Source organism: Streptomyces sp. NPDC005374 (genome assembly GCF_042872225.1).
In the GTDB taxonomy this organism is placed as follows: domain Bacteria; phylum Actinomycetota; class Actinomycetes; order Streptomycetales; family Streptomycetaceae; genus Streptomyces.
Map to the genome: position 1 here is coordinate 280,445 of NZ_JBIAKA010000005.1, position 227,879 is coordinate 508,323.

Below are 227,879 nucleotides of genomic sequence, written 5' to 3' on the forward strand. Positions count from 1 at the left end.
CCTCGGTGTTGCCCAGCTTGGTCTTGGTCTGGCCCTCGAATTGCGGCTCGCTCAGCTTCACCGAGATGATCGCGGTCAGACCCTCGCGGATGTCGTCACCCGTGAGGTTGTCGTCCTTCTCGCGGAGCAGCTTCTTGTCGCGCGCGTACTTGTTGACGAGGTTCGTCAGCGCCGCGCGGAAGCCCTCCTCGTGCGTACCGCCCTCATGCGTGTGGATGATGTTCGCGAAGGAGTAGACGCCCTCGGAGTAGCTGCTGTTCCACTGCATCGCGACTTCGAGGGAGAGGAGCTTTTCCTTGTCCTCGGCCTCGAGGTCGATCACGGTGGGGTGCACCACATCGCCCTTGCGGGAGTTGAGGTACTTCACGAAGTCGACGATGCCGCCCTCGTAGTGGTACTCGACGGTCTTGACCTCGGCCTTGTCGTCGGCGCCCGCCTCGTCCGCCCCGGTGGTGGCCTTCGCCGACTCGCGCTCGTCAGTGAGTTTGATCCTCAAACCCTTGTTGAGGAACGCCATCTCCTGAAAGCGCCGGGAGAGCGTCTCGAAGGAGTACTCGGTCGTCTCGAAGATGTCGCCGTCGGCCCAGAAGGTGACCGACGTGCCGTGCTCGTCCGTCGCCTCGTGCTGGGCCAGCGGAGCCGTCGGGACACCCAGCTTGTAGTCCTGCGTCCAGCGGTAGCCGTCGGTCTTGACCTCGACGGCGACCCTGCTGGACAGGGCGTTCACCACGGAGACGCCGACGCCGTGCAGACCGCCGGAGACCGCGTAGCCGCCGCCGCCGAACTTGCCGCCCGCGTGCAGCACTGTCAGCACGACCTCGACGGCCGGCTTGCCCTCGGAGGGGACGATGCCCACCGGGATGCCGCGGCCGTTGTCGATGACGCGGACGCCGCCGTCGGCGAGGATCGTCACGTCGATGGTGTCCGCGTGCCCGGCCAGCGCCTCGTCGACGGAGTTGTCGACGACCTCCTGCACCAAGTGGTGCAGGCCACGCTCACCGGTCGAGCCGATGTACATACCGGGTCGCTTGCGGACCGCGTCCAGACCCTCGAGGACGGTGATGGCACTGGCGTCGTACGAGGCGGTGACCTCGCCGTTCGACGAGGTCGCCTCGGCGTCGGTGGACGGGATGTTCTCGTTGGGGTTGCCGGAATCGGCCACGAAGCGCCCTTTCTGGCACAGCACGAGCCAGGCTCGTCGGCGGGTTGCCGGAGCGGCTGCGGCATGTTGCGTTGGTAAGCCTTGATCAGCGTTGCTCAGCGTTTCCCGGGCGGTCCCCACGTTTGGGGCGGGATTGGCTTCCAGTCTACCGGTAGCGCCGACAGTGATGGGGGTTTGCCGGTACCTGAGTCCTCATGTGCCGCCCTCAACCGGCGTCTTCCGGGTCCCCATATACGGAGCGGGGCTCCAGGAGGCTCAAGGAGGCTTTCAGCGCTTCGGGCTGTCAACCCTTGGCTACTTGGGAGTCAGGTCGCGATTCGCAGCCGCGCGCGGTGCCACGACAAAGGCGTCGGCGGCGCCGCGATGGCACCGCCGACGCCCTTAATGTGATGTCTGTCACCCGTAGGTGTCGCCGGGTCCCACGCTGCCGGGGGCGCGCAGCGGACCGTAGCGACGAGGGGGGCCAGCGGGCCCGTTCACCTTGATCACCTTCACGGCACCGTGCCCGAGATCCTCGTTCAGACGGGCCACCAGCTGGGGCGCGAGCAGCCGCAGATTCGTCGCCCACGCCGTCGAGTCGCAGCGCACCACCAGCACCCGCTCGTCCTCGTCGTACGTATCCGGCACACAGTGCTTGGCCAGGTCCTCGCCCACGATCTGCGGCCAGCGCCCCATCACCCCGCCCACCGCGGCAGGCGTCTCCCAGCCGCGCTCGGTGATCAGCCGGTTGATCGCGGCGCCGAACGCCATGGGGTCGCGTCCGTCGGCGCGCGCCCCGGAGCGCAGGCCACCACCACGCCGTGCCTGCTTCTTCTCCTGCGCCGCGTCCCCACGCGCGCGTGCCTGCTCCTTGGCGGCCCGCAGCGCCACGCGCGCGAGGTCGACACCGGACGGCTCGACCGGCCCCGGGGGCCTCTTGGCCTCCTCGTCGCTCATACGCGCTCCACCGCCCCCTCGGACACCGCGTACCGCGTCCCCGTCAGCACATGCGGCACATCGTCGTCCACCGCCGCCGTCACCAGAACCTGCTCACCCGGCGCGACCAGCTCGGCCAGGCGCTCACGGCGCCGCGTGTCCAACTCGGCGAACACGTCGTCCAGGATCAGCACCGGCTCGTTCCCCTCCGCCCTGAGCAGGTCGTACGACGCCAGGCGCAACGCCAGCGCGTACGACCAGGACTCGCCGTGCGAGGCGTACCCCTTGGCGGGCAGCTGACCGAGCTTGAGATTCAGATCGTCCCGATGCGGCCCCACCAGGGTCACGCCCCGCTCGATCTCCTGCTTGCGCACCTCCGCGAGCGCGGCCATCAGCTGCTCCAGGAGATCCTCGCGCGTGTGCGCCTCACCCGGCGCGGACGGCTTGTACTCCAGCGCGACCGGACCACCGCCGGGCGCCAGCTGCTCGTACGCCTTGTCGGCCAGCGGCTGCAGCGCGGCGATCAGATCGAGCCGCTGGGCGAGCAACTCGGCGCCCACGCGCGCGAGATGCTGGTCCCACACGTCGAGCGTCGACAGATCCATCGAACGGCCACCGTGCCGCCGCGCGAGCGCGGCCGACTTCAGCAGCGTGTTGCGCTGCTTGAGCACACGCTCGTAGTCGGAGCGGACGCCTGCCATGCGCGGCGAGCGCGCGGTGATCAGCTCGTCCAGGAAGCGGCGCCGCTCGCCCGGATCGCCCTTCACCAGCGCGAGATCCTCCGGAGCGAACAGCACGGTGCGCACGATCCCGAGCACATCACGTGGCCTGACCTGCGAGGACCTGTTGATGCGGGCCCGGTTCGCCTTGCCGGGGTTCAGCTCCAGCTCGACCAACTGCTGCCGCTCACCCTGCCTGACCTGCGCCCGGACGATCGCACGGTCGGCGCCCATGCGGACCAGGGGAGCATCGGAGGCGACCCGGTGACTGGCGAGTGTGGCGAGATAGCCGATCGCCTCGACCAGGTTCGTCTTGCCCTGCCCGTTGGGACCCACGAACGCGGTGACGCCCGGGTCGAGCGGAACCTCGACCCGGGCGTACGAGCGGAAGTCGGCCAGCGACAGATGCGTGACGTGCATGGTCGGGCGCCGACCTCCCCCAGCTTGTGGACTGTGTGCACAGTCCTGTGGATTACTTCGTCTCTACCGCGTGGCCGCCGAACTGGTTGCGCAGCGCCGCGATCATCTTCATCTGCGGCGAGTCGTCCTGGCGGGACGCGTACCGCGCGAACAGCGACGCGGTGATCGCCGGCAGCGGCACCGCGTGGTCGATGGCCGCCTCCACGGTCCACCGGCCCTCACCGGAGTCCTGTGCGAAACCGCGCAGCTTCTCCAGGTGCTCGTCGTCGTCGAGAGCGTTGACCGCGAGGTCCAGCAGCCAGGAACGGATGACCGTGCCCTCCTGCCAGGAGCGGAAGACCTCCCGGACGTCGGTCACGGAGTCGACCTTCTCCAGGAGCTCCCAGCCCTCGGCATAGGCCTGCATCATCGCGTACTCGATGCCGTTGTGGACCATCTTCGCGAAGTGGCCCGCGCCGACCTTGCCCGCGTGCACCGCACCGGCGTCGCCCTTGGGCTTGAGGGCGTCGAAGACCGGCTGCACCTTGGCGACGTTCTCCGCGTCGCCGCCGTACATCAGCGCATAACCGTTCTCCAGGCCCCACACACCGCCGGAGACACCGCAGTCGACGAAGCCGATGCCCTTGGCCGCCAGTTCCCCGGCGTGCTTCTCGTCGTCCGTCCAGCGGGAGTTCCCGCCGTCGACCACGATGTCACCCGGCTCCAGGAGCTCGGCCAGCTCGTCGACGGTCGCCTGGGTCGGCGCACCGGCCGGGACCATCACCCACACGACCCGCGGGCCCTCAAGCGCGTCCGCAAGCTCCTTCAAGCTGTGGACGTCGGCGAGGTCCGGGTTGCGGTCGTATCCGATCACGGTGTGGCCTGCGCGGCGGATCCGCTCGCGCATGTTGCCGCCCATCTTGCCGAGGCCGACGAGACCGAGCTCCATCAGATGTTCCTTAGGTTGCGGTGACGTGTTGGGGCACTTTCGTACCCACGTACGAGCCTAAACCCGGACGCTCACGCACACCTGTGGGCATACGCGCTCAAACGTATGCCCTCACCTGGGGCTTTCCGGCAGCGACCGCTCAGCCGCTGAGCCGCACCGGCAGGCTGCGATCTTGTGGGGGACAACCCCCACACCCCGGCAGGCGCCCCGGCAAAGCCGGCCGACACGCTCAGCCGCTGAGCCGCACCGGCATGATCAGGTACTTGTAGGCCTCGTCCGCCTCGGCGTCCAGGGCCGGCTTGCCGCTCAGCAGCGCGGGCTTGGTGGACGTCGTGAAGGAGAGCTGCGCCACCGGGGAGTCGATCGCGCTCAGACCGTCCAGCAGGAAGGTCGGGTTGAAGGCGATCGACACGTCGTCGCCCTCAAGCTGGGCGTCGACCCGCTCCACAGCCTGTGCGTCGTCGCTGGAACCGGCCTCCAGGATGAGCACACCCTGCTCGAAGCTCAGCCGCACGGGGGTGTTGCGCTCGGCGACCAGGGCCACACGCTTGACGGCCTCCACGAAGGGGGCGGTCTCGATGACGGCGATGGAGTTGAACTCCGTGGGGAACAGCGAGCGGTACTTCGGAAGGTCGCCCTCCAGAAGACGCGTCGTCGTACGACGGCCCGCGCCCTCGAAACCGATCAGCCCCTCGCCCGCACCCGAGCCGGACAGCGCCAGGATGACGCTGTCGCCGCTCGTGAGCGCCTTGGCGGTGTCCAGGAGCGTCTTGGCGGGCACCAGGGCCACCGCGGACGTCTCGGGGTTCTCCGGCTTCCACAGGAACTCGCGGACCGCGAAGCGGTAGCGGTCGGTGGAGGCCAGGGTGACGGTGTCGCCCTCGATCTCGATGCGCACACCGGTCAGGACGGGCAGCGTGTCGTCGCGGCCGGCCGCGATGGCGACCTGGGCGGCGGCGGAGGCGAAGACCTCACCGGGCACGGTGCCGGTCGCGGTCGGCATCTGCGGCAGCGCCGGGTACTCCTCCACAGGCAGCGTGTGGAGTGTGAACCGGGAGGAGCCGCACACCACCGTCGCCCGTACACCGTCTGTGGAAATCTCCACCGGTCGGTTGGGGAGGGCGCGGCAGATGTCGGCGAGCAGCCGACCGGAGACCAGCACCGTGCCCTCTTCCTCGACCTCGGCCTCCACGGACACCCTCGCGGAGACCTCGTAGTCGAAGCTGGACAGGCTCAGCTGGCCCTGCTCGGCCTTCAGGAGCAGGCCGGCGAGGACCGGCGCCGGCGGACGGGCCGGGAGGCTGCGTGCCGCCCAGGCCACTGCCTCCGCGAGTACGTCGCGTTCCACCCGGATCTTCACTGTTGCCGCCTCCTGCTGTTGCCGGCGCTGCTCGGCCTGCCTGGCTTCGTCGTCTGTCTCGGTGTCGTCGGCCCCTGTGGCGGGAAGGACACCGGGGAACAGTCTGACGCACCCCACTGACAGTAGGTGCCTCTCGGGGTCAAGTCGTGACGAGGGGCAGCCGGGCACCGGGCAGCGAGTTGTGCACAGGACCCCCTTCTAAACGGATTCCCAGCTCTCTCTAGTTGGGAGTAGTAGTAGGGGCTGTGGATACAGTGGATAACCCTGTTTTCCCAGCTCAGAGGGGAAATTTTGTCCACCGGCCCTGTGGGCGGAGGCGGTGGACAACCAGGCGTCTCTGTGGAGAACAGAAAGTTCTGCACACTCCATGCACAGCTGGAGGCGAGTTCTCCCCAGCACCGTCCCCAGCTTTACCCCCGTTTCCCACAAGCCAACCCGGCACCTTCGTGTGACGCCTTTCACTCGACCCGGTGAGGAGGTGCGTCGCGTTGCCGAACAGTGGACAGGCCTGTGGAGAAGCCACTGATCGCTGGGGACAACCGGGCCTGGCCTGTGGGTTGTCGGTGGACAACTCGGTGCACAGCCTGTGGATCATTTCGCTGTCCACAGTCTGTGGAGATCCTTTGTCCACGAATCCACAGCCATCTGACCTGGGGTGATGGTCTTTCAGTAGAGGCCCTGTGGACGGTGATCTGGACAACTTCTCAGTCCCCAGGGTGTGTACGGGAGAAAGTGACCGAATCTGTGGAGAGAGGCCGTAACCCCACGGCTAATCGAACAGCCGGCTACGGCGGCATGACGAAGGGCGCCCTCGGGATCTCGTCCCCAGGGCGCCCTTCGGTGCCGAAACCGTGGTGAGTCTGCCGGTGTCAGCCGTTCTTGATGCGGTTCGTCAGCTCGGTCACCTGGTTGTAGATGGAGCGTCGCTCGGCCATCAGATTGCGGATCTTGCGGTCCGCGTGCATCACGGTCGTGTGGTCGCGGCCGCCGAACAGCGCGCCGATCTTCGGCAGCGAGAGGTCCGTCAGCTCGCGGCACAGGTACATGGCGATCTGGCGGGCCGTGACGAGCGCGCGGCCCCGTGAGGTGCCGCACAGGTCATCGATGGTCAGGCCGAAGTAGGCCGCCGTGGCGCTCATGATGGCTGTCGAAGTGATCTCGGGGGCCGAGTCCTCGCCGCCGGGGATCAGGTCCTTGAGCACGATCTCGGTGAGGCCCAGGTCGACCGGCTGCCGGTTGAGCGACGCGAACGCCGTCACCCGGATCAGCGCCCCCTCCAGCTCGCGGATGTTGCGCGAGATGCGGGAGGCGATGAACTCCAGCACCTCCGGCGGGGCGTTGAGCTGCTCCTGCACCGCCTTCTTGCGGAGGATCGCGATCCGCGTCTCCAGCTCGGGCGGCTGGACGTCGGTGATCAGACCCCACTCGAAACGGTTCCGCAGCCGGTCCTCCAGCGTGACCAGCTGCTTGGGCGGCCGGTCGCTGGAGAGCACGATCTGTTTGTTGGCGTTGTGGAGGGTGTTGAAGGTGTGGAAGAACTCCTCCTGCGTCGACTCCTTGTCCGCGAGGAACTGGATGTCGTCGACGAGCAGGATGTCCATCTCGCGGTAGCGCTTGCGGAAGCTGTCGCCCTTGCCGTCGCGGATGGAGTTGATGAACTCGTTGGTGAACTCCTCCGAGCTCACGTACCGCACGCGCGTGCCGGGATACAGACTGCGCGCGTAGTGCCCGATCGCGTGCAGCAGGTGCGTCTTGCCGAGCCCTGATTCCCCGTAGATGAAGAGGGGGTTGTACGCCTTGGCCGGTGCCTCGGCGACCGCGACGGCGGCCGCGTGTGCGAAGCGGTTGGAGGCGCCGATGACGAAGGTGTCGAAGAGGTACTTCGGGTTCAGCCGGGCGGTGGGCTCCCCGGGCCTCGTCGCCGGCGCGGGCTGCGCGGCCAGCGGACCGGGGGCGCCGGTGGTGGGCAGGCTGGAGCCGACGGGGCCGCCGCGGTGCACTCGCCCGGAGCCGGACGGGGGCTCGGGCAGGTCGCGGCGGTTGTCGCGCTGGTCGTAGTCGGAGCGCGGCTTGTCGTAGTCCGGCCGCTGGTCGTAGTCGGGGCGCGGGTTGTCGTAGGACTGACGCTCCATCGGCTGCGGCCGGTAGTCCTGTGACGGGGCGCCGTACGACTCCTGCGGGTACGGCTCCTGCGAGGGCGAGGCGTAAGGGTCGCGCTCGGGGAAGCCGAGCCGCTGCTGCTGCCAGCTGTACTCGTCCTGCGCGGGGCGTGGCCAGGCGCCGGGTTCGGGGCGCTGGTACTCCGAGGGGTACGCGGGGCGGGGGGTCGGGAGCTGGTCCGCGCGGGAGGCGTGGTCGCCCTGGGGTCCGGGGCGCTGTTCGCCGCGACCCGGCATGGAGTCGTCGGCGCCGCGGTGTCGGCCGTAGCCCTTGTACTGGTTGTTGTCGTACTGGTTGCCGTACGAGTCGTCGTACTGGCCGGAGGGGAGCTCGGGCTCCTCGTAGCGCGACTGGTGGCGGGGTGTGGGGGGCGTGGGCGGCGGTGGGGGTTCGCCCGCGGAGTCGTCGACGGTGATCGCGATTCGGATGGGACGGCCGCACTCGCGGCTCAGCGTCTCGCTGACGGCGGGGGCCAGTCGGCCCTCCAGTACGCCTTTCGCAAATTCGTTCGGCACTGCGAGCAGGGCGGTGTCGGCGACCAGCGCGAGCGGCTGGCAGCGCCGGATCCAGTGCTCGTCCTTCGCCTCGACACCCTGGACGCGGCCCTCACCGAGGAGTTGCTCGAGTACGCGTGGCCACACTGCGGCAAGATCGGCAGGTACGTCAGCCACAGGGCACGCTCTCTCACGGGTCCCACGAACGTGTGGTTGTGGGACGAGTCGGGATTCAAAAGGGGTGGAGCCGAAACAGAGGGGTCAGGGGAAGCGAGTCGGAGTTCAGCCACGGTAGTCAGGGCGACGGGTGCGGTTCAAGTTGTTGTCCCCAGCCTGTGGATAGTGTCTCCTGGTGACCGCTGGTTTGACCGGATGGCGTAGCCCCGCGTACCGTGACCAGGTCGAGTTGTCGATGGCTGCTGCCGCCTGCCTCCGATGGGCACAGATCGCCTCGGGTGATCGGGAAGCGGTGCACTCGGGCGTTACTGCGAGCTTCTCGTGGGCGCACGGTGACAGCCAGGACGGCACCCGCAACCAACGAGTCATTTCTGGAGCCCCCGAGTGAGCAAGCGCACCTTCCAGCCGAACAACCGTCGCCGCGCGAAGACCCACGGTTTCCGCCTGCGGATGCGTACCCGTGCCGGCCGCGCGATTCTTGCGAACCGCCGTAGCAAGGGTCGCTCGAGCCTGTCCGCCTGATTCTGATCAGGTCATGACGTCGTGCTGCCTACCGAGCATCGGCTGAGGCGGCGCGAAGACTTCGCGACCGCGGTACGACGGGGGCGCCGGGCAGGCCGCCCGTCCCTCGTCGTCCATCTTCGTAGCGGTGCCACGGACCCGCACGCGCCTGGGGAGAGCGCTCCCCCGACGCGTGCGGGTTTCGTCGTGAGCAAAGCGGTGGGGGGCGCGGTCGTGCGCAACAAGGTGAAGCGCAGGCTTCGCCATCTGATGCGCGACCGCGTCGCCCTGTTGCCCCCCGGTAGCCTGGTAGTCGTACGGGCGTTGCCCGAGGCGGGCGACGCCGATCATGAACAACTGGCCCGAGACCTGGATGCCGCCCTACAGCGGCTGCTGGGAGGGGGCGCGCGATGAAGTACCCGCTGCTGGCGTTGATCAAGCTCTACCAGTGGACCATCAGTCCGCTGCTGGGGCCGGTGTGCAAGTACTACCCGTCGTGCTCCCACTACGGCTACCAATCCATCGATCGGCACGGTGCGATCAAGGGCACGGCACTCACCGCCTGGCGCATCCTGCGGTGCAATCCGTGGTCGCTGGGGGGCGTGGACCATGTCCCGCCGCGGAAGCGTCCGCGGTGGCACGAATTGCTGCGTAACGCCTGGCGTGCACGCAGGGGCGGGCCCTCCGCCGCCGACTCGGCCGCCGAGGGACAGACTCCTTCGAGCCCGGCCGCCGAGACTCCGTCCCATGCCCAAGGAGCATGATTAGTGGACACGATTGCCAGTCTTTTCAGCTTCATCACGACACCCGTCTCCTGGGTCATCGTCCAGTTCCACACGGTGTACGGCAAGATCTTCGGCCCTGACACCGGGTGGGCCTGGGGCCTGTCGATCGTGTCCCTCGTGATCCTGATCCGTATCTGCCTGATCCCGCTCTTCGTGAAGCAGATCAAGTCGACGCGGGCCATGCAGACGCTCCAGCCCGAGATGAAGAAGATCCAGGAGCGCTACAAGAACGACAAGCAGCGTCAGTCCGAAGAGATGATGAAGCTGTACAAGGAGACGGGCACCAACCCGCTCTCCTCGTGCCTTCCCATCCTGGCGCAGTCCCCGTTCTTCTTCGCCCTGTACCACGTGCTCAACGGCATCGCGACCGGTGACACCATCGGTGTCATCAACGAGTCGCTGCTGGCCAGCGCTCGTAAGGCACACATCTTCGGTGCCCCGCTCGCCGCGAAGTTCAAGGACGGCTCCGCCACCGTCCAGGCGCTGGGTGCCACGGTCACCGATGTGCGGGTCGTCACCGCGATCATGATCGTCATGATGTCGGCGTCGCAGTTCTACACGCAGCGCCAGCTGATGACGAAGAACGTCGACACCACGGTCAAGACGCCGTTCATGCAGCAGCAGAAGATGCTGATGTACGTCTTCCCCGTCATGTTCGCCGTCTTCGGTATCAACTTCCCGGTCGGTGTCCTCGTCTACTGGCTCACGACCAACGTGTGGACCATGGGCCAGCAGATGTACGTGATCCACAACAACCCCACCCCGGGTTCCAAGGCTCAGGCCGCCTACCTGGAGCGTCTGACCAAGCACGTCACGAGCCACGGCAAGACGCGCAAGCGCAGCGAGCGCACGATCATCAAGGCGATCGTCGCCAAGGGCCGTGACCGCAACGAGTTCGAGCGCAAGTTCATCAACGGTCTGAACAAGGCGGGTCTCGCGGCCCAGGCCGACGGCAACGTGATCCAGAGCGACTCCCAGGCCGTGGCCCAGACCGAGGACGGCTCGCCGGCCAGTGCTGCTGCTCCCAAGCGGCAGCAGCCCAAGCGGCAGAGCAAGTCCCAGCGTCAGTCCGGTGGTGCGGTGGGTGCCGCTTCGAGCGGCTCGAAGGCCGACGATGACAGCCTGTCGTCGGAGCCGATCTCGTTGAACAAGTCCGACGAGCCCGAGGACGCCAAGCCTGCCGCTCCGGCCAAGAAGCAGCCCGGCGCCGGTACTCGCAGCAAGGCCCAGTCCGGACAGCGCAAAGGTCCGCAGCGGCCCAAGTCCCCGTCCAAGAAGTAAGAAGGAGTCCATCCCGTGACGGAAGGCACCACCACCTCCGCCGCTGCCGAGGGCGTAGACACCCTCACCCGCCTGGAGCAGGAGGGTGAGATCGCGGCGGACTACCTCGAAGGTCTGCTCGACATCGCCGATCTCGACGGCGACATCGACATGGACGTCGAGGCCGACCGTGCCGCTGTCTCGATCATCAGCGACTCGGGCGGCCGCGACCTCAACAAGCTGGTCGGCCGCGACGGCGAGGTGCTGGAAGCCCTCCAGGAGCTCACGCGCCTGGCCGTGCACCGGGAGACCGGAGACCGCAGCCGGCTGATGCTGGACATCGCCGGTTACCGGGCCAAGAAGCGTGCCGAGCTGTCCGAGCTGGGTGCCAAGGCTGCCGCCGAGGTCAAGAGCACCGGCGAGTCCGTCAATCTCGACCCGATGACGCCGTTCGAGCGCAAGGTCGTGCACGACGCCGTCAAGGCCGCCGGCCTGCGCAGTGAGTCCGAAGGCGAGGAGCCGCAGCGCTTCGTCGTCGTGCTTCCCGCCTGATCGGTTCCTACGTTCCTCCGGCCCCGTCTGTAGAGCAGGCGGGGCCGAACTTTGTCAGCCTGATAGTTCTGGTGGTCGGCGCCCGGTGCGCTGATGCGGTACGGAAGGACGGTTCCCCGTGACGGAGGCAGCGGAGCTTCCCCCCGCGCCCGAACAGGCGCGAGAGGTGTTCGGCGATCGCTACGCGGACGCGGTGCGCTACGCCGAACTCCTGGCGGAGGCGGGTGTGCAGCGTGGTCTTATCGGCCCGCGAGAAGTGCCCCGCCTGTGGGAGCGGCATCTGCTGAACTGCGCGGTGCTCTCAGAGGTTGTTCCCGAGGGCGTGACGGTGTGCGATGTCGGCTCCGGCGCCGGCCTGCCCGGTATCCCTCTGGCTCTTGTCCGTGAGGACCTGAAGATCACTCTGCTGGAGCCCCTGCTGAGGCGTACGACCTTTTTGACCGAGGTCGTGGAGATGCTGGGCCTGGACCATGTGACGGTCGTCCGAGGCCGGGCCGAGGAGGTCATGGGCACGCTGGCCCCCGTCCACGTGGTCACAGCGCGGGCCGTGGCCCCGCTGGACCGGCTGGCGACCTGGGGCATCCCTCTGCTGCGGCCGTACGGGGAGATGCTCGCGCTCAAGGGCGACACGGCGGAGGAGGAGCTCAAAGCCTCGGCCACCGCACTGAGCAAGCTCGGTGCGGTGGAGACCTCCATCCTGCATGTGGGTGAGGGAGTGGTTGACCCGTTGTCCACGGTGGTGCGGGTCGAGGTGGGGGAAAGTCCCGGCGGTGTGCGTTTCGCGGCCAAGCGAGCCAAGGCCGCCCGGACCGGACGCACTCGTCGGCGTCGTTGATCCGTCCTGACGACGAGACGTACTCCACACAAGCTGCCAAACCTATGCATGCCGGAGTGTCGCGGCCGAACGGCCACGGCTGCTGTGCATCGTGTTTCACGTGAAACGTCGCTCACTGCTGCACGGCATCATCAGCCGGGGCCGCGCCGCGGCCGAACCCCGCGACCGGAAGCCTCTCGGGTCACTCGGAGAGGTAACGGAGTTGTCCACAGAGGTGGATTTCTCCACAGAACAACAGGCCTCACTGGTTCATGACCCCGAAGACATGGGAGGCTCTGTTCATTGCGAGCCTGAAGTCGAGGAGAGTGAATCCGTGCGGTCCGACGCCAACATCGCGGGACCGATGACCGATCCGGTCCCCGGTCCCCGAACCGAGTCGATGGGGGACGATGTTTCACGTGAAACACCGCCCCCGATGGACGACACTCCGATCGGTCGCGCCGCCCAACTGGCGGTGGAGGCTTTGGGTCGCGCCGGCGAGGGCCTGCCACGGCCCGAGCAGACCCGGATCATGGTCGTCGCCAACCAGAAGGGCGGCGTAGGCAAGACGACGACAACCGTCAATCTTGCTGCTTCGCTGGCACTGCACGGCGGCCGTGTCCTGGTGATCGACCTCGACCCCCAGGGCAACGCGTCCACTGCGCTGGGCATAGACCACCATGCCGAAGTCCCTTCCATCTACGACGTCCTGGTCGACAGCAGGCCGCTGGCCGAGGTCGTCCAGCCGGTCCCTGATGTCGAAGGCCTCTTCTGTGCCCCCGCCACGATCGACCTCGCCGGTGCGGAGATCGAGCTCGTGTCCTTGGTGGCACGTGAGAGCCGGTTGCAGCGAGCGATCCAGGCGTACGAACAGCCCCTGGACTACATCCTCATCGACTGCCCGCCCTCGCTTGGCCTGTTGACGGTCAACGCACTGGTGGCCGGTGCTGAGGTCCTCATCCCGATCCAGTGCGAGTACTACGCACTGGAGGGACTGGGTCAGCTCCTGCGTAACGTCGACCTGGTGCGGGGCCACCTGAATCCCACCTTGCACGTATCGACCATCCTGCTCACCATGTACGACGGCCGGACGCGCCTCGCGTCCCAGGTCGCGGACGAGGTGCGCACCCACTTCGGCGACGAGGTGCTGCGGACGAGCATTCCCCGCTCGGTCCGTATCTCCGAGGCGCCGAGTTACGGACAGACGGTGCTGACCTACGATCCTGGATCGAGTGGTGCGCTGTCCTACCTTGAGGCGGCGCGAGAGATCGCGCTGAAGGGCGTTGGTGTCAGCTACGACCCGACGCAGGCGCACATCGGCGCACAGAGCAACCCGAGCATGGTGGAAGGGATCCAGTGAGCGAGCGACGGAGGGGTCTGGGTCGTGGTCTCGGCGCACTGATCCCCGCTGCCCCGACGGAGAAGACGCCGACCCCGGCGGCGATGGGGGGCGCAGGTTCCGCGTCCCCGACGTCGGTGCCGGTGCTGACGACCGACCGTGGGGTGGCTGCGGCGAAGGTGGCCATGTTGCCGCCTGTTTCACATGAAACCGAGGAGCCGTCGGTCAACGGCTATGGAGACACGCCAGCTCCTCCTGTGGGCGCATACTTCGCGGAGCTCCCCCTCGACTCCATCACGCCGAACCCACGTCAGCCGCGTGAGGTCTTTGACGAGGACGCGCTTCAGGAACTGGTGACCTCCATCCAGGAGGTCGGCCTTCTCCAGCCGGTCGTCGTGCGGGAGCTGGGTCCCACCCGCTACGAGCTCATCATGGGCGAGCGGCGCTGGCGGGCCTGCCGTGAGGCCGGCCTGGAGGCGATCCCGGCGATCGTGCGGGCCACGGATGACGAGAAGCTTCTCCTGGACGCGCTCCTGGAGAACCTGCACCGTGCTCAGCTGAACCCGCTGGAAGAAGCAGCTGCGTATGACCAGTTGCTGAAGGACTTCAACTGCACGCACGACCAGCTGGCAGACCGCATCGGCCGCTCTCGTCCGCAGGTCTCCAACACTCTGCGTCTGCTGAAGCTCTCGCCGGCCGTCCAGCGCCGCGTGGCTGCCGGGGTGCTCTCCGCCGGACATGCTCGGGCGTTGCTCTCCGTCGACGACTCGGAGGAGCAGGACCGACTGGCCCATCGGATCGTGGCCGAAGGACTCTCGGTGCGCGCTGTCGAGGAGATCGTGACCCTCATGGGATCGCGGCCTCAGACTGCGCAACGATCTAAGGGACCGCGCGCCGGTGCCCTTGTCTCCCCGGCGCTGACCGATCTCGCGACCCGTCTCTCGGACCGCTTCGAGACGCGGGTGAAGGTCGACCTGGGACAGAAGAAGGGCAAGATCACGGTCGAGTTCGCCTCCATGGAGGACCTCGAGCGCATCCTCAGCAGTCTCGCCCCGGGTGAGGGGCCGGTCCTCCAGAAGAGCCTGCTGGACGGCGACGACGAGGAGACGGAAGCCTGAACCGCCTCGCCGGGGTGATACCACTCAGGCAGAACACGAAGAGCGGGCCGTGTCCGGTGCACACCGGACACGGCCCGCTCTTTGCTTCCAGGCGGTATCGATGGATTCGCTGTGTGGATACGATGCGACTGGGTGAGGCACATCCACCCGCCAGTACCTGCAAGGGGAGGCAGGGGCCATGCGAACGATGAGCCGAAGCGGATTGGTGAGCGCGGGCCTGGGGCTGGGGGCGGTCGGCGGCTTCGTCGGCAGCCTGCTCAGGGAAAGAAGCGCTCTGACTGCCGCCCGCGATGTGGCGGGCGAAGGAAGCGAGGAACAGCCTTTATGGGGCGTCGGCTCGTACCGCTCACGCTGGACAACCTTCCGGACCTTCCCAAGCGCTGTCGCTCGTGTGTCTTCTGGGAGTTGGACCCAGTCAGTGGAGAGGCCGCAGTAAAGGCGGGAACACCCACCCTGGAGAAGGAAGCCTGGATCTCCGCCGTCCTGCTGGACTGGGGATCGTGCGGCCGGGTCGTCTACGTCGACGAGGTACCGGTCGGCTTCGTCCTCTACGCTCCTCCCGCGTACGTGCCTCGCTCGACGGCGTTCCCCACGAGCCCTGTCTCTCCTGACGCCGTCCAGCTGATGACGTCGTTCATCATGCCGGGCTACCAGGGGCAGGGACTGGGGCGGGTGATGGTCCAGACGGTCGCCAAGGATCTTCTGCGGCGCGGGTTCAAGGCGATCGAGGCTTTCGGTGACGCCCGCTGGAAAGAGCCGGCCTGTCTGCTTCCTGCCGACCATCTCCTGGCGGTGGGCTTCAAGACGGTCAGGCCGCATCCCACATACCCCAGGCTGAGGCTGGAGCTGCGTACCACGCTCTCCTGGAAGGAAGACGTGGAGATGGCGCTGGACCGGCTCCTCGGGGCGGTACAGAAGGAACCAGCGCTGCGACCGTTGTGACGGACAAGCGAAGGGGCCGGCCCTTGCGGACCGGCCCCTTCATGTTTCACGTGAAACGTCACTCAGCGATGAAGTCCTCAAGGTCGCGGACGATCGCGGCCTTCGGCTTGGCACCGACGATGGTCTTGGCGACCTCGCCACCCTGGTACACGTTGAGGGTGGGGATCGACATGACGCCGTACTTGGCGGCCGTACCCGGGTTCTCGTCGATGTTCAGCTTGACGATCTCGATCTTGTCGCCGTACTCGGCGGCGATCGCCTCGAGGGACGGCGCGATCTGACGGCACGGTCCGCACCAGGCGGCCCAGAAGTCCACCAGGACGGGCTTGTCGCTCTTCAGGACGTCCTGCTCGAAGGAATCGTCGGTCACATTCTTCAGGGTGCCGGCCACGGCGGGCTCCTTAACTGGTTGGTGCGGTGGGGCGGGATGGGGGTCAGACAGCAGTCTTCTCGGGCTCGGCCTTCTCCTCGTCCGCGAGGGCGGCAAGGAAGCGCTCGGCGTCGAGTGCGGCGGAGCAACCGGTGCCGGCCGCGGTGATCGCCTGGCGGTAGGTGTGGTCGACCACGTCGCCGGCGCCGAAGACACCGGTCAGGTTGGTGCGGGTCGAAGGCGCCTCCACCTTCAGGTAGCCCTCACCGTCCAGCTCGAGCTGGCCCTTGAACAGCTCGGTGCGCGGGTCATGGCCGATCGCGATGAACAGGCCGGTGACCGCCAGGTCCGAGAGCTCGCCGGTTTTGAGGTTGCGCAGCTTCAGGCTCGAGAGCTTCGGGTCGCCCTGGATCTCGGCGACTTCGCTGTCCCACACGAACTTGATCTTGGGGTCGGCGAAGGCGCGCTCTTGCATCGCCTTGGAGGCGCGCAGGGTGTCCCGGCGGTGGACGATCGTCACGGACTTGGCGAAGCGGGAGAGGAAGGTCGCCTCCTCCATTGCGGTGTCGCCACCGCCGATGACGGCGATGTCGTGGTCCCTGAAGAAGAAGCCGTCGCAGGTGGCACACCAGGAAACACCGCGGCCGGAGAGGGCGTCCTCGTTCGGCAGGCCGAGCTTGCGGTGCTGCGAACCGGTGGTGACGATCACGGCCTTCGCCTGGTGCACAGTCCCCGAGGTGTCGGTGACGGTCTTGATCTCACCGGTCAGGTCGACGCTGACGATGTCGTCCGGCACGAGCTCGGCACCGAAACGCTCGGCCTGGGCGCGCATGTTGTCCATGAGCTCGGGGCCCATGATGCCGTCCTGGAAGCCGGGAAAGTTCTCCACCTCGGTGGTGTTCATCAGCGCGCCGCCAGCGGTGACGGCGCCCTCGAACACCAGCGGCTTCAGCGACGCGCGCGCGGTATAGAGCGCCGCCGTGTAGCCGGCGGGCCCGGAGCCGATGATGATCACGTTACGAACGTCGCTCACGGCTTGGTTCCTCGTCTCTGGACTGCGTCGTCGGACCGGTGGAGCCCCTCTCAGAACTCTCACCCCACCCAACGGATCCTAAGGGGCGCGCATTCCCGGTGTGTCCGGGCACACGGAGAGGCCACTCGGTACGAAATACCACGCAGGACGGAGACGACGCGTGAGCGCTCAGGAGTGCGCGTAGGACTGCTTCAGCAGAATCTTCGCTGTGGCTGTCGGCGTCTTCTTCACGCAGGACGCGTCCATGATGAAGGCGTTGACCCGGGCGCTGTTGGAGGGGTCGCGAAGCACGACGAGCAGTGCATCCGTGCCCTTGTAGACGCCGTCCTTGGTCGCGAGGGTTGTGCCGCTGCTGTGGATGCCCCTTTTGATGCAGGCCGGCACCAAGGGCTGCTTCTTCACGAAGGGCTGGTTCCCGGTGGGGGGGACGGACTGCACTCCCACGCTGGTGCTGTCCTGCGGAGCACGGGATCCACCCGTGGCGCGATCCGAGCCGAGGAGATCGGTGATCTGTTTCTCCAGCGTGCTGTCGGAGAATGTGTCGGCTGCGGAGACCTGGCCTGCGTCCGACGGCTTGCCCTCGTCCAGCGATGACAACAGCACAGAACCGAACCCCAGAGCCGCGACCGCGAAGACGGCGCCCAGGACCACAGTCCTGCGCCGGCCGTTTCGTTGCCGTTCCTTACGGCCGGGGCCTGTGGTCGTGGGGCGGGCGTGGCCCGTGGGTCGGTCGGCGGGAGGCGATGTTTCACGTGAAACATGAGCGCTCTCGACCGGTGCCGGAGCATTCACGGCATCCGGAGCCGTGGCATTCAGCAGAGCTTCTGCGGCGAGAGCGGCGTCGATCCTGCCGGCGACGTCGGCGGGCATGCGCAGGGGGCCCGGCAAAGTGCCGAGCAATCCGCGGATCTCCTCCAGCGACGCATGAACGTCCGCGCAGAGTTCACACTCGTCCAGATGCCGACGTACATCCGCGGTCCTGGAGGCCGGGAGGAGCCCTTCGGTGAGGTCGGAGATCTCCGCGACATCCAGGTGCCCCGCTGTGTCTGTCGTGGAAGTCACGCTCGCCCACCTCCGCCCTTCACTACAGCTGAATCGCTTGATCCCGGATCCGGCGGGCCCTCTGGCGAAGGCCCCGCTGCGGGTGGGACGGAAGTCCCCTGAGTCCGGTTCCGTCGTGAGACCTCCTGTATGCCGTCACCGGCGTTTTCCGGCCGGAGGTGGGTCAGGAGGGGGAGGAGTCTGGCTCTGCCTCGGGCGCAGCGGCTCTTCACTGTCCCCGTCGGCACGTCGAGGATGCGGGCGGCTTCGGCGACCGGGTAGCCCTGCATGTCCACCAGGACGAGGGCCGCTCGCTGGTCGGGCGGGAGGGTGCCCAGCGCCTCCAGGAGTTGGCGGTGGAGGTCGTTGCGTTCCGCGGGTGCCGAGGCCGACTCGTGCGGCTCCAGGAGCTGTTCCAGGCGTTCGGTGTCGTCCACCGGGGACGTCTTCCGGGAGGCCGCCTTCCGGGCCCGGTCCAGGCAGGCGTTCACCGTGATCCGGTGCAGCCACGTGGTGACGGCCGACTGTCCCCGAAACGTGTGCGCGGCCCGGTAGGCCGAGACAAGGGCATCCTGAACGGCGTCAGCGGCTTCCTCGCGGTCCCCCAGCGTCCGGAGAGCCACCGCCCACAGCCGATCCCGATGCCGCCGCACGATCTCACCGAAGGCATCGTGGTCGCCCTCTACATGGCGGGCCAGGAGGTCCTGATCGCTGGTGTCGCCGTACGCGGTGTCATCTGCCATCGGACCCCCCTCCCTTTGTCTGCGGTGAGCTCTCAGCCGGTGAACTTCACGTTGGTGATGGCCTGCTTGTAGCCGGGCTTGCTGTAGTTCGCGGAATCGGCTCCGGAGTACGGCAGAGCAGTCAGCCAGACCAGCACGTAACGGCTCTTCACCGGCTTGTCGACCTTCACGTTGGCTGAGGCGCTGTTCGTCTTCGCCGTACCCAGCTTCTTCATCAAGCTCAGCGGTGTGGACGAGCCCAGTGAATCGGTGGCGTACAGCTCGACCGTGGTGTGGTTGCCGCCGTACCGGAACGACAGCGTCGCTGCCGACACTTCCTGGGCGGAACCGAGGTCGTAGACGATGCCGACGCCGGGCTTTATCACCATGTCTGGACCGTCCGTGTAGCTGCTGGTCCGCCATCCTGTGGTCGAGCTGTTGTCGTACGTCAGCTGCACATCACCTGGATGCTGTGCGTCACCCTCGGCGACGTACTCTTCGGCTCCCTCGATGCTGAGCGTCTTCGTCGGCTTCGGCGCCGTGCTGTTCTTGTCGCCGTCGTCGGTCGTCTGGGTCTGGTTCTCGTCCGACTTTCCACCCCTGTCCATCAGTGCGTCCGCGAGCTGCCAACTGCCCAGTCCCAGCGCGGCGATGAGGAGGGCGGAGACGGCCCACTTCAGGGCTCGGCCGGTGCGGCTCTGCAACGGTGGGGGTGGTACCGAGACCGGCTGGGTGGCGCCGGGGTGCGGTGCGGGGCGGCCGTATGTGCCCTGCTGATACGTCGTGCGCTGGTACTCGGGCGGCGCCGTGAACACCGGCTCCGGCGGGCGGATGCGGGGCATCTCGCCGATCGCCTTGACCAGTTCCTCGGGTGTGGTGCATGCCGACTCGTGGCGGGAGGCCGTCGCACCGTCGTTCGCGAGCGCCCGCATGGACAGCTCGGACAGCCCACGGTGGACGCCTGCCCGCACCTGGTCGGGGGCGATGAGCCCGACGTCCTTGGGTAGACCGGCGAGGCCGTAGGCGTCGTTCTCGTACGGCCAGCGCTGGGTGAGGGCTGCGTACAGGAGAGCGCCGATCGCTTCGGTGTCCGTGCGCTGAGGGGCCTCCGAACTGGCGCCTCGCAGCGCCGCGTTCACAGCGAGGCCGCGGATGCGCCACTGACCGCTCGACGTACGCAGGATTGCGTTCGGGTTCAGCCGCAGATGCGCGAGGCCCTCACGGTGGGCGGCGGCCATGGCGGACGCCACCTGACTGACCATCTGGTAGGCGTCGAACACCTCCAGCGGACCCGGGGCGAGGAGCGCGGTCAGCTCGGTCGCGTCGGGCAGCCACTCGTGGACGACGTAGACGAGGTCGTTCTCCTCGACGGCGTCCAGGACCTGGACGAAGCGCGGATCGCCGAGCAGCGCCGAGGAACGGGCCGCGGCCAGGACGGAACGTGCCCGCGCATGGTCCGCGGGCAGGATGTGTACGCCGACGGCGCGACGGAGTTTCTCGTCGACGGCACGCCAGCTGCTGAATCCGTCCAGACGGGTGACGCACTCCTCGAGACGGTAGCGTCTGGCGAGTTTGTGGCCGCTGTGCAACTCCGGCGGTGACGCCTTGCCGGGATCGTCGGTCCCGCCGCTCCCCTGTGCCTCGACGTCTTCCGTGTCCCGCTCCCGGTTCTTGGCCACGCCGTCGGCCGTGGACTGGTCCGCCTTGGCGGTCAGCGGTTCGTCACCGCTGTTGTCTGCCACGTCGACGGCAGCCGTGCTCCGTTCCGCCACCGTCGTTCCCTGCCTCCCCATTCCTTGCGCGTCGTGCGACGCAGAACCCAATTGTGCCCACAGTCCGCCGCTATGCACGACACACAGTGGCGGCCGATGGTTGTGCGCGTACCCCCGCCTCAGCGCCCCAGACGCCCCCGGACCATGCCGACCAGGGAGTTCAGCTCCTCGATACGCATCTTGCGTGCCGCGACAAAGAAGATCCCGAGCAGAACAGCTCCACCCGCGATCAGTGAGGCGAACGATCCGATGACGCCCTGACCGAGCGAGTGACCGATGCCGTAGCAGACCGCTCCACTGAGCAAAGCCGCCGGTACGGAGGCGATGCAGAGCCGGGCGTAGGTCCGCAGGACGCGGTTGCCGTCCAGGTCGCCGCCGAGGCGCTTGCTCAGCCGGCGCCAGGCCACCCCGACGCCGATCGAGTAGGCCAGACCGTAGGCAGCAGCCATGCCGACCACGGCCCAGCGGGGCGGCAGGACGGCGTAACAGACGGCGGAGGCGACTGCGTTGACGGCTGCCACGATCACGGTGTTGTAGAAGGGCGTCCGGGTGTCCTCGTAGGCGTAGAAGGCGCGCAGGACGACGTACTGCACGGAGTAAGGGATCAGACCGAGGCCGAAGGCCATCAGCATGTAGCCCATGTTCGTGGCGGCGCCGGTACTGGAGGCACCGAAGATCAGCGTGCACATCGGGATGCCGAGTGCGAGGAAACCGAAGGCGATTGGGACGATCGCGACTGCAGTGGTGCGCAGCCCCTGGGAGATGTCGTCGCGGACTGCCCCGGCGTCGTCCTCCGCGGCCGAGCGGGAGATACGTGGCAGCAGGGCGGCCATCAGCGAGACGGTGATGATGGCCTGCGGGAGGCCCCAGATGAGTTGGGCGTTGGCGTAGGCGCTGAAGCCGGTGCCGGGGATCTTGGTGTCGGCGACGGCCGCGGTGGCGAGCTGGGTGACGACGAGGGCGCCCGCCTGGTTGGCGAGGACGAACAGGATGGTCCACTTCGCGAGCATCGCGGCCTTGCCGAGGCCGTGGCCCTTCCAGTCGAAGCGCAGGCGCAGCCGGAACCCGGTCTCGCGCAGATACGGGATCATCGCGAGGGCCTGCACCACGAGTCCGAGCAGGATGCCCACGCCGAGCAGCCGCTGGCCCTCCGGCGGGATGTTCGTGACGCTCATGCCGGAATGCGCGGCGGTGCCGTACACCCACAGGAACATCGAGAGCGTCACGATGATGACGAGGTTGTTGAGGACCGGGGTCCACATCATCGCGCCGAACTTGCCGCGTGCGTTCAGGATCTGCCCCATCACCACATGGATGCCCATGAAGAAGATGGAGGGCAGGAAGTAACGGGTGAAGGTGATGGCGACATCATTGGCCGCCGGATTGGTCGCCACGGGGTTCGACAGCGCACGCACCAGGAGTGGCGCCGCGAGCATGGTGAGCGCGGTGAGCGCGGCGAGAGCCATGATGACGAGCGTCAGGAGCCGGTTGGCGAATGCCTCACCGCCGTCATCGTCCTCCTTCATGGCACGCACGAGCTGCGGCACGAAGACGGAGTTCAGACCGCCGCCGACTGTGAGGATGTAGATCATGGTCGGGAGCTGGTAGGCAACCTGGAAGGCGTCGCCCAGGAAGGCAGTGCCCAGCGCCGACACGATCAGCGCCGAGCGAATGAAGCCGGTGAGGCGCGAGACCATCGTGCCGGCCGCCATCACGGCGCTCGACTTCAGCAGGCCCGTGGCCTTCCCGCCCTTCTTCGCGGGAGTCGTGGGGGCAGTCGGTGCCGTCTGTGCCAGGGCCGATGCGGTCCCGAGGTTCATGGTCTCGTCTGCCGAGGGCGCGGGGGCCGCGGGTGCCTGGAACTGCGGGGCCGGTGAGGGACGGCCAGGAGCCGGTGCCGGGCCGGGTACCGACGGGGGATCCGTCGGGCGGCCACCGCCCTGTTGCTGGTCGCGGAAGAGGTGTGCGAAGGCGTCCGGTTCGTGGCGCTCCTCGCCGGCCTGGGTCACCAGGTCGTCGACACCCACGAACTGGGTGGTGCGGGGGTTGTCGCCGTACGGCAGGAACTGCGTCGGGCCCTCCGGCTCGGGCGCCGGGGTCTGCGCCCACACCTGCGGATCGGGGGCGTACGGGGAGGGTGGCGGCTGGGAGTACAGCGGCTGCTGCGGCTGATAGGTGCCCGGGGGCGGCGGGGGGTGCGCGGCACGGTCGTAGAGGGCCTCGGCGACCGGGTCCTGGGCGTGGAGGTCCTGTGCCCGGTAGGGGTCCTGGTCGTAGGTGTCCTGGAGATACATGTCCGCGGGAGACTGCGGCGGGACCTCGCCGGGCTCGGGCGGGGGGCCCTCGGGGCGACCCGGGTTGCCCGCGCCCTGACTGTCACCGTCGTACGGCGCGTTCATGGTTCCCACCTCATCGTCCCCGGCCCACCGGCCACGACATCCTCAACGGTCCACTCTCTCACCCGTGCCGGACGGCCCGGCGCTTTCCGCTGCGGTGTCCGCTGTCAGGTCACTCGGCTGCTCCGGGGCGTCTGCCCCGGGTCCGGTGCCGGACTCTTCCTTGAGACGATCCTCGGGGCCCTGGGGGTTCTCCGGGTCTTCCCCGGTCTCACCGGCCGCGTCGTCGGGGCCGTTCTGCTCGGCTTCACGGGCGGCCGCGCGCTTGCGCTGGGTGTACATCCGGAATCCTGCCAGCACCAGAAGCAGGACACCGCCGCCGATGACCAGCATGACCGTGGCCGTGAACTCGGTGACCTTCACGTCGAACCTGACGGCATTGCCGTAAGGCTGGCCGTCCTCCGTGTACAGCTGGGCGATCACCGAGGCCTTGCCGTTGGCTTTGGCCGTCGTGGTGAACTTCACCGTCTGGCTGTGGCCGCCGGAGACCTCGACCGGCTGCTCGTAGTAGGAGGAGCCACCGATCTCGAGCCGGTTCGGGCTCAGCGACGTCAGCCGGAGCCTCAAGTGCTCCACGCCCTGCACCAGGTTGTTCTGAACCGTCACGGGGATGGTGGCACTGCGGCCGGAAAGCTTGGTCTCCGACTTGTCGATCAGGCTGACCTGTGAGGTCAGTTCGTCGAGGTAGGCCTCGACATCGCTGCGGAACCCGCTCGCCTCGGCGGTGCGGCCCCGCCACGACGTGGACATCTCGCGGTTCACGGCTCGCCCGAAGGGGGTCACGACGCGGGACTGGTCGGAGAGGATCACCTTGAAGTTGTCGAGCTTGTCCTGCGTGTCCGCGATCTGCTGGAAGGCCGGCTTCGCCAGTTCCTGCCTGCGCAGCGAGGCAGGGTAGGCGGACGCAGAGGGCACCTTGGTGGTGGCCCCGGGATCGGGCTTGGCCGCGGCCGCCGCCGTGAGCTTCTGGGTCTCGGACCAGTTTCCGCTCTCCAGGGCGTTGATCGCCTCAGCCATCGCACTGGCTTGGCTCGCCGTCGGCATGCGCTGCGGGGCGACGACGATGCTGCGCTGCTTGTCCGTCTGGAGGCCGATGGTGAGGCTCTGTGCGAGGAACCGCTGGACGGCGAGTGTCGCGGTGGAGGCCTTCGTCAGATCGCCCTGGAAAGCCGTCGACAGCCGGGCGTCCGCGACGACAGCCGTGGTGCCGCCGCCGATGGGGCGGGCGGCGGAGGGCGTGTACGAGAGGCCGCCGGTCTCCTGGAGGCTGTCGCTGCGTGCGATCACCTTGTCGGCGCCGGCGGAGGTGGCGACCTTGACGATCGACGGGTCCACCGCGCCGTTCACGGGCCAGGCGAAGTCGGTGCTCGGTGTCACGTGGAGCACGGTCTTCACCGTGGTGGCCGCGACGTCGGTGGCCTCGTCGAGATGGCTGAGTGAGCCGGTGACGCTCGTGCCGTTGTGGGCGAGGGAAGCAAGGTCCGGGTCGGCGAAGGGCAGTGCGACGACTTCCTGGCCCTCCACCGCTTTCTGCAGCCGTGCCAGCCACTGCTTGGCGAGTGCCTGGTGGGTGCCCGCCGTCGTGGTGTCGCCGTCGCCCTGGATCCGGTAGCTGCGGGTCATCGCGTCGACGGACGCCAGGAGGTCCGGGTCGATCACCCAGGTGACGCCGAGGTTTTCGCCCAGTGACAGCATCTGGTCCAGCCGGCCACCCGCCGAGATCTCCTCGGCGAGGTCGTCATTGAGGAAGACCGGCGTCTGCTGGGCGTTCGATCCGGTTTCCGCCGTCATGTGGACGGTCGAGATCAGCGGCCACAGGAAGGTCGTCCTGGTCTTCGTGTCCGCCTCGTCGGACTGCCACGGCAGAAAGGTCCGCTGGATGCCGAGCATCTGGTCCCACGACTGTGCCGAGGACTTGCCCGAGAGGGAGACGGCGAACTGGTAGACGCCGGCGTCGCCGAGGTCCAGCTTGTCGACCGGCACGGAGATGGAGAACGGCTCGGCGACCCCGGGGGTCAGCTTCGAGAACTTCGCTACGTACTTGCCGCCGACCTCGGATCCCGTGGTGCCCTGGAGGGAGCGGCTGTCTTCGGTGATGTCGTCGATCGACGAGCGGGTGTTCAGTTCGGGGCCCACCCAGAGTCCCACGTGGGCGGCCGTGACGGCCTTCTTGCCGTTGTTGGTCACCGTCCCGGACACGGTGATCGTGTCACCGTCCGCGGGCGCGTTGGGGCTGAGTGTGTCGACGGCTACGGAGACCGAGCCGGGATCGTCGGCGGCCTGGGCGGGTGCGAGGGCGGAGAGCTGGCACAGGCCGGCCAGTAGCGGCGCCCCTGCCAGCAGCGTCCCGGTGCGCCGCAGCCAGCGGCGGGCAGGTGAGGGACTCGTCCCCTGGAAGTCTGCCGCCTCGGCCACGCGCTCGCCCGTCCCTCGTCGTCGTCAGTGGTCGTCGGAATGTGCGTCCACGCATGGTAACGATGCGCGCTGAGGGGAAGTGCCGCGGACTGCTCCACAAGATCGGTGGACGCTGCCGTGCTGTCCCGAATGTGTGCGTATAAAGGGGAGCGCGTCCGTGAGTCTCCGGGGCAGACCTTGTGCAGGTAGGGATGAGGACTCGGTGCACGTTTAATGGAGGCGCTCATGGCCGCCCGGGCCACGTACCCTCTTCTGTTGTGCCGAACGCCGACGAAAACCTTCTCCATACCCCCAGCCAGGCGCAGCCTCACACGGTGAATGAACTGTTGCGGTTCGCTCCTGTCGCCGACGACCTCGCGCGTCGTTTCCAGGCGGCAGGGTTCTCGCTTGCCCTGGTCGGCGGGCCTGTCCGGGACGCGCTGCTGGATCGGCCCGGTAACGATCTGGACTTCACAACGGACGCTCGCCCACAGGACGTACTGAAGATCCTCAAGAAGTGGGCGGACGCGGTGTGGGAGGTCGGGATCGCCTTCGGCACGGTCGGGGGGCAGAAGGACGGCTTCCAGGTGGAGGTGACCACCTACCGTTCCGAGGCGTACGACCGGACCTCGCGCAAGCCGGAGGTGGCGTACGGCGACTCCATCGAGGAGGACCTCGTCCGGCGTGACTTCACGGTGAACGCCATGGCGTTCTCGCTTGCCGAGAAGAAGTTCATCGACCCGCACGGCGGCCTGGAAGACCTTGAGGCGCGGGTACTTCGTACACCGGGCACCCCCGAGGAATCCTTCTCCGACGACCCGCTGCGGATGATGCGCGCGGCACGCTTCGCCGCCCAGCTTGACTTCGAGGTGGCCCCCGAAGTCGTGGCGGCCATGAAGAGCATGTCCGGGCGCATCGAGATCGTCTCGGCCGAGCGGGTACGGGACGAGCTCAACAAGATCATCCTGTCCGCGAACCCGCGCAAGGGGCTGACCCTGCTTGTCGACACGGGTCTTGCCGATCATGTCCTTCCGGAGCTCCCGGCTCTGCGGCTGGAGAGCGATGAACACCACCGGCACAAGGATGTCTACGAGCACACGCTGATCGTGCTGGAGCAGGCCATCGAGCTGGAGAAGGAAGGGCCCGACCTGACTCTCCGCCTGGCCGCGCTGCTCCACGACATCGGCAAGCCGCGCACCCGCCGCTTCGAGAACGACGGCCGCGTCTCGTTCCACCACCACGAAGTGGTCGGAGCGAAGATGACGAAGAAGCGGATGACGGCGCTCAAGTACTCCAACGAGCTGGTGAAGGACGTTTCCCAGCTCGTCGAACTCCATCTGCGTTTTCACGGGTACGGCACCGGGGAGTGGACGGATTCGGCGGTTCGTCGCTATGTGCGGGACGCGGGTCCGCTGCTCGACCGACTCCACAAGTTGACCCGCTCGGACTGTACGACCCGGAACAAGCGCAAGGCGGCCGCACTGTCGCGTGCGTACGACGGTCTGGAGGAACGGATTGCCCAGCTTCAGGAGCAGGAGGAGCTCGACGCGATCAGGCCCGACCTCGACGGCAACCAGATCATGGAGATCCTCGATGTGGGCCCCGGCCCTGCCATCGGCCGCGCGTACAAGCACATGCTGGAGCTTCGTCTGGAGCATGGACCGATGAAGCATGACGAGGCGGTGGCCGCACTCAAGAAGTGGTGGGTCGAGCAGAACTGAGGGCATGAAACGGGGTCATGTTTCACGTGAAACATGACCCTCGAACACATCGAGGGGCGGTGTTTCACGTGAAACATCGCCCCTCATCGTTCCCTCGCCATCCGTCGCTCCCGCGTCATCGTGGCGGCGACCGTCGCGTAGATGACGGCGACGGTGATTACCAGGGGTACCGAGCGGCCGTCCGGCGGCAGGATGAGGGCGGCCACGGCGGCGGCGCCCACGAAAGCGATGTTGAACAGCACGTCGTAGACCGCGAAGATCCGGCCCCGGAAGCCGTCGTCGACTGAGGACTGCACGATGGTGTCGGTGGCGATCTTCGCGCCCTGGGTGATCAGCCCCAGGACGAACGCCGCGACGAGCATGGAGACGGTGGCGAAGGGGAGTCCGAGGGCGGGCTCCAGTACTGCGGCGGCCGCGGCGCACACGACGATCCAGCGCTCGGGCCCAAGTCTCCCCACGGCCCAGGGGGTGAGAAGCGCGGCGACGAAGAAGCCTGCACCGGAGATTCCCAGGGCCAGCCCCAGCAGAGCAAGTCCGTCGTCCGGATCGGAGGTCAGGGCGTAGCGGCAGAGCATCAGCACCATGACGAGCAGTGCGCCGTAGCAGAACCGCATCAACGACATCGCGCCGAGCGCCCGGAGGGCCGAACGGCGTGAAGGCGCAGTCAGATGTCGCACACCGGCCACCAGATCACGGGCGGTGCCGGCCAACGCCGTCCCGAGGCGAGGGTGGATCAACTCGGTGTCGGGGCCGAGCAGTTCCGGTGGCATGCGCAGCGCGGCGAGTGCGCCGCACAGGTACAGCCCGGCTCCCAGCAGCACGACGGCCGCGTCGGAGTCGGCCACCACCAGCCTGACGACGAAGGCAAGGCCGCCGCCCGCGGTGGCGGCAAGGGTTCCGGCGGTCGGGGAGAGGGAGTTGGCGATCACCAGCCGCTCCTCGTCGACGACGCGGGGCAGCGCGGCGGACAGGCCGGACAGGACGAAGCGGTTGACCGCGGTGACGCACAGGGCGGACACGTAGAAGAGCCAGTCCGGGACGTCGCTGAGCATCAGGGCCGCCGTCGCCGATGCCAGGAGGGCGCGCACGAGGTTGCCGTAGAGGAAGACCTGGCGGCGGCGCCAGCGGTCCAGGAGAACGCCGGCGAAGGGGCCCACCAAGGAGTAAGGGAGGAGCAGGACAGCCATTGCGGAGGCGATCGCTGTGGCCGAGGTCTGCTTCTCCGGGGAGAAGACGACGTAGGCGGCGAGAGCGATCTGGTAGACGCCGTCCGCGCCCTGGGAGAGCAGGCGCACGGACAGCAGGCGCCGGAAGTCCCCGAGGCGCAGCAGGACCTGCAGATCACGCACGACGGACATGGGCACAGCCTCACATACGGCGAGGGTCCCCCGGGATACGACCCGGGGGACCCTCGACAGCCCTGGCAGGAGCGTTTGAGCGAGCCCTAGTGTGTGGCGCTGTGTCTCGCCGCGTGCACCGTGCTCGGTCTCGTTAGCTGCATCGTGCTCTGTCTCGCTAGCGCTCGACGTCTCCCCTGATGAACTTCTCGACGTTCTCGCGTGCCTCGTCGTCGAAGTACTGGACAGGCGGGGACTTCATGAAGTAGCTCGAGGCCGACAGGATCGGACCGCCGATGCCGCGGTCCTTGGCGATCTTCGCGGCGCGCACGGCGTCGATGATGACACCCGCGGAGTTCGGAGAGTCCCAGACCTCGAGCTTGTACTCCAGGCTCAGCGGGACGTCACCGAAGGCGCGGCCCTCGAGGCGGACGTAGGCCCACTTGCGGTCGTCGAGCCACTGCACGTAGTCCGACGGACCGATGTGGACGTTCTTCGCGCCGAGGTCCCGGTCGGGGATCTGGGAGGTGACGGCCTGCGTCTTGGAGATCTTCTTGGACTCCAGGCGCTCGCGCTCGAGCATGTTCTTGAAGTCCATGTTGCCGCCGACGTTCAGCTGCATCGTGCGGTCCAGGACGACACCGCGGTCCTCGAACAGCTTCGCCATGACGCGGTGCGTGATGGTGGCGCCGACCTGGGACTTGATGTCGTCGCCGACGATCGGGACGCCCGCCTCGGTGAACTTGTCCGCCCACTCCTTGGTGCCGGCGATGAAGACCGGCAGGGCGTTGACGAAGGCGACCTTGGCGTCGATGGCGCACTGGGCGTAGAACTTCGCCGCGGCCTCGGAACCGACGGGCAGGTAGCAGACGAGGACGTCGACCTGCTTCTTCTTGAGGATCTTGACGACGTCGACAGGCTCGGCCTCGGACTCCTCGATGGTCTCGCGGTAGTACTTGCCGAGACCGTCGAGGGTGTGGCCGCGGCGGACCTTCACACCGGTGTTCGGCACGTCGCAGATCTTGATGGTGTTGTTCTCGGAGGCGCCGATGGCGTCCGCCAGGTCGAGGCCGACCTTCTTGGCGTCCACGTCGAACGCGGCGACGAACTCGATGTCCTTGACGTGGTAGTCACCGAACTGGACATGCATCAGCCCGGGGACCTTCGACGCCGGATCGGCGTCCTTGTAGTACTCGACTCCCTGAACCAACGACGCGGCGCAGTTGCCCACACCGACGACGGCTACGCGAACCGAACCCATTCCGGTTGCTCCCTGTGTGTACGAGTGAGGCCCTGGCAGGGACCTCACGTGGTGGTGTCGCCGGGCGTATCCGGCCCGGGGGTGTCCCCGGGCCGGGGCAGGACGCCCGGCGCTCCCTCTGTGGTGTCGCGAGTGGGCTCTCCATGGCCGGGACCCTTGAGGTTCCGGCCGGCCCGCTCGCTCTCGATGAGCTCGTTCAGCCAGCGCACTTCGCGCTCCACGGACTCCATCCCGTGGCGCTGGAGCTCAAGCGTGTAGTCGTCGAGGCGCTCCCGGGTGCGTGTCAGCGAGGCACGCATCTTCTCCAGGCGCTCCTCGAGCCGGCTGCGGCGGCCTTCGAGGACTCGCATACGGACGTCGCGCGAGGTCTGCCCGAAGAAGGCGAAACGAGCCGCGAAGTGCTCGTCCTCGTACGCGTCGGGACCTGTCTGCGAGAGCAGCTCCTCGAAGTGCTCCTTACCGTCTGCCGTCAACCGATAGACGATCTTGGCGCGACGCCCTGCGAGTGGTGCGGCGAGGGCGTCCTCGGTGGTGTGCCCCGGTTCCTCGATCAACCAGCCGTTGACGACCAGCGTCTTGAGGCAGGGGTAGAGCGTGCCGTAGCTGAACGCACGGAACACGCCCAGGGACGTGTTGAGGCGTTTGCGCAGCTCGTAGCCGTGCATCGGGGACTCACGGAGCAGGCCGAGTACGGCGAATTCAAGGATCCCGGCACGCCGGCTCATCGTCGCCTCCTCGTCCTTGTCTCGCACCGATGTATCGACTCGATACATCGAGACGATAGAACGGCTTTCCGGAAGCGACAAGTGGGGGGACGGTGAACGGGATCACATCAATGATTCATGCGAACCAAGTTGCCTGATTTGGGGTGAACTTCGGAGCTCGGCAGGTTTTGACGGTGCGTAGTCTGTGCGGCATGCACACCACCGGGAGCCGAGTGACGCCTGGGGGGCGTCGGAGTCCTGGGTGCAGTACGGATGAATGCGGAACCGACCACATCCGTACTTCGGGGGGACCGGAAACCAGCCGCCGTTTCCAGGCGCGCAAAGGTGCGCCTGCCCGAGGAGTAGTCGTTCGATGAGCGAGCACCGTCGCAAACCGCCGCAGCCGCAGGGTGGCGGACGTGCCGCGGCCCGACGCGGCCAGTCCGGCTCGTCCTCCGGCCGCCGCGCGGCTCCGCGAGGCGCCACCGGATCTCTTGCCGACTCCTATGGGACGAGTTCCCAGGAGTCGGCTTCCTATGGTCCGGGAGGCGAGGAGCGTCTGCCCGGCAGCCGTACCGATGCCCGTCGGGCGGCCCAGAGAAGCACCGGCGGTGGTCGCCGCCGAGGGGCAGAACCGGTTCGTGGAGGCCGACGCGGAGCGCCGGCCGGTCGGGGACGCGCTTCCGAGTCCGGCAAGAAGCGGCTCATCGACTACCCGCGCGCGGGCAAGTACGGGGTGGCGCGCTGGGTGCCGTCCTGGAAGCTGGTGACGGGGCTGTTCATCGGCTTCGTCGGAAGCCTGGTCGCGGTCGCCGGCGTCGGTTACGCACTGGTGAGCGTTCCGAACGTGGCCCAGACCGCGACCGCGCAGAACAACGTCTACTACTGGTCCGACAGGACCGAGATGGTCTCCACCGGTGGTGAGACCAATCGCCAGATCATCAACCTCGCGCAGATCCCGAAGGCGATGCAGTACGCCGTCGTCTCGCAGGAGAACAAGACCTTCTACACCGACAGCGGCATCGACCCCAAGGGCATCGCCCGGGCCGTGTTCAACATGGCCAGGGGCGGGGACACGCAGGGTGGCTCCACCATCACCCAGCAGTACGTCAAGAACGCGCGCCTCAACGATCAGTCCCAGACCATCACCCGCAAGTTCAAGGAGATCTTCATCTCCATCAAGGTGGGTGCCACGGTCAAGAAGGACGCGATCATGGAGGGCTACCTGAACTCCGCGTACTACGGTCGCAACGCCTACGGCATCGAGGCGGCCGCACGCGCGTACTTCAACAAGCAGGCCAAGGACCTGAACCCGGGCGAGTGTGCCTTCCTGGCCGCCACGCTCAAGGGCGCCACGTACTACGACCCGGCGGGCGCGACGTCCATCGACTCGACGAACGCCACGCCCGAGGCCAACAGCAGGCGTGCTCTGCGGCAGATGCAGAACACCCTCGACAAGATGGTCGAGTACGGCCACCTCAGTGCGGCGGAGCGGGCCAAGTACACGACGCTTCCCAAGGTGCAGAACCCTCGGTCCAACACCCAGCTCAAGGGACAGGTCGGCTATCTGGTCGACCTCGCCAAGGCGTACCTGATCAACAACAAGATCATCAGCGCCGACAAGTTCCAGCAGGGCGGCTATTCGATCTACACGACCTTCGACAAGAAGAAGGTCAACGAGCTCGAGGCAGCCGTGGCGAAGGTCCGCAAGGAGAACATCGACCCGAAGAAGCGTCCGACCAAGGACACCTACGTCCAGTTCGGCGGGGCGTCCGTGGAGCCGGCCACCGGTGCGATCCGGGCCTGTTACGGAGGCGAGGACGCGACCAAGCACTTCGCCAACAACTGCGATTCCACCGGCGCCCAGGTGGGTTCGACGTTCAAGGCGTTCGTGCTGGCGGCGGCGATGAAGTGGGGCGTGCGCGACCCTGACCTGGGGGAGAGCCAGGCGCAGGACGAGCGCACGGTCGTCAACGCGAAGAGCCTGTTCAGCGGCGAGAACGGCCTCAAGATCAAGAACTACGACGGTTCGATCTGGGAGAACAAGGAGGGCAAGGAGTGGAACCAGACGAACGACGGCAAGCAGTCCTACGGCTCTCCTCCCAAGTACCAGATCGACCTGCGTGAGGCGATGCGGGAGTCGGTGAACTCCGCCTTCGTGCAGCTCGGCATGGATGTCGGCCTGGACAAGGTCAAGGAGGCGGCCATGGACGCCGGCCTCAAGGAGAACAGCCTGGCCGGTACCAGCTTCCCGTCCTTCTCCATCGGCATCTCCGACCCCAGCGCCATTCGTATGGCGGGCGCGTACGCCACCTTCGCGGCGAGCGGCAAGCAGAACGAGCCGTACTCGGTCGAGAGCGTGACAAGCATCGACGGCGAGATCTTCAACCACAAGGCGAAGCCGACGCAGGCCTTCGAGAAGAAGGTCGCCGACAACGTCACCGACGTCCTCAAGACCGTGGTCGACAAGGGCACCGGTACCAACGCCAAGCTGGCCGGCCGTGAGGTGGCGGGCAAGACCGGTACCACCGACGGCAACAAGTCCGCCTGGTTCGTGGGATACACCCCGCAGCTGTCCACGTCGATCACGATGTTCCGGCTGGACGACGACGAGACCAAGAAGAACCGCACGTTCCTGGAGATGTACGGAACGGGTGGCCAGGAGAAGATCCACGGCGCCTCGTTCCCGTCCGAGATCTGGCACGACTACATGGAGCAGGCGCTGAAGGGCGAGAAGTCCGTGGACTTCCCGACTCCGGAGCCCATCGGCAAGATCCTCAACGACGATCCCACCCCGACGCCCACTCCGACGCCGACGGAGACCGAGTCGGCCACCCCGACACCGACTCCGACGCCCAGCCTGACGTTCCCCACTCCGACGCCCACCGTGAGCGAGTCCTGCCGGTTCTCCTGGCAGTGCGACGACACGGGCGGCACGGACAACGGCGGCACCGACGGGGGCGTGAGTTCGACGCCGACGGCCACAGCGACGGATGAGAACGGCGGCAATACCAACGGGAACGGCAACGGCGGGTTGTTCGGAGGATCGAGCGGATAGGACGTTCCCCGCTCTGTCGCGCATGAGGCGCATTCGGGCCCTTCGGGGTGCGGATGCGCCTCATGCGCTTTCCGCTACTGCCTGAGCTGCAGTTCATGACTCGCGGATGATCGCCGACCGTCGGCCGACGGCTGCTTCCCCGTAGCCCTCGGCGTGCTCCCAGCCTCGTACGGCAGGATGTGCGGCATGCCCAGTGCTGAATCGACGCCAGCGAGCGTGCACGAGTCGGATCCAGTGCGTCCGACCAAGGACGACGAGATCTCCAGGAACGGCAGCGAGTTCATCGGTGGCCCTCTCGGGCGGCGCGCCCTGCTGGGGACGTCCTGGTGGACCCCCGTCCGGGTCATCGCACTCGTGGCCATCGGCGTGTTCGCGCTCGGCCTGGTCCAGAAGGCGCCCTGCTACAACGGCGCCTGGTTCTTCGGAGCCAGCTCCCAGTACACCCACGCGTGCTACTCGGACATCCCCCACCTCTACCAGGGACGCGGCTTCGCCGACGGGCTCGTCCCATACTTCGACAAGCTCCCCGGTGACATGCAGTACCTCGAATACCCGGTGCTGACCGGTGTGTTCATGGAGGTCGCCGCCTGGCTCACGCCCGGCAGCGGCAGCATCCAGGACCAGGAACAGTGGTACTGGATGGTCAACGCCGGGATGCTGATGGTGTGCGCGGCCATCATCGTCGTCTGCGTGAGCCGTACGCACGCCCGGCGTCCCTGGGACGGCCTGCTGGTCGCACTGGCACCCGCCTTCGCGCTGACCGCCACCATCAACTGGGACCTGCTGGCGGTCGCTCTGACGGCCTCCGCGATGCTGATGTGGGCCCGGGGCCGCTCGCTCGCCTTCGGAGTCCTCCTGGGGCTCGCCACGGCCGCCAAGCTCTATCCCGTCTTCCTGCTCGGCGCGCTGTTCGTGCTGTGCTGGCGGGCGGGCAAGTGGCGCGACTTCGGCAAGGCCCTGGGCGGCACGGTCGTCTCATGGCTCGTGGTGAACCTGCCCGTGATGTTCTTCGCCTTCGACGGCTGGTCGAAGTTCTACACGTTCAGCCAGGAGCGGGGCGTGGACTTCGGCTCCTTCTGGCTGATCATGGCCCAGAACTCCAGCGACCCGTTGAGCACCGACACCGTCAACACGCTTGCCACCTCGCTGATGCTGCTGTGCTGCGCGGGCGTCGCGGCGCTGACCCTGACCGCTCCGCGCCGGCCGCGGTTCGCCCAGCTGGCGTTCCTGATCGTCGCCGCGTTCATCCTCACCAACAAGGTCTATTCGCCGCAGTACGTACTGTGGTTGGTGCCGCTCGCCGTGCTGGCCAGGCCGAAGTGGCGGGACTTCCTCATCTGGCAGGCGTGCGAGGTGGCGTACTTCCTGGGGATCTGGATGTACCTCGCGTACACGACCAGCGGCAACGCCCACAAGGGACTGCCGACCGACGGCTACCACTGGGCCATCGGACTGCACCTGCTGGGCACGGCCTACCTGTGCGCGATGGTCCTTCGCGACATCCTCATGCCGGAGCGGGACGTGGTGCGGCGGGCGGGTGACGACGACCCCTCGGGCGGAGTGCTCGACGGTGCGGAGGACGTCTTCGTGCTCGGTGCCGCCGCCCATCGGCCCCGGCATGCCGCTCACTTCGACGGACCGCAGGTCGAGTGGGGCAACGACCGGGAGGGCGCCGACGGTTCGCTCTGAGCGAACAGCGCCCTGCGGGGCGTACACCGGTTGAGGCATGTACGCGTAAGGCCGTACACGGGAGCTCCCGTGTACGGCCTCTTCGTCGTGTCTACTGCACCCGGTGCGCAGTCCGCATGCGGCTCAGCGGTCGACGATCCGGTCGAACTGCGTGGTGGTGTGCCGCAGATGGGCCACCAGTTCCTCGCCGACCTTCGGCTCCGGGGCGTCGGAAGGGACGAAGAGGATGGAGACCTGCATGTGCGGCGGCTCGGCGAACCAGCGCTGCTTGCCGCCCCAGACGAACGGAGAAAGGTTCCGGTTGACCGTGGCGAGGCCCGCGCGGGCAACGCCCTTGGCACGCGGCATGACGCCGTGCAGGGCCTTCGGGGCCTCCAGACCCACACCGTGCGACGTTCCGCCCGCCACGACGACCAGGAAGCCGTCGGAGGCCGTCTTCTGCTGCCGGTAGCCGAAGCGGTCGCCCTTGGAGACGCGGGTGACGTCCAGGACCGCGCCGCGGTACTCGGTGGCGTCATGGTCCCCGAGCCACAGCCGGGTCCCGATGCGGGCGCGGAAACGGGTCTGAGGGAACTGCTGCTGCAGCCGCGCGAGGTCCTCGGCCTTCAGGTGGCTGACGAACATGGTGTGCAGCGGCAGGCGGGCCGCGCGCAGCCGGTCCATCCAGCCGATGACCTCCTCGACGGCGTCCGAGCCGTCGGTGCGGTCCAGCGGCAGGTGGATCGCGAACCCTTCGAGGCGGACGTTCTCTATGGCGGAGTGCAACTGCGGCAGTTCCTGCTCGCTGATGCCGTGCCGCTTCATCGAGGACATCACCTCGATGACCACGCGGGCCCCCACCAGGCCGTAGACCCCGTCGATCGACGACACCGAACGGATGACCCGGTCGGGCAGCGGTACGGGTTCCTCGCCCCGCCGGTACGGCGTCAGCACCAGCAGGTCACCGCCGAACCAGTCCTTGATCCGCGCGGCCTCGTAGGTCGTACCGACGGCGAGGACGTCCGAGCCGAGCCGGGTCGCCTCCTCCGCCAGCCGCTCGTGCCCGAAGCCGTAGCCGTTGCCCTTGCAGACCGGGACGAGTCCCGGGAACTGCTCCTGCACGTGCTTGTGGTGCGCCCGCCAGCGCGCGGTGTCGACGTAGAGCGTGAGCGCCATGGCCGGACCCGGAACCTTTCTAGTGGCTGCGGTGTATCAGAGGTATGGGAACTGTTGAAGCGAAGTACGCGACGTCAGCGGCGCGACATGTAGATGTCGAGGGCCTTGTGCAGCAGCTTGTTGAGCGGGAAGTCCCACTCGCCGAGGTACTCGGCGGCCTGGCCGCCCGTGCCCACCTTGAACTGGATCAGGCCGAACAGGTGATCGGTCTCGTCCAGCGAGTCGGAGATGCCCCGCAGGTCGTAGACGGTGGCGCCGAGCGCGTAGGCGTCACGCAGCATCCGCCACTGCATCGCGTTCGAGGGCCGGACCTCGCGGCCGATGTTGTCGGAGGCGCCGTAGGAGTACCAGACGTGTCCGCCGACGATCAGCATCGTAGCCGCCGACAGGTTCACGCCCTCGTGACGGGCGAAGTACAGCCGCATCCGGTTGGGGTCCTCGGTGTTGAGGGCCGTCCACATGCGCTGGAAGTACGACAGCGGGCGGGGCCGGAAGTGGTCGCGCACCGCGGTGATCTCGTACAGCCGCTGCCATTCCTCGAGGTCCTGGTAACCACCCTGGACGACCTCGACGCCGGCCTTCTCGGCCTTCTTGATGTTGCGGCGCCACAGCTGGTTGAAGTTCTTGTGGACCTCTTCCAGGGAGCGGTTCGCGAGCGGCACCTGGTAGACGTAGCGCGGCTGTACGTCGCCGAAGCCGGCTCCCCCGTCCTCGCCCTGCTGCCAGCCCATGCGGCGCAGTTTGTCGGCCACCTCGAAGGCGCGCGGCTCGATGAAGTCGGCCTCGATGTCACGCAGGCGCTTCACGTCCGGGTTCTGGATGCCCGCCTTGATGGAGGTGGCCTCCCAGCGCCGGATGATCACCGGCGGGCCCATCTTCACGGAGAAGGCGCCCTGATGCTTGAGGTGCGCCAGCATCGGTTCCAGCCAGTCCGTCAGATTCGGCGCGAACCAGTTGATGACCGGGCCCTCGGGCAGATAGGCGAGGTAGCGCTTGATCTTGGGCAGCTGACGGTAGAGGACGAGTCCCGCGCCGACCAGCTCGCCGGTCCTCTCGTCGAACCAGCCGAGGCTCTCGGAGCGCCACTCCGCCTTGACGTCTGCCCAGGCCGGAACCTGCATGTGGCTCGCCGAGGGCAGGCTCTGGATGTACGCCAGATGCTGCTCGCGGCTGATCGTCCTCAGGGTCAGGCTCATTCGGGGCGCTCCTCGGGCTGGTGTGTCCCCATGGGTACAGGGGCTCCGGCTCTCGCGCCGAAGCCTACTGCGCCTTACGAGCGCCCCGACTGGGCGTACGGCACCTGCGCCCCGGCTCGTGGCCCGCCGAGGCGTTCCGTGGTGCTTTGGGTGTTGTCAGGGGGACGGTGCCCGTGGCGTCAGTTGATGACCCCGCCGAAGAGGCCGCCGTGCGCCATGCCGAGGAAGAAGCCGACCGAGGCCGCGCCGAGACCGAGGATCAGTCCGAAGCGCTCACGGGTCGTCTCCGAGACCCACTGGCCGTAGGCGCCGGTGAGGATGCCCACCAGGCCGGTCCAGGAGCTGAGCAGGTGCAGGTTGTGGAACATCGCCGTGACGAAAGCCGTGACGCCCAGCACCAGGGTCACCGCGAGCAGCGTGTCCTGGAGAGGGTGGGGTTTCCCGTCCGTGGCAAAAAGGCCTCCGACGGTGTTGGGTCGCATTGCCTGTGCCATAGGGCACCTCCTGCGGAAGGCGGCGCACGGTAGCGCCGTACACACCCGATGTGTACAGAGTGACGGTCTCCGAGGCCGGATTACAACCCGAAGCCGGTGTGCGGGTAGTCTGTACCGTCTGCAAGGTGTCTGCCCATGTCACGACCGGGACTACCGCGAGGAAGCCCCGATTGTCAGTGGCGGCCGATACCGTTGCGAACGCATCACAACCCTCCTGCCACGGAACGACCGTGGCCGCTGAGTCCAAAGGAGGTGGGTTCCACATGCGTCACTACGAGGTGATGGTCATCCTCGACCCCGATCTGGAGGAGCGCGCTGTCTCCCCCCTGATCGAGAACTTCCTCTCCGTCGTCCGTGAGGGCAACGGAAAGGTCGAGAAGGTCGACACCTGGGGCCGTCGTCGTCTCTCGTACGAGATCAAGAAGAAGCCCGAGGGCATCTACTCGGTCATCGACCTGCAGGCCGAGCCTGCGGTCGTCAAGGAGCTCGACCGACAGCTGAACCTGAACGAGTCGGTCCTCCGGACCAAGGTCCTCCGCCCCGAGACCCACTGAGCTTCCGCTCAGCTGATCTCGGGATCCGAGTAGCAGCAACCAAGCAGCCAGAGCAGCAAACCCGCCGAGAGGTTCCCCATGGCAGGCGAGACCGTCATCACGGTCGTCGGCAATCTTGTCGATGACCCCGAGCTGCGCTTCACCCCTTCCGGTGCGGCGGTCGCGAAGTTCCGTGTCGCGTCCACCCCGCGCACCTTCGATCGTCAGACGAACGAGTGGAAGGACGGCGAGAGCCTGTTCCTGACCTGCTCGGTCTGGCGTCAGGCAGCGGAGAACGTCGCCGAGTCGCTCCAGCGGGGCATGCGCGTCATCGTGCAGGGCCGGCTGAAGCAGCGGTCCTACGAGGACCGTGAAGGTGTCAAGCGCACGGTCTACGAGCTGGACGTCGAGGAAGTCGGCGCCAGTCTGCGCAGTGCCACGGCCAAGGTCACCAAGACCGCCGGCGGTGCCGGCCGAGGTGGCCAGGGTGGTTACGGCGGCGGCAGCGGTGGCGGCCAGGGTGGCGGCAGCTGGGGTGGAAACTCCGGCGGCGGTCAGCAGGGCGGCGGCGCTCCTGCCGACGACCCTTGGGCCACCAGCGCTCCTGCCGGTGGCAACCAGGGCGGCGGCGGTGGCGGCGGCTGGGGTGGAAACTCCGGCGGTACCAGCGGCGGTGGCGGTGGCGGCGGCTACTCGGACGAACCCCCCTTCTAGGCCTTCGGCCAGAGGGTGGGTCGTACCCACACTTCTTGATCACACAGGAGATACACATGGCGAAGCCGCCTGTGCGCAAGCCGAAGAAGAAGGTCTGCGCATTCTGCAAGGACAAGGTCACGTACGTGGACTACAAGGACACGAACATGCTGCGGAAGTTCATTTCCGACCGCGGCAAGATCCGTGCCCGCCGCGTGACCGGCAACTGCACGCAGCACCAGCGTGACGTCGCCACGGCCGTCAAGAACAGCCGTGAGATGGCGCTGCTGCCCTACACGTCCACCGCGCGATAAGGGAAGGGTGACCGAAACATGAAGATCATCCTCACCCACGAGGTCTCCGGCCTCGGCGCTGCGGGCGACGTCGTCGACGTCAAGGACGGTTACGCTCGCAACTACCTGATCCCGCGGAATTTCGCTATCCGCTGGACCAAGGGTGGCGAGAAGGACGTCGAGCAGATCCGTCGTGCTCGCAAGATCCACGAGATCCAGACCATCGAGCAGGCCAACCAGGTCAAGGGTCAGCTGGAGGCCGTCAAGGTCCGTCTGGCTGTCCGCTCCGGCGACGCCGGTCGTCTCTTCGGTTCCGTCACCCCGGCCGACATCGCTTCGGCGATCAAGGCTTCCGGTGGCCCCGAGGTCGACAAGCGCCGCATTGAGCTCGGTTCGCCGATCAAGACCCTGGGCGCTCACGAGACGTCCGTGCGTCTGCACCCCGAGGTTGCCGCCAAGGTCAGCATCGAGGTTGTCGCGGCCTGATCGCCGCGCGCATCTTGAGCAGTTGTGAGAGGGGCCGTACCCGTGGGGTACGGCCCCTCTTGCGCGCCTGGCGCAGAGCGGTGGTGTTTCGTGTTTCACGTGAAACGTGACGGCCTGCGATGTTTCACGTGAAACGGTCAGCGGGTCGCGCCGGTGACGATCCAGTTGCCGGACCGGGTCCGTAGCCAGAGCGTCAGCATGCGGACAGTCATCATCAATGTCATAGCTGCCCACAGTGTGCTGAGTCCGCCGCCCAGCGCCGGCACGAGAAGGGCCACCGGGGCGAAGGCAGCCAGGGTGATCACCATGGCCCAGGCAAGGTATGGCCCATCCCCTGCGCCCATCAGTACGCCGTCCAGGACGAAGACGACACCGCAGATCGGCTGGGAGAGAGCCACGATCACCAGAGCGGGCAGGGCGGCGTCCTTGACTGTGGTGTCGCTGGTGAACAGGGGCAGGAGCAGTGGGCGGGACAGCACGACCAGCACGCCGAGAGCGACCCCGACCGCGATGCCCCACTCCACCATCCGACGGCATGCCTGGCGGGCACCGTCGGTGTCGTCGGCACCCAGATAACGACCGATGATGGCTTGCCCGGCGATGGCAATGGCGTCGAGGGCAAAGGCGAGCAAGCTCCACAGGGACAGGACGATCTGGTGGGCAGCGATGTCGGCATCACCCAGACGGGCCGCGACTGCCGTGGCAATCATCAGGATCGCCCTCAGGGAAAGCGTGCGGACCAGCAGAGGGACGCCGGCTCGTGCGGAGGCCCTGATCCCCGCTCTGTCGGGACGCAGAGAGGCGCCGTGTCTGCGGGCTCCGCGGACGACGACCACGAGGTAGGCGGCCGCTATACCGCACTGAGCGATGACCGTGCCCCAGGCGGATCCCGCGATACCGAGGTCGGCGCCGTAGACGAGGCCAACGTTGAGGACGGCGTTGGCGATGAAACCGGAGACGGCCACATAGAGCGGGGTCCTGGTGTCCTGCAGGCCGCGGAGCACGCCGGTGGAGGCGAGTACCACCAGCATGGCGGGTATGCCGAGGGCTGAGATCCGCAGGTAGGTGGTGGCGTAGGGAGCTGCCGTGTCGGAGGCTCCGAAGAGCTCCACGATCGCCGGTGCGGTGGGCAGGACCACGGCAACTACTGCGGCGCCGAGCAGCAGTGCCAGCCAGATGCCGTCCATACCCTGGCGGATGGCGGTCTGAAGATCGCCGGCTCCTACACGTCGGGCGACGGCGGCCGTGGTGGCGTAGGCGAGGAAGACGAAGACGCTGACAGCCGTAGTGAGCAGGGCCGAGGCGATGCCGAGACCGGCGAGTTGTGCGGTCCCCAAATGGCCGACGATCGCGCTGTCTGCCATGACGAAGAGGGGTTCGGCGACGAGCGCGCCGAAGGCGGGAACGGCGAGTGCCACGATCTCGCGGTCGTGCTGTCGCCGGAGGGCCTTGGGGGTCGCGGGCGCCTGTGTCATGTGCACCAATCTAATCGTCCACAGGTAAGAGATGCAATGTTAGTTAGACCCTTACTAGTGCTCAGGCGGGGCGTCTCACTGTGTGCAGCTCCAACTGATCTTGAGCCAGCTGAGAAAGTTTTTCTTCTGCACAGCCGGTGGATGGCGAAGCTGCAGGTCAGGGTGGTGTTGTGAGGAGTGGACAGAGCTTGTTCACAGGCCTGTCCACCGGGTCGTGCACAGGTTTTGCGGAGTTCTCCACAGCATCCGGGCCGTCGTCCACATGGCCTGTGGATAACCAGATTGGCTGAAGGTGCCCGCGGGCCTACGGTGGTCCGGCGCCCGCTACATCCGTCGGCCTGAAAACCAACGCAAAACCGACCCGCCAGAACCGGAGTTGGGCGTCTCATTTGTCAGTGCCGTGCCGTAGAAATAAGAAGCACGGCGAGGTCCGCTCGGCGGACGGGAGGAGGTGGCTCGGTGAGTATTTCCGAGCCCTTGGACGACCCGTGGGCCGACAGCGGTCCCAGTGATCGTCTGCCCTCCTCACGCCGCCGCGGCGACGGGGGCCGGGGCCGAGACGAGCAGCACGACCGCGGCAGGGACAGCAGCGAGTGGGACGGCGGAGGCACGGCCTTCGAGCGGGTGCCGCCCCAGGATCTGGATGCCGAGCAGTCCGTCCTCGGCGGCATGCTCCTGTCCAAGGACGCCATCGCCGACGTGGTCGAGGTCATCAAGGGCCACGACTTCTACAAGCCCGCCCACGAGACGATCTTCCAGGCGATCCTGGACATCTACGCCAAGGGCGAGCCGGCGGACCCCATCACGATCGCTGCCGAGCTCACCAAGCGCGGCGAGATCAACAAGGTCGGCGGCGCATCGTATCTGCACACCCTCGTCCAGACCGTGCCGACGGCGGCGAACGCCGAGTACTACGCGGAGATCGTCCACGAGCGTGCGGTCCTGCGCCGCCTGGTCGAGGCCGGTACCCGCATCACCCAGATGGGATACGCGGCCGACGACGACGTCGACGAGATCGTCAACCGGGCCCAGGCCGAGATCTACGCGGTCACCGAGCAGCGCACCAGCGAGGACTATCTGCCGCTCGGCGACATCATGGAGGGCGCCCTCGACGAGATCGAGGCGATCGGCTCGCGCAGCGGCGAGATGACCGGTGTGCCCACTGGTTTCACGGACCTCGACTCGCTCACCAACGGTCTGCACCCGGGCCAGATGATCGTCATCGCAGCCCGTCCCGCCATGGGAAAGTCCACCCTCGCACTGGACTTCGCCCGCGCTGCCTCTATCAAGAACAACCTGGCCAGCGTCATCTTCTCCCTCGAGATGGGGCGCAACGAGATCGCGATGCGTCTCCTGTCGGCCGAAGCGCGGGTGGCCCTGCACCACATGCGTTCGGGCACCATGACGGACGAGGACTGGACCCGGCTGGCGCGTCGGATGCCCGAAGTGTCCTCCGCTCCGCTGTACATCGACGACTCCCCGAACCTGTCGATGATGGAGATCCGCGCCAAGTGCCGTCGGCTGAAGCAGCGCAATGACATCAAACTCGTGATCATCGACTATCTCCAGCTGATGCAGGCCGGTGGCTCCAAGCGCCAGGAGAGCCGTCAGCAGGAGGTCTCGGACATGTCCCGTAACCTCAAGCTCCTCGCCAAGGAGCTTGAGGTCCCCGTGATCGCTCTCTCGCAGCTCAACCGTGGTCCCGAGCAGCGTACGGACAAGAAGCCGATGGTGTCCGACCTGCGTGAGTCCGGTTCCATCGAGCAGGACGCCGACATGGTGATCCTGCTGCACCGCGAGGACGCCTACGAGAAGGAGTCACCGCGCGCGGGCGAGGCGGACATCATCGTGGGCAAGCACCGTAACGGCCCCACAGCGACGATCACCGTCGCCTTCCAGGGCCACTACTCGCGTTTCGTGGACATGGCGCAGACCTGATATCTGTGGCCCGTCGTACTGAGCGCGAGCTCCGCTTCCCCCCTGCTGTCCTGGACCCCATCAAGCCTCTCGGCTCCGGGCCTAAAGAAGTCGACGTCCGTGTCCCTCACGGGATGGACTGTGGGCATGACGACATCTCAGGAAGAGCTGCTTCCCGGCACACGGCGGGCGCTGTTGCACCGGATTGCCGTGGCACAGGCCGAAGGACGGGCGCCGTCGCTGGTCGCGGCGGTTGTGAGGGGCGGACGGACCGTGTGGGAGGGGGCGCGTACCTCGGTGGACGGGCACGGCCCGGACGGGAACGTGCAGTACCGCATCGGATCGATCACCAAGACCTTCACCGCCGTTCTCGTCATGCGACTGCGTGACGAAGGGCTGCTCGATCTCCGTGATCCGTTGGAGAAGCACGTGGCCGGCACCGGGGCGGGGGAGGCCACCGTCGCCGAACTGCTCGCCCACACAAGTGGATTGGCGGCCGAGTCTCCCGGACTCTGGTGGGAGCGTACGCCCGGGGCTCTGCGGCCCGAACTCGCCGACGTGCTGGGCGGCCAACCCTTCCTGCACCCCGTCGGCCGCCGCTTCCACTACTCGAATCCCGGCTACACCATGCTGGGGGCTCTCGTCGAGAAGCTGCGGGGGGCTCCGTGGGAGGAAGTGCTCCGACGGGAAGTGCTCGCACCCCTGGGGCTCGACCGCACGAGCACCCACCCCCAAGCGCCGCATGCGGGCGGCTGGGCAGTACATCCATGGGCCGACGTGATGCTGCCCGAACCTTCCGAGGACCTCGGGCGGATGGCCGCCGCCGGTCAACTCTGGTCCACCACTGCGGACTTGGCCCGCTTCGCGGTATTCCTGATGAACGGCGACGACCGGGTCCTGAGCGCGGAGACCGTGAGGGAGATGCACACGCCCGCGGCGCCGCCCGGGATCGAGGATCTCGCCGACGGTGCTTCATACGGGCTCGGGATGCAGATCCAGTTCCGCGACGGCCGGCTGCTCGTGGGCCATTCGGGCTCGTTGCCGGGCTTCCTCGCCAACCTAACGATCAGTGTCGCGGATGACATCGCGGCGGTAGTGCTGGCCAACTGCACCTCCGGCCCGATGCTGTCCGTCGTCGGTGCGGATCTCGTACGGATCGTCGCCGAGGCCGAGCCCACGGTTCCGGAGCCTTGGCGCCCGATGAGCGAAGCCGACTCGCCCGCACTGGAGTTGGCGGGCCAGTGGTACTGGGGGACCCACGGATTCGCCCTACGGCTGACGGCGGACGGGCTCGCCTCGCTGGAGCCGCTGTCGGGTGCAGGTCGCCGCTCACGGTTCCGGTTCAACGGTGACGGTACCTGGACCGGCCTGGAGGGCTATTTTCAGGGAGAGCTCTTGAGAGCCGTACTACGTCCCGACGGGTCCGTTGACCACCTCGACCTCGGCTCTTTCGTGTTCACACGGCAGCCGTACGACGAGGGGTCTGCCGTGCCGGGTGGTGTGGATCCGCAGGGGTGGCGGGGCATCGGCTAGGTGTCCTTGCCCGGCCGGTTGATCAGCGTCCTGTTTCACGTGAAACAGGACGCCTCGCCGTACCGGTGAGCGCTAGCGCCACGGGGGAGGGTCACAGAGGCAGTTTGAAGCCCACGTGTGAGGCGGTGAAACCGAGCCGCTCATAGAAGCGGTGGGCGTCGGTGCGCGTGTTGTCGGAGGTCAGTTGCACCAACTGGCAGTTCTGACGCCGGGATTCCTCGATCGCCCACTCGATGAGGAGCGTCCCGAGCCCGGTGCCGCGCTCATCGGCGTGGATCCGCACCCCTTCGACGATCGACCTCGTGGCGCCGCGTCGCGACAGGCCTGGAATGACCGTGAGCTGAAGCGTGCCGACCACGCGGTCCTTCCGCGTGGCGACGACCAGATGCTGGTTCGGGTCGGCGGAGAGACGTTCCAGCGCGGTCCGGTAGGGAGCCAGGTCGTCCGGTGACTCACGCTGGGCGCCCAGGGGGTCGTCGGCCAGCATGGCGACGATCTCGGATACGTCGTCCGTCGTGGCGGGCCGAATTTCGAGATCTTCCATGACCGCACCTTATGCGGAGTTCTCCTGCAGGGGCGCTGTGAGTGCGTGCAGGGCTTGCAAGGTGCTTACGAGGGACGCGAGTTCGGGGTTGAGGGCGGCTTGGTCGAGGGCTTCGCGCCGTGCCTTCTCGTGGGTGAGCCGGGCTTGTTCGAGGGGGTGCGGCCGGTGTCGGTGACGTCGGTACAGATGGCGTGGCGGTCTGTGGGGTGCAGGTAGCGGGAGAGCAAGCCGCGGTCCTCCACGCGCGTGATCAGGCGGGTGGTGGCGCTCTCTCTCTGGCTGCACATGCCCGCCTTCCCTGTCGTGTCGGCGGCCCAGCCAGGACGTCGAGCAGGGAGTACTCCCGCACGCTGAGGCCTTGCCCGGTCTGGAGGGCCTTGTCGATGTGTGCCTGGATCCGTCCGTGTCCTTGCTGTACATCTCCCTGGGTTTCACTGCCGTACCGCCGCGAGCCCTCGGCGCTTTCGACCTGGGCAACGCCCTCTCCGCCTGGCTGCGTACGGCGCCTGCCGCACAGCGGGCTGCAGTGCGCCATGGCGCCGGCTCCGTACCGGCGTGTCTCAGACCGCCGCCACCGTCAGCGGAGCGAAGCGCCGACTCCAGTCACCCGGAAGCTCCGCGATCCCGTACGTCATGACCGAGTTGAAGGCGACCGACGCCAGACCGCGTTCCCTGGCCCACGCCAGCAGCTCTTCGTGCCGTACGTCGATGTCGGTGCGCAGGGGGCGGTCGGTGGCGGCGGCGAGGGACGTCAGGAGGGCCTGTGCTGTCTCGGTGTCATGGGCGATCAGCGGGCCCACGACATGTGTGTCCATGTTGGGCCAGGCAGCCGCGTATCCGAGGATGCGGCCGTTCTCTTCGGCGACGCGCAACTGGTCGGCGAAGGCGGGCAGCCGAGTGATGAGATGCGTGCGATCGGTGCCGAGCACCTCCTCGTCGAGCCGGAGGATCGCGGCGAGGTCCTCGGCGGTGGCCGCACGTGTGGCCACCCTGGGTGCCGGGCCGCCCGGCGTGAAGCGCCCGCGCAGCATCTCCGCCCGGCCGGTGATCTTGAAGCCCAGTTCCTCGTAGAGCGGGCGGCCATAGGGCGTCGCGTGCAGAGTCAGCGGGGTGGTGTCCATAAGGGAAAGGACGTGGCGCATGAGGCGACGTCCGATGCCCTGTCGGGCGTGCCGTTGGGCGACCAGCACCATCCCGATCGCTCCCAGATCGGGTTGGCTGTACGGGCCGTATTCCGTGATCACGCAGGCGGTGACGAGACCTCCATCAGGGTCGTCGATGCCGTATCCCTTTCCGGCCGCGAGGAGGAAGCCCCACTTGTGCTCCTCGCGCGGCCACCCCCGGTCCTCGGACAAGTCGGCGCAGGCGATGAGATCGCGAAGCGTCAGACGACGGATGGGGAGAGCGGAGAGAGAAGGAATCGGCACGCAGGTCAGGCTGTCCGACAGGCGCCCTCGGCGTCCACCTGTTTCCGGGGGCGCGTACGAGCTTTTGGCCATGTCGTAGCCAAGCGCACAGCACACGAGCAGATGCCGGGTGTTTCACGTGAAACATCGGAGAACGGTGACTATCCGGCGATCAACAGTGTGCAACCCCCAGGTTCCACCGCCACCGTGGATCAGTAGCCTCAGGGACATGGCGCGACTTCATCTGTTCGACCTCGACGGCACTCTGCTGCACGGGACCAGCGCACCCGTGGAGATCTCCCGCCAACTCGGGCTCGAAGCCGAGACGGCGGCGCTCGACCAGGCGATCGGAGCCGGCCTGATAGGCCCGCCCGATTACGCGCTGCAGGTGTATGCGCTGTGGGCGGCTCTGACCGAGGCGCATGTCATTGCGGCCTTCGACGGTGCTCCGTGGCTGGCCCGCATCCGTGACGTCTGGGCGGAGATCAGAGAGCAGGGCGACTACTGCGCGGTCGTCTCGCTCTCCCCGTCCTTCTTCGTGGAGCGGCTCACCGGCTGGGGAGCTCATGCCGCATACGGGTCCCGTTTTCCGGCCGTTCCCTTCACCGAACCTGTGGACCCGGCCGGAGCGCTCAGCGCCGCCGCCAAAGTCCTGATCGCCGACCGGCTGTGTGAGCAGTTCGGCGTGACACGAGCAGACTGTGTTGCCTATGGCGACTCGGCTTCTGACCGGGATCTCTTCCGTGCGGTGCCGCTCTCCGTGGCGGTTAATGCGGACCGTCATCTGTCCGGTATCTCGACCCACTCGTACACGGGCTTGGATCTGTGGGAAGCCTATGAATTGGTACGCCACGCCCGCTAATTGGACTACTCACGGTTCGCCCCGCGAGCACTCCGCGATCAATTCGTGAAGGAGGCAGGGGGACTTGTGTGCGGAGCGGTGGCCGGTAGGGTCGACTCCGGTTCTTGTCCGTATGGGAGGGGCCACCCGTGTGCGGCCGAGAGCGGGGCAATGCAGCCTAACGGGATGGATAGATCGAAGACCCGCATTTATGGTTATGCGGTCGATGCAACCACACGTAGTGGGACGCTCCAGTAAGGGTGCCGGGTCGATGTCACGCGCTCGCCCCTTGTCAGCAGAGACTGCGAATACGAGTTGAATGCGGACACGTTGGCCGTGGTGCCTGGCATGGAGAGCAAGCCGTCTGCGGGGGAAAGCAGGCACCTTCCGACCGAAGAAGTGCGCAGACAGACCGAAAGATGTCCGAGGCGAGGCACACCATGGACGCTCCGACCACGAGGTCGGCCGACAACGGTAATTCCGGGGGCGGGAGCGGCTGGTTCGGTCCGCACACGCAACCGCCGACGGAGGCCGGCACCGAACAGGGAACGGCAGAGAGAAGTACTTCGCCGGGCACCGTGACGAGTGCCGAGCCCGGCCTGTTGGCCCAGGGCACAGAGTCGTCCGAGGCCGACCCCGGACTGGACCCAGATCCACCCGGCGAGCGGATACCGGGGCCGGCCGACGAGACACAGGGCGCGAAGCGGACAGATGAGACACGGCTCCAGACGGGGACGCAGACGCCGGGCGCGGCCCCTGCTCAGCGTCCCGCCCCACTCCCGAGCACCGGCACGGCGATAGGCACCGCCTCACCGCGGTTCGCGTATCTGCCCCCGAGCGACCGGCCGCCCTCTCCGGACGCCGTCCTCATCCGCCGGACCATGGCCGAAGTCGCCCCCGTGGCCGACAAGGTCACGTCGTACTTCTATGCGCTGCTCTTCGTGCGCCATCCCCATCTGCGCCCGCTGTTCCCCGCCGCCATGGACGCCCAAAGGGACCGCCTGCTCAAAGCGTTACTGACCGCGGCCGAGCACATCGACAACGCGCCGGTCCTGGTCGACCACCTCCAGAACCTGGGCCGGGGGCACCGTAAGTACGGCACCCGCCCCGAGCACTACCCGGCGGTCGGCGAATGCCTCATCGGGGCTCTGAGCAAGTACGCCTCCGGGTCCTGGGGCGCGGAGACGGAAGCGGCCTGGGTCCGGACGTACACGAGGATCTCGCAGGTGATGATCGACGCGGCGGCCGCCGACGAACTGCGCGCCCCGCCCTGGTGGTACGCACAGGTCGTCTCGCACGAGCTGAGGACCTCTGACGTCGCCGTCGTCACCGTCAGGCCCGACCAGCCCTATCCCTTCCTCGCAGGCCAGTACACAAGCCTGGAGACGCCGTGGTGGCCGCGCGTATGGCGGCACTACTCCTTCGCCGCGGCACCCCGTTCCGACGGCCTGCTGTCATTCCATGTGAAGGCCGTCCCCGCGGGCTGGGTCTCAGGCGCCCTGGTGCACCGCGCCCGACCCGGCGACATCATCCGGCTCGGCCCGCCTACCGGGTCGATGACCGTGGACCACAGCACCGACAGCGGACTGCTGTGCGTGGGCGGAGGCACCGGCATCGCGCCGATCAAGGCGCTGATCGAAGACGTGGCCGAGTACGGTGAACGGCGGTCGGTCGAGGTGTTCTACGGAGCTCGCACCGACAACGACCTGTACGACATCGACACGATGCTCAGGCTCCAGCAGTCCCATCCCTGGCTGTCGGTCCGCGCGATCATCGACCGGCAGTCCCGCCTCCAACTCCCGGACGCCGTCCGTGAGTACGGCCCCTGGCACGAGTACGACGCCTATCTGTCGGGCCCGCCCGGGATGATCCGCAGTGGCGTGGACACGCTCAGGTCCATCGGAATTCCGGCGGAACGCATCCGCCACGACTCCGTGGAGGAACTCGTCCTGGCCCAGTGACCTGGTGAGGGTCAGCCCAGGTCCGGCGCGTGCATGGCCCGTACGCCCTCGATGTTGCCGTCCAGATAGTGCCGCAGGGACAGCGGGACGAGGTGTACGGAGGCGATTCCGATGCGAGTGAACGGCACCCGCACGATCTCGTACTCCCCGACGGGCTCGTCCACTTCGGGACCGTGCCGCAGGGACGGGTCCATCGACTCCAGGTGGCAGACGAAGAAGTGCTGCACCTTCACTCCGGTCGTGGCGGCGTCCTTGCCGATGTGCTCGACGGTGTCCACGAAACAGGGCACCACATCGGTGACCTTGGCGCCGAGCTCTTCGTACACCTCGCGGTGCAGGGCGTCGACGACGGTTGTGTCAGTGGGCTCGACTCCGCCGCCGGGAGTCAGCCAGTAGGGATCCAGGCCAGGCTTGGTGCGCTTGATCAAGATCAGGTCGTCACCATCTAGCAGAACAGCACGTGCGGTGCGCTTGACCACGGGTCGGACGGTCATGGGTGGAATGTGGCCCGGATGGTTCCACGTGAAACATCGCATGGTGTCACCGCTCGGGCTCGCCGCGTGAACTCGTCGAAATCCCTGGTCAGCACCAGTCGGCAGCGGCACGCAACAGCCACTCGTGCGCCCGCGCGATATGCGGCATGGCCAGTGTCCCGGTGCGCACCACCAGGAAGTACGTCCGCAGCGGCGGCACGGTGGGCTCGTGCAGCGCGACGACGTCACCCCTCTCCAGGGCGACCGTGCACAGATAGCGCGGCAGCACCGCGAGCCCGGCGCCCGCGACCGTGCAGGCGAGCACTGCCCGCAGGTCCGGCACGATGACCGTACCTGGAGCGGCCGGATGGGAGTCGAAGACCGAGGCCCAGTAGCGCGAGGCGAAGGGCAGCGACTCGTGCACCTCGACCACGGGGATGTTCTCCAGTGCCGGCGCTCGCTTGACCGCGGGGACGGTCTCCGGCGTGCCGTCCGTCTCCCCGGAACCGATGTGCTCGGCCCAGCGCGGGGCGGCTACAAGGACGTGCTCCTCGTCGCAGAGAGTGCTGGCCGTGAGCAGCGCACCCCGAGGGCGGGCCGTACAGATGGCCAGATCATGATGCCCGGCGGCCAGCCCCTCCAGGGTTTCCTCGGCATTCCCGAAGGAGGCCCGCAGGGCGAAACCCTGGCCGTCCTCGCCGGTCAGCTCGGTGAGCGCGGGCAGCGCCCGTTCGGCGATGAACTCGGGGGGCCCGGCGAGATGCAGGGTCCGCAAGGAGGAGTCGTCCTCGAGACCGGTCTCGGTGATCTCCACCAGGGCGTCGAGATGAGGCGCGGCCTTGTGAGCCAGTTCGTCGCCGATGGAGGTCGGGGTCACGCCACGGGCCTGTCGCAGGAACAGGGGACGCCCCAACTGCCGTTCCAGCGTACGGATCTGCGAGGTGACGGCCGGCTGCGACAGTCCCAGGAGCGCGGCGGCGCGGGTGAAGGAACCGGCCCGGTGCACCGTCACAAAGGTGCGCAGCAGAGCCAGATCCATGGTGACGCCCTCCCCTCCCCTTCTCCCGGCCGTGAGGCAGGGCCCAACTATAAATATGTCGATAGGTCTCTGTCGCTACTGTGATTGGACACTGACACAGAGTCAACTAGCCTTGTTCGCGCGGTTCTTCGCGCGCAGAACCGGGACGGTCCGAGCCACGAGGGGGGAGGCTCGGACCGTCCGTCGTACGTAGCCGGACAGCTGTGAAAGCCCGGAGAAATGGTCAGTCGGCCGACTCGTCGAGCGCACGCAGCACATCCGCCACCAGGTCCTCGGGATCCTCCGCGCCGACCGAGAAGCGGATGAAGCCCTCCGGCACGTCGTCCCCGCCCCAGCGTCGGCGTCGCTCGGCAGTGGAGCGCACCCCGCCGAAGCTCGTCGCGTCGTCCACGAGCCGCAGGGCGTCGAGGAAACGGCCGGCACGCGCGCGCGTGGGCAGCGTGAAGGAGACCACGCACCCATAGCGCCGCATCTGTTGGGACGCGATCTTGTGCGAGGGGTCGTCGGACAGCCCCGGATAACGCAGCCCGGTCACCTCGGGCCGTGCGCGCAGCACCTCGGCGAGCACCAGGGCGCTCGCGTTCTGCCGGTCGACCCGCATCTGGAGCGTGGCGATCGAGCGATGCGCCAGCCAGGCCTCCATGGGCCCCGCGATCGCCCCCACGATCTTCCGCCAGCGGCGTACGGCGTCCATGGCCTCGCCGGCGCGACCCGTGACGTACCCCAGGAGGACGTCTCCGTGCCCCGTGAGCTGCTTGGTGCCGCTGGCCACGGAGAAGTCCGCTCCGAGCTCCAGCGGGCGCTGTCCGAGCGGTGTGGCGAGTGTGTTGTCGACGGCGACGAGAGCTCCACGCGCGTGTGCCGCCTCGGCGAGCCGCCGGATGTCACACACGTCGAGCCCGGGATTGGACGGACTCTCGATCCACAGCAGCCGCGCGCCGTCGAGGACGTCGAGCTGGGCGTCGCCGCCGGTCGGCGCGGTGCGCACTTCGATGCCGTAGGCCTCCAGCTGGGTCCGTACCAGGGGCATCGCCTGGTAGCAGTCGTCGGGCAGGACCACGGCGTCGCCCGTGCGCAGCTGGGAGAACAGCACCGACGAGATGGCGGCCATCCCCGAGGCGAAGACGAGCGTCTCGACGCCGTCCTGCCCCGGTGCCTCCAACTCGCCGATCGCACGTTCGAGCAGAGTCCAGGTCGGGTTCGTGTCACGGCCGTATGTGTACGGACCGTCCACCTCCCCCGGCAGATGGAAGTGGGCCGCGAACGCCGGACCGGGCAGTGTCGGTTCGTTCTTGACCGCCTCGGGCAGTCCGGCCCGTACCGCGCGTGTGCCCTCGCCGTCGCCCGCAGCCCTGTCGCTCATGCCACCCGTCCCTCCGTCTGTTCGCGTACCGCGGTGAGCAGCCCCTCGCTCGCCGCCTCCACCATCTCAAGACACTCCTCGAAGCCGTCCCGGCCCCCGTAGTACGGGTCCGGGACATCGAGGTCGGCGCCCGCTGCGGGGTCGTACGAACGCAGCAGCCGTACCTTCCCGGCGTCCTCCGGGGTGGGTGCGAGGCTCCGCAGGGCCCTGAGGTGACCCGTGTCCAGGGCGATGACGAGGTCGAGGCGGGAGAACCAGGACGGCTGGAACTGCCGGGCCGTGTGGCCGCCGTCGTAGCCGTGTTCCTCCAGGACGGACACGGTGCGCGGGTCGGCGCCGTCGCCCTCATGCCAGCCGTCCGTGCCGGCGCTGTCGATCTCGACCAGGCCGTCCAGGCCTGCTTGCGCCGTACGGGCGCGGAAGACCGACTCGGCCATCGGGGAACGGCAGATGTTGCCCGTGCAGACGAAGCAGACGCGGTAGGTCACGGCCTGCTCAGTCCTCGTCGGGCAGGACGACGTGCAGCGCCCAGGACACGATCGAGATGATCAGTCCGCCGAGGACCGCGGTCCAGAAGCCCTCGACGTGGAAGCTCAGGTCGAGTTTGCCGGCCAGCCACGAGGTGAGCAGCAGCATCAGGGCGTTGACCACCAGGGTGATCAGGCCGAGCGTCAGGATGAACAGTGGGAAGGTCAGCGTCTGCACGATCGGCTTGACGAGGAAGTTCACCAGGCCGAACACCAGCGCGACCAGGACGAGCGTCCAGACCTTCTTGCCCGTGCTGTCACCGGTCAGGGTGATCTTGTCGAGCAGCCAGACGGCGACCGCCAGGGCGCCGGCGTTGGCGATCGTCTTGACTACGAAATTCTTCATGTGTCTGATCGTGGCAGAAGAGATCGGTTACGAGTACGGCGAGGGCGGACGAAGTCGATGAAGGCATTCCGGTTGGACGAACTGGAGGCGGAGCGTGCCGCCAATGACGGCGCCTACCTCCAGTTCCTGCGTGAGCGGAACATGTCGGTCGGCCTGTACGCACTCGATGCGGGCTCGCAGGACCCGCAGCAGCCGCACCACCAGGACGAGGTCTACTTCGTGGTGAGCGGCCGCGCGGCGATCACCGTGGGCATGGAGACCACCCAGGTGGCACGCGGCAGTGTGGTGTACGTGCCGGCCGGGGTCGCACACAAGTTCCACCACATCAGCGAGGACCTGAGGGTCATGGTGGTGTTCTCTCCCCCGGAGAGCTGACTGAGGCCTCGGGGTTCCCTAGGGGATCAGTCAGGGGAGGACAAGGGATGCCAGGCCCCCGCCGGGACACCTGTCGGCCCTAGCATCGAGTGCAGGACATTGGTGATCCGGCACTGAAGGTGCCGGACTGCAGAGAGGTGTAGGGCGATGGGAGAGATTTTCGCGGGGCTGCCGTGGTGGGTGAAGTGGATCGCGGTGCCGGTCATCGCCCTGGTCGTGTTCGGCGGACTGATAGCCACAGTCGTCGGCTTCGTCTTCTACCTGCTCTTCAAGGTGCTGCTCTTCGTGGCGCTGGTCGGCGGACTCGTCTACGTCGTACGGAAGTTCATGTCGAGCTCCTCGTCACGCAGCGACTGGTGAGCGTCCGGAGCGGCCGGGGCGAGGGGTAACAGGGACGACCTGTTCCCTCGGGCGAGGGAAGTTTTCCGGACGGGCCCCATACGTGTGGGGGCGGACCGTTAAAGTCCGGAATTCGACGCGGGGAAGACCCCGCGAGCGGCGTACACCCCCTCCCGTGTTCCCTTGCACGGGCTGCCCCCTCGCGCTCCGGGAGTGACCCTTGGCCACGGCTGACACCGCACCCGCACAGTTCGACGCCCGCTCGACGACAGCTCCCGTGCAGGCCACGGCTCCCTCACCGACGGCCTCGGTACGGGCGACAGCTCCCGTACAGCCGACGACCCCGGTTCGGCCGTCAGTTGCCGGCCAGGCACCCTGTGCCGGGCAGACACCTGTTCCTGCACGGCCGACCGCGCCCGTCCAGCGACACGCGGCGACACCCTCCGAACGGCAGGAGCAGCCCCACTCCGCGACCCTCATCGGGTCCGTCCAGCGCGCGATGCGCCTGCTCGAATCCGTCGCGGAGCACGAGCACGGAGCCCCGGCCAAACAACTCGCCCGCGAGACCGGACTGGCGCTCCCCACGGCGTACCACCTGCTGCGCACCCTCGTCCATGAGGGCTATCTACGCCGGGACAAGGGCCTCTTCTTCCTCGGCGAGGCAGCAGAGCGGCTGAGCAGCAGCGGAGCCCAGCAGAAACGTCGCAGCACGGTCGGCGAGGCGCTCGCGCACTGGCGCGACCTGATCGGTGTGCCGGTGTACTACGCGCAGTACCGGGACGGAGAGATCGAAGTGCTCTGTGTCTCCGACACCCCGGGCAACCCGGCGGTCGAGGAGTGGGCCGACTTCCGTGAGACCGCGCACGCGCACGCCATCGGGCAGTGCCTGCTGGCCCAGCTCGACGAGGAGGCCCGGCGCGACCACCTCGACCGCTATCCCGTGCAGTCCATCACTCCGTACACGGTGCGCGACAACCACCACCTGCTCCGGCGTCTCGAACGGACCGGCCGGATGGAGCCGGTGATCGAACGTCAGGAGTACGCGCTGGGAACGGTGTGCGCGGCCCTTCCGATCACATTGGGTAACGCGGCGGCGACGATGGCCATCTCTCTCCCCGCTCATCAGTCGGACCGGCTCATGGCCGCAACCCAGCAACTGCAAGGGGAAATCGGGCGTCTGATGGGTTCGCTCGCGATCTCTATCAGTATCTGAAAACTCACTCCTTGTGATCTGCCGCATACGTTCAGCAAGATGCCACCAGTGTCAGAGGGATCATTCCCGGCCAACCAAGGCAGATGACGGGGTAGGCGATGCGCGAGACCGTACAGGCAGAGGTCATGATGAGCTTTCTGGTGTCGGAAGAGCTCTCCTTCCGCATTCCGGTGGAGCTGCGCTACGAGGCTTGTGATCCCTACGCCGTCCGACTGACGTTCCATCTGCCGGGTGATGCCCCGGTGACCTGGGCCTTCGGCCGCGAGCTGCTGATCGACGGGGTGGGCCGGCCCTGCGGTGAGGGTGACGTACACGTCGCGCCCTCCGGTCCCGACCTACTGGGCGATGTGCTGATCAGGCTTCAGGTCGGCGGTGACCAGGCACTGTTCCGCTCGTCGACGGCGCCGATCATCGCCTTCCTCGACCGAACCGACAAGCTGGTGCCGCTCGGCCAGGAGGCCGCGAAGGCCGATTTCGACACCCACCTCGACGAGGCACTGGACCGGATCCTGGCGGAGGAGCAGAGCGCGGGCTGACGCCATACGGCAGTGAGGTGGCGGAACGCTTCATCATGGGCCGGGAGGGCGCAGGAACGCTTCTGCCGGGTGGATGCGGCGGCGGCCGTCGGGCAGGACACCGTCGTCAGGACGCGACGAGAGACGGATGCCAGTCGATGACGGGCTGATCGGTCAGGCTCGGGCCGGGCGAGCGGCTGGTCGGCGTCGAGGCGAGGCGAAGTGGACGCGAGGCGAAGTGGGGCGACGTGTTCTCCCGTCCTCGCACCGCGGCATCTGGGCGTGCCTTCAGGGGCGTCGACCCCTCTCAGTGCCTGCGCCGCCGTCCCTTCCCGCCCCGGGCCGGAGACGGGCGGCCACCCGCCGTGCCCGCACTCGCGCTCGTCGCCGGCGCGGGTGCGGGAGCCGCGGTCCCCGCCCTCGCCGTATCTGTGCCAGGCCGGTCGGCCGAGACCACCAGGGCCGCGAGGGCCGTGGTGACCGGTACCGAGGCGACGAGGCCGATGGATCCGACCAGCGTCCGCACGATCTCCTCCGCGACCAACTCGCTGTTGGCGACGACCCCCACGCTGGACTGGGCGATGGAGAAGAGCAGCAGCAGCGGCAGAGCTGCGCCCGCGTAGGCGAGGACGAGCGTGTTGACGACGGACGCGATGTGATCGCGACCGATGCGGATACCGGCGCGGTACAGCCCGCGCCAGCCCATCGCCGGGTTGGCCTCGTGCAGCTCCCAGACCGCCGAGGTCTGCGTGACGGTCACGTCGTCCAGGACGCCGAGCGAGCCGATGATGACACCGGCGAGCAGCAGACCGCTCATGTCGATCGACGGATACAGCCCGTGGATGAGCCCGGTGTTGTCGTCGGTGTTGCCGGTGAGCGCGGCCCAGCCGATGAACAGCGAGCCGAGGATGCCGATCAGCACCAGGGAGATCAGGGTGCCCAGTACCGCCACCGAGGTACGGGCCGACAGACCGTGGCACATGTAGAGGGCGATCAGCATGATGGCGCTCGACCCGATCACCGCCACGAGGAGCGGGTTCGAGCCCTGCAGGATCGCGGGCAGGACGAAGAAGTTCAGCACCATGAAGCTGATGGCCAGCGCGACCAGCGCCATGACACCGCGCAACCGCCCGACGACCACGACGGCGAGCGCGAAGATGCCGGCCAGCAGGCCCATCGGGAACCTGCGGTTCACGTCGGTGACCGAGTACTGCAGGTCCTTGGGCGCCGAGGGCTCGTACGCGACCACGACCTTCTGGCCCTGGTGCAACTGCCGTGACTGGTCCGGCTGCACGATCTCCGTGAAGGTGCGGCCCTTGTCGTTGCCCGTGTCGACCCGGATCGTTGCCTTCTTGCAGGTGCCGTTCGCCTGCTGCTCGGCGGAGGAGCCCTCGGCGGTGGAGGTGTCTCCGGTCGGGGCCTCCCCCGAGGCGTTGACCGACTTGCAGCTGACGCTCACGACCTTGCTGACGGTGGCCTGCTGGGTCTGCCGGTCGAAGCCGACCCCTGTGCGTTCGTGCGCGGGGGCACCGCCTGGCCAGAGCATCACAAGCCCCACGAGGACGGCCGCGCCGAAGGGGATCAGGATCGCCGCGATGACTTTCCGCAGGTGCTTGGAGACGGGGGCCGCCGGGCCGTGGCTGTGACTGTGGCCGTGCCCGCCACCGCCACCGCCACCGCTTCCGTGCCCGTGGCCGTCGCCACCTCCGCCATGGCCGTCATGACGGTTGTTGTCGCCTCCGCCTCCGCCATGGTTGCTGCCAGGAGCGACGTCACCGTCGCCAGGTCTGTGTCCCTGGCTGTAGGCGTGCCCGTCGCCGTGTTCATGCTCGTGCCAGCCGTCCGACCCGCCGGCTCCGGGAGCACTGCGGGAGCCTCCGCCAGGGCCATACCCGAGGCGGTTTCCGGGTCCGCTTCCGGAGCCCGGCCGGCGCGGTGGCTCGGGAGGCGGGTACGGGGGCTGATGCGTCGTGGTCACCGACCGATCATCGCAAGAACGAATGGGGCCCCCTGTTCACCGCGCCCGAATTGACGCTAGCGTGGTGGCACCTTTGTACACGCGGGAGCTCGGAGCACCGGGCTGAGAGGGCGCTGACCTCCGTCCCAGCGATGTTTCACGTGGAACGTCCTCACGAGTGAGTGACGTTCCCCACGAAACGTCGGCAGACGGAAACCGCTGCGTCGACCGCCGAACCTGTTACCGGGTAATGCCGGCGTAGGGAGTAGGTCTCATGACCATCAAGGACGCACGCACGCCTGCCTCCAGCCAGGACGAACAGCCCATTCGGGGTGGAAACCCCACGCAACATCCCACGGAGGCCGGGACGTCCATCGGCTGGCACAAGGCGTACATCGAGGGCTCACGCCCCGATCTGCGGGTGCCGGTCCGTCAGGTGCACCTCACCAACGGGCAGTCGGTCACGCTGTACGACACTTCGGGCCCGTACACCGATCCGCTGGCCGAGACGGACGTCCGCCGGGGCCTGGTGCCGTTGCGGGAGAACTGGATCGTGGCCCGCGGGGACACCGAGGAGTACGCGGGCCGTCCTGTGCGCCCCGAGGACGACGGCGTGAAGCACACCTCACCGCGGGGCGGACTGCGCAACCTCGACGCGGTCTTCCCGGGTCGGCCGCGCCAGCCGCGCCGGAGCCGTGCCGGGAACGCGGTCACACAGCTCGCCTACGCCCGACGCGGAGAGATCACACCGGAGATGGAGTACGTGGCCATCCGGGAGAACGTCTCTGCGGAGGTCGTCCGCGAGGAGATCGCGGCGGGCCGCGCGGTGCTGCCGGCGAACGTCAACCATCCTGAGATCGAGCCGATGATCATCGGCAAGCGGTTCCTGGTGAAGGTCAACGCCAACATCGGCAACTCCGCGGTCACGTCCTCCATCGAGGAGGAGGTCGACAAGATGACCTGGGCGACCCGCTGGGGCGCTGACACGGTCATGGACCTGTCCACCGGCCGCAACATCCACACCACGCGCGAGTGGGTACTGCGCAACTCCCCCGTTCCCATCGGGACGGTGCCGCTCTACCAGGCGCTGGAGAAGGTGGACGGCCGTGCCGAAGAGCTGACCTGGGAGATCTACAAGGACACGGTCGTCGAGCAGGCCGAGCAGGGTGTGGACTACATGACCGTCCACGCGGGCGTGCGCCTGCCGTACGTACCGTTGACGGCCAACCGCAAGACGGGGATCGTCTCGCGCGGCGGCTCGATCATGGCGGCCTGGTGCCTGGCGCACCACAAGGAGTCGTTCCTGTACGAGAACTTCGAGGAACTGTGCGAGATCCTCGCCGCCTACGACGTCACGTACTCGCTGGGCGACGGCCTCAGGCCCGGTTCGATCGCGGACGCCAACGACGAGGCGCAGTTCGCGGAGTTGCGCACGCTCGGGGAACTCAACCGGATCGCGAAGCGTTTCAACGTACAGACCATGATCGAGGGCCCGGGACACGTCCCGATGCACAAGATCAAGGAGAACATCGACCTTCAGCAGGAGATCTGCGATGAAGCTCCGTTCTATACGCTCGGCCCGCTGACCACCGACGTCGCGCCGGCCTACGACCACATCACCTCCGGCATAGGCGCCGCGATGATCGCCTGGTGGGGCACGGCGATGCTCTGCTACGTCACGCCCAAGGAGCACCTGGGCCTGCCCAACCGGGACGACGTCAAGACCGGGGTCATCACCTACAAGATCGCCGCCCACGCGGCCGACCTCGCCAAGGGACACCCGGGCGCCCAGGAGTGGGACGACGCTCTTTCCGACGCCCGCTTCGAGTTCCGCTGGGAGGACCAGTTCAACCTCGCCCTGGACCCGGACACGGCCCGCGAGTTCCACGACGAGACCCTCCCGGCCGAGCCGGCCAAGACAGCCCACTTCTGCTCCATGTGCGGGCCGAAGTTCTGCTCGATGAAGATTTCCCAGGACATCCGCCGGCTTCACGGCGACAGCCAGGAGGAGATCGAGGAGGGCATGGCCCAGAAGTCGAAGGAGTTCGCGGCTTCGGGCAACCGGGTGTATCTGCCGATCGCCGACTGACGGCGATGCCGCGGCACGGGGCGCGTCGGGGCAGCAGAGTGAGGCAGAGAACCTGAACCAACCGGACGCGCAGCCGGGTCTTCGGCTTGCGCTCCCCGTGGTGGGGGCGCAAGCCGAGGGGCTGTTCCGGCTGTGACGTCGGCTCGTGTCACTCCGGCTGGTGTTCCGGCCCCCCGAAGTCCGGGCTGCTGTAGTCCGGGCTGGTGAAGCTCGGACGGGCGCCCGAGGCTCCCTCGTCGGGGCTGGAGAAGCCGGGGCGGTCGTAGCCGAGGTTGGGCATGCGGCTGGTCGGTGCGGGCGGTGCCGTGTGGTGCAGTGCGGCGGTGCCCGGGTCGGCCAGTGCCTCTCTGAGGAAGGGGAGGATGCCGCGTTCCAGCAGTGCCTCGCGCCAGGCGTTCCTGGCCCGTGCCACCTCCCCGCTCAGCTCGCCGTACCCCGGGTCCGGTGAGGGCCGGTTGCGCAGCGCGGTGAGCAGCAGCCCGCCGGCGGCGACCAGGATCGCGGCCGCCGTCATGGCTCCGAACACCCAGCCGATGGTGATCATGGTGTGGGCCAATGCGGGCTCGGGGTTGAGCATCTGGAGGATGTAGCCCACGAGCAGGAAGATCGCCGCGGCGATGCCGGCGAGGACGGGCGTCAGGACCGCGGCGACGGCGACGGCGCCCGCACCGGTGGTCTCGGCGACCTCTCCCACGGCCGTGGCGAGCCCCATCGCACCGGTGCCGGACTCGGCCGGGCCGGGTTCGTGCACGGACGACAGGGTGGGCGGCGTTGGGCGGCGCTGTTCCTCGCGGACCTTCACGTAGTGCTGGTACTCGTTCGCCGCGGCCGCCGTGATGAGCGCGGTGGCGTTGAGCGCCATGGTGCGCAGCTGTTCGGGATTCAGCCGTTGTCCGACAGCGGCCAGTTCGGGACGGTGTGGGGCGGAGCGCAGCGCCTCGTCGAGGATCCGCTCGTACTCCTGGCGGTCCTCGCTGTGCAGGTGCTGCGGAACGCTGTTCATGTGCATCCCCCGATGCTCCGTAGGGCTTGGGGCTCGCATGCCAACGAGCCGTCGGGCAGAAACGGAGGGGAGCCTGCTACGGATAACCAAGATGGTAGAGCGGCGACGGCACAGGGTGACAGGGGGTTTCCAGAAATTGGCCTCTGGCCTGCGCTCTCGCCGGTCAGTCCGTCATAGGGGGACATCTGCCCCGTGAAGGGTTCAGATATCCAGGGGCAGTTGCTGGACCAGCAGTTTTCCGGCCATGGTCACCCCGCCGTCCATCGCGATGGCCAGTCCGTCGGCGTAGACGTGGGGTCCCTCGACCACCGGACTGGATTTGTCCTCGTCGTCTTCGGAGCCCACTTCGCCGAGCAGATAGGGAATCGGGCTGTGTCCGTGAACGATCCGGGCGCCGCCGTAGGTGTCGAGCAGGGAGCGCACATGGTCGGCGCCGCCTTCGTCGCGGAAGGAGAAGCGCTTGGTGAACTTGCGGAACAGATCCCACACCTCGTCCGCGTCGTTGCGCGTGAGGGTCTCGCGGACGGTGTCGTTGACCGCCTCGATCGAGTCGCCGTAGTCGAGATAGGCGGTGGTGTCGGAGTGGACGAGCAGATGGCCGTCGACCTCCTCGATGGCGTCCAGCCGGGCCATCCACTGCAGATGATGGTCCTGGAGCCGGTCCATGTCGGTCTTCTGCCCGCCGTTGAGCAGCCAGGCTGCCTGGAAGGTGGCGGTGCCCGCGCCGGAGTTGACGGGGGTGTCGCTGAACCGCTTCGCGCCGATCAGCAGGAGCTCGTGGTTGCCCATCAGGGCCTTGCAGTAGCCGCCGGCCGCCGCGGCCTCCGCGGACAGCCGCATCACGAGGTCGATGACGCCGATGCCGTCGGGCCCGCGGTCGGTGAAGTCGCCGAGGAACCACAGCCGGGCGGTGCCCGCGCACCAGTTTCCCGCCGCGTCGACGAGGTCCTTCTCCTGGAGTGCGCCCATCAGTTCGTCGAGGTACCCGTGGACGTCGCCGACGACGAAGAGCGGACCGGGGCCGTCCGCCGCGTCGGTTGCGGGGTCGGCGGCTGTCTGGAGCGTGTCGTCCTGGTTGATGACGGGCAGGTCCTGCTCGGTCGGGGTGTACCCCTCCGGGTACGCCTCCTCGTGGGCCGGGACGACGTCGCCGGGGTGTGCGCTGTGGCCGTATGGACCGGTCTCGTTGACGTACGCGGGTACCCGGAAGTCGCGCAGCACTGGCGTGCGCTCCATCTCGGGTCCCTGACCGGCCCCCTGAGTCATCAGACCCCTCCACCATCGCGCCGCATCTGCACCGCTTCGGACTGCCTGGTCGCAGCGGCCCGCGGTGTCGTGGGCCCATCATAGGAATGCGGATCGCGCCATGTGATGACCCAGGGGTGGTGAATCGGAGCAAGACTCCTGTTCACCGCGGCATTCGCCCCGATTGGGCCGGGCTTCGACCGTCGCCCGGCCGTTCCTGGACTACTTCTCCTCGGGCGAGCGCGGCGGGCTGACCGTCGTGCGCGGGGCTCGTCGCTGGGACGAGGTGCGCACGATCAGCTCCGTCGGTATCACCTGCTCGACCGGCTGGTCCGATTCGACCCCCTCGATCGCGTCGATGAGGAGCTGGACCACAGCCGTGCCGATGCGACGCGGCTTGAGGGAGAGCGTGGTGACGGGCGGCTCGGTGCTGGCGTACACGGTGGATTCGCTGCAGCAGACGATCAGCAGGTCCTCCGGAACGCGCAGACCGTAGCGGCGGGCGGCTGCCAGCAGGTCGGTGCCGTTCGGGTCGAACAGGCCGTACACGGCGTCGGGGCGGTCGGGGCGCGCGAGCAGCCGGTCGGCGGCGACGGCGCCCGCGCACGGATCGTGTGCCGGATAGGCCTCGTAGACCGGGTCCTGGCCCACCCGCTCGCACCAGCGCAGATAAGCGCTGGTCGACAGATGGGTGTACGTGTCCGTGGTCGTCCCGGTCAGCAGGCCGATGCGGCGGGCGCCGGCGTCGGCCAGGTGGTCGAGGATGCCGAGTACGGCGGCCTCGTGGTCGTTGTCGACCCATGCGGTGACCGGGAGTGTGCCCGCCGGGCGGCCGTCGGAGACGACCGGTAGGCCTTGCCGGACCAGTTCGCTGACGACCGGGTCCTGGTCGGACGGGTCGATGACCACGGTGCCGTCCAGGGCGACGTTCGACCACACGTCGTGGCGCGAGGTCGCGGGCAGGATGACGAGGGCGTAGCCGCGGGCGAGCGCGGCGGAGGTGGCGGCCCGGGCCATCTCGGCGAAGTACGCGAACTCGGTGAAGGTGAAAGGTTCATCCCCGTACGTCGTCACGGTCAGGCCGATGAGCCCCGACTTGCCGGTACGGAGGGTTCTGGCTGCGGCGGAGGGCCGGTATCCCAGCCGGTCGGCGACCTCCCGGACATGGCGGCGGGTGGCGTCCGGGAGTCTGCCCTTGCCGTTCAGGGCGTCGGAGACGGTCGTGATGGAGACTCCGGCGGCGGCGGCCACGTCTCTGATGCCCGCCCGGCCCGGCCGACTGCCTCGACGTGAGGTTTCCGCGCGGCTCACCTGGTGCTTCCCTGCTGCTGTCATGGCGAGCCGATAGTAGGGCTCATGCGGTGGGGTAGGGCGGACGCATATGCACGCGTTGACAGGCACGTTTCTGCAAGGTCATCTCATGTCAATCACCTGTGAAACAGAGCCAGTTAAACGATCCAATGGCACTACGTAACTTGTCGGCACGCATGGGCCTGCCAAGTCCCCGATGTTTCGAAGAGGTCTCAACTCACCTGTACGGGCGACGCGCGCTACGGCGCGAGCCACCGGCGCATAGATATATGTGACCGCGCCCCCTGATTCGTCTGACTTCGTACGGTGATGCCCGTGATGCCAGTGAGGCTGATGAGGTTGGCCCTCACCTGTACGCAGCTGCGCCCAATCCTCATAAGGTGAGCAGTATTGGAAGCGGTGTCATGAGGAGGACTGCGGTGAGCGAGACAAGCCCCAAGCTGCGCGCCGAGCTGGAGGGTATCCCCACCTACAAGCCGGGCAAGCCCGCCGCGGCCGGCGGTCCGGTGGCCTACAAGCTGTCCTCCAACGAGAACCCGTATCCGCCGTTGCCGGGCGTGCTGGAGACCGTGACCGCCGCGGTCGCCTCCTTCAACCGTTACCCGGACATGGGCTGCACGGGCCTGATGAACGAGCTGTCCGAGCGCTTCGGCGTCCCGCTCTCGCACCTGGCCACCGGCACCGGCTCGGTCGGCGTCGCCCAGCAGTTGATCCAGGCGACCTCCGGACCCGGCGACGAGGTGATCTACGCCTGGCGGTCCTTCGAGGCGTACCCGATCATCACGCAGATCAGCGGTGCCACCTCGGTGCAGGTGCCGCTGACGGCGGGCGATGTGCACGACCTGGACGCGATGGCCGACGCGATCACCGAGCGGACCCGGCTGATCTTCGTCTGCAACCCCAACAACCCGACGGGCACGGTCGTGAAGCGGCCCGAGCTGGAACGGTTCCTCGACCGGGTGCCGAGTGACGTGCTGGTGGTGCTCGACGAGGCCTACCGCGAGTTCATCAGGGACCCCGAGGTGCCGGACGGCGTGGAGCTGTACCGCACGCGGCCGAACGTGTGTGTGTTGCGCACCTTCTCCAAGGCGTACGGCCTCGCGGGCCTGCGCGTCGGCTTCGCGATCGCCCACGAGCCGGTGGCCGCGGCGCTGCGCAAGACCGCGGTGCCCTTCGGGGTCAGCCAGCTCGCGCAGGAGGCGGCGATCGCCTCGCTGCGGGCCGAGGACGCACTACTGGGCCGGGTTGGCTCGCTGGTGTGTGAGCGCAATCGCGTGGTGGAGGGGCTGCGGGCCCAGGGCTGGACGGTGCCCGAGACCCAGGCCAACTTCGTGTGGCTGCGGCTGGGGGAGCGCACGGTCGACTTCGCGGCGGCGTGCGAGCAGCACGGCGTGGTCGTACGGCCGTTCGCTGGCGAGGGTGTGCGGGTGACGATCGGGGAGACCGAGGCGAACGACATCTTCCTGAAGGTCACGGAGGGCTTCCGCAAGGAGCTTTAGCTCACACCGACCGCGCGTCTGTGCAGGTCAGGGCGGATCGGAAGGGGGGTTCCCGGCGGTAATCGGGACCCCCCTTCGTCTGTCGAATACAGGTGCGGCATACTGGGCTTGTGAATGTGAACGCTTTCACAAGCGGGACCTTTAGTAAGCATTTGTTCCACAAGCCTGTGAGGTAAGGAGCGGCGACGTGGACCTGGCTCTGGCGCCGGAGACCCTGGCGCGCTGGCAGTTCGGCATCACCACCGTCTACCACTTCCTGTTCGTCCCCCTGACGATCTCGCTGGCGGCCCTCACGGCCGGCCTTCAGACCGCCTGGGTGCGCACGGAGAACGAGCGGTACCTCAGGGCCACCAAGTTCTGGGGCAAGCTCTTCCTGATCAACATCGCGATGGGCGTGGTCACCGGCATCGTGCAGGAGTTCCAGTTCGGCATGAACTGGTCCGACTACTCGCGCTTCGTCGGTGACGTCTTCGGTGCCCCGCTCGCCTTCGAGGCCCTGATCGCTTTCTTCTTCGAGTCCACGTTCATCGGCCTGTGGATCTTCGGCTGGGACAAGCTGCCCAAGAAGATCCACCTGGCCTGCATCTGGATGGTCTCGATCGGCACCATCCTGTCGGCGTACTTCATCCTCGCGGCCAACTCGTGGATGCAGCACCCGGTCGGCTACCGGATCAACGAGGCGAAGGGCCGGGCCGAGCTCACCGACTTCTGGCTGGTGCTGACCCAGAACACCGCTCTCGCCCAGGCCTTCCACACGCTCAGCGCGTGCTTCCTGACCGGAGGCGCGTTCATGGTCGGCATCGCGGCCTTCCACCTGTTCCGCAAGAGGCACATCGCCGTGATGAAGACCTCGCTGCGGCTGGGCCTGATCACCGTGGTCATCGCCGGCATGTTCACCGCCATCAGCGGCGACACTCTCGGCAAGGTCATGTTCAAGCAGCAGCCGATGAAGATGGCCGCCGCCGAGGCGCTGTGGGACGGCCAGGACTCGGCGCCGTTCTCGATCTTCGCCTACGGCGACGTGGAGAAGGGCCACAACACCGTGGCCATCGAGATCCCGGGCCTGCTGTCCTTCCTCGCCGACGACACCTTCACCTCGTACATCCCCGGCATCAACGACGTGAACAAGGCCGAGCAGCAGAAGTACGGGCCGGGCGACTACCGTCCCAACATCCCCGTCACCTTCTGGGCGTTCCGCTGGATGATCGGCTTCGGTATGACGTCCTTCGCCATCGGGCTCGCCGGCCTCTGGCTGACCCGCAAGAAGTTCATGCTGCCGCAGCACCTGAGGGTCGCCGAGGACGAGGTGCCGAACCTGGTCCTGTTCAAGAACAAGGCGCTCAGCCCGAGGCTCGGCAGGCTGTACTGGCTGGCGGCGATCTGGACCCTCGGCTTCCCGCTGATCGCCAACTCCTGGGGCTGGATCTTCACCGAGATGGGCCGCCAGCCATGGGTCGTCTACGGCGTTCTGCAGACCCGGCACGCGGTCTCCCCCGGCGTCTCCCAGGCCGAGATCCTCATCTCGATGATCACCTTCACGACCCTCTACGCCATCCTCGCCGTCGTCGAGGTCAAGCTGCTCGTGAAGTACGTCAAGGCCGGACCGCCCGAGCTCACGGAGGCCGACCTCAACCCGCCCACGAAGATCGGCGGCGACGCCCGTGACGCCGACAAGCCGATGGCCTTCTCGTACTAGGCCTCGCTGCTAGGCCAAGGGAGCTCAAGTCATGGAACTTCACGACGTCTGGTTCGTGCTCATCGCCGTCCTGTGGACCGGCTACTTCTTCCTGGAGGGCTTCGACTTCGGGGTCGGTGTCCTCACCAAGCTGCTCGCCCGCAACCGGGTCGAGAAGCGCGTCCTGATCAACACCATCGGCCCCGTCTGGGACGGCAACGAGGTGTGGCTGCTGACGGCGGGCGGTGCGACCTTCGCGGCCTTCCCCGAGTGGTACGCCACGCTCTTCTCCGGGTTCTACCTTCCGCTGCTGGTCATCCTGGTCTGCCTGATCGTCCGTGGCGTCGCCTTCGAGTACCGGGCCAAGCGGCCCGAGGAGAACTGGCAGCGCAACTGGGAGACCGCGATCTTCTGGACCTCGCTCATCCCCGCGTTCCTGTGGGGCGTCGCCTTCGGCAACATCGCGCACGGCGTGAAGATCGACAGGAACTTCGAGTACGTCGGCACCCTGTGGGACCTGTTCAACCCCTACGCCCTTCTCGGTGGTCTGGTGACGCTGACGCTGTTCACCTTCCACGGCACGGTGTTCACGGCCCTCAAGACCGTCGGGGAGATCAGGGAGCGCGCCAGGAAGCTGGCCTCGTGGGTCGGTCTCGTCACGGCCGCTCTGGCACTGCTCTTCCTGCTGTGGACCCAGGTCGACAGTGGTGACGGCAAGAGCCTGGTCGCGATGGCGGTTGCCGTGGCCGCATTGGTCGCCGCTCTGGTGGCCAACCAGGCCGGGCGTGAGGGATGGTCGTTCGCGCTGTCCGGTCTCACCATCGTGGCCGCTGTGGCCATGCTCTTCCTGACGCTCTTCCCGAACGTCATGCCGTCGTCGCTCAACTCGGACTGGAGCCTGACGGTCACCAACGCCTCGTCGAGCCCGTACACCCTGAAGATCATGACCTGGTGCGCGGGGATCGCCACACCTGTGGTGATGCTCTACCAGGGGTGGACGTACTGGGTGTTCCGGAAGCGGATCGGCACGCAGCACATCGCCGAAGCCGCCCACTGAGCCCGATGTGGGGCATGTTTCACGTGAAACATGCCCCTTGAGAAGAGGGTGTGTTTCACGTGAAACCGATCGACCCGCGTCTGATCCGATACGCCAGAGCCACCCGACTCTTCCTGGTGGCCGTGGTCGGCCTGGGCGTTCTCGGAGCCTTGTTGGTCATCGCCCAGGCGATGCTCATCGCCGAGATCGTGGTCGGCGCGTTCCAGCACGGCATGTCGGTCGCCGAACTCCGTACTCCCCTGCTGCTGTTGGCGGCAGTGGCCGTCGGCCGTGGGCTGGTCTCCTGGCTCACTGAGCTCGCCGCCCATCGTGCGAGTGCAGCGGTGAAATCGCAGTTGCGGGGACGGCTGCTGGAGCGTGCCGCGGCCCTTGGTCCCGGGTGGCTGAGCGGGCAGCGGACCGGGTCCCTGGTCGCCCTCGCCACCAGGGGAGTCGACGCCCTCGACGACTATTTCTCCCGCTACCTCCCGCAGTTGGGGCTGGCGGCGGTTGTACCGGTGGCGGTGCTGGCGCGCATCGTGACGGAGGACTGGATCTCGGCGGCCATCATCGTCGGGACCCTGCCGCTCATCCCGGTCTTCATGGTGCTGATCGGCTGGGCCACCCAGTCCCGGATGGACCGCCAGTGGCGGATGCTGTCCCGGCTGTCCGGGCATTTCCTGGACGTCGTCGCGGGACTGCCGACCCTGAAGGTGTTCGGCCGGGCCAAGGCGCAGGCCGAGTCGATCCGGCGCATCACCGGTGAGTACCGGCAGGCGACCATGCGGACGCTGCGGATCGCCTTCATCTCCTCCTTCGCGCTGGAGCTGCTGTCGACGCTCTCCGTCGCGCTGGTCGCCGTGACGATCGGAATGCGGCTCGTCCACGGTGAGATGCATCTGTACGACGGCCTGGTCATCCTCATCCTGGCCCCCGAGGCATATCTGCCCCTTCGTCAGGTGGGTGCGCAGTACCACGCGGCGGCTGAGGGGCTGGCCGCCGCCGAGGAGATCTTCTCGGTGCTGGAGACGCCGGTCCCGCCCTCGGGGACCAGTCCAGCGCCTGCGGGCGCGCTTTCCTTCGAGCAGGTCTCGGTCCGCTACCCGGGCCGGTCGGGAGACGCCGTCTCAGGCGTGTCCTTCGACGTCGCGCCCGGCGAGACGGTCGCTCTGGTCGGGCCCAGCGGCGCGGGCAAGTCGACGCTCCTGAACGTCCTCCTGGGATTCGTAAGGCCCACCGAGGGGCGGGTGCGGATCGGGGACGCCGATCTCACCGATGTCGACCTGGAGGAGTGGCGGTCCCGCATCGCGTGGGTGCCGCAGCGGCCGCAGCTGTTCGCCGGAACGATCGCCGAGAACGTGCGGCTGGCGCGTCCCGACGCGGACGGGACCGCCGTACGGCAGGCGTTGGCGGACGCGGGGGCGCTGGAGTTCGTCGACGCACTGCCCCGGGGGGCGGACACCGTGCTCGGCGAGGACGGGGCCGGGCTGTCCGCCGGCCAGCGGCAACGGCTCGCACTGGCGCGGGCGTTCCTCGCGGACCGGCCGGTACTGCTCCTCGACGAGCCGACGGCGGCGCTCGACGGAGCGACCGAGGCGGAGGTCGTGGCGGCTGTACGTCGGCTGGCAGCCGGACGGACGGTGCTACTGGTGGTGCATCGGCCGGCGTTGCTGGGGGTGGCGGACCGGGTGGTGCGACTGGCGGAGCCGGTGACCCACGCACCGGCGGAAGTCACGGCCAGGGCATCCGCGGCACAGGTGGTGGCCGATGCCTCCGTTTCGGCCGACCCGGGAGCGATCGACGCGCCGTCGGACCGGCGCGGCCCCCTCGCCCGCGTCCGCGCCATGTCCGGCGCCCGAAGCGGCAGGCTCGCACTCGCGCTGCTCCTCGGCAGCCTCGCCCTCGGCAGTGCCGTCGGGCTGATGGCCACCTCGGGGTGGCTGATCTCGCGGGCCTCGCAGCAGCCCCCCGTGCTGTATCTGATGGTGGCCGTGACGGCGACCAGGGCCTTCGGGATCGGACGGGCCGTGTTCCGGTACGCGGAGCGACTGGTGTCGCACGACGCGGTGCTGAGGATGCTCGCCGACACCCGGGTCGCCGTCTACCGGAGGCTGGAACGGCTGGCGCCCGCCGGTCTGCGCACGGCCCGCCGGGGCGATCTGCTGTCGCGGCTGGTCTCCGATGTGGACGCGCTGCAGGACTACTGGCTGCGCTGGCTGTTGCCCGCCGGCGCCGCGGTCGTGGTGTCGGCTGCCTCCGTGGGCTTCACGGCCTGGTTGCTGCCCGAGGCCGGTGCCGCGCTCGCCGTGGGCCTGTTGGCGGCCGGTGTCGGTGTCCCGCTGGTCACCGGAGCCGTGTCCCGCCGGGCCGAGCACAGGCTGGCCCCCGCCCGTGGGGAACTGGCGGTCCGCGTGACCGATCTCCTCACCGGGACCGCCGAGCTGACCGTCGCCGGTGCCCTGCCGGCCCGCACCGCAGAGGCAAGGAGGGCCGATGGCGTCCTGAAGCAGATCGCCTCCCGAGCCGCCACCGCCACTGCCCTCGGTGACGGGCTCACCGCCCTGATCTGCGGACTGACCGTCACGGCCATCGCCCTGGTCGGTGTCCAGGCGGTCGCCGCCGGGCGCCTGGGCGGGATCGCCATGGCCGTCCTGGTGCTCACTCCGCTGGCCGCCTTCGAAGCGGTTCTCGGGCTGCCGCTCGCCGTGCAGTACCGCCAGCGGGTGCGCAGGAGCGCGGAGCGTGTGTACGAGGTGCTGGACGCGCCCGAGCCCGTACGGGAACCGGAGCAGGGGCGACAGGCACCCTCCTCGCCGTTCCCGGTCGTCCTCAAGGGCCTGGCCGCCCGTCACGAGGGGCAGGACCGGGACGCGCTTGCCGCGTTCGACCTGACCCTTCACCAGGGCCGCAGGGTGGCCGTGGTCGGCGTGTCCGGCTCCGGCAAGACGACGCTCGCGCAGGTGCTGCTGCGCTTCCTGGACGCGGACACCGGCACCTACACCCTGGGCGGCGTGGACGCCTACGGGCTGCACAGCGACGACGTACGGCGGCTGGTGGGGCTGTGCGCGCAGGACGCGCACCTCTTCGACAGTTCGGTGCGCGAGAACCTGCTCCTGGCGAAGAAGGAGGCGACCGAGGACGAGTTGCGGGACGCCCTGCGGCGGGCTCGGCTGCTCGACTGGGCCGAGGGCCTTCCCGACGGACTCGACACGCTGGTCGGCGAGCACGGGGCGTGGCTGTCCGGCGGCCAGCGGCAGCGCCTCGCGCTGGCCCGGGCACTGCTCGCCGACTTCCCGGTCCTCGTCCTGGACGAGCCCGCCGAACATCTCGACCTGCCCACCGCGGACGCGCTCACCGCCGATCTGCTGACCGCCACTCAGGGCCGTACGACACTCCTCATCACACACCGGCTGGCGGGACTCGAGTCGGTGGACGAGGTGGTCGTACTTGACGAGGGACGGGTGGTGCAGCGCGGTTCCTACACGGAGCTGGCGGCCACGGAAGGGCCGCTGCGGGAGATGGCCGCGCGGGAGGCCGAGTCGGAACTGCTGGTGGGAGCACGCTAGGGCCGGCCTGCTGGGGGTGGCTCGGGAGGACCAGTCCGGCTTTCTGGACGAAATGGAACTTACTACGCTCGGGTCATGCCCACCCCTCAGGGACTGCCGACCGAACTGGCCGCACGGCTGCCGCAGCTTCTGGAGGCGATGCGGTCCGTCGGCAGCGGTCTGGAGCTGCGCTCCATGCTGGAGAGGATCTGCGGGACGGCGGCGGAGCTGACCGGCGCGCGGTTCGCGGCCATCAGTGTCGTCGATGAGGACGGCGACGGTCCCGACGGCTTCGTCTTGCACGGGACCGACGAGGCGACGGGCCGGCGGATCGGGCGGTTGCCCGACGGGTGCAAAGAGCTGCTCGGGGCCCTCGTTCGCGACTCGGAGCCGGTGCGGCTCGCGGATCTGGCCGTGGACCCGCGCGCGTGCGGCTTCCCCGAGCACCATCCACCGATGCGCGCCTTCCTGGGCCTGCCCGTCCGGGTGCGGGGGGAGGTCTTCGGCACCCTGTATCTGGCGGAGAAGCGTGGAGGCGGGCCGTTCGACGACCACGACCTCGATCTGGCCCGGGTGCTGGCCACGGAGGCGGGTATCGCCGTCGGCAACGCCCGTCTGTACGAGGCGGCACAGCAGCATGAGCGCTGGATCGACGGCTCGGTCGCCGTGACCACCGCCCTGCTGTCCGGCGGTGACACCGACGACGCTCTGCAGGTCGTCGCCGAGCAGGCCCGCAGGTTGTCCCGGTCGACGGCCGGGATCGTACTTCTGCCTGGTGACGAGGGCGGCCTGGAGATCGTGGCCGTGGCAGCGGACAAGCCGTCGGACGCGCTCGGCATGGTGGTTCCGCCGGACAGCGAGATCGTCGCCGAACTCCTCGACGGACAAGCCGTGTTCGTGCGGAACGCGGCTGAGGACCCACGTGTGCCCAGTCGCTTCGCGCGCGACTACGGCCCGATCATGATGGTGCCTCTCCAGAGCGAGGGCCGGGTGCTGGGCAGTCTCGTCACACCACGCGCCCGCGGGGAACGACCGTTCACGGAGGCGGAGCGCACCCTCGCCGTCCAGTTCGCCTCGCAGGCCGCGCTCGCGCTGATGATGGCCGAGACACAGCGGGACCGGGAGCGGCTCGCGGTGTACGAGGACCGCGACCGGATCGCCCGCGACCTGCACGACCTCGTCGTCCAGCGGCTGTTCGCCACCGGAATGACGCTCGGGAGTGCGCAGCGCAGGTCGGCCGTGCCTGAGGTGCGGGCCGGGGTGGGCAGGGCGGTCGACGAACTCGACACCACCATCCAGGAGATCCGCACCGCGGTCTTCGCGCTGCAACAGGGCCCGGCCGAAGCCCCGGTGGGACTGCGCACCCGGGTGCTGCGGGAGATCAACCTGGCTGCGGTGCCGCTCGGGTTCACGCCCTCGCACCGCTTCACCGGGCCGGTCGACACGGCGGTCGGCGACCTGGTCGGCGCACACCTCGTCGCGGCCCTGCGCGAGGCGCTCTCGAACGCCTTCCGGCACGACGGGGCCTCTCGGATCGATGTCCTCGTCGATGCGAGTGCGACCCTGCCGGACGGCCGCCCCGGTGTCCGGCTGACCGTCGCGGACGACGGTGTCGGCATCCCCGAGGGCGGTCGGCGCAGCGGTCTGCGCAATCTCGAACGACGGGCGGAGTCCCTGGGCGGCGACAGCGGCCACGGGCCGGGGATCGGCGAGGACGGCGGAGGGGCGACGGTCATGTGGGAGGCCCCGCGTTGAAGGGCCTGCTGTGACCCGTCCGCAGCAACGCTTCCCCCACCCGTACGACTTGAACAGGACCGCGTACCGGCAGCCGGGTCAGGATCGCTGACATGCGATCACCTCGCCGTCACCCGCTGCTGGTTCCGGCGCTGTTGTGCGCGTTCGCGGTGCTGGCGGCCCGGCCCACGAATGCCGCCGACAACGGCGGGGCCCGGCCCGAGGACGGGGAACCGGGGATCAGCGCGCAGGTGGCACGGCTCTACCAGGACGCGGCCCGCGCCACCCAGCGGTACGAAGCGGGGCACCTGGAGGCGCAGACCCAGCGGGCGCAGGCACTGCGGTTCGAGGGACTCCTCGACCGGGAGCGGCGGGAGATCGCCGTCCTGCACGAGGACCTCGGCCGTATCGCCCGGGCCCAGTACCGCGACGGTGGCGGGCTGCCCCTCACCGCGCAGATCATCTTCGCGGGCGACCCCGGTGAGTTGATGCGGGGTCAGCACGTCTTCTCCCGGACGACGCTGGCCGTCAACAACGCGGTCGACAAGAGCCGTCGGGCCGAGACACGGCTCAAGGCGGACGAGACGAGGGCCGCGGCGGCCTCGCGGACGCTGGAGAAGCGGAGCACCGAACTCGCCGCGTTGAAGGCGGACATCGAGCAGAAGCTCGAGGAGGCCCGTTGGCGGTTGCAGGGGCAGGCCGACACCTCCGTCGCGGCCGGCTCGTGCCGGGGTGCCGTACGACTTGACCAGCCGCAGCAGGCCCCGACGGGCGCATGGGTCACGCCGGTGGAGGCGTACGAACTGTCCGCGGGGTTCGGCAGCGGTGGGTCGCGTTGGGCGAGCTGGCACACCGGGCAGGACTTCGCGGTGCCGATCGGGACCCCGGTGCGGGCGGTGGGCGCCGGCCGGGTGGTGAGCGTGTCCTGCGGCGGGGCCTTCGGCATCGAGATCGTGATCGAGCACACCGGCGGCTACTACACGCAGTACGCCCATCTCGCCGCCGTCACCGTCGACCAGGGGGAGAGCGTCGGCCCCGGCCGGTTGATCGGCCAGTCGGGCACGACCGGCAACTCGACCGGCCCGCACCTGCATTTCGAGGTGCGGGTCACCCCGGAGTCGGGCTCGGCGGTGGATCCGGTGCCGTGGCTGGCCGCACGAGGGGTGCCGGTCGGCTGATCCCTAGAACCGCTCCGCCAGCATCCGCTCGATCACGACGGCCACCCCGTCGTCGTTGTTGGCGACGGTCTGGCCCGAGGCCGCGGCGATCACGTCCGGGTGGGCGTTGCCCATCGCGAACGACTGTCCCGCCCAGGTCAGCATCTCGACGTCGTTGGGCATGTCCCCGAAGGCGACGACCTCTTCGTGCGAGATGCCGCGCTCGGCACAGCACAGAGCGAGCGTGCTGGCCTTGGAGACACCGGGGCCGCTGATCTCCAACAGGGCGCTGGGGCTGGAGCGGGTGACATTGGCACGATCGCCGATGGCGAGGCGGGAGAGGGTGAGGAAGGCGTCCGGGTCGATCGAGGGGTGGTAAGCGAGGATCTTCAGCACCGGCTCGTCCGCACCGGGGCCGTCCTCCGCCAGCAGCCGCTCGGCCGGGGCGAGGTTGTCCGGGATCTCCATGTGCAGCTTGGGATAGTCCGGCTCCTGATAGAAGCCGTACGTCTGCTCCACCGCGTACACCGTGCCGGGCGCGGCCTCGCGCAGCAGCCGAACGGCGTCCAGCGCGTTCTGACGGGCCAGCTCGCGTACCTTCACGAACCGGTGGGCGCCGGGGCCGCCGTGCAGGTCGACCACCGCGGCGCCGTTGCCGCAGATCGCGAGGCCGTGGCCGTGGACGTGGTCGCTGACGACGTCCATCCAACGGGCCGGGCGGCCGGTGACGAAGAAGACCTCGATACCCGCCTCCTCGGCGGCAGCGAGGGCCGCGACGGTACGCGGGGACACCGACTTGTCGTCGCGCAGCAGAGTGCCGTCGAGATCGGTGGCGATCAGGCGCGGAGGTATGTCGGCTGCCGGGGTCTCGGGCTGTCGGGTCGCTGAGGTCACGCGCTCATTCTCCCGCATATGCGCGCACGACCGTGCGGGTGGCCGCACAGGTGAGACATAGATGACGCAGGGCCGGGCCGGCCGCCCCGGGGCCGCCCTCTCAGCCCAGCTGCGCAGATGCCTCCATGGCGATCTGTTCGAAGATCTTCTCGTCGGCGGCGAAGTCCGAGTCAGGAATGGGCCAGTGGATCACGAGCTCGGTGAAGCCGAGCTCCCGGTGCCTGCCGGCGAAGTCGACGAAGGCGTCGAGGGACTCCAGCGGGCGGCCCCGGTCCGGGGTGAAGCCGGTGAGCAGGATCTTGTCCAGCCCCTTCGCGTCCCGGCCCAGCGCCGCGCAGGCGTCCGTGAGCCTGTCGACCTGGCCGCGCAGCGCCTGGACCGACTGTTCCGGCGTGCCGTTCTCGAACAGCTTCGGGTCACCGGTGGTCACCCACGCCTGCCCGTGACGTGCGGCGAGTCGCAGCCCGCGCGGCCCCGTGGCGGCCACGGCGAAGGGCAGCCGGGGCCGCTGTACGCAGCCGGGGATGTTGCGGGCCTCGTGCGCCGAGTAGAAGTCTCCCTCGTAGGACACGGAGTCCTCGGAGAGCAGGCGGTCGAGCAGCGGGACGAACTCGGCGAGCCGGTCGGCGCGCTCGCGCGGGGTCCACGTGTCCTGGCCGAGCACGGTGGCATCGAAACCGGTGCCGCCCGCGCCGATACCGAGGGTCACCCGGCCGCCGGAGATGTCGTCGAGGGTGATCAGTTCCTTGGCGAGGGTCACCGGGTGCCGGAAGTTCGGTGAGGTCACCAGGGTGCCCAGGCGCAGCCGCTCGGTGACGCCCGCGGCGCCGGTCAGGGTGGGCACGGCACCGAACCAGGGGCCGTCGCGGAAGGTGCGCCAGGACAGATGGTCGTAGGTGTATCCGGTGTGGAAGCCGAGTTGCTCCGCGCGCTGCCATGCTTCGCGGCCCCCCTCGTTCCAGCGGCGGTACGGGAGGATCACGGTGCTCAGGCGCAGACTCATGGATCCGAGCGTATGCGCCGGACGGTGTTTCACGTGAAACAGTGACTCACGGTCATGGAGTGCGGCCGTTGAGCCATGGGCTGAGCCCGACCGGGATGAACTCCTTGTGCACACGGTCGCCCGGCAGCGGCACCATCAGGAAGCGGCCGGGCGGGAAGCGGCGTGCTTTCACCCAGGCGTGGCCGTCGTAGAGGGCGTGGAGGAAGGCGGGGACGTCGGCACGGGCGACGTCGGGGCACTCGACTCCGTCGACGGTGATCAGGGCGTCGTCGTCCGGGAACAACCGCACGTCCACCTGGGGGCGGCCGCCGAGTTCGACGTAGGCCTCGTGGGGCAGGGTGCCGTCCGGGTCGGTGGTGACGCCGACGCCCGCTGCGCTGCGGCGTGAGGTCTGGTCGGCGCCGATGTCGTGGGTCACCTCGATGGTGAGCCCGTACCGGGCGGCGAGGGAGCGGAGTGCGGTGACGGCGGCCTCGGTGCTGGGGAGGTGCTCCATGCCTTGGTCCATGGCGTCGATCATCTCCCGCCGGGGCTCAGTGAGACTCGGGAAACCGCAGGTAGCGAGGTGGCACGCTCTTGGTCAGCCACACGCCGTTCGCGCTGACGTGGAAGACATGGCCGTCCCGGTGCATGGCCGCCGAGTCCACGGAGAGCACGACGGGACGGCCGCGGCGGGAGCCGACCCGGGTCGCGGTCTCTCGGTCGGGCGACAGGTGCACGTCGTGCCGGTTCATGGGGCGCAGCCCCTCGGAGCGGATCGCGTCCAGGTTGCGGGCCACGGTGCCGTGGTACAGGTACGGCGGCGGGGTCGCCGGGACGAGCCCGAGGTCGACTTCGACGCTGTGGCCCTGGCTGGCGCGGATGCGGGTGCCGTCGATGGCGAAGCGCTGCTTGTCGTTGGCGGCGACCACATGGTCCAGCTCTTCCCGCGTGATGCGGAAGCTGTGCGCGGCGGCCGCGGTGAGCAGTACGTCGATCTCGACCCAGCCGGCCTCGTCGAGTGTGAGCCCGATCCGTTCGGGTTGATGGCGCAGATGCTTCGAGAGGTACTTCGACACCTTCACGGTGCGTCTCTCGTCCATCTCGCGCGGCTTGCTCTCCTTCATCCCACCACAGTGCCGGGAGAGACGTGAATCACGCGAATGATTTTGACGCGGATGTTTGATCCACAACCAACTGTAGTTATCCACAGGCTACTTGGTGTTTCTGTGGACAACTCCCTGCCATGTCAGCCCTCTTCGTCAAGATCGACTGGGGGGCGTCGATTTGACGTGAGCGCGTCCAACCCCCTTGCCCGCACCTCCCGTTCAGCCGCCAGCACGAAGAAATCCGCCGCCCGTTCCTCCCCAACCAGCCTCTCCACAGCCCGCATCGTCTCCTCCGGCACGGACACGGAACGTGACGCCGGCGGGCTCTGCGGCGGCTCTTCCGCACCCAGGTGCTGTCGCAGGTGCCGTACCGCCAACAACCGCATCGCACGCGCGAGTTCCGCGTCGATGGTCTGCTGGGCGAGCGGCCGCAACCGTCGTACGAGTGAGGCCGCCTCTGCCGCGTCCGCGTCGGTCGGATGCTGCGGTCCCGCCAGGTAGCGGGCGAAGACATGCTCGGTGGTGAACTCCAGGAAACGGGCCGCGATGTGCTCGACCTGGCCCCTCAACTCCCGCAGATGGCCTGAGATCGCGGAGAGCGGCACCCCGGCCGCGTGCAACTCGACTGCCACGGCGAGCTCTTGGGGACTCGGCACGAGGAAGAAGTCCTCGTCGCCGGGGACCGGCTCCAGTACGCCGAGTTCCACGGCGTCGGCGACCGCCGCTTCGTCGGGGGAGCCGCCGAAGCGTTCTTCGAGCTCGGCGCGGGAGATCCGCAGGGTCTCCTCGTCGGTCCACGGGCCGTCGACCTCGGCGACCAGTCCGAGGACCCCGCCGAGGCCCCGGCCGGAGTCGTAGGCCTCCAGGAGCTCCTTGATGGAGGCCAGGGTGTATCCGCGGTCCAGAAGGCCGGCGATCCGGCGCAGCCGGGCCAGATGGGTGTCCGTGTAGATGTTGGCCCGGCCACGGCGTTCGGGACGGGGGAGCAGGCCGCGGTCCTGGTAGGCGCGGATGGTGCGGACGGTGGTGCCGCTGAGATGGGCGAGGTCCTCGATGCGGTAGGCGGCTTCGCGGCCGCCGTCACTCACACGGTCATCGCCGTTCACGCGGCGGCCCTCGCCGTCACCGGCTGCTTCAGGTGCCCGGGCGTCCGGCTCAACGCCCCTTGCCCCGTGGGGTGGTGGAACCATCGGGAGCGCGGCCACGCGCGCGTGGGCATGGGAGCGTCGAGCGGTGAACGATCGCTGAGCGGCTGCTCGAAGAGGGCGGCCGCATGAACGGCGGTGACCTGGGCCGCGGTGGGTGCGGCGGGGATCCGGCGCGGAGTGGTCTCGTCGCTCACAGCGGGGGCTCCAGCCGTGCGATCGCCCTGAGTGCCTTCGGCGCCCACCGCGCCAACGCGTGCGCGCCCCGTGCCTCGGGTGTGACCGGGACGACGGCCTGGTTGCGTACGACGGCTCTGAGGATGGCGTCGGCGACCTTCTCGGGCGGGTAGTTCCGCAGCCCGTAGAGGCGGGCCGTGCGCTTCTGGCGGCGCTTCTCCTCGTCGGCGTCGACGCCCGCGAAGCGCGCGGTGGAGGTGATGTTGGTGTTGACGAAGCCGGGACAGATCGCCGAGACACCGATTCCCTGCCCCGCCAGTTCCGCGCGCAGGCTCGCGCTGAGCATGAGGACGGCCGCCTTGGAGGTGCCGTAGGCGGACAGGGCTTTGGAGGGCTGGTAGGCGGCCGCCGAGGCGGTGTTGACGATGTGGCCGCCCTGTCCGCGCTCGGCCATCTGGCGGCCGAAGAGCCGGCAGCCGTGGATGACCCCCCACAGGTTGACGTCGAGGACCTTCTTCCAGTCCTCGGTGGTGGTGTCGAAGAAGGAGCCGCCCAGGCCGATCCCGGCGTTGTTCACCAGGACGTCCACCACGCCGTACTCGGTGGCGACCTTGGCGGCGAGTTTCTCCATGGCCTGCTCGTCGGAGACGTCCACTGTCTCCGCCCACGCGGAGGGCGCGCCGATCAGCCGGGACAGTTCGGCGGTGCGGGCCGCTGCCTCGGCGTCCCGGTCGACGGCCACCACGCGCGCGCCGGCCTCGGCGAAGGCGAATGCCGTGGCCCGCCCGATGCCGCTGCCCGCGCCGGTGACCAGGACGAGCTGTCCGCCGAAGCGGTCGGCGTGTTTCCCGGTCGCCCGCACAGCGGTCCGGCCTCCTTCGACGGACGTCACGAAGTCCGTGATCCACGCCGACAGCTGGTCCGGGCGGGAGCGGGGGATCCAGTGCTTGGCGGGGAGGGTGTGCCGGGTCAGCTGCGGCGCCCAGCGGCCGAGGTCGTCGTAGAGCCTCTCGGAGAGGAAGGCGTCGCCCAGGGGCGTGATGAGCTGCACGGGCGCGTGCGCGTACGCGTCGGTGCGCGGGTGGCGCAGCCGGGGCCGGACGTTGTCCCGGTACAGCCAGGTGCCGTGGGCGGCGTCTCTGGGCAGTGAGGGGGTCGGGTAGCCGTCGGCGGGGATCTTCTCGACGCGCTCCAGGACGCGGGGCCAGACCTTGCCGAGTGGACCGCGCCAGGCCAGTTCGGGCAGGCCGGGGGTGTGCAGCAGGTACACGTACCAGGACTTGGCGCCCTGGCCGAGGACCTGGCCGATCCGGCGCGGGGTGGGGCGCTTGAGGCGTTCCGCGATCCAGTGGCCGAAGTGGTCGAGGGACGGGCCGGACATCGAGGTGAAGGAGGCGATGCGGCCCTCGGTGCGCCGGACGGTGACGAACTCCCAGGCCTGGACCGAACCCCAGTCGTGGCCGACCAGGTGCACGGGGCGGTCGGGGCTGACCGCGTCCACGACGGCCAGGAAGTCGTCCGTCAGCTTCTCCAGGGTGAATCCGCCGCGCAGTGGCTTCGGGGCCGTCGAGCGGCCGTGGCCGCGGACGTCGTAGAGGACCACGTGGAAGCGGTCGGCGAGGCGGGCGGCCACGTGCGACCAGACCTCCTTGCTGTCCGGGTAGCCGTGTACGAGAACCACGGTGGGCCGCGCCGGGTCCCCCAGTTCGGCCACGCACAGTTCGATGCCGCCGGTGCGTACCCGGCGCTCCCGCGCGCCTTCCAGCAAGGTCACTTCTCCTCCGCCCAGCGCCGCACGTGCGGCAGGTCGTCGTCGAGCCAGAAAGCGCTCTGCTCCGGGTCCTGGGAGTCGGTGACGACCAGGATCTCCTCGAACTTGGCGCCCGTGCCGCGGAATCCGAGGTGGGGTTCGACCGCCCACAGGCCCGGCTGCGGCGGGTGGTCGGAGAAGCGGTACGGCGACCAGAGGGGCGACCAGCCCTCGCGGTGGCCGTGCAGGGCGTCGGCGGCCAGGCCCCTCAGGGACTGGGTGCCGAACCCGAAGACGTGCGGCGACCAGCGGCGCTGCTTGACCTGGCCGACCTTGTGGGCGATCACGCCGAAGGGGTACGCGCGGTGCCGGTTGGTGTAGCCCTGGCGGACCATGAGGCGGTCCACGTCCTCGTAGATCTCACGCAGTGACCGCCGCTCGCGGACCTCGCGCAGGACCAGTTCGCGGTGTGCCTTCAGGTCGGCCCTCAGCCGGTCCTGGACGGGGTTGGTCCCGAGCGCGCCGGAGTAGCCGATGTCCGCGGTGAAGCCCTGGTACACCGGGGCCATGTCCAGGATGAACGGCATCCCGGGCTCCAGGCGGCGGTCGGTGGGGAAGAACTGGAGCGGGACGCGGAAGCCGGTGAACGCCGTGCGGTCCCCGAACCAGGCGAAGGGCAGGTGGAACCAGTCCCGTACACCGCGCTCGCGCAGCCACTCGCGCTGCATCCGGGCGGCCTGCCGCTCGGTCACGCCGGGCTCCAGACGGGCCGCGACCGCCTCCGCGCACTCGTACGCGAGCCGCTGGACCTGCCTGAATCCCCGCAACCGCGTGGAGAGCCCGCTGTTCACTGCCGTCGTCATGCCACCCGTCCCCCGTCGACCGCGGTACGCGTCCGTAACCTGACACCGGTGAATGTGACAGTCGTCGGAGGCGGCGTCAACAGGGCCGGTCGGGCTGTGGACAACCCCGCAGATGTGGAAAACGTGACCGAGGAGTTCGACCTCAGGGTGACCCCTAGGTGCCCGTACCTCTGGAGTCTGATGCCGATGCAGCTCTGCGGGGTGACGACCTGAGTGGTCCGCGTCACTACCGTCTATGACGTGACTGTGATCGCGACCGAAAGCCTGAGCAAGCGGTTCCCCCGGGTGACCGCGCTTGACCGGCTCTCCTTGGACGTCGGACCCGGTGTGACCGGACTCGTCGGAGCCAACGGAGCCGGCAAGTCCACCATGATCAAGATCCTGTTGGGTCTGTCCCCCGCCACCGAGGGCCGTGCCGAAGTGCTCGGCCTCGATGTCGCGACCAAGGGTGCCGCCATCCGCGAGCGGGTCGGCTACATGCCGGAGCACGACTGCCTGCCGCCGGACGTCTCGGCGACCGAGTTCGTCGTGCACATGGCCCGCATGTCCGGCCTGCCGCCCACCGCCGCGCGCGAGCGCACCGCGGACACCCTGCGCCACGTCGGTCTGTACGAGGAGCGCTACCGCCCCATCGGCGGCTACTCGACCGGCATGAAGCAGCGCGTGAAGCTGGCGCAGGCGCTGGTCCACGACCCGCAGCTGGTCTTCCTGGACGAGCCGACCAACGGCCTCGACCCGGTCGGCCGCGACGACATGCTGGGCCTGATCCGCCGCATCCACACCGACTTCGGCATCTCGGTCCTGGTCACCTCCCACCTGCTGGGAGAGCTGGAGCGCACCTGCGACCACGTCATCGTCATCGACGGCGGCAAGCTGCTTCGCTCCAGTTCCACCACCGACTTCACCCAGATGACGACGACCCTCGCGGTCGAGGTCACCGACACCGACGAGCACCCGGACGGCACCCGCGCGGTGCGCGAGGCGCTCCACGCGCGCGGGGTGGAGATCCTCGACTCCCCGAGCGGCCTGCCGGGTGCCGGCCACGTCCTGCTGCTGACCGCACAGGGCGAGGAGACCTACGACGTCGTCCGGGACATCGTGGCCGACCTCGGCCTGGGCCTGGTGCGCATGGAGCAGCGCAGGCACCACATCTCGGAAGTCTTCACCAGCGACCACACAAGTGACGCCACGAGCGAAGAAGCGCAGCGGAAGGAGGCGGTCGGCCATGGCAATTGAGAACCCCGCAGCACCACCGTCGGGTGACCAGTCCCGCATCCACAACATCGGCTACCGCACCTACGACGGCCCCCGTCTCGGCCGCTCCTACGCGACCCGCTCGCTCTACTCGCAGTCCCTGCGCGGCGCCTACGGACTCGGCCGTTCGGTCAAGTCCAAGGTGCTGCCGATGCTGCTGTTCGTCGTGATGTGCGTGCCCGCGGCCATCATGGTGGCCGTCGCGGTCGCCACGAAGGCGAACGACCTGCCGGTCGACTACACGCGTTACGCGATCATCATGCAGGCCGTCATCAGCCTGTACGTCGCCTCTCAGGCACCCCAGTCCGTCTCGCGCGACCTGCGCTTCAAGACCGTGCCGCTGTACTTCTCGCGGCCCATCGAGACCGCGGACTACGTGCGCGCGAAGTACGCGGCGCTGGCCTCGGCCATGTTCGTCCTCACCGCCGCCCCGCTGATCGTGCTCTATGTGGGCGCGCTGCTGGCCAAGCTGGACTTCGCCGACCAGACCGAGGGATTCGGGCAGGGACTCGTCTCCGTGGCACTGCTCTCGCTGCTCTTCGCCGGCATCGGCCTGGTCATCGCCTCGGTCACCCCGCGCCGCGGCTTCGGCATCGCGGCCGTGATCGCCGTGATGACCATCTCCTACGGCGCGGTCTCCACCCTCCAGGCCATCGCCGACGCCCAGGACAGCACCGGCGCGATCCCGTGGATCGGCCTGTTCTCACCGGTCACGCTCATCGACGGACTCCAGTCCGCGTTCCTCGGCGCGCACTCGGCGTTCCCCGGCGAGGTGGGCCCGAGCAACGGTGAAGGGGTCGTCTACGTCCTCGCCGTCCTCGGCGTGATCGCCGCGTGCTACGGCCTCCTGCTGCGCCGCTACAAGAAGGTGGGACTGTGACCACGCTCCAGATCGACCATGTCTCCCGCTGGTTCGGCAACGTGGTCGCCGTCAACGACATCACCATGACCATCGGCCCCGGCGTCACCGGCCTGCTCGGCCCCAACGGCGCCGGAAAGTCCACCCTCATCAACATGATGGGCGGCTTCCTCGCCCCCTCCACCGGCACCGTCACCCTCGACGGACAGCAGGTGTGGCGCAACGAGGCGATCTACCGGCACATCGGCATCGTCCCCGAGCGCGAGGCGATGTACGACTTCCTCACCGGCCGCGAATTCGTCGTCGCCAACGCCGAGTTGCACGGCCTCGGCGCCAAGGCCGCGCAGAAGGCCCTGGCCACCGTCGAGATGGAGTACGCGCAGGACCGCAAGATCTCGACGTACTCCAAGGGCATGCGCCAGCGCGTGAAGATGGCGAGTGCGCTCGTCCACGACCCGTCGCTGCTCCTGCTCGACGAACCCTTCAACGGTATGGACCCGCGCCAGCGCATGCAGCTCATGGACCTGCTGCGCCGCATGGGCGACGAGGGCCGCACGGTCCTCTTCTCCTCCCACATCCTCGAAGAGGTCGAGCAACTCGCCTGGCACATCGAGGTCGTCGTCGCCGGCAGGCACGCGGCCAGCGGTGACTTCCGCCGGATCCGCCGTCTGATGACCGACCGGCCGCACCGCTACCTGGTGCGCTCCAGCGACGACCGGGCCCTCGCGGCCGCGCTCATCGCCGACCCGTCGACGTCCGGCATCGAAGTCGACCTGGCGGAGGGCGCGTTGCACATCCAGGCCATCGACTTCGCCCGCTTCACCGCGCTGCTGCCGAGGGTCGCGCGCGACCACGGCATCCGGCTGCTCACGGTCTCGCCGTCCGACGAGTCCCTCGAGTCCGTCTTCTCGTATCTCGTCGCGGCGTAGGAGGCCGAAAGATGTACGACCCCACAGTCGCCCGACTCACCTATCGGGCCCTGCTCGGCCGCCGCCGGGCCCTCATCCTGGGCGCCCTGCCCCTGCTGCTCATCGTGATCTCCGTGATCGTGCGCGCGCTGGTCGGCGCCGACGACCAGACCGCCTCCGACCTGCTGGGCGGGCTCGCGCTCGCCACGATGGTGCCGATCATCGGTGTCATCGCCGGTACCGGCGCGATCGGACCGGAGATCGACGACGGCTCGGTGGTCTACCTGCTGTCCAAGCCGCTCAAGCGCCCGACGATCATCTTCACCAAGCTGATCGTCGCGATCGCCGTCACGATGGTGTTCTCGGCGCTGCCCACCTTCATCGCGGGCCTCATCCTCAACGGCAACGGCCAGCAGATCGCCGTCGCCTACACGGTGGCCGCGCTGGTCTCCTCGATCGCCTACGCGGCGCTCTTCCTGCTGCTCGGCACGGTGTCCCGGCACGCGGTGGTCTTCGGGCTCGTCTACGCGCTGGTCTGGGAGGCCCTGTTCGGCTCCCTGGTCGCCGGGGCACGCACGCTGAGCGTTCAGCAGTGGTCGCTGGCGGTCGCCCACAAGGTCGCGGGCGGTGACCTGGTCACCTCGGACGTGGGACTGCCGACGGCCACGGTGCTGCTGGTCGCGGTGACCGTCCTGGCCACCTGGTACGCGGGACAGAAGCTGCGGTCGCTGACGCTGGCGGGCGAGGAGTAGGAAGCTCTGGGATTCCCCTGACGTGTCGCTTATTGACAGGGACCTCATCTCTGTCCCGGCACACTGGACAAAGGGGAATGTCCGGCTGCGAGTCGAAGGGAAACGGGCATGGCAGAGGACTGGGACGACCTCGTCCTGGACGAGGACTTCATACGGTCCGCCGAGACGGCCGAGCCGTCTGCCCGTGCCCGGATGCTGGCGGCACGCTGGCGCGACGACGAGCCCGAGCCACAGCCGTGGCGCTCCGACGAGCCGCCCGCCGGGTGGTTCTTCAGCAAGCGCCGACGGCGGTGGCGCCGACGTTAGCCTCGAACACGCGGCCGTATTTAATCGGTGGCGCCCAACTCGTCGGACAGGCAGAGTGGTTGTGTCCACACCGCCGGACGACCGTTCGGCGCCGCGTTCTGGGAGAGGAGCCGGGCGATGTCCATGCACGACAGTACGTCCAGCTCCCGTCAGGGCAGCTTGCGGAGGACTCCGGTGTAGTTACGCCACCGTCGAGCTCATCCGCAGGACCCTGCCCGGGGCGGCCGCTTCGAGCACGCGATGTCGCTCTCGCGTGAGGCCGCCCACCCGGAGGATTGGCCGAGTGGTAAGGCACTGGCTTGCTCTGTGTTCATCAGAAGCGAGTCATGGTCGGGCGTGAAAAGCCCGCGCACGTTCGATTCGTGCATCCTCCGCGAGACGTTGTCACTGGGACTTGGCCGGGCTTCCAGGCCGGAGCAGGCTGAGGAGCGCTCGGAGTCGCCCACGAGCCGTCCGGCCGGACAACGCCACAGGCGTCCAGCCGGACAAGCCCCACACCCCAGACCCGTCAGCCGGACCGCCCCGTAGGCGTCCGGCCGGACGAGCCCCGCACCCATCAGCCGGACCGTTCAAGAGCTGTCCGGCCGGACAACGCCAGGCGTCAGCCGGACAGGCCCCATACCCGTCAGTCGGACCGCCCGTAGGCGTCCGACCGGACAACCCCCCAGGCGTCAGGCGGACAACGCCAGCACCGTCAGCCGGACGAACCCACAGCCGTCAGCCCGGCAAACCCCACAGCCGTCAGCCGAGCAGCCGTTCCAGTACCACCGCGATGCCGTCCTCTTCGTGGGAGGACGTCACCTCGTCGGCCACGGCTTTGAGGTCGTCGTGCGCGTCCGCCATCGCGACGCCGTAGGACGCCCAGGCGAACATCGGGATGTCATTGGGCATGTCGCCGAAGGCGATCGTGTCCGAGGCCTTCAGCCCCAGGCGACGGGCCGCCAGCGACAGGCCGGTCGCCTTCGACAGCCCCAGCGGGAGCAGTTCGACGATGCCCTCGCCCGCCATCGCGACCGACACGAAGCCACCCGCGGCCCGCTGGGCAGCCTCGGCCAGTTCGTCGTCCGACAGCGTCGGATGCTGGATGTAGATCTTGCTCAGCGGCGCGGCCCACAGCTCCGCCACGTCGGTGAGCGGAATCGACGGCAGCGTTCCGGTCACGGCGTATCCCGCGCCGACCAGCACATCCCCGTCCAGCCCGTCCCGGCTCGCCGCCAGGTACAGCGGGCCGATCTCCGCCTCGATCTTCGCGAGGGCGACCCCGGCCAGTTTCCGGTCCAGGGTCAGCGAGGTCAGCAGGCGGTGCTCGCCGATGTCGTAGACCTGCGCGCCCTGCCCGCAGACCGCGAGCCCCTTGTAGCCGAGGTCGTCGAGGATGTGCCGTGTCCACGGGACCCCGCGGCCGGTCACCACGATGTGTGCCGCTCCGGCATCCGTGGCCGCCGCGAGAGCGGAACGCGTGCGCTGCGAGACCGACTCGTCGGAGCGCAGGAGCGTTCCGTCGAGGTCGGTCGCGATCAGCCGGTAGGGGAAGGTCACTTGGCGATCGGCTCCAGCAGCTCCCGGCCGCCCAGGTACGGGCGCAGCACCTCGGGCACCCGCACCGAGCCGTCGGCCAGCTGGTGGTTCTCCAGGATGGCCACGATGGTGCGCGGTACGGCACACAGCGTGCCGTTGAGGGTCGCGAGCGGCTGGACCTTCTTGCCTTCGCGCATCCGCACGGACAGGCGCCGGGCCTGGAAGCCGTCGCAGTTGGAGGCCGAGGTCAGCTCGCGGTACTTGCCCTGGGTCGGGATCCACGCCTCGCAGTCGAACTTGCGCGAGGCGGACGCGCCCAGGTCGCCCGAGGCCACGTCGATGACCTGGAAGGGCAGCTCGAGGCCGGTGAGCCACTGCTTCTCCCAGTCGAGGAGGCGCCGGTGCTCGTTCTCCGCGTCGTCAGGGTGGACGTACGAGAACATCTCGACCTTGTCGAACTGGTGCACGCGGAAGATGCCGCGGGTGTCCTTGCCGTAGGTACCGGCCTCGCGGCGGAAGCACGGCGAGAAGCCGGCGTAGCGCATCGGCAGCTTGTCGGCGTCGAGGATCTCGTCCATGTGGTACGCGGCGAGCGGGACCTCGGAGGTGCCGACCAGGTAGTAGTCGTCCTTCTCCAGGTGGTACACGTTCTCCGCGGCCTGGCCGAGGAAGCCGGTGCCCTCCATGGCGCGCGGGCGGACCAGCGCGGGGGTGAGCATCGGGGTGAAGCCGGCCTCGGTGGCCTGCGCGATCGCCGCGTTGACGAGCGCGAGTTCCAGCAGGGCGCCGACACCCGTCAGGTAGTAGAAGCGCGAGCCCGAGACCTTGGCGCCGCGTTCGACGTCGATGGCGCCGAGCGACTCGCCGAGCTCCAGGTGGTCCTTGGGCTCGAAGCCCTCGGCGCCGAAGTCGCGGATGGTGCCGTGCGTCTCCAGGACGACGAAGTCCTCCTCGCCGCCGACGGGCACGTCGGGGTGGACGAGGTTGCCGAGCTGCGACGTGAGGCGCTTGGTCTCCTCGTCGGCGTCGTTCTGCACGGCCTCGGCGTCCTTGACGTCCGCCTTGAGCTGCTCCGCCTTTTTCAGGAGCTCGGCGCGCTCCTCCGGAGTGGCCTTGGGGATGAGCTTGCCGAGCGACTTCTGCTCGGAACGCAGCTCGTCGAAGCGGACGCCGGACGACCTGCGCCGTTCGTCGGCAGACAGGAGGGCGTCGACGAGGCCGACGTCCTCTCCACGGGCGCGCTGGGACGCGCGCACTCGGTCGGGGTCCTCACGAAGCAGGCGAAGGTCAATCACGCGGCCAAGGCTACCGGTGCGGGGATACGGCCCACGACTCACTATTACCAACCATGTCGAATCATGGCTTACGTTCCGTTATGGGTGAATTGCGGAGTGTGTCAACGAAAAGCGCTTCCGCTCGCCGGGACGAAGCAGGGGCGAGGCGCCGGGTTGACTCGAATCCCTTGCGGCGAGCGGGACTTGGCGCATGGTTGTCCACAGAGATGCACACCCCTCGAAGAGTTATCCACAGGCTGTGCGGAAGATCTGTGGATTTCGAAATTGATCACTCCGAAACCCGGGGATCACGTCGAGGATTCCCGGCGCAAACCCCTCTTTACCCCTACTTTCGAGTGGAAAGAGGTCACCCCAAAGGATTGACTAAGGGAAAACAGTGGACGAAGGGTGACGTGCGCGCGTGTGGACGCAGAAGCATCCCGAGGGCCGATTTGTCGACAGGGTCGCCCTTTGTTGTCGACTTGTCCCCAGGTCGAGAAGCTGACCTGTGGATAACTCCTGTGGATAACTAAAATCTGCAGGTAGGACCGGTTACCGGACCGGTTACCGTGCGCGCCGTCGAGGCGCTAGAAGCGGCCGTCCTGGCATCGGGCGACCCAGTCCGAGGCGGCCATGAACTCCTCGTCCGAGGTGCCGGTGAGGGGTGCCCGCAGGTCTGCGACGTCCTTGTCCGCACGGGGGTACGACCCGAGGAAGCGCACCTCGCGGCAGATCCGCTTCAGTCCCATCAGGGCTTCCGCGACCCGACGGTCGGTGATGTGGCCCTCGGCGTCGATGCAGAAGCAGTAGTTGCCGATGCCCGCGCCCGTGGGCCGGGACTGGAGCAGCATGAGGTTGATGCCGCGGGTGGCGAACTCGCCCAGCAGGTCGCGCAGTCCGCCGGGGTGGTCGTCACGTTGCCACAGCACGACGGACGTCTTGTCGGCGCCGGTCGGCGCGGCGGGCCGGGCCGGGCGGCCGACCAGGACGAACCGGGTCTGCGCGTTCTCCGCGTCGTGGATCTCGGTCTCCAGCGCCTGGAGGCCGTACCGGGCGGCCGCGAACTCTCCGGCGAAGGCCGCGTCGTACTGGCCCTCCTGGACCAGGCGGGCGGCGTCCGCGTTGGAGGCGGCCGACTCCCAGTGGGCGTCGGGGAGGTGTTTCTTCAGCCAGTTGCGCACCTGCGGCTGGGCGGCAGGGTGGGCGGAGACCGTCTTGATGTCCGTGATCTTCGTGCCGGGCCTGACCAGCAGCGCGAAGGTGATCGACAGCAGGACCTCGCGGTAGATCATCAGGGGGGCGCCCGCGACCAGTTCGTCGAGGGTGGTGGTGATGCCGCCCTCGACGGAGTTCTCGATCGGCACGAACGCGGCCTCGGCCTCACCGGCGCGCACCGCGTCCAGCGCGGACTGCACCGACACGTAAGGGATCAGCTCCCGGGTCGCTGTCTCGGGAAGCGTCCGCAACGCGACTTCGGTGAAGGTGCCCTCAGGGCCGAGATACGCATAGCTCGCTGGCATGACCTCACCCTAATGGCCCTTGCGCGGCACGGCGCACATGTCTCACGACTGCCCCTCCGGTGAGTGAAACGGCGTGACCGCAAGCCGTCCGCGGACGTTCGCGCGACCGCTGCGTGCTGCGGTGACCGCCACTAGGACCGCCACTCAGGCGACCCCACCGCCGAGCCCCCACCGCCGAGACCTCACCGAGGCGGCCTCACTGAGGCAACCTCACCGAGAGGCAACCTCCCCCTCACCCCTCCAACAACCCCTGTCCCACGTACTCCCCCTCCGCCGCCCCGCCCGGCACCGCGAACAGGCCGCTCGACTCGTGGCGGATGTACTGGGAGAGCGCGTCACCGCGGTCGAGCTTGCGCTGGACAGGGACGAAGCCGCGCAGCGGGTCGGCCTGCCAGCAGACGAACAGCAGCCCGGCGTCCGGCACTCCGTCCGTGTCGATGCCGTCGTGGAACGAGAAGGGGCGGCGGAGGATCGCGGCGCCCCCGTTCTGGTCGGGCCGGGTGATCCGGGCGTGCGCGTTGATGGGGACCACCAGATCGCCGTTGGCGTCCGTCTTCTCCAGGTCCATCGGGGTCGTCTCGGTGCCCCCGGACAGGGCCGCCCCGTTCGCCTTCCGGCGCCCGATGACGGCCTCCTGCGACCCCAGAGTCAGCTTCTCCCAGTCGTTCAACAGCATCCGAATCCGTCGTACGACGGCGTAGGAGCCGTTCGCCATCCATGACGGGTCCTTCGAAGTGGACGCCGGGACGAAGATCCGCTCGTCGAAGTCGGACTCGCTCGGCTTCGGATTGCGCGTGCCGTCCAGCTGGCCCATGAGGTTGCGGGCCGTCATGGGATGGGCCGTGGCGCCCGGCGTGCGGTTGAAGCCGTTCATCTGCCAGCGGACCTTCGCCGCGCTGCCGGCGTCCTTCTGGACCGCGCGCAGGGCGTGGAAGGCGACCAGGGAGTCGTCGGCGCCGATCTGGACCCAGAGATCGCCATTGCTGCGGGCCTTGTCGATCTGGTCGGAGGAGAAGTCGGGCAACGGGTCGAGGGCGACCGGCCGCTGTTTCTCGAGACCGGTCCGGGAGAAGAAACTGTGTCCGAAGCCGAAGGTCAACGTCAGGGACGACGGTCCCGCGTCCCGGGCGACATCCGTGTCGGTGGACCCCGCGGCCTCCCCCGCCATCAGCCTCCGAGCCGTCTCCGACCAGCGTCGCAGCAGTGCGGCGGCCTCTTTGCGGCCCGCGCCCGCCGCCAGGTCGAAGGCGACGAGGTGGCCGCGGGCCTGGAGGCCCTCGGTGATGCCGGGCTGATGTTTCCCGTGAAACATCACCTCGTCACTGCCCACGGAGGTCAGCGGAGTCGCCCCGGCGGGTGCGGCGGCGTAACCCACGGCGCCGCCGGTCGCACCGAGGACGAGTCCGGTGGCCCCGGCGGTGCCGAGCAGGGTGCGCCGCGAAATGCCTCCGGTTCGCGCGGCGCCGGAGCCGGTGGCCTCGGAGGCACCGGGCTTGGCGGAACCGGCCGCAGAGGAACTGCCCGCAGCGGAACCCGCCGCAGCGGAACCGCCCGCAGCGGAACCGCCCGCAGCGGTGGCTGCCGCAGAGGCGTCTGCCGCAGTGGTGCCTGCCTGGGAGGTGCCGGTGCCTGCCGGGGACGTCCGTCCCTTGGCGGGGGCGCCCCGCTTCGAGGAGGCGCCCTCCTTGGGCGCGCCCCTCTCCCCGGAGTCGCCCTCTCCGGTGCCGGCGACGGGAATGGATTGTTCAGCCATGGTGCGGGTCAGCCGATCTGCGCGTTCTTGGAGACGGTCGTCTGGTCGATGTCGGAGGTGCGCACGGTCACGGCGACCTTCCAGTCGCCCGCCATGGGGATCTGCACACTGCTCGCCGCCCAGTGACCGGTGGTGATGTGGTCGGGGGTGACGGTCAGCGGCCCGATCTTCTTGGCCTCCAGGGTGAGGGCGACCTTGACCTCGGGGATGTCGAAGGCACGGCCGTTGGGCCGCTGGACGTAGACATGCATCTCGTTGCCGCCCACACGCGCGGGGTCGAGGTCGACCGTCACGACGCCCTTGCCGTCCGTGCCGCCGGTGTCGAAGGACATGTCCAGGGTCAGCGCCCCGGAGTCCGATCCGTCCGACGTGGACGAGGAAGAAGAGGAGGCCGCCGTCTTGGCCGCCTTGGCGTCCTCCTCGGTACGGCCGGGCTCGGTCTGCGTCAGCACGGTCGTGACCGCCAGCAGGACGACCGCGACACCCGCCTCGGCGAGCACCGAGCGGCGCAGCCCGAACCGCTGGGGATCGGCGTCCCGCGACCGCTTCTGCCGGGCGGTGTCCACGGCGGCCTGCTGCCGGGCGAGTTGAGCGGCCCGCTTGGAGCCTGCGGCCCCCTTGGAACCGTCACTTCGGGAACCGCCGCCCTTGCCCTTGCCGGTGGCCCCGGAGGCGTTCGCCGAAACCCGCTCCTTCTGCTGCGTCCGCTTCCCGCGCTGCACGGCCACGTCCGCGAGCTGCGCGGTCCATCGCCGTGAGATGAACGCGAGGCCGACGAGCAGTGCCACCAGCCCGATCTTGACGAGCAGCAGCTGTCCGTACCGGGTGTCGGTGAACGCCGACCAGGAGCCGAGCTGCCGCCAGGACTGGTAGACGCCGGTCACGACCACCGCGACCACGCTGCCGAAGGCGACCTGGGAGAACCGTCGTACGGCGGCCGACTCGATGGGGGCGTCCGAGCGGTACAGCGCGACGAGCAGCGCGGTGAGGCCGCCGAGCCAGGTGGCGACGGCCAGCAGGTGAAGGACGTCGACGGGCATCGCGATGCCCGCCTGGAGTCCGACCGAGGCGTGCTCGGCCATCGCCCAGCTTGCCGCGAGGCCGGCCGCGACGACCGTCCCGCCGATGGAGAGGCCGAAGGTGAGGTCCCGCTTCTCGTCCTCGTCGCGCTTGTCGTACGCCCCGAAGAGCACGGAGATGAACAGGGCCGCCGCCGCGAGCAGCAGCAGCCGGGAGACCAGGGCGGCGCCCGCCTTGGTCTGGAGCACGTTCCCGAGCAGGTCCAGGTCGAAGATGTCGCCGACCTTCCCGGAGCCCGTGTAGGAGCCGCGCAGCAGGAGCAGCAGCAGGGTGGCCGAGGTGATGGTGAGCCAGCCGCCGACGACGAGGCGCTGCATGGGCCGTACTCCGGCGCCGCGTCGCCAGCAGGCGAGTACGAAGGCGGCACCGCCGACCAGGACGATGAATCCGGCGTACGACATGTACCGCCCGAAGCCGTACAGCCAGCCGACGATGCCGCCGCCCGCGGTGTCCCCGGAGACGGAGACGGTCGTGGTCGAGGGGGCGCCGACGGAGAAGGTGAAGGCTCCGGCGACGGGATGGCTGTCGGCGGAGACGACCTGGTAGGTGACGGTGTACGTGCCGTCGGGCAGGCCGCTGTGGACCTTCACGCCGTACGTCGTGCCGTCCACCTCGAAGGGTTTGCCCTGCTGGACGGCCTTGCCCTTGGGGTCGAGCACGCGCAGCGAGTTGTCCGACAGGGCGACCTTCTCGGAGAAGGTCAGGGAGATCTGGTCGGGCGCCTTGTCGACCACCACCCCCTGCTCGGGGTCGCTGCCGGTGAGCGCGGCGTGCGCGGAGGCGGGTCCGGCCGTGGTGAGCAGCAGGCCGGCCGTGGCCAGGAGCAGCAGCAACAGGGTCCGGACGCGGGGGGCGATGGTCTGCGTCAAGATGGTCCCTCCCTCAGTGTCCGGTCTTGGGGATGTACGTCGCCGACTTGACCGGCATCTTCACGACGACGGGGTCGGACTCGGCGAAGTGCAGTTCGACGGTGACGGTGTCACCCTGCGTCGGCTTGCGCTTCAGCTTGTCGAACATCAGATGGTTGGCGCCGCTTTTGAACACGAGTTGACCGTGCGCAGGGACGGGCAGGCGGGAAACCTGTTCCATCGCGCCGCCGGTCGTCTCGTGCAGGGTGACGTCGCCGTCGCCGCTGGTGACCGAGGTCAGTTCGTCCTTCGTGCCACCGGAGTTGGAGATGGTGAGGAATCCGGCGGCCATGTCGGCGGAGACGGGCTGCGGGATGTAGGCGCCGGAGACGGAGAGGCGGGAGCCGGACGAGTCGGACGCGTCGGAGGAGTCCGAGCAGCCGGCCAGGACGAGGGCCGCGGCGAGCACCGCGACCGACGCTGTGGTCCTGCTCACGGGTTCTGCCCCTTGATGATCTTCGGCAGGTCCTTGGTGTAGTCGTCGACGGTGGCGTCCTCGCCGTAGAGGACGTACCCCTTGTCGGTCTTCGGGGAGAAGGCGACGACCTGGGTGCCGTGCACCGAGACGGTCTTGCCGGTCTTCTTGTCCTTGTGGGTGGGCTCGATGGAGATGCCGAGGGTGCGGGCGCTCGCCTGGATGGTGGCGAAGTCACCGGTCAGGCCCACGAACTGGGTGTCGATGCCCTTGAGCCACTTGCCGAGTTCGGTGGGGGTGTCGCGGGCCGGGTCGGTGGTGACGAACACGACGGTCAGCTTGTCCTGCTCGGACCTCGGCAGCTGCTTCTTCGCGACGGCGATGTTGTTCATGGTCAGCGGGCAGATGTCGGGGCAGTGGGTGTAGCCGAAGTAGATCAGGGTGGGCCTGCCCTTGGTCGCGGCCCGCAGGTCGTACTTCTCGCCCTTGGTGTCGGTCAGGACCAGGTCCGGCTTCTCGAACGGCTGGTCGAGGACGGTGGCGGCCTTCTCCGAGCCGGCTTCCTCCGAGACCACGGAGACGGGCGAGGAGCTGTCGTCACCGCTGCCGCAGGCGGAGAGGGTCAGGGTGGCGGCGGCGATCAGTGCCGCCGCGGCGAACGTCTTCTTGCGCATATCAAAATGTCCCAGTTATAAGGATTTTGGCGTGCGCCGGGGCCGGACGACCAACCCCGGCGCACGTTCGTGCAACAGGTCAGGCGTCGCTGCGCCGGCGCCCGGCGAGCACTCCGTACGCCACGCCCAGCGCGCCGACGACGATGCCGACCACGCCGAGGACGCGGGCGGTGGTGTCACTGCTGTCGGCGGGGGCGGCCTCGGTGGCCGCGGCGGCGTTCTCGGTCTTGGCGTCGGTCTCCTCGGCGGCCGTGGAGCCGTGGTGGCCGTCCCCGGTGGCCGCGGACAGGGCGAGGACGGGAGCCGGCGTCTCGGGCTCCTCCGCGCCGTCCTCCTGGACCTCGATCCAGCGCACGACCTCCTTGTTGGAGTATGTCTGGATCGCCTTGAAGACCAGTTCGTCGGCGTCCTCGGGCAGGGCGCCGATGGAGACCGGGAACTTCTCGAAGTAGCCGGGCTGGATGCCGTTGGCCGCGCTGGTGGCGGTCCAGGTCACCTTGGTGACGGCTTCGGTGATCTGCTTGCCGTGCAGTTCGAGGGGCTTGGCGAGCTTCGACTTGGTGACCTGGATCTTCCAGCCGGCCATCGGCTCGGGCATGACCGAGGCCAGGGGGTGGTCGGTCGGGAAGGTGACCTCGAGCTTGCTGGTGGAGGCGTTGTCGCGCTCGTTGGGGACCTTGAAGTCCACGACCGCGTAACCGCCCTTGGCCGCGGTGCCCTCGGGCGCCACGCTGACGTGCGCGAACGCGGGCGAGGAGAGGACGACCACGGCGGCGACGGCGACGGCGCCGGTGGCGGCGAGACGAGAAGCCTTCATGAAATGCGCTCCGCTTCGAGAGGGATTCCGGTACTGAGGAGAGGTACGCGCGCAGGGGTGCCCGATCGCTTGAGAAGAGCGGGAAACATCTGCACGCGTGCGTGCCGCACGACGGCGGCTCCTCGAGGCCCTGTGGGATCCCCCGGGTATGCCCGTCGTGTCAGGCAGCGAGAACGAACGCGTCCCCGGCCGGCGGTCCCCGCCTGATCACCGAGTGCTGGAGTGCGGTGGTGGCGCCTGGCTCGGACACCGCCGCCGACGCGGTGCGCGCGACGCGCGGTCCGGCCTCGGGCGCCCCCGGCAGTCCCGCACGCAGGGCGCGCACCAGCGCGAGCGCCCCGCGCAGGGATCGTACGAGCGCCTCTTCCGCGACGGAGTGCGCCGAGCACGTGGACAGTTCGGTGAGCCTGAGCAGCGCCAGGTCCCCGTGCCGCAGCAGCCAGCCGGCCGCGACGGCCGCGAGAACGTGCCCGAGGACCATCGACAGGGAGGGCAGGACCGACAGGGCGGAGGAGCCGGTCATGGCGTCCGCCGAGTGCTCCATGCCCGTCGTACCCGTCGCACCCCTGGCGCTTGTCGCCGCGGGATAGAGCCGCGCGTCGGTGAGCAGCTTGTGGGCCTGCGCCGGGCTGATCGCCGCGGCGGTGGTCCCGCACAGCAGCCGCGCGGCCTGCTGGACCAGCGAGGCGTCGGACACCGGCTGCGCCGTCGTCGCCGAGGAGATCGATGGCGTCGACGTCATCGACGCCGCCGTACCGTGCTGTCCCAGCCCGAAGAGCACATGCAGCACGGTCTGTCCGGCCGCGAGCAGCGTCGCGATGCCCGGCAGTGACCGCTCACGTCCGGCGAGAGGCGCCACGACCAGGAAGGTCGACAGGAATCCCGCACCGAGCGTCCACAGCGGGACGGTGGCGCAGGAGGCCATGGCGTGACCGGCCGCGGCCAGCACGACGCAGACCGCGGCGAACACCGCGGCCCGCAGAACCCGGAGATCCCCTCCGGGGCGTGCGTGGGGGGCAGTCATGGCGGGCTCATCATCGCACTGGGCTTATGGACGCCATACGGCAGGTCCACAAGATGACGTACGAGGCGTACGACCGGAAGGTCACTTCTGGTACGGGCTGTCCCACATACACCGGTGAACTCCGCCCGCGCATCCCCCATATGGGCGGCATCACGTCAAGGATGTGCTTACACCCGGGCATGGGCGGCAATACGTAACGGTATGTCGAGCCGCGTCCAGGAGGCTGGAGCATGAGCATCTGGTGGTCACTCCATCTGAGGCGCGATGCTGCGAGCGTCCCGCTCGCCCGGCGCCTGCTGCTCGGCACCATGGAGACCGCGGGCGTCGATCCGGACGTCTCCTACGACCTCTCCCTCGCCCTCAGTGAGGCCTGCGCCAACGCCGTCGAGCACGGCGGCCGGCAGGACTCCTCGACGGCGTACCGGGTCACCGCCTACCTCGACGGCGAGAAGTGCCGTATCGAAGTCACCGACTCCGGCCCGGGATTCGCCCGCCCCCAGTCCACCGCGCAGTCCCTCCGCCGCGTTTCGGACGAGGCCGAGAACGGCCGCGGCCTGTGTCTCATCCAGGAACTCGCCGACCACGTCCACATCGGCAACAAACCCGGCCGCCGCGGCGCCGTGGTGAGCTTCGACAAGATCCTGAAGTGGAAGAAGGACGCACCGCTGATGGCGGTGTGAGCCGACCTCATGACTCCAGGGGGTCCCGGTCTGCATACTGACCGGTGCCGGTCGCTCTGTCGCCGGACTCAGGGGAACGCCGGGCCGTGGGGGGACTGCCGATGGCGTGGACGGTACGCACCAGGGACGGGCGGCGGCTCTCGGTCGAGGAGCGCGGGCATCCGAAGGGCCGTCCGGTGTTCCTGCTGCACGGCACTCCCGGCAGCCGGCTCGGCCCCGCCCCACGGCCGTCGGTCCTCTACCGCATGGGGATCCGGCTGATCACGTTCGACCGGCCGGGATACGGCGGTTCGGACCGCAGCCTGGGCCGCACGGTCGGCGCCGCGGCCGAGGACGTACGCCTGATCGCCGACGCCCTCGGGATCGGCCGGTTCGGTGTGGTGGGACGTTCCGGCGGTGCCCCGCACGCGCTCGCCTGCGCGGCCCTGATGCCGGAGCGCACCGCCCGGGCCGGTTCCCTGGTCGGGCTCGCCCCTCCGGACGCCGCCGAGCTCGACTGGTTCGACGGCATGACCGCGGCCAATGTCCACGCCTACGTCAACGCGGCCGTGGGCCGCCACCGGCTCACCGCCAGCCTGGGCAGACGCTCGGTGACGATCCGCGCCGACCCGGCGGCCTCCGTCGCCGAGATGCGCAGCGAACTGCCCGAGTCGGACCGCCGGATCGTCGCGGACGCCGGTATCCAGGCCATGCTGGAGCGCAACTTCGCCGAGGGCCTGCGCAGTTCCGCCGACGGCTGGGTGGACGACGTGATGGCGTTCAGCACCGGCTGGGGCTTCGACCTGTCGGGGATCACCGCCCCGGTCCTCCTGTGGCACGGCGAGGAGGACATCTTCGCCCCGGTGGAACACACCCGCTGGCTCGGCCGCAACATCCCCGGGGCCCGCGTCGAGGTCGAACGCGACGCCGCCCACTTCGGCGCGCTGCGTGTGATGACCCGCTTCATCGGCTGGGCCTCACAACACGACGGGTGAGGCCGACGGCAGCGGCGCGGTCCAGCCCCGCCCCGCTCCGTCCCGGCCCCGTCCCGGCCCCGTCCCGCCCGCCCGGTCCGGCTCCGCCCCCCCGCGGTCACACCTGCTGCGGTTCCAGGTCCCGGTCGATCCGGCGCCACGCGGACGCCGCCTCGCTCAGGGGGTGCGTCTCGCCCAGCCGCTGGACCAGTTCGGTCTCCGCTTCGCGGTGGAGTCTGGTGGCCTCCTTGTCCCGGCCCAGCCCGCGCAGCGTGATCGCGAGGTTGGCCATGGCCGCGAGGGTGTCGGGATGGCCGGCCCCGAGGCGTTTGCGCAGGCCGGTCACGGCAAGCCGCTCCCAGTGCTCGGCCTCCTCGAGGCGGCCGAGGTCGGCCAGGGCGTTGGCCAGGCTGGTTCCCACGCTGAGGGTGGCCGGGTGGTCGTTGCCGAGGGCCGTGGCGAGGGCGGTGTGGGCCTGTTCGGCGAGTTCGGCGGCCTTGTGCCGGTCGCCGAGGGCGCGATGGTAGGTCGCCAGGTTGTTGATGCAGAACATCGTGAACGGGTGGTGGGGGCCGAAGGAGTTCCGGTACCCCTCCAGCACCGCCTCGACCTGCCGTACGGCCCGCTGGGCACCCTGCTCGGGATCGGTGGCGAGGTAGTCGGCGGCGAGGTTGAGCCCGCAGGCCAGTTCCTCGGGAATGGAGCGGCCGTACCGGTCGCGGTAGCGGGTGTGGGTCTCCCAGGTCTGCTCACTCAGCCGCAGCGCCTCCGCCTGCCGGCCGGCCTTGCGCAGGGACACCGCGAGGCTCTTGTCGACCCGCAGCACCTCCGGCACGTACGGGTTGAGCACCTGCCCGAAGAGCTCCCGCACCTGGCGCAGGATCTCCACCGACTCGTCGTACTCGCCCAGTTCCCTCAGGTCGCGGGCGTAGTGGCTGCGGGTGGTGAGCGTGTAGGGGTGCAGCGGGCCGTCCAGCGCGGTACGACGGCGCACGGTGTCCTCGTCGAGCCGCCGGGCGGCCTCGCTGTCCCCGGTGAGGCGGTGGTCGATGGCGAGGTTGTTGGCGGAGCGCAGGGTGCGGGAGTGGTCCTCGCCGAAGATCTCACGGAAGCCGTTGTAGTTCCGCTGGTCCAGCTCCAGCGCCTCGTTGAAGCGGCCGAGCGCCCGCAGGTCGGCGGCCACGTTGCCGGAGGTGATGAGCAGGGAGGGGTGGCCCTCGTCGAGGAGCCGGCGCTGCCGGGCCAGGGTGTCCTCGTCCATCTCCCGGGCGGCCTGGTACTCGCCCTGGGAGCGCAGGATGTTCGCCAGCTCGAAACGGAGGTTGAGGATCTGCTCGTCGTTGGAGTCCTGGAACTCGGTGCTCCAGAACTCGTCGAGCTGGGTGCCCAGGGTGCGCGCGAGGTGCAGTTCGCCGCGCTTCCACAGGTAGCGCATGCGGTCCACCATCAGCTGCCGTGGCTCCTCCTCCGCGCACTCGCGGATGTTGGAGGGGACCAGGTGCGGCCAGATCACCTCGAACTCGGGCCACTTGGCGGGGTCGTCCACCGCGTCCTCGGAGGGCCGTATGGCGGCGAGGATGCGGTGCACCTCGTGGACGGTGTCCTCGGCCACGTCCGGGGCCATGCTGTCGCGCACCGCGGCCTGCACCAGCCGGTGCACCTGGATGGAGTTGTCGGTGGAGTCCACCTTGGCCAGGGCGAACCGGTTCAGCGCCTGGGTGACCTTGCCGAGCATGTACCGGGCGCGCAGGTCCTTGTCGTACGGCAGCAGCGCCCTGATCATCGCGTCGCTGCCGACGAGGGCCATCGAGATCGGCTCGGCGGACAGGAAGCTGCACAGTTCGAGGAGCCGGGCCGCCGCCGGGGACTCGTGACGCAGCCGGGTGACGGAGATGTTCCAGGTCGCGCCGACGGAGGACGGGTACTCCACGGCGTTGACGGCGGCCTGGACCGACAGCACCTGGGTGCTCTGCTCGCGCAGCTGCTCGATGTACTCGCCGACGGGTGTGGCCGTCGTCGCCAGCCAGGCCGCCGCGACCTCGACCGCGAGCGGCAGGTCGCCGACCGCGTCGGCCACCAGCGCCGCGTCCTCCTCGCGCAGCCCCGGCACGCGCGCGGTGAGGTGCTCCACGCTCTCCTCCCGGGTGAAGACCTCGACCTCCACGGTCCGGACCCGGGTGGTGGTCGGCTTGGTGCGGGTGGTGACCAGGAGATGGCCGTAGACGTCGTCCGGGATCGGTCCGGTCTGGTCGCTGAAGCGGTTCAGCACCTCGTCCAGGTCCTCGACGTTGTCGAAGACCAGCAGCCAGCGCTTGTACGGGTTCCCGGCCCGCAGTGCCTGGAGGGCGGCCACGGCGGCCTCGGACACGTCGTCGCCGATGCCCGGGGCGAGCCGTCGGCCGAGGTCGGCGAGTTTGGGGGCGACCAGGTCGGGCTGTTCGGCGTCGACCCACCACACCAGGTCGTAGTCGGGCTTGAAGCGGTTGGCGTACTCGCGGGCCAGCTGGGTCTTGCCCACGCCGCCGAGCCCGTGCAGTACCTGAGGCAGGCGTTCCCCGGAGGCGCCGGTGACGAACTGTCGGCGCACCTGTTCGAGGATCGAGGAGCGGCCGGTGAAGAACGGGTAGCGGGGCTGGACGTTGGACACGCTCGTGCTGCTGTTGGGAAAGCGCGCGCCGTGCGGCCGGCCGGCCGGCTGCGAGGTGGGCCGGCCCAGGCCGGTGAGCAGTGCGGTCGCGGCCGTCTCCTCGTCCAGCCGGGCCAGATCGATGGTGCCGCCCCGGCTGGCGTAAGGGATCTGCTGCACGTCCCCGACCCGCAGGGCGACCGGCTGGTGCTTGTTCGTACCTCCCGAGTGCACGGTGGCCTCCCAGGCGGCCCGGGCCGTGCGGGAGCCGAGGAAGGCGGGAGAGACCACGGCGAGCGTCCGCTGCGAGCCGCCGGACAGGGCCTCGCCGCCGACCTCCAGGGTCGTCATCGACCGCAGGTCCTGGGAGGCCACGTCGAAGCGCGCCTCGCGCAGCACCGCCTCCAGCCAGTCCACCCACATCCGGTCCTCGGAGACGTACTGGAGCAGCAGCTTCGAGGGGGGCAGCGGGCGGCGGCGGGTGTAGGCGGAGACGTACTGGTTGCGCTTGATCTCGTTGAGGGGCGGCAGGGAGCTCACCCGGCCGGCGGTGACGACGTGGGTCAGCCGCTCGCAGGCGGTCAGCATGGAACTGGCGACCTTGGGCGGGTCGCCGAACGGGGCGAGGATCTCCTCGTACGCGTAGTACGGACGGTAGGGGATCTCCATCGACCCCCAGTAGGCGGTGAGTTGCTCGGCGTCCATGCCGCTGGGCAGACCGTCGAAGCGTTCGCGCGCCAGGGCTCGTCCCGCGTCGACCTTGTCCTTCTCGCCGTCGTCGATGCGCATGGCGACCGGCAGGATGCGGATGCCCTTCTCGCCGTAGCGCTCCTCGATGTCCTGGGCGACCGTGGCGGCGCCCTCGATGCTCTGGTCGCTGAGCGTGTAGCAGACCACCAGGGTGCTGGGCATCTGCACGGTGCAGATGTCCGCGAGGTCGCTGTGGCCGGTCCGGCTGTCGATCAGCGTGAAGTCGTAGTACTGCTCCATGTCGGAGCGCATCGCGTCGAAGAACTGGCCGCCGCCGTAGCTGCTGTAGAAGCGGTCCCAGTCCATGTTGCCGACGATCGGGTAGTCCCGGTGCCGCATGCCGGCCGACAGGAAGTCCAGGCTGCCGGGCTCCGGGAAGGGCCACTCCAGGGAGATGGCGTGGGGGCGGACACGGGCGTAGCGCCGGTGCCAGTCCGACGCGCGGTCGGGAAGGTCGCGCAGGGCCTCGCGGCGGTAGTCGTCGATCAGGTTGATCAGGCCGGGTGTCTCCCGGAGTAACGAGGGCTTCAGGAACGGGTGGAAGAACCTGTGTAGGCCCGGCGCCTCCAGGTCCCAGTCGACGGCCAGCACGCGGTACCCGTTGGCGGCCAGGATCCAGGCCACGTTGGCGAGCGCCATCGTGCGGCCGGTGCCGCCCTTGTACGAGTAGAAGGTGATCACTGAACCCTTGCGGTTCTCGGTCATGGATCCCAGCCCTCCGCTGTGTCGGCCTTGCTCTTCCCTCGTGCCGTGTGCGCCGGGGCCATGGGCGGGGGTCCGCGCGGATGCCCCGGCGTCGCGCTCAGACGTGGTATCCCAGCCTGGGCAGCCGCGGGGGATCGGTGGGTGGCCCCTTCGGCGGATAGGTCTTCGCATGGGTCTCGTAGTAGTTGACCGCCTGCCGTACGGCCTTCTGGAGTTCGACCTGGAACGCTTCGAGGGTGCGGATGGCGCCGCCCGGCGACCGGTGGCCCGAGCCCACCACCTGCCGTGCGGCCAGTACCCGGTCGGTGAGTTCCTGCAACTGCCGGTCCCGTTCCGGGGGGATCGCGTCGTCCCGGTGCTGGGGGATCATCACGCTGATCCAGGGGCGCTGCTGCTCGGCCAGCTGCGCCATGAGCTCCTTCACGCGCGGGGAGTCCAGAGCCCACCGGTCGAGCAGCAGCAGGGCGGGGGTGCTGGGCGGGCCCAGGGTGAGGAGACGGTCGGGTTCGTTCTCGAAGTCGCTGACGGTGACCCGGTAGTTCATCGCCCTGACGAGGTCGGCGGCGTGCTCCGCGAGGGAGCGGGTCGACACCGGGTGGTACGGGTTCCACTCCAGCGCGGTGTCCCCGTAGTAGTCGGGCGCCCGGCCCGGGGGCAGGTCCGAGCGGGAGCGGGCGATCACCGTGACGTCGAACTCGGGTGGGTGGGCGCCGTCCCCGAAGGCGCTGGGCAGTGACTCGTACTGCCGGTAGAGCTGCCCTTCCCCGAGGTCTATGGCCCGGCTGGCGCGCACGATCCGTTGGGCGAGCCGGTAGACGGCGAGTTCGTACTGGTCCTTGAGATAGCTGAGTTTGGTGAGCCCGTAGAACCCCTCCGCCGCGTAGTCGTCCCCGAAGTCCGCGTGCTGGAACTGCAGGTCCTTGGCCACCTGGGGGAGTTGGGCGAGTTCGACGGGCACCCATAACGCCGGGACGATGGCGCTCTCGCGTGATTCCCCGCGCAGGGTCCGGCGGTAGATCTCCCGCTGCGAGAACGCCCACCACTCGCGGCCGCACTGTTCACTGATGAAGTACCGGGGCGAGTACAGCGGCACGAACACTTGGCAGCGGGCCAGGTTCTCCGACAACTCGTCCGTCCACCGCGTTCCGAGCGCGATCCCCTGGTCCAGGAAGCCGGCGCTGGCGCCCATCGGTAACGACGTCATCTCCAGGATGTGCGCGCACAGGCCGTCGTACAGTTTCTTCACCCACGCGTTGGGGCCGGCGATCTCGGAGTCGTTGCGCGGTGTGTGCGCGTAACTGAGAAAGAAGTACGGCCGCCCACTTCTGGGATCCTCTGCGTCCCCTCGCACCAATACCCCCGATACGCCGCCGACGGAGCTTCAGTGTAGGAACGCGGCCTCATCAGCGGAACGGGGCGGTGAACTCGACTGTTTTCACGCCGTGATGACGAGACGTCAGTCGCGGAGGACGAAGGACATGACGAGGAAGACGGCGGCCAGCAGGGTGAGCGCCGCGCCTGCGCCCAGACCCACTGCCGGATAGAACTTCAGATGGCCGACCGCGTAGCCGAAAATGCCTGCCACGTTGCCGCCGAGGAGCGAACTGAGAACCGCGACCAACGCGTAGTGCTTGCGCTTGCTGCGTGGAACGGGCGGATCCTCCTGCGAGGGACGAGGTCCGGACACGGGCCCTGCGGGTTGCTGGTCCGGGCGGGATGCGGGAGAGGACACGAGAACTCCAGGGCTCGCGCTGCGTGGAGGCGTATATGACACCGAGCGGATCAGCCGTGCCGCCAGGACCGGTCCCCGGCCGGTGCCGCGCGGCCCTTGTGGTGCGCCGCCGTTCTGCGGGCGCTGACCAGCGCGTCGGGGCTGACCGGGTCCGTCAGCCGTGTCGAGACGGTCTCCCCCATGGCCCTCACGAAGCGCTCGCCCAGTGCCGTCAGGGCACCCGAGCCGGCCAGGGTGTCCACCGCCTCGGCGGTCTGTTCGCGCCAGCGGGCGAACCGGACCTCGGCGTCGAACGCCTCGGCACCGTCCGCGGTCCGCCGACGGGCGGCCCAGTAGTCGACGACGGCGATATGCGCGTACGTCCCCTGCAGCAGCCCTTCCAGCGGGCGCGGATCCGGCCGCCAGGGTGCGTAGAACAGCTGCGCGCAGGCGGGGTCGTACAGGTCCGCCAGATCGAGTACGGCGCCGAGCTTGACGTGCTGGAACTCGTGGACCAGCAGACACGCCAGGGTCTCGGGCGTGCCCGGCCGGGCGATGCCGACCGCGCCGAAGGCGTCCCGGGCCGCCGAGCTGATGTCCGCGCCCGCGGAGGCCTCCCGCAACGGGGTGACGACACTCAGGCCCGCGGCGAGTCCGGGCGCGTACGCGGGCAGTTCACGCCGGATCCACTCCCACGCGGCGGCGAGATCGTGGCGCCACTCCTCGGCGGCCGCGGAGGACAACCGCTCCCGCACGGGGTAGCCGTGCGCGTCCCGCCAGGGGTCGGTGTCCTCCAGGGCGACGGCCCAGCCCGGCAGTTCGAACCGGTGCCGCGCCAACCATGCCGGATCCGCCGCCGACTTGGGCCCCACGGCGTGCACGCGCTTCCCGGCCCGGACCGTGAAGCTTCCGTCCGCGCCGCCGATGACCTGCGCCTGCGTCGCTTCGCCCACGACCAGTGCGCCCAGGGTCGGCAGCCGCAGCACCCCGGAGCCGGTCGGTACGGTCACGGTGCCCGCCCGCCCGGCCCGCAGCAGTGCCGCCGCGGCGAGCTCCGCCACCCCGCGCATCGCGATCCGGCCGGCCTCCTCGCCGCCGTGCAGTGCGCGCTGTGCCCAGGGGCGCAGGTAGGGGTGGGCCAGTACCGCGTCCACCGACTCGGGAGCCTCGGCGTCCAGGACCGCGAGGGTTTCCCAGGCCGCCGTTCCGGTCTCGTCGTGCGCGCTCTCACGCCAGACGGCGGCGAGGAGTTCGCGGTTGACGCCGAGTTCGTGCCGGGCCAGCAGGTGCACGGCGTCGGCGCCGCCGAGACCGGAGGCGATCTCGTCGAGGCGCACGTCGTCCAGGGGCAGGTGGGGCGTCGGCATCTGCTGGGCTTCCCTGTCGCGGATCCCGGTGATGAGCTGTTTCAGGTCGGCGCAGTACACGGACGGGTTCATGAACGCGCCGTCCCCGCTTCCGGAGCGGTAGCGGTGCGCGTACAGCCCTCCGCCGCAGGAGCGGACGACCGGACAGGCGCGGCAGGTCCCGCACAGCCCGTCCAGCCCCTGCTGCCGGGCCACGATGCCGGGGTGCACGGCCATCTCGTCCAGGGAGTTGGCGCGTACGTCCATGCCGGTGCCGGGCGCTCCGTCGTACGCGGTCTTCAGCGAGTCCGCCTGTTCGAGAGCGCCGTCGGTCTCGATGACCGCCAGTTCCACCGGGGCAAGACCGAGGGACTCGGTGAGGCTGCTCGCGCCGCGCAGGGTGCGCAGAACGGAGTCGAGAACCCGTACGCCCATGGGCCTGCCCGCGGCGGTCCAGCGGTCGTGGACGGTCAGCAGCCACTCGCCGTACGAGGGGGTGCCGGGTGCGCGGGGCGGTGGGTCGTCCCAGGTGGCGTGGGGGAGCAGGAAGTCGATGCGGGGCGGGGCGAGTTCGGCCAGGGCGTCGTAGACGGTGACCGGGTCGTTGCGCAGGTCGACCGTGCAGAGCAGACCGGCGAACAGATGCCGGTAGCGGGGGCTGTTGAGCAGGGCGATCGCGCGGAGCACCCGGGCATGGCTGCTGCGGCCGTTGCGATAGCGGCGGTGCAGGTCGTTGGCCGCGCGGTCGCCGTCGAGCGAGATGCCGACCTTGATGTCGAACTCCGCGAACAGCTCGCAGAACTTCTCGTCGAGGGTGACGCCGTTGGTGTGGATGCGCAGGTCGAGGGCGCAGACCCCGGCCAGGGCGGTACGTAAGCCCTGCGCCGCCTGACGGAGCCGTTCCCGGCCGGCGAGGAGGGGCTCCCCGCCGTGCAGCACGACGTGAACGGTGTCGAGCCGGTGTGTGCGGGCGTGTTCGGCGATACGCCGGGCGGTGAGGTCCAGCACCTCGCCGGAGACCACCGTCGGCCGGCCTCGCCAGCTCTGGTCCGCGTGTTCGAAGACATAGCAGTGATCACATGCCAGATCGCAGCGGCTGTGCATCTTCAGGACGAACTGGCTCAGTGGGTGCGGCGACGGGTCCATCAGCGCACGGCGCGTTTCCTGCTCGAGGGGGCAGGGATCAGACGGCCGACTGGAACGCCGCGACCGAGACCCGCGCCGGCCCGCGGTCGGAGTCCCCCTGCGGCGACACGACCCGGGTGAGGGCACCGGACCTGAGACCGTCCGCCCGCGCGGCGAGCCGTACCAGCGGGACTCGTTCCCCGGCGGTCCACTGCTTCCCCGGCTCGTCGGCCGAGGCGATGGTGGGCGTGTTCATGGACGAACCTCGATCTTCCGTGTGCCCGCTGGTCTGCGAATGGACAAGGAACGGTCCACGCATGGCGGATATTACGGACATCCGGAGCGTCCCGCGCGCGAACACGCTCATGAGAGTGAACAACCCCGGGGCAGGGGTCGCAGAGCAGATATGAAACCACACGGCGGCCCAACTGCGTTCCCCCCTGCGTGAGTTGCGCATGTCAGCCCCCACCTTCGACTTTGCGGTCTTGAGGGGGATCTGAAGTGGTGACGATGGACCCGGGGTCGTGCTCGTAGGGAACAAGGAAATCCCAACCCGTTACGCCCTCAAGATCTATTTGCGAGGATTTTACCCTATGGAGACGTTTGAGGGGCGGCGGCGCCCGCGCGGAATTCACCCGACCGAGGCACAGCAGCGCGCCCGCCCGCGGCTGTGCCGAAATTCTCAGCCCCCGCACAGGTGCCCTTCCTATGGTCCGGCCATGACGGGAAACCACTGGAACACGCCCCCGAGCGTCCGTCCGAAAGTGCCGGTCCCCCGGCCTCGGCCTCTTCGTAAGGTACGGCCATGAGCAGCCGCGAGGACGAGGCGCTGGCGCTGGCCGCCGTGAACGCGCTCACCGGTCAACTGGCCCTGGCCCCCAAGCCGGGCCTGCCCGATCCGCGCGACCTCGGCGCCCGTGCCACGAGCAAGGACCACTGTTCGCTGCGCTGGTCGGCCAAGGCGCTCGCGCCAGGCCTCACGGCGATGGCCGCCGCCGCCCGCCGCACCGGCGAACCCACCCCCGGGCTCCGTGCGGAACTGGGCGCGATCGGCCGCTGCACCGAGCACTCGGTGGGCCTGGCGGGCGGCGGCCACCGCGGTGCCCTGTGGACCCTCGGACTGCTGGTCGCCGCGGCCGCCCTCGATCCGGGAGCGCGATCGAAGGACGTGACGGCGACCGCCAAGAAGATCGCCGCGCACACCGACAAGCGGGCCCCACGCCGTGCCTCCAGGGGCTCCTCGGTCTCCGCGAAGTACGGCGCCGCGGGCGCCCGGGGCGAGGCGCGGGCCGGATTCCCGCACGTGAGGCGGGCGTTGGACGCCCTGGCGCGAGCCCGCGAGGCGGGCGCCGACGAGGCCGGGGCCCGCCTGGACGCCCTGCTCACCGTGATGTCCAGCCTCCAGGACACCGAACTCCTCTACACCGCGGGCCCCTTGGGCCTGCGCCACGTCCAGGCGGGCGCCCGAGGCGTCCTGGAGTCGGGCGGTACGACGACGGAAGCGGGCCGCGAGGCCCTGCTCACCCTCGACGCCGACCTGCACACACGCGCGTGGAGCCCCCGCGGCAGCGCGGGCCTGCTCGCGGGCGCCCTGTTCGTGGACGCGCTCCCGGCGCCCCGGGCCAACGCTTGACCTGACACGGCCGGGTGGGCGGGATTTCGCGGTCACCGTTCGCTCGGCATCGCCCGGGCCGGGCGTCCGTTCGCGGTCCGCCTGACACGGCCGGCCGGGCGTCGGTTCCGCCGCTGCCCTGCCCGGCGCCAGAACCGACGCGGGCCCTCCGGACACCGTCCGAGGCGTGTCCGGTGCACGGGCGCGGGCCCTGCCGCCGTACGTCCCTCAGTTCGCCGGCGCGGACACGGCCCGCCCGACGGCCGGCTGCGAGGCGCGGCCGGCGGCTCGGCGGGCCGCCGGTCCCATCGCGTACGACGCCACGAGGGTCGCCCCGCCGAGGAGCAGCCACCCCGGCGTGCCCCACTCCACCAGCAGCGTCGTCAGCACCAGCGGCCCCAGGGTCCTGGCCACCGTCACCCCGGTCCCGAAGAACCCCTGGTACTCGCCGACCCGGTCGGCCGGAGCCAGGTCGAAGGAGAGCTGCCAGGACCCCGCCGACTGCCCCATCTCGGCCACCACCTGGAGCACGGCCCCGACGACCAGCGCTCCCACGGCCACCCACGGCGAGGCGCCCGCCGACAGAGCGAACACCGCGCAGGCCGCCAGCATGACCCACCCCGACCGCCGCACCGCGCGCGTGGCCGACGCCAGCCCGGTCACCCCGCGGGCCATCCGTACCTGGAAGAGCATCACGGCCCCGGTGTTGAGGACGAACAGCGCGGAGACCAGCCAGGTCGGCGCCGCGGTCCGCTCGGCGATCCACAGCGGGATCCCCAGGCTCAGCAGGGGCATCCGCAGCAGCAGGACGGTGTTCAGGAGCGTGATCACGGCGTACGGCCGGTCGCGCAGCACACTCGCACCGCGCCGCTTCTCCGAGGACCCCGCGGACGTCGCGGACACCCGAGGTGCCACCGACGGCAGCCTCAGCAACAGCGCCGCGCACACCGCGAAGCTCGCCGCGTCCACCGCGAACACCCCGAGATACGCCGCCCGCGTTCCGGCGTGCAGCGCGAGTCCGCCGAGGCCCGCGCCCACGGCCAGACCGGCGTTCAGCGTCGCCTGGAGGTGGGCCAGCAGCCCGGTCCGCTCCCCGGCGGGGACCAGCCCCGCGAGCAGTGCCTGCCGGGCAGCGGCGAGCCCGGACTGGGCGGAGGCGTAGGCGCAGGCCGCCAGGACGAACGGCACGAAGTCCCGGACCACCAGGAAGGACGCCACCGCCAGCCCCGTGGCCAGCGCCAGCAGCACCGCCGTACCGCGCGCGCCACGCCGGTCCGCGAGCCGCCCGAGCGGCACGCCCACCACCGACCCGACCGCCCAGCCGACGGTCAGCCCGAGCCCCACGCGCGCGGGGTCGAGCCCGACGACGTGCGTGAAGTACAGGGCCGACGTCACGTAGTAGGCGCCGTCCCCGACGGAGTTGCTCAGCTGGGCGAGCGCCAGAACGCGTTGCGGCCCCGCGGGCGGGACGAGTGAGTTCGTCATGCAAACGACACTAGAAGCGCGGTGGACCACTCGACAGACCCAATGGAGGTGCTCAGGACTGGCCCAATTCCAGGACCCGGGCCAGCACCTCCAGCGCCCGCGGATACGCCGCCTCCCGAGGCGTCCCGTACCCCACCACGAGCCCTTGGCGAGAGCCCGCCGTGTGCCAGTGCTCGCCGAGCGCCCCCACGGCGAGACCTTCGGACGCGGCCCGTGCCAGTACCGCCGGCTCGTCCTCGACCTCGACCAGCGCGTGCAGCCCGGCCGCGATCCCCCGCAGCCGCCACCGCGCCCCCAGCCGCTCCACGAGCAGATCCCGGCGCCGCCGGTACCGGAGCCTGCACGCGCGCACGTGACGGTCGTACGCGTGGCTGCGGATCAGCTCGGCGAGGGCGAGCTGCCCGATGGACTCCGTGCTGTGGTCGCTGTGCAGTTTGGCGTCGGCGACGGGCCCGACGAGCTGGGGCGGCAGCACCATCCACCCGAGCCGGAGGGCGGGTCCGAGCGTCTTGGACGCCGTCCCCAGGTAGGCGACCTGCCCCGGCGCCATCCCCTGGAGCGCCCCGACGGGCTGCCGGTCGTAACGGAACTCCCCGTCGTAGTCGTCCTCGACGACCAACGCCCCACGCGCGCGTGCCCAGTCGGTCAGCGCGCGCCGGCGCGAGGGGTGCAGGGTCACGCCGGTCGGGTACTGGTGGGCGGGAGTGACGACCACGGCGTCGGCGGCCTCCAAGCCGTCCGGGCAGGCCCCCAGCTCGTCGACCTGAACCGGCACCACCCGCCCGCCACCGCGCCGTACGACGTCCCGGTGGAAGGGCAGCCCGGGGTCCTCCATGGCGACCGTGCCGCCATCCAGGACCCGGGTGAGCAGAGCGAGTCCCTGTACGGACCCGGAGGTCACCAGGATCCGCTCGGGAGGCGCGACGACCCCGCGGGCCCGCCCGAGATACTCGGAGAGGGCGGTCCGCAGCTCGATACGCCCGAGCGGGTCGCCGTAGTCGTACGCGGAGACCGGCGCGGTGGCCACGGCTCGGCGTACGGCCTTGAGCCAGGCGGCGGCCGGAAAGGTCCCCACGTCCGGACTCCCGGGTCGCAGATCGAAAAGCGGCGCACGCACGCGTGCACCGCTCTCCGGCGATCGGGTCTCAGTGGAGGGCAGCGGAGCGACGACGGTCCCCGATCCCTGCCGGGCGGTCAGATACCCCTCGGCGATCAACTGGTCGTAGGCCGCCTTGACGGTCCCCCGGGAAATCCCGAGCTCCTCGGCAAGCCGCCGGGTCGCAGGCAACTGGGCACCGGGAGCGAGCCGCCCCGCCCGAACGGCGTCGCGCAGGCCTCGCTCAAGCCCGGCACGACGCCCATCGACGGAGTCGGCATCTAGATGCAGGTCCACGGCGACTCCCTAGGGGCGCGGGGCTGTATCAATGTGCGGCTCCGCCGCGTGGGCGCGACCAGCCACGAAGCACCCGCGCCCGAAACTCAACCCTTGAGACCGGCCATCCAGGCTTCGACCTCATCAGACTGCCGAGGCAACCCGGACGACAGATTCCGGTTCCCGTCAGCCGTCACAAGGATGTCGTCCTCGATCCGCACCCCGATGCCCCGGTACTCCTCCGGCACAGTGAGGTCATCGGCCTGGAAGTACAGACCGGGCTCGACGGTCAGCACCATCCCCGCCTCAAGCACCCCGTCCACGTACGACTCCACCCGCGCGGCAGCGCAGTCGTGCACGTCCATCCCGAGCATGTGCCCGGTCCCGTGCAGCGTCCACCGCCGCTGCAGCCCCAGCTCCAGCACCCGCTCCACGGGTCCCTCGACAAGACCCCACTCCACGAGACGCTCCGCCAGCACCCGCTGGGCCGCGTCATGGAAGTCCCGGTACTTGGCGCCCGGCTGCACGGCCGCGATCCCGGCCTCCTGGGCGTCGTACACGGCGTCGTAGATCTTCTTCTGCACAGCGCTGAAGCGGCCGTTGATCGGCAGCGTCCGTGTCACGTCGGCGGTGTAGTACGTGTGCGTCTCGACGCCGGCGTCGAGCAGCAGCAGCTCACCCGACCGCACGGCCCCGTCGTTGCGCACCCAGTGCAGCGTGCACGCGTGCGGTCCCGCCGCGGCGATCGTGCCGTAGCCGACGTCGTTGCCCTCGACGCGCGCGCGGAGGAAGAAGGTGCCCTCGATGTACCGCTCGGAGGTGGCCTCGGCCTTGTCGAGGACCTTCACCACGTCCTCGAACCCGCGAACGGTGGAGTCGACCGCCTTCTGCAGCTCGCCGATCTCGAACTCGTCCTTGACGAGCCGCGCCTCGGACAGGAAGACCCGCAGTTCCTCGTCCCGCTCGCCGGTGACCTTGTCGGTCAGTGCGGCCTCGATGCCGGCGTCGTAGCTCCGCACGACCCGCACCGGACCGGTGGCCTCGCGCAGGGCGTCCGCCAGCTCACGCACATCGGAGACGGGGAGGCCGTACAGCTTCTCGGACTCGGTGAGCGAGTGCCGCCGCCCGACCCACAGCTCGCCCTGCCCGGAGAGCCAGAACTCACCGTTCTCGCGGTCGGAGCGCGGCAGGAGGTAGAGCGTGGCGGTGTGACCGCCGGAGGCAACGGGTTCCAGGACGAGCACGCCGTCCTCAGTCTGGTTGCCGGTGAGGTAGGCGTACTCGACGGACGCCCGGAAGGGGTACTCCGTGTCGTTCGAACGTGTCTTCAGGTTGCCGGACGGGATCACCAGCCGCTCACCCGGGAAGCGGGCGGACAGCGCCGCACGGCGGGCCGCGGTCTCGGCGGCCTGCGCGATCGGCTGCAGGTCGTGCAGCTCCGTGTCGGCCCAGCCGGACTTCATGCTTTCGGCCAGCTCGTCGGACACGCCCGGGTACAGTCCGTTCTTCCGCTTCTTGATCGGCTCTTCGGGCTCGGCTTCCGGGCCCGCTGCGGCAGCAGCGGGTGTCTCGGCCGGATTGAGCTCTTCGGCCACGGTCATCCTCCTAGATACGGCACTGGACCCCGTCCATCGTACGGTCGTACGGAAGGGGGCCCAGGGCCGGAAGAGCTGTTACCACCCACTACTCGAAGTGAGCCGCCAGCAGCACGACGTCCTCCTCGGAGTCCGCCTCGTCCAGCCCGTCCGGCAGTACCGTCCGCAGGATGTGGTCGGCGATGGCGCCGGGGTCGTCGCGCAGCCCCTTCGGCACCCCGGCCGCCGCCGAGTGCAGGCGCGCGAAGGCGCGGTCGGTGGGGTCGCCGGTGCGGTGCAGCAGCCCGTCGGTGTACAGCAGAACCGTCTCTCCGGGTTCGGCGCTCAGCTCCACGCTCGGCGCCTCCCAGCAGGCGAGCATGCCGAGCGGCGCGGACACGGAGGTCTCCACGAACTCGGTGCGCCGCTCGCCGATGAGCAGCGGCGGGCAGTGCCCGGCACCGGCCAGCGTGATCTTGCGCAGCGCGGGCTCGCAGTAGGCGAACAGTGCGGTGGCCGAGCGGGCCGGCTCGGTCAGGCGCAGCAGCAGCTCCAGGTCGGACAGGACCGCGACCGGGTCCTCGCCCTCCATCACGGCGTACGCCCGCAGGGACGCTCTGAGGCGTCCCATCGCGGCGATGGCGCTCGCGCCGCTGCCGGTCACCGAACCCACCGCGAGACCGAGTGCCGCGTCGGGCAGCGGCAGCGCGTCGTACCAGTCGCCGCCGCCGCGCGGGCCGGTCCGATGCCGGGCGGCGAGCCTGACGCCTGCGACACGGGGGAGCCGGGACGGCAGCAGCTCCTCCGCCATCGTCGCCAGGCACGCGCGCGTGCGCTCGACTTCCAGGAGCCGGGCCAGGTGTTCGGTGGCGTACCGGGCGTACAGGCCGACGAGGTGTCGCTGGCGCTCGGCCGGTTCGGCCGGCTCGTCGTAGAGCCACACGGCGGCACCGAGACGGCCGGCGTCGTCGGTGGCCAGGGGGAGCGCGTAACAGGCCCCGTAACCCAGGCGGGCGGCGACCTCGCGGTGGCGCGGGTCCAGGCCCTCCTCGGCGAGCAGGTCGGGCTGGGTGATCTCACCGTCGCCGCCGGGAAGTCCGTCGAGGATCTTCCCGTACGACATGGAACTGCGCGGGACGGTCTCGATGTGCCCGAGGTCGGCTCGTGCGAGGCCCAGGCCCAGGGTGGTGTCGGGTCCCAGTCCGTCGGCGGGTTCGAGGACGACGAGTCCGCGCCGGGCGCCCACGAGGGCGGCTCCCGCGTGCAGCAGTTCCTGCAGGGCCTCGGTCAGTGTGTCCGTGCGCGTGAGGCGTTCGGTGAGTTCGTGCAGGGTCGTGAGGTCGGAGACCCAGCCGGCGAGACGGTCCTGGAGCAGGGCGCCGGGTGCGTTCGGGGAGGGGACCGAAGAGGTGCCCGTGGCGGCTGGCGCGGGCGCGACAGTGTGTGCGGGTGCGGGAACCGTTGAATCGATTCCAGCCACTTTCGGAGGGTGAGGTGCGTTCATGGCGTCCGGCTTTCCGACCGGTGCGTATTGCTCAAAAGCATCGCAAACCCCCATGTCATTCTGCGCCGCTAGCAGTGTCTCCACATGTACACGCACTCGTGAGGGGATGTCCAGCATTGTCCTGCCGGGATTCCTGGTGTCCGTGGGTAATCGGTGGAGCGCGAGCCTATGGGTGAAGTTGGCTCAAAACTGCCTCGGGTTACGGTGTATTGAGGTCGACTGGCCTTGCTCCACAGAGCGTCACAGCGGTCGTGATGGGTACGTACTCGGTAAGGGCCAGGGGTGGTGGACAGCCACCCGGAACCTGGTGACCGGCCCGGGCGTCTTAACCACCGACGACCGAGCCCCATCCTCCCGTGGCGGAGGCGGAGAGAAATACGCGCGACGGCAAAACGCCAGACTTCGCCACCCCCCGCCACGCCCATGCTTTTGATAGACGCAGTATGGGGTTCCCCTTGTCTCGGACAAGGGTGTGATGCGCCAACAGGTACGCACAGTGAAGAGATCGACACATGGTGTGATGTGGTCCTCGGTGTTGCCAGCGGTGCAACGGAAAGGAACGAGCGCTCATGCGCGAGATCCTCGGAAGGCGACGCAGGCTCCTGTCCCAGCGCAGCGACGGAAGGCCTGAATTGATCAGCGCGGCCCTGACCTTCGCCACGGAATGGCAGTGGCCCGTACTCCCGGGTGTGGCACCGGACCCCGAGGGCCGGGCCCGCTGCGGCTGCCCCGACCCGGAATGCACGGTTCCCGGCGCCCACCCCTTCGACCCCGGCCTCCTCGCGGCCACCACCGACGCGCGCATGGTGCGCTGGTGGTGGACCAACCGCCCCGCCGCGCCGATCGTCCTGGCCACCGGTGGCACGGCCCCCTGTGCGGTCAGCCTGCCGCCCCTCCCGGCCTCCCTCGCCCTGGCCGCGCTCGACGCCAAGGGCATCCGCCTGGGCCCGGTGGTCGCCTCGCCGACCCGCTGGGCGATCCTCGTCAAGCCGTACTCCCTGGAGCAGCTGGGCGAACTGCTGTACGCCCAGGACCACGTCCCGGGCTCCCTCCGCTTCCACGGCGAGGGCGGCTACCTCGCCCTGCCCCCGTCCGAGACCGGCCACGGCGACATCGAATGGGAGCGCGCACCGCTCCCCGGATCGGCCTCTCCCTGGCTCCCCGACGTCGAGGCCGTGGTGGACGCCGTGGTCGAGGCCCTCACTCGTACGGGTGTGAGCGCGCCCGAGTTGTAAGGGTGTCGGGCGCGGGCGGAACCGGGCGCCCGCGCCCGGTCGTTATCGTCCGCTTCATGCTGCGCCATTCCGGGGGACGCCCCCAAGAACCCCGACGAGACCCCGGACCGGACTCCGGACGGGACCCCCGACGGATTCGTCTGCTCGCCCTGTCCGGTGTCGTGGTGTGCGCGGTCGCGCTCCCGCTTGCCGTGGCCTCCGCGGGACAGGTGGGCGACGAGGGGCGCGCCGTCGTACGTGATCTCGTGCGTCCTTCCGTACGGCCCTCCGCGCGCGAGGACGAGAAGGCACCCCCCGCGGCGGCGACCGGCTCCCCGCTGCTGCTCGGCCTGGGTCTGGCCACCGCCGCCCGCTGCGGTCCCGAACTGAACTCCCCCGACGGTCTCGAGGCGCAGACCTGTGTGCTCACGCAGGGCGACGAGACCTGGGCGCGCACCTACTACCGCAACGCGACCGGCGCGGCGCTGGACGCCGTGCTCAGCCTCATGGGGCCAGGTGCCCGCTCGGTGCAGATGCACTGTGGGGTCGGCGCCGGAGACGAGCCGGACAGCTGTGAGACACCCCGGCAGCGGACCCGGGGGACGCCGGGCGACTACACGGCGGTCGCGGAGTTCGCCGCCCGGTCGGACGGCGGACCGCTGTTGCTGCGGTCCGGGAGCAACTCCGGGGAAACTACGGGCAGTTGACGGGCGGAGCCGTTGCGTAAAGCGTGCCCGGACACAGAAAGACCCGGTTGCTGGCGACGGGGGATGCACCAGCAACCGGGCTATTGGAACCGTAACAAGAGATCGGCCGTTCGCAAATTCGACCGCGGTGCTGCATGGCTGATTCGGACACCGACTCACCGCTTTTTTGCGGGAGTTGTGCGCGGACCCGGTCGGAGTGTGAAGGAGTGGTGCGACTGACCGGCCGGTCAGCCGCACCGACTCCGTCAACTCAGCGTGACCTGGCGGTTGGTGAGGCCGCCACGGGCGCGGCGCTCCTCGGGAGTCAGCGGAGCGTCCGCGGCCAGCGCGCTCGCGAGCCGCTCGGCGAACTCGGCGGCCGGCTTCTCGACATCCTCCGCGGTGACCCCGCTCGGCAGGTCCCAGACCGGGACGGTGAGGCCGTGAGCACGGAAGGAACCGACGAGCCGGGTGCCCTCGCCGAGACTCGACCTGCCGGCCGCGTGCAGCCGCGCGAGCGCGTCCAGAAGCTGTTCCTCGGGGTGCGGCATGACCCAGCGCAGGTGGTTCTTGTCCGGGGTCTCGCACCAGTAGGCGGCGTCGACACCGGTCAGCCGGACCGTGGGGATGGCCGCGGCGTTGGCCCGCTCCAGGGAGGCGGTCACCTCGGGTGTGGCGTTCTCCGCGTCAGGGACCCAGAACTCGAAGCCCTCGTGCACAACTGGCTCGAACGCGCCTTCGGGATCGAGCAGATCCTGGAGCCGCGGACCGTCGGCGGGGGCGCGGCGGCCCTCCACCGGGGTGCCCGGGGCCGCGGTGAGCGCGCGCTGGAGGGTGTCGGCGAGGTCGCGGCTGATGTCGCCCGACGCCGTGTCGTTCTGCAGGCCGAGCAGTACCGAGCCGTCGTCGCGGCGCAGGGCGGGCCAGGCCATCGGCAGCACCGTGGCCAGCGTGACCGACGGGACGCCCTCGGGGAGGCCGCCCTTGAGGGGCAGCTCGACCGTGGCGGCGGGTACCAGCTCGCGCAGGGCCACCCAGTCGCCCTCGCCCGGCAGCCCCTCGAACGGGCGGTGCACCAGCTCGGTCGCGGCCTGCGCGGCGGCCCGGCCGTGGCAGGCCTTGTAGCGGCGACCGCTTCCGCAGGGGCAGGGTTCGCGGGCGCCGACGACCGGGACCTCGCCCTCGGTGATCTGCGGGCGCTTGGCCTTCGTCTGGGGTCGCTTCTTGGCCATCGTGGCTGTCTCCCGGTTACGGCTCGTCTCGTACGGCGGGAGCCTAGCCGTTCGCGACTTGGCCGACGGGAGCCTGTGGACAACGCCGCACGTTTCAGGGGCGCGGGCTGTCACATGTGCGGTTCCGCCGCGCGGGCACGACAGGCCTCTGCGGGCGGGCCGACCGGCCGCAGCCGCCGGACGGCATCTCCCCGGCGCCCTGGTGGGCGATCAGTGGCGATCCCTGGTGGCGATCAGTCGAGATCGGTGAACGCTTCCGCGAAGTCCAGGCCGGATATCGCGGACACCGACGGAGCCGTGACCCGCGACGCGAAGTCGTCCCGGCGGTGCCCCGCGTCCGGATCGTGAACGTCCGCGTGGACGACCACCCAGACCGTGACCTCGCCGCGGGCGTCGTCCCTCACGCCCCAGTCGTCGGCCAGCGCGGTGATGATGTTGAGCCCGCGTCCGCCGTGCGCGGTGACCGAGGGCGTGGCCGGAGCCGGGCGGGTGGGTCCGCCGCCGTCCGTCACCTCGACCGTGAGCCTGCCGCCCGCCTCCACCCGCCAGGCGGCCCGGACGTCACCGTCCCCGGCCAGGGCGTCGCCCAGCGGCCGGCCGTGTTTGCACGCGTTGCTCAAGAGTTCGGAAAGAATCAGAACGGCGTCGTCGATGACCGATTCCGCCACGCCACCTGTGCGCAGTTGCACGCGCATACGGTGTCTCGCTGCCCCCACGCCCGCAGGGCCATGGGGTACGGCCATGCTCGACGACGCGGGCACCTCCTGTGCCACCACCAACGCCACCCCCGAAACCTCCTTCGCCCCACGCCACGGTGTGGATGCCCCATTGGCCTGTACCGGAAACCGGCCAGTCACGTTCCGCCGACGCATTCGTCACGGTCGAACACACACCGAACGCGCCGGGGCACACCCTGTGACGGAGGGGACGTCAGCGGCCCAGGCGGTCGAGCACCGCGCGCGGGCGGTTGGTGATGATGGCGTCCACGCCCAGGTCCACGCAGAGGTCCACGTCCTCGGGCTCGTTCACGGTCCACACGTGCACCTGGTGGCCCGCCTTCTTCAGGCGCTCGATGTAGCCGGGGTGGTTGCGCACGATCCGGATCGAGGGCCCGGCGATCCGCACCCCCGCGGGCAGCCGGCCGTCCCGCAGCCGGGGCGAGACGAACTGGAGCAGATAGACCGTCGGCAGCGTCGGCGAGGCGGCACGCACGCGATGCAGCGAACGGGCCGAGAAACTCATGACCCTGATCGGCGACTCGGCGGCCGAGGCGGGGGCGTCGAGGCCGAACCGCTTCAGTAGCACCAGCAGCCGTTCCTCGACCTGGCCCGCCCAGCGCGTCGGGTGCTTGGTCTCGATGGCCAGCTCCACGCGTCGCCCCGCGTCGGCGACGAGTTCGAGCAGCCGCTCCAGGGTGAGGACCGAGGTGTCCTGCCGGTCCTCGGGCCGGTACACCCAGTCCGGCTCCTCGTCGCGGGTGCGCCACAGCTCCCGGACTCTGCGGGAGCTGAAGTCCAGGGCGGCGAGGTCGGCGAGTTCCAGGGCGGAGACCGCTCCGCGGCCGTTGGACGTACGGTTGACCCGCCGGTCGTGGACGCAGACGAGATGGCCGTCCGCCGTGAGACGTACATCGCATTCGAGGGCGTCCGCACCGTCCTCGATGGCTTTCCGGTACGCGGCCAGGGTGTGCTCGGGGGCGTCTTCCGAGGCTCCGCGGTGGGCGACGACCTGAGTCAGCTGCTGTCGTGCGTGGGTCACCGCGTCATGGTGCCACCGCAAGGGGGTACGCGTGCGAACGGAGGCATATGGATTGCGCCTCTTTTGTCTTGCATGGCCTATATAAAGAACGGCCGTGGACCCACAGGGACCGCTTATGGTGCCCTGACGGCCCATGGGAAAAGCTGACGGCATACAAAAGGACATGCACAGCTGACGCACGCCGGACACCGAGCGGCACTGGCCGAGCGTGACCGTGTGCGACCCGACAACGACAGCCGTGGACCGAGGAGAGAAGCTGTGAGCACCGAGAACGAGGGCACCCCGGTACCCCCGGCCCCGTCCGCACCCCCTGTGCCGGTGGACGCTCCCGCGGCTTCGGCGCCCCAGGCCTCCGACGCGGGCGCCCCCACCAGCCCCATCCCGCCGGTACCGCCGAACACCGCGGGCGACGCCCAGGCACCGGAACTCGTCCACGCCGGACAGGCTCCGGCGTACGCCTCGGGGGAGGGCGCTGCCGGCGCCCCCCAGCACCACGGCCCCGAGGGCTCCTGGCCGCCGCCGCAGGCCCCGGTCACGCCGTCGTACGCCGACGCGGGTGCCGGTGGCGCGGGAGGTGCCTGGGGCGCGGCCTACCAGCAGCCCGCCCCGAAGCCGAAGGGCCGCGGTGGCCTCGTCGCCGCGATCCTGGTGGCCGCGCTGGTCGCCGGCGGCCTCGGCGGCGGTCTCGGGTACACCCTGGCCAAGAACCACGACGACGGCTCCTCGACCACCCTCTCCGCCTCCGACAGCGGCGGCAGCGTCAAGCGGGACGCCGGCACCGTCGCGGGCGTGGCACAGAAGGCCCTGCCCAGCACGGTGACCATCGAGGCCGAGTCCACCAGCGGTGAGGGCGGCACCGGCACCGGGTTCGTCTTCGACACCCAGGGCCACATCGTCACCAACAACCATGTGGTGGCCGACGCGGTCGACGGCGGCAAGCTCACCGCGACCTTCCCGAGCGGCAAGAAGTACGACGCCGAGGTGGTGGGCCACGCACAGGGCTACGACGTGGCGGTGATCAAGCTCAAGAACGCGCCGAGCGACCTCAAGCCGCTCACCCTGGGCAACTCCGACCAGGTGGCGGTCGGCGACTCCACGATCGCGATCGGCGCCCCCTTCGGTCTCTCCAACACCGTCACGACGGGCATCATCAGCGCGAAGAACCGCCCGGTCGCCTCCAGCGACGGCAGCGGCTCGAACGCCTCGTACATGAGCGCCCTGCAGACCGACGCCTCGATCAACCCGGGCAACTCGGGCGGCCCGCTGCTGGACGCCCAGGGCAACGTGATCGGCATCAACTCCGCGATCCAGTCCAGCAGCAGCGGTGGCCTCGGCGGCACCAGCCAGTCCGGCTCGATCGGCCTCGGCTTCGCCATCCCGATCAACCAGGCCAAGTACGTCGCCCAGCAGCTGATCGCGACCGGCAAGCCCGTCTACGCCAAGATCGGCGCATCCGTCTCCCTGGACGACTCCTCGGGCGGCGCGAAGATCACCACCGAGGGCGCCGGCGGCTCCGCCTCGGTCGAGTCGGGCGGCCCCGCGGCCAAGGCCGGCCTCAAGCCCGGCGACGTCATCACCAAGCTCGACGACTCGGTCATCGACTCCGGCCCCACCCTGATCGGCGAGATCTGGACCCACAAGCCCGGCGACAAGGTCAAGATCACCTACGAACGGGACGGCAAGACCCACACGGTCGACCTCACCCTCGGCTCCCGCACGGGCGACAGCTGACCGCCGGCACGCCCTGACCCGTTACTCTGTTCCCCGCGCCGTCCTCACCGACGGCGCGGGGTGGGTTGCCCGAGCGGCCTAAGGGAACGGTCTTGAAAAACGTGAGGACGTGAAAGCGTCCCCACAGGCTCGAATGCAACTGCATCCGCAGGTCACAGACGTGCTGGTCAAAAGGGGTGTCTCTCGCTGAGAGGCGCCCCTTCGGTTTGAGGCTGTCTCACCTTGATCCGGCATCGTCGCGGTGTGGATCAGTACGGGTGGACCGGGTGTGGACCAAGGTGCGGCTGAAATGAGAGGCGTACCTGCTGGTTTGCGACCTTCTGCGGTTCGGAGCGTGGACCATCCTCAGGACAGCGCCAAGACGGTCTTCGGCCAGCCGAGCTTTGCCACTTGTGGTCTCTTGTGGGCCCGCTACGGCGCGACGCGGTATGCCATGCGGTCCAGGATCGCGAGCGCCTGCTGATAGTGCTCAGTGTGCTCATCGGGGTTGTTCTGCTCCGACAGCAGCCTTTGGAGGTGACCCTCACAGAAGCGGTCGGGCTCGCGTGTAACTCGCCGTAGCAACAACTCAAGGCGGGCCTCCTCGGTTTCGCCCACCCTGACATCGGCTGCCACGTACATGCGGCGCTCCGCGAAGGCCAACATCGTAGGACCGACCAACAACAGCAAGTCCTCGCGCATCTTCCTTGCGTTGCGCTTCGCCAAATCTGTCAGGCCATGCAGTGCAGTCTCGGCCAGTGCCTCTTGCCCGTCTAGGGCGGCGAACTCCAGTGGGTAACCGTGCTGTTCGGCAAGGCAACGGTCGTACTGATATTCCAGCTCCTGCCTGTAGGAGCGCAGGATTCCGTGCAGCTGCCGTTCGGCGGCGTAGCGGGCCTTCGCGACTTCTCCCAGACGCTGGGTAGCTGGCACGAATACCACACTGCCGACACTGCCGGCCACGAGTGCTAGAAGCGCGTTCACGATCCAGTTCATAGCGAGGCAGGGTACTCGTGCTGAAGGCACCTGGTTGCTCCCTGGCTCTGAATTGCGCGGAACCCAAGGCAAGACGATAATTGAATGCGTCACCGCCTCTCTGGCCTGGGCCAAAAATGGCGCCAGTTGCCTAGAAATCCATGCCGCCTACCTCTTTGTGGCGACGGGTCGCTCGATTTATTTCTTCGTGCGCTCATGATTGCACGGGGCGCAGATAGGAGTTGCCATTGGATCGGCCATCTTGCATTGCCTAATCCGTAGCCGCGCTGAGCGGGTGATACGGAGTGCATTTTTGCCAAATTTCGCGACTATATCTTCCGCGTTCATGTGAAAAAGTGCAGGATGTAGCGCCGTGATGGGCGTCTGGATGGTAGGAGCTAGATGTGGATGCGAGGACGATAGTCGAGATAATTGTCCTGGTAATCGTTGGGACGCTGATTTTTCTGTACCTCCTGCTAGTGCCGATAGCTGCGCTAGTCGGAGGGAGGAGTCTCAAGAATCTTTCTGATGAGAAGGATAAACTTGAGGCACGAAATGCGGTTAGGCAGACGCTGATTCAAGCGGCTGGAGGTCTCCTTCTTGCCGGGACCCTAGCAGCCAGCGCTATCGCAGCTAAGCAGGCTTATGAGAATCTCGATGCGCAACGTGATGCGCAAATAACCGATCGCTATGCTAAGGCTGTGGATCAGCTCGGTAACAAGGATCCATCCGTGCGCGCCGCTGCTATGTTCGCCCTGGCGCGCGTGTCTCAAGATTCAGAGCGCGATCGCGATACCATAATTCAGGCAATCTCGGCGTTTGCGCGCAGTAATAGTCCCCGCCCGGTGTCCCAGGAGGAGATGAAACGGCAGAGGGGAGATAGGCCTCGTGCGGACATCCTTGCCGCGATGATCGCCTTGGGAAGGATAAATCTACAAGGAGAGGCCCGCAGGCTTAGGCTCGACGAGGTCTATCTGGTGAATGCCAATCTGCGAGCCATTCAGCTACCGAAAGCCCTATTCCATCGGGCAAACTTGGCTGGCTTGGATGCCAGTGGCTCCAGTACTAATTTGCGTAACGTTGACTTTAGTGAGGCGATACTCACTTGTGCCAATCTAAGCTGGGCGGATATTTCCAGTAATAGTCTCAAGGATGGCGGCTCTGTCAATAGAACTAACCTGCGATACGCCATTCTTACGGGGGCTAATTTGCAAAACGCGAAACTTCAGGGCGCGCTGATGAGGGGTGCGAGGCTGGACTATGCCAATTTGAGGGGAGCTGACCTTTCTGATGTGAAAGGTCTGAAGGCGAGTCAGCTTGAGAAAGCATTCATTGATGACAAAACCAAGCTCCCCGAATCGATAGGTGAAGTGACGCCCTATGATGGCGGCGGTTATAAATGCTGGAAGATTTAGATCTTGACTGGGACGTAATCTGATCCAGAGTGGTGAATGTTAGTTTTACGCGCCGTTCAGAGCCTGCTCGATCTGCTGGTTGGCGCGCTGCTGGTTGCGGTGGATGGCCTTGGCATAGAACCGGAACAGGACCGCGATGCTGTGTCCTGCCCGGCGAGCGACTTCCGCCGGAGAGACACCCGACTCCAGCCAGAGGGAGACGCCAGCGTGACGGAGGGAGTACGGCACGTCAGCCAGCGGCGAGGACGCATCGGACCCCACAAGCACTGCAAACCGGGCGGCCTTCCACAACGCCCCGTACTCCTTGGACAGAAGGTGACCGCCCTGGGCGGCACGGAATAGCCGTCCGTCTTCAGTAGTACCGAACTCCTTGATGTGCTCGCGAATCAGACGCACGAGGACCGGGGGAATTGGGACGGTCCGTGTTGCCTTTCGGGCCCGCTTCTTCAAGCCACGCCTATCGAACGACTCGCCTGTGTCGGTCCACCCTGAGCCGACTCGCGGCATGCTCGTGGAGAGCAGAACTTCCCCCCAGCCTTCGGTGGGAAGGCTGAAGTCGGCCTCGCGGAGACCGGCCGCTTCACCAGGACGGTTGGCTGCATAGTAGAGACAGCCGAAGAACGCCATCAGGTGCCGGCCGCGTTCGCCCTGCTCGCCGACCGCATCGATCAGTGCCTTCGCCAGCTTGGGACCAGGGACAAACCTGAAGTCGATCTCGTCGTCCGTCTCGGGCGGGAGCCAGTCGACCTTGTCGAGCGGTAGCGTCGTCAGCAACTCCTTCTCCACCGCGTACCGGAGACAGTTGCTGAAGACCGTTCGCTTGCGGTTCACCGTGTTCTCGGCAGCGGCCGTGCCGTCCTGCTTCAGCTTCAGCGCGTCGAGCGCCGTACGGACCACGGAGGGCGTGTTGAGTTCGTTGATGTCCACGGACTTCCGGCCGATCCAGTCCAGCGCGGCCACGATGTCGGCAGGAGGCTCTTCGACGTCGAGACGGGGCCTCAGCGTGCCGTCATCGCCGAGGACGAACCGGTAGACCCACGAATAGAGAGCGATCCGGAGCACCTTCGGAGCTGGGGCCCCACGGTTGTCCTTGACCAGCTTCGGCGTGATGGTGGCCAGCGTGTCAGCGATGCTCGCGCGGTGCTTGGCCGAGGCGCCGGGCCACTTCATCTCGGCGTACGCGCGGGTGTGGGCGTACCAGGTGGAGGAGTTGAGCGCCTGGACCTCCGAGGCGGGCAGGCCGGTTTCCGTGTCGAACTGCTCGCGATTGCGCAGGGCGGTCAGCAGTTCCGAGCGTCGCCCGTCGGCCTGAGCCTTGATCTTGTAGCTCTTGGAGAAGGGGCGGGGACCGACGCGCCAACGGAGTTGGTGTGCCGCCGCGCGGTTGGGCCGTTTCCGGATGCCCCAGATCTGGACGTCGTAGGTCAGCATGCTTCCTGCACCTCGCAACCGTCGAACCAGGCGTCGAGGTCGGCCCGGCGTATTCGTATCTGGCCGTTGGGGAGCTTCAGGTGTTTCGGCGCCTGGCCGCGAGCACGCATTCGGTAGAAGGCGGCGCGAGAGACCCGGATCTCGGCGAGAGCTTCGACCAGCGTCAGCGTTCGCTTTTCGGCGGTGGTCGGAGTGGTCACAGCCAGGGGGCTCCTTCGGACTTGAGGCGTTCGGAAAGGGTTCTGTCGTGGCGGACCTGGGCAGCGAGGAGTTCTTCGCCGGGGCTGTAGCCGCTGCTGAGGTACGTCCAGGAAGAGGCGGTGACGAGGGTGGTGTTCTCGTCGTCGATGGGGAGGCCGGCCCGGATGCGGGCGGCTTCGGCTTGAGCCGTGCGCCAGGCACGGCGTACGTCGCGGAGGGCGCCGAGGGTGGTCGAGTAGGCGCGTGACTTGCTGGAGAAGTGGCCGCGGAAGCCGAGCATGTGGGCCCACTTCCAGAGCTTGAGGTGGGCGAACTCGGGGAGGTGGCCGAGGGCCCAGGCGGTGCGGATCATCTGGCGGGAGTGCTGCTGGACGGGCAGATCCGTGAGGGGTTCGGCTTGGCCGGTGCCGTCGCAGTCGGCGCACAAGTCGCGGAAGGCGTCCGGGCCGCGCACGTAGCCGCGTCCGGCGCAGGGGCGGCATACGAGGGTGCGGTCCACCGTGCCTGCGCCCTCGGCGTTCTTCGTGGCGTACTTGGCGACGTATCCGGCGACCTTGGCGTCTGTGAGTTCGCCGTCTCCCAGGGCGGAGATCTGGTCCACCTTGAAGCGGTCGCCCCACCGGATGACGCGTTCGCCGACCGCGTCCGACTCGACCGTGAGCCGGGCCCGCTCGACCGCCAGGCCGACAGCGACCCGGAGGGCGTCGAAGGTCGCCCAGGCCGGGGGCGAGGTGGTGTGGCCGTCGGGACCGTCGAAGCGGACGACCGCATGGAAGTGGACGAGGCCGCGTTGCTGGTATTCGGCGACCTTGGCGAAGGAGACGCGGAGAGCCGTGTTGAGTGCCTTCTGCGTCATGCCGAGGTGCTCGGCGAGGGCGCGGCGCAGGTAGGTGGTGAAGCGTGCCCACAGGGCCCCGGCATGAGCGTTCCACAGCACGGCTCCGGCGTAGTCGTAGCTTGTTGGACGGAGTGGGGTGCCGAGTTCGGGAGCGTCTTGGGGGTGGCTTTCGCCGCACGCGCAGGGGCGGGGCTTGCCCGCGTCGGTCGTCGGGCGGTTGTGGACGGGTCCGAAGGACGGGGCGGTGAGGGTGACGAATGCACGGGGGTGGTCGCGGACGGCTTCGGCGACGTTCTTGCCCCCGGACAGTCCGGCCTTGATCAGGTGGTAGGTGTCGGCGGCGTAGAGGCGGGAGCAGGCGGGGCAGCGGGAGGCGCGGCGGTTGCCGCAGGTGGTGAGGAGGCGCCCGGAGGGTTCGTCCTCGGAGCGGTAGGAGCGGACGACTTGCTGGGTGGTCTGGTCGGTGGTGAGCGTCCAGCCGTGCAGGTTGACGGGGCTGGTGCAGCCGCGAAGGTCGCGGACCTGTTCGGTGACTCGGTCGAAGTCGTCCGTGTTGGCCAGTTCGACCAGGTCCCGCAGGCCGGGGCTGATGACGTGGCGCAGGTCGAGGGGGCGGCGCATGAGTGGCGGGGAGTCCTTTCTGGCACGAAGGTGGGCCTGCGGGCAGCAGCGATTCAGTGCGCTCGGGCTGCTGCCCGCAGGCATGGCAGGTCGGGCCCAGGGGCGGGCGGCAGTGGGAAGTGCCGGAGAGGCCGGCGGAGGGGTGCAGCCGCTACAGAGCGGCGTGCAGCGCGGAGGCCATGGGCAGGCCGATCCCGAGTCGCGTCTTGAGCTGTGCTGCCGTGATCGGTTCGCCGTGCTCGGTGCGGTGGGACGTCGCGATGGAGCGTGCTTCGGGAGCAGCGGCTCAGGAACCTTGGCTGCGGGCGAAGCGGGAGCCGGGGCGATCTGAGGAGTGACCGCGGCCGGGGCCGGAACGATGAGCGGCGCCGCAGGGCGGGAGGTATCAGAAGCCGTCTCAGGCTCCGACTCGGTCGCGCACAGCGGCGGAGTCGGTACGGCGGGGCGCGCAACGGTGTGGAAGGCGCGCAGGAGTTGCGGGCCGACAGAGCCCCAGCCGAGGAGGAGCAGCGGGGCCACCGCGTCGACGGCGGCGCGGCCGTAGTGTCCGGCGACGACCGGTTCGGCGACGTTGAGGGCGAGGGTCAGCAGTCCGGAGAAGTGCATGAGGCGTGTGGCGGCCGTCATCTGCTCGGCAGGGAGGCCGTGCAGGGCGAGGTAGCGGAGCGCGATCAGGAGGCCGACCACGGACAGGTCCACTATCGGGGCGATGAGCGGTGCGATCGGGCCAGGGACGCCGAGGCGCAGGGCGAGGGACCAGACGTTGCCGAAGGAGAAGACGAATGCCAGCGCGGCAATGACGATCATGACGGCGGTGATGGTGCGCTGAGTGATCCGGTCCTCTGTCATTGTTTTCACCTCCTCTCTCGGGTGTCGGACGTACGAGCGCGGTTGTTCAGGTTGCTCAGGCGTCGAGCTTGGTGAGGTCCACGTCCGTCATGCGAGGGCCGAGGAAGGTTTCGAGGAGGGCGTACGGGTCAGCGGTTAGGTCGGCCGTCTGTTCGGCGACGCGCGCCGCTTCCGCGTCGGGCACGTAGGGCGTACGGATGCGGGTGAAGCCGGGTTGCGACTGGTGGTTCATCGATGCGACGCCGACGTAGGTGGGGTCCTGGAGGTTGATCGGGTTGGCGTCCGGCCATTCCCGGATCTCGTCGCCGAGCGCGGCCACGGCGGCTTCGGCGGTCTTCTGGGCGAAGCTCAGGCCCACGGGACACACGTCGCGGATGAAGGTGGGGATCGCGTCGCCGGTGGACTTCTGAGTGGTGAGGATGATGAGCAGGCCCACGGACCGGCCCTTCTTCACCAGGTCTTCCACGAGGCGGGCGTTCTCGGCGGCGAGCGCGGCCAGCTTCTTCGTCTGCTGGTCGCTGCCCTTGTGGTCGCGGAAGTAGGTGTGCGCTTCGTCGACGATCAGTACGACCAGGGGCCAGTTCTCGGAAGGGCCGACGTCCCACATGGACTTCACGCCGAGCACTTGGCGCACCGACGCCGACCGGGCGCGGCGGAGCTCCACCAGGTGCCGGAACAGCTTGTTGGCCTCTTCCAGGTCATCCCCCACGAAGGCGAACATGCGCTGTACCCAGTCCGCGTAGTCGCCTTCATAGGCGGCAGAGACCTTGCCGTCCGCGCAGGCGAACTGCACTGCGGGCGAGGGTGCCCAGTCGGAGAGGAGCCGGTTGATCAGGCTGGTCTTGCCGAAGCCGGGAAGGCCGGCCACGGTCACACCGGGCACCTGTGTGAGGTTCACGGACACGGGCTGTGCGTACTCGTCCAAGCCCAGATCCCACTGGGCTGTCTCCTCGGGTGGCTCACCCGTGGGGTGGTGCTCGGTGGGGAACTTCAGTGGGTCCAGTCGCACACCCCTGATGAGGACCTGCCCAGGCTGGTCCTGGGTGACTGCCACGCGCGTACACCGCCAGGCGTCGGCCAGATGCGGGCCCGCCTTTTGAAATTGCTGGAGCCCTACGCCAGGCAGGCACTGCGCCCGCGCGATCACTCCATACGCGTCGTGCTTCACCTTCAGGGCGGGGATGAGGACGCGTGGCTTGATCGGCTTGCCGTTCGTGTTCGCCAGTGACGCCAGCGCGGTCGGTGTCTTGTCCGTGGCCGACAGCTTGAGCATCGGTGCGAGCCGCTTCCAGCCCCACCGCACGCGTATGGCCTGCCGTATGGACTGCCGGGTCATGGCATCGGCGCGCACGAAGCGGACCACCCACCAGACTGCCCAGCCGACGAGCACGGTGAGCACCAGGGCGACGACGAGCGGGACCTGACCGAAGATCCCTTGCGCCGGTGCGTTCGGATCCTTCATGTGTTGCTCTCCAGTGGGTTGTAGAGGAAGGCCGCGAGGGCCGATTCGAGGGCCGCCCGATCCGCCGACGTGTCGAGGCGGGGGAAGCCGTAGGCGACGAGCACGGCCGCCACCGAGGTCACGAGCGATTCGGTGAACCGGGCATCCGGTCCGGCGTGAGACAGCGGGTAGCTGCGCTCAGCGCCGGACCGGAGATCGGTGTTGCTCACGCCGCCTCAGAGGCCGGGGCCACCAGGTCAAGCCGACCCGCGCGGTAGGCGATGCCGTCCGAGAGCGAGCCGTTGAAGATGCGCGCCCACGGAGTGGCGAACAGCTCCACCGGCATGACCGGGACACCCGGCCGGAGGCCGTTGGGGAGACCGGTTTCCGGGACGGTGATCTTCAGGGCCTCGGCACGGTCCTCTTCCATGAAGAAGAGGGTGATCGTGTAGAGCTTCGCGCCGGTCTCACGGTCGGTGGCGAACTGCGTCTTCTCCTGGTCCGCGTACTTCGGCACCGGCAGGGTGCCGACCATGAACGAAGCAGTGGGGAGCAGGCCAACACGGATGCGTGCCATGGGAGTTGATTCCTCTCGGTTGCGCTCCACCAGGTCGGTGGAGCGTGATCTCCATTGAACATAGCAGACCTAGCAGAGTCAAGTGAATCGGGTGAGCTAGATGTCAACTGACATAGGCCACCTATGTCAGTGGGGTGTGCTAGGGGTGCTAAGAATCGCTACTCTTGGGCCATGAGCCCCGCGCCAGAGAGCAAGCAGGACCGTCGGCCGCCGTACCAGCACGCTGCCGACGAGATTCGGCGCGACATCTTGCAGGGGCGGATCAAGCCGGGCGAGCAGATGCCGTCCATCCGCGAACTGCAGGACCGCTTCGGTGTGGCCAACATGACCGCCAGGTCCGCGCTCAACGTGCTGCGCGACGAGGGCTTGATCTACACGATCCACGGGCGGGGCAGCTTCGTCGCCGACCACAGCGCCGGCGGGGAGCTCTCGGCCAACTACAACGCTCCAGCCTGGTATTTGGCGAACAAGAGTGAGAGTCCCGGCCAGGCAAGCCAGGGAGAGGGAGAGCCCGACGACGTCGAAGCCGCCGGGACCACCCTTGCCGAGGTACTCACCGCACTACGTGACGAGATCCGTGTTCTCAGCGCCGATCATCAGGAACTTCGGCGTGAGGTCGAGGAGCTGAAGGCAGCTCAGCAGCCGAAGCCGTAGTCCTGAACCGGACCACTTCCTCTCGCAACTCCCTGGTCTCCTTGGTGAGGCGGGCGACCATGGCCCGCATCTCCTCGATCAGTGCGACTACCTGATCCGTGTCCCCGGCCTGAATGCTGGTCGACCCCATTTCGTTGTCCGGTATGCGCTTGGTCATCGCTTCCCGCCTGCCGCGGTGCCGTCGTTCCGTGCCGCACTTGCTCGAACCGTCGGGGCTTGCCCACGGCATCCGTGTCTCTCCCAGGTTGATCGACTACTGGCCTGCGGTGCTGTTCAGAGTTTCTTTACTGGATCAAGGCGGCCCGCCTGCGGCGGCCCGCGCGCGCTGGCGGCCAGGGGCCGCCGCTGCTCCTTGTCTCCGCCACCGCTCCGGCGGCCCCACCCGCTCAGCGCGCAGCCCGACCAAGGCGGACAACCAGAGCGGGAAGCAACTCGACGACTCCGAGCACCAGGAGCAGACCGGCCCAGGCCAAGCCTGGCCATGCCGCCCGAACAGCCACGTTCCACAGCCCAGCGACCAACAAGCCGCAGGCGGAGCACAGGAGCCAGGCTGCTTCGTCGACGACGCGCAGGCGAGGACGGAGCGGAGCGCCGTGACGCATGGTGGAAGCGTGGCTGAGGTGGGCGGGGGGTTGCTGGAAACACACGTGGCGGGTGTTCGTTCGGCGCACCCGTCGTCGTGGCTGACTTTCGGTGTCTCAGGTCAGAGCCCTCTCTAACTCGACATCGCAGCACCGGGGTTGCGGGAGCACCCGAATCAAGGCATGCCAACCGCCCCGGTACCATCGGCACCGGGGTCCTGATCAGGGCTTCCGCGACCGGACCACCCGGAATGCTGTCGAGGCTGAGGGGTGGTCCGGTCTTTGGTTCTTGGTCTTTGCTGTATGAGCTGTGTTGGGTGGGCGGATCTCAGAGGGAGTTCAAGGCCTTGCCCACCTCGAAAATGGTCGGCCGGTCCTCGGGGATGCGACTGAGCATCGCGTCGACCAAATTGCCCAGCTCACCGGGCACCTTGACCGGTCGACGTCGGCCATCGGCCACCGCCTCTCTCTGGACTGAGCGTGGAGCGTCGTCCGGATACTCGACGGCCCGCCACCCCGTGGCGGAGATGAGCAGGGAGGCGCCGAGCGCGTAGATGTCGGCTTCCGATGTCGGTTCGGCTTCCCCTGTGTCGAGCACGCTGCGGGCGATCTCTGGCGCTTCGTAGTGGACGAGACAGCCGCGGAACGGGAAGTCGTAGCCTTCGGGCACGTTCCCGCCATGGGCAAAGGCGAGGTCGATGAGGTGCGTTCGTTCCGGCCCGATGATGAAGTGGGCGGGCTGTACGTCACCGTGCGCCCAGCCCTTGGCGTGGAGTTCGGCCAGCGCTTCGACGCACCCCATTGCCACGCTGATGTGCGGGTCGATCGACGATCCTGGTCGGCGACACGGTTCCCAGAGTTGGTACAGGTCCGGCCCTTCGTGCCACGGCTGGAAGTTCCAGGTTCCGTGTTCCCATTCGCCGTACGCGAGGTCGACCAGGCCGAGGCGCAGCAGGACGGCCCCCTCACGTGCGGGGGCGAGGGCGGTCCAGGGCTGGGCGGGCCACTCGGCAGTGGCCTCGATCGGATAGCCGACTTTCACGGCGTAGTGGCCCCGACGGCTCTGTACCTCCCAGACCATTGAGCCCCGGCGGTTGAGGACCAGGTTCTGGGCCGTGGGCATGAGTGCGTCGAGCACCACGATCGGCAGTTCAGGGGGTGACCCGGACAACGTCTGTTCTCCTTCCGGGCGAACGCGGCCGACCATGAATCGAGGCCGGCCGCGTCGCTGCTGTCGTCTGACTAGTCCTGGTAGTCCTGGTAGTCCTGACCGTACGGACGGCCGCAGTCCGAGTCGCACTGCGCGAGGTTCGTGCCGTCCACGGTCCACAGGTCGTCGAAGACCATGAACCCGGCCGCCTTCATGGCGCGCGCTGCGGTGATGACCTTCAGCAGGTCGCGGGGCCCGCCGCCCGGCTTCGGGTTGTGGTGCAGGAAACGGCCCGCGTACCGCTCGCACAGTCCCGCGTACTCCTTCGTGTGCAGGATCAGCGCGTGCAGGCCGAGGTCCACGTCGTCCGACGGGACCATGGGGACGTTTGCCGTGGCCGCGGTGACCAGGAAGGCGACCGCCTGGTCCGCGATCCGCTCGGCGCGCTCGGGTGACTGCCGGTTGTGGACGACCACGAAGTGGGCGAGGCTCTCGAACAACTCCTCACCAGCCACCGCGCGACCGGTCTTCAGATCGTTCGCCGTTGCCGTCATGCGAGTACTCCTTGTGTGTGGCGGTGCGTGGTTTGGATGGCCAGCCCCGAACGGGGAAGGGGAGCCGGGGAATTGGCGCCCGTCCGAGGCGGCCCGTCTACTGGCCCATGGCGAGAGCCATACCGATCACCAGGCCGCACGAGCCGCTGATCACGATCACGAGCAGGACCCCTGCGTACCGGCCGACAGCGCGCATCACAGCCCACCCCGGCTGTTGCCGTTCTTGATAGCCAGGCGCGCGCTCAGTTCCTCCCGTGGACTCGGCGCCACCACGTTGTCCGGCATGACGTCCCATTCCGTGCCGCCGCCGATCGGCCTCATCTGCACCCGACCGCCGAGCGCACCCATGACGACGCCGATCCGGTCGCGGGCGCTGTCCTTCGCCAGTTCACCGATGCCTGGTCTGGTCTGCTGGTTGCTCGCCATGGAAAGGAGCATCGCGATCCGGGGGCCCCTGCCAAAAGGTCAGGCTGATTACCCAACTTGGGTAATATCGCGGGAAGTAGAGAATCAGCGACGTTGCGTAGCCCTCGCAGTGTGGGAGCTTGCCGATGCCCGACGCAGACCGGCCGCAGGAACTGCCAGCCAGGCTGCTCACCGACCCCGAGATGATCGACGCGTGTCGAGTGCGGGACTTCGCCAGAGTCTTCCGTCTGGTGAAGATCAAGGCGGGCATCTATCCGTCCATGATCGCCAGGCGCTGTGAGCTGACCCCGAGCCGCGTCGGTGAAGTCATCGCAGGCCAACGCCAGTTGCAGCACATGGACGTCGTCGAGCGCATCGCGGACGGCTTGCGCATTCCAGGGCACATGCTCGGGCTTGCCCGTCGAGTGTGGGAGACACCTCAGGCTCTCGTGGTCACCGAGCGAGAGGCTCCCCAGGAGCCAGTCCCCGAGCCCGACACTCCCGCGGCTCTACCTGGTCCTGATGTGGACAGCATCCTGGCCCTGGCCACGCGAACGAGCCTGAGCGCGGCAACACTCGAAGCCTTCCGCTCCTCCATCGAGGACTACTGGCGACGCGACGACCAGCACGGAGGCGAGGCGTTGCGGCCGGCCATCGTCGGCCAACTCCGCCATGTCGTCGGTCTCTTGAAGGAGAACCGACCGCCTTCCATCCAGCACGGCCTGTACGGAATCGCGGCCGAGCTGGCACGCCTTACCGGCTGGACCTACTTCGATGCCCGCCAGTACAACCAGGCCCGCGCGTACTTCACCGAGGCCCTGCAACTGGCCAAGGAGATCGACGACCGCCAGTTCATGGCCAACGTCCTTGCCTGCATGAGCTTGCAGGGCACGTACCAGGACAAGCCCGCCGACTCTCTGGCCTTCGTGACGGCTGCCCAGGACCAGGCCCGCTCGGCCGTCGACACCACCCCACGGGTTCTGTCCATGCTGTCGATACGCGAAGCCTTCGCTCACGCCACCCTCGGCAACCGGGACTCCACTCACCGGTCTATCGGGGAGGCGCACCGCCATTTCGAGCTGATTCGGGCGAGCGATCCGGACCCGTCTTGGGTGTCGTACTTCGACGAGACGAAGTTGGTCGTGGACACGGGGATTGCGCACGGCCGGTTGGGCGAAGCAGCGACCGCCGAACCCTTGATCGCGGACGCGTTGCGGCGTGAGGCCCACACCAACCAGCGCGGCCGGGCGTTCCATTCATTCTGGCTTGCCCGAACCCAGCTGGATCAGGGCAAGCTCGACCAGGCATGCAACACCGCCACGCAAGCACTGGAACCGGCGTCAGCAGTGGCTTCCGAGCGGGTGTCCGGCCATCTCAGGGAGTTCTACGACCAGTTGGCCCCACACAGGCAGGAGCCCGTAGCGCTGGCCTTCGAGGCGCGGCTACGGGCACTCCTCCCGCCGGTCAGCGGATCGCTTCATCCATGAGCAGGTAGAGCAGGCCGACGAGCGAGCCGCTGCTGACGACCTCGCGCCGGTCGATCATGCCCCGCACCTCAGAGAGGGGAATCCACTCGATGCGGTCGGACTCGTTCTTCTCCGTGGGGGGCCCGGCGTAGGTTGCGCCGTCGATCCGGAAGACGTGGTGCTGCGAGTCGGTGATCCCGTTGGCCGGCTCGGCGTAGATCAGGGGCTTGATGGGGCCCGGACGCCAGCCTGTCTCTTCCAGTACTTCGCGGCCTGCGGCCTCTTCGGGCGTCTCACCGTCCTCGACCAGGCCCATGGGCAACTCCCAGGCCCACGAGTCGGTGATGAAGCGGTGCCGCCACATCATCAGAACCTCTTGGCGGTCGTTGACCACAGCAGCCACGGCCAGGTGCCGCAGGCGAACGACGTGGTACTCCCACCTGCGCCCGTCAGGCTGCTGGACGTCGACCAGACACAGGTTCACCCACTTGTTCGTGTAGATCTGCCGCTCACCGTGCGTCTTCCACTCCATACCTGCGACCCCTCTCGATCGGACTCCAGGATCTCAGACCGATCCGGAGGCGGGGGGCACGTTCGATCCTTTTTGCGTCACCTTGACGAGATGCCCTGCGGGTGGCCCGCGCTCTGGCTGGAAGGGCCAAGCGTAAGGGAGGTCCTAGCCGCTTGGACGCCGGGCTTACGCCACTTTCTGGTGGCCCTGATCGACTTCCTGATCGTCATCGTCGACGGCACTCTGATCGCGACCGACTGAATTGCCACAGACAAGCCTTGATGCTCACGGAATCACAATAAGAACGGCATGGCCACACAGGTATTTGGAATCATTCTGGCGGCGTGCCAAAGAATTCGATACCACTGAAAGCATACGACTCATCATCGATAATGGCGACGCCCGAATATCGGACTGTCTGATATTTTTGCGGAACCGCCAATCCGTACATCCTAGGGCCCCAGATGGATAGGCTACCGCAATTTTCGCACGAGGCGGCTTTTTGGAAAGCGTCCACGCCGTCACTGACGAGCGTTATCGTACATCTGATGGAATCCACGTCGGATGTAGTTGTACATAGCCAAGCGCACCACCAGTGGGATTCGGGATCGACGTCAATGTGGAGCCCTTGGCGCCTGTAGAGCCATAGGTAGGTAGACCTAGATCCTGCTACAAGTCTTTTCCCGCCCAGCTCAAATATAGTCATATCGCTCCGCCTTGCCGTCCGACTCCCCTGTCAATCCTCTTCCCTTTTAACCTTGACAAGGGCGCAAGCCGTCAGGAATACCACCACCACTATGGCGATTATCGCTATACCTGTTTCGTTCTGTTGTGCTGCGGCTTGCAGAACGACGCGTTTATCGCTGCTGTCGCCAGTTAGATCCGATCCGTTGGTCCCTTCACCTCGTAACGCGGCTACCTTTTCCAGTAGATTTGTCACTGCTCGGCGGGATTCGGCCAGTGCATTCTCTCGGGTTGTATCTGAAGTCCGCCGGGACACCTCAGTCGAGAGTTCAATCGTGAATTCTTGCTCCAATTCGTCGAGGAATGCTGCTGTGTGTTGCAAGGACCTTCTTGTAATTTTCACAGTAGGGTCCGGCGGGAATTCAAGAGTCACCATTCGAAGTGCCGCGAGGAGGTCGAGTACCTTGTCATCGTGTAGAGCTTGGCTCTGCTTCACTCCTAAGAGTCGCAATTGTTCGACGACCCAAAGCTCAACTCGGTCCAGAACCCTCGCCGTTGCTGAATCCTGGGCCGCCAGTTGGAGCGCTGATCCCGCGAAGTCAAGTACTGCGCTATCCCGATTAGCTAGATTTAGGAATGCGCGCGCATGGTTCCTTCCAGGTGATATCGGCATGCTTGCCCCCTTGATCGCCGCACCAGATCCTACTTGAACAGTGCTCTCAGGAGAGCGTGATGTCAATACATTGTCGACGGACGGTGCGGTGGATGCCGTATCAAGATCTGGTCCGACCTTCATAGTGGGCGTTGACCCTGATGTGGTCTTGAAAAGTGCCGCCGCAGTGATGGCACCGTGAGTTCAATTCCCAACACCTCCGCAGGTGAACGGCCCTCTATCAGGAAAATTGGTCGGGGGCCGTTCCCTTCTGCGCTGTCCGTCGATCACCATGGTTCCCCGTCAGTTCCGGATAGGTTGGGCACGGCACGGAGACAGGCGCCTTCTGATCCGTAGCTCTAACCGGAACTGGATGCGACCGGTCATTCAGGTCACGACGGGTGCGCCGAAAGGCGCCATGGAGGGCAGTGGGGTTGCTGGGGTTGCTGTGCTTCGATTTCGCACAGCACGACTCACGGGACGTCTTTCCATGGGTCGTAACGATTGAGCGTTTCTTGGTCCGGCCTGGGCGCCCCGTGGCAGAAACCACTGCCCATTTGCTGCGGGCCGTTACGCCGCCTCCCCGATCAGCGCCACCGTTGTCCTATTTCGTTTGCCGTTACCCTGCCTATAGGTGGAGTAGGCGTGGCGCCTGACGTCCAAGTGGAGCGTGCCACTCCATCTGCGCCTGGACACCAGGATCCACGTCTGCTCGAACCCAGTAGAGAAAGTTGCAATTCGGACGATCTGTGAGGGCTTTCCTAGTTTGTTTGACACTTGCCAGGGCCGGTCTTGCTGGAGCTGCGGCAGGCGGGCTGGTAGACCGTCACAGCGGTAGAGCCGCACCGTTCGGAGTTGACGGCAGTCCTGACGGTAACTACGGCACACAGAGGCGCATGATCGCTAACCTGAGCGATCGGAGCAGGAGGCCGCCCGTACTCCTCGCAGCGGGGTGCCCGATCCTACGGATCAGAAGGTCGCAGGGCCCTCTCTACGGTCCTACTCCTTGGAGTCGCGGGAGGGCGCGGGCACATGCCCCAGCGGGGCCCTTCTCTCTGCGGGTGCTGACAAGGCCAGCACAGCCCTAGCCTTACCCGCGTCGGCCTGGAGCCGCGAACCGGGTGCTGATGTTCGGCGCAGTGAGTATGGGGCGCGGAACAGAGCCAGTGGACCCCGTGTGGACCACGGCCGCTGCGAAACGCCTGGAGCCGGTACGCTGTACCCGCTCCGCCCCTGGTGGGCGGGGCTCAGGTGGGTTGCCCGAGCGGCCTAAGGGAACGGTCTTGAAAACCGTCGTCGCAGCGATGTGACCGTGGGTTCAAATCCCACACCCACCGCGTGAACGGTGCGAAGGAAGGGGTGTCCTCCGATGGAGGGCGCCCCTTCTGGGTGCCGGGGGTGTCGGAGCTGTGTGGCTTCGGTGTCGGGGCTGGGTAGGGGCAAAGCGTCCCGGCCGGTTCTCACGAGGGTGGCGGAGAGCGTGGAGCGTACGACTCGGATCGGAGTCACCGGTCACCGTGACCTCCCCGAGCCGGTGTTGGAGTGCGTGAGCACGGGGATCCTGGACGAGTTCGCGAGCCGGAGCGCCGGCGGTCCCGTGGAGGCGTTCAGCTCCCTGGCCGCCGGCGCCGACCAGCTCTTCGCCGACCTCGCGCTGCGGAACGGGATCCCCGTCACGGCGGTGATCCCCGGCACGGACTACGAACGGCATCTGGGCGGACGGCAGGTCCGCGCCGCGTTCCGGCGCCTGTTGCTCGCCTGCGCGGACCGGGTCGACCTGCCGGTCGAGCGGACCCGCGAGGAGGCGTACGCGGCGGCCGGTCGCTGGATCGTGGACCACACGGACCGGCTGGTCGCCGTGTGGGACGGTGAACCCGCTCGGGGACCCGGAGGTACCGCGGACATCGTGGCGTACGCGCGCCGCGCGGGCGTACCGGTGAACGTCCTGTGGCGCCCCGGCACACAGCGCCCCTGATCCGCGTCTCTCGCCTCCGTGGTCCGCGGCCCGCGCTCCCGCCTCACCCACCGAACCGCGCGAGCCAGTCGGTGTGCTGGGGCAGCATCAGGTGTTCCGTGTCGGACACGGCCTCGGGCCATCGTTCCTCGGTCACGCTCTGGGCGAGGACGGCCCGCTGTGTCTCCAGCCCCTCCCGCACCAGTGCGTGCGCGTACGAGAGCGGGTGGTGTCGTCGTGTCTCCAGCCAGGCGACGCCGGTCGCGGCCGAGGCGGCGAGCAGGCCGCTGAGGTCCCAGCCGGAGATGACGCCCGCGCTCCTGACCACCGCGGCGGTCAGGGCCAGCAGGGTCAGCAGCGCGGTCAGCGCGGACCAGAGGGCGGCGGCCCGGCGTGCCTGGACGGCCCGGCCGCCGTACCAGCTGAGCTGGTCGAGGACGCGGTCGCGCAGATAGATGTCCCTCCGGACGGTGAACGGCTTGTCGCGCACCGCCCGCATGGCGCGGGTGATCTGGGGATGGCGCGGATCGTCCGGCTTCTGCCTGCCGACCGGGTCCGACAAGGTGCCGGGGTACTCGGTCGCACCGGGGTCGTGGGAGGGCTCCCGCCACCCTATGCGCCGTAACGACCGCAGGTGCTCCTCCAGTTGCTGGTTGAACAGCCCGTCGGGGTCAGGCACCCGGGAGTGGAACGGGCCGCCGTGCACCATGTACTGCCACGCCAGCGACTTGACGGTCTCGGCGGCGTCGCGGTGCGCCTGCCAGTGGGCGCGTGCCCGGCGGCGCTGGATGACCACGCCGGTGACCACGGTGAGCCCGTACAGCAGGGCCGACAGGGCCGTGAGGACGTGGCTGCCGAAGTGATCGGCCAGGGTGGCGAAGACGGTCGCCACGAGCAGCAGCGCCAGCTGGGTCATGGTGGCCCGGAACGCCTCGCTCTGACGGTTCAGTGCCCACCGGTCGTTGGAACGGAACAACGGCGGCAGGTCGTCGTTTCCTATCGTCGCGCGCGGCCCTGGAACATCGTGTCCAGGTGTGGTTGCCGCCATCGATGGGTCACCTCGCGATGAAGTGGGTGAGCACTCATGGTGACTTGGAGTCGGGCGGGTGCCAACACCGCCTTTTCGGGGCGGACTTGATGGTGATGCCGACGAGATCCAGCCGCAAACGGGCAACCCGCCCCGCGGACCGGTCCACGGCTGATTGCCGTCCCTTCCTGAGACGAGAACGGCACGGCGACCTGTCCGCGGGACTACGCTCACCGCCGCGCAGGCGTTTCCACAAGCCGGTCGGCTTCGTTCTGGAGATGCCACCGACCTGGGTCTGCCACACGATTCGAACGCCGAGAACGGTCCACCGACCTCTCATGCGACGACCCGTACAGAGCCACCGACACCTTCAGGGAGCGCTGCTTTGACCAGCCGTGCCGTCCGACTCACCGAGCCTCCCGGATACGTCGACCGAGAGGAACTTGCCTCCCAGCTGGGGGTGTTGGGAATCGGGCCCGGCGACACCGTGCTGGTGCACGCGTCCCTGAGTGCTGTCGGGCGGGTGGACGGTGGTGTGCCGGCGGTCGTCGACTCGCTGCTGGACGCAGTCGGGGAGGACGGCACCCTCGTCGTCTACACCCAGACCCCCGACAACTCCGACCCGTCCCGGTGGCCCGTCACCCGGGGGCGTGCCGCGCCGGTGACGGAGTGGCCCCGGCTGCGGGAGACCCTGCCCGCGTTCGATCCCGGGCAGACCCCGAGCTACGGCGTCGGCGTGCTGCCGGAAGAGGTCCGCACCCGGCCCGGCGCGCTGCGCAGCAGCCATCCGCAGAGTTCGTTCGCCGCCCTGGGGCCGGCCGCCACCCAGGTCACCGCCGGGCACGCCCTGAACTGTCACCTGGGTGAGGAATCCCCCCTGGCCCGGCTGGAGGAACTGGACGCCCGCGTCCTGCTGCTGGGCGTCGGCTACTCCGTCTGTACGGCCTTCCACCTGGCCGAGTACCGGGTGCCGGGCCGGGGCAGCCGCCAGTACGGCTGCGCGGTCGCCGACGGCACGGGCAGGCGCTGGCACAGTTACGCGGACGTGGACTTCGACGCGTCGGACTTCCCGGTGCTGGGCGACTCCTACGAGTCACGGTCGGACCGCCCGGTCACCCGGGGTCGGGTGGGAACCGCCGACTGCCGCCTGTTCGATCTGGCTCCGGCGGTGGCATACGCGTCGAAGTGGCTGACCGAACACCGCCCGAGGTGGAGCTCGGCCGATTGACACGCTCCTCGCTCCGAGGGGCGAGGATTCCGGCCTTTCGCAGGGCTTCACCGGTCGCATTTCTGCCCGCTGGTGAGGGCTCCGTCCGTCCCGTCCCGTCCCTGCCGCTCGCCGGAGCCCGGCCCGCCCCCCCCGCCCCGGCGGCAGGACCCAGGCCTCCCCCCGCCCCCTCACGGCGCCCGATGCCCCGTCATCCGCGCCGCCGACCCGATCGTCGCCCGGGCCTCCCGTTCCGTGAGGCCCGTGTTGAGGGCCGCGTCCACCAGGGGTGCGACCAGCGCGGGCCCGATGCCGTTCTCGTAGGCGCGGCAGGCGGCCCAGAACAGGCGGGTGTTGCGCTGGCCCTCGTGGGCGGCGAGGACGAATTGGACCAGCCCCTGGCCGTGGTCGCCGGCCGAGGGATGGGTCGCGGGGTGGGTGGGGCGCGGTGGCGGCAGGAGCAGCCGGAGCAGCGCGGGTGGGCAGGGCGCGGGGGTGAGGTGGGCGGTGCCGGGGGCCGTGCCGTAGACGCCGTGGTCGGTCGCGGAGCCGGGGCCGACGAGGTAGCCGCCGGCGCCCCGGATGTCGATGCCGGGGGCCAGGCGGCCGGCCGAGTTGGGGACGGCGGCGTCGGGCGGCCCGGTCAGCCACAGGTGGCGGCCGCCGCTCGGGGTCAGGACGACGACCGTGTCGGGGATCGTGAAGAGGTGGCGCAGGGCCAGTTCGCGCAGGGCCGCCGAGGAGTCCGTGCCCGTCTTGGTGTCCAGGTCGATGCCGATCAGATGGTGGGGCGGCAGGCCGCACGCGATGCCGTAGCCGGTCGCCCAGGACGCGGCGGCGAAGAGTTCGCGGATGCGGACGGGGTCGGTCGAGGCGTCGTAGACCCCGTGGCCGAAGCGGCCGCACTCGCCGTGACAGGGCGGTACCGGAGGGCCTTCGGGGTTGTCGTCGCGGTGGGGGGAGCGCAGGGCCGGGAGCTTGGTCCGGGACAGGGGGATGACGGCCAGTCCGCGCTCGGCGGCTGACAGGGCGTGTGCGAGGGCCAGCGTCGTGGCCTGCCGGTCTGTGGTGGCCATGTCTCTATGTTCGTACGAGTGTTCGAAAAAGGGAAGGGTGGGTGGGTGCGACTCGCCGGGCCGGGGGGATTGGCCGAAAATCTGCCGGAACGCTTCCTCTGTTGCCCCGCTTGGCGATCAACGGCTCCCGACGCCCCGAATTGGTACCCGAAGTCGCGAAAGGGGTTTATCGACTTGTCCTCACGCTTCAGGGGGAATAACCCCTTCCGCTCTGGTTCGCCGGGGATTCGGTGGGCAACTCTGGTCTCGCGACGTCGTGCACAACACCGAGGTGGTCGGCCAACTGCCTTGGAGACAGCCTTACTTGACGTACAACCGGCAACAGGCCGGGTTCTGGAGGAAACACCATGGCAAGCATCCGTACCGCCCGCGTCATCGCCGCCGTCTCCGCCCTTCCGCTCGCCGCCGCTCTCTTCACCGGCGTCGCGGCGGCGGACAACGGCGGCTTCGCGGACGACGGATCGAACGCGGGTGTCGCGAGCATCGTGGGCAGCGGCGTCGGGCACGACAACAGCGGCAACTCGTCCACGACGCAGCAGAACGCCGTCGGCTCCGGCGCCTCGAACCAGAGCAACACCGCGCAGGTTCGCGGCTCCGCCTTCACTGCCGTCAACCAGGGGAACAGCAACACGTCCGTCAACTTCACCCCGCTGTGGTGGTGATCCGCGGGGACTGACCCGACTGGCGCCAGGAGGCGGCCGACGGGGGTGCGCTTCACGGGGGGTGCGCAAGGGGGGAGGGGGGAGACCTGGGGGAGTTCGAGGGGGGTTCAAAGGGGTGACACGTCTGCGCGGCGGTGCTTCGGCGCCGTCGCGCGGGCGTTTTGGCGTGCGTGGCACCGACCTTGACATCGCGTCATATCTGACGGACAGTCAGAAACCGTCGAGGGAGGGAGCACGCGCCTGTGAACCCCGTGAACCCTGTGAGCCCCGTGAACTCCGCGGGCCCTGTGAACTCCGCGGGCCCCGTGAACCCCGTGAACTCCGTGGACGAAGACGGCCTGACGGCCCGGCTCAAGGCCTACGAAGGGCGCTCCGCCGCAGTCGGCGGCACCGGCAAGGACCCCGTCAACGCCCCCATGATCCGCCACTGGTGCGAGGCCCTGGGCGACACCAACCCGGCCTACACCGGCCCCGACGCCATCGCCCCGCCGACCATGCTCCAGGCCTGGACGATGGGCGGCCTGACGGGCCACACCACCGGCCGCTCACAGGCCTACGACGAACTCCTCGCCCTCCTCGACGAGTCGGGCTGCACCTCGGTCGTCGCCACCGACTGCGAGCAGGAGTACCTCGCGACCCTGCGCCCCGGCGACGAGATCACCTTCGACTCCGTCATCGAGTCGGTCTCGGCCCGCAAGACCACCAAGCTCGGCACCGGCCACTTCGTCACCACCCGCACCGACGTCCGCGTCGGCCGGACCCTCGTCGGCACCCACCGCTTCCGCATCCTCAAGTACGCGCCGGAGCGGCGGAAGAAGGCCCCGCCCCGTCCCCGTCCCGTCGTCAACCGCGACAACGCCGGCTTCTGGGAGGGCGTCCAGCAGCGCCGACTCCTCATCCAGCGGTGCACCGCCTGCGCGGCCCTCCGCTTCCCCTGGCTCCCCGGCTGCGCCCGATGCGGCGGCCCCGACTGGGACACCCTCGAGGCGAGCGGCGAGGGCACCGTCTACTCGTACGTCGTCATGCACCACCCGCCGTTCCCCGCCTTCGATCCTCCCTATGCCGTCGTCCTCGTCGAACTCGCCGAGGGCGTACGGATGATCAGCAACGTGGTCGGGACGCCGTACGACAAGGTGCGGATCGGGATGCCGGTGCGGCTGGAGTTCCGGTCCTACGACGACGACCTGGTGCTCCCCGTCTTCCGCGCCGCCGCCGAGGAGGCCGTCGTATGAGGGCCGTCGTATGAAGGCCGGAGACCGGATACCGGCGCTGGAGATCCCGATCACGCGCACGCTGATCGTCGCCGGAGCCATTGCCTCCCGTGACTACCAGGACGTGCACCACGACCCGGAACTGGCCCGGCAGAAGGGTTCCCCGGACGTCTTCATGAACATCCTGACGACGAACGGCCTGGTCGGCCGCTATCTCACCGACCACTTCGGACCACGCGCGGTGCTCAACAAGTTGGCCATCAGGCTGGGCGCGCCCAACTACCCCGGCGATACCATGGTGCTGACCGGGATCGTGGAAACCCTCGAAGGCGCCACCGCGACCGTCCGGATCGTGGGGACCAACGGCATCGGCCACCACGTGACCGGGACGGCCACTCTCACCCTGGGGAGCACCCCGGGGAGCGCCGAATGAGCGCACGCGTGCGTGACCGGCTCGGCGGACAGGCCGCGATCGTCGGTATCGGGGCCACGGAGTTCTCGAAGGACTCCGGCCGCAGCGAGCTGCGCCTGGCCGCCGAGGCGGTCCGCGCGGCGCTCGACGACGCGGGGCTCACGGCGGCCGACGTGGACGGCATGGTCACGTTCACGATGGACACCAGCCCGGAGATCACCGTCGCCCAGGCCTGCGGTATCGGCGAGCTGTCCTTCTTCTCCCGCGTCCACTACGGCGGCGGCGCGGCCTGCGCGACCGTCCAGCAGGCGGCGCTCGCGATAGCGGCGGGCGTGGCCGAGGTGGTCGTCTGCTACCGCGCCTTCAACGAACGCTCTGGGCGCCGTTTCGGCTCCGGCGTCCAGCACCGCGAACCCTCGGCCGAGGGTGCCGCCCTCGGTTGGTCCCTCCCCTTCGGCCTGCTCACCCCGGCCTCCTGGGTGGCGTTGGCGGCCCAGCGCTATCTGCACACCTACGGCCTGACCCCGGAGGCCTTCGGGCACGTGGCCGTGACCGACCGCCGGTACGCGGCCACGAACCCGGTGGCCTGGTTCCACGGCCGTCCCATCACCCTCGCCGACCACGCGGCCTCCCGCTGGATCGTCGAGCCGCTCCGACTTCTGGACTGCTGCCAGGAGACCGACGGCGGCCAGGCGATCGTCGTCACGTCCCTCGCACGCGCGCGTGACCTCCCGCGCCCGCCCGCCGTCATCACGGCCGCCGCCCAGGGCGCGGGCCGCGCCCAGGAACAGATGACCAGCTTCTACCGCGACGACCTCACCGGCCTCCCCGAGATGAACGTCGTCGCCCGCCAGCTGTGGCGGACCTCCGGCCTGACCCCCCAGGACGTCGACGCGGCGATCCTCTACGACCACTTCACCCCGTTCGTCCTGATGCAGCTGGAGGAGTTCGGCTTCTGCGGGAAGGGGGAGGCGGCGGACTTCGTACGCGAGGACCGACTCCCCCTCAACACCCACGGCGGCCAGCTGGGCGAGGCCTACCTCCACGGTATGAACGGCATCGCCGAAGCCGTACGCCAGCTGCGGGGGACGGCCGTGAACCAGGTGCCGGAGGCGGGGCGGGTGCTGGTGACGGCCGGGACGGGGGTACCCACGTCCGGGCTGGTGCTCACAGCGGACGAGTAGCCCTCAGCGGTAACCCCTCAGTGGTAACCCCTCAGGGGTAAACCCGCAGTAGAAGTGCCCCGCTCATCCACCTTCAGGAGGTGCAGCCAGCCCCACCTCTACAACCTGAGGGGGAGTCTTCTTCGGCACCTGTGGCCGATGAGCGGGAGGCGGTCGCGAATCTAGCGTGGACTCATGACCACACCCGTCTGCACCAGCGCTTCGAAGGCCGCCGTACCGGCGACGCAGACCCTCGCGTACCCCTCGTTCGCCTCGTACGTGAAGGCCCGCCAGCCGGTGCTGCTGCGTACCGCCCGGTCGCTGACCGCGAACCCGAGCGATGCCGAGGACCTGCTGCAGACCGCCCTGACCAAGACGTATGTCGCCTGGGAGCGCATCGAGGACCACCGGGCCCTCGACGGTTATGTGCGCCGGGCCCTGCTGAACACGCGGACCTCGCAGTGGCGCAAGCGCAAGGTCGACGAGTTCGCGACCGACGAGATTCCCGAGCCCGACCCCGTGCCCGGCGGCGACGACCCCGCCGAGCAGCAGGCCCTGCACGACGCGATGTGGCGGGCGATCATGAAGCTGCCGGCCCGGCAGCGGGCGATGGTCGTCCTCAGGTACTACGAGGACCTCAGCGAGGTGCAGACCGCAGAGGTGCTCGGAGTCTCCGTCGGCACCGTGAAGTCCGCCGTCTCCCGGGCGCTCGGCAAACTCCGCGAGGACCCCGAACTGGTGCTCGCCCGCTAGGGAATCGGGGTCCCGCCCAAGCGGGGGCCGGCGCTGTGCCCGCCAGGGTCCAGGGGCCGCGCCCGGCAGCAGACCGAGGTCCCGCCCTGACCGGGAACCAGAGCCGCGCCCCGGCAGGGGTCCGGGGTCGCGCCCGGTAGGAAACCCGAGGTCTCGCGCCGCCAGAGAACGAGCCGGGCACGCCAGCGGACCAGAGCCCCGCCCGCCAGGGAACCAGAGGCGCGCCCGGGAGACGCCATGGTGGGGAACCGATCGCGGGAGCCGGCCGTTGTGAGGGCATCGTGACGTGATCGATCGCCCGGCTCTAGTGACATACCGCGTGGTATGTGCGCAGAATCGGCGCAACCCTGACCACCGCGCAGGCAATGTCGCCACCGGGAGGACGCCGTGCTGAGCACCATGCAGGACGTACCGCTGACTGTCACCCGCATCCTCACGCACGGAGTGCAGGTGCACGGACGGTCCCAGATCATCACCTGGACCGGCGAGGGCGAGCCCCAGCGGCGCAGCTTCGCCGAGGCCGGTACCCGCGCGGTGCAGCTGGCGAACGCCCTGCGCGACGAACTGGGCGTCCGGGGCGACGACCGGGTCGCGACCCTCATGTGGAACAACGCCGAGCACGTCGAGGCGTACTTCGCGATCCCCGCCATGGGCGCGGTCCTGCACACCCTCAACCTCCGCCTCCCGGCCGACCAGTTGGTGTGGATCGCCAACCACGCGGCCGACAAGGTCGTCATCGTCAACGGCTCGCTGCTGCCGCTGTTGGCCCCGCTGCTGCCGAAGCTCCCGACCATCGAGCACATCGTCGTCTCGGGACCCGGTGACCGCGCCCTGCTCGACGGCGTGCGCCCCCGGGTCCACGAGTACGAGGAGCTGATCGCGGACCGGCCGAAGACCTTCGACTGGCCGGAGATCGACGAACGCCAGGCCGCCGCCATGTGCTACACCTCCGGCACCACCGGCGACCCCAAGGGCGTGGTCTTCAGCCACCGTTCGATCTACCTGCACTCCATGCAGGTCAACATGGCCCAGTCGATGGGCCTGACCGACCAGGACACCACCCTCGTGGTCGTGCCGCAGTTCCACGTCAACGCCTGGGGCCTGCCCCACGCCACCTTCATGACCGGCGTCAACATGCTGATGCCGGACCGCTTCCTCCAGCCCGCGCCCCTCGCCGAGATGATCGAGAGCGAGCGGCCCACCCACGCGGCCGCCGTCCCCACCATCTGGCAGGGCCTGCTCGGAGAGCTCACCGCCAAGCCGCGTGACGTCTCCTCCCTCACCCAGGTCACCATCGGCGGCTCGGCATGTCCGCCCTCGCTCATGGAGGCCTTCGACAAGCTCGGCATGCGGGTCTGCCACGCCTGGGGCATGACGGAGACCTCCCCGCTCGGCACCGTCGCGCGCCCGCCGGCCCACGCGGTCGGCACCGACGAGGAGTTCGCCTACCGCCTCACCCAGGGCCGCTTCCCCGCCTCCGTCGAGGCCCGCCTCTCCGGCCCCGGCGGCGAACGCCTGCCCTGGGACGGCGAGTCCGCAGGTGAGCTGGAGGTCCGCGGCCCCTGGATCGCCGGCGCCTACTACAACGGCCCGGACGCCGAACCCCTGCGTCCCGCCGACAAGTTCAGCGAGGACGGCTGGCTGAAGACCGGCGATGTCGGCACCATCTCCGCCGACGGCTTCCTCACCCTGACCGACCGCGCCAAGGACGTCATCAAGTCCGGCGGCGAGTGGATCTCCTCGGTCGACCTGGAGAACGCGCTGATGTCGCACCCGGATGTCACCGAGGCCGCCGTCGTCGCCGTCCCCGACGACAAGTGGGGCGAGCGCCCCCTGGCCACGGTCGTCCTCAAGGAGGGCTCCACCGCCGACTTCGAGTCCCTGCGGGCCTTCCTCGCGAGCGACGTCTGCAAGATCGCCAAGTGGCAGCTCCCGGAGCGCTGGTCGATCATCACGGCGGTCCCGAAGACGAGCGTCGGAAAGTTCGACAAAAAGGTGCTCCGCAAGCAGTACGCGCAGGGCGAGCTGGACGTCACCCAGCTCTGAGAAGCGTCAGGGACACGGCGATCAGGGCGCCCCGGCCGGCACCGGGTGCCCTGATCGCCGTACGGCAGCCGGCGGCCCTGTCAGTTCGTACCGATCCGAGCCAGCAGATCCACGATCCGCGCCTGCACCTCGGGACTGGTCGAGCGCTCGGCAAGGAACAGCACGGTCTCCCCGGAGGCCAGCCGCGGCAGATCCGCCTGATCCACAGCAGCCGTGTACACGACCAACGGCGTCCGGTTGAGCTGCCCGTTCGCCCGCAGCCAGTCCACGATCCCGGCCCGCCGCTTGTGCACCTGCATGAGGTCCATCACCACGAGGTTGGGCCTGAGCTGCCCCGCCAGCGTCACCGCGTCCGCGTCACTGGCCGCGCGCGCGACCTGCATCCCGCGCCGCTCCAGCGTCGCCGTCAGCGCCAGCGCGATCTCCGCGTGCTCCTCGATGAGCAGCACGCGCGGCGGATGCTGCTCGCTGTCCCGCGGCGCCAGCGCCTTCAGCAGTACGGCGGGGTCGGCGCCGTACGCCGCCTCCCGCGAGGCCTGCCCCAGCCCGGCGGTCACCATGACCGGCACCTCGGCCGCGACCGCCGCCGTCCGCAGCGACTGCAGTGCGGTCCGGGTGATCGGCCCGGTCAGCGGGTCCACGAACAGCGCGGCGGGAAAGGCCGCGATCTGCGCGTCGACCTCTTCCCGCGAATGCACGATGACCGGCCGGTACCCGCGGTCGCTCAGCGCCTGCTGGGTCGTCACGTCCGGCGCGGGCCACACCAGCAGCCGCCGCGGGTTGTCCAACGGCTCCGGCGGCAACTCGTCGTCCATCGGCTGCGGCCGGGGGGTGTGCGGGATCTCGACGGCCCCACCGGGACCGTCCAGCGGCTCGGGCCCCTCGGCGGCGTTCTCGTCCGGCGCTCCTATGGCGTACGAGCGTCCGGCCGCCTCGGTGGCGTGCGCGAGCCGCGACTGCCCGGCCAGTGAGGGCTGCGGCTGCGGTTGCGGTGCCTGCGCCGGTACGGCCTGCTCGGCCGCGGGATGCGAACGCGCCGCCTGCTCCGGCGCCCCCGCGGCGACGGGGTCGGGCCGGGTGCCGAGCTTGCGCCGCCGCCCGGAACCGTTCGACTGATGCGGCGGCGGTGTGGCTGGCCCCGGCTGCTGCACCTGCACCGCCTGCCGGGTGAACGGAACCCCCTGGCCCAGGGTCCGCACACTGATCGCCCGACCCTGCGTCGAGTTCGGGTCGACGGGCGCGGCGGCCGCTTCGGCGGGCAGCGGGGCGCCGGGCGGCAGAGCGTTCTGCCCGGACCGCGGAACCTGTGGCGCGGGCTGGTTCGGGGGTACGGCAGTGGCGGCGCCGGAGGTGTCGTGGGTGGCGGGCCACGCCTGGGGCACCTCGGCGGGGAGGGGTGCGGCCGGGGCGGGCGCGGCCTGCGGGACCAGGCCTGCCTGGCCGGTCACGCTCGGCACGGAATCGCCCGGGAACGGAGCCGACGGCACCGCACCGGGCACCTGCTGGGCGGGAGCCGTCGGAACTCCCACGGGGACCGGCTGACCGGGCGCGGCCGCCTGCGCCGGGACCTCCTGCGCGGGCGTACCGGCCGCGGCCTCCACCGGCTGGGCCACGGCCCGTCGGCGACGGCCCGTCGGCGCGCTGGTGGGGTGCGGCTGCGGCGGGGTGTGGTCGTCGGCCTGGTCGTGCGGCACGGCGTCGTGCCGACCGTCCTCGCCGTGGCCGTCGGCGGGCACGGGCCGACCGGGAACGGCGACGGCCTGGCCGGGCACCTGGACGAGCCCGTTGGCCGGAACCGGGGTGGAGGCGGCAACGGGGGCCTGCCCCTGCCCGGGGATCTGCCCCTGTGCGGGGACCTGAGCCTGTGCCTGTGCCTGTGCGGGGACCTGAGCCTGGGCCTGGGAGGGGGCGGGAACCGGCCCCAGGCCGGGCATCTGCATCTGAGCCGGAACCTGACCCTGCACCTGACCCGGGACCTGCATCGGCGCGGGGGCCTGACCCTGGGCAGGCATCTGTCCGGGCACCTGTCCGGGCATCTGGGCCGGTCCCGCCGGGTCCGTGCCGCCGTCGGCCGGGCGGTCCGCGTCGGCCGGCGGGAGGGCGAACACCGCGCGGGGGGCCGCCTCCTGAGCGGCCGCACGCTCCGTCGCGGCGGCCAGGGCACGCCGTCGTCGCCCGTCCTGCTGCTGTGTGCCGTCGCCGGGCACGTCCTGCCCGGACATCTGGCCCTGGCCCTGGCCCTGGCCCTGGCCCTGGCCCTGGCCCTGGCCCTGGCCCTGGCCCTGGCCCTGGCCGGGCTCGGAGGCAGAGGCACCCGTGCCCGCGGGCAACGCCGCCGGCAGCGCGTGCTGCTCACTCCCGTCGCCCAGGGCACGGCGACCCGCGGGCGCGGGTACGCCCTGCGGAGGTACGGTCCCGCCGAGACCGGTCCCCGTGGCCGCGGCCCCCGCCGCGTGCTCGGCGGCGGTGACCACCGCACCCTCGGAGACGCCGTCTCCGTCGAACACCTCGACCTCGCCGCCCTCGGCGCCCTCGGCGGGTCGTCCACGGCGCCGCCCGGTACCGCCCGAGCCGTCCCCGTCGTCGCCGGAGACCTGCGCCGGTACGGACCCGAGCTGCTCCTGCTCGCCCGCCGCCCGCCGCCTGCGCCGACCGGTGGGCGCGGTGGACTCGTCGGCCTCGGGCGGTACGTCACCGTCGAGGAAGGAGTCGGTGGAGGACCGCCGGGCCCGCCGTCGCCCGCCGCTCTCGGCGGGGGCGACCTCGGCAAGACCCGTCTCCATGGCAGCGGCCGCCGCGGGAGCGGCCTCCAACGCGGCCGGACCGGGAGCCGCGACGGCCCCCGCCCCACCCCCGATGGGCACTTCGAGGACGTACGCGCTGCCGCTCATGCCCGGCACTTCGTGCGTCTGCAGCACACCGCCGTGGGCACGGACGATCCCGCGCACGATCGGCTCGTGCACCGGGTCTCCCCCGGCGTACGGCCCGCGTACCTCGATCCGTACGCCCTCGCCGCGCTGCGCGGCCGCCACCACGACCGTGTTGTCCATGTAACCGCCCGCGGAAACGGGCGAGTTGCCTGTCGCGTCGACCCCGGCGACGTCCGCGATGAGATGCGCGAGCGCGGTCGCGAGGCGCTGGGCGTCGACCTCGGCCTCGATGGGCGGCGCGTGCACGGCGAACTGGACGCGCCCCGGCCCGATGAGCTCGACCGCGCCGTCCACACCGGCGGCGACGACCGCGTCGAGCATGACGTTGGAACGGGTGATGGCGTCGGTGCCGGCGTCGAGGAGCTGGTAGCCGAGGACGTTGTCGATGAGGTTGGTGATGCGGGAGTAGCCGGCCGAGAGGTGGTGCAGGACCTGGTTGGCCTCGGGCCACAGCTGCCCGGCGTCGTCGGCGGCGAGCGCGGACAGTTCGCGGCGCAGTTCGTCGAGCGGCCCGCGCAGGGAGCGCCCGAGCAGCGTCAGGAGTTGGTCGTGCCGACCGGCGAGGGCCTCGTAACGGTCCTTCTCGCGCTCCCCGAGGGCCGCGTACCGGTCCTCGCCGGCGGCGAGCTCCTCGTCGTGCCGTTCCTGGAGCTCCTCCAGTTCGGTGATGTGCTTCTGGCGCAGCGCGGTCAGCTCGGAGGCGTGCTCCTCCTCGATCCGCTCCAGCTCCTCGGCATGTGCCTTCTCGGCGGCGGCCTTCTCCTCCGCGAGGGTGTCGTAGGGCCGCCGGTCGGTGAAGGTGAGCACGGCGCCGACGAGCTGGTCGCCGTCGCGCACCGGCGCGGTCGTCAGGTCGACCGAGACCTTCTCGCCCTTCTTGGACCACAGCACCTGCCCACGCACCCGATGCTTGCGCCCGGAGCGCAGGGTGTCGGCGAGCGGGGACTCCTCGTACGGGAAGGGGGTGCCGTCGGTGCGCGAGTGCAGGATGAGGTCGTGGAGCTCGCGCCCGCCGAGATCACTGGCCCGGTAACCCAGTATCTGGGCGGCGGCCGGGTTGACGAGCACGATCCGCCCGTCGGTGTCGGTGCCCACGACGCCCTCGGCCGCGGCACGCAGGATCATCTCGGTCTGCCGCTGCGAACGGGCCAGCTCGGCCTCGGTGTCCACGGTCCCGGTGAGGTCGCGCACGACGAGCATCAGCAGCTCGTCGCTGCCGTAGCCGTAACCGTCGTAGGCCTGCTGGCCGTTCTCCAGGTTTGCGCTGGTGACCTCGACGGGGAACTCGGTGCCGTCGGTCCGGCGGGCCATCATCCGGGTCGGCTTGGTCCGGCCGCGCGGGTCCATGTGGTCGGGGCGCCGCATGGAACCGGGGATGAGCCGGGAGTCGAAGTGCGGAAGCAGATCCAGCAGCCCCCGCCCCACCAGAGCCGTCCCCGGCGCCTCGAACGCCTCCAACGCGATGGTGTTCGCGTTGACGACGGTCCCATTGGCGTTGACCAGGACCAACGCGTCCGGAAGCGCGTCGAGTATGGCTGCGAGGCGAGCAGCGCCTCGGGATGGCCTGCTGCTCACGAGACGCTTCCTCCCTGTTACTGCACCTGGCCGACCGATCGGGCCATCTTGCCAACCTGCCCGCGACGTGTCACGCGAGGGAGTCTAAGCGCAGCGGTTGTGCGGGGGTGCTGGATGAGAGGGAGGTCGCACGACGAAGTGAAGTAGAACGTGTGCCCGTACGTCGCCGTGCGGATCCGGTCTACGACCCCACCTTGGGCAGGAGCGGCACGAACCGGTCCCAGCGGGCGGTGTCGCACCCGTCGCTCCTGTCGAACCCGGCGTCCACGGGGCGTCCGGCCCAGGTCCCCGTGACATGGGCGGTGGCGGGACCGCCGTAGAGCATCGTGCAGACGCTGCCGTCGGGGACGGGGGCGAAGGTGTCGCGCCCCCACCGGGTGTTCCGGTCCAGGGTGTCGCAGGCGCCGGAGGGGTCGGGGTGGGAGCCGTGCGCGGGATGACAGTCGAGCTCGTAGGTCCCGTCGGCGCCGCCTCCCGCGTCCTTGACGGTGACGGTGAGGTGGTCGCCGTCGGCCGTGTGGACGGACGCGGAGGCGGGTGCGGGTGCCAGGGCGACGAGGAACAGGGGGAGCGGGCTCAACCGCGCGAGCCGGCGGAATCCGGTGACGTGTGACATGCCCTGACTAACGCCGGACGCCGTCGTACGTTGCGCGGAAGCACTTTGCCCTGCGCCCCGCCCGCCTAGTACCGTGGGAACCGATTGGTGGCGCGACCTTCGGCTGTGTCATCATCTGCACGCACCACTCGCGCTCGCGCGGGCGGCTGTGCTGGAGGCGTCGCCTAGTCCGGTCTATGGCGCCGCACTGCTAATGCGGTTTGGGACGCAAATCCCATCGAGGGTTCAAATCCCTCCGCCTCCGCGCAAGATCACCGAAGCCCCGGTCCACGCGACCGGGGCTTCGTCGTTGCGTTGACCGCCTCGAACGTGTTTCCGCAGGTCACAAGGGCTACGGCAAACGGATTTCACATGGCGCCAGCAGTCATGTAATGTTCTTCCTGTCGCCGCGAGCGGCCCGGAAGGGCAAGAAACGGCGAGAAAACAGAACAAGCACTCGTAGCTTAACGGATAGAGCATCTGACTACGGATCAGAAGGTTGCAGGTTCGAATCCTGCCGAGTGCACAGCAGATCAGAGGCCCCAAGGATTGATCCTTGGGGCCTCTGGCTTTTGCGTTGACGGCAGTGTTCGACGGGAACCCCTGCGACCGCTCCGGAGACGGCACCGTGTTGGTGGAGCCTGTTCGGCAGTTGATGCGGGCGCGGGATGAGATCACCGATCACCTGCGAAAAGCTGGAGGTCTCTCCTGAATACATCCACCGGACAGGCTTCGGGGAAGCGTGCTGTTCCCCACTCGGTCCGGTGCGCTTGTGGTGCGGGTATCAGGGCGGCGGAGGTCGTGCTGGTGCGGTGCGTTGTCAGTGGGCGTGGCTAGGGTCTCAGACGCGCGGCCGGCTTCCGAGGTGTCCAGCTCTGTAGAGCAGTTGCATCCCCGGCTCTGTCTGGGGGCGGCCCGGGACCTAACCGACGGTCGGGCTTCGTCGATCGCTGAGGAGAGACCTGTCAGCGTCGGCCGCGCACCAAGCTTTTCCCCGGGCGGGATGAGGTGGTCGGCGCTTTCCCCGTCGTCCACGTGTCCGTGGGCGTCGACGGTGATCGGGGCAGTACCTGTTCGGTCAACGGCCCGTTGTCGGGGGAGAAGTCCGGGTGGTCCGTGACCGGGTGGCGGGTACCGTGCTTGGAATCGGCACTGTCCGGCCGGCCGGTCGCCGTCTCTATACCGGATACCGGTCAATATCGGGAGCCGGTCTGTGCCACCGTGACTCGTCGGCCGATCTTCAGCGAGCCGGGGGCTCGGCGGGCGGGGGTGCCGCCGGGCCGAACCGGGCGTGGCCCCTACGCTCCTCCGGCGAGCGGATGGGTGTGTCCGGGAAGCTGCCCGCCTGGCGGCACATACCGCTGCCGTCCGCTCCGGTCGGTCACCGGTGTGAACCCGGCGGCCTGCAGCCGAGCGGCGTACTTGGCGCTGTAACGTCGGCCATAGGCGCGCAGGACGGGCATCAGGGCCAGGAACGCGACCCAGACGATGCCGACAATGACGACCGCGACGGTGTTCTCTCGCAGCGTGAGACAGATGGTCGCAGCGGACACGGTGAAGAAGAAGAGCGCTATCGCCATCTGCAGCTTGTCGATGGGCCGGCTGTTGCTGTCGACCACCATGCGGGCCTTGAGGAGATCGATCGCGTCGGGCACGAAAGGCGGCAGCGCCACCCCCTCGTCGGCGTCGGGGTACTGCGCCCGGTTCTGCGCAGCGCGCTCCTGGCCCTGCCGGCTGGGGTCGGGCACGATGAACAGGACGAAATTGTTGTTGGTGCCCAGCTGCAGGTCGGCGTACTCGTACCCGAACTGCTGGGCGATGAAGGCGAGTCGGGCGAGGCGCTTCCATGACTGTGCGGAGACCGTCAGCTGAACGGGCTCCCCGCTCGCCATCTCCCGCAGCATCTTCCGCACTTGCCTCTTACTCACCAGCGCCCCCATCAATCGCAGTCCATGCAGTCTGCCATTAACGGCATGCTCATGCCCGGACAAGGTGAACCGGACCGGCACGGCCTTGGCAGCCGATACTGGGCTTGCCTCTGTCCATTCGCCGTACGGAAACGAAGTACGGCAACTCCGGCTACCGGGATGCGCAGATGACCACGCAGACTCACCCCGTCGACCACGACCTTGTCGAGGCCGCCGCGCATGTCGCTCGTACGCGTTGCCGGGGTGACAACCACACCATGGCGGCCGCGGCCCGGGCCCCGGACGGCAGGATCGTGACCGCGGTGAATGCCTACCACTTCACGGGCGGCCCCTGCGCCGAGTTGGTGCTCATCGGCACGGCCGCCGCTCAGGGTGTCTACGAGCTGGACACCTTGGTCGCCGTCGGCGACCGCGGGCGTGGGGTGGTGCCTCCGTGCGGTCGGTGCCGGCAGGTTCTCCTCGACTACTTTCCCCGCCTCAATGTCATCGTCGGCACGAACGACGGTGTGCGCGCTGTCCCCGTCGCGGAACTGCTGCCCGAAAGCTACGTCTGGGCCGACCACCAGCTTGACGCGGAGTGAGAGCGGAGTGAGAACCGATGAGAGGCCCCGGGGTTGATCCTCCGGGGCCTCTCGCGGGGTGGTCGTCCATGGACCGGGGTGAACTCATACGGCGCTCGCGGCCAGGCTGTGGAACGCCTGGGTGGTGCCGGGGTGGGCGATCTCGTCGAGCAGGTGGCGCCAGTCGGGGTCGGCCGCGGCGGGGTGGGCCAGGTCCCATGCGGTGAGGAGCGGGGCCAGCTCGCTGCCGGGGGAGATCTCGGCCGGCAGGGAAGATGAGGAGGACAGGGAGGGCGTGGAGAACAGTCGCGGGTTCATGGGAGTTCCTTCCGGAGGAGGCGGTGAACTCGGGGCCGGGGCCCGGGGATCCCGGATCCGATGACTTCTACGATGCCTCCGATCCCGGGACGGCGACATGTGGCCGCCTGCCCAATCCATGGTGGGGCCAGCTGCACCCCCAGGGGGTCGCCAGCCCTCCCAAGGGACCTGCCGGGTTCCCCGGGCCGCGCTGTCGTACCCCTCCTCTGCGGTCGTTGCCGTCGGGGGAACGGGTGGACCAGGCGGAGGTCATCGATAAGGCGGCTGCGGTTCGTGAACTCTCCGAGGAGCTGGCGGTGTTCGGGGCGCCGGTGCGCTTCGTGTTCAAGGTGCCGTGTCTCGGGAGGAGTAGCCCCTACCGCTCGGGGTGGAGCCCTGCGGCGTTGCCTGACGGCGCTGACCTCCGCCGCGCCGGTCAGCAGGCGCCGGTCAGCAGGCGGCGGTCAGCAGGCGGCGGTCACCGCGGCCTGGGACAGGGCCGGTCGGGGCAGGGCCGCGGTGACCGCCGCCGAGTGCTGCGGCTTGCGGGTGCCCGCGAAGACGAACAGGCGCAGGACCAGGAAGCGGCCGATGCCGGCCAGGCCGGAGGCGGTGAGGTAGACCGCCTGCTCGGTGAGCATGCTCGGCGCCGACTGGAACGTGTGGAGCAGGATCATCGCGGCGCTGGTGACGATGTACGCGGCGACCGCGGAGCCGGAGGACTGGAAGTGCTGGCGCCAGCCCGGGCGGCGGCCGGTGCCGAAGGTGAACAGGGCGTGCAGCTCGGTGCAGAGAAGCGTCGAGACCACCGTGATCACCGCGTTCGCGACCGCCCACGGCATCGTCATGGCCACCAGCGGCACGGCGAAGCTGGAGAGGACACCGATCCCGCCGCCGCAGACGACGAAGCGGACGAAGGAGGCGAGGGGGCCGGGGGCCGAGGAAGCGGAGGGAGCGGACGGGGACTGGGTCCTGTCGGCCGTCTGCGTCTCCATGGTGTTTCCCTCCGGCGTGGCTTCTCTGATCCGCTGGATCCCGGTGGATCAGCTGAGATCAACGATGCCGTCGCGAGCTCGCCGGAACGATGGAGTGCTCTCCCGAACTCATGGTGGGGCTGGCTACACCCCCGGGGTGGGGAGACCCCGCTACCGGCCCTCCGCGTCCTTCGCCCGAAGCTCCTCGATGTACGCGAGCGCCAGGTCGGTCGTACGGCTGAACCAGTCGTGGAGTACGGCGATCTCGTCGGCGGAGTACTCCGCGAAGACGGCGCCGAGGCGGTCGTAGTAGGGCTGGTAGAGGGCGACGACCCGGGCCACGGCGTCGGGCAGCGCGGCGACCCGGACGCGGCGGCGGTCGGTGGGGTCGGGGACTCGGGTGACGTAGCCGCCGCGTTCGAGGCGGTTGAGGATGCCAGTGACCGCGCCGGTCGTGACGTGGGCGTGTTCGGCGAGGTCTCCCGCGGTGAGGAGGTCGTCGCCGGCCTTCAGGATCCAGGCGAAGGACAGCAGGTCGGTGACGTTCAGACCCAGCCGCTGGGCCATCTCCTGCTGGCCGAGGTGGGCGGTGGCGATGAAGAAGTCCATCGCCTCCAGTGCCTGGGCCGGAGTGGCGGTGGGGCGGGGCTCGGCGTGCATCGGATTCCCGGTTCTGTGGAGGGGGTTCGGTCCATCAGCGCATATCTCTTAGGTTGTAAGAGGTTTCTGTACTAAACTTCTTAGCTAGTGAGAGACCTGCGGGCGGAGGAGGATCTGTGAGTGCACATCAGTATGACGAGGGGCATACGGTCGCGGGGTGGACCGGCGTCGGCATCGCTACGGTCGGGACTTCCGTGCTGGGGCTGGGGGTGTGCACGGTGTCCGGCCCGTTGATCTTCGCCGGTCTCGGGGTCACCGCGCTGAGCGCTCTCGTCACCTGGGTCCTGCATCTGACCGGATGGGGCAAGCCGCCGGGGCGCCGACCGCGCGAGCAGTGGGGCATGCGGGTGCGGGACACGGGCGCGCGGCAGGGGCACGCCGGGTGCGTCGGGTGCCGGATGGCGGGGCGGGGAGGCTCGAGGAAGCCGGCCACGGCGGTCGAGCCGCGGGGTGCGGTGGTGGCGGAACCGATCTCCGTGGAGTCGGTGGGCTGACGTCCCTCGCGCGACCCCCGTTGTCAGTGGTGCCCCCTACTCTCGTGAGAGATGGCACAGGCATGGAAGTGCTCGGGGCTGCGATGGTCGGCGGACGGTCCCGTGCTGCGGTGGGACGGCGGGCGGCGCAGTGCGCTGACCTGGGGGAAGCGGGTGGCCTTCGGGGTCGTGGAGGGGGGTGTGCGGACGTGTGTGGGAGCGCGGGGGCATGCGTGTGCGGCGCGGGCGGTGGTGTCGGGGCGGAGCACGGGGGCGCGGTGCGAGGAGTGCGCGCGGCTGGACCGGTCGCACTCGGTGGCCGCCGACACCCTCGCGGACGATCCTCGGCCGTACCGGGTATATCTGGCCTGGTTCGGGCCCGGCATGACCAAGGTGGGCATCACCACGCACGAGCGGGGGTCAGCGCGGCTGCTGGAGCAGGGCGCCGTCTGCTTCAGCTGGCTGGGCACCGGGCCGCTCATGGCCGCGCGGCGCACCGAGGAGCTGCTGCGGGCCGCGCTGTCGGTGCCGGATCGCGTTCCGTACGGCGCCAAGCGGGCCGTACGGTCCGCCCTGCCCGTGTCGGCCGCTGAGCGGGCCGCCGAGATCGCCGGGCTGCATGCGCGGGCGGTGACGCTGACCGGCTGGCCCGAGTCCCTGGAGCGGGCGTCGTACGAACCGGTGGATCACGTCGCGATCTTCGGTCTCGTGGGCCTCCCCGCTGCCGTGGGCGAGGTGCGCGAACTCGTCGCCGGCGGGGTGGTGGGCGGTCGGCTCGTCGCGGCCGCCGGGCCCGATCTGCACCTGGAGACGGAGGGCAAGGGGGTGGTCGTACTGGACACGCGGCTGATGACGGGGTGGGAGCTGGTTCCGGCCGAGGGGACGGAGAACACCGTGCCGACAAGGGAGTTCAAGGAGAGGCCGGGGTTGCAGGACGGGTTGTTCTGACCCAGGGGGTATGCCCCAGTGCCGTGGCTCGTGTCGGTGGGGCGGGGCCCTGGCAGAACTCCGCGTGTGCGCCTCGTCCGTAGCGCCTGGCGAGGCGCTGCCCAGGTGTTCCCTGAGAGGTGCCTGTGCGTTTCTCAGGGAAATCACAGATTTCCGAAAGGGTGTTCTCAGGGGGCCCCGACAGGGTGTTCGCCATGACCACGACCTCGCCCCAGGGGCGCACCGAACTGCTGAGGCCGGACGGGAGCCCCGTCCGAGTGCTTGTGGTGGACGACGAGCTGTCGATCACCGAACTGCTGTCCATGGCTCTTCGCTATGAGGGATGGCAGATCCGGAGTGCGGGAGACGGCACGGGCGCCGTTCAGACCGCGCGGGAGTTCCGGCCCGACGCCGTCGTTCTGGACATGATGCTGCCCGACATGGACGGGCTGACCGTCCTCGGGCGGCTGCGGCGGGAACTGCCGGACGTGCCGGTGCTGTTCCTGACGGCCAAGGACGCGGTCGAGGACCGCATCGCCGGACTCACCGCCGGCGGCGACGACTACGTCACCAAGCCGTTCAGCCTCGAAGAGGTCGTGGCGCGGCTGCGGGGGCTCATCCGCCGCTCCGGTGCGGCCGACCGCCGCTCCGACTCCGTTCTGGTCGTCGGCGACCTCACCCTCGACGAGGACAGCCACGAGGTCTCGCGCGCCGGGGCGAACATCCACCTCACGGCGACGGAGTTCGAACTCCTGCGCTTCCTCATGCGTAATCCCCGGCGTGTGCTCAGCAAGGCGCAGATCCTCGACCGGGTGTGGTCGTACGACTTCGGCGGCCAGGCCAACGTCGTCGAGCTGTACATCTCCTACCTGCGCCGGAAGATCGACGCGGGGCGCGAGCCGATGATCCACACCCGGCGTGGGGCCGGTTACCTGATCAAGCCCGCCGCCTCATGAGCGGGCGACGACGGCCGCGCAAGCAGATACGGGCGGGTAAGCCGCGTACCCTGCGGACGCGGCTCGTCGTCGCGTCCGTGGTGCTGATCGCCGTGGTCTGCTCGGTGATCGGCACGGTGACCACATTGGCGCTGCGCTCGCACCTGTACGACCAGTTGGGCGACCAGGTCTTCGACGCGGGCAAGCGTCTGTCCGGGCCTCCGTTCGGCAGGCAGGGCAGCCCGAACGCGAACGACCTGGATCAGCTCGACGCCTTCGTCATCAACGGTCCGACGCAGGAGAACACCGTGGCCGCCGAGATCGGCGCCAACGGCACCATCACCAAGGCGGTCATCGCCGAACGGGAATCCAGCAACACTGGCCAGCGGATGAAGGCCGCCGAGCTGACCGCGGCCCAACGGGCCGTGTTCGCCGGCATCTCCACCACCGGCAAGCACGTCGTGACCATTCCCGGTGTCGGCGACTACCTCGTCATGTACATCACGTCCAAGGACGGCACCGGCTACTACGTGGCCCTGCCCACCGACGCCGTGAGCAACACCATCAACACCCTGATCCTCGTGGAGATCAGCGTCACCGCCGCCGGCCTCGGCGCGGCCGTCATCGCCGGTTACGTGCTCGTCGGGCTCGCCACCCGCCCCCTGCGCAGGGTCGCCAACACCGCCACCCGGGTCTCCGAACTGCCCCTGCACACCGGCGAGGTGAACCTCAGCGAGCGGGTCCCCGAGTCGGAGTGCGATCCGCACACCGAGGTGGGCCAGGTCGGCTCCGCACTGAACCGGATGCTCAACCACGTCCACGGCGCCCTGCACGCACGCCAGCAGAGCGAGATGCGGGTACGCCAGTTCGTCGCGGACGCCAGTCACGAGTTGCGGACACCGCTCTCCTCGATCCGCGGGTACGCCGAGCTGACCAGACGCGGCAGAGAGGAGGTCGGCCCCGACACCCGGCACGCGCTCGGCCGTATCGAGTCCGAGGCGGGCCGGATGACGCTGCTCGTGGAGGACCTGCTGCTGCTCGCGCGCCTGGACGCCGGGCGGCCGCTGCAGTTCGAGCAGACCGACCTGATCCCGCTCGTCGTGGACACCATCAGTGACGCCCGGGCGGCCGGCATGGACCACAACTGGCGCCTGGACCTGCCCGACGAACCCGCCCTCGTCTCCGGTGACGCGGCCCGGCTCCAGCAGGTGCTCATCAACCTGCTCGGCAACGCCCGCAAACACACCCCCGAGGGCACGACCGTCACCGCACGGGTGCAGCGGCGCGGTCCCTGGATGTGCGTGGACGTCGAGGACAACGGCCAGGGCATCCCGTCCGACCTGCTCCCGCACGTCTTCGAACGGTTCGCGCGCGGCGACTCCTCACGCTCCCGCGCCTCAGGATCGACCGGCCTGGGCCTCGCCATCGTGCAGGCCGTCGCGTCCGCACACGGTGGCGCGGTGACCGTGGACAGCATGCCCGGGCGCACGGTGTTCACCATGCACCTGCCCGCCGTCGGTCCCGTGACCCCGCGTCCGGCGCCCGAAACGAACTGGCAATCGCACTCACAGGCACAGCACAGCGCCGCCATATGGGTGCAACAGGGGGCTTGACCAGAGTCGTTGGCATGCGAACCGACTCTTCTCCCGGCACCCTGCCGGCGCGGGAGCACCTCCCGGCCGGCGACGCCGGTACGCCTGTCCTGGACGTAGTGATCCCCGTCTTCAACGAGGAGAAGGACCTCCAGCCGTGTGTGCTGAGACTGCACGAGCACCTCAAGCGCACGTTCCCGTACGCGTTCCGCATCACCATCGCGGACAACGCGTCCACGGACACCACTCCCCTGGTGTCGCGGCGGCTGGAGTCGGAGATCCCGGAGGTCAGGGCCTTCCGGCTGGAGCAGAAGGGCCGCGGCCGAGCGCTGCGGACCGTCTGGTCCGCCTCGGACGCCCCGGTCCTCGCCTACATGGACGTGGACCTGTCCACCGACCTCAACGCGCTGCTGCCGCTGGTGGCCCCGCTGATCTCGGGCCACTCCGACCTGGCGATCGGCTCCCGGCTCGCCCGCAGCTCCCGGGTCGTGCGCGGCCCCAAGCGCGAGTTCATCAGCCGCGCCTACAACCTGATCCTGCGCGGCTCGCTCCAGGCCCGCTTCTCCGACGCCCAGTGCGGCTTCAAGGCCATCCGGCGTGACGTGGCCCAGGTCCTGCTGCCGCTCGTCGAGGACACCGGCTGGTTCTTCGACACCGAGATGCTGGTCATCGCCGAGCGCGCGGGACTGCGTATCCACGAGGTGCCCGTCGACTGGGTCGACGACCCGGACTCCACCGTCCACATCGTCAAGACGGCCACCGACGACCTGAAGGGGGTGTGGCGCGTGGGCAAGGCACTCGCCAGTGGCGCGCTGCCGCTGGACCGGATCGCCCGCCCGTTCGGCGACGACCCGCGCGACCGCGATGTGCAGGACGTGCCGAAGGGGCTGGCCCGCCAGCTCGTCGGGTTCTGTGTCGTCGGCGGTCTGTCGACCCTCTTCTACCTCCTCCTCTACAGCGGCTTCCGGACCTTCAGCGGTTCGCAGATCGCCAACGCGTTCGCCCTGCTGGTCTCCGCGGTCGCCAACACGGCGGCCAACCGGCGCCTGACCTTCGGGGTGCGCGGGCGGGGCGGCGCCGTCCGGCACCAGGCGCAGGGCCTGGTCGTCTTCGGTATCGGCCTCGCGCTGACCGCCGGTTCGCTGGCCGCCCTGAACGCGGCCACCAGCGACCCGGCGCACTCCACCGAACTGGCCGTCCTGATCGCCGCCAACCTCGCGGCGACCGTGCTGCGCTTCCTGCTCTTCCGGGCCTGGGTGTTCCCCGACCGCGACGACGACGAGCCCCGGTCCACGGTGGTGGCCGGCCGCACACCCGCCTCCCCGGCCCACTTCCCGAAGCAGTCCTACGGGCCGCTGCCCCAGCGCCCCACGGCGCACCAGTACGCCACGGCACCGCAGTCGCCGTACGACACGACCTCGCCGTACGACACGACCTCGCCGTACGACACGACCTCCCCGTACGACACGACCGAGTTCCGCGCCGGTGAAGCCGCGGAGCAGCGCTCCTGGAAGGACGCCACCGCGCGGTTGCAGCCGGTGCGCCCGACCGACACCGACCCGAGGAACTCCTGATGACCACGCAGACCGACCATCCGACCCAGCAGGGTTCCGGGTGGGGTCCGGCGGTGACCGTGACGGACGTACGGGAACCCGTCGCTCCCCCGGCCCCCGAGTCCGGTGAACCCCAGCAGCCCTTCGCGCGCAGACTGTGGCGCGGCCGTCCCGAGGACCCCCGCTGGGCGCGCCCGGCCTTCCTCGGCCTGCTCCTCGCCACCGCGGCGCTCTACTTCTACAACCTGAGCGCCTCCGGCTACTCCAACTCCTTCTACTCGGCGGCCGTCCAGGCCGGCACGAAGAGCTGGAAGGCGATGTTCTTCGGCTCGCTGGACGCGGGCAACGCCATCACCGTCGACAAGCCCTCGGCGTTCCTGTGGCCGATGGAGATCGCGGCGCGGATCTTCGGCCTGAACTCATGGACGATCCTCGGCCCCGAGGTGCTCATGGGCGTCGGCACGGTCGCCGTCGTCTACGCCTCCGTGCGCCGCCGCTTCAGCCCCGGAGCCGGTCTGATCGCGGGCGCGGTGCTCGCGCTCACTCCGGTCGCGGCGCTGATGTTCCGGTTCAACAACCCGGACGCGATGCTGGCGCTGCTGATGGCGCTGGCCTGTTACTTCGTCGTCCGTGCGGTCGAGGACGGGAAGACGAAGTGGCTGGTGTGGGCGGGTGTGGCGATCGGCTTCGCGTTCCTCGCGAAGACGCTGCAGGCCTTCCTGATCCTGCCGTCGCTGGCGATCGTGTACGCGGTCGTCGCGCCGGTCTCCCTGAAGAAGCGCTTCGGCCAGCTGGGCGCGGCCACCCTCGCCCTGGTCGTCTCCGGCGGCTGGTGGGTCGCGATCGTCGAACTGTGGCCCGCCTCCTCCCGCCCCTACATCGGCGGCTCGCAGAACAACTCCTTCCTTGAACTGACCTTCGGCTACAACGGACTCGGCCGCCTCAACGGCGACGAGACCGGCAGCGTGGGCGGCGGAGGCGGCGGCACCGGTACTGGCCAGTGGGGCGAGACCGGCTGGAACCGGATGTTCAACTCCGAGATCGGCAGCCAGATCTCGTGGCTGCTGCCGGCCGCGCTGATCCTGCTCGTCGCGGGCCTGGTGGCGACGCGCAAACTCACGCGGACCTCGGTCACCCGGGCGTCGTTCCTGGTGTGGGGCGGCTCGCTGCTGATGACGCTGGTGGTCTTCAGCTTCATGGCGGGCATCTTCCACCAGTACTACACGATCGCCCTGGCCCCCTACATCGCGGCCGTGGTCGGCATGGGCGCGGGGATCCTCTGGGAGAAGCGCGCCGAGATGTGGGCCTCGCTCACCCTCGCGGCCGCGGTCGTGGCGGGCGCAGCCTGGGGATACGTCCTCCTCAACCGCACCCCGGACTACCTGCCCTGGCTGAAGTGGCTGGTTCTGATCGGCGGGCTGGTCGCCGCGCTCGGTCTGGTCTTCGTGGCCAGGCTCGGCCGCCAACTGGCGCTGGGCGCGGCGGCGCTGGGCATCGCGGCCTCCCTCGCCGGTCCGGCGGCGTACACGCTCAGCACGGTGAACTCCGCGCACACCGGGTCCATCCCGACGGCGGGTCCGGCGGGCGCGAGTTCGATGGGCTTCGGCGGGGGCGGTCGGGGCGGCCGCGGCGGTGGTCCCGGTGGCGGCATGGGCGGCGGCTTCGGCGGCGGCCAGAATCAGCAGGGCAACGGAACCACCCGGGGCCAGGGCCAGCAGGGCCAGGGCTTCCCGGGCGGCGGTACCGGCGGCGGGATGCCCGGCCAGAACCAGCAGGGCGGTATGCCCGGCGGCACCACGCGTGGCGGCGGCGGCATGGCCGGTGGCGGCGGAGTCGGCGGCCTGCTCAACGGCGCCACGGTCTCCGCCGAGGCCAAGAAGCTGCTGGAGACCGACGCCGACGACTACACCTGGGCGGCGGCCGCGATCGGCGCCCAGAACGCCGCGAGCTACCAACTGGCCACCAACGGGTCCGTCATGGCGATCGGCGGCTTCAACGGCACCGACCCGTCCCCGACGCTGGCCCAGTTCAAGGAGTACGTGGCGGACGGAAAGATCCACTACTTCATCTCCGGTGGCACCGGCGGCGGCATGGGCGGCAGCAGCAGCGGTACGTCCTCGCAGATCTCCTCGTGGGTCGAGGCCACCTTCAAGAAGGTGACGGTCGGTTCGGCCACCTTCTACGACCTCACCCAGAAGGCGAGCAGCTGACGGTCCTCCGAAGGCGAAGGGCGGCGGCCACTGAGGTCGCCGCCCTTCGGCGTTCCTCCGTCCGGAAACGGCGTTGTACGGCGTATAGGAACTGTTCTACGGTGTACGGCATGTCCGCTCCCGCCTCCCTCACCGTCTCCCGGGGCCACCCCCAGCGCTGGCTGATCCTCGGCGTCATCTGCCTCGCGCAGCTCACCGTGCTGCTCGACAACACCGTCCTGAACGTCGCGATCCCCTCGCTCACCCGCGAACTGGGCGCGGCCACCTCCGACATCCAGTGGATGATCAACGCCTACTCGCTGGTGCAGTCCGGCCTCCTGCTCACCGCGGGCAGCGCCGCCGACCGCTACGGCCGCAAGAAGCTGCTGATGGCGGGGCTGGCCCTGTTCGGCATCGGCTCCCTGGTGGCGGGCCTCGCCACCACCAGCGGCCAACTCATCGCGGCCCGCGCCGGCATGGGCGTCGGCGGCGCACTCCTGATCACCACCACGCTCGCCGTCGTCGTCCAGATCTTCGACGACAGCGAGCGCGTGAAGGCGATCGGCCTGTGGTCGACGGTCAACTCGCTGGGTTTCGCCGTGGGCCCGCTGCTGGGCGGGGTGATGCTCGACCACTTCTGGTGGGGCGCGATCTTCCTCATCAACATCCCGGTCGCGGTCATCGGACTCGTGGCGGTCCTGGCCCTGGTACCGGAGTCGAAGAACCCGCAGGGCGACCGCCCCGACCTGCTCGGCGCGCTGCTCTCCACGATCGGCATGACGAGCGTCGTCTACGCGATCATCTCCGGCCCCGACCACGGCTGGACCTCCTCCACCACCCTCGTCTCCGCGGCGATCGGGGTCGTGGTCCTGGCCGGGTTCGCCGTATGGGAACTGCGCACCCCGCACCCGATGCTGGACATGCACTTCTTCCGCAACCAGCGGTTCACCGGAGCCGTCGCGGGCGCGATCCTCGTCGCCTTCGGCATGGCGGGGTCGCTGTTCCTGCTCACCCAGCACCTCCAGTTCGTCCTCGGATACGGCCCGTTGGAGGCCGGCCTGCGGACGGCGCCGTTCGCCCTCACGATCGTCGCGCTCAACCTCACCGGGATCAGCGCGAAGCTGCTGCCGAGGGTCGGCACGCCGCTCACCATCGCGATCGGCATGACCTGCCTGGCCGTGGGCCTCGCGGCGATCGCCGTGCTCGGCCGGCACGGGTACGGCGGCATGCTGGCCGGTCTGGTCGTCATGGGCGCCGGGGTCGCCTTCGCGATGCCCGCCATGGCCAACGCCGTGATGAGCGCGATCCCCCCGGAGAAGGCGGGCGTGGGCGCGGGCATCAACGGCACCCTCGCGGAGTTCGGACAGGGCCTGGGTGTCGCGGTGCTGGGCGCGGTGCTGAACTCCCGGTTCGCGGCGCTGGTTCCGGTGGCGGCGGCGTCACTGCCGGCGGCGCTGGCTCAGGCGGGGTCGAAGGAGCAACGGGCGCGGATCACCGACGCGTTCGCCTCCGGCCTGGAGACCAGTCAATTGGCGGGGGCGGTCGCTGTGCTGCTCGGCGGATTGCTGGCGGCGGTGCTGCTGCGGCGGGCCGAGCGGGTGCCGGGCCCCTGAGACCCCGCTGACGGCGGGGACTTCGGGTGCGTCGTGGCTGGTCGCGCCCACGCGCCGGGAGCGCATCCAGGTACCGCCCCGCGCCCTCACAAACCGGTCCAGGCCTAGCATCCTTGCAAGTGAACGACGTCTCGGAAGGTGCGCCATGGTGAAGGCAGGCCAAGGAGCGGCCGCGCGAACCAGTGTCTGGCTGGACGGCAAGGTGCGCCGGGGCGGCCGTGGTGGCGGGCAGCCCTCCGGCCTGGACCGGGACCGGATCACCGAGGTGACGGTCCGTCTCCTGGACGCCGAGGGGCTGGCGAAGTTCTCCATGCGGCGACTGGCCGCCGAGCTCAGCGTGACCGCCATGTCCGTCTACTGGTACGTCGACACCAAGGACGACCTGCTCGAACTCGCCCTGGACGCGGCCTTCGGCGAGCTGGAACTGCCGGACCCGGAGGCCGACGAGGACTGGCGGGACCAACTGCGCACGGTGGCCAGGGAGTACCGGGGCCTGCTGGTCCGGCACCCCTGGGCGTCACCGTTGGCCGGCACGTTCCTCAACATCGGCCCCCACTCCCTGGCCCTGTCCCGGGTCGTGCACCGGGTCGTCCGCAAGACCGGCCTGCCCGCACATGGCATCACCGGCGCGATCTCCGCCGTCTTCCAGTTCGTCTACGGCTTCGGCACCATCGAGGGCCACTTCATCGCCCGCTCCGCTCAGGCCGGAATGACCCAGGAGGCCTTCTTCCGCCACGCCATGACCACCGCCACCCGGTCTCCCGGCGCCGCGGAGATCCTCAAGGAGAACGAGGAGATCATGACGGCGAGGGGAGGCGACACGGTCGAGGAGATGCGGGACAGGGACTTCACGTTCGCCCTGGACCTCTTGGTCAAGGGAATCGAGGCGATGGTCGAGCCGACGTAGGTGCGCCAACCCGGGGGCGCGGGGAACTGTGCGACCAGCCACAACGAACCCGCACCCGCCGACGAGCCACAACTCCCCACCCCCTCAGGCGTCACGCCTCCGGCGAAGCCAACCGAGCCGGAAAACCGCCGGTGGCAACCGGCCCCCACCGCTCCGGCGTGACCCGGATGATCGACTTGCCCTGCTTCACCATCGCCGCCCGGTACTCGTCCCAGTCCGGATGCTCACCGGCGATGTTCCGGTAGTACTCCACGAGCGCCTCCACGGACTCCGGCGAGTCGACGACCTCCGCGGTGCCGTCGACCTGCACCCACGGTCCGTCCCAGTCGTCGCTCAGCACGAGCACGCTGACGTGGGAATCCCGCTTCGCGTTCCGTGTCTTCGCCCGCTCGGGATACGTCGACACGACGATCCGCCCAGAGTCGTCCACCCCGCACGTCAACGGTGAGGCCTGCGGCGAGCCGTCCGCCCGCCGCGTCAGCAGAATCGCCCGGTGCCGGGGCCGTACGAAGTCCAGCAGCTCGTCCAGGGAGACGGCCTTGTTGGTCGCAATGTTCGGTGCCATGGAATCAGCCTAGTTGGAGCGCCACGGCGTTCCAGTGAACCGCGTCACGGCCGAGCCGGTCCGCTCCCTCGTCCACGATCCGCAGCAGCCGCAGCCCCACCTCCGCCCCCTGCCCGGCGACCTCTTCCGGCGGTATGTCGAACATGAGCCGGTCCGCGGGCGGCTCACCGCGCCGCAGGGTGATCAGCAGGACCCCGCCGGGCGCGAGCAGCCCCGCAAGGCGCCGCATGGCGACGGGCCGCTCCTCCGGCCGCAGATGCATCCACACCGCGGACAGCAGAACGACGTCGTACGGCCCCTGGACGCCATCCAGTGCCGGCAGTGCCCCCGTCCGCCAGCTCACCCCGCAACCGGGATGCAGCCGCTCGGCCACACCCCGCAGCTCCGCCACCGGCTCCACCGCGTCGACCGAGAACCCCCGGGAGGCCAGCGCCGCCGCGTCCCGCCCGGTCCCCGCGCCGACGTCGAGCACCCGCGCGGGCGGATCCGGCAGCAGATCCAGCAGCGCCCCGTGCACCACCTCGAACGTGACGCTCTCGTACACCGTCCCCAGCCGCTCAGCCGACTCGGCGTAGTACCCCTGAACCCCCGCAACCCGTCCCATACCCGAACGGTACGACCCGGCACTGACAACGCGGCGGCCTCAGACCTGCGGCAGCGACTCCCCCTGTACCGCCTGCACATCGAGTTCGACCTTCAGGGTCGTCCCGATGGCGGCGATCCCCGCCTGCACGACCTGGTTGTAGTTCATGGCGAAGTCCTCCCGCTGCAACTGGGTCGTGGCCCGGAAGGCGGCCCGGGTACCGCCCCAGGGGTCGGCCCCCGTCCCCAGATAGGCGAGGTCCAGGTCGACGGGCCGTACGACACCGCGCATCGCCAGCTCACCCCGCACGGTCCACCGGTCCGTACCGGCCACGGTCAGCCCCGTCGACCGGTACGTGATCTCCGGGTACCGCTCGACGTCCAGGAAGTCGGCCGACCTCAGGTGCTCGTCCCGCGTCGCGTTCCCCGTGTCGATGGAGGCGGCCCGGATCACCGCCTCCACCCGGGACTTGGTCACGTCGTCCGGGGCGACCTCGATCGCCGCGGTGAAGTCGGTGAAACGGCCGTGCACGCTGGAGATGCCCAGGTGCTGGGCGACCGCGTTCACGCCGGAGTGGGCCGGGTCCACGGTCCACGGGCCGGGCGGCGGGAGTTCCGTGCCGCCGATGCGGGCCAGGGTGACCGTGCCGACCTCGGCGCGCCCGCTCGCGGTGACGATCGCGCTGGACGCGGCGGGCGCGTACCCGACGGCCGTGACGATGACGGTGTACGGCCCCGGCTCCAGCGGTGTGCCGTCCCGCACGGCGCCCTCCGCGTCGGCCTCCGCCCGCAGCACCTGTGCGCCGGTCATGTCGGTCACCGTGACGACCGCGTGCGACACGGCCCACCCGTCCCGGGTGCGGATCCTCGCGGTCAGTCCCATGTCACATACCTCCTCAAAGAAGACCGGCCCGTGGCGGGGAGCGCGCTCCCCGCCACGGGCCGGACTGGGTGAACTACTCGCCGGGGTGGGCGAGTTCGATGTCGTGCCCGTCGACCGCGGGGCCGTTCACCGTCAGGGCCGTCGCCTGCGGCGGGTAACCCGTCGCGATGACCGTGTACTCGCCGCCGTCCAGGTCGGTGAAGGCGTACGCCCCGTCCGTCCCGGTGGTGGCGCTGCCGATCACGTTGCCTGCGGCGTCCACGAGCGTGACCCGGGCGTCGGCCAGCGGACCGTGCGGCGCCCGTACGACACCCTGCAGGCGGGCGCCCGTGTCGAGGTCGACCTCGAGGCGCGTGACGCCGGTACCGCCGACCTCGACGGGCAGGGCGCGCGGCCGGAACCCGGCGGCGTTCACCGCGACGGTCACGGCACCCGGCACCAGCTCGCCGAAGGCGAACTCGCCCTGCTCACCGGTGGTCCCGGTGACCAGCAGATCGCCCCGCACATCGGTGACGATCACCATCGCGTCCTTGACCGGCTCCCCGCTGTGCGCGGCCCGCACGAGCCCGTTCAGCCCGCTGGTGCCGCTGAGGAGGATGTCGTACGCCACCGGCTCGCCGTTCACGAGGACCGTGGACGCCTGCGGCTGGAACCCGTCGGCGGAGGCGATCAGGACGTACGATCCGACACTCGGCGCCTCGACCGTGTAGGAACCGTCGGCCTGGGTCACCGACAGGCCCAGCTGCCGTCCCGCGAGCGAGATCAGCGTGACCGCGGCCTGCGGGACCGGGGCGCTCTCGTTGCCGCGGACGAATCCGCGGACCGGGATGCCGCCAGAGCCGCCGGGCGCCGCCTCGGGGCGGGCCAGTGTGGCGACGGCGGAGAGCTTCTGGGTGCCGTCGGCCGCGACCTCGGTGTCGGAGGCGGAGGAGGAAGAAGCCCAGCTCGGAACCTTCTCCTCGGCGGGGGCCGTTGCGGCGGCCGGGGTCTCGGCGGGAGCCGGGGCCTCGTCCGAGGCGGCCTGTGCCAGTGCGCCCTTGGTCCGCAACGGGACCTCCTTGATGAACAGCGTGATCAGGAACGCGACGGCCGCCAGCGCACCGGCGATCAGGAAGACGTCGGCGATGCCGTGGCCGTAGGCGCTCTCCATGAGGGTGCGCACCGGGACCGGCAGCTTGTTCATGTCCGGGATGGTGTCGGTGGACGATCCGGAACCGGACAGGGCGGCCTGGTACTTGGGGTCGAGGGCGGCGACGCCGTCCGTGACGTAGTGCGTGATCCGGTGGGCCATGACCGCGCCGAGGGCGGAGACGCCGACCGCGCCGCCGAGGGAGCGGAAGAAGGTCACCGTGGAGCTGGCGGCGCCGAGGTCACTCGGTTCGACCTGGTTCTGCGTGCACAGCACCAGGTTCTGCATCATCATGCCGATGCCGAGACCCAGCAGGGCCATGAAGATCGACATCTTCCAGTAGTCCGTGTCGTACCGGATGGTGCCGAGCAGGCCGAGGCCGGCCGTCACCAGCACGCCACCGCTGACCAGCCACGCCTTCCAGCGCCCGGTGCGGGTGATGAACTGCCCGGAGACGGTGGAGGAGACGAAGAGCCCGCCGATCATCGGGATGGTCATCACGCCCGACATCGTCGGGGACTTGTCGCGGGCCAGCTGGAAGTACTGGCTGAAGAAGACCGTGCCGGTGAACATCGCGACACCGACGAACAGCGAGGCCAGCGACGCCAGCGTGATGGTGGGGTTCCTGAACAGGCGCAGCGGGATGATCGGCTCGCTTGCCTTGGACTCGATCAGCACGAAGAGCAGACCGAGGATGATCGAACCGCCGACCATCGCGTACGTCTGCCAGGACACCCAGTCGTACTTGTCACCGGCGAAGGTGACCCAGACCAGCAGCAGGGAGACGGCGGCGGCGACGAAGGTGGCGCCGGCCCAGTCGACCTTGACGTCCCGCTTCACGACGGGCAGGTGCAGGGTCTTCTGCAGCACGATGAGCGCGATCACGGCGAAGGGGACGCCGACGTAGAAGCACCAGCGCCAGCCCAGCCACGAGGTGTCGGTGATGACACCGCCGAGCAGCGGGCCGCCGACGGTGGCGACGGCGAAGGTCGCGCCGAGGTAGCCGGAGTAACGGCCGCGCTCGCGCGGGGAGATCATCGCCGCCATCACGATCTGCGCGAGGGCGGACAGACCGCCGACGCCGATGCCCTGGACGACACGGCAGGCGATGAGCATGCCGGAGTTCTGCGACAGCCCCGCCGCCGCGGACCCCAGTACGTAGATGACCAGCGCTATCTGGACGAGCGCCTTCTTGCTGTACAGGTCGGCGAGCTTGCCCCACAGGGGGGTGGTCGCGGTCATGGACAGCAGGGCGGCGGTGACGACCCAGGTGTAGGCGGACTGGCCGCCGCCGAGGTCGCTGATGATGTGAGGCAGGGCGTTGGTGACGATCGTGGACGACAGGATCGCCACGAACATGCCGAGCAGCAGGCCGGAGATGGCCTCCATGATCTGCCGGTGCGTCATCGGGGCGTACTCGGTGGAGCCTCCCCCGTGCTTGGCGTGAGCCCGCACACCGGCTGGTGTGGTCGTTGCCATGAGCTTCCTTCTCTTACGTGGTGGTCGCGGGTGTACGGGTGGTCGGTTCGATTACGGGGGGTGGTGCGGGAGGCCGCAGTTCGGGGCCGTGGGCACGGATGTCGTCGAAGCTCGCCCGCAGCCGGGCCATCAGCGCGGTCAGCTGGATCACCTCTTCGTCACTCCAGTCGCTCAGCCGTTCGGCGAGCATCCGGGAGGTCCGCCGGGACAGCTGGTCGAGCAGCGCCTGCCCGGCCGGCGTCAGGCGCAGAATGCGCGAACGCCTGTCCGCCGGGTCGGGGGAGCGTTCGATCCAGCCACGTGCGGCGACGTGGGCCACATGGCGGCTGGTCACGGACATGTCCACGGCGAGCAGCTCGGAGAGCCTGCTCATGCGCATGTCTCCGTAGCGCCCGAGCAGGGTCAGTACGGCGGCGGAACCGCTGGGGCACTCGGGCGGCATCATCCGCCCGACCTCCCTCTTCACGGCACCGAAGGCGCTGAACTGGCGGATCAGCTCCTCGTATCGCGTCTGCTCGGCCATCACACCTCCCGTATTCGTTGCTTAGGGCAACCATAGAGCTGCTTGGTTGCTACAGGCAAATAAAACGGTGTGAGTACGGTATAAAAAGTTGGCAAAGGCAAGTATTGCGAACGTAAACCCGCATGTGGGGCCCGCTGTCACCCCTGTCGGCCCCGCACTTGGGCCGCACGGCCTGATTCGCTAGGGTCTCTGGGCATGGCTGACAACCAAGGCCCCCAGGGCAACCACGACCCCGCCGGCAGCACCCAGATGTTCCGCGCGTTCGTCGACGAGGGCCCCCAGGGCCCCCGCCAGCAGGCCGCACCGGCCACCTCCTCCGGCGGCCCGCGCGTCGGCCTCATCATCGGCGTGGTGGTCGCGGTGGCGATCGTCGCGGTGGTGGCCTGGCTGGCACTGAAGTAGCGGAGACTCGCGGCACAGGATGGGCCGGGGTCGCACGCGACCACCGGCCCCTCACGCGTGGGGCGCGGGGAACGTCCGAACAGGCCTCGCGGCAGCCCACTCAGGGGCGCGGGGAACCGCGCAACGGCACCCGCACCCGGCTGACGTCCGAACACACCTCACGGCAACCCACTCAGGGGCGCGGGGAACTGCGCGACCAGCCACAACTCACCCGCACCCGCGAGACGACCGCACCCGGCACTCCCGAAGGCGTACCCGTGCGGACGGGTCAGTCCGAGATGAGACCTTCCCGCAGCTGCGCCAGCGTCCGCGTCAGCAGTCGCGAGACGTGCATCTGCGAGATGCCGACCTCCTCGCCGATCTGCGACTGCGTCATGTTGGCGAAGAAGCGCAGCATGATGATCTGCCGCTCACGGGGCGGCAGTTTGGCCAGCAGCGGCTTGAGGGACTCGCGGTACTCGACCCCCTCCAGCGCGGTGTCCTCGTAGCCGAGCCGGTCCGCGAGGGACCCCTCGCCACCGTCGTCCTCCAGAGCCGGGGAGTCCAGCGAGGAGGCGGTGTAGGCGTTGCCGACCGCGAGGCCGTCGACGACGTCCTCCTCGGACACGCCCAGCACGGTGGCGAGTTCGGCGACCGTCGGAGAACGGTCCAGCTTCTGGGAGAGCTCGTCGCTGGCCTTGGTGAGGGCCAGACGCAGCTCCTGGAGGCGGCGCGGGACACGCACCGACCACGAGGTGTCGCGGAAGAACCGCTTGATCTCGCCGACCACCGTAGGCATCGCGAACGTCGGGAACTCCACGCCCCGCTCGCAGTCGAAGCGGTCGATCGCCTTGATCAGGCCGATGGTGCCGACCTGGACGATGTCCTCCATCGGCTCGTTGCGCGAGCGGAAGCGGGCCGCCGCGTAGCGCACGAGCGGGAGATTGAGCTCGATGAGGGTGTCCCTGACGTACGCACGCTCGGGGCTGTTCTCGTCGAGTGCGGCGAGCCGCAGGAAGAGGGAGCGGGACAGGGTGCGGGTGTCGATGGCCCCGGACACGGTCGGGGGAGTCGGGGCCGGCGCGGCCTCGACAGCCGGGACATCGATGAGCGCGGGCGCAGCCTCGCTCTTTGTGAGCGTGAGCACCTTCGAGCTGCCCTGGTCTGCGGACATGCCACCCCCTTTGGGTCGCGGGACGGTCGCGGCGAACGTTCCGCGGATGGAGCGTTCGCCTTCACCTGAATACCGGAGCCGAAGCCACGGCAAACGCAGTTCCCGCAGAATGTCACATGTCGGCAACACGCTGTAGTGACATGTCGACATGTGAGACTCGAATCCGCCCTGGATAAAGGGGGTCTGACGGTTTTTCAGCGCAGAAGTGCCAGGAACGGCGCTGGTGAGCGATTCGCTCTTAGCGGTTACGTCTCGACAGTGCTTGCGAGCTGCGGTGTTCCGGAGCGTGCGACCGTGCGCCCCTTATGCATCCGCTATCCGACGCCGCCTATGCCTCGATCCGATTGGCGGACCGCAGCCGTTGGAAGCTACGCGCGAGTAGCCTCGACACGTGCATCTGGGAGACGCCGAGTTCCGCGCTGATTTGTGACTGGGTGAGGTTGCTGTAGTAGCGCAGGAGAAGGATTCTCTGTTCGCGCTCGGGGAGTTGCACCAGGAGGTGCCGGACCAGATCGCGGTGCTCCACGCCGTCCAGCGCCGGGTCCTCGTAGCCGAGCCGGTCGAGCAGCCCCGGCAGTCCGTCGCCCTCCTGGGCCGCCTCCAGCGAGGTGGCGTGGTACGACCGTCCGGCCTCGATGCAGGACAGCACCTCGTCCTCGCCGATGCGGAGCCGTTCGGCGATCTCGGCCGTCGTCGGGGTGCGTCCGAAGGCGGTCGTCAGATCCTCGGTCGCGCCGTTGACCTGCACCCACAACTCGTGCAGCCGGCGCGGGACATGGACCGTGCGGACGTTGTCGCGGAAGTACCGCTTGATCTCGCCGATGACTGTAGGCATCGCGAAGGTCGGGAACTGCACGCCCCGGTCCGCGTCGAAGCGGTCGATGGCGTTGATGAGCCCGATGGTCCCGACCTGGATCACGTCTTCCATCGGCTCGTTGCGGGAGCGGAAGCGGGCCGCCGCGTAGCGCACGAGCGGGAGGTTGGCCTCGATGAGCGCCGTCCGTACCCGGTTGTGCTCCGGCGTGCCCGGCTGGAGCCCCTTCAACTGGCCGAAGAGCACCTGGGTGAGCGCCCGGGTGTCGGCGCCGCGACTGCGTGGGGCGGCCTCCTGGGGGGCCTCTTGGGGAGGCGCGGTACTGGCCGACACGGTCAACGCCACCTCTTCGTTGGTCAACTTTGATGGTCAACTCATCCGTCAAAAGCGGTCATAGCATCACAAGACATGTGCACTGTGTGCAAGCACCGCATAACGTTGGGTTACGCCGTGTTGAAGGGCGAAAGGTGATGAAAGACGCAGAAAAGCCCCCCGCCGTTCCCGGCGGGAGGCTTCGGAGCGCCCCGGTTCAGTACGCGTAGTCCGCGATCACCCAGGTGGCGAACTCCTTCCACAGCGCCACGCCCGCCTGGTGCTCCGGGTGTTCGACATACGTCCGCAGCGCGTTCGCGTCGTCGAAGCCGGAGTTGATGGCGAAGTCGTAGGCGATGGGACGGTCGCTGAGGTTCCAGCCCAGCTCCCAGAAGCGGATCTCGGGGATCTTGCCGTCCAGCGCGCGGAAGGCCGCGACACCCTCCACCACCCGCGGGTCGTCGCGCTCGACACCCTCGTCGAGCTTGAAGAGGACGAGGTGACGGATCATGTGCGCTCCCAGCTAGTGCGCGCCGTCGGCCAGCCAGGTGAAGAAGTCGCCGACCGCCTTGGCGGCGTCCGATATGCCCTCGAACCCTATCTGCACGTAGTCGGCTGCCTTCTCGGGGTCCGTGATCACCACGTAGAACACGAAGACCACGAGCACATAGACGGCGAGCTTCTTTCCGTTCACCGCCACTGCGGCCTCCCCCGCTTCAGGTGTTCTCTGTTCCTTCTGGGGCGCGAGTGTAACCGGGGTGATCAGTACGCACGAAGGGCCCCGTCTCTCGACGAGGCCCTTCTCAAGCGGTAGCGGAGGGATTTGAACCCTCGGTGACTTGCGCCACACTCGCTTTCGAGGCGAGCTCCTTCGGCCGCTCGGACACGCTACCGAGAGAGACCTTACAGCAAGGTGCGGCGTGCTTTGAAATCGGTATTCGGGGCCCGGAAGCGGTCCCTTCAGCGTCCGCGGAAGAACTCCGTGAGCGGCCGCGCGCACTCGTCCGCGAGGACGCCCTCGATCACCTCGGGCCGGTGGTTGAGCCGCCGGTCGCGGACGACGTCCCAGAGGGAGCCGGCCGCGCCCGCCTTGTCGTCCCGGGCGCCGTAGACCACCCGGTCGACCCGGGACTGCACGATCGCGCCCGCGCACATCGTGCAGGGCTCCAGCGTCACGACGAGCGTGCAGCCGGTCAGCCGCCACTCGCCGAGCCGCGCCGCCGCCCTCCTGATCGCGAGGACCTCCGCGTGCGCGGTCGGGTCGCCGGTGGCCTCACGTTCGTTGTGGGCGGCCGCGAGCACGGTCGTGCCGTCCGGGGCCAGTACGACGGCACCGACCGGCACGTCCTCGCCCGCCCGGCCGGCCTCGGCCAGGGCGAGCCGCATCGCGGCCCGCCAGCGGTCGCGTACCGGGTCCGGTGTGGCCTCTTCCGGGATCCCTGCGGTCAGCGGACGGTCTCCAGGACCTCCGAGGCACCCAGCGCCTCGGCGATCTCGGTGACGGCGTCCGTCGAGAGGGCCTTCAGCTCCTTCTCGCTGACGCCCAGGTCGTCCAGGACCCCGGCGTCACCGACCGGACCGTGCGGCACGGCCTCGGCGGAAGCGCCGCCGCTCTCCTCGGCGTCGTCCTCCTCCGTGTCCTCGTCCTCACCGTCCTCGGTGCCGTCGAGGTCGACGAGGGCGTCCAGGTCCGGGACGTCGTCGCCGGGCTCCCTTCCGAGCAGTTCGTCGGTGAGCAGGATCTCGCCGTACGAGCTGCGGGCAGCCGCGGCGGCGTCGGAGACATAGATACGAGGGTCCTCCTCACCGTCGATGCGGACGACGCCGAACCAGGCGTCCTCCTGCTCGATCAGTACGAGAACCGTGTCCTCCTCGGGGGCGGCTTCCCGAGCGAGGTCGGCCAGATCCGACAGCGTCTCCACATTGTCGAGGAGCTCTGTGTCGCTCGCTTCCCACCCGTCTTCGGTGCGCGCGAGCAGTGCGGCGAAGTACACCGTGACTCTCCCACTGGTCATAGGCGTGCCGGTTGGGGGTCCCCCCGGCGGAGGTTGAGGGCGGGGAGAGCTCGGCTCCGAGCCCCACCCACTCGGAATCGTGGCAGAAACAAGGCGTTCAGGGGACGTCTTCGGCACCCTGTGTCCGGTGGTTTTGATCGCACGTGCGTCGGCACGTCGGTGAAGGACCCACCAGCGCACTCGTCGCCGCCACGAGCGGGATCGTACGCGGCTTTTCCAAGGGCCCTCGCACGGCCACCTGTTCAGCGCGCCTTCGGCCGGCGTCGGAGGCGGGCCCCGGGACGCGCCGGTCCCTCCTACCAGCGGAAGGTCCGCATACGCATCGCGTGCCGTAGCCGCGCCACCTTCGCGCGCCGCGGCTGGACGCGGTCGCGAAGCTCGCGGGCCTCCGCGAGGTCGCGCAGGAACTGCGCGCGACGGCGGCGGCGCTCGGCGTCGGTCTCCTGCGGGTCCCTTGCGGAGGGCTCCGCCAGAGGGCCCCGGGTTGCTCCTGGCTCTCGCGATTTCCGCGATGACGGTTCCCGCGCCGGTTCGCGCACCGGTTTGCGCTCAGGCGGGTCAGGCGGGTCAGGCAGGTCAGGCAGGTCAGGCATTGGTTCACCACCCCAGTCCGTCTCTCCCACTTTCCCCCGGTCGGGCGGTTTGACGCCAGCGCGAGCGAGGCGGTGGGCCCGGCTAATGTTGTGGACATGCGCCTCCACGTCGTCGACCACCCGCTGGTCGCCCACAAACTCACCACGCTGCGCGACCAGCGCACCGACTCCGCGACCTTCCGTCGTCTCGCCGACGAGCTGGTCACCCTGCTCGCCTACGAGGCCACACGCGACGTGCGCACCGAGGCGGTGGACATCCGGACACCGGTCGCCGCCACTACCGGTGTGAAGCTGTCCTATCCGCGGCCGCTGGTGGTGCCGATCCTCCGGGCCGGGCTGGGCATGCTCGACGGCATGGTCCGGCTGCTGCCGACCGCCGAGGTCGGTTTCCTCGGCATGATCCGCAACGAGGAGACGCTGCAGGCGTCCACGTATGCGACGCGCATGCCGGAGGACCTGTCCAACCGGCAGGTCTACGTCCTCGACCCCATGCTCGCCACCGGGGGCACGCTGGTCGCGGCCATCCGTGAGCTGATCAAGCGCGGTGCGGACGATGTGACCGCGGTGGTGCTGCTGGCGGCGCCGGAAGGCGTGGAGATCATGGAACGCGAGCTGGCGGGCGCTCCGGTCACGGTGGTCACGGCGGCGATCGACGATCACCTCAACGAGCACGGGTACATCGTGCCGGGGTTGGGTGACGCGGGGGACCGGCTGTACGGCGCGGCGGAGTAGTCGCGCGTTTGCCGTGCGGCTCGGTGGGGGCGGGCGTTTTTGCGCAGTTCCCCGCGCCCCTGAGGTGGGTGGGTGGGTCGGGGGCGGAGTGGTGGGGGGGGGGGGGGGGGGGGGGGGGGTTTTTGCGGGCCGCCCCCCGCCCCGGGGGGGGGGGGGGGGGGGGGGGGCCCCGGAGTGGGGGGTGTCCGTCCTCGGTCCGGCGGCTCGGTTCCTTGAGCAGTGCCCGGTTCCGGACGCCGGCCGCTGCGGGCGGACACCCCCCACCCCGTCCCCTACGCGCCGTACGCGGCGAACGGTCCATCGTGGTGCAGGCTGCCTGCAACTCCTTAGGGGCGCGGGGAACTGCGCGACCACCCCCCACCCCGTGCGCCTCGAAACGTGCGTCCACCGTCCCCACCCAGGGGCGCGGGGAACTGCGCAAAAACGCCTGCCCTCACCCCGAGCGCCTCGAAACGTGCATTCCCTGTCCCCACTCAGGGGCGCGGGGAACTGCGCGACCAGCCCCCACCGGGCCGCACTCGCCCGACAACCCGTCCTGGCACTCCATAGGCGCCCGGTCCAAGCCCAGCGCAGCTACCCGCAGCTCTTCTTCGTCGCCGTGGCTGTCGGTGCGGGTGCGGTCAACGCGGCCAGGGCCTTGTCGGCTGCGGCCCTCGGCGTGAGGTTCTTGAAGGCCGTTCCGATGATCAGGTCGACCTCCGTGCCCTTGCGGGTGTCCGTGCGGGTCTGCGCCGCGGCGAGCTGCGTTCCCAGCACCGGCAGTGATGTCTTCAGTGCGGAGGAGGGGCCGAGGAGCAGTCCCGTGCCCTTGACCTTCTTGTCGTAGGCCGCCGTCGCGTTGCCCACGTCGCCGATCTTGAAGCCGCGCTTCTTGAGCTCGTCCGCGGTCTTCTTGGCGAGGCCGCCGCGAGCCGTGGCGTTCAGGACGTTGACGGTGATCTGGCCCGGCTTGGGGAGGGCGGTCGCAGAGGGGGTCGAGGGGGACGCGCTCGCCTTTGTCACGCAGTCCGCCTTGGAGCCGGCCGCCGACGCCTGGTCGCCGCCACCCGTGAACACGTCGATGAGCTGGAGCGTGCCCCAGCCGACCAGGCTCAGCGCGGCGACGGAGGCCACCACCCCGAGCACGAGCCTGCCGCGCCGCCGGGGTTGACGCATCCGGGGGTACTTGTCGCCCGTGATCCGGTACTTACCGCCCATGCCGGGGGGCGTCAGCATGCTCATGGGCGCAGCGTAGTGCGCCAGGACGGCAATGCCTACTAGATGATCATTGACCACGGTGCAGGTGAACCCGAAAGGGTCAAACCTTTACAGCGCGGTCACTCAGTACGTTCCTCAGTCCAGCTCGAGCACGCGCGCGTGCAGCACCTGACGCTGCTGGAGCGCCGCTCGCACCGCGCGGTGGAGGCCGTCCTCCAGATACAGGTCGCCCTGCCACTTCACGACGTGCGCGAACAGGTCGCCGTAGAACGTCGAGTCCTCGGCGAGCAGGGTTTCCAGGTCGAGCTGGCCCTTGGTCGTCACGAGTTGATCGAGGCGGACCGGGCGCGGTGCGACGTCCGCCCACTGCCGGGTGCTTTCCCGGCCGTGGTCGGGGTACGGCCGGCCGTTTCCGATGCGCTTGAAGATCACACGGAAAGCCTACCGGTCAAGACCTTCCGGGCGCAGCCATGGCGACCGAGTGCGACGCTGAAAAAAGAACAACAAATGGGGTAAACCGGGAGTGAGGGTCTGGTATGAGCGAGCGAGAGACCGCACCCGGGGGTGTGACGGGTGCCCCCGCGGGCACCGCCGACCGGTCCATGCCGGAGGCAAAACCCGCCTCCGCCGCCCTGCCCCGGCCGGCCCTGGAGATCGCCTCCGGCTACGCCTTCACCGGGCCCGCGCTGGATCTGGGTGCGCTGCTGTGGGACGGAGTCTGTCTGCCGGACGTGCAGGTCAGGATCCCCCTGCCGATGCTCAACCGGCACGGACTGGTCGCCGGCGCCACCGGCACCGGGAAGACGAAGACGCTCCAGCTCATCGCCGAGCAGCTCTCCGCACAGGGTGTCCCGGTCTTTCTCGCGGACATCAAGGGGGATGTGTCGGGGGTGGCGGCACCCGGCGCGGCGAGTGAGAAGGTGCAGGCCAGGGCCGCCGACGTGCACCAGCAGTGGGCCGCCACCGGGTTTCCCGCCGAGTTCTACGCCCTGGGCGGCATCGGGCACGGCATCCCCGTCCGGGCCACCGTCACCAGTTTCGGGCCGGTGCTGCTGTCCAAGGTGCTCCAGCTCAACCAGACCCAGGAGCAGTCCCTCGGACTGGTCTTCCACTACGCCGACCAGAAGGGGCTCGAACTCGTCGACCTCAAGGACCTCAGGGCCGTCGTCGCGTTCCTGACCTCCGACGAGGGCAAGAGCGAGCTCAAGGGCATCGGTGGTCTGAGCACCGCCACCGCCGGGGTGATCCTGAGGTCCCTCACCGCGTTCGAGGCGCAGGGCATGGCCGACTTCTTCGGGGAGCCGGAGTTCGACACCGGCGAGTTGCTGCGGACGGCGGATGACGGGCGCGGGCTCGTGTCCGTGCTGGAGCTTGCCGCCGTACAGGACCGGCCGCAGCTCTTCTCGACCTTCCTGATGTGGCTGCTCGCCGATCTGTTCCACGATCTGCCGGAGGTCGGTGACGTCGACAGGCCCAAGCTCGTCTTCTTCTTCGACGAGGCGCATCTGCTCTTCAACGGGGCCTCGAAGGCGTTTCTCGACTCCATCACGCAGACCGTCCGGCTGATTCGCTCGAAAGGGGTCGGCGTCTTCTTCGTGACGCAGACCCCGAAGGACGTGCCCGCCGACGTCCTCGCCCAGTTGGGCAACCGTGTCCAGCACGCGCTCAGGGCCTTCACCCCCGATGACCAGAAGGCGTTGAAGGCGACGGTGAAGACCTTTCCCCACTCCGCCTACGACCTGGAGGAGTTGCTCACCGGGCTCGGGACCGGGGAGGCCGTGGTCACGGTGCTGAGCGAGAAGGGCGCTCCCACACCCGTCGCCGCGACCCGGCTGCGGGCCCCAGAGTCCCTCATGGGGCCCGTCGACGCCGGTGTCCTCGACTCGGCGGTCAGGGCCTCGCCGCTGTACGGGCGTTACGCACAGGCTGTGGACAGGGAGTCGGCCTACGAGAAGCTCGAGAAGCTGAGTTCGCGTGGCGCCGCCTCACGTGGCGCCAAGGGGCCGGACGAGATGAAGGCACCGACGAAAAAGGCGAAGGAGGACCCCTCCGTCGTCGAACAGGTCGTCGGCAGCGGCATGTTCAAGTCCCTCGCGCGGTCGGTGGGCACACAGATCGGGCGCGAGATCACCAGGTCGCTCTTCGGTACGGCCCGGAGGAGACGGTAGTCCCGCCTCCTCCGGTGGATCAGCCGCGTTCGCGTTTCCTCACCGGCGGCTTCTTCTCCGTGGTCTGCGGCTTCGGCGCACTGCGTGCGGCCTCCGCGCGCAGCAGCGCGCGCAGGACGGCGTACGGGTCGATGGGCATGCCTGTGTTCCTTGCGTGAGTGCTGAACTGACGGGCCTGGGGAAGCGGGCTCCGTCAGCAGCGCAGGACCACGGAACGCGGGGCGGGCGGGGTGCACGGCAGCCGCGGGGACGCCCCTACCGGTGGGCGAGGGGGGCCGGGGCACGTCTCATGCCGGGAAGCGGGGCGCAGGGGTGCGGCCGGACGGTGGGCGGTACGGGCCGGTGGCCGCAGGGCCGTGTCGAGGACGTCGTACTCGACGATCTCCCCGGCGGCCGCGACGGGCGCCTCGCGCGGCTGCAGTAACTGCACGGGAGCGGTCGGCACGAGGAGGGCGAGGAGCAGCACGAGCGTGCGCAGCCAGGTGCGGCCGTGCGGAGGGCGTCGTGCGAAGCTCACCCAGGTCGTCTGCCACCCGACGCACCCGCTTCATCACAACGGCTCTGGATTTCACCCGTTCACAGCAGCGTGCTCAGCGAGGGCGCGTCCTACTTCTTGTTCTTGGCTGCCTTCGCCGCGGCTTTCATCTCCTGCTTGTGCGCCCGCACCCTGGCCAGTGACTCGGGCCCGGTGATGTCGGCGACCGAGCGGTAGGACTCGGCCTCGCCGTACGACCCCGCGGCCTCCCGCCAGCCCTCCGGCCGGACCTCCAGCTGCTTGCCCAGCAACGCCAGGAAGATCTGTGCCTTCTGCTTCCCGAACCCGGGCAGCTCCTCCAGGCGGCGGAGCAGTTCACGGCCGTCGGCCACGTTCTTCCACACCAGCTCGGCCCGGCCGTCGTAGTGCTCCACCAGGTACTGGCACAGTTGCTGGATCCGCTTGGCCATCGAGCCGGGGTAGCGGTGCACGGCGGGCTTCTCGGAGAGCAGTGCGGCGAAGGCCTCCGGGTCCTGCGCGGCGATCTCGTGCGCGTCCAGGTCGTTCGCGCCGAGGCGGTCGGCGAGGGTGCGGGGGCCCTTGAACGCCCACTCCATCGGGACCTGCTGGTCCAGCAGCATCCCGATCAGCGCGGCGAGCGGGGAGCGGCCGAGGAGTTCGTCGGCCTCGGGGTCCTGGGCGAGGTGCAGGGTGACGTCCATGACTCCGATCATGCCCGCGCCGACGGCTCGCCTCTACCGGGGGCCGGCGGCACGCCAATGCGGGGAGTCGGTGGCACGCCTCCGCGGAGGCGCCGGGTTGCCCCTACCGGGAGGCGGCCGGCTGGTCCCGCCAGTAGCCGAGCGCGTTCACCCGCTCCTTGGGGACGGCCAGCTCCTTGCGGACGTACCACGACAGGGACCTGGTGGTCGTCGTGTCGCAGGCGATCCAGACGTACGCGTCCGGGTGGGTCCTCAGCAGGTCCGGCAGGTCCGCCTTCGCCTGGGCGACCAGATGCGCCCCGGAGTCGATGCGCAGGACCCGGCGGACCTCGTGGCGGGAGGGGTCGGTGCGGAAGGGGAGGTCCTCGTCGCCGCCCTCGAACCAGACGGTCGCGGGGGAGGAGTGCAGGGCGCCGAGGAGGGAGTTGAGGGCGGGCAGGGACGCCGGGTCGCCGAAGGCGAAGACATGGGTGGGCTCGGGGTCGGGGCGGTCGAAGCCGGTGCCGTGGACGGTGGCCTCGATGGTGTCGCCGGGCTTCGCCGTCCGGGCCCAGTCGCTGGCGACGCCGTCGTGCAGGGCGAACTCCAGGGTGAAGGTGCCGGCCTCGGGGTCCGGGTCGACGAGGGTGTAGGCGCGCTGGTGGGGCTTGCCCGCGGCGGAGAACCACAGGCGCACCCACATGGTCGGGTGGACGCCGGTGACGGCCAGCATCCCGCCGTCGGTGAGGTGCACCCGCCGGTACTCGCCGGTGACGTCCTCGGCGCCGGCCACGGTGAACTCGAAGTCCTTCGCGCGCAGCAGTCGCAGGACCGCCCCCTCCCAGCCGTGCCCCTGCCCCATGGTCTTCTCACCCTTCGCGTACGATTCCCACACCAGAAAACTTAGGTAAGCCTAACTTAAAGAGATGCGGGTTCGAGGGTGAGTATCGAGATCTACCGCGACGCCTGGGGGATACCCCACCTCCGTGCGGACAGTGCGCGAGAACTCGCCCGCGCCCAGGGCCGGGTCACCGCCCGGGACCGAGCCTGGCAGCTGGAGGTGGAGCGGCATCGCGCTCAGGGCACCTCGGCCGCCTTCCTCGGTGCCGGGGCGCTGTCCTGGGACACCTTCGCCAGGCGGGCCCGCCTGGAGGACACGGCGAGACGCTGCTTCGCGGCGCTGGAGAGACAGGACCCGGAGACGGCCGACTGGGTGCGGGCGTACGTCGACGGCGTCAACGAGGAACTGCCGGGCGCCGAGGCCCCGGAGTTCGCCCGCGTCGGCCTCGCCCCCGGGCGCTGGCAGCCCTGGACCCCGCTCGGCGTCTGGCTCGCCGCCCACATCCTGTTCGCCGGCTTCCCGGCCAAGCTCTGGCGGGACGAGGCGATACGGCACCTGGGCCCGTCCGCGGTCGGTCTCTTCGCCACCGACGGTCCGGGCACCTCCGGCAGCAACGGCTGGCTGGTCGACGGCACCCGCACCACCACCAGTCACGCCGTCATCGCGGGCGACCCGCACCGCTACATCGAGGACCCCGGCGTCTACCAGCAGATCCGCCTGGCCTGCCCCGAGTTCGACGTCGTCGGCCTCGCCGTCCCCGGCGTCCCCGGCATCGCCCACTTCGGCCACACCGGCACGGTCGCCTGGGCCATCACCAACGCCATGGCCGACTACCAGGACCTGTACCGGGAGCGGCTGCGGCGTACCGGGGCCGGGGTGGAGGCCCTCGGCCCGGACGGGGTCTGGCACCGGGCCACCCGGCACACGGAGACCGTCGAGGTCGCGGGCGAGTCCCCGGCCGAGGTCGAGGTCATCGAGACCGGGCGGGGACCGGTGATCGCGGGCGGCCCGGAGGGACTGGAGGGGGGAGCGGGGGACGAGCACTCCTCCTCTGTCCCCCTCGCCCTCTCCCTCCGCTACCCGCCCCGCGTCACCGAGGACCTCGGCTTCAGCGCCCTGCTCCCCCTCCTGCGCGCCCGCCGCACCGCCGACGTGGACCGCGCCCTCGACCTGTGGGCCGAGCCCGTGAACGTCGTCCATGCCGCCGACACCGAGGGCGGGCTGCTGCACCGGGTCGCGGGCCGGGTCCCCGTGCGCGCGGAGGCCAACCGGCTCCACCCCGTCCCCGCCTGGGAGCCCGGGCACGACTGGCGGGACCGGCACGAGACGCCCCGTGCCGGTCTCACCGACGGCATCGCCGTGATGGCCAACCAGCGCGGCCCCGCCGCCCCGCTCGGCGTCGAGTTCGCCCCGCCCCACCGGGCCGACCGCATCACCGCCCTGCTGGCGGAGAAGGACCGCTGGTCCGCCGCCGACATGCCGCTGATCCACACGGACACCCATCTTGCCTCCGCCCAGCCCCTGTTGGACCGGATCGAGGCCCTGGACGGCCTGAGTCCCGAGGCGGCCGCCTTGAGGCGGGGGCTCCTTCGCTGGGATCGCCGCATGGACGCCGACAGCCGGGAAGCCGCCCTCTACGCCGCCGTACGCGGCGCGGTCGTACGACGGCTCGCCGCCCACCCCGCGTTCGCCGCGCTCACCACCCCGCCCGCCTACCCGGACGTCCTCCTCCCCTGGCTCGGCCTCGTCCCCCGGGTCGCCTTCGCGCTCGAACACCTGCTGAGCGCCGAGGAGTTGTACGGCATCGACCGGGACGGGGCGGTGCGCGAGGCCGTGGAGGAAGTGGCCGACCGGCCGCCGCGGGGCACCTGGGGCGAGACCCACCGCCTCGCCCCCTGGCGGGCGCTTCCCGAGGACGGCTGGGACGCCCCCGCCCTCTCCGGCGACCACGACTGCGTCCTGTGCACCTCCGCGGTCCCCGGCCTCACCGACCTCGCCGCGCGCGGCCCGGCCGCCCGTTACGTCTGGGACCTGGCCCGCCGCGAGGACAGCCTCTGGGTGGTTCCGACCGGTGCCTCCGGCGTACCCGGCTCACCCCACCACCGTGACCAACTCCCCTTGTGGCTCAAGGGAGATCTCGTCCCGGTCGTCACCGACTGGCAGCGTCTCGAGAAGGAAACCGATGTCTGACACCCATGACCGTGCGGCCGTCCACACCCGGACCGTCGACGGCTTCGGCACCGTACGCGTCCTGCGTCTCGACCCGCGCGCCGACGCCGCCACCGTCCACGCGTGGGTACGCGAGGAACGGGCTGTGTTCTGGGGCATGAACGGCCTCACCGAGGAACAAGTCGCCGAGATCTACGCCCACTTGGACACCCTCGACACCCACCACGCCTACCTCCTGGAGAAGGACGGCGAACCGGCCGGGCTCCTGCAGACCTACGAACCGGAGGCCGACCGCGTCAGCGAGTGCTACGACGTCCGCCCCGGCGACATCGGCGTCCACCTGCTGCTCGCGCCCGCCTCGGGAGCCGTGCGGTCCGGGTGGTCGTCGGCGCTGCTGGGTGCCGTCGCCTCGTACGTGCTGCTGGGCCTGGACCGGCGGCGGGTCGTGGTCGACCCCGACGTGCGCAACGAGAAGGCCGTCGCCCGTTTCCTGAAGCAGGGCTTCGTGGCGGGAGACGTGGTGGTGCTGCCGGAGATCGACCTACCGGACGTGTACCTGCCCGAGAAGCACGCCCAACTGGCCTTCCTGACAAGGGAGGTAGCCTTCCCGGGTGACGCCTGACGACCTCGTCGCCCACTACGGCCTGGAACCGATCCCCCGCGAGGGCGGCCTGTTCCGGCAGACCTGGGCGGGTCCGGAGCGCGCCGACGGCAGGCCGCACGGCACGGCGATCGTCGCGCTCCTCACCTCGGACGACCACTCCGCGCTGCACCGCCTGCCCAGCGACGAGATCTGGCACCACTACCTCGGCGACCCGCTGGACCTCCTGCTCCTCGCCCCGGACGGCACGGCGACGACCCCCGTTCTGGGCCCGGACATACAGGGCGGCCAGCACCTCCAGCTGACCGTGCCCGCGGGCACCTGGATGGGGGCCAGGACCCGGGGCGCGTGGACCTTCTTCGGCTGCACCATGGCACCCGGCTTCACCTATGAGGACTACGAGCACGGCGACGCGGCCGAGCTGACGGCGCGTTACCCCGCCGAGGCCGCGCGGATCGCGGGACTGTGCCGTCCATGAGACTCCTGGACGGACAGGTCGCCCTGGTCACCGGCGCGGGCGGCGGCATCGGGCGGGGCATCGCGCTGCGGTTCGCCGAACAGGGCGCGGCGGTCGCGGTCCATTGCCGTACGGCGGTGGCGGCGGCGCGTGACGTGGCGTCCCGGATCGAGGACGCGGGCGGCCGGGCCGTCGTACTGGAAGCGGACCTGCGGGACGAGGAGGAGTGCCACCGGCTCGTCCGGGAGGCCGCCGAGTGGGGCGGCGGGCGGGGCGGCGGGCTGACCGCGCTGGTCAACAACGCGGGTGTGCAGCCCACGCAGCCCCTGCCCGGGATGACGGCGGCGGAGTGGCGGGCGGTCGTGGAGACCAACCTCGGCAGTGTCTTCGCGTGCACCCAGGCCGCTGCCGGGGTCATGCGGCCGGGCGGGTCCGTGACCCACATCGCGTCCGTCGAGGCGGGTCACCCCGCGCCCGAGCACGCCCACTACTCCGCCTCCAAGGCCGCGATCGTGACCCACGCGCGGGCGGCGGCCCAGGAGTACGGCCCGCACGGCATCCGCGTCAACACCGTCTCGCCGGGACTGATCGACCGGGAGGGACTGGCGCGGGACTGGCCCGAGGGCGTGGAGAGGTGGGTGCGCAAGGCGCCCCTGGGGCGGCTCGGGCGGCCCGAGGACGTGGCCGACGCGTGCGTGTTCCTCGCCTCGCCGCTCGCGTCCTGGATCACCGGGCACGACCTGGTGGTGGACGGCGGAGTGTCGGCCCGGCCGACGTGGTGAGCGTTCCGGCGCTCACGTCCGTACATGTCTGGAACCGGCGAGACCAGGTACGGAGCGTGACGTGAGGTGTGAGCGTGCAGGCAGCAGCGCAGGCCGGCGAAGGCGAGGACTTCAAGGGCTGGTGCTGCTGGGCGCCGTGCTGGTCCTGCTCGTCCTCGGCGGCGCGGGAACGGCGTCGGCCCACGCGGCCCTCAAAGCCACCGCACCCGAGGACGGAACCGTCCTCAAGTCCGCCCCCCGCGACATCACCCTGACCTTCACCGAGTCCGTCGGCCTGCTCGACGGCTCCCTCCGCGTCCTGGCCCCCGACGGCAAACGCCTGAGCATCGGCGACGCCGGACACGGCCCGGGCGGCTCGGACACGGTCCGCGCCTCCCTGCCCGCCAAGCTCGCCCAGGGCACGTACACGGTGGCCTGGCGGGTGGTCTCGGCCGACAGCCACCCGGTCTCCGGCGCCTTCACCTTCTCGGTCGGACGACCGTCCACCACCTCGGCGGTCGTGGACACCGGGCCGACCGAGAACCCGGCCACCGAGAGCCTCTTCAACATGGGCCGCTACCTGGCCTACCTCGCCGTGGCCCTGCTCATCGGCACCGCGGTCTTCCTCACCGTCTGCCGTCCCCCGGAGCCGGCCCGGCTGAGCCGGCTCCTGTGGGCGGGCTGGGCCGGCCTGCTCGGCTCGACCCTGTTCCTGCTGGTGCTGCGCGCGCCGTACGAAGCGGGCACGGGCCCGGGTGACGCCTTCTCCGCCAAGGCGTTCCAACGCATCCTGACCACCCGCCCGGGCGAGGTGCTCTTGGCCCGCCTTGCGCTGCTGCTGGTGGCGTACTTCGTCGTCGTACGACTGCTGCGGCTCGGCGAGTCGAGGCTGCCGCGCGCGTGGCAGGCGGCCGGTGCCCTGCTCGCCGTGGGGCTCGCGCTGACCTGGGCCGCCGCCGAACACGCGTCCGCCGGGATCCAGGTGCCGGTGGCGATGACGTCCGCGGTGCTGCACGTCCTGGCGATGTCGGTCTGGCTGGGCGGCCTCGCGGCCCTGCTCGCCGCGCTGTACCGGGCGCCGACACAGGTCCCGGCCGCCGTGGTCTCCCGTTTCTCCCGGCTGGCCTTCGCCTCCGTGACCGTCCTCGTCGCCACCGGCGTCTACCAGTCCTGGCGCGGCCTCGGCTCCTGGAGCGCGCTCACCGGCACGACGTACGGCCATCTGCTGGTCTTCAAGCTGATTGCGGTGACGCTGCTGCTGACGGCGGCGAGGATGTCGCGGCAGTGGACGGGGCGGTTGACGGCCTCCGGCGCGGGCGCGGGAGCCGAGACGGACGCGGAGGCGGTCGTACGGGAGAAGGAGAAGGTGACGGTGGGGGCGGAGGCCGCCGTACGGGAGCGGGCGGAGGGAGCGTCGGCTTCGGAGGGACCGTCGGCCTCGGAGGGGCGGAAGCCCGCCGCCCCGTCGGGGGACTCCACGGCCCGCCACCAGCGCGGCCTGCGCCGTTCCGTCCTCGCCGAAGTGGCCGTCGGCGTCGTGGTGCTGGTGCTCAGCACCGTGCTGAGCGGCACACTCCCGGGCCGGGCCCAGGCGGAGGCGGCCGAGGCGGGTCCGGCCGCGGGCGGACTGCCCGCCGCGTCCGTGACCAACGTGCCCTTCGCCGTCGATGCCGTGACGGGCACGGTGCAGATCACCCTCGACCCGGGCCGCACCGGTGAGAACTCGGTCCAGGCCATCGTCTTCGCCGCCGACGGGGGCCTCGCCACGGTCCCCGAACTCCGGCTGTCCTTCACCCTCCCGGCCAAGGAGATCGGCCCGATCGACGCCGAGCTGAAGGACGAGGGCGGCTACTGGGGCACGAACGACCTCACCCTGCCCATCGCCGGCGACTGGCAGATGAAGGCGACGATCAGGGTGACGGACATCGACCAGGTCAGCGTGACGAAGACGGTGAGGATTTTCGGCTGAGCAGCTCGGCCATGGTCTCGGCGGCGTGTACGGCGGCCGCTCCGCAGCAGTTGTTGAACAGGACGTGGAGCCGGTCGACCCGACCGGCCAGGGCGTGCAACCGCGGTACCCACTCGGCGAGTTCGGCGCGCTCGTAGTCGTACCGGAAACGGTCCTCCTTGCTGCCGTGGCCCCAGGAGGCACTGCGCCCGTGGAACCGCACGACGGACAGCCGGGGTGAGGTGACGGGGGTCACCGGCGGCAGCGAGGCGGGCAGTTGCTGGGCCATGTCCACGGCCACGGCGGCGAAGTCGTACGTGCTCAGCAGCGCCTCGGTCAGGTCCTGCTGCCGCCCCTCCCACCAGGACGGATGCCGGAACTCCACATGGACGGGCCACCCCGCCGTCCGCGTCGCGGTCTCCTCCAGGAACCTCTCGGCCCGCTCCCCCGGCCGGAACCACGGCGGGAACTGGAACAGCACCCCGCCGAGCCGCCCGGCCTCCCGCAACGGCTCGATCCCGGCGGCGAACAGCCTCCACACCTCGCCCAGATCGGTGTCCCGGAGGGCGGCCTGCTTCACCGGATGCCCGGTGAGCGGCGCGTACGCCTTCACGTCGAACACGAACTCCGGCGGCGTGCGCTCCACCCACAGCCGGCTGTTGCGCTCGCCGGGCAGCGCGTAGAAGGTGCCGTCGACCTCCACGACGGGGAACCGCTCGGCGTAGTGCCGCAGCCGCCCCTCCGCGTCCCGCCGCCCACGCGGGTACCAGCCACTGCGCACGAGCGCGGGATCGGTCCAGGAGCAGGTGCCGACGAGGATGCGGGGCGGGAGGCCGTGGGGTACAGGGCCGTTGGTTTCGGGTCCGCGGGTCATGGGGGTGCGGGTACCGACTTACTGTGCGGGCATGACTTCGCAGGCGTATCTCTCCGAACTGTTCTCGCTGGACGGCCGCGTGGCCCTGGTGACCGGCGGGAGTTCGGGCATCGGCCGGGCGATCGCGGGGGCGTTGGCGCGGGCGGGGGCGAGTGTGGTGATCGTGGCCCGCGGGGAAGCCGAACTGACCAGCACAGTGGACGAGTTGACGTCCGACGGCTGCCGGGCGGCCTGGGTCGGCGGCGACTTGAGCACGAGGGAGGGCGTGCGTACGGCGGCGGAGGCTGCCGTCGCCCCGTTCGGCGAGCCGGACATCCTGGTCAACTCGGCCGGGATCAACCTGCGTCCGCCGATGGACGAGCTGACCGACGACGTGTGGGACACCACGATGGCGGTCAATCTGGAGGCGCCTTTCCTCCTGGGGAGGCGGTTCGGCCCTGGCATGGCCGAGCGCGGGTTCGGCCGCATCATTCACATCACCTCCCAGCAGGCCCACCGCGCCTTCGTCCGAAGCGGCGCCTACGGCGTCTCCAAGGGCGGGTTGGAGTCCCTGGCCCGCTCCCAGGCCGAGGCCTGGTCCCCGCACGGAGTCACCTGCAACACCCTCGTCCCGGGCTTCGTGATGACCCCGCTCAACGCCCGCCTCGCCTCCGACCCCGACCAGGTCGCGGCCCTCGCCGCCCGCACCATGACCGGCCGCAACGGCCTCGCCGACGACTTCGCGGGCGCCGCGGTCTTCCTGGCGAGCGGCGCCTCCGCCTACGTCACCGGTCAGTCGATCTTCGTGGACGGCGGGTTGTCGGTGCATTGAAGCCGAAGCCGGACGGGGCCCGTGTCATGGCCGGCGGCGGTGGTGGTCACGCGGGCAGGACGCCGTGGACACGGGCGACGGCGAAGACGCGGTCGCCGTCGCCGTCGCGCCGGTGGCACCAGGCGTACAGGTAGGGCGGGTCGAAATCGATCTCGCTGCGCGTGCGCACGGTACGGCTGTGCCCGAGGCGGCGACGTACTAGATGGTGACCGACCGGCCCGCGTCGACGGTGCCGCCATGTGCAGCAGCCCCGCACTGTCCGGCCGGACCAGCGCGTGATCGGCCGGCGTCCGAAGCGCCGCGTCCAGCCTGCGAGCGCGCCCACCGTCCACCGCTCCCGGCCGCTGAAGGCGCTCCGCCAGTTCGCCGACCGACTTCAACTCCGGAGGGGACAGCGCCTCGGGCCTCATCACGAGGACTCGCTCCAGCCGCGCGGTGTCGACGCCCTACAGCCAGGCCGCCAGGGTGGATTCGGTACGCGAAGGGTGCTCAACGCCCCTGCCGGGTGAAACCACTGCGCCTGACGCAGCGTCTTGATGTACAAGACCGGCAGAACGTATCCGACTTACGCCAACTCCGGCCTTTGCGAACATATTCGGAGAGGGTGGTTCGAAATGGTGCGTCGGAACCGTTCACTGTCCCGTGGTGCCGCTCTGGGCATGGCCGCCGCGGCGATGACCCTGCTGGCAGGCTGCACACACAGCGGCGGCACCGTACACAGCGGCCCCGTGAAGGCAACACAGAGGCCATCCGCGTCGGCCACGACGGCAGAGGGATCTGGGGGATCTGGGGGATCCGAGGTGTCTGTGGGACCCGGGGGGTCCGACGGGGCGGGTGCGTCCGGGGCGGGTGCGTCGGCCGGGCACACCACCGCCGGTTCCCCACCCAAGTCCGGCGGCTGCAGGTCGTTGCCGGCATCGTCCGCGGTCAAGGCCGACGTCACGGCGGCCTACGGCAAGCAGGCCGAGCCGCGCCTCAGCCACATCACCCCGGTCAAGGGCACGTTCTACTACGGCAGTTGTGACGGAACCCGCTACGCCGGAACCCGCTTCCAGCTCACCTCCGGCAGCACGGAGGCGGAACAGGTCGCCCTGCAGGACGACGGAGCAGCGATGAAGTACCTCGTCGACCGCCCCGGCACCGGTTGGCGCTACGCGGCCAGCGACGCGTTCCCCGCCGACCCCCAGGGGTGCGCGGCCATCGCCCAGATCCCGCCCCAGCTTGCCGCCCTGTGGGACGACTGCGGGGCGTGAGTCCGGTCGGACAGGGGCACACACCCGCCCAGGTACGGCACGTGTGTCGACGGGCGGCCATCTCCACCAGTCGCCGTCGCCGTCGCCGTCGCTGTCGCAGCGAAAGCGAAGGCAGGAGGGCCTCTGACCTGCGGCTGTGACATCGGCCGACGCCACGACGGAGACCTGGCCGGGACCACCGATGAAAAGGACTGCTCAGCAGGTCGGTGGGGCCCTTTGGGGTACCGATGGACGGCATCTGCCATGATCCAGGGTCGGTGTCCCCGTCCGGGCGGGCATCCGGGGGAGGAACCATGGACAAGCGCACGGATCCTGTCGAGATCATCGCGCGGGCGGGTGGCGTGACGCCCTACTCGGATCGCGAGCGGGCGTTCGGTACCTGGGTCCATCTCGCCTCGAAGGCCGGGTGGCAGGTGGTCGAGGCTGACGGCTTCGCCGCCGAAGGAGACCGGGGTGAAATCGGCGCGGTGGACATCGAGGGTGTTCGGTACGTGATCCGGCTTGGCCCACGTGTGCGGCGGCTCCTCTACGACGTTGTCGACGGGCACATGGAGAAGCGAGATGTCCTCGCGGTCGCGGCCTGGGCGGAGCCGGTTGTCACCAAGGAGAGCGCTCCTGGTTGGTACTCGGTAGAAGCCGACTGAGAAGGAAACTGAGGCGGCCAACGACGAAGGGCCCCACCGCGAACGGTGGGGCCCTTCGACATCGTGCCCGGTGAGGCACTGGCGGAGGATACGAGATTCGAACTCGTGAGGGGTTGCCCCCAACACGCTTTCCACATGTTCGTCTGGGGGTCCGGGGCGGGACGGGAGCGTTCTGACCTGCGGTGGAGTAGGCCATCGGACGGATGGTGGACGGCGCCGGACGGCGACGAATGAGACCAGAACTGAGACCAGGGCGCCGGTCATACTCGCTTGACGACGATCGATTCCGGAACCAGCTTCTCCAGGTCATCCACGTCCGAGGTGAAGACGGTGACCTGCCCTTTCTGCTGTCGGGCGATGATGGCGAGCACCGCGTCGATCGCGTACTTGTGGCCGTGAAGCTTGGCGTCGGACAGAAGCCGGCGGGCTTGGCGGGCCTCGTCCTTCCCGATGTCGGCGACTTTGAGCCGGGAGAGCACCCAGTCCCAGCGCTGCTCGGTGGTTCTGCCGTCGTACGCCTCCACCAGCGTCATGGGCGACGTGACCACTTCGGCTTCGCCCCGTGCTGCGAGATCGAGCCAGGCGATCATCTTCCGGTCGCCACGCACGGCGAGGGACAGGGCTTCGCAGTCGAGTACGAAGACGCGCAGTGGCCGCTGCCCGTGCTCACCGGCTCGCTTGGTCACGCGGCCTCGCCGGCGTTGTGTCCTCCAGCGGTGAGGTGACGCTCGTGCTCGGCGTCGAGATCTTCCAGCTCCGAGAGTGCTGCCGCGCGCTCGTCCTCGGTGACCGCGCCGTGTTCCTCCTGCAGCCAGTCGACCAGTTCCAGCAGTCGGTCCCGATCGCGCTTGAATCGCAGTGCTTCGGCGACGTACGCCGAAAGTCCCCGCTCAGCCGCCTCGGCGCGGATCTCGTCCAGGAGATCTTCGGGGATCGTCACCGTTACTTTCTTGGTTGCCATATAAGTCACCATACTCTTGGTGTGAACGCCCCTACCAGATTGCTGCGACCTGTAGGCAAGGAGGTCAATGGCCAATCCGTGATCCCTGCCCATGTGTGATCGCCGACTCGTACCGCTTCACTCGGCCACCCCGTGCCGTTCACTCTCATCAGCGCATGCTGCGTCGGATGAGGATGGTTGTCCTTCGCGATGGTGAGCCTCCTGCCGTTGACGGAACGACAGGAGGAATGCCCATGTCCCTGCTGCCTTCGGCAGACGTCTTCAGGTCGATCGAGCTGAAGGTTCCGCAGCTGCTCGGTGGACAGTTGGTCTGTCCACATGTACCCGGGGAGAGATGTTCGGTCGGCGAGCACCTCACGCTCTCGGAGGCGAAGGAAGCGGCGGCACGCGATGCCGCTGATGCTGCTGTGCGGGATGCGCTGTGGCGGTGCGTGGGGCGCGACGCCCGTAGCGACGTGCCGAACTTGGCTCAGCGCGGCCAGTTGCTCGCGTTGTACTTCATCATCCCCTACCTGCGGAAGTCGGCCGCGAGAGTCTCAAGGAGGCTCTGCGTCGATGTCGCAGAGGTGAGGTCAGCCATGCTCGTCGGCGCGTTGTACGGGCTGGCACTGGCCGCTGAAGCCGACGACGTCCGTGATGAGGTCATCCGGGCTGCCAATGCCGCCGGCTGGGCGGTGGAGCGATCTGATCCGGCCGAGCGCACGACGGATCCGCGCAGTCTTGTCGACCGTGCGAGCGTCCTTGACGAAAACTACTCGCCCATCCGCAACGAGTCAGACATCCAGGCCGTCGGTGAGGTGGACTCTTTGCTGGGGGAGCGCATCAGCGGCGAACGCATGGGCGCTACCTTGCACCGCCTCGGGCTCTTGGCCGCGTTCCTTGCCTCGGGTTCGGGCCAGGTGCCCGGGGGCGGGTCCGACGAACTCGACGGACTACGGAAGGAAGCCGAGTGAACCCGAGCGCAAGGCGACTGTCACAGTGGCTGGGCGAGCCAATGCCCCTCCGCAAGGTGGCAGATCTCCTCGGGGTCGACGCAGCGAAGGCGTGCGGACTGGTGAGGGCGGGCCGCTTCCCCTGCCGTGTCACGAAGGAGAAAGGCAAGTACGTAGTCCTTCCCGCCGATGTATTGGTGGCCATGGGGCTCGATGATCCAATCGTGCGGATCGCCGACCTGCTGGCCGGAGCCGAGTTCGCGAGGAGATGGGACTGAGGGCTCGCCGCCCGCCGTGCCGCGTGCGACATCGGAGAGCGGGCCGCGCGCACCCGCTGTGGATAAAGGACAACGGAAACTGAGGCGGCCAACGACGAAGGGCCCCACCGCGAACGGTGGGGCCCTTCGACATCGTGCCCGGTGAGGCACTGGCGGAGGATACGAGATTCGAACTCGTGAGGGGTTGCCCCCAACACGCCTTCCAAATATTCGTCTGAGGGTCCGGCGGGGGACGTGGGTGTTCTGACCTGCGGCGAAGCCTCAGGTGAGACCGCGCGTGGACGGGGCCGAACCAGGGTGAATGAGACCAGAACTGAGACCAACGAGAGTCGTGTCGAGGAGGTGGCTCAGCCGCACCTCCACCCAGCAGGCCGCCGGCGCGGATCAGGCGTTTTCGCTGGCGCCTGGGTCACTCGTCCCGGAGGCGGATAGCCAGTACTGGCCCGTCGGCTCGGATCGACACCGTGTTCCAGTACTTCGCTGTGCTGCGAGGCGGCCACTGTCCTCGCGAGTCGTGCACCTGGCGACGGTACTCGTTGACGTGTCCGTGGTGGAGATGCGTGTAGAGGCTTCTCTCAAGCCCGGAGAACGCTTCTACTCGGGTGCCGTTGAGGCGGTAGATGTGATCGGTGCCGACGAAGTCGATGTCGTGGATGCGGTGCTCCGCGTCTCGCATCCTGGCCGTGTTGGCGTGGGTGTCGTGCTGGAAGTGTCGTCGTCCTTGTTCTTTGGTCAGGTACTGAGCGGTGGGTTTGCCACCGCCGGTGAAGGCGGTGAGTGCGGCTGCTTCCGTCCGAGCCAGCACGACGCTGAACCAGGCGAAGGAGCCGGGCAGTACCTGGAACCCGGGAATGGTCGTCCTGTCGCCTTCGGCGGCCAGCAGGACATCAGGCATGAATTCTTCCTGCGTGAGTGCGAGGTCGAGGTCGATTCCCGGTTTCTCGCCGGGAGGGCGGAGCAGAGTCGTGCCTGGAGCTTCCAGAACGTGCAGGGCGAGACTTTCCTTGGCTGGGATCTCGGTGCCTATGAGGAGGTAGGGGACGGTGCCGTAGGGGCCGATGTGGACAGACTCCACGTGGGCACTGGCGGTGCTGAGTTGCTTGTACACCTGGTGGACGCTGCTGTGCGTCCCCTTCGAGGACATCAGGAAGATCTTGGACGGCTGTCCAGGTTGCCAGGCTTCGACGAAGAAGTGGGGGCGTCGTTGCAACGGCTCCGGGCGAGGCCCGGTTCCGGAGCTGCGCAGTGTCCACCCAGCTTTCAGGGCGATGTCCGCCGGGATCACGGAAACCGCGTGGTCGGGGTACCGGGACCTGACTATGTGCTCGGCCAGCAGCGAGGCGAAGCCGGTGCCGATCTCTCCAGACTGCGTGGCCTTGTAGAAGCGCAGGAGGTCGCGTCCCTCGGACGACAACTGCAGGAATCGACCCCGGTTCGCTTCCAGTGCCTGGCTGTAGCGCAGGCTGCCCCAGTGCTCGGCGAGTCCTCGGCCGGCTCCCTGACGGGCCGCCGCAGCGCCAAGGCCGATGGCGTGCAGGACTTGCCAGGGGGTGAGTGACAGTGATCGCGGCGCTTTTCGAACGGCTCTGTAGTCGGTGCGCCTGCGCAGCGGGCCCCGCCCGTCGTCTATCCGCTTCTCGTCCTCGTCCTCCGCGGCCTCGGAGACGTGGGCGGCGAGTTCGGTGGACGAGCGGACCTGAACATGCGAGGCGTTGCTCAGCTCCTGGAGAATCTCGCTGACGGTTTTGGATTCGTCCTTGTTCACCGATTGCCCTTCCGTCGACGTCATGTGGCGTGAGCCGCAGGACGGTAGGACGGGGCAAGGGAGCGCAATCAAGTACGCATGAGGGGCGCAGGCCGGTATTCGGCCAGCTCTCCTCGGTGCCCATACGAGTGGCGCCGGAGGAGCTACCAGGGCCATCGCTGGCAGACTGGGAGATCTGAGCGGAACACCCTGCGTCGTACTCAACTTCGCAGGAGCCCCATGAGCGAGTCGCGGCGGATCTGTTGTGTGAGCGCGAGCTGCTCCTGCAGCCGTCGCTCATGTTCATCCAGCTGCCTCATCGCGTCGGCGACCGCCTGTTGCACTCCGAGATCTGGCAGTGCAACCGGCAATTCACTCAAAGCATTGAGAGAGATGGTCTTCATGGTCATACTCCCCGTGGAGTGGGCATCGAGCCATTGGCGTGCCTCCGTACTGCGGAGGTAGGCCGCGAAGTAGTCAGCGTTCAGCTCAGCGGGCGGCCGAAGCACGAAGCAGCCGGTTCCACAGAGCCATCCCTGTTGCTCCTCGCGGACGACCGCACATCGCCCCAGCTCTCCGCGACGTGCCAGCACCACGTCGCCGAGGTGGAGGCGAAAACGTTCCAGATCATTGGCTTGACGCTCGGCGACATACTTGATGCTCGCCGTGTTGATGTCATTGTTGGTGAGGTCTTTGGGCATCACCACGGGGATGCCGACGTCCACGTAGTCCTCGGCACGGATGAGGCTTCCCGAGGGTCCGGCGAAGAGCAGGCCGGGCTCAGATCCCTCGAACAAGTCAGCTCGAGTGCCCTTCACAAGGAGTCCAAGAGACACACGGGGGAGTTCGACCCCGCTGCGAGTCAACCGCTCGCACACGCTGAGACTTCCCTGGACGGCACGGCTCGAACTCGACGTCGCACCGTCATGCCGGTCCAGGGCATCGAGCATGAGATCAAGGTCTGGTGCTGGCTGTTGCTCAGGGTCGAAGTGGACGTACCGGCGCGGATCGAGGCTGCCGTCGTTCTCGTCGATCTCGGCATGTGGAACCGAACGAGAGAATCCTGGTTCATCAGGCGTTGCGGAAGGTGACAGCCGCCACGCGTGAAACCGCGCGCTGATGCGATCAGTGTCCTCGGTGGTCAAGGTGCATGGCTGCCGTGGAACCTGCTTACCGAGTCTGCTTGCATCGATGAAGAGGACGGATTCGGTATCGCCTACCGGCAGGTGGCGGGACTTGTCGCGAGCCAACACCCAGATGTGCACGGGAATGGCGGTGTGGGGTGCGAAAAGGTTCGCCGGCAACGCAATGACAGCTAGGAGAGCACCACTGGCGATCATTCTCCTGCGGATCAGCGCCTCACGGCCGCCGGACCAGGCGGCCCCCGGCGGCATGATCATTACCGCGAACCCCTCCTCGCTGAGTCGGCTCCACGCGAGCTGGAGCCAGGCGAAGTTCGCGCTGGACTCGGGCGGTTGCCCGAAGGGCCAGTCGACTGTGTGGTGAGCCGTGATGCGCTGGTTGAACGGCGGGTTGCTCAGCACCAGGTCGACGAGGCCCGTACCCCGGTGCTGAAAGAGCGACACCGGATCGGAGGCACTCACGACGGGCTGATCCACTCCGTGGATGGCCAGGTTCATCATCGCGAGCCGTGGATTGCTGCGATCTGTGGCATGAGCCTCGAAGGAAGCGCCGTCCAGCCGACCGTGTTCCGCGATGCGCTCCGCTGCGACTGCAAGAAGGCCACCGGTCCCGCAAGCCGGATCAAGGATTCGATCCCCCGGCCGCGGGGCTGCGGTCTCCACAAGCAGGCGCACGACGTCGCGCGGTGTGTAGAACTCTCCTGCCAGAAAAGCACCTTCCTGAACGTGGCGTTCGAGGAGCAACTCATGGACTTCCGCCAAGCTTGCTTTGGCTAGCGCCGGACCCTGCGTTAGGGCAGCAATGAACGCGGCTGCCCAGGGAACGTCATCTGCTCCTTCACTCCCGTCGAGGAACTCGACGTCAAGCCTGTCGATGTCAGGCACAGGAAAAAGCTGATGCCTACTCGCGCTTCTCAAGGCGGCGCGCAGGTCCACCAGCGGCGAGATGCCGATCTGGGCCTCCGCGGTTGCTCGAGCCCACCGTTTGACGAACTCATCCTCCGGTTCACCGACCGACTCAACAAACCCTGCAAGAAGCAGGATCGTGGTCATAGAGGTGAGGTCGTCGAACGTTTTCCGGCCCCGTTGGAAGGGTGCGTATGCCCGCCAGAGCCGGTCCACAACGTCAGCAGATGCGCTCTTCGTTTCCGTGCTTCCCACTTGCAGGTCTCCTCGCTCCACATCGACTTACTGCAGTTGGCTGATGGTGTACGCCGCTGCTGTGGCGACAACCATCAGCAGGCATAGACGCAGCGTCATGCCCGTGCTCTGCATCGCTTTACCCAGCAGCTCGAAGAACGACTTCACTCTGTGGTGCCCCCTGTCACTCTCGATTGAGTCTCTGCGCAGTAGCACTGCGCATCTCCTGAAGTGGGGGGCCTTAGTTGCACGGTGGCTGTACTGGGCCCTGCACTAGAGGTGAATTGATGTGAAATCTAGCAGTGGACGGCGATGGGTGTGCGGCTAGTGCTCCCTTGCCCTCGCTTGATCGGATGTCTGCGCAGCGGTACTGCGCAGACATCGTGGAGTTAAGTCGCTGATGGCGGACGTGCTTGGGCTGCGGCGGCGGAAAAGGTGTCGCCTGGGACAGCATCTGGATTGTGGCTCAGATCACATGCTGTGCTGTCTGGGGTTGCCAGACTTGCTCAACTCGCGCTCTGCTAGCCGAAGATCGCATCGCATCCCTTGGATCTGCTTGGTCTGCCGAGGTGTCTGCGGACGATCGCGCCCCGTACCGCACAGTTGAGACCACGCAACGACGAGGGCTCCGGCCGCCTGGCGGTCGGAGCCCTCGTTTGCCCTGGTGGGCAGCTGCGGAGAAGACGAGATCCGAACTCGTGAGGGGTTGCCCCCACCAGGCTTTCTAAATGTTCGTGTGGGCGTTCGGTGAGGGATGGGGGCGTTCTGACCTGCGGCGGAGCAGAGCACAGTGGGAATCTCGGGCGGCGCCGGATGGGGGTGAACGAGACCAAAACTGCGACCGTGATTACCAGGTTGGCCCTGATCAGCCACGCCTAGAGTTGCGTGACGGCCGCATCTGCGATGGGCTCTCGCGCGAGATGCAGCCAAGTCGCGCCGTCACCTTGGCGGTGCGGACGTTCATGTCCGCCGCCGCGAACCTGGTCGCCAGCCAGCGAGCCCGCTGCACCGTTCGAGGAGCTACCAGCGCTCCGCGTCTCGAAGAAGAGGACATCGAGCCGTTCACGATCGAGGAGGTTCAGAGCCTGCTCGTCGAAGCAGCCAAGCTCCGCAATAGCGCTCCCTGGGTCGTCGCCCTGGCGCTCGGTCTCCGCCAGGGGGAGGCGCTCGGGCTGCACTGGGAAGACGTCGACCTGGCGGCGGGATACGTCCGCATCCGCAAGAACCGTCTCCGCCCCAAGTACGCCCACGGCTGCGGAGACACCCCGTGCGGCCGGAAGGCGGGCTACTGCCCCCAGAAGCAGCAGACTCGCCGCGAGCACAAGTCCACCAAGTCCCGCGCCGGGCGTCGCACGATCGGTCTGCCCGGCCCGCTGATCAAGCTCCTCCGCCAACACCAGGAGGCACAGGAGAAGGAGAGGGCAGTGGCCGGTGCCGACTAGGAGGACAAGGGATACGTCTTCGCTTCCCCGACCGGCGGCCCGCTGAGCCCGGACACGGACTTCCACATCTGGAAGCGGCTGCTGCGGGACGTGGGCGTCCGGGACGGCCGCCTCCATGACGCTCGCCACACGGCCGCGACGGTGCTGCTGATCCTCGGCGTCCCGGACGTTGTGATCGACGCGATCATGGGTTGGGAGCCTGGGGGAGCGGCGAGGATGCGCGCTCGCTACATGCACATCACGGGTCCCATGCTCCGGAAGGTCGCGCGACAAATCGGAGACGCGCTCTGGGAGCCGCCCGGCATCGGCCGTAAGGCCAACTGAGACGGACAACGCCGAAGGGCGCGGTTCCTGGGTTCCCGGGGGCCGCGCCCTTCGGTGTTTGCGTTGGGGGTGCGGGCCGCTACTTCAACTCGAACAGCAGCGCGCGGACTTCGACGCTCCCAGTGTTGTGCGTGGAGTGGTCCACGGCGGGGCTCCACATCGCCTCGCCGGCCACGAGCGAGACCTCGATGGCTTCACCGGACTCATCGGTGAAGGTCACATTCCCATCCGCGAGGCCGTAGACGAGGTTGTCACGATGGTGGTGCATGGCTGATGTGGCGCCAGGCTGGAGCCGGGCCTCGAGAAGCCGTACCCGATCGTTCTCGAAGAGGATCTTGTACACATCAGGTGCTACCTGCACAGCGTCAGCTGCCATGGGGATCTCCTGGTTGAGGAGTGGAGCGTCGGAGCGTCGTTACCTGATGGCGACGGTAGTTCCGGGGATACGGCCGTGCACGGCGAGACAGCCACGTAGGTGACCCGGAGGGCCGTCAGGCCGGACGTGCGCTGTCAGCGTTGGCCGAGCAGAAAGGCCGGCTCGTGGTTCTGCTTCTGCATGCCGGTGCTGGCTCGGAGCCAGTGAGACGGAAACTGAGACGGACAACGTCGAAGGGCCCCACCGCGAACGGTGGGGCCCTTCGACATCGTGCCCGGTGAGGCACTGGCGGAGGATACGAGATTCGAACTCGTGAGGGGTTGCCCCCAACACGCTTTCCAAGCGTGCGCCCTAGGCCACTAGGCGAATCCTCCGCGGCAAACAATACAAGACGTTGAGGAGTGCTCGCGAACTCGTTCCCGACCCCTGCCATCGGGTACTGTTTGGGCAGCCCCTCACGCGGCGCTATCTGACTGAACTCCCCCAGGGCCGGAAGGCAGCAAGGGTAGGTTGGCTCTGGCGGGTGCGTGGGGGGCGCTCGCGTTCCCGGGTGCGGAGCGCACAGGTGGAGCGCGCACGGGCCGGGTTGTCAGTGGGCGCCTATAACCTCGTATGCGTGTCGTCTCTCGCGCTGTACCGCCGCTATCGCCCGGAGTCGTTCGCCGAGGTCATCGGGCAGGAGCATGTCACCGACCCGTTGCAGCAGGCGCTGCGGAACAACCGGGTCAATCACGCGTACCTGTTCAGCGGGCCGCGCGGATGCGGGAAGACGACCAGCGCGCGGATCCTGGCCAGGTGTCTGAACTGCGAGCAGGGACCCACACCGACCCCCTGCGGCGAGTGCCTGTCCTGCCGTGACCTCGCGCGCAACGGCCCCGGTTCCATCGACGTCATCGAGATCGACGCCGCTTCTCACGGTGGTGTGGACGACGCCCGTGAGCTGCGCGAGAAGGCCTTCTTCGGGCCCGCGAGCAGCCGTTACAAGATCTACATCATCGACGAGGCCCACATGGTCACGTCGGCCGGATTCAACGCGCTGCTGAAGGTCGTCGAGGAGCCCCCGGAGCACCTCAAGTTCATCTTCGCCACCACCGAGCCCGAGAAGGTCATCGGGACGATCCGGTCCCGGACCCATCACTACCCCTTCCGGCTCGTGCCGCCCGGCACCCTGCGGGAGTACCTCGGCGAGGTGTGCGGCAAGGAGAACATCCCCGTCGCAGAGGGCGTCCTGCCTCTCGTCGTGCGGGCGGGACAGGGTTCCGTGCGTGACTCCATGTCCGTCATGGACCAACTGCTCGCCGGAGCGCGGGAGGAGGGTGTGACCTATGCCATGGCCACCTCCCTCCTCGGCTATACCGACGGCTCCCTCCTCGACTCCGTCGTCGAGGCCTTCGCCACCGGTGACGGCGCCGCCGCCTTCGAGGTCGTCGACCGCATCATCGAGGGCGGCAACGACCCGCGCCGCTTCGTCGCCGACCTGCTGGAGCGACTGCGCGACCTGGTGATCCTCGCTGCCGTCCCGGACGCCGCCGAGAAGGGGCTCATCGACGCCCCCGCCGACGTCATCGAGCGGATGCAGGCCCAGGCGGGCACCTTCGGAGCGGCCGAGCTCAGCCGCGCTGCGGACCTCGTCAACGAAGGCCTGACCGAGATGCGCGGCGCCAATTCGCCTCGCCTCCAGCTCGAGCTCATCTGCGCGCGCGTGCTGCTCCCGGCGGCCTACGGCGATGCGCGTGCCCTCATGGCCCGCCTCGACCGCATCGAGCGGGGCGTGAACTTCTCGGCGGGCGCCGGTGCCCCCGCGATGGGGTACGTGCCCGGACCGGAGGCGCACGGGGGAGCGGCCCCGGGCGCCTCGACGGCCTCCGTACCGTCACCGTCAGCATCACCGTCAGTGCCGGTGTCACCGGCTCCGGCTCAGGTCCCGCCGGGCGGCGGACCGGCCGCGGCCCGGGCGGCGGTACGAGCCGCGGGCGCGGGCACACCTGCCGACGGAGGACCCGGCAGCGGCATCCCGGGCGGCGGCGCTCCGGGTGGAGCAAGCGGGACAGGCAACACAGGCGGCCCAGCCACACCCGTCGACCCGGCCGCGTACGTGGGCCCGTCCCCGGACTCACCCTCCGGCCACGCCCCCGCAGCCCCCGCACCCCACCCGGACCAGTCTCTCCCCACCCACCAGCCGCCGTCCGACCCGCCCTCCGCCCCGTCGGCCCCGGCACCCGGCGCCTGGCCGGCCGCCGCCCCCGCCGGTGGCGGCCGCCGTCCCGGTGGCTGGCCCACTCCGGCACAGGCCGGCAGCGGCCAGCCCCCGGCGGCATCGCACCAGCCCGCGACCACTCCGGCGCCGGCCCAAGCCGCCCCCGCAGCCCCCGGCCCTGGTCCCGGCCAGGCCGCCTACGCGCCCCCGGCCGGCGGCCTCGACCCCCGCCAGCTCTGGCCCAACATCCTGGAAGCGGTCAAGAACCGTCGCCGCTTCACGTGGATCCTGCTCAGCCAGAACGCCCAGGTGACAGGCTTCGACGGCACCACCCTCCAGCTCGGCTTCGTCAATGCCGGAGCCCGCGACAACTTCGTGAGCAGCGGCAGCGAGGAGGTGCTGCGCCAGGCGCTCTTCGAGCAGTTCAGCGTCCAGTGGAAGGTCGAGGCGCTCGTCGACCCTTCGGGCGGCGGCGCAGCATCCCCGGCATCCGTTGGCTTCAACAACGGCGGTGGCGGTGGCTACGGCGGAGGCGGCACCGCCAGCGGCTACGGCACCGGCAACACAGGCGGCTACGGCGCCCCCGCCCCCCAGACCCCGCCGTCCCCCCAGTCCGCGCCCGCCTCGGACCGGCCCGCGCCGAGACCGAACCCCGCACCGGCTCCCGCCCCCCAGCCCTCCGCCTCGGAACCCCCGCCGGTCTCCATCGAGGACGACATCCCCGAGGACGACGACCCCGATCTCAACGAGTCGGCCCTCTCCGGTCACGAACTGATCGTGCGAGAGCTCGGGGCGACGGTCGTGGAGGAGTTCACCAACGAGTAGGGCAGTGAGCGGGAGGTGAGGAAGTGAGCGGAGGACCCCACCTTGGAGGAACCTACGGCCCACCTCCCTCCACCCCTTGGGAGCCCTCCACAAAAACCCCGTTAGGCTGACCCCGTGAAGGTCCTCGTCATCGGTACCGGTGCCCGCGAACACGCCCTGTGCCGCTCCCTGTCCCTCGACCCCGACGTCAGCGCCGTGCACTGCGCTCCCGGCAACGCCGGCATCGCCGAGGTCGCCGAGCTGCACCCGGTCGACGCTCTCGACGGCGACGCCGTGTCCGCGCTCGCGCAGCGACTCGGCGCCGACCTGGTCGTCGTAGGCCCGGAGGCCCCGCTCGTCGCGGGAGTCGCCGACGCCGTACGCGAGGTGGGTATCCCGGTCTTCGGTCCGTCGGGGGAGGCCGCGCAGCTCGAGGGCTCGAAGGCCTTCGCCAAGGACGTCATGGCCGCGGCCGGGGTTCCGACCGCCCGCTCCTACGTCTGCTCGACCCCCGAGGAGGTCGCCGAGGCCCTCGACGCCTTCGGTGCGCCCTACGTCGTCAAGGACGACGGTCTCGCCGCGGGCAAGGGCGTGGTCGTGACCAGCGACATCGAGGCCGCGGCGGCGCACGCGAACTCCTGCGAGCGGGTCGTCATCGAGGAGTTCCTCGACGGCCCCGAGGTCTCCCTCTTCGCCATCACCGACGGCGACACGGTCCTGCCCCTCCAGCCCGCCCAGGACTTCAAGCGCGCGCTCGACGGCGACGAAGGCCCGAACACCGGCGGCATGGGCGCGTACTCCCCGCTGCCCTGGGCCGACCCCAAGCTGGTGGACGAGGTCCTGCAGACGGTCCTCCAGCCGACGGTCGACGAGATGCGCCGCCGCGGCACCCCCTTCTCCGGTCTGCTGTACGCCGGTCTCGCGATCACTTCCCGAGGCGTCCGGGTCATCGAGTTCAACGCCCGTTTCGGCGACCCCGAGACCCAGGTCGTCCTGGCCCGCCTCAAGACCCCGCTGGCCGGCGTCCTGCTCGCGGCAGCCACCAGCAACCTCGGGGACCTGGCGCCCCTGCGCTGGAGCGCGGACGCAGCGGTCACCGTGGTTCTCGCCTCGCACAACTACCCCGGCACCCCGCGCACCGGCGACCCGATCACCGGCCTCGACGAGGTGGCCGTCCAGGACGCCCCGCACGCATACGTCCTTCACGCCGGCACCGAGCGGAACGGCGACGCCGTCGTCAGCGCCGGCGGCCGGGTCCTGTCGGTCACGGCGTCCGGCAAGGACCTCACCGAGGCCCGCGAGCGCGCGTACCGCGCGGTGGCCCGTATCCGGCTCGACGGTTCCCAGCACCGGACGGACATCGCGGCCAAGGCGGCGTCCGACGCCTGAGTAATCCGGCGAAAACAGGAAAACCACAGCAAACGCTGAACCCCGCAGGCCCCGGATCCGTCTCAGGATTCGGGGCCTGATCTTTGCTGTACGTCATCCACCTTTCCCCAAAGCCATTCCATCGAGTGACCGGGGCCCCATACGGCTGACGGGGGCCCGGGGCCCAACTAGGGTGCGGCGCAAGCGGTCCGGCACTTGGCCCACCGGCATTGCGATGTCAGTGGTGGATGCCACAGTGGGGGAGTGAGCAACGCCAGGACAGCTGGGCATTCAGGACGGCAGGCAGGGGGTGAGGTCCGGTCGTGACCGGTATGAGTGTGGAGGCAGGCGTGCAGGCAGCGCGCTCCCGGGCCCTCGCCGTGCTGCGCATCCGCAGCCGTGCGCTGGCGGTGGCGCTGCTGCCCGCGGCCGTCGCCGTGGTGCTGCTCGCCGGAGGGTCCACCGGCCATCTGGTGGGCGGGTTCTGGGACGCCGCCCGGCCGGTCATGACCGTTCTCGGCGTTCTCGTGCTGCTCGCCGCCGGGGTTGTCGCCCTGGTCGTGGCCCGAGCCCGGCCGGCGGTCAGCCCGACGGTCGCGATCGCCGAGGAGTCCGCGCCCGACCTGTACCGCATGGTGCGCGACCTCGCCGACCGCCTGGAGGTGCCCGCCCCTTCCGCGATAGCGCTCACCCCGGACTGCGACAGCTGGCTGGAGGACCGCACCCACCCCGCCCACGGCCCGCCTCCTCAGGAGGGCCGGGACGACGAGATCGCGGGCGTCCGCAGCTCACACCGCCGTGTCCCGGCCGCACCGGTGCTGGTCATCGGCTCCCCGTTCCTGTGGTGGATGCGTGTCGGTGAACTGCGCGCGGTCCTCGCCCCGGTCGTCGCCGGTACGGGCCCCTCGGCACACCCGGACATAGCCGCGGCCCGCCGTTTCGTGCGAGGCCTGGACGCGGCAGTGGCCGTCGGCTCCACCTCCGGCCGCGGCCCTGTCACGCGTGTGCCGTGCGCGGGCGTCGCCTGGGTGGCCCGGCTCCTCCTGCGCAGCTGCCGGGAGCACGCGACGCAGATGGAGCGAGGTGTCGCCGCCGCGGCCGCCGAGCGCGCACAGGCTGTGGACTACGGCCTCAGAATCGTCGCCCAGGAACAGGTGGGCCTCGCGTACGCCGGCTGGGACCGCCTGCTGACCCGGGTCGCGCTTCCCGCCTGGCGAATGGGCCGCTGGCCCTCCCGGCTGGACGCCGGCGTGGTGGCCGCCCTCACCGAGCTGTCCCGCCGCGACCGCCTGGCCGAGGGTTTCGCCTCCCGGCTGGGTGAGCGTCCCGCGTGCGACCTGCTGGAAGAGCCCGGCGCGGTGGACGAGGCGGCCTCCCTGCTCGCCGCCCGCCTCTTCCACGGCGGCCCTGCGGAGACGGGTCCGGACTGGTCCCCGGTGGACTGGCAGGAGTACCCGGAGGAGGTCGTCGACCGAAAGTGGCGCCTGGACGCGGCCCGCCTCCACCGAGTCCTCGACGCCGAGGGCGTGAGCAGCACCCCGGGAGCCACACCCCCGGAATCCCACGGCCCCACCCTCTCCCGAGTCCTGGACCACTTGTCGACCCCCCAGCCCACACAGCCCCCGCCACAGCCCCGGACACCGACACCCGCCCACTCGGACACCCTGGCTCTCGCAGATCCGGTACCGGATGCGCCGGGCGATCAGGTGACCACAGCCCCCGCCCCGGCGACCGCACAGGACGATCGGGCGGCAGCAGACCTCGTACCGGATGCACCGACCGAGCCCGTATCCGCAGCCGCAGCCGTATCCGCGTCCGTCGTCAAGGCTGAGCCCCGTCCGGAACCGTCCGCAGCCACAGCTGACGCCGGCGCTGAACATGGTCAGGAACCGCCCGCAGCCGCAGCCGACGCCGAAAACGACACAGGCGATGCAGATGGCATCACGAAGGTCGATGGCGAAGCCGAGACCCTCGCCGCGGCACTCACCGCCGAGCTCGCCCGCGAGGAAGCCGCCGCTCCCCAGACCAGCAGGGCCCCCGACGCCACCCCGTGGGACGACACCGCCCTCCCCCTCTTCCCTCTCCAGCCGCCCCGCACCGCCCGAGAGCTCCTCACCGACCATGTCACCGCGATGGTCTGCTGCGCCGCGATCGACACCGCAGGTGCCGTCCCCGGCCTGGACTGGCTCGACGGCCCGTCCCTCCTCCTCAACGGCGAACGCGCCGCGGACCTCGCCCCCCGCGTCCTCAGCCTCGTGGAGGACGGCGACCCGGTCCCCCTGCGCGCCTGGCTGGTCAAGTCGGGGATACGCCCCGAGAAGCCGGTACGCCTCGTCTGACGGCCGCCCGCTCGCCTGAGGGACCCCGTCGGAGAGCCCTCCGACAAGCACCCCGGACAGGCCCCCTCCCCCAGCCCCTCCCCCAAGCCCCCTCCCACGAGCTCCCCACAGGCCTCCTCCGACAAGCCCCGCTGGTCAGCCCGGCCGGGATCAAACGCCCGGCAACCGTCCCGCCCCGCCCCTTCAGCGGACCCATCAATTCCACTTTCGGCCAATTCGCAACGAGTAGTGACAGCCTGCATGCGCAATGTGATGTGCTGGGACCGCTCGCGCACATGGCAAGGGCTCGCGCCATAGGACAGGCGCACGCACAGCCACACGGAAGCCGCACGACAGCCGCACGACAGCCGCACAGGGCACCGCACACGCCGAGAGCCGGATACGCGCGCAGGCGCGCGAAGGCACACGCACGACCACGGGGGCACGAGGGAGGGGAGCGACCCATGAGCCCAGGACCGGAACCGGAGCACATCCGCCGCTGGGAGTCGGGAGCACTCGCGCACGCCGTGACGGATCCCTTCGGCCAGGGCCCCGTCCCCTGGCTGCGGGGCAGCGAGACGTACTTCGACGACACCGGTCAGGTGGTCCCCTGGTACGTCGAGGAGGACCCGGCCCACACCGCGGCGAAGGGCGCCCCGCGCGTCCCTTCCCCCCGTACCGCCGCCCCCGGCGCCGGCGGCGGCCCCCGCTCCGCGGACGACGTCCACCGCCAGATCAAGGGCTTCACCTCCACCGGCGCGGTGGCCCCCGGCGAGGCCGTCGACTTCCACATCACCGTCGACCCGCCCCAGGAGTTCGGCGTCGACATCTACCGCATCGGCCACTACGGCGGCGACGGTGCGGCGAAGATCACCACGAGCCCGCGCCTCTCCGGCATCGTCCAGCCCAAGCCGCTCGCGGCGGACCGCACGGTCTCCTGCCACCACTGGTGGCTGTCCTGGCGGCTGCAGATCCCGTCGTACTGGAGCATCGGGGCGTATGTCGCCGTCCTCACCACCGCCGACGGCTACCGCTCCCACATCCCCTTCACGGTCCGCGACAACCACCCCGCGGACTTACTGCTCCTCCTGCCCGACGTGACCTGGCAGGCGTACAACCTCTACCCCGAGGACGGCCGCACGGGCGCGAGTCTCTACCACGCCTGGGACGAACAGGGCCGGCTCCTCGGCGAGGCCGACGCCGCGACCACGGTCTCCTTCGACCGGCCGTACGCGGGCGCGGGGCTGCCCCTGCACGTCGGGCACGCCTACGACTTCATCCGCTTCGCGGAGCGTTACGGCTACGACCTCGCCTACGCCGACGCCCGCGACCTGCACGCCGGCCACCTCGACCCCACCCGCTACCGGGGCCTGGTCTTCCCCGGCCACGACGAGTACTGGTCCACGGACATGCGCCGCACGGTCGAGCGGGCCCGGGACAGCGGCACCTCCCTGGTCTTCCTGTCCGCCAACACCATGTACTGGCAGGTCGAGTTGGGCCCCTCGCCGTCCGGAGTCCCCGACCGCCTGCTCACCTGCCGCAAGCGCAGCGGCCCGGGCAAACCGGTGCTCTGGCGCGAAGTCGACCGCCCCGAGCAGCAGTTGGTCGGCATCCAGTACGCGGGCAGGGTCCCCAAGCCGCATCCCCTGATCGTCCGCAACGCCGAGCACTGGCTGTGGGACGCGACCGGCGCGCACGAGGGCGACGAACTCGCCGGCCTGGTGGCGGGCGAGGCGGACCGCTACTTCCCGCGCACCCCGCTCCCCGAGCACGACGACCGCATCCTGCTCGCCCACTCGCCGTACGCCGACAGCGAGGGCGCCCTCCGCCACCAGGAGACGTCCCTGTATCGCGCCCCCTCCGGCGCCCTGGTCTTCGCGGCGGGCACCTTCGCCTGGTCCCCGGCGCTGGACCGCCCGGGCCACGTCGACACCCGCGTCCAGCGCGCCACCGCCAACCTCCTGGACCGCATCTGCAAGCGTGACTGAGCCCACGAGAAACAGCCGCACCACACCCCAGGTCCAAGGTCAGCGCCCCATACGGGACAATCGACCCGTTGGAAATAACCACGGGGAGGAACCGTGTCCGGATTCGTAGAAAAGCCCGAGCCGCTCCAGGTTCCGGGTCTGGTGCACCTGCACACCGGCAAGGTGCGCGAGCTGTACCAGAACGAGGCGGGCGACCTCGTGATGGTCGCCAGCGACCGCATCTCCGCCTTCGACTGGGTGCTGCCGACGGAGATCCCCGACAAGGGTCGCGTGCTCACCCAGCTGTCGCTCTGGTGGTTCGACCAGATCGCCGACCTGATGCCCAACCACGTCCTGAGCACCGAGGTGCCGCAGGGAGCCCCCGCCGACTGGGCGGGCCGCACCATGGTCTGCAAGTCGCTCCGGATGGTCCCGGTGGAGGCCGTCGCCCGCGGCTACCTCACCGGCTCCGGCCTGCTGGAGTACAACGAGTCCCGCACGGTCTGCGGCCTCGCCCTCCCCGAGGGCCTGGTCGACGGCAGCGAGCTTCCCGCGCCGATCTTCACCCCGGCCACCAAGGCCGCCGTCGGCGAGCACGACGAGAACGTCTCCTACGAGGAGGTCGCCCGCCAGGTCGGCGCGGACACCGCCGCCCAGCTGCGCCAGGCGACCCTCGCCGTCTACTCCCGCGGCCGGGACATCGCCAAGGACCGCGGGATCATCCTCGCGGACACCAAGTTCGAGTTCGGCTTCGACGGGGAGACCCTCGTCGTCGCGGACGAGGTCCTCACCCCGGACTCCTCCCGCTTCTGGCCGGCCGACCAGTGGGAGCCGGGGCGCGCGCAGCCGTCGTACGACAAGCAGTTCGTGCGCGACTGGCTGACCTCGGCGGAGTCCGGCTGGGACCGGAAGAGCGAGCAGCCCCCGCCGCCGTTGCCGCAGGAGGTCGTGGACGCGACCCGCGCCAAGTACGTCGAGGCGTACGAGCGTCTTACGGGCCTGAGCTGGTCGTAACACGAGTCCTAACGCGAGGCGTAACGCGAAAGGCCCCCGGGGAACCGGGGGCCTTTGCAGTGGAGCGAACGACGAGGTTCGAACTCGCGACCTCAACCTTGGCAAGGTTGCGCTCTACCAACTGAGCTACGTTCGCATGCGCCGTGGCGCGAGAACCACTATACCCAACCTCGCTCCCGTGCGAGCCGCACCGCCGCATGCCGGTTCTCGGCTCCGAGCTTGGACACCGCCGACGACAGGTAGTTCCGGACGGTCCCCTGCGACAGCGCGGCCCGTTCGGCGATCTCCGCGACGGGGGCGCCGTCGGCGGCGAGTTCCAGCACCTCGGCCTCTCGGGCGGTCAGCGGCGAGTCCCCCGCGGAGATCGCGTCGGCGGCCAACTCGGGGTCGACGTAACGGTTTCCCGCGTACACCGTGCGGATGATTTCGGCGAGCTTCCGCGCGCTCACGGTCTTCGGCACGAACCCCCGCACACCGGCCGCGAGGGCCCGCTTCAGATGCCCCGGCCGACCGTGACTGGTGACGATCAGCACCCTGCACGAGGGCAGTTCGGACCGCAGGGATGTGGCGACCTTCACACCGTCCGCGCCGGGCATCTGAAGATCGAGTACGGCGACGTCGGGCTCGTGCGCCCGGGCCATCGCCAGCGCCTCGGGACCGGTCGCCGCCTCCGCGACGATCACGAGGTCGTCCTCCAGGGAGAGCAGCGCGGCCAGCGCACCCCGGATCAGATGCTCGTCGTCGGCGAGCAGCACCCGCACGGTCACGGGACCACCTCGGCCGCCACCCGTCACGGCACCACCGACCCCATCGCCACCAGGAGCCCTCACCGAGCGCCACCTCCCTCGCTACCGAAGGCCCTCACGAGACCGCCTCTCCCGCCGTCAACGGCACCTCCGCCACCAGCCGGAACACACCCTCGCGCACCCGGCCCGCCTCCAGCGTCCCGGCCACCGCGGCGAGCCGTTCCCGCAGTCCGGCGAGACCGGAACCGCCGGTACCCGTCGCCCGCAGCGCCCCGTCGTTCTCCACGGTCAGCACCACCCGTTCCTGCTCCATGAGCACGGTCACCGTGCACTGCTGGGGGTCGCCGTGCCGCAGGACGTTCGTGGTGGCCTCCCGGACCACCCAGCCGAGCGCCGACTGCACCTCGGCAGGCAGCCCGGCAGACTCCCCGGTGACCTGGCAGTCGATGCCGGCAGCCGTCAACACCCCTTGCGCTCCAGCCAGTTCGGCCCTCAGGTCGGCCTCCCGGTATCCCCGTACGACATCCCGCACCTCGCGCTGTGTCTCGTGCGCGATCCGCTGCACCTCGGTCATCTGGTCCACGGCCTCGTCCCGGCCCCGCCGCGCCAGCTGCACGGCCAGCTCGCTCTTCAGCGCGATCACGGCCAGGTTCCGGCCCACCACGTCGTGCAGGTCCCGCCCGAACCGCAGCCGTTCCTCGGCGACGGCGAGCCGGGCGCGGGTCTCGCGCGCCACGTCGAGTTCGTAGACGGCGTCGAGGAGCCAGACGGAGAAGACGGAGGTGAAGGCGAGGAAGGCGGCGCCGACCAACACGCCGAACCCGAGGGCCAGCGCGCCGGGAAGGGCCATGCCGAGCGGGAACCCGCCGATCACGGCGCCTGCTGCGAAGCCACACACCGACGCGGCAGCCCTCCGACGCCGGCGGATCGCCAGCGCACCGGTGCCGCCCGCGAAGACCAGCACACCCGCGAAGACCGACGCCGCAGCGGCGTCGACGTCGTCGCCGCCCGGACCCCGCTCGGCGATCCCGATCGTGACGCAGGCGACGAGCATGGTCACCGCGCCGAGCACCCACAGCATCCGCACCGGCTGCTCGCGCCGCCCCCGGGTCCAGTCGAGCGCCCGGGACGCGGTGACCGCGCAGACCAGGGCGTGCGCGCAGACCAGCGCGAGCAGCCAGGCGGCCGGTGCGCCCGGCATCTGCCCGAGGACCGGCAGCCCGATCGCCGCGACCTCGATCAGCGCGAAGAAGTGGAACGACCAGCGCGTGTACGTCTCCACCTTGGCCGGCGTGCTCTTACGCCGCCACCAGCCACCCGAACCGCCCACCCTGCCCGCTCCGCCCACCTCGCCCGACCCACGCATCTGCCTGCCCCCGTACGTTCAGCGCCGGGGTTCCCAGCGGAACCACCGCTGTACAGCAAACACGGCCGGCGCGGTCCAGGCCACCGCCGTCAGCACCGCTCCCAGCGCCTCGTAGGTGGAGAGGCCGCCGCTCCAGCCACCGCGGACCAGCGTGATCACCGGGCTGAACGGCAGCAGTTCGCACACCGAGGCGAGCCGGTCGGGCAGGAATTCCCGCGGGACGGCGACCCCCGAGCCCATCATCGTGATCATGACGAACGGCAGGCCGGTGACCTGCGCGCTCTCCACGGTCCGGGTGAAACCCGCCGTGAGTGCGGCGAGGGCCGCGCTCATCAGCAGCCCGAGGAGCACACCGAGGACGGCGAGCAGGGGTGCCTTCGGCGCGGCCACGTCGAGCAGCACCGAGCACCCCACGGCGAGGAGCACGCACTGCACGAGGCTCGTGACGACGGCCGGCAGCGCCGCCCCCGCCATGATCTCGTGGTCCCGCAGCTCCCCGGTGCGCAGCCGCTTGAGGACCAACTCCTCGCGCCGCCCGACGAACACGCCGATCAGGGCGAGGTAGACGGCGAAGAGCAGCGAGAAGCCGACGGCCCCGGGAATCAGCAGCAGTCCGAGGCTGAGCCCCTCGTCCTTCAGGTCCGCCTCCGGGATGCTCGCCCGCAGGCTGAAGGGCAGTACCAGCGGCAGGAACACCGCCGAGAGGATCATGCCCTTGCTCCGCAGGAACAGCGTCACTTCGGCCCGCGCGAGCGCGGTGACACGCCCGGCCGGAGTGGTGAGCGCACGCTCCGTGACACGTGCCGCCGTACTCCCGATCGCGCTCCCGCTCATGCCACCCGCTCCTTCTCTTCCCGGGCGATCCCGAGGAACGCCTCCTCCAGGGACGCCGACCGCACGTCGAGACCGTGCAACTCGACCCGGGCCGCCTCGGCCCACACCAGCAGCCCGGTGGCCGCCCGCTGAAGCTCCCGGGTCCTGAGCCGTACGACCCGCCCGTCGACCTCGTGTCCGCACACGCCCAGCGAATCGAGCGGGGGGAGATCGCCGAGGTGGTAGGCGTCGGGCAGCCGGAAGGAGATCCGGGACGGCTGTCCGGCGGTCACCTCGGCCGTCGTTCCGGTGGCGGCGATGCGCCCCTCGTGGAGGATCGCCAGCCGGTCTGCGAGTTCCTCGGCCTCTTCCAGGTAGTGCGTGGTGAGCAGCACGGTCGTGCCGCGGTCCCGCAGCGCCCGCACCAACTCCCAGGTGTCCCGGCGCCCCTGCGCATCCAGGCCGGTGGTCGGCTCGTCGAGGAACAGCACCTCGGGGTCGCCGAGCAGCGCGAGGGCCAGATCCAGGCGCCTCCGCTCCCCGCCGGACAGCTGCTTGACCCGTACACCGGTCCGCCGGGCGAGCCCGACCAGTTCCAGCACCTCCAGCGGCGGCCGGGACCCGCTGACGCAGCTCGCCCACATCCGCGCGGTCTCCCCAACGGTCAGCTCGGACGGAAAACCGCCCTCCTGGAGCATCACCCCGGTGCGTGGGCGTACGGCGGCCCGCTCCGTGTACGGATCGTGTCCGAGGACGCTGATCCGTCCGTCCGTCGGCGGGGCGAGCCCCTCCAGCAGTTCGACGGTGGAGGTCTTGCCGGCCCCGTTGGTACCCAGCAGGGCGAAGACCTCTCCTCGTGCCACGGAGAAACTGATTCCGCGCACCGCCTCGAACCCGCCCCCGTACACACGCCGCAGGCCGGTGACCGCAATCACGTGTTCGTGTTCGTCGGTGTTCATGAACTCAGCGTCCCGGCGGACCGGGCGCGACAGCAGTGCGCGGTGTCACCACTCCGTATGACAAATGTCAGACGGAGTGGGAGGGCATGAAAAAACCCCGGTCGCGATGACCGGGGTCTTCTCTGTGGAGCGGACGACCAGGTTCGAACTGGCGACCTCAACCTTGGCAAGGTTGCGCTCTACCAACTGAGCTACGTCCGCATTGCCTCCGACCGGCTCTCACCGATCGGCGCGAGCACCAGCCTACCTGATCCACAGCAGTGGTCGGATCGACGGTGCAGAGCGGGTGACAGGAATTGCACACTGCGCCTTCCCCCTGGAAGGGGGATGTTCTACTACTGAACTACACCCGCGTGTACTTCGTGAGCTGGGCCTTTCGGCCTTGCCCCTCGGCGTGCTCCAGACTCTAGCTGACCAGGTGGGGTGCAACGCAAGTCGGTTGTCCCGAGGGGCGGGTGACCCGGCGTCGGCCCGGCACGCGGGCGAGGCCTTCAGGACCAGGACGCTCGGGCCCTCGACTCACTGAGCCTCGGCGAACGCCTCGTAGACCTTCTTCGGGATCCGTCCGCGGGCGGGGACGTCCATCTTGTTGGCCTGGGCCCAGGCCCGGACCGCCGCCGGGTCGGGAGCGACCTCGGTCTGCTTGTACGCCTTGCCCGACCTGGACCGCTTGCGGCCGGCCTCCACGTACGGCTCGAGCGCCTTACGCAGTTTCTCGGCATTGGATTGATTCAGGTCGATCTCGTACGACTTGCCGTCGAGTCCGAAGGCGATCGTTTCCGCCGCTTCCGAGCCGTCGATGTCGTCAGAGAGAGTGACCACGACCTTCTGCGCCACGAATATCGGTCCCTTCGTACGGCACGTTGCCAATTCATTTGTACAGTGCCCGACAATGCATTGTGAAGCTCGACTAAATCCTTCCGCGTGTCCGAGCGCAATAGGTATCGGGTGTCGATCCGAGATCTTTCCCGGAAATTTTCGCGGACGTCCTCCGCTGTGTCGGCCCGTGATGGCCGTCACGTAGATTCCTACAACTCAACGCGCGTAGAAATTTTGTGCGGGTAGTCTGAAGGAACCTGCTCAGCACCACACCACCGGGAGTGCCAGTGGCACGCGTCGTAGTCGACGTCATGCTCAAGCCGGAGATCCTCGACCCCCAGGGCCAGGCGGTGCAGCGAGCACTGCCGCGACTGGGTTTCGAAGGCATCTCCGACGTACGTCAGGGAAAGCGATTCGAACTGGAAGTTGACGGACCGGTCGACGAGGCCGCGCTCGCCCGCATCCACGATCTTGCGGAATCCTTCCTCGCCAACACCGTGATCGAGGACTTCACGGTCAAGGTCGAAGAAGTGGCGGAGGCGGCGAAGTGACCGCTCGTATCGGCGTCGTCACTTTCCCCGGCAGCCTCGACGACCGCGACACCCAGCGCGCGATCCGCCTCGCGGGCGCCGAACCGGTCGCCCTCTGGCACAAGGACAAGGACCTCCACCAGGTCGACGCGGTCGTCCTCCCCGGTGGTTTCTCCTACGGCGACTATCTGCGGGCCGGCGCCATCTCCCGCTTCTCGCCGGTGATGGAGACGGTCATCGAGCAGGCCAAGGCAGGACTTCCGGTCCTCGGCATCTGCAACGGCTTCCAGATCCTCACCGAGGCCCACCTGCTTCCCGGCGGGATGCTCGGCAACGACCACCTCCACTTCATCTGCCGCGACCAGAAGCTGCGGGTGGAGAACGCGGACACCGCCTGGACCGTCGACTACGCGTCCGGCCAGGAGATCCACATCCCGCTGAAGAACATGGACGGCCGGTACGTCGCCGACGAGTACACGCTGGACAAGCTGGAGGCCGAGGGACGGGTCGTCTTCCGCTACCTCGACTTCAACCCCAACGGCTCGCTCCGCGACATCGCCGGCATCACCAACGAGGCCGGGAACGTCGTAGGCCTCATGCCGCACCCGGAGCACGCCACCGAGCCGCTGATCGGCACGGGTCGCACCGACGGCCTGCCCTTCTTCACCTCGATCCTCAAGAAGCTGGTCAACGCATGAGCCGGACGCCTCTGGACACGGTCGAGCACGCGGCCGAGACCCCCGACGTCGAGCTGCCCTGGGCCGAACTCGGCCTGAAGAAGGACGAGTACGAGCGGGTCGTGGAGATCCTCGGCCGCCGGCCCACCGGCGCCGAGCTCGCCATGTACTCGGTGATGTGGTCGGAGCACTGCTCCTACAAGTCCTCCAAGGTGCACCTACGCCAGTTCGGCGAGAAGGCCCCGCAGAGCGATGCCCTCCTCGTCGGCATCGGCGAGAACGCCGGTGTCGTCGACGTCGGCCAGGGCTACGCCGTCACCTTCAAGGTCGAGTCGCACAACCACCCCTCGTACGTCGAGCCCTACCAGGGCGCGGCCACCGGTGTCGGCGGCATCGTCCGCGACATCATCGCGATGGGCGCCCGTCCGGTCGCGGTCGTGGACCCGCTGCGGTTCGGTGCGGCCGACCACCCGGACACCAAGCGCGTGCTGCCGGGTGTGGTGGCGGGCATCGGCGGCTACGGCAACTGCCTCGGCCTCCCCAACATCGGCGGCGAGGTCGTATTCGACGCCTGCTACCAGGGAAACCCGCTGGTCAACGCCGGTGCCATCGGTGTGATGCGGCACGAGGACATCCACCTCGCGAAGGCCTCCGGCTCGGGCAACAAGGTCATCCTGTACGGGGCCCGTACGGGCGGCGACGGCATCGGCGGAGCGTCCATCCTCGCCTCCGAGACCTTCGACGACGCCAAGCCGTCGAAGCGTCCCGCGGTCCAGGTCGGCGACCCCTTCCAGGAGAAGCTCCTCATCGAGTGCACCCTGGAGGCCTTCAAGGAGAAGCTGGTCGTCGGCATCCAGGACCTCGGCGCGGCCGGTCTGTCCTGTGCCACCAGCGAGCTGGCCTCCAACGGCTCCGGCGGCATGCGCGTGACGCTGGACGACGTACCGCTGCGCGACTCCACGCTCTCGCCCGAGGAAATCCTCATGAGCGAGTCGCAGGAACGCATGTGCGCGGTCGTCGAGCCGTCGAAGGTCGACCGGTTCCTGGAGATCTGCGACAAGTGGGACGTCATCGCCACGGTGATCGGTGAGGTCACCGACGGCGACCGGCTGGAGATCTACTGGCACGGCGGCAAGATCGTCGACGTCGACCCGCGCACGGTCGCGCACGACGGCCCGGTCTACGAGCGCCCGTACGCCCGCCCCGAGTGGCAGGACGCCCTCCAGGCGGACGACGCCAACAAGCTGCCGCGGCCCGCTTCGAGCGACGAGCTCAAGCAGCAGGTCCTCCAGCTGGTGAGCTCTCCCAACCAGGCCTCCAAGAAGTGGATCACGTCCCAGTACGACCACTTCGTGCAGGGCAACACGGTGCTGGCCCAGCCGGAGGACTCCGGCATGATCCGCATCGACGAGGAGACCGGCCTCGGTGTCGCGATCGCGACGGACGGCAACGGCCGCTACGCCAAGCTGGACCCGTACGCGGGCGCCCAGTTGGCGCTGTCCGAGGCCTACCGCAACGTGGCGACCACCGGTGCCAAGCCCCTCGCCGTCTCCGACTGCCTGAACTTCGGCTCGCCCGAAGACCCGGCGGTGATGTGGCAGTTCGCTGAGGCCATCCGTGGACTGGCCGACGCCTGCCAGCAGTTGGGCACCCCGGTCACCGGCGGCAACGTCTCGCTCTACAACCAGACCGGCGACGTCGCCATCCACCCGACCCCCGTCGTCGCGGTCCTGGGCGTCATCGACGACGTCGCCCGCCGCACGCCGGTCGCCTTCCAGGAGGAGGGCCAGCTGCTGTACCTCCTCGGCGACACGCGTGAGGAGTTCGGCGGCTCGGCCTGGTCCCAGGTGATCCACGACCACCTCGGCGGCCTGCCGCCCAAGGTCGACCTGGAGCGCGAGCGGCTGCTGGCCGAGATCCTGATCTCCGCCTCCCGCGACGGCATGATCGACTCCGCGCACGACCTCTCCGACGGCGGCCTGATCCAGGCGGTCGTGGAGTCGGCGCTGCTCGGCGGCAAGGGCGCGCGCCTGATCGTCCCGGACGGTCTGGACGCCTTCACCCTCCTCTTCTCCGAGTCGGCGGGCCGCGCGGTCGTCGCCGTGCCGCGCTCCGAGGAACTCCGCTTCAACGACATGTGCGGCGCGCGGGGCCTGCCCGTCACCCGCATCGGCGTCGTGGACGGCGACTCGGTCGAGCTCCAGGGCGAGTTCGAGCTGTCGCTGGAGGAACTGCGGGTCGCCTACGAGGAGACGATCCCGGCGCTGCTCAAGTAGCCGGTAGTCGGTCGCCAGTAGTCGTACGACGACGAAGGCCCCGTCGGTTCTCACACCGGCGGGGCCTTCGTCCTGCCGCCGCCGGAACCCGTGTACGTGTATCGATGTCAGTGGCGGTTGATAGGTTCGGGGGTGTTCGCAGGTGTACGGGGGACGGGGGAGCGGTGCGGGTACCTGAGCGTGTGCGGAAGTCGGCGAACGTGCTGGTGTGTCTGGTCGCCGTCGCCGGGACCATCTGGGGCGGCAAGGAGATCTGGCAGGTCCTGAGCGGCCGCCACCAGATCGACGAGGCCTGCGCCGGACTCGTCCCGGCCGGACGGGTGCTCGCGCTTTCCCCGGCGGGCGGCACCATCACCCACCGCGTGGCCGACGAGGGCACCATTCAGATGGGCGACCTCTCGGGCGGCCAGGACTGCGAGATATTCAGCACCGGAGCCGGCGAGAAATACGGCACGAGCAGCGGCGAACGCTGGTTCTTCACCGGCGCGGTGGGCCTCGTTCCCGGGGACTCGCGGGTGCTCGCCGACGACCCGATGAAGGAGCTCGTCGATCCGTCCGGCGCTCCCACCCACCCCGCCCAGCCGCTGGGCGGCGGCATCACGGGCCTGGTCGGCGACTCGGGAGTGACGGTCCAACTCCCCTGCGCCGACGGCGAGTCGGGCCGCGAGACCGTCAAGGGCCTGTGGGCGCGAGCCGAACTGGCCAATCTCGGAAGACCGTTCAGCGAGGACGGTCAGCTGAGCGCGGGCGACCGCGACACCCTCGCCGAGATCGCCGTGCTCACCGCCAACAACCTCGCGGACCGGCTGGGCTGCACCGAGCGCCTGCCCGACGCACCGCGGAACATCGCCGCGCTGCCCGCGGGCCCGACACCGGCCGCCGACGCGAAGGGCACCTGCGGCTGGTACGGCAGGGCGGGCTTCGCGAAGCAGGAGCAGTTCCCCGACCAGGTCCTCGAAAGCCGCACGGACGACCGGCTCTGGGACGAGCAGTGCGGCCTTCTCGTCAGCACCGGCCGGGCGACCGGTCTCTACACCGCGGGATCCGAGGCCGGCGACCACCTGGTCCGCCCGGAACGCCCCGGCCAGTGGTTCGTCTCCCTGCACACCTACTCCGGCGAGGACGCCAAGAACGTCTACCTCACCAGCACCGACGGCAACGAGACGCCGGAACCGGCCGAACCCGGCAAGGCGGGCCGCAGCAGTGAGGACCCCATCTGGTGGGCCTCCTCCGTCTGCGACGGCGCACCCCAGATCCACACCATGACCATCGCCTACGGCTACGACCGTCTGATGACCGCGAAACTCGCCGAGGTCTTCCGCGCCTACGTCGACGACGTCGCCCACCGCCGCGGCTGCACCGACGTCACCTTCCCGGCCGCCTCCGCCTTCCGCGCCGACTAGGGCCTGTCCGGCGGATCAGGCCGGCTCCAAGGGGCTTGGCCTTGTCAGCGCAGATGAGCGGGGCCTGGTGCGTCGAGTTGCAAGGCGGAGGAGGGAGTCGACGCGGCGAGGGGGCCTTCCCGCTCGAGCGAAGTCGAGAGTGGGGGAGAGGGACGACAACGCGGCAGATCGGTGTGCCAGGCCCCGCGACGCCGACATGATCCGCCGGACAGGCCTTAGGCTCGCCGCCATGCCCACCGTCAGGAAGCGCGCCCGTACCTACGACCCCCTCAAGGTCCGCAAGGCCGTCGAGGCCCAGCTCGGGAACGTACGGGAGGCCGTACGCACCCTGAGCCCGGAGCAGTTGGCGCTGAAGACGCGCCTGGGCGGGTGGACCGTACGGGAACTGGCCGCGCACATCGGGATGGCGGTCACCGCCGTCCACCGGGCCCTGGAGCTGCCGGCGCCCGCGCGGCAGGACGCCACGGTCCTCGACTGGCCCTTCGCCACCGCGGCCAGCTCCGCGGCCATCGCCGACTTCACCCGGGGCCTCGCCGAACAGCACCCCGACCTCGACGCCTACCTCACGGACGTCGACCGGATCCTGACCGAGCTGCTGGACGCGCATCCCGGCACCCGGCTCCTGCAGACCAACGCGGGTGCGCTGCCCCTCGCCGACTACCTGGTCACCCGTGCCGTCGAGCTCGTCGTCCACACCGACGACCTGAACGCCGCCGTGCCCGGCCTCGACGTCCCGCAGGACCGCCAGGCCCTCGCCGTCTGTACGCGCCTCCTCGCCGACGCCCTCGCCGTCAAGGCGCCCGGCGGCTCGACCGAGGTGCGGATCCCGCCGTACGCCGTCGTGCAGTGCGTCGAGGGGCCGAAGCACACCCGGGGCACCCCGCCGAACGTCGTGGAGACCGACCCGCTGACCTGGATCCGGCTCGCCACCGGGCGACTGACCTGGCAGGACGCCCTCGGCGAGGCCAGGGTCAGCGCGAGCGGGGAGCGGGCGGACCTGGGCGGGCTGCTGCCCCTGATGAGTTGACGGCGAGCATGACAACGGACTGATAACGACACCGAACCCGTGGCCCGCCTCGTGCGTCAAAGAGCCATGAAGCGGACGACCTGCGTGAAGTACGCCGCCGCAGCCCTGGCCGGGACAGCGGTCCTGGCCGCCTGCGGCACGGAGTCCGGCAGCGGAGGCGGCGCTGTCGGCGAAGGGGAGACCAAGAAGGCCCCGGCCATCGCGGCGGCCATCGCGGACACCCGCTGGATCCCCCAGAAGGTGACCGTGGACGGCAAGGACCATCTCCTCCCGGAAGGAAAGGGCTCCCGGCACGGCGAGGCCGAGATCACCTTCAAGCCCGGCGCGGCCGAGCCGGACATCAGCGGCGGCGATTCCGGTGGCAGCGTCGGCTGCAACAGCTTCGGCGCAGACTCCGAGATCGTGGGCGACACCGTGAAGATCTCCGACCTCGCGATGACCACGATGGGCTGCCCGGGCCCGGTGGGCGAGTTCGAGGAGAAGTTCATCGGCGTCTTCGACAACGACCTCAAGGCCGCGATCGAGGAGCGGGACGGCGCCCGGACCCTCACCCTGACCAGCCCCGACGGCGACAGCATCACCCTGCGCGACGGACCCGCGGCGACCCCGCCCCTCAAGGGCACCCGCTGGGCCGTCGAGACGACGGCAGACACGAAGACGGACACCAAGGCGTATCTCACGCTCACCGGCGACAACACCGTCACCGGCAGCCTCGGCTGCAACACGTTCCACGGCAAGGCCACCGTGAGGAGCGGCACCATCGAGTTCGGGCGCCTGGCGACCACACGCATGGTGTGTTCCGGTCCGGTGATGAAGACCGAGCGCGAGCTCACCGAAATCCTCTCCGGGAAGGTCTCCTACCAGCAGGAACGTGATTCTCTGACGCTCACGACAGCCGCGGGTGAGGATCTTCGGGCCCGCGCGGAGTAAGAAAGCCCACTCTCCGCGCATTCGGCCCAGTGGTCGATCTCGCCTACACTCGGAACCGTGCCACGTGGTGACGGACGACTCAACCACGACCTGCTCCCCGGCGAGAAGGGCCCCCAGGACGCTTGCGGCGTCTTCGGTGTCTGGGCTCCGGGCGAAGAGGTCGCCAAGCTCTCCTACTTCGGGCTCTACGCCCTCCAGCATCGAGGCCAGGAATCCGCGGGAATCGCGGTCAGCAACGGCTCACAGATCCTCGTCTTCAAGGACATGGGCCTCGTTTCCCAGGTCTTCGACGAGACCTCGCTCGGTTCGCTCCAGGGTCACATCGCGGTCGGTCACGCCCGCTACTCGACCACCGGCGCCTCCGTGTGGGAGAACGCCCAGCCGACGTTCCGTGCCACCGCGCACGGTTCCATCGCGCTCGGCCACAACGGCAACCTGGTCAACACGGCGCAGCTCGCCGAGATGGTCGCCGACCTGCCCAAGCAGGAAGGCCGCAGCCCGCGTGTGGCGGCCACCAACGACACCGACCTGCTCACCGCGCTCCTCGCGGCCCAGGTCGACGAGGACGGCAAGCCGCTGACCATCGAGGAGGCGGCCCACTCCGTCCTCCCGAAGGTGCAGGGTGCCTTCTCCCTCGTCTTCATGGACGAACACACCCTCTACGCCGCCCGCGACCCGCAGGGCATCCGCCCGCTGGTCCTCGGGCGCCTGGAGCGCGGCTGGGTCGTCGCCTCCGAGTCCGCCGCCCTGGACATCTGCGGCGCGAGCTACGTCCGCGAGATCGAGCCGGGCGAGTTCGTCGCCATCGACGAGAACGGCCTGCGCACCTCCCGATTCGCGGAAGCGAAGCCCAAGGGCTGTGTCTTCGAGTACGTCTATCTCGCGCGCCCCGACACCGACATCGCCGGCCGGAACGTGTACCTCTCCCGCGTGGAGATGGGCCGCAAGCTCGCGAAGGAAGCCCCGGTCGACGCCGACCTGGTCATAGCGACACCGGAATCGGGCACCCCGGCCGCCATCGGCTACGCCGAGGCGTCCGGCATCCCCTTCGGCGCGGGCCTCGTGAAGAACGCCTACGTCGGCCGTACGTTCATCCAGCCCTCGCAGACCATTCGCCAGCTCGGCATCCGCCTGAAGCTGAACCCGCTCAAGGAAGTCATCAAGGGCAAGCGCCTGGTCGTCGTCGACGACTCGATCGTGCGCGGCAACACCCAGCGGGCCCTGGTACGGATGCTCCGCGAGGCGGGCGCGGCGGAGGTCCACATCCGGATCTCCTCGCCCCCCGTGAAGTGGCCGTGCTTCTTCGGCATAGATTTCGCCACCCGCGCGGAGCTCATCGCCAACGGCATGACCATCGACGAGATCGGCACCTCGCTGGGCGCCGACTCCCTCTCGTACATCTCCATCGACGGCATGATCGAGGCGACCACCATCGCCAAGCCGAACCTGTGCCGCGCCTGCTTCGACGGCGAGTACCCGATGGAGCTCCCGGACCCCGAGCTGCTCGGCAAGCAGCTCCTGGAGACCGAGCTGGCCGCGGGGCCCGCCGCCACGGCCGCGGCCGACGCGATCCGTCGCCCGTAGACAGCCCGCCATACCTGCCGTACGACACGAAGGTCCTCTACTGCCATGTCTGAGACAACTGGTGCCAGCTACGCAGCCGCGGGCGTCGACATCGAAGCGGGCGACCGCGCCGTCGAGCTGATGAAGGAGTGGGTGAAGAAGACGCAGCGCCCCGAGGTCCTCGGCGGCCTCGGCGGTTTCGCCGGCCTCTTCGACGCCTCCGCCCTCAAGCGCTACGAGCGTCCCCTCCTCGCCTCCGCCACCGACGGCGTCGGCACCAAGGTCGACATCGCGCGGCAGATGGGCGTCTACGACACCATCGGCCACGACCTGGTCGCGATGGTCATGGACGACATCGTGGTGTGCGGTGCCGAGCCGCTGTTCATGACCGACTACATCTGTGTCGGCAAGGTGCACCCCGAGCGTGTCGCCGCGATCGTCAAGGGCATCGCCGAGGGCTGCGTGCTCGCCGGCTGCGCCCTGGTGGGCGGTGAGACGGCCGAGCACCCCGGTCTGCTGGGCCCGGACGACTTCGACGTCGCCGGGGCCGGGACGGGTGCCGTGGAGGCCGACCGGCTGCTCGGCGCGGATCGCATCCGTAAGGGTGACGCCGTGATCGCCATGGCGGCCTCGGGTCTTCACTCGAACGGGTACTCGCTCGTGCGGCATGTGCTCCTGAACGAGGCCGGCCTGGCCCTGGACGCCCGGATCGACGAGCTCGGCCGCACCCTCGGCGAGGAGCTCCTGGAGCCCACCAAGATCTACTCGCTGGACTGCCTGGCCCTGATCCGCACCGCGGACGTGCACGCCTTCTCGCACGTCACCGGCGGCGGCCTCGCCGCCAACCTGGCCCGCGTGATCCCCGACGACCTGCACGCCGTCGTGGACCGCACCAGCTGGACCCCGGACCCGATCTTCGACCTCGTCGGCAGGACGGGCCGGGTCGAGCGCCTGGAGCTGGAGAAGACCCTGAACATGGGCGTCGGCATGATCGCGATCGTCCCGCAGGAGTCGGCGGACGTGGCCCTGGAGACCCTGGCCGACCGCGGGGTCGACTCGTGGATCGCCGGCGAGATCACGGACCGCGGCGACAAGGGAACGGGCGCGGAGCTGGTGGGCGACTACGCGTAGGCGGCTATGCCCAGGACCCGCTCCTCCGGCGTTCGAGGGGCGGGGCCCGGGGCGCAACCCCCGTAACGGCAGCACAAAACCCGGTCCGGCGCTGAAAGCTCCGGACCGGGTGAGCCAACGGCTAGGCCGCTGCAAGCACTACGCGCCGCGGCGTTGTTGCGACGAAGGACCGGACTGGTCGTCCTCGTCCTCATCGTCGTCGTTGTAGAGATCCGCGTACTGGGAGTACGGGTCGTCCTCGTCCTCATCGTCCTCGAACGGCTCGCCGTTAGGCGGCTGGCTCGAAGTCGTCGAAGCGCCCAGCTCATTGGCCAGACGCGACAGATCTGTCCCGCCGCTGCTGTACTTCAGCTGGCGGGCGACCTTCGTCTGCTTGGCCTTTGCCCGGCCGCGCCCCATGGCTCGACCCCCTCGGATACGGGGCCCGGCGGCCCCAGAGTCTTGACACGCGTTCATGATCTGGAACGGGCTCTCCGCGGAGAGACCGGTCCGTAGGGCTTCCACGGTACCTGAGCCCACGCCCATACGGTACGTCGCCCGCAGGACGTGCCCGAACCCAGAACCCTCGGGGAGCCCCGTCCCCGCTGGTCAACCGCGATTTTAACCACTTCTTGGCGGCCGACCCGCCGACGAACGTGAGAGTTCTCTCCAAGTGTGCGCCGACGGGTACCGGCCTGACTTCAGCGGGCCCGTTCCGTGGCCGCCTCATGCATCCGCTGCTCGGCGATCCGGTCGGCCGCGGCGGCCGGCGGAATCCCGTCCTCCTTCGCACGTGCGAAGATGGTGAGCGTGGTGTCGTAGATCTCGGCGGCCTTCGCCCTGCACCGCTCGAAGTCGAACCCGTGCAGTTCGTCGGCGACCTGGATGACGCCGCCGGCGTTCACCACGTAGTCCGGCGCGTAGAGGATCCCGCGGTCGGCGAGGTCCTTTTCGACGCCCGGGTGGGCGAGCTGGTTGTTGGCCGCCCCGCACACGATCCGAGCGCTCAGCGCGGGCACCGTGTCGTCGTTCAGGGCGCCGCCGAGCGCGCAGGGGGCGTAGATGTCGAGGCCCGCGCTCCGGACGAGCGCCCCGGTGTCGGTGACCACGCCGACGGACGGGTGGCGCTCGGCGACCCGCTGGACGGCCTCCCGCCGCACGTCCGTGATCAGGACCTCGGCGCCCTCCTCCAGGAGGTGCTCCACGAGGTGGTGTCCGACCTTGCCGACGCCCGCGATGCCCACCCGCCGGCCACGCAGCGAGGGGTCGCCCCACAGGTGCGCGGCGCTGGCCCGCATGCCCTGGTAGACGCCGAAGGCGGTGAGGACGGAGGAGTCCCCGGCGCCGCCGTTCTCGGGGGAGCGGCCCGTCGTCCAGCGGCACTCACGGGCGACGACGTCCATGTCGGCGACGTACGTGCCGACGTCGCACGCGGTGACGTAGCGCCCGCCGAGGGAGGCCACGAACCGGCCGTACGCCAGGAGCAGTTCCTCGCTCTTGTCGCGTTCCGGGTCCCCGATGATCACGGCCTTGCCGCCGCCGTGGTCGAGGCCGGCCATGGCGTTCTTGTACGACATCCCGCGCGCGAGGTTCAGCGCGTCGGCGATGGCCTCCGCCTCGGTCGCGTACGGGTAGAAGCGCGTCCCGCCGAGCGCGGGGCCCAGCGCGGTGGAGTGGAGGGCGATGACGGCCTTGAGGCCGCTTCTGCGGTCCTGGCAGAGCACGACCTGCTCATGGCCGCCCTGGTCCGAGTGGAACAGGGTGTGCAGCACATCAGCATGGGCGCCGGTTACGTCGGTCACTGTGGTGACTCCTGGGTAAGTTGCGGCGATGGGGCACCGGCTCCCGTGTAGGTGGCGGGGCCGGTGAGCACGAGATTAGGGCTTGGGACGGCCCGAGGCCGTGCAGTGCTCAGGATCACCTTCTCCAGATGCACGGGCGTGCGACGATTCGCATGGTTTTCCCGCACGTTTGTGTGCGGGTTTCGCAGGTTTTCCCGGCAGGCTGCGGGGGAGAGAGCAGGCGTGCCCAAGGTGTCCTCGGTGATCGTCCCGTACGCGACCTATCTGCGCGTGTACGAACCACTGGCTGCCTTCCCCGAGCCCGAGCGCGGCCACTGGGCCCGCTACGCCCGCCGCCCGGACCGTCCGTCGTACCAGGACGAACTGCGCCGCTCACTGGCCGACCTGCTGCCCACCCCGCCCGTCGCGGTGCCGGTGCAGGAGAGCGCCGACGCCTTCGTGCTCGACGTGGACGGTGTGGTGTGCGTGTGTCCGTGGCGCACCCGGCTGCGCGGCTGGCTGGCCCTTGAGGAGCTCGGGGAGGAGCTGCCGGGGCCGGTCCTGGACGCGGTCCTGCCCGAGCTCGTACGCCGCCAGAGCGCCCAGGACTACGAGCGCTGGCTCGCCCGCAACCCCGATGCCCGGCCCTGGATCCGCACCGCGACCTGGCAGGTGCCGCTGAACTGGTTCGTGCTGGTCGTCGACGAGGAGCGGCACTTCGACAAGGGCTCCGGGGACACCCCGCCGACGCTGCGCTACCGCACGCCCATGGTGCAGGCCCGGCGGCGTGTGGCGCGGGCCCTGCGGACCCTCAGGGACACCATCGACGAGGGGCCGCTCATCGACGGCCTGATCGACGTAGGGCGCTGGCTGGAGGAGTTCCATCCGCGCGCGCTGGTCGAGCTCGACTACGGCGGTCTGGTGCATGTACTCCCGGCGGGCGACCTGGAGGACGACCACTCGGCGGCGGACGTGGCGGAGGGCGTCGAGGCGCTCAGGCACGGTGACGGGGCCGCGGCGGGTGAGGCCTACGGGCGGCTCGTGGAGCGCTGGCGGGCCGTCAGGGACCGTCGCTCGGCGAACTGAACGGGCTCGCTGTGCGCCATGTCACGAACTGGCGTTTGACCTGACGCCCGTTTTGGGGTTTCGTCCTGGCTCAAGGTGTCCCAGTTTTCCCTGAAGTCTCGCCGACAAGGGACGTAGGTCCCGTTCCGGGCGTACGCCTCACGAAGTGTCAAGCGTGACGGACCGCACGTACCCGGCTCTTGCATCTCTTGCCCCTCCTCATGCCAAAATAGGACAAGGGGCCCGGGGGAGGTTCCGCTTTGGGGGGTCTGTTGACTCCTGATCGCTCTGTGACTGATCGTCACAGTGGCGTGACTGTCCGCTATGGCATGGTCCATCGGCTTCCGTCGCCGATGAACACCTG

The 227,879-nt window shown here is 69.3% G+C and carries 201 protein-coding genes, 9 tRNA genes, 1 other RNA gene, 3 pseudogenes and 1 riboswitch (1 of these 215 cut by a window edge); of the genes and pseudogenes, 97 read left to right on the forward strand and 117 right to left on the reverse strand.

The genetic code is table 11. The features are described from left to right. The 6 genes from gyrB to dnaA form a co-directional block, all read right to left on the reverse strand. Positions 1 to 1,186 carry the 5' portion of a DNA topoisomerase (ATP-hydrolyzing) subunit B gene (gene gyrB / locus ACFYRX_RS15080; RefSeq protein ID WP_389099581.1) on the reverse strand. Its footprint begins 887 nt before the window's first position, so only the first 1,186 of its 2,073 coding nucleotides appear in the window; its start codon is at positions 1,184 to 1,186; the stop codon falls past the left edge of the window. Positions 1,187 to 1,558: 372 nt separating this feature from the next. Then, positions 1,559 to 2,098, reverse strand: a complete 540-nt coding sequence (locus tag ACFYRX_RS15085) for a DUF721 domain-containing protein (protein WP_389099583.1) — start codon at positions 2,096 to 2,098, stop codon at positions 1,559 to 1,561. Further along, positions 2,095 to 3,216, reverse strand: coding sequence for a DNA replication/repair protein RecF (gene recF / locus ACFYRX_RS15090; protein WP_389099585.1), 1,122 nt, complete (start codon positions 3,214 to 3,216; stop codon positions 2,095 to 2,097). Before recF ends, ACFYRX_RS15085 begins: the two co-directional genes overlap by 4 nt. Before the next feature lie 52 nt (positions 3,217 to 3,268). Continuing rightward, positions 3,269 to 4,144 (reverse strand): phosphogluconate dehydrogenase (NAD(+)-dependent, decarboxylating), encoded by an 876-nt coding sequence (gnd, locus tag ACFYRX_RS15095; RefSeq protein WP_389099587.1) that lies wholly within the window; start codon positions 4,142 to 4,144, stop codon positions 3,269 to 3,271. A 229-nt stretch (positions 4,145 to 4,373) separates the two neighbouring features. Then, positions 4,374 to 5,504 (reverse strand): DNA polymerase III subunit beta, encoded by a 1,131-nt coding sequence (gene dnaN, locus ACFYRX_RS15100; protein ID WP_389099589.1) that lies wholly within the window; start codon positions 5,502 to 5,504, stop codon positions 4,374 to 4,376. A gap of 869 nt (positions 5,505 to 6,373) precedes the next feature. Further along, the gene (gene dnaA, locus ACFYRX_RS15105; RefSeq protein ID WP_389099591.1) at positions 6,374 to 8,335 is read right to left on the reverse strand and encodes a chromosomal replication initiator protein DnaA; all 1,962 of its coding nucleotides are present in this window, start codon (positions 8,333 to 8,335) and stop codon (positions 6,374 to 6,376) included. A 384-nt stretch (positions 8,336 to 8,719) separates the two neighbouring features. Between dnaA and rpmH the strand changes: the two genes are divergently transcribed. From rpmH to ACFYRX_RS15150, 9 genes are all read left to right on the forward strand, one after another. Further along, positions 8,720 to 8,857, forward strand: a complete 138-nt coding sequence (rpmH, locus tag ACFYRX_RS15110) for a 50S ribosomal protein L34 (protein ID WP_060891143.1) — start codon at positions 8,720 to 8,722, stop codon at positions 8,855 to 8,857. Between the two features lie 21 nt (positions 8,858 to 8,878). Beyond that, positions 8,879 to 9,250, forward strand: coding sequence for a ribonuclease P protein component (gene rnpA, locus ACFYRX_RS15115; RefSeq protein ID WP_389099593.1), 372 nt, complete (start codon positions 8,879 to 8,881; stop codon positions 9,248 to 9,250). After that, positions 9,247 to 9,600 (forward strand): membrane protein insertion efficiency factor YidD, encoded by a 354-nt coding sequence (gene yidD / locus ACFYRX_RS15120; RefSeq protein WP_389099595.1) that lies wholly within the window; start codon positions 9,247 to 9,249, stop codon positions 9,598 to 9,600. The genes rnpA and yidD overlap by 4 nt, the downstream gene beginning before the upstream one ends. 3 nt (positions 9,601 to 9,603) lie before the next feature. Then, positions 9,604 to 10,902, forward strand: coding sequence for a membrane protein insertase YidC (yidC, locus tag ACFYRX_RS15125; RefSeq protein WP_389099597.1), 1,299 nt, complete (start codon positions 9,604 to 9,606; stop codon positions 10,900 to 10,902). A gap of 15 nt (positions 10,903 to 10,917) precedes the next feature. Beyond that, the gene (locus ACFYRX_RS15130) at positions 10,918 to 11,433 is read left to right on the forward strand and encodes a protein jag (protein ID WP_389099599.1); all 516 of its coding nucleotides are present in this window, start codon (positions 10,918 to 10,920) and stop codon (positions 11,431 to 11,433) included. A gap of 118 nt (positions 11,434 to 11,551) precedes the next feature. Next, the gene (rsmG, locus tag ACFYRX_RS15135; RefSeq protein ID WP_389099601.1) at positions 11,552 to 12,268 is read left to right on the forward strand and encodes a 16S rRNA (guanine(527)-N(7))-methyltransferase RsmG; all 717 of its coding nucleotides are present in this window, start codon (positions 11,552 to 11,554) and stop codon (positions 12,266 to 12,268) included. A 265-nt stretch (positions 12,269 to 12,533) separates the two neighbouring features. Next, positions 12,534 to 13,607, forward strand: coding sequence for a ParA family protein (locus tag ACFYRX_RS15140; RefSeq protein ID WP_389100008.1), 1,074 nt, complete (start codon positions 12,534 to 12,536; stop codon positions 13,605 to 13,607). Further along, on the forward strand, positions 13,604 to 14,704 hold the full coding sequence (locus ACFYRX_RS15145) for a ParB/RepB/Spo0J family partition protein (protein WP_389099603.1): 1,101 nt from the start codon (positions 13,604 to 13,606) through the stop codon (positions 14,702 to 14,704). Before ACFYRX_RS15140 ends, ACFYRX_RS15145 begins: the two co-directional genes overlap by 4 nt. Before the next feature lie 324 nt (positions 14,705 to 15,028). Then, positions 15,029 to 15,646 (forward strand): GNAT family N-acetyltransferase, encoded by a 618-nt coding sequence (locus tag ACFYRX_RS15150; RefSeq protein WP_389099605.1) that lies wholly within the window; start codon positions 15,029 to 15,031, stop codon positions 15,644 to 15,646. A gap of 58 nt (positions 15,647 to 15,704) precedes the next feature. Here the strand turns inward: ACFYRX_RS15150 and trxA are convergent, their stop codons facing one another. From trxA to ACFYRX_RS15185, 7 genes are all read right to left on the reverse strand, one after another. Next, complete coding sequence (gene trxA / locus ACFYRX_RS15155) at positions 15,705 to 16,037, reverse strand: thioredoxin (RefSeq protein ID WP_007383275.1); 333 nt, start codon at positions 16,035 to 16,037, stop codon at positions 15,705 to 15,707. 43 nt (positions 16,038 to 16,080) lie between these two features. Then, complete coding sequence (gene trxB, locus ACFYRX_RS15160; RefSeq protein ID WP_389099607.1) at positions 16,081 to 17,049, reverse strand: thioredoxin-disulfide reductase; 969 nt, start codon at positions 17,047 to 17,049, stop codon at positions 16,081 to 16,083. A gap of 168 nt (positions 17,050 to 17,217) precedes the next feature. Then, positions 17,218 to 18,111, reverse strand: a complete 894-nt coding sequence (locus ACFYRX_RS15165) for an anti-sigma factor family protein (RefSeq protein WP_389099609.1) — start codon at positions 18,109 to 18,111, stop codon at positions 17,218 to 17,220. Then, positions 18,108 to 18,833, reverse strand: a complete 726-nt coding sequence (gene sigM / locus ACFYRX_RS15170; protein WP_389099611.1) for an RNA polymerase sigma factor SigM — start codon at positions 18,831 to 18,833, stop codon at positions 18,108 to 18,110. The genes ACFYRX_RS15165 and sigM overlap by 4 nt, the downstream gene beginning before the upstream one ends. Before the next feature lie 32 nt (positions 18,834 to 18,865). Beyond that, entirely contained in the window at positions 18,866 to 20,584 is a 1,719-nt protein-coding gene (locus ACFYRX_RS15175) for a serine/threonine protein kinase (RefSeq protein ID WP_389099613.1), read from the reverse strand. A 119-nt stretch (positions 20,585 to 20,703) separates the two neighbouring features. Then, positions 20,704 to 22,983, reverse strand: coding sequence for a murein biosynthesis integral membrane protein MurJ (murJ, locus tag ACFYRX_RS15180; RefSeq protein WP_389099615.1), 2,280 nt, complete (start codon positions 22,981 to 22,983; stop codon positions 20,704 to 20,706). A 42-nt stretch (positions 22,984 to 23,025) separates the two neighbouring features. Continuing rightward, positions 23,026 to 25,395, reverse strand: a complete 2,370-nt coding sequence (locus tag ACFYRX_RS15185) for a DUF6049 family protein (protein ID WP_389099617.1) — start codon at positions 25,393 to 25,395, stop codon at positions 23,026 to 23,028. 257 nt (positions 25,396 to 25,652) lie between these two features. On the opposite strand from ACFYRX_RS15185, the gene ACFYRX_RS15190 reads away from it, so the two are divergent. Further along, a complete protein-coding gene (locus ACFYRX_RS15190; RefSeq protein ID WP_389100010.1) occupies positions 25,653 to 27,095 on the forward strand; it encodes a CCA tRNA nucleotidyltransferase in 1,443 nt (480 codons plus the stop codon). An 83-nt stretch (positions 27,096 to 27,178) separates the two neighbouring features. Here the strand turns inward: ACFYRX_RS15190 and ACFYRX_RS15195 are convergent, their stop codons facing one another. From ACFYRX_RS15195 to ACFYRX_RS15205, 3 genes are all read right to left on the reverse strand, one after another. Continuing rightward, positions 27,179 to 28,453: an MFS transporter gene (locus tag ACFYRX_RS15195; protein WP_389099619.1), complete on the reverse strand. Its 1,275-nt coding sequence runs from the start codon at positions 28,451 to 28,453 to the stop codon at positions 27,179 to 27,181. A gap of 157 nt (positions 28,454 to 28,610) precedes the next feature. Beyond that, a complete protein-coding gene (locus ACFYRX_RS15200; RefSeq protein ID WP_389099621.1) occupies positions 28,611 to 29,693 on the reverse strand; it encodes an inositol-3-phosphate synthase in 1,083 nt (360 codons plus the stop codon). A gap of 44 nt (positions 29,694 to 29,737) precedes the next feature. Beyond that, a complete protein-coding gene (locus ACFYRX_RS15205; protein ID WP_389099623.1) occupies positions 29,738 to 30,418 on the reverse strand; it encodes a PadR family transcriptional regulator in 681 nt (226 codons plus the stop codon). Positions 30,419 to 30,770: 352 nt separating this feature from the next. Between ACFYRX_RS15205 and ACFYRX_RS15210 the strand changes: the two genes are divergently transcribed. Then, positions 30,771 to 33,455, forward strand: coding sequence for a transglycosylase domain-containing protein (locus ACFYRX_RS15210; protein ID WP_389099625.1), 2,685 nt, complete (start codon positions 30,771 to 30,773; stop codon positions 33,453 to 33,455). 186 nt (positions 33,456 to 33,641) lie between these two features. Continuing rightward, positions 33,642 to 35,144, forward strand: coding sequence for a glycosyltransferase family 87 protein (locus ACFYRX_RS15215; RefSeq protein WP_389099627.1), 1,503 nt, complete (start codon positions 33,642 to 33,644; stop codon positions 35,142 to 35,144). 123 nt (positions 35,145 to 35,267) lie between these two features. Here ACFYRX_RS15215 and ACFYRX_RS15220 read toward each other — a convergent pair whose 3' ends face one another. The 3 genes from ACFYRX_RS15220 to ACFYRX_RS15230 all read right to left on the reverse strand — a co-directional run bounded on the left by ACFYRX_RS15220 (position 35,268) and on the right by ACFYRX_RS15230 (position 37,989). After that, entirely contained in the window at positions 35,268 to 36,299 is a 1,032-nt protein-coding gene (locus ACFYRX_RS15220) for an alanine racemase (RefSeq protein ID WP_389099629.1), read from the reverse strand. Positions 36,300 to 36,373: 74 nt separating this feature from the next. Next, entirely contained in the window at positions 36,374 to 37,495 is a 1,122-nt protein-coding gene (gene femX, locus ACFYRX_RS15225; RefSeq protein ID WP_311713550.1) for a peptidoglycan bridge formation glycyltransferase FemX, read from the reverse strand. Positions 37,496 to 37,674: 179 nt separating this feature from the next. Continuing rightward, positions 37,675 to 37,989, reverse strand: coding sequence for a hypothetical protein (locus ACFYRX_RS15230; protein ID WP_389099631.1), 315 nt, complete (start codon positions 37,987 to 37,989; stop codon positions 37,675 to 37,677). Between the two features lie 263 nt (positions 37,990 to 38,252). On the opposite strand from ACFYRX_RS15230, the gene rpsF reads away from it, so the two are divergent. The 4 genes from rpsF (at position 38,253) to rplI (ending at position 39,994) form a co-directional block, all read left to right on the forward strand. After that, positions 38,253 to 38,543, forward strand: a complete 291-nt coding sequence (rpsF, locus tag ACFYRX_RS15235; RefSeq protein ID WP_030827724.1) for a 30S ribosomal protein S6 — start codon at positions 38,253 to 38,255, stop codon at positions 38,541 to 38,543. A gap of 78 nt (positions 38,544 to 38,621) precedes the next feature. After that, positions 38,622 to 39,236: a single-stranded DNA-binding protein gene (locus ACFYRX_RS15240; RefSeq protein WP_389099634.1), complete on the forward strand. Its 615-nt coding sequence runs from the start codon at positions 38,622 to 38,624 to the stop codon at positions 39,234 to 39,236. 56 nt (positions 39,237 to 39,292) lie between these two features. Continuing rightward, positions 39,293 to 39,529 carry a 30S ribosomal protein S18 gene (rpsR, locus tag ACFYRX_RS15245; protein WP_003949403.1) on the forward strand — a complete coding sequence of 79 codons (237 nt, stop codon included), beginning with the start codon at positions 39,293 to 39,295 and terminating at the stop codon, positions 39,527 to 39,529. An 18-nt stretch (positions 39,530 to 39,547) separates the two neighbouring features. Further along, positions 39,548 to 39,994, forward strand: a complete 447-nt coding sequence (gene rplI, locus ACFYRX_RS15250; RefSeq protein WP_389099636.1) for a 50S ribosomal protein L9 — start codon at positions 39,548 to 39,550, stop codon at positions 39,992 to 39,994. A 137-nt stretch (positions 39,995 to 40,131) separates the two neighbouring features. Here rplI and ACFYRX_RS15255 read toward each other — a convergent pair whose 3' ends face one another. After that, positions 40,132 to 41,469, reverse strand: a complete 1,338-nt coding sequence (locus ACFYRX_RS15255; RefSeq protein ID WP_389099638.1) for an MATE family efflux transporter — start codon at positions 41,467 to 41,469, stop codon at positions 40,132 to 40,134. A 459-nt stretch (positions 41,470 to 41,928) separates the two neighbouring features. On the opposite strand from ACFYRX_RS15255, the gene dnaB reads away from it, so the two are divergent. Together dnaB and ACFYRX_RS15265 are read left to right on the forward strand one after the other, a co-directional pair. Continuing rightward, positions 41,929 to 43,407 (forward strand): replicative DNA helicase, encoded by a 1,479-nt coding sequence (dnaB, locus tag ACFYRX_RS15260; protein WP_389099640.1) that lies wholly within the window; start codon positions 41,929 to 41,931, stop codon positions 43,405 to 43,407. Between the two features lie 126 nt (positions 43,408 to 43,533). Next, positions 43,534 to 44,919: a serine hydrolase domain-containing protein gene (locus ACFYRX_RS15265; RefSeq protein ID WP_389099642.1), complete on the forward strand. Its 1,386-nt coding sequence runs from the start codon at positions 43,534 to 43,536 to the stop codon at positions 44,917 to 44,919. A gap of 91 nt (positions 44,920 to 45,010) precedes the next feature. Here ACFYRX_RS15265 and ACFYRX_RS15270 read toward each other — a convergent pair whose 3' ends face one another. The 3 genes and pseudogenes from ACFYRX_RS15270 to ACFYRX_RS15280 form a co-directional block, all read right to left on the reverse strand. Further along, a complete protein-coding gene (locus tag ACFYRX_RS15270) occupies positions 45,011 to 45,463 on the reverse strand; it encodes a GNAT family N-acetyltransferase (RefSeq protein ID WP_389099644.1) in 453 nt (150 codons plus the stop codon). Between the two features lie 9 nt (positions 45,464 to 45,472). Further along, positions 45,473 to 45,869 (reverse strand): annotated as a pseudogene (locus ACFYRX_RS15275) (MarR family transcriptional regulator); the annotation flags it as partial. 154 nt (positions 45,870 to 46,023) lie between these two features. Next, positions 46,024 to 46,890, reverse strand: a complete 867-nt coding sequence (locus ACFYRX_RS15280; protein WP_389099646.1) for a GNAT family N-acetyltransferase — start codon at positions 46,888 to 46,890, stop codon at positions 46,024 to 46,026. A 208-nt stretch (positions 46,891 to 47,098) separates the two neighbouring features. Between ACFYRX_RS15280 and ACFYRX_RS15285 the strand changes: the two genes are divergently transcribed. Beyond that, positions 47,099 to 47,731: an HAD family hydrolase gene (locus tag ACFYRX_RS15285; RefSeq protein WP_389099648.1), complete on the forward strand. Its 633-nt coding sequence runs from the start codon at positions 47,099 to 47,101 to the stop codon at positions 47,729 to 47,731. 398 nt (positions 47,732 to 48,129) lie between these two features. Beyond that, complete coding sequence (locus ACFYRX_RS15290) at positions 48,130 to 49,671, forward strand: globin domain-containing protein (RefSeq protein WP_389099649.1); 1,542 nt, start codon at positions 48,130 to 48,132, stop codon at positions 49,669 to 49,671. An 11-nt stretch (positions 49,672 to 49,682) separates the two neighbouring features. Here ACFYRX_RS15290 and ACFYRX_RS15295 read toward each other — a convergent pair whose 3' ends face one another. From ACFYRX_RS15295 to ACFYRX_RS15315, 5 genes are all read right to left on the reverse strand, one after another. Beyond that, on the reverse strand, positions 49,683 to 50,165 hold the full coding sequence (locus ACFYRX_RS15295) for an NUDIX domain-containing protein (protein ID WP_389099651.1): 483 nt from the start codon (positions 50,163 to 50,165) through the stop codon (positions 49,683 to 49,685). Between the two features lie 88 nt (positions 50,166 to 50,253). Then, a complete protein-coding gene (locus ACFYRX_RS15300) occupies positions 50,254 to 51,183 on the reverse strand; it encodes a LysR family transcriptional regulator (RefSeq protein WP_389099653.1) in 930 nt (309 codons plus the stop codon). A gap of 223 nt (positions 51,184 to 51,406) precedes the next feature. Next, a complete protein-coding gene (locus ACFYRX_RS15305) occupies positions 51,407 to 52,546 on the reverse strand; it encodes a cystathionine gamma-lyase (protein ID WP_389099655.1) in 1,140 nt (379 codons plus the stop codon). Further along, the gene (locus ACFYRX_RS15310; protein WP_389099657.1) at positions 52,543 to 53,034 is read right to left on the reverse strand and encodes a low molecular weight protein-tyrosine-phosphatase; all 492 of its coding nucleotides are present in this window, start codon (positions 53,032 to 53,034) and stop codon (positions 52,543 to 52,545) included. Before ACFYRX_RS15310 ends, ACFYRX_RS15305 begins: the two co-directional genes overlap by 4 nt. 7 nt (positions 53,035 to 53,041) lie before the next feature. After that, the gene (locus ACFYRX_RS15315) at positions 53,042 to 53,419 is read right to left on the reverse strand and encodes a phage holin family protein (RefSeq protein ID WP_389099659.1); all 378 of its coding nucleotides are present in this window, start codon (positions 53,417 to 53,419) and stop codon (positions 53,042 to 53,044) included. A gap of 57 nt (positions 53,420 to 53,476) precedes the next feature. On the opposite strand from ACFYRX_RS15315, the gene ACFYRX_RS15320 reads away from it, so the two are divergent. The 4 genes from ACFYRX_RS15320 to ACFYRX_RS15335 all read left to right on the forward strand — a co-directional run bounded on the left by ACFYRX_RS15320 (position 53,477) and on the right by ACFYRX_RS15335 (position 55,882). Further along, on the forward strand, positions 53,477 to 53,794 hold the full coding sequence (locus ACFYRX_RS15320) for a cupin domain-containing protein (protein WP_389099661.1): 318 nt from the start codon (positions 53,477 to 53,479) through the stop codon (positions 53,792 to 53,794). Positions 53,795 to 53,941: 147 nt separating this feature from the next. Continuing rightward, positions 53,942 to 54,154: a DUF5326 family protein gene (locus ACFYRX_RS15325; RefSeq protein WP_389099662.1), complete on the forward strand. Its 213-nt coding sequence runs from the start codon at positions 53,942 to 53,944 to the stop codon at positions 54,152 to 54,154. A 457-nt stretch (positions 54,155 to 54,611) separates the two neighbouring features. Beyond that, positions 54,612 to 55,346 (forward strand): IclR family transcriptional regulator, encoded by a 735-nt coding sequence (locus ACFYRX_RS15330; RefSeq protein ID WP_389100012.1) that lies wholly within the window; start codon positions 54,612 to 54,614, stop codon positions 55,344 to 55,346. A gap of 98 nt (positions 55,347 to 55,444) precedes the next feature. Then, complete coding sequence (locus ACFYRX_RS15335; protein ID WP_389099664.1) at positions 55,445 to 55,882, forward strand: SsgA family sporulation/cell division regulator; 438 nt, start codon at positions 55,445 to 55,447, stop codon at positions 55,880 to 55,882. A 286-nt stretch (positions 55,883 to 56,168) separates the two neighbouring features. Here the strand turns inward: ACFYRX_RS15335 and ACFYRX_RS15340 are convergent, their stop codons facing one another. Then, positions 56,169 to 57,839 (reverse strand): YibE/F family protein, encoded by a 1,671-nt coding sequence (locus tag ACFYRX_RS15340; RefSeq protein WP_389099666.1) that lies wholly within the window; start codon positions 57,837 to 57,839, stop codon positions 56,169 to 56,171. Positions 57,840 to 57,910: 71 nt separating this feature from the next. Then, a riboswitch (TPP riboswitch) is annotated at positions 57,911 to 58,100 on the forward strand. Between ACFYRX_RS15340 and thiC the strand changes: the two genes are divergently transcribed. Then, a complete protein-coding gene (gene thiC / locus ACFYRX_RS15345) occupies positions 58,093 to 59,907 on the forward strand; it encodes a phosphomethylpyrimidine synthase ThiC (RefSeq protein WP_389099668.1) in 1,815 nt (604 codons plus the stop codon). (Overlaps the previous riboswitch by 8 nt.) A 148-nt stretch (positions 59,908 to 60,055) precedes the next feature. Here thiC and ACFYRX_RS15350 read toward each other — a convergent pair whose 3' ends face one another. From ACFYRX_RS15350 to ACFYRX_RS15360, 3 genes are all read right to left on the reverse strand, one after another. Next, positions 60,056 to 60,916 carry a hypothetical protein gene (locus ACFYRX_RS15350; RefSeq protein WP_389099670.1) on the reverse strand — a complete coding sequence of 287 codons (861 nt, stop codon included), beginning with the start codon at positions 60,914 to 60,916 and terminating at the stop codon, positions 60,056 to 60,058. A 195-nt stretch (positions 60,917 to 61,111) separates the two neighbouring features. Beyond that, positions 61,112 to 62,176: a metallophosphoesterase gene (locus ACFYRX_RS15355; RefSeq protein ID WP_389099672.1), complete on the reverse strand. Its 1,065-nt coding sequence runs from the start codon at positions 62,174 to 62,176 to the stop codon at positions 61,112 to 61,114. 201 nt (positions 62,177 to 62,377) lie between these two features. Next, positions 62,378 to 63,490, reverse strand: a complete 1,113-nt coding sequence (locus ACFYRX_RS15360) for a LacI family DNA-binding transcriptional regulator (protein ID WP_389099674.1) — start codon at positions 63,488 to 63,490, stop codon at positions 62,378 to 62,380. 395 nt (positions 63,491 to 63,885) lie between these two features. On the opposite strand from ACFYRX_RS15360, the gene hisC reads away from it, so the two are divergent. The 6 genes from hisC to ACFYRX_RS15390 all read left to right on the forward strand — a co-directional run bounded on the left by hisC (position 63,886) and on the right by ACFYRX_RS15390 (position 74,133). Beyond that, the gene (gene hisC, locus ACFYRX_RS15365; protein WP_389099676.1) at positions 63,886 to 64,965 is read left to right on the forward strand and encodes a histidinol-phosphate transaminase; all 1,080 of its coding nucleotides are present in this window, start codon (positions 63,886 to 63,888) and stop codon (positions 64,963 to 64,965) included. Between the two features lie 187 nt (positions 64,966 to 65,152). Beyond that, positions 65,153 to 66,661, forward strand: a complete 1,509-nt coding sequence (locus ACFYRX_RS15370) for a cytochrome ubiquinol oxidase subunit I (RefSeq protein WP_389099678.1) — start codon at positions 65,153 to 65,155, stop codon at positions 66,659 to 66,661. 31 nt (positions 66,662 to 66,692) lie between these two features. Next, complete coding sequence (cydB, locus tag ACFYRX_RS15375) at positions 66,693 to 67,697, forward strand: cytochrome d ubiquinol oxidase subunit II (RefSeq protein WP_389099680.1); 1,005 nt, start codon at positions 66,693 to 66,695, stop codon at positions 67,695 to 67,697. Between the two features lie 59 nt (positions 67,698 to 67,756). After that, positions 67,757 to 71,242 (forward strand): thiol reductant ABC exporter subunit CydD, encoded by a 3,486-nt coding sequence (gene cydD, locus ACFYRX_RS15380; RefSeq protein ID WP_389099682.1) that lies wholly within the window; start codon positions 67,757 to 67,759, stop codon positions 71,240 to 71,242. A 75-nt stretch (positions 71,243 to 71,317) separates the two neighbouring features. Further along, positions 71,318 to 72,976 (forward strand): GAF domain-containing sensor histidine kinase, encoded by a 1,659-nt coding sequence (locus ACFYRX_RS15385; protein WP_389099684.1) that lies wholly within the window; start codon positions 71,318 to 71,320, stop codon positions 72,974 to 72,976. A 92-nt stretch (positions 72,977 to 73,068) separates the two neighbouring features. Further along, entirely contained in the window at positions 73,069 to 74,133 is a 1,065-nt protein-coding gene (locus tag ACFYRX_RS15390; RefSeq protein WP_389099686.1) for a peptidoglycan DD-metalloendopeptidase family protein, read from the forward strand. A 3-nt stretch (positions 74,134 to 74,136) separates the two neighbouring features. Here ACFYRX_RS15390 and ACFYRX_RS15395 read toward each other — a convergent pair whose 3' ends face one another. The 8 genes from ACFYRX_RS15395 to ACFYRX_RS15430 all read right to left on the reverse strand — a co-directional run bounded on the left by ACFYRX_RS15395 (position 74,137) and on the right by ACFYRX_RS15430 (position 81,032). Then, positions 74,137 to 75,006 (reverse strand): Cof-type HAD-IIB family hydrolase, encoded by an 870-nt coding sequence (locus tag ACFYRX_RS15395; protein WP_389099688.1) that lies wholly within the window; start codon positions 75,004 to 75,006, stop codon positions 74,137 to 74,139. Between the two features lie 100 nt (positions 75,007 to 75,106). After that, positions 75,107 to 76,009: an LLM class flavin-dependent oxidoreductase gene (locus ACFYRX_RS15400; RefSeq protein ID WP_389099690.1), complete on the reverse strand. Its 903-nt coding sequence runs from the start codon at positions 76,007 to 76,009 to the stop codon at positions 75,107 to 75,109. A gap of 52 nt (positions 76,010 to 76,061) precedes the next feature. Beyond that, positions 76,062 to 76,517: a hypothetical protein gene (locus tag ACFYRX_RS15405; protein WP_389099692.1), complete on the reverse strand. Its 456-nt coding sequence runs from the start codon at positions 76,515 to 76,517 to the stop codon at positions 76,062 to 76,064. Between the two features lie 25 nt (positions 76,518 to 76,542). Beyond that, complete coding sequence (locus ACFYRX_RS15410) at positions 76,543 to 77,115, reverse strand: RNA 2'-phosphotransferase (protein ID WP_389099694.1); 573 nt, start codon at positions 77,113 to 77,115, stop codon at positions 76,543 to 76,545. Between the two features lie 122 nt (positions 77,116 to 77,237). Next, the gene (locus tag ACFYRX_RS15415; RefSeq protein WP_389099696.1) at positions 77,238 to 78,203 is read right to left on the reverse strand and encodes a MerR family transcriptional regulator; all 966 of its coding nucleotides are present in this window, start codon (positions 78,201 to 78,203) and stop codon (positions 77,238 to 77,240) included. Further along, the gene (locus ACFYRX_RS15420) at positions 78,200 to 78,439 is read right to left on the reverse strand and encodes a hypothetical protein (protein ID WP_389099698.1); all 240 of its coding nucleotides are present in this window, start codon (positions 78,437 to 78,439) and stop codon (positions 78,200 to 78,202) included. Before ACFYRX_RS15420 ends, ACFYRX_RS15415 begins: the two co-directional genes overlap by 4 nt. Continuing rightward, a complete protein-coding gene (locus ACFYRX_RS15425) occupies positions 78,436 to 80,193 on the reverse strand; it encodes an SDR family oxidoreductase (RefSeq protein ID WP_389099700.1) in 1,758 nt (585 codons plus the stop codon). The genes ACFYRX_RS15420 and ACFYRX_RS15425 overlap by 4 nt, the downstream gene beginning before the upstream one ends. Beyond that, positions 80,190 to 81,032: a M24 family metallopeptidase gene (locus ACFYRX_RS15430; RefSeq protein WP_389099702.1), complete on the reverse strand. Its 843-nt coding sequence runs from the start codon at positions 81,030 to 81,032 to the stop codon at positions 80,190 to 80,192. The genes ACFYRX_RS15425 and ACFYRX_RS15430 overlap by 4 nt, the downstream gene beginning before the upstream one ends. Positions 81,033 to 81,080: 48 nt before the next feature. Between ACFYRX_RS15430 and ACFYRX_RS15435 the strand changes: the two genes are divergently transcribed. From ACFYRX_RS15435 to ACFYRX_RS15465, 7 genes are all read left to right on the forward strand, one after another. Continuing rightward, a complete protein-coding gene (locus ACFYRX_RS15435; protein ID WP_389099704.1) occupies positions 81,081 to 81,245 on the forward strand; it encodes a hypothetical protein in 165 nt (54 codons plus the stop codon). 33 nt (positions 81,246 to 81,278) lie between these two features. After that, a complete protein-coding gene (locus ACFYRX_RS15440) occupies positions 81,279 to 82,268 on the forward strand; it encodes an ABC transporter ATP-binding protein (RefSeq protein WP_389100014.1) in 990 nt (329 codons plus the stop codon). Then, entirely contained in the window at positions 82,258 to 83,166 is a 909-nt protein-coding gene (locus ACFYRX_RS15445; protein WP_389099706.1) for an ABC transporter permease subunit, read from the forward strand. The genes ACFYRX_RS15440 and ACFYRX_RS15445 overlap by 11 nt, the downstream gene beginning before the upstream one ends. Continuing rightward, entirely contained in the window at positions 83,163 to 84,074 is a 912-nt protein-coding gene (locus ACFYRX_RS15450) for an ABC transporter ATP-binding protein (RefSeq protein WP_389099708.1), read from the forward strand. Before ACFYRX_RS15445 ends, ACFYRX_RS15450 begins: the two co-directional genes overlap by 4 nt. An 11-nt stretch (positions 84,075 to 84,085) precedes the next feature. Then, positions 84,086 to 84,805 (forward strand): ABC transporter permease subunit, encoded by a 720-nt coding sequence (locus tag ACFYRX_RS15455; RefSeq protein WP_389099710.1) that lies wholly within the window; start codon positions 84,086 to 84,088, stop codon positions 84,803 to 84,805. A gap of 108 nt (positions 84,806 to 84,913) precedes the next feature. Then, the gene (locus ACFYRX_RS15460) at positions 84,914 to 85,111 is read left to right on the forward strand and encodes a hypothetical protein (RefSeq protein WP_389099712.1); all 198 of its coding nucleotides are present in this window, start codon (positions 84,914 to 84,916) and stop codon (positions 85,109 to 85,111) included. A gap of 269 nt (positions 85,112 to 85,380) precedes the next feature. Continuing rightward, positions 85,381 to 85,485: transfer RNA gene (locus ACFYRX_RS15465), tRNA-OTHER, on the forward strand. 367 nt (positions 85,486 to 85,852) lie between these two features. Here the strand turns inward: ACFYRX_RS15465 and ACFYRX_RS15470 are convergent. From ACFYRX_RS15470 to ACFYRX_RS15510, 9 genes are all read right to left on the reverse strand, one after another. Then, positions 85,853 to 86,650, reverse strand: a complete 798-nt coding sequence (locus tag ACFYRX_RS15470; RefSeq protein ID WP_389099714.1) for an HAD family hydrolase — start codon at positions 86,648 to 86,650, stop codon at positions 85,853 to 85,855. Beyond that, the gene (gene serS / locus ACFYRX_RS15475; RefSeq protein ID WP_389099716.1) at positions 86,647 to 87,924 is read right to left on the reverse strand and encodes a serine--tRNA ligase; all 1,278 of its coding nucleotides are present in this window, start codon (positions 87,922 to 87,924) and stop codon (positions 86,647 to 86,649) included. The genes ACFYRX_RS15470 and serS overlap by 4 nt, the downstream gene beginning before the upstream one ends. 566 nt (positions 87,925 to 88,490) lie before the next feature. Then, the gene (gene pheA, locus ACFYRX_RS15480) at positions 88,491 to 89,423 is read right to left on the reverse strand and encodes a prephenate dehydratase (protein ID WP_389099718.1); all 933 of its coding nucleotides are present in this window, start codon (positions 89,421 to 89,423) and stop codon (positions 88,491 to 88,493) included. A gap of 232 nt (positions 89,424 to 89,655) precedes the next feature. Then, on the reverse strand, positions 89,656 to 91,176 hold the full coding sequence (gene efeB / locus ACFYRX_RS15485) for an iron uptake transporter deferrochelatase/peroxidase subunit (protein WP_389099720.1): 1,521 nt from the start codon (positions 91,174 to 91,176) through the stop codon (positions 89,656 to 89,658). 8 nt (positions 91,177 to 91,184) lie between these two features. Continuing rightward, the gene (locus ACFYRX_RS15490) at positions 91,185 to 93,125 is read right to left on the reverse strand and encodes a copper resistance CopC/CopD family protein (protein WP_389099722.1); all 1,941 of its coding nucleotides are present in this window, start codon (positions 93,123 to 93,125) and stop codon (positions 91,185 to 91,187) included. Positions 93,126 to 93,138: 13 nt separating this feature from the next. Continuing rightward, positions 93,139 to 93,600 (reverse strand): copper chaperone PCu(A)C, encoded by a 462-nt coding sequence (locus ACFYRX_RS15495; RefSeq protein WP_389099724.1) that lies wholly within the window; start codon positions 93,598 to 93,600, stop codon positions 93,139 to 93,141. Further along, positions 93,597 to 94,253: an SCO family protein gene (locus ACFYRX_RS15500; protein ID WP_389099726.1), complete on the reverse strand. Its 657-nt coding sequence runs from the start codon at positions 94,251 to 94,253 to the stop codon at positions 93,597 to 93,599. Before ACFYRX_RS15500 ends, ACFYRX_RS15495 begins: the two co-directional genes overlap by 4 nt. A gap of 79 nt (positions 94,254 to 94,332) precedes the next feature. Next, positions 94,333 to 95,070: a YcnI family protein gene (locus tag ACFYRX_RS15505; protein WP_389099728.1), complete on the reverse strand. Its 738-nt coding sequence runs from the start codon at positions 95,068 to 95,070 to the stop codon at positions 94,333 to 94,335. 160 nt (positions 95,071 to 95,230) lie between these two features. Further along, entirely contained in the window at positions 95,231 to 96,094 is an 864-nt protein-coding gene (locus ACFYRX_RS15510) for a hypothetical protein (RefSeq protein ID WP_389099730.1), read from the reverse strand. A 230-nt stretch (positions 96,095 to 96,324) separates the two neighbouring features. Between ACFYRX_RS15510 and ACFYRX_RS15515 the strand changes: the two genes are divergently transcribed. Together ACFYRX_RS15515 and ACFYRX_RS15520 are read left to right on the forward strand one after the other, a co-directional pair. Beyond that, entirely contained in the window at positions 96,325 to 96,774 is a 450-nt protein-coding gene (locus tag ACFYRX_RS15515) for an ATP-binding protein (RefSeq protein WP_389099732.1), read from the forward strand. Between the two features lie 101 nt (positions 96,775 to 96,875). After that, positions 96,876 to 97,748: an alpha/beta fold hydrolase gene (locus ACFYRX_RS15520; protein ID WP_389099734.1), complete on the forward strand. Its 873-nt coding sequence runs from the start codon at positions 96,876 to 96,878 to the stop codon at positions 97,746 to 97,748. Positions 97,749 to 97,845: 97 nt separating this feature from the next. On the opposite strand, the gene fxsT is transcribed toward ACFYRX_RS15520, so the two are convergent. The 5 genes from fxsT to ACFYRX_RS15545 all read right to left on the reverse strand — a co-directional run bounded on the left by fxsT (position 97,846) and on the right by ACFYRX_RS15545 (position 106,246). Continuing rightward, positions 97,846 to 101,808, reverse strand: coding sequence for an FxSxx-COOH system tetratricopeptide repeat protein (fxsT, locus tag ACFYRX_RS15525; protein WP_389099736.1), 3,963 nt, complete (start codon positions 101,806 to 101,808; stop codon positions 97,846 to 97,848). A gap of 97 nt (positions 101,809 to 101,905) precedes the next feature. After that, complete coding sequence (locus tag ACFYRX_RS15530) at positions 101,906 to 103,159, reverse strand: TIR-like protein FxsC (RefSeq protein WP_389099738.1); 1,254 nt, start codon at positions 103,157 to 103,159, stop codon at positions 101,906 to 101,908. Between the two features lie 105 nt (positions 103,160 to 103,264). Continuing rightward, positions 103,265 to 103,540, reverse strand: a complete 276-nt coding sequence (locus ACFYRX_RS15535; protein ID WP_389099740.1) for a hypothetical protein — start codon at positions 103,538 to 103,540, stop codon at positions 103,265 to 103,267. 50 nt (positions 103,541 to 103,590) lie between these two features. Beyond that, positions 103,591 to 106,011, reverse strand: a complete 2,421-nt coding sequence (locus tag ACFYRX_RS15540; protein ID WP_389099742.1) for an FxsB family cyclophane-forming radical SAM/SPASM peptide maturase — start codon at positions 106,009 to 106,011, stop codon at positions 103,591 to 103,593. Positions 106,012 to 106,048: 37 nt separating this feature from the next. Beyond that, the gene (locus ACFYRX_RS15545; RefSeq protein WP_389099744.1) at positions 106,049 to 106,246 is read right to left on the reverse strand and encodes an FXSXX-COOH protein; all 198 of its coding nucleotides are present in this window, start codon (positions 106,244 to 106,246) and stop codon (positions 106,049 to 106,051) included. Between the two features lie 549 nt (positions 106,247 to 106,795). Here ACFYRX_RS15545 and ACFYRX_RS15550 point away from each other — a divergent pair. Further along, positions 106,796 to 107,623 (forward strand): triphosphoribosyl-dephospho-CoA synthase, encoded by an 828-nt coding sequence (locus ACFYRX_RS15550; protein ID WP_389099746.1) that lies wholly within the window; start codon positions 106,796 to 106,798, stop codon positions 107,621 to 107,623. 207 nt (positions 107,624 to 107,830) lie between these two features. Here the strand turns inward: ACFYRX_RS15550 and ACFYRX_RS15555 are convergent, their stop codons facing one another. From ACFYRX_RS15555 to ACFYRX_RS15570, 4 genes are all read right to left on the reverse strand, one after another. Continuing rightward, on the reverse strand, positions 107,831 to 109,087 hold the full coding sequence (locus ACFYRX_RS15555) for an MFS transporter (RefSeq protein WP_389099748.1): 1,257 nt from the start codon (positions 109,085 to 109,087) through the stop codon (positions 107,831 to 107,833). Between the two features lie 52 nt (positions 109,088 to 109,139). Next, a complete protein-coding gene (locus ACFYRX_RS15560) occupies positions 109,140 to 110,480 on the reverse strand; it encodes a PLP-dependent aminotransferase family protein (RefSeq protein ID WP_389099750.1) in 1,341 nt (446 codons plus the stop codon). 86 nt (positions 110,481 to 110,566) lie between these two features. After that, the gene (locus ACFYRX_RS15565) at positions 110,567 to 112,060 is read right to left on the reverse strand and encodes an aminopeptidase P family protein (RefSeq protein WP_389099752.1); all 1,494 of its coding nucleotides are present in this window, start codon (positions 112,058 to 112,060) and stop codon (positions 110,567 to 110,569) included. 82 nt (positions 112,061 to 112,142) lie between these two features. Next, a complete protein-coding gene (locus ACFYRX_RS15570; RefSeq protein WP_389099754.1) occupies positions 112,143 to 113,654 on the reverse strand; it encodes a PP2C family protein-serine/threonine phosphatase in 1,512 nt (503 codons plus the stop codon). A 452-nt stretch (positions 113,655 to 114,106) separates the two neighbouring features. Here ACFYRX_RS15570 and ACFYRX_RS15575 point away from each other — a divergent pair, with 452 nt between their 5' ends. Continuing rightward, positions 114,107 to 114,772, forward strand: coding sequence for a bifunctional DNA primase/polymerase (locus tag ACFYRX_RS15575; protein WP_389099756.1), 666 nt, complete (start codon positions 114,107 to 114,109; stop codon positions 114,770 to 114,772). A 56-nt stretch (positions 114,773 to 114,828) separates the two neighbouring features. Continuing rightward, positions 114,829 to 115,458 carry a hypothetical protein gene (locus tag ACFYRX_RS15580; protein ID WP_389099758.1) on the forward strand — a complete coding sequence of 210 codons (630 nt, stop codon included), beginning with the start codon at positions 114,829 to 114,831 and terminating at the stop codon, positions 115,456 to 115,458. A 245-nt stretch (positions 115,459 to 115,703) separates the two neighbouring features. Here the strand turns inward: ACFYRX_RS15580 and ACFYRX_RS15585 are convergent, their stop codons facing one another. From ACFYRX_RS15585 to ACFYRX_RS15595, 3 genes are all read right to left on the reverse strand, one after another. Next, on the reverse strand, positions 115,704 to 116,669 hold the full coding sequence (locus ACFYRX_RS15585; protein ID WP_389099760.1) for a DUF5926 family protein: 966 nt from the start codon (positions 116,667 to 116,669) through the stop codon (positions 115,704 to 115,706). 233 nt (positions 116,670 to 116,902) lie between these two features. Continuing rightward, a complete protein-coding gene (locus ACFYRX_RS15590; RefSeq protein WP_389099762.1) occupies positions 116,903 to 117,541 on the reverse strand; it encodes an ATP-binding protein in 639 nt (212 codons plus the stop codon). Between the two features lie 58 nt (positions 117,542 to 117,599). Then, on the reverse strand, positions 117,600 to 118,427 hold the full coding sequence (locus ACFYRX_RS15595) for a glycerophosphodiester phosphodiesterase (RefSeq protein WP_389099764.1): 828 nt from the start codon (positions 118,425 to 118,427) through the stop codon (positions 117,600 to 117,602). Between the two features lie 258 nt (positions 118,428 to 118,685). Here ACFYRX_RS15595 and ACFYRX_RS15600 point away from each other — a divergent pair, with 258 nt between their 5' ends. Further along, the gene (locus ACFYRX_RS15600) at positions 118,686 to 120,158 is read left to right on the forward strand and encodes a S1C family serine protease (RefSeq protein ID WP_389099766.1); all 1,473 of its coding nucleotides are present in this window, start codon (positions 118,686 to 118,688) and stop codon (positions 120,156 to 120,158) included. 411 nt (positions 120,159 to 120,569) lie between these two features. Here ACFYRX_RS15600 and ACFYRX_RS15605 read toward each other — a convergent pair whose 3' ends face one another. Further along, positions 120,570 to 121,133, reverse strand: a complete 564-nt coding sequence (locus tag ACFYRX_RS15605; RefSeq protein ID WP_389099768.1) for a hypothetical protein — start codon at positions 121,131 to 121,133, stop codon at positions 120,570 to 120,572. A gap of 383 nt (positions 121,134 to 121,516) precedes the next feature. Between ACFYRX_RS15605 and ACFYRX_RS15610 the strand changes: the two genes are divergently transcribed. Continuing rightward, complete coding sequence (locus tag ACFYRX_RS15610; protein WP_389099770.1) at positions 121,517 to 122,527, forward strand: pentapeptide repeat-containing protein; 1,011 nt, start codon at positions 121,517 to 121,519, stop codon at positions 122,525 to 122,527. Positions 122,528 to 122,572: 45 nt separating this feature from the next. On the opposite strand, the gene ACFYRX_RS15615 is transcribed toward ACFYRX_RS15610, so the two are convergent. From ACFYRX_RS15615 to ACFYRX_RS15645, 7 genes and pseudogenes are all read right to left on the reverse strand, one after another. Then, positions 122,573 to 123,958: a tyrosine-type recombinase/integrase gene (locus ACFYRX_RS15615; protein ID WP_389099772.1), complete on the reverse strand. Its 1,386-nt coding sequence runs from the start codon at positions 123,956 to 123,958 to the stop codon at positions 122,573 to 122,575. Then, positions 123,952 to 124,158: a helix-turn-helix transcriptional regulator gene (locus ACFYRX_RS15620; RefSeq protein WP_389099774.1), complete on the reverse strand. Its 207-nt coding sequence runs from the start codon at positions 124,156 to 124,158 to the stop codon at positions 123,952 to 123,954. The genes ACFYRX_RS15615 and ACFYRX_RS15620 overlap by 7 nt, the downstream gene beginning before the upstream one ends. Next, complete coding sequence (locus ACFYRX_RS15625; RefSeq protein ID WP_389100016.1) at positions 124,155 to 125,618, reverse strand: replication initiator; 1,464 nt, start codon at positions 125,616 to 125,618, stop codon at positions 124,155 to 124,157. The genes ACFYRX_RS15620 and ACFYRX_RS15625 overlap by 4 nt, the downstream gene beginning before the upstream one ends. Before the next feature lie 606 nt (positions 125,619 to 126,224). Beyond that, a pseudogene (locus tag ACFYRX_RS15630) lies at positions 126,225 to 126,467 on the reverse strand (DUF2637 domain-containing protein); the annotation flags it as partial. A gap of 55 nt (positions 126,468 to 126,522) precedes the next feature. Beyond that, complete coding sequence (locus ACFYRX_RS15635; RefSeq protein ID WP_389099776.1) at positions 126,523 to 127,929, reverse strand: cell division protein FtsK; 1,407 nt, start codon at positions 127,927 to 127,929, stop codon at positions 126,523 to 126,525. Further along, positions 127,926 to 128,138 carry a hypothetical protein gene (locus ACFYRX_RS15640; protein ID WP_389099778.1) on the reverse strand — a complete coding sequence of 71 codons (213 nt, stop codon included), beginning with the start codon at positions 128,136 to 128,138 and terminating at the stop codon, positions 127,926 to 127,928. The genes ACFYRX_RS15635 and ACFYRX_RS15640 overlap by 4 nt, the downstream gene beginning before the upstream one ends. Then, positions 128,135 to 128,485 carry a hypothetical protein gene (locus tag ACFYRX_RS15645; RefSeq protein WP_389099780.1) on the reverse strand — a complete coding sequence of 117 codons (351 nt, stop codon included), beginning with the start codon at positions 128,483 to 128,485 and terminating at the stop codon, positions 128,135 to 128,137. Before ACFYRX_RS15645 ends, ACFYRX_RS15640 begins: the two co-directional genes overlap by 4 nt. A gap of 171 nt (positions 128,486 to 128,656) precedes the next feature. Here ACFYRX_RS15645 and ACFYRX_RS15650 point away from each other — a divergent pair, with 171 nt between their 5' ends. Then, positions 128,657 to 129,139 (forward strand): GntR family transcriptional regulator, encoded by a 483-nt coding sequence (locus tag ACFYRX_RS15650; RefSeq protein WP_389099782.1) that lies wholly within the window; start codon positions 128,657 to 128,659, stop codon positions 129,137 to 129,139. 909 nt (positions 129,140 to 130,048) lie between these two features. Here the strand turns inward: ACFYRX_RS15650 and ACFYRX_RS15655 are convergent. From ACFYRX_RS15655 to ACFYRX_RS15665, 3 genes are all read right to left on the reverse strand, one after another. Beyond that, positions 130,049 to 130,891, reverse strand: coding sequence for a protein kinase (locus ACFYRX_RS15655; protein ID WP_389099784.1), 843 nt, complete (start codon positions 130,889 to 130,891; stop codon positions 130,049 to 130,051). Positions 130,892 to 130,962: 71 nt separating this feature from the next. Beyond that, entirely contained in the window at positions 130,963 to 131,424 is a 462-nt protein-coding gene (locus ACFYRX_RS15660) for a glycine-rich domain-containing protein (protein WP_389099786.1), read from the reverse strand. 195 nt (positions 131,425 to 131,619) lie between these two features. Further along, positions 131,620 to 131,862 carry a hypothetical protein gene (locus ACFYRX_RS15665; RefSeq protein WP_389099788.1) on the reverse strand — a complete coding sequence of 81 codons (243 nt, stop codon included), beginning with the start codon at positions 131,860 to 131,862 and terminating at the stop codon, positions 131,620 to 131,622. A gap of 113 nt (positions 131,863 to 131,975) precedes the next feature. On the opposite strand from ACFYRX_RS15665, the gene ACFYRX_RS15670 reads away from it, so the two are divergent. Then, positions 131,976 to 133,316, forward strand: coding sequence for a hypothetical protein (locus ACFYRX_RS15670; protein WP_389099790.1), 1,341 nt, complete (start codon positions 131,976 to 131,978; stop codon positions 133,314 to 133,316). On the opposite strand, the gene ACFYRX_RS15675 is transcribed toward ACFYRX_RS15670, so the two are convergent. Both ACFYRX_RS15675 and ACFYRX_RS15680 read right to left on the reverse strand, forming a co-directional pair. After that, positions 133,294 to 133,827, reverse strand: a complete 534-nt coding sequence (locus ACFYRX_RS15675) for an NUDIX hydrolase (protein ID WP_389099792.1) — start codon at positions 133,825 to 133,827, stop codon at positions 133,294 to 133,296. The genes ACFYRX_RS15670 and ACFYRX_RS15675 overlap by 23 nt on opposite strands. A gap of 715 nt (positions 133,828 to 134,542) precedes the next feature. Continuing rightward, on the reverse strand, positions 134,543 to 135,163 hold the full coding sequence (locus ACFYRX_RS15680; RefSeq protein WP_389099794.1) for a hypothetical protein: 621 nt from the start codon (positions 135,161 to 135,163) through the stop codon (positions 134,543 to 134,545). 1,229 nt (positions 135,164 to 136,392) lie between these two features. On the opposite strand from ACFYRX_RS15680, the gene ACFYRX_RS15685 reads away from it, so the two are divergent. Both ACFYRX_RS15685 and ACFYRX_RS15690 read left to right on the forward strand, forming a co-directional pair. After that, positions 136,393 to 136,479, forward strand: a tRNA-Ser gene (locus tag ACFYRX_RS15685). A gap of 131 nt (positions 136,480 to 136,610) precedes the next feature. Then, positions 136,611 to 137,117: a hypothetical protein gene (locus ACFYRX_RS15690; RefSeq protein WP_389099796.1), complete on the forward strand. Its 507-nt coding sequence runs from the start codon at positions 136,611 to 136,613 to the stop codon at positions 137,115 to 137,117. A 43-nt stretch (positions 137,118 to 137,160) separates the two neighbouring features. Here ACFYRX_RS15690 and ACFYRX_RS15695 read toward each other — a convergent pair whose 3' ends face one another. Beyond that, positions 137,161 to 138,072, reverse strand: a complete 912-nt coding sequence (locus tag ACFYRX_RS15695) for a DUF4231 domain-containing protein (protein ID WP_389099797.1) — start codon at positions 138,070 to 138,072, stop codon at positions 137,161 to 137,163. Between the two features lie 436 nt (positions 138,073 to 138,508). Between ACFYRX_RS15695 and ACFYRX_RS15700 the strand changes: the two genes are divergently transcribed. Continuing rightward, positions 138,509 to 139,351 carry an aminoglycoside N(3)-acetyltransferase gene (locus ACFYRX_RS15700; RefSeq protein ID WP_389099799.1) on the forward strand — a complete coding sequence of 281 codons (843 nt, stop codon included), beginning with the start codon at positions 138,509 to 138,511 and terminating at the stop codon, positions 139,349 to 139,351. 170 nt (positions 139,352 to 139,521) lie between these two features. Here ACFYRX_RS15700 and ACFYRX_RS15705 read toward each other — a convergent pair whose 3' ends face one another. Then, positions 139,522 to 140,406: a bifunctional DNA primase/polymerase gene (locus ACFYRX_RS15705; protein ID WP_389099801.1), complete on the reverse strand. Its 885-nt coding sequence runs from the start codon at positions 140,404 to 140,406 to the stop codon at positions 139,522 to 139,524. Between the two features lie 347 nt (positions 140,407 to 140,753). Here ACFYRX_RS15705 and ACFYRX_RS15710 point away from each other — a divergent pair, with 347 nt between their 5' ends. From ACFYRX_RS15710 to ACFYRX_RS15735, 6 genes are all read left to right on the forward strand, one after another. Continuing rightward, positions 140,754 to 141,068, forward strand: a complete 315-nt coding sequence (locus ACFYRX_RS15710; RefSeq protein WP_389099803.1) for a hypothetical protein — start codon at positions 140,754 to 140,756, stop codon at positions 141,066 to 141,068. A gap of 323 nt (positions 141,069 to 141,391) precedes the next feature. After that, positions 141,392 to 142,300 (forward strand): bifunctional MaoC family dehydratase N-terminal/OB-fold nucleic acid binding domain-containing protein, encoded by a 909-nt coding sequence (locus tag ACFYRX_RS15715; protein WP_389100018.1) that lies wholly within the window; start codon positions 141,392 to 141,394, stop codon positions 142,298 to 142,300. A 10-nt stretch (positions 142,301 to 142,310) separates the two neighbouring features. Continuing rightward, a complete protein-coding gene (locus ACFYRX_RS15720; RefSeq protein WP_389099805.1) occupies positions 142,311 to 142,712 on the forward strand; it encodes a MaoC family dehydratase in 402 nt (133 codons plus the stop codon). Continuing rightward, positions 142,709 to 143,875, forward strand: coding sequence for a lipid-transfer protein (locus tag ACFYRX_RS15725; RefSeq protein WP_389099806.1), 1,167 nt, complete (start codon positions 142,709 to 142,711; stop codon positions 143,873 to 143,875). The genes ACFYRX_RS15720 and ACFYRX_RS15725 overlap by 4 nt, the downstream gene beginning before the upstream one ends. A gap of 174 nt (positions 143,876 to 144,049) precedes the next feature. After that, a complete protein-coding gene (locus ACFYRX_RS15730; protein WP_037722273.1) occupies positions 144,050 to 144,607 on the forward strand; it encodes a SigE family RNA polymerase sigma factor in 558 nt (185 codons plus the stop codon). 387 nt (positions 144,608 to 144,994) lie between these two features. Next, positions 144,995 to 146,653 (forward strand): long-chain fatty acid--CoA ligase, encoded by a 1,659-nt coding sequence (locus tag ACFYRX_RS15735; protein ID WP_389099808.1) that lies wholly within the window; start codon positions 144,995 to 144,997, stop codon positions 146,651 to 146,653. Between the two features lie 80 nt (positions 146,654 to 146,733). On the opposite strand, the gene ACFYRX_RS15740 is transcribed toward ACFYRX_RS15735, so the two are convergent. Together ACFYRX_RS15740 and ACFYRX_RS15745 are read right to left on the reverse strand one after the other, a co-directional pair. Then, positions 146,734 to 151,158 (reverse strand): PAS domain-containing protein, encoded by a 4,425-nt coding sequence (locus tag ACFYRX_RS15740; protein ID WP_389099809.1) that lies wholly within the window; start codon positions 151,156 to 151,158, stop codon positions 146,734 to 146,736. Positions 151,159 to 151,339: 181 nt separating this feature from the next. Continuing rightward, positions 151,340 to 151,774 (reverse strand): SSI family serine proteinase inhibitor, encoded by a 435-nt coding sequence (locus ACFYRX_RS15745; RefSeq protein ID WP_389099811.1) that lies wholly within the window; start codon positions 151,772 to 151,774, stop codon positions 151,340 to 151,342. 153 nt (positions 151,775 to 151,927) lie between these two features. Between ACFYRX_RS15745 and ACFYRX_RS15750 the strand changes: the two genes are divergently transcribed. Then, positions 151,928 to 152,018 (forward strand) — tRNA-Ser (locus ACFYRX_RS15750). 188 nt (positions 152,019 to 152,206) lie between these two features. After that, positions 152,207 to 152,279: transfer RNA gene (locus ACFYRX_RS15755), tRNA-Arg, on the forward strand. Between the two features lie 772 nt (positions 152,280 to 153,051). Here ACFYRX_RS15755 and ACFYRX_RS15760 read toward each other — a convergent pair. Further along, entirely contained in the window at positions 153,052 to 153,681 is a 630-nt protein-coding gene (locus ACFYRX_RS15760; RefSeq protein ID WP_389099813.1) for a hypothetical protein, read from the reverse strand. 167 nt (positions 153,682 to 153,848) lie between these two features. On the opposite strand from ACFYRX_RS15760, the gene ACFYRX_RS15765 reads away from it, so the two are divergent. Continuing rightward, positions 153,849 to 154,262 (forward strand): cytidine deaminase, encoded by a 414-nt coding sequence (locus tag ACFYRX_RS15765; RefSeq protein ID WP_389099814.1) that lies wholly within the window; start codon positions 153,849 to 153,851, stop codon positions 154,260 to 154,262. Between the two features lie 84 nt (positions 154,263 to 154,346). Here ACFYRX_RS15765 and ACFYRX_RS15770 read toward each other — a convergent pair whose 3' ends face one another. From ACFYRX_RS15770 to ACFYRX_RS15780, 3 genes are all read right to left on the reverse strand, one after another. Then, entirely contained in the window at positions 154,347 to 154,559 is a 213-nt protein-coding gene (locus ACFYRX_RS15770) for a hypothetical protein (RefSeq protein ID WP_389099816.1), read from the reverse strand. Positions 154,560 to 155,002: 443 nt separating this feature from the next. Further along, on the reverse strand, positions 155,003 to 155,533 hold the full coding sequence (locus ACFYRX_RS15775) for a GtrA family protein (RefSeq protein ID WP_389099818.1): 531 nt from the start codon (positions 155,531 to 155,533) through the stop codon (positions 155,003 to 155,005). A 150-nt stretch (positions 155,534 to 155,683) separates the two neighbouring features. Next, a complete protein-coding gene (locus ACFYRX_RS15780) occupies positions 155,684 to 156,172 on the reverse strand; it encodes a MarR family winged helix-turn-helix transcriptional regulator (protein WP_389099819.1) in 489 nt (162 codons plus the stop codon). Positions 156,173 to 156,288: 116 nt separating this feature from the next. Between ACFYRX_RS15780 and ACFYRX_RS15785 the strand changes: the two genes are divergently transcribed. The 8 genes from ACFYRX_RS15785 (at position 156,289) to ACFYRX_RS15820 (ending at position 166,361) form a co-directional block, all read left to right on the forward strand. Then, positions 156,289 to 156,666, forward strand: coding sequence for an HGxxPAAW family protein (locus ACFYRX_RS15785; protein WP_389099821.1), 378 nt, complete (start codon positions 156,289 to 156,291; stop codon positions 156,664 to 156,666). A gap of 51 nt (positions 156,667 to 156,717) precedes the next feature. After that, complete coding sequence (locus tag ACFYRX_RS15790) at positions 156,718 to 157,593, forward strand: DUF2797 domain-containing protein (RefSeq protein WP_389099823.1); 876 nt, start codon at positions 156,718 to 156,720, stop codon at positions 157,591 to 157,593. A 194-nt stretch (positions 157,594 to 157,787) separates the two neighbouring features. Next, positions 157,788 to 158,528 (forward strand): response regulator transcription factor, encoded by a 741-nt coding sequence (locus tag ACFYRX_RS15795; protein WP_389099824.1) that lies wholly within the window; start codon positions 157,788 to 157,790, stop codon positions 158,526 to 158,528. After that, positions 158,525 to 160,120 (forward strand): ATP-binding protein, encoded by a 1,596-nt coding sequence (locus ACFYRX_RS15800; protein ID WP_389099826.1) that lies wholly within the window; start codon positions 158,525 to 158,527, stop codon positions 160,118 to 160,120. Before ACFYRX_RS15795 ends, ACFYRX_RS15800 begins: the two co-directional genes overlap by 4 nt. Before the next feature lie 14 nt (positions 160,121 to 160,134). After that, positions 160,135 to 161,673 (forward strand): glycosyltransferase, encoded by a 1,539-nt coding sequence (locus ACFYRX_RS15805; RefSeq protein ID WP_389099828.1) that lies wholly within the window; start codon positions 160,135 to 160,137, stop codon positions 161,671 to 161,673. Beyond that, on the forward strand, positions 161,673 to 163,862 hold the full coding sequence (locus ACFYRX_RS15810) for a glycosyltransferase family 39 protein (protein ID WP_389099830.1): 2,190 nt from the start codon (positions 161,673 to 161,675) through the stop codon (positions 163,860 to 163,862). The genes ACFYRX_RS15805 and ACFYRX_RS15810 overlap by 1 nt, the downstream gene beginning before the upstream one ends. Positions 163,863 to 163,972: 110 nt before the next feature. After that, the gene (locus ACFYRX_RS15815) at positions 163,973 to 165,454 is read left to right on the forward strand and encodes a DHA2 family efflux MFS transporter permease subunit (RefSeq protein ID WP_389099832.1); all 1,482 of its coding nucleotides are present in this window, start codon (positions 163,973 to 163,975) and stop codon (positions 165,452 to 165,454) included. 145 nt (positions 165,455 to 165,599) lie between these two features. Beyond that, the gene (locus ACFYRX_RS15820) at positions 165,600 to 166,361 is read left to right on the forward strand and encodes a TetR/AcrR family transcriptional regulator (protein ID WP_389099833.1); all 762 of its coding nucleotides are present in this window, start codon (positions 165,600 to 165,602) and stop codon (positions 166,359 to 166,361) included. Between the two features lie 91 nt (positions 166,362 to 166,452). On the opposite strand, the gene ACFYRX_RS15825 is transcribed toward ACFYRX_RS15820, so the two are convergent. The 5 genes from ACFYRX_RS15825 to ACFYRX_RS15845 form a co-directional block, all read right to left on the reverse strand. After that, positions 166,453 to 166,926, reverse strand: coding sequence for a PPOX class F420-dependent oxidoreductase (locus ACFYRX_RS15825; RefSeq protein WP_389099835.1), 474 nt, complete (start codon positions 166,924 to 166,926; stop codon positions 166,453 to 166,455). A gap of 4 nt (positions 166,927 to 166,930) precedes the next feature. Continuing rightward, positions 166,931 to 167,530, reverse strand: coding sequence for a class I SAM-dependent methyltransferase (locus ACFYRX_RS15830; RefSeq protein ID WP_389099837.1), 600 nt, complete (start codon positions 167,528 to 167,530; stop codon positions 166,931 to 166,933). A gap of 39 nt (positions 167,531 to 167,569) precedes the next feature. Next, positions 167,570 to 168,391: a YceI family protein gene (locus ACFYRX_RS15835; protein WP_389099839.1), complete on the reverse strand. Its 822-nt coding sequence runs from the start codon at positions 168,389 to 168,391 to the stop codon at positions 167,570 to 167,572. 73 nt (positions 168,392 to 168,464) lie between these two features. Next, a complete protein-coding gene (locus ACFYRX_RS15840; protein ID WP_389099841.1) occupies positions 168,465 to 170,999 on the reverse strand; it encodes an MFS transporter in 2,535 nt (844 codons plus the stop codon). 13 nt (positions 171,000 to 171,012) lie between these two features. Beyond that, on the reverse strand, positions 171,013 to 171,522 hold the full coding sequence (locus tag ACFYRX_RS15845; protein ID WP_389099843.1) for a MarR family winged helix-turn-helix transcriptional regulator: 510 nt from the start codon (positions 171,520 to 171,522) through the stop codon (positions 171,013 to 171,015). A gap of 195 nt (positions 171,523 to 171,717) precedes the next feature. On the opposite strand from ACFYRX_RS15845, the gene ACFYRX_RS15850 reads away from it, so the two are divergent. Beyond that, the gene (locus tag ACFYRX_RS15850; RefSeq protein WP_389099845.1) at positions 171,718 to 171,924 is read left to right on the forward strand and encodes a hypothetical protein; all 207 of its coding nucleotides are present in this window, start codon (positions 171,718 to 171,720) and stop codon (positions 171,922 to 171,924) included. 268 nt (positions 171,925 to 172,192) lie between these two features. Here the strand turns inward: ACFYRX_RS15850 and ACFYRX_RS15855 are convergent, their stop codons facing one another. The 7 genes from ACFYRX_RS15855 to ACFYRX_RS15885 form a co-directional block, all read right to left on the reverse strand. Continuing rightward, positions 172,193 to 173,077, reverse strand: coding sequence for an RNA polymerase sigma factor SigF (locus ACFYRX_RS15855; RefSeq protein ID WP_389099847.1), 885 nt, complete (start codon positions 173,075 to 173,077; stop codon positions 172,193 to 172,195). A gap of 328 nt (positions 173,078 to 173,405) precedes the next feature. After that, positions 173,406 to 174,236 carry an RNA polymerase sigma factor SigF gene (locus ACFYRX_RS15860; protein ID WP_389100020.1) on the reverse strand — a complete coding sequence of 277 codons (831 nt, stop codon included), beginning with the start codon at positions 174,234 to 174,236 and terminating at the stop codon, positions 173,406 to 173,408. A gap of 184 nt (positions 174,237 to 174,420) precedes the next feature. Beyond that, positions 174,421 to 174,714 carry a Dabb family protein gene (locus ACFYRX_RS15865; protein WP_389099849.1) on the reverse strand — a complete coding sequence of 98 codons (294 nt, stop codon included), beginning with the start codon at positions 174,712 to 174,714 and terminating at the stop codon, positions 174,421 to 174,423. A gap of 12 nt (positions 174,715 to 174,726) precedes the next feature. After that, positions 174,727 to 174,903 (reverse strand): hypothetical protein, encoded by a 177-nt coding sequence (locus ACFYRX_RS15870; RefSeq protein ID WP_389099851.1) that lies wholly within the window; start codon positions 174,901 to 174,903, stop codon positions 174,727 to 174,729. 108 nt (positions 174,904 to 175,011) lie between these two features. Beyond that, positions 175,012 to 175,096 (reverse strand) — tRNA-Ser (locus ACFYRX_RS15875). A 67-nt stretch (positions 175,097 to 175,163) separates the two neighbouring features. Next, positions 175,164 to 175,589, reverse strand: coding sequence for a tRNA adenosine(34) deaminase TadA (gene tadA, locus ACFYRX_RS15880; protein ID WP_389099853.1), 426 nt, complete (start codon positions 175,587 to 175,589; stop codon positions 175,164 to 175,166). Positions 175,590 to 175,648: 59 nt separating this feature from the next. Then, complete coding sequence (locus ACFYRX_RS15885; protein WP_389100022.1) at positions 175,649 to 176,197, reverse strand: hypothetical protein; 549 nt, start codon at positions 176,195 to 176,197, stop codon at positions 175,649 to 175,651. Positions 176,198 to 176,907: 710 nt separating this feature from the next. On the opposite strand from ACFYRX_RS15885, the gene upp reads away from it, so the two are divergent. Continuing rightward, a complete protein-coding gene (gene upp / locus ACFYRX_RS15890) occupies positions 176,908 to 177,543 on the forward strand; it encodes a uracil phosphoribosyltransferase (RefSeq protein ID WP_389099855.1) in 636 nt (211 codons plus the stop codon). A 573-nt stretch (positions 177,544 to 178,116) separates the two neighbouring features. Here the strand turns inward: upp and ACFYRX_RS15895 are convergent. Together ACFYRX_RS15895 and ACFYRX_RS15900 are read right to left on the reverse strand one after the other, a co-directional pair. Further along, positions 178,117 to 178,740 (reverse strand): LytR C-terminal domain-containing protein, encoded by a 624-nt coding sequence (locus ACFYRX_RS15895; protein WP_389100024.1) that lies wholly within the window; start codon positions 178,738 to 178,740, stop codon positions 178,117 to 178,119. A 135-nt stretch (positions 178,741 to 178,875) separates the two neighbouring features. Continuing rightward, entirely contained in the window at positions 178,876 to 179,172 is a 297-nt protein-coding gene (locus ACFYRX_RS15900; protein ID WP_003999914.1) for a type II toxin-antitoxin system VapB family antitoxin, read from the reverse strand. Between the two features lie 104 nt (positions 179,173 to 179,276). Here ACFYRX_RS15900 and ACFYRX_RS15905 point away from each other — a divergent pair, with 104 nt between their 5' ends. Continuing rightward, positions 179,277 to 180,908 carry a helicase HerA-like domain-containing protein gene (locus ACFYRX_RS15905; RefSeq protein ID WP_389099857.1) on the forward strand — a complete coding sequence of 544 codons (1,632 nt, stop codon included), beginning with the start codon at positions 179,277 to 179,279 and terminating at the stop codon, positions 180,906 to 180,908. A gap of 193 nt (positions 180,909 to 181,101) precedes the next feature. Here the strand turns inward: ACFYRX_RS15905 and ACFYRX_RS15910 are convergent, their stop codons facing one another. The 3 genes from ACFYRX_RS15910 to ACFYRX_RS15920 form a co-directional block, all read right to left on the reverse strand. Next, positions 181,102 to 181,425 carry a hypothetical protein gene (locus ACFYRX_RS15910; RefSeq protein ID WP_389099859.1) on the reverse strand — a complete coding sequence of 108 codons (324 nt, stop codon included), beginning with the start codon at positions 181,423 to 181,425 and terminating at the stop codon, positions 181,102 to 181,104. A gap of 89 nt (positions 181,426 to 181,514) precedes the next feature. Beyond that, entirely contained in the window at positions 181,515 to 182,105 is a 591-nt protein-coding gene (locus tag ACFYRX_RS15915) for an HhH-GPD-type base excision DNA repair protein (RefSeq protein WP_389099861.1), read from the reverse strand. 103 nt (positions 182,106 to 182,208) lie between these two features. Beyond that, on the reverse strand, positions 182,209 to 182,946 hold the full coding sequence (locus ACFYRX_RS15920; RefSeq protein WP_389099863.1) for a siderophore-interacting protein: 738 nt from the start codon (positions 182,944 to 182,946) through the stop codon (positions 182,209 to 182,211). Positions 182,947 to 183,024: 78 nt separating this feature from the next. On the opposite strand from ACFYRX_RS15920, the gene ACFYRX_RS15925 reads away from it, so the two are divergent. The 5 genes from ACFYRX_RS15925 (at position 183,025) to ACFYRX_RS15945 (ending at position 188,882) form a co-directional block, all read left to right on the forward strand. Next, complete coding sequence (locus ACFYRX_RS15925) at positions 183,025 to 185,115, forward strand: penicillin acylase family protein (protein WP_389099865.1); 2,091 nt, start codon at positions 183,025 to 183,027, stop codon at positions 185,113 to 185,115. Further along, on the forward strand, positions 185,108 to 185,716 hold the full coding sequence (locus ACFYRX_RS15930) for a GNAT family N-acetyltransferase (protein ID WP_389099867.1): 609 nt from the start codon (positions 185,108 to 185,110) through the stop codon (positions 185,714 to 185,716). The genes ACFYRX_RS15925 and ACFYRX_RS15930 overlap by 8 nt, the downstream gene beginning before the upstream one ends. Continuing rightward, positions 185,706 to 186,173 (forward strand): cupin domain-containing protein, encoded by a 468-nt coding sequence (locus ACFYRX_RS15935; protein ID WP_389099869.1) that lies wholly within the window; start codon positions 185,706 to 185,708, stop codon positions 186,171 to 186,173. The genes ACFYRX_RS15930 and ACFYRX_RS15935 overlap by 11 nt, the downstream gene beginning before the upstream one ends. Further along, entirely contained in the window at positions 186,170 to 186,934 is a 765-nt protein-coding gene (locus tag ACFYRX_RS15940) for an SDR family NAD(P)-dependent oxidoreductase (RefSeq protein WP_389099871.1), read from the forward strand. The genes ACFYRX_RS15935 and ACFYRX_RS15940 overlap by 4 nt, the downstream gene beginning before the upstream one ends. Positions 186,935 to 187,055: 121 nt before the next feature. Continuing rightward, positions 187,056 to 188,882 (forward strand): copper resistance CopC/CopD family protein, encoded by a 1,827-nt coding sequence (locus tag ACFYRX_RS15945; RefSeq protein ID WP_389099873.1) that lies wholly within the window; start codon positions 187,056 to 187,058, stop codon positions 188,880 to 188,882. Here ACFYRX_RS15945 and ACFYRX_RS15950 read toward each other — a convergent pair. Further along, the gene (locus ACFYRX_RS15950; RefSeq protein ID WP_389099875.1) at positions 188,848 to 189,735 is read right to left on the reverse strand and encodes a DUF72 domain-containing protein; all 888 of its coding nucleotides are present in this window, start codon (positions 189,733 to 189,735) and stop codon (positions 188,848 to 188,850) included. The two genes, ACFYRX_RS15945 and ACFYRX_RS15950, sit on opposite strands and share 35 nt — an antisense overlap. Before the next feature lie 31 nt (positions 189,736 to 189,766). On the opposite strand from ACFYRX_RS15950, the gene ACFYRX_RS15955 reads away from it, so the two are divergent. After that, the gene (locus ACFYRX_RS15955; protein WP_389099877.1) at positions 189,767 to 190,546 is read left to right on the forward strand and encodes an SDR family NAD(P)-dependent oxidoreductase; all 780 of its coding nucleotides are present in this window, start codon (positions 189,767 to 189,769) and stop codon (positions 190,544 to 190,546) included. A gap of 46 nt (positions 190,547 to 190,592) precedes the next feature. On the opposite strand, the gene ACFYRX_RS15960 is transcribed toward ACFYRX_RS15955, so the two are convergent. After that, positions 190,593 to 190,715 (reverse strand): hypothetical protein, encoded by a 123-nt coding sequence (locus ACFYRX_RS15960; protein WP_389099879.1) that lies wholly within the window; start codon positions 190,713 to 190,715, stop codon positions 190,593 to 190,595. 739 nt (positions 190,716 to 191,454) lie between these two features. On the opposite strand from ACFYRX_RS15960, the gene ACFYRX_RS15965 reads away from it, so the two are divergent. Further along, positions 191,455 to 191,799, forward strand: a complete 345-nt coding sequence (locus tag ACFYRX_RS15965) for a hypothetical protein (protein ID WP_389099880.1) — start codon at positions 191,455 to 191,457, stop codon at positions 191,797 to 191,799. Positions 191,800 to 192,092: 293 nt separating this feature from the next. After that, complete coding sequence (locus ACFYRX_RS15970; protein WP_389099882.1) at positions 192,093 to 192,443, forward strand: hypothetical protein; 351 nt, start codon at positions 192,093 to 192,095, stop codon at positions 192,441 to 192,443. 260 nt (positions 192,444 to 192,703) lie between these two features. Here ACFYRX_RS15970 and ACFYRX_RS15975 read toward each other — a convergent pair whose 3' ends face one another. Beyond that, a complete protein-coding gene (locus ACFYRX_RS15975; RefSeq protein ID WP_389099884.1) occupies positions 192,704 to 193,129 on the reverse strand; it encodes a hypothetical protein in 426 nt (141 codons plus the stop codon). Further along, entirely contained in the window at positions 193,126 to 193,404 is a 279-nt protein-coding gene (locus ACFYRX_RS15980; protein ID WP_389099886.1) for a CopG family transcriptional regulator, read from the reverse strand. Before ACFYRX_RS15980 ends, ACFYRX_RS15975 begins: the two co-directional genes overlap by 4 nt. Positions 193,405 to 193,637: 233 nt before the next feature. Between ACFYRX_RS15980 and ACFYRX_RS15985 the strand changes: the two genes are divergently transcribed. Further along, positions 193,638 to 194,357 (forward strand): hypothetical protein, encoded by a 720-nt coding sequence (locus ACFYRX_RS15985; protein ID WP_389099888.1) that lies wholly within the window; start codon positions 193,638 to 193,640, stop codon positions 194,355 to 194,357. A gap of 56 nt (positions 194,358 to 194,413) precedes the next feature. Continuing rightward, positions 194,414 to 194,614, forward strand: coding sequence for a hypothetical protein (locus tag ACFYRX_RS15990; RefSeq protein ID WP_389099889.1), 201 nt, complete (start codon positions 194,414 to 194,416; stop codon positions 194,612 to 194,614). Positions 194,615 to 195,023: 409 nt separating this feature from the next. On the opposite strand, the gene ACFYRX_RS15995 is transcribed toward ACFYRX_RS15990, so the two are convergent. Beyond that, complete coding sequence (locus ACFYRX_RS15995; protein WP_389099891.1) at positions 195,024 to 196,379, reverse strand: hypothetical protein; 1,356 nt, start codon at positions 196,377 to 196,379, stop codon at positions 195,024 to 195,026. A gap of 200 nt (positions 196,380 to 196,579) precedes the next feature. Then, positions 196,580 to 198,553 (reverse strand): N-6 DNA methylase, encoded by a 1,974-nt coding sequence (locus tag ACFYRX_RS16000; RefSeq protein ID WP_389099893.1) that lies wholly within the window; start codon positions 198,551 to 198,553, stop codon positions 196,580 to 196,582. Positions 198,554 to 199,602: 1,049 nt separating this feature from the next. Here ACFYRX_RS16000 and ACFYRX_RS16005 point away from each other — a divergent pair. Further along, positions 199,603 to 200,082: a hypothetical protein gene (locus ACFYRX_RS16005; protein WP_389099895.1), complete on the forward strand. Its 480-nt coding sequence runs from the start codon at positions 199,603 to 199,605 to the stop codon at positions 200,080 to 200,082. An 18-nt stretch (positions 200,083 to 200,100) separates the two neighbouring features. Continuing rightward, a pseudogene (locus ACFYRX_RS16010) lies at positions 200,101 to 200,406 on the forward strand (tyrosine-type recombinase/integrase); the annotation flags it as partial. Positions 200,407 to 200,485: 79 nt separating this feature from the next. On the opposite strand, the gene ACFYRX_RS16015 reads toward ACFYRX_RS16010, so the two are convergent. Beyond that, on the reverse strand, positions 200,486 to 200,782 hold the full coding sequence (locus tag ACFYRX_RS16015) for a cupin domain-containing protein (protein WP_389099897.1): 297 nt from the start codon (positions 200,780 to 200,782) through the stop codon (positions 200,486 to 200,488). Between the two features lie 286 nt (positions 200,783 to 201,068). Continuing rightward, a tRNA-Ser gene (locus ACFYRX_RS16020) sits at positions 201,069 to 201,156 on the reverse strand. 72 nt (positions 201,157 to 201,228) lie between these two features. Between ACFYRX_RS16020 and ffs the strand changes: the two genes are divergently transcribed. The 6 genes from ffs (at position 201,229) to ACFYRX_RS16050 (ending at position 210,450) form a co-directional block, all read left to right on the forward strand. After that, an RNA gene (gene ffs, locus ACFYRX_RS16025) (signal recognition particle sRNA small type) lies at positions 201,229 to 201,327 on the forward strand. 71 nt (positions 201,328 to 201,398) lie between these two features. Next, the gene (locus ACFYRX_RS16030; RefSeq protein ID WP_389099899.1) at positions 201,399 to 203,804 is read left to right on the forward strand and encodes a DNA polymerase III subunit gamma and tau; all 2,406 of its coding nucleotides are present in this window, start codon (positions 201,399 to 201,401) and stop codon (positions 203,802 to 203,804) included. A gap of 114 nt (positions 203,805 to 203,918) precedes the next feature. Beyond that, positions 203,919 to 205,172 (forward strand): phosphoribosylamine--glycine ligase, encoded by a 1,254-nt coding sequence (purD, locus tag ACFYRX_RS16035; RefSeq protein ID WP_389099901.1) that lies wholly within the window; start codon positions 203,919 to 203,921, stop codon positions 205,170 to 205,172. 311 nt (positions 205,173 to 205,483) lie between these two features. Further along, positions 205,484 to 207,490 carry a hypothetical protein gene (locus tag ACFYRX_RS16040; protein ID WP_389100026.1) on the forward strand — a complete coding sequence of 669 codons (2,007 nt, stop codon included), beginning with the start codon at positions 205,484 to 205,486 and terminating at the stop codon, positions 207,488 to 207,490. Between the two features lie 443 nt (positions 207,491 to 207,933). Continuing rightward, positions 207,934 to 209,457 carry a N,N-dimethylformamidase beta subunit family domain-containing protein gene (locus tag ACFYRX_RS16045; protein ID WP_389099903.1) on the forward strand — a complete coding sequence of 508 codons (1,524 nt, stop codon included), beginning with the start codon at positions 207,934 to 207,936 and terminating at the stop codon, positions 209,455 to 209,457. 93 nt (positions 209,458 to 209,550) lie between these two features. Beyond that, the gene (locus tag ACFYRX_RS16050) at positions 209,551 to 210,450 is read left to right on the forward strand and encodes a phosphoribosylaminoimidazolesuccinocarboxamide synthase (RefSeq protein ID WP_389099905.1); all 900 of its coding nucleotides are present in this window, start codon (positions 209,551 to 209,553) and stop codon (positions 210,448 to 210,450) included. Positions 210,451 to 210,510: 60 nt separating this feature from the next. On the opposite strand, the gene ACFYRX_RS16055 is transcribed toward ACFYRX_RS16050, so the two are convergent. From ACFYRX_RS16055 to ACFYRX_RS16090, 8 genes are all read right to left on the reverse strand, one after another. Further along, positions 210,511 to 210,586: transfer RNA gene (locus tag ACFYRX_RS16055), tRNA-Gly, on the reverse strand. A gap of 22 nt (positions 210,587 to 210,608) precedes the next feature. Continuing rightward, positions 210,609 to 211,217 carry a response regulator gene (locus ACFYRX_RS16060; protein ID WP_389099907.1) on the reverse strand — a complete coding sequence of 203 codons (609 nt, stop codon included), beginning with the start codon at positions 211,215 to 211,217 and terminating at the stop codon, positions 210,609 to 210,611. A gap of 94 nt (positions 211,218 to 211,311) precedes the next feature. Beyond that, positions 211,312 to 212,562, reverse strand: coding sequence for a sensor histidine kinase (locus tag ACFYRX_RS16065; RefSeq protein ID WP_389099909.1), 1,251 nt, complete (start codon positions 212,560 to 212,562; stop codon positions 211,312 to 211,314). An 18-nt stretch (positions 212,563 to 212,580) separates the two neighbouring features. Next, positions 212,581 to 213,396, reverse strand: a complete 816-nt coding sequence (locus ACFYRX_RS16070) for an ABC transporter permease (RefSeq protein WP_389099911.1) — start codon at positions 213,394 to 213,396, stop codon at positions 212,581 to 212,583. Then, positions 213,393 to 214,334, reverse strand: a complete 942-nt coding sequence (locus tag ACFYRX_RS16075; protein WP_389099913.1) for an ABC transporter ATP-binding protein — start codon at positions 214,332 to 214,334, stop codon at positions 213,393 to 213,395. Before ACFYRX_RS16075 ends, ACFYRX_RS16070 begins: the two co-directional genes overlap by 4 nt. 125 nt (positions 214,335 to 214,459) lie before the next feature. Then, positions 214,460 to 214,535: transfer RNA gene (locus ACFYRX_RS16080), tRNA-Gly, on the reverse strand. Between the two features lie 80 nt (positions 214,536 to 214,615). Then, positions 214,616 to 214,687, reverse strand: a tRNA-Gly gene (locus ACFYRX_RS16085). A gap of 166 nt (positions 214,688 to 214,853) precedes the next feature. Beyond that, positions 214,854 to 215,171 carry an Lsr2 family protein gene (locus ACFYRX_RS16090; protein ID WP_389099915.1) on the reverse strand — a complete coding sequence of 106 codons (318 nt, stop codon included), beginning with the start codon at positions 215,169 to 215,171 and terminating at the stop codon, positions 214,854 to 214,856. Between the two features lie 269 nt (positions 215,172 to 215,440). On the opposite strand from ACFYRX_RS16090, the gene purS reads away from it, so the two are divergent. The 8 genes from purS (at position 215,441) to purM (ending at position 224,690) form a co-directional block, all read left to right on the forward strand. Further along, positions 215,441 to 215,704, forward strand: coding sequence for a phosphoribosylformylglycinamidine synthase subunit PurS (purS, locus tag ACFYRX_RS16095; RefSeq protein WP_015659417.1), 264 nt, complete (start codon positions 215,441 to 215,443; stop codon positions 215,702 to 215,704). Beyond that, the gene (gene purQ, locus ACFYRX_RS16100; protein WP_062025387.1) at positions 215,701 to 216,381 is read left to right on the forward strand and encodes a phosphoribosylformylglycinamidine synthase subunit PurQ; all 681 of its coding nucleotides are present in this window, start codon (positions 215,701 to 215,703) and stop codon (positions 216,379 to 216,381) included. The genes purS and purQ overlap by 4 nt, the downstream gene beginning before the upstream one ends. After that, positions 216,378 to 218,636 (forward strand): phosphoribosylformylglycinamidine synthase subunit PurL, encoded by a 2,259-nt coding sequence (gene purL, locus ACFYRX_RS16105; RefSeq protein ID WP_389099918.1) that lies wholly within the window; start codon positions 216,378 to 216,380, stop codon positions 218,634 to 218,636. The genes purQ and purL overlap by 4 nt, the downstream gene beginning before the upstream one ends. A 164-nt stretch (positions 218,637 to 218,800) precedes the next feature. Next, positions 218,801 to 220,039: a hypothetical protein gene (locus ACFYRX_RS16110; RefSeq protein ID WP_389099920.1), complete on the forward strand. Its 1,239-nt coding sequence runs from the start codon at positions 218,801 to 218,803 to the stop codon at positions 220,037 to 220,039. 229 nt (positions 220,040 to 220,268) lie between these two features. Further along, the gene (locus tag ACFYRX_RS16115; RefSeq protein WP_389099922.1) at positions 220,269 to 221,066 is read left to right on the forward strand and encodes a sterol carrier family protein; all 798 of its coding nucleotides are present in this window, start codon (positions 220,269 to 220,271) and stop codon (positions 221,064 to 221,066) included. 66 nt (positions 221,067 to 221,132) lie between these two features. After that, entirely contained in the window at positions 221,133 to 221,996 is an 864-nt protein-coding gene (locus tag ACFYRX_RS16120; protein ID WP_389099924.1) for an META domain-containing protein, read from the forward strand. Between the two features lie 57 nt (positions 221,997 to 222,053). After that, positions 222,054 to 223,580 (forward strand): amidophosphoribosyltransferase, encoded by a 1,527-nt coding sequence (gene purF, locus ACFYRX_RS16125; protein WP_389099926.1) that lies wholly within the window; start codon positions 222,054 to 222,056, stop codon positions 223,578 to 223,580. Between the two features lie 45 nt (positions 223,581 to 223,625). Continuing rightward, on the forward strand, positions 223,626 to 224,690 hold the full coding sequence (gene purM / locus ACFYRX_RS16130; RefSeq protein WP_389099928.1) for a phosphoribosylformylglycinamidine cyclo-ligase: 1,065 nt from the start codon (positions 223,626 to 223,628) through the stop codon (positions 224,688 to 224,690). Positions 224,691 to 224,828: 138 nt separating this feature from the next. Here the strand turns inward: purM and ACFYRX_RS16135 are convergent, their stop codons facing one another. Together ACFYRX_RS16135 and ACFYRX_RS16140 are read right to left on the reverse strand one after the other, a co-directional pair. Beyond that, a complete protein-coding gene (locus ACFYRX_RS16135; protein ID WP_389099930.1) occupies positions 224,829 to 225,089 on the reverse strand; it encodes a DUF3073 domain-containing protein in 261 nt (86 codons plus the stop codon). A gap of 281 nt (positions 225,090 to 225,370) precedes the next feature. After that, positions 225,371 to 226,471, reverse strand: a complete 1,101-nt coding sequence (locus tag ACFYRX_RS16140; protein ID WP_389099932.1) for a Leu/Phe/Val dehydrogenase — start codon at positions 226,469 to 226,471, stop codon at positions 225,371 to 225,373. Between the two features lie 222 nt (positions 226,472 to 226,693). On the opposite strand from ACFYRX_RS16140, the gene ACFYRX_RS16145 reads away from it, so the two are divergent. Next, positions 226,694 to 227,536, forward strand: a complete 843-nt coding sequence (locus tag ACFYRX_RS16145; protein WP_389099934.1) for a hypothetical protein — start codon at positions 226,694 to 226,696, stop codon at positions 227,534 to 227,536. Positions 227,537 to 227,879: the final 343 nt, after the last annotated feature.

Excerpts from the sequence above, each read along its gene's own strand:
- ACFYRX_RS15085 (WP_389099583.1), bottom strand. The coding sequence starts at position 2,098 with ATGAGCGACGAGGAGGCCAAGAGGCCCCCGGGGCCGGTCGAGCCGTCC.
- recF (WP_389099585.1), bottom strand. The coding sequence starts at position 3,216 with ATGCACGTCACGCATCTGTCGCTGGCCGACTTCCGCTCGTACGCCCGG.
- gnd (WP_389099587.1), bottom strand. The coding sequence starts at position 4,144 with ATGGAGCTCGGTCTCGTCGGCCTCGGCAAGATGGGCGGCAACATGCGC.
- yidD (WP_389099595.1), top strand. The coding sequence starts at position 9,247 with ATGAAGTACCCGCTGCTGGCGTTGATCAAGCTCTACCAGTGGACCATC.
- ACFYRX_RS15140 (WP_389100008.1), top strand. The coding sequence starts at position 12,534 with ATGGGAGGCTCTGTTCATTGCGAGCCTGAAGTCGAGGAGAGTGAATCC.
- ACFYRX_RS15150 (WP_389099605.1), top strand. The coding sequence starts at position 15,029 with ATGGGGCGTCGGCTCGTACCGCTCACGCTGGACAACCTTCCGGACCTT.
- sigM (WP_389099611.1), bottom strand. The coding sequence starts at position 18,833 with ATGGCAGATGACACCGCGTACGGCGACACCAGCGATCAGGACCTCCTG.
- murJ (WP_389099615.1), bottom strand. The coding sequence starts at position 22,983 with ATGAACGCGCCGTACGACGGTGACAGTCAGGGCGCGGGCAACCCGGGT.
- ACFYRX_RS15195 (WP_389099619.1), bottom strand. The coding sequence starts at position 28,453 with ATGTCCGTCGTGCGTGATCTGCAGGTCCTGCTGCGCCTCGGGGACTTC.
- ACFYRX_RS15200 (WP_389099621.1), bottom strand. The coding sequence starts at position 29,693 with ATGGGTTCGGTTCGCGTAGCCGTCGTCGGTGTGGGCAACTGCGCCGCG.
- ACFYRX_RS15205 (WP_389099623.1), bottom strand. The coding sequence starts at position 30,418 with ATGAGCCGGCGTGCCGGGATCCTTGAATTCGCCGTACTCGGCCTGCTC.
- ACFYRX_RS15210 (WP_389099625.1), top strand. The coding sequence starts at position 30,771 with ATGAGCGAGCACCGTCGCAAACCGCCGCAGCCGCAGGGTGGCGGACGT.
- ACFYRX_RS15215 (WP_389099627.1), top strand. The coding sequence starts at position 33,642 with ATGCCCAGTGCTGAATCGACGCCAGCGAGCGTGCACGAGTCGGATCCA.
- ACFYRX_RS15220 (WP_389099629.1), bottom strand. The coding sequence starts at position 36,299 with ATGGCGCTCACGCTCTACGTCGACACCGCGCGCTGGCGGGCGCACCAC.
- femX (WP_311713550.1), bottom strand. The coding sequence starts at position 37,495 with ATGAGCCTGACCCTGAGGACGATCAGCCGCGAGCAGCATCTGGCGTAC.
- ACFYRX_RS15230 (WP_389099631.1), bottom strand. The coding sequence starts at position 37,989 with ATGGCACAGGCAATGCGACCCAACACCGTCGGAGGCCTTTTTGCCACG.
- rpsF (WP_030827724.1), top strand. The coding sequence starts at position 38,253 with ATGCGTCACTACGAGGTGATGGTCATCCTCGACCCCGATCTGGAGGAG.
- ACFYRX_RS15240 (WP_389099634.1), top strand. The coding sequence starts at position 38,622 with ATGGCAGGCGAGACCGTCATCACGGTCGTCGGCAATCTTGTCGATGAC.
- rpsR (WP_003949403.1), top strand. The coding sequence starts at position 39,293 with ATGGCGAAGCCGCCTGTGCGCAAGCCGAAGAAGAAGGTCTGCGCATTC.
- rplI (WP_389099636.1), top strand. The coding sequence starts at position 39,548 with ATGAAGATCATCCTCACCCACGAGGTCTCCGGCCTCGGCGCTGCGGGC.
- ACFYRX_RS15255 (WP_389099638.1), bottom strand. The coding sequence starts at position 41,469 with ATGACACAGGCGCCCGCGACCCCCAAGGCCCTCCGGCGACAGCACGAC.
- ACFYRX_RS15265 (WP_389099642.1), top strand. The coding sequence starts at position 43,534 with ATGACGACATCTCAGGAAGAGCTGCTTCCCGGCACACGGCGGGCGCTG.
- ACFYRX_RS15270 (WP_389099644.1), bottom strand. The coding sequence starts at position 45,463 with ATGGAAGATCTCGAAATTCGGCCCGCCACGACGGACGACGTATCCGAG.
- ACFYRX_RS15285 (WP_389099648.1), top strand. The coding sequence starts at position 47,099 with ATGGCGCGACTTCATCTGTTCGACCTCGACGGCACTCTGCTGCACGGG.
- ACFYRX_RS15290 (WP_389099649.1), top strand. The coding sequence starts at position 48,130 with ATGTCCGAGGCGAGGCACACCATGGACGCTCCGACCACGAGGTCGGCC.
- ACFYRX_RS15295 (WP_389099651.1), bottom strand. The coding sequence starts at position 50,165 with ATGACCGTCCGACCCGTGGTCAAGCGCACCGCACGTGCTGTTCTGCTA.
- ACFYRX_RS15300 (WP_389099653.1), bottom strand. The coding sequence starts at position 51,183 with ATGGATCTGGCTCTGCTGCGCACCTTTGTGACGGTGCACCGGGCCGGT.
- ACFYRX_RS15305 (WP_389099655.1), bottom strand. The coding sequence starts at position 52,546 with ATGAGCGACAGGGCTGCGGGCGACGGCGAGGGCACACGCGCGGTACGG.
- ACFYRX_RS15315 (WP_389099659.1), bottom strand. The coding sequence starts at position 53,419 with ATGAAGAATTTCGTAGTCAAGACGATCGCCAACGCCGGCGCCCTGGCG.
- ACFYRX_RS15320 (WP_389099661.1), top strand. The coding sequence starts at position 53,477 with ATGAAGGCATTCCGGTTGGACGAACTGGAGGCGGAGCGTGCCGCCAAT.
- ACFYRX_RS15325 (WP_389099662.1), top strand. The coding sequence starts at position 53,942 with ATGGGAGAGATTTTCGCGGGGCTGCCGTGGTGGGTGAAGTGGATCGCG.
- ACFYRX_RS15335 (WP_389099664.1), top strand. The coding sequence starts at position 55,445 with ATGCGCGAGACCGTACAGGCAGAGGTCATGATGAGCTTTCTGGTGTCG.
- thiC (WP_389099668.1), top strand. The coding sequence starts at position 58,093 with ATGACCATCAAGGACGCACGCACGCCTGCCTCCAGCCAGGACGAACAG.
- ACFYRX_RS15350 (WP_389099670.1), bottom strand. The coding sequence starts at position 60,916 with ATGCACATGAACAGCGTTCCGCAGCACCTGCACAGCGAGGACCGCCAG.
- ACFYRX_RS15355 (WP_389099672.1), bottom strand. The coding sequence starts at position 62,176 with ATGACTCAGGGGGCCGGTCAGGGACCCGAGATGGAGCGCACGCCAGTG.
- ACFYRX_RS15360 (WP_389099674.1), bottom strand. The coding sequence starts at position 63,490 with ATGACAGCAGCAGGGAAGCACCAGGTGAGCCGCGCGGAAACCTCACGT.
- cydB (WP_389099680.1), top strand. The coding sequence starts at position 66,693 with ATGGAACTTCACGACGTCTGGTTCGTGCTCATCGCCGTCCTGTGGACC.
- ACFYRX_RS15385 (WP_389099684.1), top strand. The coding sequence starts at position 71,318 with ATGCCCACCCCTCAGGGACTGCCGACCGAACTGGCCGCACGGCTGCCG.
- ACFYRX_RS15390 (WP_389099686.1), top strand. The coding sequence starts at position 73,069 with ATGCGATCACCTCGCCGTCACCCGCTGCTGGTTCCGGCGCTGTTGTGC.
- ACFYRX_RS15400 (WP_389099690.1), bottom strand. The coding sequence starts at position 76,009 with ATGAGTCTGCGCCTGAGCACCGTGATCCTCCCGTACCGCCGCTGGAAC.
- ACFYRX_RS15405 (WP_389099692.1), bottom strand. The coding sequence starts at position 76,517 with ATGGACCAAGGCATGGAGCACCTCCCCAGCACCGAGGCCGCCGTCACC.
- ACFYRX_RS15410 (WP_389099694.1), bottom strand. The coding sequence starts at position 77,115 with ATGAAGGAGAGCAAGCCGCGCGAGATGGACGAGAGACGCACCGTGAAG.
- ACFYRX_RS15430 (WP_389099702.1), bottom strand. The coding sequence starts at position 81,032 with ATGACGACGGCAGTGAACAGCGGGCTCTCCACGCGGTTGCGGGGATTC.
- ACFYRX_RS15445 (WP_389099706.1), top strand. The coding sequence starts at position 82,258 with ATGGCAATTGAGAACCCCGCAGCACCACCGTCGGGTGACCAGTCCCGC.
- ACFYRX_RS15455 (WP_389099710.1), top strand. The coding sequence starts at position 84,086 with ATGTACGACCCCACAGTCGCCCGACTCACCTATCGGGCCCTGCTCGGC.
- ACFYRX_RS15460 (WP_389099712.1), top strand. The coding sequence starts at position 84,914 with ATGGCAGAGGACTGGGACGACCTCGTCCTGGACGAGGACTTCATACGG.
- pheA (WP_389099718.1), bottom strand. The coding sequence starts at position 89,423 with ATGCCAGCGAGCTATGCGTATCTCGGCCCTGAGGGCACCTTCACCGAA.
- efeB (WP_389099720.1), bottom strand. The coding sequence starts at position 91,176 with ATGGCTGAACAATCCATTCCCGTCGCCGGCACCGGAGAGGGCGACTCC.
- ACFYRX_RS15500 (WP_389099726.1), bottom strand. The coding sequence starts at position 94,253 with ATGCGCAAGAAGACGTTCGCCGCGGCGGCACTGATCGCCGCCGCCACC.
- ACFYRX_RS15505 (WP_389099728.1), bottom strand. The coding sequence starts at position 95,070 with ATGAAGGCTTCTCGTCTCGCCGCCACCGGCGCCGTCGCCGTCGCCGCC.
- ACFYRX_RS15510 (WP_389099730.1), bottom strand. The coding sequence starts at position 96,094 with ATGACTGCCCCCCACGCACGCCCCGGAGGGGATCTCCGGGTTCTGCGG.
- ACFYRX_RS15515 (WP_389099732.1), top strand. The coding sequence starts at position 96,325 with ATGAGCATCTGGTGGTCACTCCATCTGAGGCGCGATGCTGCGAGCGTC.
- ACFYRX_RS15520 (WP_389099734.1), top strand. The coding sequence starts at position 96,876 with ATGGCGTGGACGGTACGCACCAGGGACGGGCGGCGGCTCTCGGTCGAG.
- fxsT (WP_389099736.1), bottom strand. The coding sequence starts at position 101,808 with ATGACCGAGAACCGCAAGGGTTCAGTGATCACCTTCTACTCGTACAAG.
- ACFYRX_RS15540 (WP_389099742.1), bottom strand. The coding sequence starts at position 106,011 with ATGGACCCGTCGCCGCACCCACTGAGCCAGTTCGTCCTGAAGATGCAC.
- ACFYRX_RS15545 (WP_389099744.1), bottom strand. The coding sequence starts at position 106,246 with ATGAACACGCCCACCATCGCCTCGGCCGACGAGCCGGGGAAGCAGTGG.
- ACFYRX_RS15550 (WP_389099746.1), top strand. The coding sequence starts at position 106,796 with ATGAGCAGCCGCGAGGACGAGGCGCTGGCGCTGGCCGCCGTGAACGCG.
- ACFYRX_RS15555 (WP_389099748.1), bottom strand. The coding sequence starts at position 109,087 with ATGACGAACTCACTCGTCCCGCCCGCGGGGCCGCAACGCGTTCTGGCG.
- ACFYRX_RS15565 (WP_389099752.1), bottom strand. The coding sequence starts at position 112,060 with ATGACCGTGGCCGAAGAGCTCAATCCGGCCGAGACACCCGCTGCTGCC.
- ACFYRX_RS15570 (WP_389099754.1), bottom strand. The coding sequence starts at position 113,654 with ATGCTGGACATCCCCTCACGAGTGCGTGTACATGTGGAGACACTGCTA.
- ACFYRX_RS15575 (WP_389099756.1), top strand. The coding sequence starts at position 114,107 with ATGCGCGAGATCCTCGGAAGGCGACGCAGGCTCCTGTCCCAGCGCAGC.
- ACFYRX_RS15580 (WP_389099758.1), top strand. The coding sequence starts at position 114,829 with ATGCTGCGCCATTCCGGGGGACGCCCCCAAGAACCCCGACGAGACCCC.
- ACFYRX_RS15585 (WP_389099760.1), bottom strand. The coding sequence starts at position 116,669 with ATGGCCAAGAAGCGACCCCAGACGAAGGCCAAGCGCCCGCAGATCACC.
- ACFYRX_RS15590 (WP_389099762.1), bottom strand. The coding sequence starts at position 117,541 with ATGCGTCGGCGGAACGTGACTGGCCGGTTTCCGGTACAGGCCAATGGG.
- ACFYRX_RS15605 (WP_389099768.1), bottom strand. The coding sequence starts at position 121,133 with ATGAACTGGATCGTGAACGCGCTTCTAGCACTCGTGGCCGGCAGTGTC.
- ACFYRX_RS15615 (WP_389099772.1), bottom strand. The coding sequence starts at position 123,958 with ATGCTGACCTACGACGTCCAGATCTGGGGCATCCGGAAACGGCCCAAC.
- ACFYRX_RS15625 (WP_389100016.1), bottom strand. The coding sequence starts at position 125,618 with ATGCGCCGCCCCCTCGACCTGCGCCACGTCATCAGCCCCGGCCTGCGG.
- ACFYRX_RS15635 (WP_389099776.1), bottom strand. The coding sequence starts at position 127,929 with ATGAAGGATCCGAACGCACCGGCGCAAGGGATCTTCGGTCAGGTCCCG.
- ACFYRX_RS15645 (WP_389099780.1), bottom strand. The coding sequence starts at position 128,485 with ATGGCACGCATCCGTGTTGGCCTGCTCCCCACTGCTTCGTTCATGGTC.
- ACFYRX_RS15650 (WP_389099782.1), top strand. The coding sequence starts at position 128,657 with ATGAGCCCCGCGCCAGAGAGCAAGCAGGACCGTCGGCCGCCGTACCAG.
- ACFYRX_RS15660 (WP_389099786.1), bottom strand. The coding sequence starts at position 131,424 with ATGACGGCAACGGCGAACGATCTGAAGACCGGTCGCGCGGTGGCTGGT.
- ACFYRX_RS15665 (WP_389099788.1), bottom strand. The coding sequence starts at position 131,862 with ATGCTCCTTTCCATGGCGAGCAACCAGCAGACCAGACCAGGCATCGGT.
- ACFYRX_RS15670 (WP_389099790.1), top strand. The coding sequence starts at position 131,976 with ATGCCCGACGCAGACCGGCCGCAGGAACTGCCAGCCAGGCTGCTCACC.
- ACFYRX_RS15675 (WP_389099792.1), bottom strand. The coding sequence starts at position 133,827 with ATGGAGTGGAAGACGCACGGTGAGCGGCAGATCTACACGAACAAGTGG.
- ACFYRX_RS15680 (WP_389099794.1), bottom strand. The coding sequence starts at position 135,163 with ATGCCGATATCACCTGGAAGGAACCATGCGCGCGCATTCCTAAATCTA.
- ACFYRX_RS15705 (WP_389099801.1), bottom strand. The coding sequence starts at position 140,406 with ATGGCCACCACAGACCGGCAGGCCACGACGCTGGCCCTCGCACACGCC.
- ACFYRX_RS15710 (WP_389099803.1), top strand. The coding sequence starts at position 140,754 with ATGGCAAGCATCCGTACCGCCCGCGTCATCGCCGCCGTCTCCGCCCTT.
- ACFYRX_RS15720 (WP_389099805.1), top strand. The coding sequence starts at position 142,311 with ATGAAGGCCGGAGACCGGATACCGGCGCTGGAGATCCCGATCACGCGC.
- ACFYRX_RS15725 (WP_389099806.1), top strand. The coding sequence starts at position 142,709 with ATGAGCGCACGCGTGCGTGACCGGCTCGGCGGACAGGCCGCGATCGTC.
- ACFYRX_RS15730 (WP_037722273.1), top strand. The coding sequence starts at position 144,050 with ATGACCACACCCGTCTGCACCAGCGCTTCGAAGGCCGCCGTACCGGCG.
- ACFYRX_RS15745 (WP_389099811.1), bottom strand. The coding sequence starts at position 151,774 with ATGTCACACGTCACCGGATTCCGCCGGCTCGCGCGGTTGAGCCCGCTC.
- ACFYRX_RS15765 (WP_389099814.1), top strand. The coding sequence starts at position 153,849 with ATGACCACGCAGACTCACCCCGTCGACCACGACCTTGTCGAGGCCGCC.
- ACFYRX_RS15770 (WP_389099816.1), bottom strand. The coding sequence starts at position 154,559 with ATGAACCCGCGACTGTTCTCCACGCCCTCCCTGTCCTCCTCATCTTCC.
- ACFYRX_RS15775 (WP_389099818.1), bottom strand. The coding sequence starts at position 155,533 with ATGGAGACGCAGACGGCCGACAGGACCCAGTCCCCGTCCGCTCCCTCC.
- ACFYRX_RS15780 (WP_389099819.1), bottom strand. The coding sequence starts at position 156,172 with ATGCACGCCGAGCCCCGCCCCACCGCCACTCCGGCCCAGGCACTGGAG.
- ACFYRX_RS15790 (WP_389099823.1), top strand. The coding sequence starts at position 156,718 with ATGGCACAGGCATGGAAGTGCTCGGGGCTGCGATGGTCGGCGGACGGT.
- ACFYRX_RS15795 (WP_389099824.1), top strand. The coding sequence starts at position 157,788 with ATGACCACGACCTCGCCCCAGGGGCGCACCGAACTGCTGAGGCCGGAC.
- ACFYRX_RS15800 (WP_389099826.1), top strand. The coding sequence starts at position 158,525 with ATGAGCGGGCGACGACGGCCGCGCAAGCAGATACGGGCGGGTAAGCCG.
- ACFYRX_RS15805 (WP_389099828.1), top strand. The coding sequence starts at position 160,135 with ATGCGAACCGACTCTTCTCCCGGCACCCTGCCGGCGCGGGAGCACCTC.
- ACFYRX_RS15810 (WP_389099830.1), top strand. The coding sequence starts at position 161,673 with ATGACCACGCAGACCGACCATCCGACCCAGCAGGGTTCCGGGTGGGGT.
- ACFYRX_RS15815 (WP_389099832.1), top strand. The coding sequence starts at position 163,973 with ATGTCCGCTCCCGCCTCCCTCACCGTCTCCCGGGGCCACCCCCAGCGC.
- ACFYRX_RS15820 (WP_389099833.1), top strand. The coding sequence starts at position 165,600 with ATGGTGAAGGCAGGCCAAGGAGCGGCCGCGCGAACCAGTGTCTGGCTG.
- ACFYRX_RS15825 (WP_389099835.1), bottom strand. The coding sequence starts at position 166,926 with ATGGCACCGAACATTGCGACCAACAAGGCCGTCTCCCTGGACGAGCTG.
- ACFYRX_RS15830 (WP_389099837.1), bottom strand. The coding sequence starts at position 167,530 with ATGGGACGGGTTGCGGGGGTTCAGGGGTACTACGCCGAGTCGGCTGAG.
- ACFYRX_RS15835 (WP_389099839.1), bottom strand. The coding sequence starts at position 168,391 with ATGGGACTGACCGCGAGGATCCGCACCCGGGACGGGTGGGCCGTGTCG.
- ACFYRX_RS15840 (WP_389099841.1), bottom strand. The coding sequence starts at position 170,999 with ATGGCAACGACCACACCAGCCGGTGTGCGGGCTCACGCCAAGCACGGG.
- ACFYRX_RS15845 (WP_389099843.1), bottom strand. The coding sequence starts at position 171,522 with ATGGCCGAGCAGACGCGATACGAGGAGCTGATCCGCCAGTTCAGCGCC.
- ACFYRX_RS15850 (WP_389099845.1), top strand. The coding sequence starts at position 171,718 with ATGGCTGACAACCAAGGCCCCCAGGGCAACCACGACCCCGCCGGCAGC.
- ACFYRX_RS15855 (WP_389099847.1), bottom strand. The coding sequence starts at position 173,077 with ATGTCCGCAGACCAGGGCAGCTCGAAGGTGCTCACGCTCACAAAGAGC.
- ACFYRX_RS15865 (WP_389099849.1), bottom strand. The coding sequence starts at position 174,714 with ATGATCCGTCACCTCGTCCTCTTCAAGCTCGACGAGGGTGTCGAGCGC.
- tadA (WP_389099853.1), bottom strand. The coding sequence starts at position 175,589 with ATGCGGCTCGCCCTGGCCGAGGCCGGCCGGGCGGGCGAGGACGTGCCG.
- upp (WP_389099855.1), top strand. The coding sequence starts at position 176,908 with ATGCGCCTCCACGTCGTCGACCACCCGCTGGTCGCCCACAAACTCACC.
- ACFYRX_RS15895 (WP_389100024.1), bottom strand. The coding sequence starts at position 178,740 with ATGGGCGGTAAGTACCGGATCACGGGCGACAAGTACCCCCGGATGCGT.
- ACFYRX_RS15905 (WP_389099857.1), top strand. The coding sequence starts at position 179,277 with ATGAGCGAGCGAGAGACCGCACCCGGGGGTGTGACGGGTGCCCCCGCG.
- ACFYRX_RS15915 (WP_389099861.1), bottom strand. The coding sequence starts at position 182,105 with ATGGACGTCACCCTGCACCTCGCCCAGGACCCCGAGGCCGACGAACTC.
- ACFYRX_RS15920 (WP_389099863.1), bottom strand. The coding sequence starts at position 182,946 with ATGGGGCAGGGGCACGGCTGGGAGGGGGCGGTCCTGCGACTGCTGCGC.
- ACFYRX_RS15930 (WP_389099867.1), top strand. The coding sequence starts at position 185,108 with ATGTCTGACACCCATGACCGTGCGGCCGTCCACACCCGGACCGTCGAC.
- ACFYRX_RS15940 (WP_389099871.1), top strand. The coding sequence starts at position 186,170 with ATGAGACTCCTGGACGGACAGGTCGCCCTGGTCACCGGCGCGGGCGGC.
- ACFYRX_RS15950 (WP_389099875.1), bottom strand. The coding sequence starts at position 189,735 with ATGACCCGCGGACCCGAAACCAACGGCCCTGTACCCCACGGCCTCCCG.
- ACFYRX_RS15955 (WP_389099877.1), top strand. The coding sequence starts at position 189,767 with ATGACTTCGCAGGCGTATCTCTCCGAACTGTTCTCGCTGGACGGCCGC.
- ACFYRX_RS15970 (WP_389099882.1), top strand. The coding sequence starts at position 192,093 with ATGGACAAGCGCACGGATCCTGTCGAGATCATCGCGCGGGCGGGTGGC.
- ACFYRX_RS15980 (WP_389099886.1), bottom strand. The coding sequence starts at position 193,404 with ATGGCAACCAAGAAAGTAACGGTGACGATCCCCGAAGATCTCCTGGAC.
- ACFYRX_RS15985 (WP_389099888.1), top strand. The coding sequence starts at position 193,638 with ATGTCCCTGCTGCCTTCGGCAGACGTCTTCAGGTCGATCGAGCTGAAG.
- ACFYRX_RS16000 (WP_389099893.1), bottom strand. The coding sequence starts at position 198,553 with ATGACCACGATCCTGCTTCTTGCAGGGTTTGTTGAGTCGGTCGGTGAA.
- ACFYRX_RS16005 (WP_389099895.1), top strand. The coding sequence starts at position 199,603 with ATGTCCGCCGCCGCGAACCTGGTCGCCAGCCAGCGAGCCCGCTGCACC.
- ACFYRX_RS16015 (WP_389099897.1), bottom strand. The coding sequence starts at position 200,782 with ATGGCAGCTGACGCTGTGCAGGTAGCACCTGATGTGTACAAGATCCTC.
- ACFYRX_RS16040 (WP_389100026.1), top strand. The coding sequence starts at position 205,484 with ATGAGTGTGGAGGCAGGCGTGCAGGCAGCGCGCTCCCGGGCCCTCGCC.
- ACFYRX_RS16045 (WP_389099903.1), top strand. The coding sequence starts at position 207,934 with ATGAGCCCAGGACCGGAACCGGAGCACATCCGCCGCTGGGAGTCGGGA.
- ACFYRX_RS16065 (WP_389099909.1), bottom strand. The coding sequence starts at position 212,562 with ATGCGTGGGTCGGGCGAGGTGGGCGGAGCGGGCAGGGTGGGCGGTTCG.
- ACFYRX_RS16070 (WP_389099911.1), bottom strand. The coding sequence starts at position 213,396 with ATGAGCGGGAGCGCGATCGGGAGTACGGCGGCACGTGTCACGGAGCGT.
- ACFYRX_RS16075 (WP_389099913.1), bottom strand. The coding sequence starts at position 214,334 with ATGAACACCGACGAACACGAACACGTGATTGCGGTCACCGGCCTGCGG.
- purL (WP_389099918.1), top strand. The coding sequence starts at position 216,378 with ATGAGCCGGACGCCTCTGGACACGGTCGAGCACGCGGCCGAGACCCCC.
- ACFYRX_RS16115 (WP_389099922.1), top strand. The coding sequence starts at position 220,269 with ATGCCCACCGTCAGGAAGCGCGCCCGTACCTACGACCCCCTCAAGGTC.
- ACFYRX_RS16120 (WP_389099924.1), top strand. The coding sequence starts at position 221,133 with ATGAAGCGGACGACCTGCGTGAAGTACGCCGCCGCAGCCCTGGCCGGG.
- purM (WP_389099928.1), top strand. The coding sequence starts at position 223,626 with ATGTCTGAGACAACTGGTGCCAGCTACGCAGCCGCGGGCGTCGACATC.
- ACFYRX_RS16135 (WP_389099930.1), bottom strand. The coding sequence starts at position 225,089 with ATGGGGCGCGGCCGGGCAAAGGCCAAGCAGACGAAGGTCGCCCGCCAG.